205 protein-coding genes and 9 pseudogenes (2 of these 214 running past the window's edge) are annotated in these 230,686 nt (G+C 41.1%); 102 read left to right on the forward strand and 112 right to left on the reverse strand.

The features are described from left to right. The 3 genes from ppsA to ACZ5A8_RS09590 form a co-directional block, all read left to right on the forward strand. A protein-coding gene (gene ppsA, locus ACZ5A8_RS09580) for a phosphoenolpyruvate synthase (protein ID WP_464533582.1) crosses the window boundary here: on the forward strand, positions 1-1,014 show its end. Its footprint begins 1,404 nt before the window's first position; 1,014 of the gene's 2,418 nt are visible here — the last part of the coding sequence; its start codon lies beyond the left edge, outside the window; the stop codon is at positions 1,012-1,014. Between the two features lie 223 nt (positions 1,015-1,237). Beyond that, positions 1,238-1,432: a hypothetical protein gene (locus ACZ5A8_RS09585; protein ID WP_322222829.1), complete on the forward strand. Its 195-nt coding sequence runs from the start codon at positions 1,238-1,240 to the stop codon at positions 1,430-1,432. 972 nt (positions 1,433-2,404) lie between these two features. Next, positions 2,405-2,791 (forward strand): YIP1 family protein, encoded by a 387-nt coding sequence (locus ACZ5A8_RS09590; protein ID WP_464533584.1) that lies wholly within the window; start codon positions 2,405-2,407, stop codon positions 2,789-2,791. A 183-nt stretch (positions 2,792-2,974) separates the two neighbouring features. Here the strand turns inward: ACZ5A8_RS09590 and ACZ5A8_RS09595 are convergent, their stop codons facing one another. Further along, a complete protein-coding gene (locus ACZ5A8_RS09595) occupies positions 2,975-3,157 on the reverse strand; it encodes a hypothetical protein (protein ID WP_464533586.1) in 183 nt (60 codons plus the stop codon). A gap of 25 nt (positions 3,158-3,182) precedes the next feature. Then, complete coding sequence (locus tag ACZ5A8_RS09600) at positions 3,183-3,704, reverse strand: YIP1 family protein (protein ID WP_464533588.1); 522 nt, start codon at positions 3,702-3,704, stop codon at positions 3,183-3,185. A 600-nt stretch (positions 3,705-4,304) separates the two neighbouring features. Between ACZ5A8_RS09600 and ACZ5A8_RS09605 the strand changes: the two genes are divergently transcribed. Continuing rightward, positions 4,305-5,624 carry an AlbA family DNA-binding domain-containing protein gene (locus ACZ5A8_RS09605; protein WP_464533589.1) on the forward strand — a complete coding sequence of 440 codons (1,320 nt, stop codon included), beginning with the start codon at positions 4,305-4,307 and terminating at the stop codon, positions 5,622-5,624. 141 nt (positions 5,625-5,765) lie between these two features. Here the strand turns inward: ACZ5A8_RS09605 and ACZ5A8_RS09610 are convergent, their stop codons facing one another. Next, complete coding sequence (locus tag ACZ5A8_RS09610; protein ID WP_322222492.1) at positions 5,766-6,404, reverse strand: MarC family protein; 639 nt, start codon at positions 6,402-6,404, stop codon at positions 5,766-5,768. 418 nt (positions 6,405-6,822) lie between these two features. Between ACZ5A8_RS09610 and ACZ5A8_RS09615 the strand changes: the two genes are divergently transcribed. The 4 genes from ACZ5A8_RS09615 (at position 6,823) to ACZ5A8_RS09630 (ending at position 9,562) form a co-directional block, all read left to right on the forward strand. Then, positions 6,823-7,023, forward strand: a complete 201-nt coding sequence (locus tag ACZ5A8_RS09615) for a hypothetical protein (RefSeq protein ID WP_229392152.1) — start codon at positions 6,823-6,825, stop codon at positions 7,021-7,023. 1 nt (position 7,024) lies between these two features. Beyond that, entirely contained in the window at positions 7,025-7,282 is a 258-nt protein-coding gene (locus tag ACZ5A8_RS09620) for a type II toxin-antitoxin system RelE family toxin (protein WP_464533591.1), read from the forward strand. 284 nt (positions 7,283-7,566) lie between these two features. Further along, positions 7,567-8,040, forward strand: coding sequence for a DUF4870 domain-containing protein (locus ACZ5A8_RS09625; RefSeq protein WP_229392146.1), 474 nt, complete (start codon positions 7,567-7,569; stop codon positions 8,038-8,040). A gap of 802 nt (positions 8,041-8,842) precedes the next feature. Further along, positions 8,843-9,562 (forward strand): alpha/beta hydrolase, encoded by a 720-nt coding sequence (locus ACZ5A8_RS09630; RefSeq protein ID WP_464533593.1) that lies wholly within the window; start codon positions 8,843-8,845, stop codon positions 9,560-9,562. Between the two features lie 635 nt (positions 9,563-10,197). Here ACZ5A8_RS09630 and ACZ5A8_RS09635 read toward each other — a convergent pair. Then, a complete protein-coding gene (locus ACZ5A8_RS09635; protein WP_464533595.1) occupies positions 10,198-10,788 on the reverse strand; it encodes a nucleoside deaminase in 591 nt (196 codons plus the stop codon). Positions 10,789-11,541: 753 nt separating this feature from the next. Here ACZ5A8_RS09635 and ACZ5A8_RS09640 point away from each other — a divergent pair. The 5 genes and pseudogenes from ACZ5A8_RS09640 (at position 11,542) to ACZ5A8_RS09660 (ending at position 14,005) form a co-directional block, all read left to right on the forward strand. Beyond that, positions 11,542-11,748: a transposase gene (locus ACZ5A8_RS09640; RefSeq protein WP_464534085.1), complete on the forward strand. Its 207-nt coding sequence runs from the start codon at positions 11,542-11,544 to the stop codon at positions 11,746-11,748. Positions 11,749-11,850: 102 nt separating this feature from the next. Further along, on the forward strand, positions 11,851-12,528 hold the full coding sequence (locus ACZ5A8_RS09645; protein ID WP_464533596.1) for an HAD family hydrolase: 678 nt from the start codon (positions 11,851-11,853) through the stop codon (positions 12,526-12,528). Positions 12,529-12,704: 176 nt separating this feature from the next. After that, positions 12,705-13,091 (forward strand): annotated as a pseudogene (locus ACZ5A8_RS09650) (BREX system Lon protease-like protein BrxL); the annotation flags it as partial. 51 nt (positions 13,092-13,142) lie between these two features. Continuing rightward, the gene (locus ACZ5A8_RS09655; RefSeq protein WP_464534087.1) at positions 13,143-13,736 is read left to right on the forward strand and encodes a S16 family serine protease; all 594 of its coding nucleotides are present in this window, start codon (positions 13,143-13,145) and stop codon (positions 13,734-13,736) included. A 62-nt stretch (positions 13,737-13,798) separates the two neighbouring features. Next, positions 13,799-14,005 (forward strand): hypothetical protein, encoded by a 207-nt coding sequence (locus tag ACZ5A8_RS09660; RefSeq protein ID WP_464533598.1) that lies wholly within the window; start codon positions 13,799-13,801, stop codon positions 14,003-14,005. On the opposite strand, the gene ACZ5A8_RS09665 is transcribed toward ACZ5A8_RS09660, so the two are convergent. Further along, positions 13,996-14,544, reverse strand: a complete 549-nt coding sequence (locus ACZ5A8_RS09665; RefSeq protein ID WP_464533599.1) for a hypothetical protein — start codon at positions 14,542-14,544, stop codon at positions 13,996-13,998. The two genes, ACZ5A8_RS09660 and ACZ5A8_RS09665, sit on opposite strands and share 10 nt — an antisense overlap. A 386-nt stretch (positions 14,545-14,930) precedes the next feature. Here ACZ5A8_RS09665 and ACZ5A8_RS09670 point away from each other — a divergent pair, with 386 nt between their 5' ends. Then, positions 14,931-15,089: a hypothetical protein gene (locus ACZ5A8_RS09670; protein ID WP_464533600.1), complete on the forward strand. Its 159-nt coding sequence runs from the start codon at positions 14,931-14,933 to the stop codon at positions 15,087-15,089. Between the two features lie 32 nt (positions 15,090-15,121). Here the strand turns inward: ACZ5A8_RS09670 and ACZ5A8_RS09675 are convergent, their stop codons facing one another. Continuing rightward, positions 15,122-15,274, reverse strand: coding sequence for a hypothetical protein (locus ACZ5A8_RS09675; RefSeq protein ID WP_464533601.1), 153 nt, complete (start codon positions 15,272-15,274; stop codon positions 15,122-15,124). 33 nt (positions 15,275-15,307) lie between these two features. Between ACZ5A8_RS09675 and ACZ5A8_RS09680 the strand changes: the two genes are divergently transcribed. The 4 genes from ACZ5A8_RS09680 (at position 15,308) to ACZ5A8_RS09695 (ending at position 19,082) form a co-directional block, all read left to right on the forward strand. Further along, positions 15,308-16,477 (forward strand): lamin tail domain-containing protein, encoded by a 1,170-nt coding sequence (locus ACZ5A8_RS09680; RefSeq protein WP_464533603.1) that lies wholly within the window; start codon positions 15,308-15,310, stop codon positions 16,475-16,477. A gap of 2 nt (positions 16,478-16,479) precedes the next feature. Then, a complete protein-coding gene (locus ACZ5A8_RS09685) occupies positions 16,480-16,716 on the forward strand; it encodes a DUF3006 domain-containing protein (protein WP_464533604.1) in 237 nt (78 codons plus the stop codon). A gap of 303 nt (positions 16,717-17,019) precedes the next feature. Further along, positions 17,020-17,595 carry a TetR/AcrR family transcriptional regulator gene (locus ACZ5A8_RS09690; protein WP_464533605.1) on the forward strand — a complete coding sequence of 192 codons (576 nt, stop codon included), beginning with the start codon at positions 17,020-17,022 and terminating at the stop codon, positions 17,593-17,595. After that, positions 17,592-19,082, forward strand: coding sequence for a phytoene desaturase family protein (locus ACZ5A8_RS09695; protein ID WP_464533607.1), 1,491 nt, complete (start codon positions 17,592-17,594; stop codon positions 19,080-19,082). The genes ACZ5A8_RS09690 and ACZ5A8_RS09695 overlap by 4 nt, the downstream gene beginning before the upstream one ends. A gap of 207 nt (positions 19,083-19,289) precedes the next feature. On the opposite strand, the pseudogene ACZ5A8_RS09700 reads toward ACZ5A8_RS09695, so the two are convergent. The 6 genes and pseudogenes from ACZ5A8_RS09700 to ACZ5A8_RS09725 form a co-directional block, all read right to left on the reverse strand. Then, positions 19,290-19,457: pseudogene (locus tag ACZ5A8_RS09700) on the reverse strand (lipoprotein-releasing system ATP-binding protein LolD); the annotation flags it as partial. A 56-nt stretch (positions 19,458-19,513) separates the two neighbouring features. Beyond that, on the reverse strand, positions 19,514-19,759 hold the full coding sequence (locus tag ACZ5A8_RS09705) for a hypothetical protein (RefSeq protein WP_464533608.1): 246 nt from the start codon (positions 19,757-19,759) through the stop codon (positions 19,514-19,516). A gap of 35 nt (positions 19,760-19,794) precedes the next feature. Then, on the reverse strand, positions 19,795-20,010 hold the full coding sequence (locus ACZ5A8_RS09710; protein ID WP_464533610.1) for a hypothetical protein: 216 nt from the start codon (positions 20,008-20,010) through the stop codon (positions 19,795-19,797). 237 nt (positions 20,011-20,247) lie between these two features. Next, positions 20,248-20,934: an ABC transporter ATP-binding protein gene (locus ACZ5A8_RS09715; protein ID WP_464533611.1), complete on the reverse strand. Its 687-nt coding sequence runs from the start codon at positions 20,932-20,934 to the stop codon at positions 20,248-20,250. 3 nt (positions 20,935-20,937) lie between these two features. Next, positions 20,938-22,146 carry an ABC transporter permease gene (locus tag ACZ5A8_RS09720; protein WP_464533612.1) on the reverse strand — a complete coding sequence of 403 codons (1,209 nt, stop codon included), beginning with the start codon at positions 22,144-22,146 and terminating at the stop codon, positions 20,938-20,940. 15 nt (positions 22,147-22,161) lie between these two features. Next, on the reverse strand, positions 22,162-23,388 hold the full coding sequence (locus ACZ5A8_RS09725; RefSeq protein ID WP_464533614.1) for a COG1361 S-layer family protein: 1,227 nt from the start codon (positions 23,386-23,388) through the stop codon (positions 22,162-22,164). A gap of 674 nt (positions 23,389-24,062) precedes the next feature. Between ACZ5A8_RS09725 and ACZ5A8_RS09730 the strand changes: the two genes are divergently transcribed. The 5 genes from ACZ5A8_RS09730 (at position 24,063) to ACZ5A8_RS09750 (ending at position 28,068) form a co-directional block, all read left to right on the forward strand. Beyond that, positions 24,063-24,704, forward strand: coding sequence for a TetR/AcrR family transcriptional regulator (locus ACZ5A8_RS09730; RefSeq protein ID WP_464533615.1), 642 nt, complete (start codon positions 24,063-24,065; stop codon positions 24,702-24,704). Positions 24,705-24,928: 224 nt separating this feature from the next. Beyond that, the gene (locus ACZ5A8_RS09735; protein WP_464533616.1) at positions 24,929-25,600 is read left to right on the forward strand and encodes a flavodoxin family protein; all 672 of its coding nucleotides are present in this window, start codon (positions 24,929-24,931) and stop codon (positions 25,598-25,600) included. 47 nt (positions 25,601-25,647) lie between these two features. Next, on the forward strand, positions 25,648-26,445 hold the full coding sequence (locus ACZ5A8_RS09740; RefSeq protein ID WP_464533618.1) for a DUF169 domain-containing protein: 798 nt from the start codon (positions 25,648-25,650) through the stop codon (positions 26,443-26,445). Positions 26,446-26,647: 202 nt separating this feature from the next. Further along, positions 26,648-27,490, forward strand: coding sequence for a fumarate hydratase (locus ACZ5A8_RS09745; RefSeq protein WP_464533619.1), 843 nt, complete (start codon positions 26,648-26,650; stop codon positions 27,488-27,490). Continuing rightward, positions 27,490-28,068 carry a FumA C-terminus/TtdB family hydratase beta subunit gene (locus tag ACZ5A8_RS09750; RefSeq protein ID WP_464533621.1) on the forward strand — a complete coding sequence of 193 codons (579 nt, stop codon included), beginning with the start codon at positions 27,490-27,492 and terminating at the stop codon, positions 28,066-28,068. The genes ACZ5A8_RS09745 and ACZ5A8_RS09750 overlap by 1 nt, the downstream gene beginning before the upstream one ends. A gap of 91 nt (positions 28,069-28,159) precedes the next feature. Here the strand turns inward: ACZ5A8_RS09750 and ACZ5A8_RS09755 are convergent, their stop codons facing one another. From ACZ5A8_RS09755 to ACZ5A8_RS09765, 3 genes are all read right to left on the reverse strand, one after another. Continuing rightward, the gene (locus tag ACZ5A8_RS09755) at positions 28,160-28,993 is read right to left on the reverse strand and encodes a helix-turn-helix transcriptional regulator (RefSeq protein ID WP_464533622.1); all 834 of its coding nucleotides are present in this window, start codon (positions 28,991-28,993) and stop codon (positions 28,160-28,162) included. Between the two features lie 357 nt (positions 28,994-29,350). Beyond that, entirely contained in the window at positions 29,351-29,752 is a 402-nt protein-coding gene (locus tag ACZ5A8_RS09760) for a hypothetical protein (RefSeq protein WP_464533623.1), read from the reverse strand. A gap of 74 nt (positions 29,753-29,826) precedes the next feature. After that, positions 29,827-29,949: a hypothetical protein gene (locus ACZ5A8_RS09765; protein ID WP_464533625.1), complete on the reverse strand. Its 123-nt coding sequence runs from the start codon at positions 29,947-29,949 to the stop codon at positions 29,827-29,829. A gap of 366 nt (positions 29,950-30,315) precedes the next feature. On the opposite strand from ACZ5A8_RS09765, the gene ACZ5A8_RS09770 reads away from it, so the two are divergent. From ACZ5A8_RS09770 to tnpC, 6 genes and pseudogenes are all read left to right on the forward strand, one after another. Continuing rightward, positions 30,316-30,837 carry a DUF367 family protein gene (locus ACZ5A8_RS09770; RefSeq protein WP_322223344.1) on the forward strand — a complete coding sequence of 174 codons (522 nt, stop codon included), beginning with the start codon at positions 30,316-30,318 and terminating at the stop codon, positions 30,835-30,837. A gap of 182 nt (positions 30,838-31,019) precedes the next feature. Next, positions 31,020-31,490: a TIGR00725 family protein gene (locus ACZ5A8_RS09775; RefSeq protein ID WP_464533626.1), complete on the forward strand. Its 471-nt coding sequence runs from the start codon at positions 31,020-31,022 to the stop codon at positions 31,488-31,490. Positions 31,491-31,605: 115 nt separating this feature from the next. After that, positions 31,606-31,761, forward strand: a complete 156-nt coding sequence (locus tag ACZ5A8_RS09780; RefSeq protein WP_464533628.1) for a hypothetical protein — start codon at positions 31,606-31,608, stop codon at positions 31,759-31,761. Positions 31,762-31,850: 89 nt separating this feature from the next. Then, positions 31,851-34,106: a DNA topoisomerase I gene (locus ACZ5A8_RS09785; protein ID WP_464533630.1), complete on the forward strand. Its 2,256-nt coding sequence runs from the start codon at positions 31,851-31,853 to the stop codon at positions 34,104-34,106. A gap of 566 nt (positions 34,107-34,672) precedes the next feature. Further along, complete coding sequence (locus tag ACZ5A8_RS09790; RefSeq protein ID WP_464533631.1) at positions 34,673-34,813, forward strand: hypothetical protein; 141 nt, start codon at positions 34,673-34,675, stop codon at positions 34,811-34,813. Between the two features lie 819 nt (positions 34,814-35,632). Beyond that, positions 35,633-37,060: pseudogene (gene tnpC / locus ACZ5A8_RS09795) on the forward strand (IS66 family transposase). Positions 37,061-37,325: 265 nt separating this feature from the next. Here tnpC and ACZ5A8_RS09800 read toward each other — a convergent pair. Beyond that, the gene (locus ACZ5A8_RS09800; RefSeq protein ID WP_464533633.1) at positions 37,326-37,853 is read right to left on the reverse strand and encodes an NTPase; all 528 of its coding nucleotides are present in this window, start codon (positions 37,851-37,853) and stop codon (positions 37,326-37,328) included. Between the two features lie 177 nt (positions 37,854-38,030). Between ACZ5A8_RS09800 and ACZ5A8_RS09805 the strand changes: the two genes are divergently transcribed. Next, complete coding sequence (locus tag ACZ5A8_RS09805; protein ID WP_229392164.1) at positions 38,031-38,186, forward strand: hypothetical protein; 156 nt, start codon at positions 38,031-38,033, stop codon at positions 38,184-38,186. Positions 38,187-38,359: 173 nt separating this feature from the next. Here ACZ5A8_RS09805 and ACZ5A8_RS09810 read toward each other — a convergent pair whose 3' ends face one another. Then, complete coding sequence (locus ACZ5A8_RS09810; protein ID WP_464533635.1) at positions 38,360-38,749, reverse strand: hypothetical protein; 390 nt, start codon at positions 38,747-38,749, stop codon at positions 38,360-38,362. 898 nt (positions 38,750-39,647) lie between these two features. Here ACZ5A8_RS09810 and ACZ5A8_RS09815 point away from each other — a divergent pair. The 3 genes from ACZ5A8_RS09815 to ACZ5A8_RS09825 all read left to right on the forward strand — a co-directional run bounded on the left by ACZ5A8_RS09815 (position 39,648) and on the right by ACZ5A8_RS09825 (position 44,762). Next, positions 39,648-41,429, forward strand: coding sequence for a histidine kinase dimerization/phosphoacceptor domain -containing protein (locus ACZ5A8_RS09815; RefSeq protein WP_464533636.1), 1,782 nt, complete (start codon positions 39,648-39,650; stop codon positions 41,427-41,429). 364 nt (positions 41,430-41,793) lie between these two features. After that, on the forward strand, positions 41,794-43,896 hold the full coding sequence (locus tag ACZ5A8_RS09820; RefSeq protein ID WP_464533638.1) for a CHASE4 domain-containing protein: 2,103 nt from the start codon (positions 41,794-41,796) through the stop codon (positions 43,894-43,896). Positions 43,897-44,312: 416 nt separating this feature from the next. Then, entirely contained in the window at positions 44,313-44,762 is a 450-nt protein-coding gene (locus tag ACZ5A8_RS09825; RefSeq protein WP_464533639.1) for a universal stress protein, read from the forward strand. A gap of 272 nt (positions 44,763-45,034) precedes the next feature. Here the strand turns inward: ACZ5A8_RS09825 and pspAA are convergent, their stop codons facing one another. Together pspAA and ACZ5A8_RS09835 are read right to left on the reverse strand one after the other, a co-directional pair. Next, on the reverse strand, positions 45,035-45,313 hold the full coding sequence (gene pspAA, locus ACZ5A8_RS09830; protein ID WP_229392169.1) for a PspA-associated protein PspAA: 279 nt from the start codon (positions 45,311-45,313) through the stop codon (positions 45,035-45,037). A 4-nt stretch (positions 45,314-45,317) separates the two neighbouring features. Next, positions 45,318-46,076, reverse strand: a complete 759-nt coding sequence (locus tag ACZ5A8_RS09835) for a PspA/IM30 family protein (protein ID WP_322225975.1) — start codon at positions 46,074-46,076, stop codon at positions 45,318-45,320. A gap of 426 nt (positions 46,077-46,502) precedes the next feature. Between ACZ5A8_RS09835 and ACZ5A8_RS09840 the strand changes: the two genes are divergently transcribed. After that, positions 46,503-47,243 (forward strand): V4R domain-containing protein, encoded by a 741-nt coding sequence (locus tag ACZ5A8_RS09840; protein WP_464533641.1) that lies wholly within the window; start codon positions 46,503-46,505, stop codon positions 47,241-47,243. 165 nt (positions 47,244-47,408) lie between these two features. On the opposite strand, the gene ACZ5A8_RS09845 is transcribed toward ACZ5A8_RS09840, so the two are convergent. The 8 genes from ACZ5A8_RS09845 to ACZ5A8_RS09880 all read right to left on the reverse strand — a co-directional run bounded on the left by ACZ5A8_RS09845 (position 47,409) and on the right by ACZ5A8_RS09880 (position 55,544). Next, positions 47,409-48,104: a DUF2110 family protein gene (locus ACZ5A8_RS09845; protein ID WP_464533642.1), complete on the reverse strand. Its 696-nt coding sequence runs from the start codon at positions 48,102-48,104 to the stop codon at positions 47,409-47,411. Between the two features lie 49 nt (positions 48,105-48,153). Next, positions 48,154-48,816, reverse strand: a complete 663-nt coding sequence (locus ACZ5A8_RS09850; protein ID WP_464533644.1) for a MarR family transcriptional regulator — start codon at positions 48,814-48,816, stop codon at positions 48,154-48,156. Positions 48,817-48,942: 126 nt separating this feature from the next. Next, complete coding sequence (locus tag ACZ5A8_RS09855; RefSeq protein WP_464533646.1) at positions 48,943-50,109, reverse strand: tRNA (guanine(10)-N(2))-dimethyltransferase; 1,167 nt, start codon at positions 50,107-50,109, stop codon at positions 48,943-48,945. A gap of 24 nt (positions 50,110-50,133) precedes the next feature. Further along, positions 50,134-50,778, reverse strand: coding sequence for a cupredoxin domain-containing protein (locus ACZ5A8_RS09860; protein WP_464533647.1), 645 nt, complete (start codon positions 50,776-50,778; stop codon positions 50,134-50,136). Between the two features lie 509 nt (positions 50,779-51,287). Beyond that, positions 51,288-51,833 (reverse strand): cupredoxin domain-containing protein, encoded by a 546-nt coding sequence (locus tag ACZ5A8_RS09865; RefSeq protein WP_464533649.1) that lies wholly within the window; start codon positions 51,831-51,833, stop codon positions 51,288-51,290. A gap of 605 nt (positions 51,834-52,438) precedes the next feature. Then, positions 52,439-52,654: a cupredoxin domain-containing protein gene (locus ACZ5A8_RS09870; RefSeq protein WP_464533650.1), complete on the reverse strand. Its 216-nt coding sequence runs from the start codon at positions 52,652-52,654 to the stop codon at positions 52,439-52,441. 224 nt (positions 52,655-52,878) lie between these two features. Next, entirely contained in the window at positions 52,879-54,114 is a 1,236-nt protein-coding gene (locus ACZ5A8_RS09875; RefSeq protein ID WP_464533651.1) for an MgtC/SapB family protein, read from the reverse strand. A gap of 773 nt (positions 54,115-54,887) precedes the next feature. Beyond that, positions 54,888-55,544 (reverse strand): metallophosphoesterase, encoded by a 657-nt coding sequence (locus ACZ5A8_RS09880; protein WP_229392320.1) that lies wholly within the window; start codon positions 55,542-55,544, stop codon positions 54,888-54,890. A gap of 206 nt (positions 55,545-55,750) precedes the next feature. Between ACZ5A8_RS09880 and trmY the strand changes: the two genes are divergently transcribed. From trmY to ACZ5A8_RS09935, 11 genes are all read left to right on the forward strand, one after another. After that, positions 55,751-56,386 carry a tRNA (pseudouridine(54)-N(1))-methyltransferase TrmY gene (trmY, locus tag ACZ5A8_RS09885; protein ID WP_464533653.1) on the forward strand — a complete coding sequence of 212 codons (636 nt, stop codon included), beginning with the start codon at positions 55,751-55,753 and terminating at the stop codon, positions 56,384-56,386. Positions 56,387-56,758: 372 nt separating this feature from the next. Next, on the forward strand, positions 56,759-58,054 hold the full coding sequence (locus tag ACZ5A8_RS09890) for a tRNA pseudouridine(54/55) synthase Pus10 (protein WP_464533654.1): 1,296 nt from the start codon (positions 56,759-56,761) through the stop codon (positions 58,052-58,054). 291 nt (positions 58,055-58,345) lie between these two features. Then, positions 58,346-58,639 (forward strand): 50S ribosomal protein L21e, encoded by a 294-nt coding sequence (locus tag ACZ5A8_RS09895; protein ID WP_229392317.1) that lies wholly within the window; start codon positions 58,346-58,348, stop codon positions 58,637-58,639. Between the two features lie 472 nt (positions 58,640-59,111). After that, positions 59,112-59,465: an RNA polymerase Rpb4 family protein gene (locus tag ACZ5A8_RS09900; protein WP_229392316.1), complete on the forward strand. Its 354-nt coding sequence runs from the start codon at positions 59,112-59,114 to the stop codon at positions 59,463-59,465. A gap of 348 nt (positions 59,466-59,813) precedes the next feature. Continuing rightward, the gene (locus ACZ5A8_RS09905) at positions 59,814-60,581 is read left to right on the forward strand and encodes a DUF655 domain-containing protein (protein ID WP_464533657.1); all 768 of its coding nucleotides are present in this window, start codon (positions 59,814-59,816) and stop codon (positions 60,579-60,581) included. Positions 60,582-60,950: 369 nt separating this feature from the next. Next, a complete protein-coding gene (gene rsmA, locus ACZ5A8_RS09910; RefSeq protein ID WP_464534088.1) occupies positions 60,951-61,760 on the forward strand; it encodes a 16S rRNA (adenine(1518)-N(6)/adenine(1519)-N(6))-dimethyltransferase RsmA in 810 nt (269 codons plus the stop codon). A gap of 3 nt (positions 61,761-61,763) precedes the next feature. Further along, on the forward strand, positions 61,764-62,372 hold the full coding sequence (locus ACZ5A8_RS09915) for a HemK2/MTQ2 family protein methyltransferase (protein WP_464533659.1): 609 nt from the start codon (positions 61,764-61,766) through the stop codon (positions 62,370-62,372). A gap of 677 nt (positions 62,373-63,049) precedes the next feature. Next, positions 63,050-63,916, forward strand: coding sequence for an NAD(+) diphosphatase (gene nudC / locus ACZ5A8_RS09920; RefSeq protein ID WP_464533661.1), 867 nt, complete (start codon positions 63,050-63,052; stop codon positions 63,914-63,916). 332 nt (positions 63,917-64,248) lie between these two features. Beyond that, the gene (locus ACZ5A8_RS09925; RefSeq protein ID WP_464533663.1) at positions 64,249-64,689 is read left to right on the forward strand and encodes a hypothetical protein; all 441 of its coding nucleotides are present in this window, start codon (positions 64,249-64,251) and stop codon (positions 64,687-64,689) included. 1,052 nt (positions 64,690-65,741) lie between these two features. Further along, entirely contained in the window at positions 65,742-66,986 is a 1,245-nt protein-coding gene (locus tag ACZ5A8_RS09930) for an IS110 family RNA-guided transposase (protein ID WP_464530608.1), read from the forward strand. 125 nt (positions 66,987-67,111) lie between these two features. Further along, the gene (locus ACZ5A8_RS09935) at positions 67,112-68,497 is read left to right on the forward strand and encodes a hypothetical protein (protein ID WP_464533664.1); all 1,386 of its coding nucleotides are present in this window, start codon (positions 67,112-67,114) and stop codon (positions 68,495-68,497) included. A gap of 685 nt (positions 68,498-69,182) precedes the next feature. Here the strand turns inward: ACZ5A8_RS09935 and ACZ5A8_RS09940 are convergent. The 4 genes from ACZ5A8_RS09940 to ACZ5A8_RS09955 all read right to left on the reverse strand — a co-directional run bounded on the left by ACZ5A8_RS09940 (position 69,183) and on the right by ACZ5A8_RS09955 (position 71,999). Then, a complete protein-coding gene (locus ACZ5A8_RS09940) occupies positions 69,183-69,908 on the reverse strand; it encodes a TetR/AcrR family transcriptional regulator (RefSeq protein ID WP_464533666.1) in 726 nt (241 codons plus the stop codon). Between the two features lie 115 nt (positions 69,909-70,023). Further along, positions 70,024-70,824: an EFR1 family ferrodoxin gene (locus ACZ5A8_RS09945; protein WP_464533668.1), complete on the reverse strand. Its 801-nt coding sequence runs from the start codon at positions 70,822-70,824 to the stop codon at positions 70,024-70,026. Positions 70,825-71,314: 490 nt separating this feature from the next. Continuing rightward, on the reverse strand, positions 71,315-71,872 hold the full coding sequence (locus tag ACZ5A8_RS09950) for a GNAT family N-acetyltransferase (RefSeq protein WP_464533670.1): 558 nt from the start codon (positions 71,870-71,872) through the stop codon (positions 71,315-71,317). After that, positions 71,826-71,999: a hypothetical protein gene (locus ACZ5A8_RS09955; RefSeq protein ID WP_464533671.1), complete on the reverse strand. Its 174-nt coding sequence runs from the start codon at positions 71,997-71,999 to the stop codon at positions 71,826-71,828. Before ACZ5A8_RS09955 ends, ACZ5A8_RS09950 begins: the two co-directional genes overlap by 47 nt. A gap of 224 nt (positions 72,000-72,223) precedes the next feature. Between ACZ5A8_RS09955 and ACZ5A8_RS09960 the strand changes: the two genes are divergently transcribed. Next, positions 72,224-72,421, forward strand: a complete 198-nt coding sequence (locus ACZ5A8_RS09960; protein WP_464534090.1) for a CatA-like O-acetyltransferase — start codon at positions 72,224-72,226, stop codon at positions 72,419-72,421. Between the two features lie 238 nt (positions 72,422-72,659). Here ACZ5A8_RS09960 and ACZ5A8_RS09965 read toward each other — a convergent pair whose 3' ends face one another. Beyond that, complete coding sequence (locus tag ACZ5A8_RS09965; protein WP_464533672.1) at positions 72,660-73,265, reverse strand: pentapeptide repeat-containing protein; 606 nt, start codon at positions 73,263-73,265, stop codon at positions 72,660-72,662. Positions 73,266-73,843: 578 nt separating this feature from the next. On the opposite strand from ACZ5A8_RS09965, the gene ACZ5A8_RS09970 reads away from it, so the two are divergent. Next, positions 73,844-74,824: an alpha/beta fold hydrolase gene (locus tag ACZ5A8_RS09970; protein ID WP_464534092.1), complete on the forward strand. Its 981-nt coding sequence runs from the start codon at positions 73,844-73,846 to the stop codon at positions 74,822-74,824. Between the two features lie 197 nt (positions 74,825-75,021). Here ACZ5A8_RS09970 and ACZ5A8_RS09975 read toward each other — a convergent pair whose 3' ends face one another. From ACZ5A8_RS09975 to ACZ5A8_RS09985, 3 genes and pseudogenes are all read right to left on the reverse strand, one after another. After that, positions 75,022-75,237 carry a DUF2683 family protein gene (locus ACZ5A8_RS09975; protein ID WP_464533674.1) on the reverse strand — a complete coding sequence of 72 codons (216 nt, stop codon included), beginning with the start codon at positions 75,235-75,237 and terminating at the stop codon, positions 75,022-75,024. Between the two features lie 1,387 nt (positions 75,238-76,624). Continuing rightward, positions 76,625-84,109: a DUF7507 domain-containing protein gene (locus tag ACZ5A8_RS09980; RefSeq protein ID WP_464533675.1), complete on the reverse strand. Its 7,485-nt coding sequence runs from the start codon at positions 84,107-84,109 to the stop codon at positions 76,625-76,627. A gap of 448 nt (positions 84,110-84,557) precedes the next feature. Beyond that, positions 84,558-84,719 (reverse strand): annotated as a pseudogene (locus ACZ5A8_RS09985) (IS1634 family transposase); the annotation flags it as partial. Positions 84,720-85,020: 301 nt separating this feature from the next. On the opposite strand from ACZ5A8_RS09985, the gene ACZ5A8_RS09990 reads away from it, so the two are divergent. Further along, on the forward strand, positions 85,021-85,839 hold the full coding sequence (locus ACZ5A8_RS09990; protein WP_464533676.1) for an IS5 family transposase: 819 nt from the start codon (positions 85,021-85,023) through the stop codon (positions 85,837-85,839). A 685-nt stretch (positions 85,840-86,524) separates the two neighbouring features. On the opposite strand, the pseudogene ACZ5A8_RS09995 reads toward ACZ5A8_RS09990, so the two are convergent. From ACZ5A8_RS09995 to ACZ5A8_RS10040, 10 genes and pseudogenes are all read right to left on the reverse strand, one after another. After that, positions 86,525-86,740: pseudogene (locus ACZ5A8_RS09995) on the reverse strand (IS630-like element ISMac13 family transposase); the annotation flags it as partial. A gap of 158 nt (positions 86,741-86,898) precedes the next feature. Continuing rightward, on the reverse strand, positions 86,899-88,434 hold the full coding sequence (locus ACZ5A8_RS10000; protein ID WP_464533678.1) for a transposase: 1,536 nt from the start codon (positions 88,432-88,434) through the stop codon (positions 86,899-86,901). A gap of 189 nt (positions 88,435-88,623) precedes the next feature. After that, complete coding sequence (gene tnpA / locus ACZ5A8_RS10005) at positions 88,624-89,070, reverse strand: IS200/IS605 family transposase (RefSeq protein ID WP_464533679.1); 447 nt, start codon at positions 89,068-89,070, stop codon at positions 88,624-88,626. Between the two features lie 100 nt (positions 89,071-89,170). Next, positions 89,171-89,928: pseudogene (locus ACZ5A8_RS10010) on the reverse strand (helix-turn-helix domain-containing protein); the annotation flags it as partial. A gap of 354 nt (positions 89,929-90,282) precedes the next feature. Beyond that, a complete protein-coding gene (locus tag ACZ5A8_RS10015) occupies positions 90,283-90,486 on the reverse strand; it encodes a VOC family protein (RefSeq protein WP_464533681.1) in 204 nt (67 codons plus the stop codon). Between the two features lie 181 nt (positions 90,487-90,667). Further along, complete coding sequence (locus ACZ5A8_RS10020) at positions 90,668-90,973, reverse strand: VOC family protein (RefSeq protein WP_464533682.1); 306 nt, start codon at positions 90,971-90,973, stop codon at positions 90,668-90,670. Positions 90,974-91,383: 410 nt separating this feature from the next. Then, on the reverse strand, positions 91,384-91,752 hold the full coding sequence (locus ACZ5A8_RS10025; protein WP_464533684.1) for a DUF2283 domain-containing protein: 369 nt from the start codon (positions 91,750-91,752) through the stop codon (positions 91,384-91,386). Then, complete coding sequence (locus ACZ5A8_RS10030) at positions 91,739-92,059, reverse strand: hypothetical protein (protein ID WP_464533685.1); 321 nt, start codon at positions 92,057-92,059, stop codon at positions 91,739-91,741. Before ACZ5A8_RS10030 ends, ACZ5A8_RS10025 begins: the two co-directional genes overlap by 14 nt. Before the next feature lie 352 nt (positions 92,060-92,411). After that, on the reverse strand, positions 92,412-92,582 hold the full coding sequence (locus ACZ5A8_RS10035) for a hypothetical protein (protein ID WP_464533687.1): 171 nt from the start codon (positions 92,580-92,582) through the stop codon (positions 92,412-92,414). 68 nt (positions 92,583-92,650) lie between these two features. Then, a complete protein-coding gene (locus ACZ5A8_RS10040) occupies positions 92,651-93,820 on the reverse strand; it encodes an RNA-guided endonuclease TnpB family protein (protein ID WP_464533688.1) in 1,170 nt (389 codons plus the stop codon). A 328-nt stretch (positions 93,821-94,148) separates the two neighbouring features. On the opposite strand from ACZ5A8_RS10040, the gene rsgA reads away from it, so the two are divergent. The 3 genes from rsgA (at position 94,149) to ACZ5A8_RS10055 (ending at position 99,532) form a co-directional block, all read left to right on the forward strand. Then, positions 94,149-95,258 carry a ribosome small subunit-dependent GTPase A gene (gene rsgA, locus ACZ5A8_RS10045; protein ID WP_464533689.1) on the forward strand — a complete coding sequence of 370 codons (1,110 nt, stop codon included), beginning with the start codon at positions 94,149-94,151 and terminating at the stop codon, positions 95,256-95,258. A 146-nt stretch (positions 95,259-95,404) separates the two neighbouring features. Continuing rightward, on the forward strand, positions 95,405-97,906 hold the full coding sequence (locus tag ACZ5A8_RS10050; RefSeq protein WP_464533691.1) for a tetratricopeptide repeat protein: 2,502 nt from the start codon (positions 95,405-95,407) through the stop codon (positions 97,904-97,906). A 516-nt stretch (positions 97,907-98,422) separates the two neighbouring features. After that, positions 98,423-99,532, forward strand: a complete 1,110-nt coding sequence (locus ACZ5A8_RS10055) for a DUF362 domain-containing protein (protein WP_464533692.1) — start codon at positions 98,423-98,425, stop codon at positions 99,530-99,532. A gap of 79 nt (positions 99,533-99,611) precedes the next feature. Here ACZ5A8_RS10055 and ACZ5A8_RS10060 read toward each other — a convergent pair whose 3' ends face one another. After that, positions 99,612-99,974, reverse strand: a complete 363-nt coding sequence (locus ACZ5A8_RS10060; RefSeq protein ID WP_464533693.1) for an Mth938-like domain-containing protein — start codon at positions 99,972-99,974, stop codon at positions 99,612-99,614. A gap of 185 nt (positions 99,975-100,159) precedes the next feature. Between ACZ5A8_RS10060 and amrS (ACZ5A8_RS10065) the strand changes: the two genes are divergently transcribed. Both amrS (ACZ5A8_RS10065) and ACZ5A8_RS10070 read left to right on the forward strand, forming a co-directional pair. Continuing rightward, complete coding sequence (amrS, locus tag ACZ5A8_RS10065) at positions 100,160-101,215, forward strand: AmmeMemoRadiSam system radical SAM enzyme (protein WP_464533695.1); 1,056 nt, start codon at positions 100,160-100,162, stop codon at positions 101,213-101,215. A gap of 133 nt (positions 101,216-101,348) precedes the next feature. Next, positions 101,349-101,534 carry a hypothetical protein gene (locus tag ACZ5A8_RS10070; RefSeq protein ID WP_229391778.1) on the forward strand — a complete coding sequence of 62 codons (186 nt, stop codon included), beginning with the start codon at positions 101,349-101,351 and terminating at the stop codon, positions 101,532-101,534. Positions 101,535-101,712: 178 nt separating this feature from the next. Here ACZ5A8_RS10070 and ACZ5A8_RS10075 read toward each other — a convergent pair whose 3' ends face one another. After that, positions 101,713-103,797, reverse strand: a complete 2,085-nt coding sequence (locus ACZ5A8_RS10075; RefSeq protein WP_464533696.1) for an MASE3 domain-containing protein — start codon at positions 103,795-103,797, stop codon at positions 101,713-101,715. Between the two features lie 599 nt (positions 103,798-104,396). Between ACZ5A8_RS10075 and ACZ5A8_RS10080 the strand changes: the two genes are divergently transcribed. The 7 genes from ACZ5A8_RS10080 (at position 104,397) to ACZ5A8_RS10110 (ending at position 111,343) form a co-directional block, all read left to right on the forward strand. Then, positions 104,397-105,968: an ABC transporter substrate-binding protein gene (locus ACZ5A8_RS10080; protein WP_464533697.1), complete on the forward strand. Its 1,572-nt coding sequence runs from the start codon at positions 104,397-104,399 to the stop codon at positions 105,966-105,968. Between the two features lie 123 nt (positions 105,969-106,091). Next, positions 106,092-107,033: a nickel ABC transporter permease gene (gene nikB / locus ACZ5A8_RS10085; RefSeq protein WP_464533699.1), complete on the forward strand. Its 942-nt coding sequence runs from the start codon at positions 106,092-106,094 to the stop codon at positions 107,031-107,033. After that, complete coding sequence (gene nikC, locus ACZ5A8_RS10090; protein WP_464533701.1) at positions 107,017-107,916, forward strand: nickel ABC transporter permease subunit NikC; 900 nt, start codon at positions 107,017-107,019, stop codon at positions 107,914-107,916. Before nikB ends, nikC begins: the two co-directional genes overlap by 17 nt. After that, complete coding sequence (locus tag ACZ5A8_RS10095) at positions 107,913-108,938, forward strand: ABC transporter ATP-binding protein (protein WP_464533703.1); 1,026 nt, start codon at positions 107,913-107,915, stop codon at positions 108,936-108,938. Before nikC ends, ACZ5A8_RS10095 begins: the two co-directional genes overlap by 4 nt. Then, a complete protein-coding gene (locus tag ACZ5A8_RS10100) occupies positions 108,935-109,633 on the forward strand; it encodes an ATP-binding cassette domain-containing protein (RefSeq protein WP_464533704.1) in 699 nt (232 codons plus the stop codon). The genes ACZ5A8_RS10095 and ACZ5A8_RS10100 overlap by 4 nt, the downstream gene beginning before the upstream one ends. Before the next feature lie 220 nt (positions 109,634-109,853). Then, the gene (locus ACZ5A8_RS10105; RefSeq protein WP_464533705.1) at positions 109,854-111,026 is read left to right on the forward strand and encodes a methyltransferase; all 1,173 of its coding nucleotides are present in this window, start codon (positions 109,854-109,856) and stop codon (positions 111,024-111,026) included. After that, positions 111,011-111,343: a hypothetical protein gene (locus tag ACZ5A8_RS10110; protein WP_464533707.1), complete on the forward strand. Its 333-nt coding sequence runs from the start codon at positions 111,011-111,013 to the stop codon at positions 111,341-111,343. Before ACZ5A8_RS10105 ends, ACZ5A8_RS10110 begins: the two co-directional genes overlap by 16 nt. An 8-nt stretch (positions 111,344-111,351) precedes the next feature. Here ACZ5A8_RS10110 and ACZ5A8_RS10115 read toward each other — a convergent pair whose 3' ends face one another. Then, positions 111,352-111,837: a metal-dependent transcriptional regulator gene (locus ACZ5A8_RS10115; RefSeq protein ID WP_464533708.1), complete on the reverse strand. Its 486-nt coding sequence runs from the start codon at positions 111,835-111,837 to the stop codon at positions 111,352-111,354. Positions 111,838-111,960: 123 nt separating this feature from the next. Here ACZ5A8_RS10115 and ACZ5A8_RS10120 point away from each other — a divergent pair, with 123 nt between their 5' ends. Then, positions 111,961-112,092, forward strand: a complete 132-nt coding sequence (locus ACZ5A8_RS10120) for a hypothetical protein (RefSeq protein WP_464533710.1) — start codon at positions 111,961-111,963, stop codon at positions 112,090-112,092. A gap of 23 nt (positions 112,093-112,115) precedes the next feature. Here ACZ5A8_RS10120 and ACZ5A8_RS10125 read toward each other — a convergent pair whose 3' ends face one another. The 7 genes from ACZ5A8_RS10125 to ACZ5A8_RS10155 all read right to left on the reverse strand — a co-directional run bounded on the left by ACZ5A8_RS10125 (position 112,116) and on the right by ACZ5A8_RS10155 (position 118,170). Next, a complete protein-coding gene (locus ACZ5A8_RS10125) occupies positions 112,116-112,751 on the reverse strand; it encodes a hypothetical protein (protein WP_464533712.1) in 636 nt (211 codons plus the stop codon). A gap of 20 nt (positions 112,752-112,771) precedes the next feature. Next, positions 112,772-113,797, reverse strand: coding sequence for a hypothetical protein (locus ACZ5A8_RS10130; RefSeq protein ID WP_464533713.1), 1,026 nt, complete (start codon positions 113,795-113,797; stop codon positions 112,772-112,774). 1,077 nt (positions 113,798-114,874) lie between these two features. Next, positions 114,875-115,186: a FeoC-like transcriptional regulator gene (locus ACZ5A8_RS10135; RefSeq protein WP_464533714.1), complete on the reverse strand. Its 312-nt coding sequence runs from the start codon at positions 115,184-115,186 to the stop codon at positions 114,875-114,877. Positions 115,187-115,200: 14 nt separating this feature from the next. Next, positions 115,201-115,662 carry a hypothetical protein gene (locus ACZ5A8_RS10140; protein ID WP_464533716.1) on the reverse strand — a complete coding sequence of 154 codons (462 nt, stop codon included), beginning with the start codon at positions 115,660-115,662 and terminating at the stop codon, positions 115,201-115,203. Positions 115,663-115,675: 13 nt separating this feature from the next. Then, positions 115,676-117,673 carry a ferrous iron transport protein B gene (gene feoB / locus ACZ5A8_RS10145; RefSeq protein ID WP_464533717.1) on the reverse strand — a complete coding sequence of 666 codons (1,998 nt, stop codon included), beginning with the start codon at positions 117,671-117,673 and terminating at the stop codon, positions 115,676-115,678. Further along, positions 117,666-117,920 carry a FeoA family protein gene (locus tag ACZ5A8_RS10150; RefSeq protein ID WP_464533718.1) on the reverse strand — a complete coding sequence of 85 codons (255 nt, stop codon included), beginning with the start codon at positions 117,918-117,920 and terminating at the stop codon, positions 117,666-117,668. Before ACZ5A8_RS10150 ends, feoB begins: the two co-directional genes overlap by 8 nt. Before the next feature lies 1 nt (position 117,921). Further along, a complete protein-coding gene (locus ACZ5A8_RS10155; RefSeq protein ID WP_464533720.1) occupies positions 117,922-118,170 on the reverse strand; it encodes a FeoA family protein in 249 nt (82 codons plus the stop codon). A gap of 283 nt (positions 118,171-118,453) precedes the next feature. Here ACZ5A8_RS10155 and ACZ5A8_RS10160 point away from each other — a divergent pair, with 283 nt between their 5' ends. The 3 genes from ACZ5A8_RS10160 (at position 118,454) to ACZ5A8_RS10170 (ending at position 121,647) form a co-directional block, all read left to right on the forward strand. Then, a complete protein-coding gene (locus ACZ5A8_RS10160; protein ID WP_464533722.1) occupies positions 118,454-118,621 on the forward strand; it encodes a hypothetical protein in 168 nt (55 codons plus the stop codon). Between the two features lie 163 nt (positions 118,622-118,784). Then, a complete protein-coding gene (gene amrS / locus ACZ5A8_RS10165; protein ID WP_464533723.1) occupies positions 118,785-119,849 on the forward strand; it encodes an AmmeMemoRadiSam system radical SAM enzyme in 1,065 nt (354 codons plus the stop codon). An 802-nt stretch (positions 119,850-120,651) separates the two neighbouring features. Continuing rightward, the gene (locus ACZ5A8_RS10170; protein WP_464529078.1) at positions 120,652-121,647 is read left to right on the forward strand and encodes a hypothetical protein; all 996 of its coding nucleotides are present in this window, start codon (positions 120,652-120,654) and stop codon (positions 121,645-121,647) included. A gap of 608 nt (positions 121,648-122,255) precedes the next feature. Here ACZ5A8_RS10170 and ACZ5A8_RS10175 read toward each other — a convergent pair. The 5 genes from ACZ5A8_RS10175 to ACZ5A8_RS10195 all read right to left on the reverse strand — a co-directional run bounded on the left by ACZ5A8_RS10175 (position 122,256) and on the right by ACZ5A8_RS10195 (position 128,785). Continuing rightward, positions 122,256-122,936 (reverse strand): zinc ribbon domain-containing protein, encoded by a 681-nt coding sequence (locus ACZ5A8_RS10175; protein WP_229390010.1) that lies wholly within the window; start codon positions 122,934-122,936, stop codon positions 122,256-122,258. Positions 122,937-122,940: 4 nt separating this feature from the next. Further along, entirely contained in the window at positions 122,941-123,270 is a 330-nt protein-coding gene (locus tag ACZ5A8_RS10180; RefSeq protein ID WP_464533725.1) for a double zinc ribbon domain-containing protein, read from the reverse strand. A 1,302-nt stretch (positions 123,271-124,572) separates the two neighbouring features. Then, complete coding sequence (locus ACZ5A8_RS10185; protein WP_464533727.1) at positions 124,573-125,967, reverse strand: DUF1015 domain-containing protein; 1,395 nt, start codon at positions 125,965-125,967, stop codon at positions 124,573-124,575. A gap of 490 nt (positions 125,968-126,457) precedes the next feature. After that, the gene (locus ACZ5A8_RS10190) at positions 126,458-127,828 is read right to left on the reverse strand and encodes an MBL fold metallo-hydrolase (protein WP_464533729.1); all 1,371 of its coding nucleotides are present in this window, start codon (positions 127,826-127,828) and stop codon (positions 126,458-126,460) included. Between the two features lie 804 nt (positions 127,829-128,632). Beyond that, positions 128,633-128,785: a hypothetical protein gene (locus tag ACZ5A8_RS10195; protein ID WP_464533731.1), complete on the reverse strand. Its 153-nt coding sequence runs from the start codon at positions 128,783-128,785 to the stop codon at positions 128,633-128,635. A gap of 147 nt (positions 128,786-128,932) precedes the next feature. On the opposite strand from ACZ5A8_RS10195, the gene ACZ5A8_RS10200 reads away from it, so the two are divergent. After that, positions 128,933-129,565, forward strand: a complete 633-nt coding sequence (locus ACZ5A8_RS10200; RefSeq protein ID WP_464533733.1) for a hypothetical protein — start codon at positions 128,933-128,935, stop codon at positions 129,563-129,565. A gap of 187 nt (positions 129,566-129,752) precedes the next feature. Here ACZ5A8_RS10200 and ACZ5A8_RS10205 read toward each other — a convergent pair whose 3' ends face one another. The 13 genes from ACZ5A8_RS10205 to ACZ5A8_RS10265 form a co-directional block, all read right to left on the reverse strand. Further along, positions 129,753-130,991 carry a COG1470 family protein gene (locus ACZ5A8_RS10205; RefSeq protein ID WP_464533735.1) on the reverse strand — a complete coding sequence of 413 codons (1,239 nt, stop codon included), beginning with the start codon at positions 130,989-130,991 and terminating at the stop codon, positions 129,753-129,755. A 720-nt stretch (positions 130,992-131,711) separates the two neighbouring features. Beyond that, on the reverse strand, positions 131,712-132,125 hold the full coding sequence (locus ACZ5A8_RS10210) for a transposase (RefSeq protein ID WP_464533737.1): 414 nt from the start codon (positions 132,123-132,125) through the stop codon (positions 131,712-131,714). 965 nt (positions 132,126-133,090) lie between these two features. Beyond that, positions 133,091-133,723: an IS1 family transposase gene (locus ACZ5A8_RS10215; protein WP_464533739.1), complete on the reverse strand. Its 633-nt coding sequence runs from the start codon at positions 133,721-133,723 to the stop codon at positions 133,091-133,093. A gap of 61 nt (positions 133,724-133,784) precedes the next feature. Continuing rightward, positions 133,785-134,234 (reverse strand): transposase, encoded by a 450-nt coding sequence (locus tag ACZ5A8_RS10220; RefSeq protein WP_464533741.1) that lies wholly within the window; start codon positions 134,232-134,234, stop codon positions 133,785-133,787. Between the two features lie 716 nt (positions 134,235-134,950). After that, on the reverse strand, positions 134,951-138,148 hold the full coding sequence (locus ACZ5A8_RS10225) for a type I restriction endonuclease subunit R (RefSeq protein ID WP_464533743.1): 3,198 nt from the start codon (positions 138,146-138,148) through the stop codon (positions 134,951-134,953). Positions 138,149-138,392: 244 nt separating this feature from the next. Continuing rightward, positions 138,393-138,968, reverse strand: a complete 576-nt coding sequence (locus tag ACZ5A8_RS10230) for a hypothetical protein (protein ID WP_464533745.1) — start codon at positions 138,966-138,968, stop codon at positions 138,393-138,395. A gap of 20 nt (positions 138,969-138,988) precedes the next feature. Further along, positions 138,989-139,555 (reverse strand): hypothetical protein, encoded by a 567-nt coding sequence (locus tag ACZ5A8_RS10235; protein WP_464533747.1) that lies wholly within the window; start codon positions 139,553-139,555, stop codon positions 138,989-138,991. Between the two features lie 48 nt (positions 139,556-139,603). Beyond that, entirely contained in the window at positions 139,604-139,768 is a 165-nt protein-coding gene (locus ACZ5A8_RS10240) for a hypothetical protein (protein ID WP_322222810.1), read from the reverse strand. After that, complete coding sequence (locus ACZ5A8_RS10245; protein WP_464533749.1) at positions 139,758-140,330, reverse strand: DUF6155 family protein; 573 nt, start codon at positions 140,328-140,330, stop codon at positions 139,758-139,760. Before ACZ5A8_RS10245 ends, ACZ5A8_RS10240 begins: the two co-directional genes overlap by 11 nt. Positions 140,331-140,352: 22 nt before the next feature. Beyond that, positions 140,353-141,555 carry a restriction endonuclease subunit S gene (locus ACZ5A8_RS10250; protein WP_464533751.1) on the reverse strand — a complete coding sequence of 401 codons (1,203 nt, stop codon included), beginning with the start codon at positions 141,553-141,555 and terminating at the stop codon, positions 140,353-140,355. After that, on the reverse strand, positions 141,552-143,078 hold the full coding sequence (locus ACZ5A8_RS10255; protein ID WP_464533752.1) for a type I restriction-modification system subunit M: 1,527 nt from the start codon (positions 143,076-143,078) through the stop codon (positions 141,552-141,554). Before ACZ5A8_RS10255 ends, ACZ5A8_RS10250 begins: the two co-directional genes overlap by 4 nt. Before the next feature lie 346 nt (positions 143,079-143,424). Then, the gene (locus ACZ5A8_RS10260) at positions 143,425-143,601 is read right to left on the reverse strand and encodes a hypothetical protein (RefSeq protein WP_464533754.1); all 177 of its coding nucleotides are present in this window, start codon (positions 143,599-143,601) and stop codon (positions 143,425-143,427) included. 84 nt (positions 143,602-143,685) lie between these two features. After that, the gene (locus ACZ5A8_RS10265) at positions 143,686-143,934 is read right to left on the reverse strand and encodes a hypothetical protein (protein ID WP_464533755.1); all 249 of its coding nucleotides are present in this window, start codon (positions 143,932-143,934) and stop codon (positions 143,686-143,688) included. 313 nt (positions 143,935-144,247) lie between these two features. Between ACZ5A8_RS10265 and ACZ5A8_RS10270 the strand changes: the two genes are divergently transcribed. Further along, on the forward strand, positions 144,248-144,586 hold the full coding sequence (locus ACZ5A8_RS10270; RefSeq protein ID WP_464534094.1) for an NUDIX domain-containing protein: 339 nt from the start codon (positions 144,248-144,250) through the stop codon (positions 144,584-144,586). A 449-nt stretch (positions 144,587-145,035) separates the two neighbouring features. Here the strand turns inward: ACZ5A8_RS10270 and ACZ5A8_RS10275 are convergent, their stop codons facing one another. The 3 genes from ACZ5A8_RS10275 to ACZ5A8_RS10285 all read right to left on the reverse strand — a co-directional run bounded on the left by ACZ5A8_RS10275 (position 145,036) and on the right by ACZ5A8_RS10285 (position 149,488). Next, a complete protein-coding gene (locus tag ACZ5A8_RS10275) occupies positions 145,036-146,145 on the reverse strand; it encodes a hypothetical protein (protein ID WP_464533757.1) in 1,110 nt (369 codons plus the stop codon). A gap of 198 nt (positions 146,146-146,343) precedes the next feature. Then, the gene (locus tag ACZ5A8_RS10280; protein ID WP_464533759.1) at positions 146,344-147,465 is read right to left on the reverse strand and encodes a hypothetical protein; all 1,122 of its coding nucleotides are present in this window, start codon (positions 147,463-147,465) and stop codon (positions 146,344-146,346) included. Positions 147,466-148,402: 937 nt separating this feature from the next. Further along, the gene (locus tag ACZ5A8_RS10285; protein ID WP_464533761.1) at positions 148,403-149,488 is read right to left on the reverse strand and encodes a hypothetical protein; all 1,086 of its coding nucleotides are present in this window, start codon (positions 149,486-149,488) and stop codon (positions 148,403-148,405) included. A gap of 563 nt (positions 149,489-150,051) precedes the next feature. On the opposite strand from ACZ5A8_RS10285, the gene ACZ5A8_RS10290 reads away from it, so the two are divergent. Then, positions 150,052-151,302, forward strand: coding sequence for a hypothetical protein (locus ACZ5A8_RS10290; RefSeq protein ID WP_464533762.1), 1,251 nt, complete (start codon positions 150,052-150,054; stop codon positions 151,300-151,302). Positions 151,303-152,330: 1,028 nt separating this feature from the next. Next, positions 152,331-153,851, forward strand: coding sequence for a beta-Ala-His dipeptidase (pepD, locus tag ACZ5A8_RS10295; protein WP_464533764.1), 1,521 nt, complete (start codon positions 152,331-152,333; stop codon positions 153,849-153,851). Between the two features lie 276 nt (positions 153,852-154,127). Here pepD and aqpZ read toward each other — a convergent pair whose 3' ends face one another. The 18 genes and pseudogenes from aqpZ to ACZ5A8_RS10385 all read right to left on the reverse strand — a co-directional run bounded on the left by aqpZ (position 154,128) and on the right by ACZ5A8_RS10385 (position 172,673). After that, a complete protein-coding gene (aqpZ, locus tag ACZ5A8_RS10300) occupies positions 154,128-154,859 on the reverse strand; it encodes an aquaporin Z (RefSeq protein ID WP_464533765.1) in 732 nt (243 codons plus the stop codon). Between the two features lie 431 nt (positions 154,860-155,290). Beyond that, on the reverse strand, positions 155,291-155,863 hold the full coding sequence (locus ACZ5A8_RS10305; RefSeq protein WP_322222335.1) for a YqhA family protein: 573 nt from the start codon (positions 155,861-155,863) through the stop codon (positions 155,291-155,293). A 248-nt stretch (positions 155,864-156,111) separates the two neighbouring features. Then, the gene (locus ACZ5A8_RS10310) at positions 156,112-157,602 is read right to left on the reverse strand and encodes an arylsulfatase (protein ID WP_464533767.1); all 1,491 of its coding nucleotides are present in this window, start codon (positions 157,600-157,602) and stop codon (positions 156,112-156,114) included. 165 nt (positions 157,603-157,767) lie between these two features. Beyond that, positions 157,768-159,111 (reverse strand): anaerobic sulfatase maturase, encoded by a 1,344-nt coding sequence (locus ACZ5A8_RS10315; RefSeq protein ID WP_464533769.1) that lies wholly within the window; start codon positions 159,109-159,111, stop codon positions 157,768-157,770. Between the two features lie 168 nt (positions 159,112-159,279). Further along, complete coding sequence (locus ACZ5A8_RS10320; protein ID WP_464533770.1) at positions 159,280-160,755, reverse strand: DUF1254 domain-containing protein; 1,476 nt, start codon at positions 160,753-160,755, stop codon at positions 159,280-159,282. Between the two features lie 24 nt (positions 160,756-160,779). Beyond that, positions 160,780-160,920: a hypothetical protein gene (locus tag ACZ5A8_RS10325; RefSeq protein WP_464533772.1), complete on the reverse strand. Its 141-nt coding sequence runs from the start codon at positions 160,918-160,920 to the stop codon at positions 160,780-160,782. 181 nt (positions 160,921-161,101) lie between these two features. After that, the gene (locus ACZ5A8_RS10330) at positions 161,102-161,296 is read right to left on the reverse strand and encodes a hypothetical protein (protein ID WP_464533774.1); all 195 of its coding nucleotides are present in this window, start codon (positions 161,294-161,296) and stop codon (positions 161,102-161,104) included. A 214-nt stretch (positions 161,297-161,510) separates the two neighbouring features. Further along, positions 161,511-161,897, reverse strand: coding sequence for a hypothetical protein (locus ACZ5A8_RS10335; protein WP_464533775.1), 387 nt, complete (start codon positions 161,895-161,897; stop codon positions 161,511-161,513). 41 nt (positions 161,898-161,938) lie between these two features. Beyond that, a pseudogene (locus ACZ5A8_RS10340) lies at positions 161,939-162,040 on the reverse strand (mechanosensitive ion channel domain-containing protein); the annotation flags it as partial. Between the two features lie 397 nt (positions 162,041-162,437). Continuing rightward, positions 162,438-164,450: an S-layer protein domain-containing protein gene (locus ACZ5A8_RS10345; RefSeq protein ID WP_464533777.1), complete on the reverse strand. Its 2,013-nt coding sequence runs from the start codon at positions 164,448-164,450 to the stop codon at positions 162,438-162,440. An 846-nt stretch (positions 164,451-165,296) separates the two neighbouring features. Further along, positions 165,297-165,806 carry a DUF1269 domain-containing protein gene (locus ACZ5A8_RS10350; RefSeq protein WP_464533778.1) on the reverse strand — a complete coding sequence of 170 codons (510 nt, stop codon included), beginning with the start codon at positions 165,804-165,806 and terminating at the stop codon, positions 165,297-165,299. 421 nt (positions 165,807-166,227) lie between these two features. Beyond that, entirely contained in the window at positions 166,228-167,274 is a 1,047-nt protein-coding gene (locus tag ACZ5A8_RS10355) for an AI-2E family transporter (protein WP_464534095.1), read from the reverse strand. Positions 167,275-167,472: 198 nt separating this feature from the next. Next, complete coding sequence (locus ACZ5A8_RS10360) at positions 167,473-167,712, reverse strand: hypothetical protein (RefSeq protein ID WP_464533780.1); 240 nt, start codon at positions 167,710-167,712, stop codon at positions 167,473-167,475. A 6-nt stretch (positions 167,713-167,718) separates the two neighbouring features. Further along, positions 167,719-167,931, reverse strand: a complete 213-nt coding sequence (locus ACZ5A8_RS10365; protein WP_464533781.1) for a hypothetical protein — start codon at positions 167,929-167,931, stop codon at positions 167,719-167,721. Positions 167,932-168,406: 475 nt separating this feature from the next. Continuing rightward, a complete protein-coding gene (locus ACZ5A8_RS10370; protein WP_464533783.1) occupies positions 168,407-168,961 on the reverse strand; it encodes an LURP-one-related/scramblase family protein in 555 nt (184 codons plus the stop codon). A gap of 523 nt (positions 168,962-169,484) precedes the next feature. Continuing rightward, positions 169,485-170,585, reverse strand: a complete 1,101-nt coding sequence (locus ACZ5A8_RS10375) for an AI-2E family transporter (protein WP_464533784.1) — start codon at positions 170,583-170,585, stop codon at positions 169,485-169,487. Positions 170,586-170,759: 174 nt separating this feature from the next. After that, positions 170,760-171,284: an LURP-one-related/scramblase family protein gene (locus ACZ5A8_RS10380; RefSeq protein ID WP_464533786.1), complete on the reverse strand. Its 525-nt coding sequence runs from the start codon at positions 171,282-171,284 to the stop codon at positions 170,760-170,762. Between the two features lie 228 nt (positions 171,285-171,512). Then, on the reverse strand, positions 171,513-172,673 hold the full coding sequence (locus ACZ5A8_RS10385; protein ID WP_464533787.1) for an iron-containing alcohol dehydrogenase: 1,161 nt from the start codon (positions 172,671-172,673) through the stop codon (positions 171,513-171,515). 514 nt (positions 172,674-173,187) lie between these two features. Here ACZ5A8_RS10385 and ACZ5A8_RS10390 point away from each other — a divergent pair. The 4 genes from ACZ5A8_RS10390 (at position 173,188) to ACZ5A8_RS10405 (ending at position 178,112) form a co-directional block, all read left to right on the forward strand. Next, complete coding sequence (locus ACZ5A8_RS10390) at positions 173,188-174,009, forward strand: alpha/beta fold hydrolase (protein WP_464533789.1); 822 nt, start codon at positions 173,188-173,190, stop codon at positions 174,007-174,009. Between the two features lie 377 nt (positions 174,010-174,386). Continuing rightward, positions 174,387-176,366: an amylo-alpha-1,6-glucosidase gene (locus tag ACZ5A8_RS10395; protein WP_464533791.1), complete on the forward strand. Its 1,980-nt coding sequence runs from the start codon at positions 174,387-174,389 to the stop codon at positions 176,364-176,366. A 169-nt stretch (positions 176,367-176,535) separates the two neighbouring features. Beyond that, positions 176,536-177,555, forward strand: a complete 1,020-nt coding sequence (locus ACZ5A8_RS10400) for a glycoside hydrolase family 130 protein (RefSeq protein WP_464533792.1) — start codon at positions 176,536-176,538, stop codon at positions 177,553-177,555. Between the two features lie 275 nt (positions 177,556-177,830). Continuing rightward, a complete protein-coding gene (locus ACZ5A8_RS10405) occupies positions 177,831-178,112 on the forward strand; it encodes a MarR family transcriptional regulator (protein ID WP_464533794.1) in 282 nt (93 codons plus the stop codon). A gap of 814 nt (positions 178,113-178,926) precedes the next feature. Here the strand turns inward: ACZ5A8_RS10405 and ilvD are convergent. Next, entirely contained in the window at positions 178,927-180,588 is a 1,662-nt protein-coding gene (gene ilvD / locus ACZ5A8_RS10410) for a dihydroxy-acid dehydratase (protein ID WP_464533796.1), read from the reverse strand. Between the two features lie 237 nt (positions 180,589-180,825). Between ilvD and ACZ5A8_RS10415 the strand changes: the two genes are divergently transcribed. The 8 genes and pseudogenes from ACZ5A8_RS10415 (at position 180,826) to ACZ5A8_RS10450 (ending at position 187,231) form a co-directional block, all read left to right on the forward strand. Further along, the gene (locus ACZ5A8_RS10415) at positions 180,826-181,107 is read left to right on the forward strand and encodes a MarR family transcriptional regulator (RefSeq protein ID WP_464533797.1); all 282 of its coding nucleotides are present in this window, start codon (positions 180,826-180,828) and stop codon (positions 181,105-181,107) included. A gap of 510 nt (positions 181,108-181,617) precedes the next feature. Beyond that, positions 181,618-181,824: a CxxC-x17-CxxC domain-containing protein gene (locus ACZ5A8_RS10420; RefSeq protein WP_464533799.1), complete on the forward strand. Its 207-nt coding sequence runs from the start codon at positions 181,618-181,620 to the stop codon at positions 181,822-181,824. A gap of 368 nt (positions 181,825-182,192) precedes the next feature. Then, positions 182,193-182,354 (forward strand): hypothetical protein, encoded by a 162-nt coding sequence (locus ACZ5A8_RS10425; protein ID WP_461650320.1) that lies wholly within the window; start codon positions 182,193-182,195, stop codon positions 182,352-182,354. 489 nt (positions 182,355-182,843) lie between these two features. Further along, positions 182,844-183,164, forward strand: coding sequence for a hypothetical protein (locus ACZ5A8_RS10430; protein WP_464533800.1), 321 nt, complete (start codon positions 182,844-182,846; stop codon positions 183,162-183,164). A gap of 191 nt (positions 183,165-183,355) precedes the next feature. Further along, positions 183,356-183,508, forward strand: a pseudogene (locus tag ACZ5A8_RS10435) (MarR family transcriptional regulator); the annotation flags it as partial. A 737-nt stretch (positions 183,509-184,245) separates the two neighbouring features. Next, positions 184,246-185,397: an ISH3 family transposase gene (locus ACZ5A8_RS10440; protein ID WP_464533802.1), complete on the forward strand. Its 1,152-nt coding sequence runs from the start codon at positions 184,246-184,248 to the stop codon at positions 185,395-185,397. Positions 185,398-185,560: 163 nt separating this feature from the next. Beyond that, a complete protein-coding gene (locus ACZ5A8_RS10445; RefSeq protein WP_464533804.1) occupies positions 185,561-186,172 on the forward strand; it encodes an orotate phosphoribosyltransferase-like protein in 612 nt (203 codons plus the stop codon). A 594-nt stretch (positions 186,173-186,766) separates the two neighbouring features. After that, entirely contained in the window at positions 186,767-187,231 is a 465-nt protein-coding gene (locus ACZ5A8_RS10450; protein ID WP_464533805.1) for a universal stress protein, read from the forward strand. 635 nt (positions 187,232-187,866) lie between these two features. Here ACZ5A8_RS10450 and ACZ5A8_RS10455 read toward each other — a convergent pair. Both ACZ5A8_RS10455 and ACZ5A8_RS10460 read right to left on the reverse strand, forming a co-directional pair. Continuing rightward, positions 187,867-188,157 carry a hypothetical protein gene (locus ACZ5A8_RS10455; RefSeq protein ID WP_229392462.1) on the reverse strand — a complete coding sequence of 97 codons (291 nt, stop codon included), beginning with the start codon at positions 188,155-188,157 and terminating at the stop codon, positions 187,867-187,869. Between the two features lie 613 nt (positions 188,158-188,770). Beyond that, complete coding sequence (locus ACZ5A8_RS10460) at positions 188,771-189,160, reverse strand: DUF2769 domain-containing protein (RefSeq protein WP_464533807.1); 390 nt, start codon at positions 189,158-189,160, stop codon at positions 188,771-188,773. Positions 189,161-189,717: 557 nt separating this feature from the next. Here ACZ5A8_RS10460 and ACZ5A8_RS10465 point away from each other — a divergent pair. The 6 genes from ACZ5A8_RS10465 to ACZ5A8_RS10490 all read left to right on the forward strand — a co-directional run bounded on the left by ACZ5A8_RS10465 (position 189,718) and on the right by ACZ5A8_RS10490 (position 194,181). Beyond that, positions 189,718-189,834 carry a hypothetical protein gene (locus ACZ5A8_RS10465; protein WP_464533808.1) on the forward strand — a complete coding sequence of 39 codons (117 nt, stop codon included), beginning with the start codon at positions 189,718-189,720 and terminating at the stop codon, positions 189,832-189,834. Positions 189,835-190,035: 201 nt separating this feature from the next. Further along, complete coding sequence (locus ACZ5A8_RS10470; RefSeq protein ID WP_464533810.1) at positions 190,036-190,650, forward strand: VTT domain-containing protein; 615 nt, start codon at positions 190,036-190,038, stop codon at positions 190,648-190,650. Positions 190,651-190,698: 48 nt separating this feature from the next. Further along, the gene (locus ACZ5A8_RS10475; RefSeq protein ID WP_464533811.1) at positions 190,699-191,184 is read left to right on the forward strand and encodes a hypothetical protein; all 486 of its coding nucleotides are present in this window, start codon (positions 190,699-190,701) and stop codon (positions 191,182-191,184) included. 351 nt (positions 191,185-191,535) lie between these two features. Then, positions 191,536-192,162, forward strand: coding sequence for a Fe-only nitrogenase accessory protein AnfO (gene anfO, locus ACZ5A8_RS10480; RefSeq protein ID WP_464533813.1), 627 nt, complete (start codon positions 191,536-191,538; stop codon positions 192,160-192,162). Positions 192,163-192,638: 476 nt separating this feature from the next. Further along, the gene (locus ACZ5A8_RS10485) at positions 192,639-193,526 is read left to right on the forward strand and encodes a PrsW family intramembrane metalloprotease (RefSeq protein ID WP_464533814.1); all 888 of its coding nucleotides are present in this window, start codon (positions 192,639-192,641) and stop codon (positions 193,524-193,526) included. Between the two features lie 376 nt (positions 193,527-193,902). Continuing rightward, complete coding sequence (locus tag ACZ5A8_RS10490) at positions 193,903-194,181, forward strand: acylphosphatase (protein WP_464533816.1); 279 nt, start codon at positions 193,903-193,905, stop codon at positions 194,179-194,181. Positions 194,182-194,338: 157 nt separating this feature from the next. Here ACZ5A8_RS10490 and ACZ5A8_RS10495 read toward each other — a convergent pair whose 3' ends face one another. Both ACZ5A8_RS10495 and ACZ5A8_RS10500 read right to left on the reverse strand, forming a co-directional pair. Beyond that, complete coding sequence (locus ACZ5A8_RS10495; protein WP_464533817.1) at positions 194,339-195,325, reverse strand: cation diffusion facilitator family transporter; 987 nt, start codon at positions 195,323-195,325, stop codon at positions 194,339-194,341. A gap of 736 nt (positions 195,326-196,061) precedes the next feature. After that, complete coding sequence (locus ACZ5A8_RS10500) at positions 196,062-197,543, reverse strand: alkaline phosphatase family protein (RefSeq protein ID WP_464533819.1); 1,482 nt, start codon at positions 197,541-197,543, stop codon at positions 196,062-196,064. Positions 197,544-197,901: 358 nt separating this feature from the next. On the opposite strand from ACZ5A8_RS10500, the gene ACZ5A8_RS10505 reads away from it, so the two are divergent. The 5 genes from ACZ5A8_RS10505 (at position 197,902) to ACZ5A8_RS10525 (ending at position 202,749) form a co-directional block, all read left to right on the forward strand. After that, positions 197,902-198,783, forward strand: a complete 882-nt coding sequence (locus tag ACZ5A8_RS10505; protein ID WP_464533820.1) for a damage-control phosphatase ARMT1 family protein — start codon at positions 197,902-197,904, stop codon at positions 198,781-198,783. Positions 198,784-199,020: 237 nt separating this feature from the next. After that, positions 199,021-199,209 (forward strand): CooT family nickel-binding protein, encoded by a 189-nt coding sequence (locus tag ACZ5A8_RS10510; RefSeq protein ID WP_229389087.1) that lies wholly within the window; start codon positions 199,021-199,023, stop codon positions 199,207-199,209. 744 nt (positions 199,210-199,953) lie between these two features. Then, positions 199,954-200,961 carry a type II glyceraldehyde-3-phosphate dehydrogenase gene (locus ACZ5A8_RS10515; protein WP_322225615.1) on the forward strand — a complete coding sequence of 336 codons (1,008 nt, stop codon included), beginning with the start codon at positions 199,954-199,956 and terminating at the stop codon, positions 200,959-200,961. Positions 200,962-201,116: 155 nt separating this feature from the next. Next, entirely contained in the window at positions 201,117-201,920 is an 804-nt protein-coding gene (locus ACZ5A8_RS10520) for a bifunctional fructose-bisphosphatase/inositol-phosphate phosphatase (RefSeq protein WP_322225614.1), read from the forward strand. Between the two features lies 1 nt (position 201,921). Beyond that, positions 201,922-202,749, forward strand: coding sequence for an NAD(+)/NADH kinase (locus tag ACZ5A8_RS10525; protein ID WP_464533822.1), 828 nt, complete (start codon positions 201,922-201,924; stop codon positions 202,747-202,749). Between the two features lie 185 nt (positions 202,750-202,934). On the opposite strand, the gene ACZ5A8_RS10530 is transcribed toward ACZ5A8_RS10525, so the two are convergent. Next, on the reverse strand, positions 202,935-203,201 hold the full coding sequence (locus ACZ5A8_RS10530) for a hypothetical protein (protein WP_464533823.1): 267 nt from the start codon (positions 203,199-203,201) through the stop codon (positions 202,935-202,937). Here ACZ5A8_RS10530 and ACZ5A8_RS10535 point away from each other — a divergent pair. Then, positions 203,200-204,417 carry a homocitrate synthase family protein gene (locus ACZ5A8_RS10535; protein ID WP_464533825.1) on the forward strand — a complete coding sequence of 406 codons (1,218 nt, stop codon included), beginning with the start codon at positions 203,200-203,202 and terminating at the stop codon, positions 204,415-204,417. The two genes, ACZ5A8_RS10530 and ACZ5A8_RS10535, sit on opposite strands and share 2 nt — an antisense overlap. 302 nt (positions 204,418-204,719) lie before the next feature. On the opposite strand, the gene ACZ5A8_RS10540 is transcribed toward ACZ5A8_RS10535, so the two are convergent. The 4 genes from ACZ5A8_RS10540 to ACZ5A8_RS10555 form a co-directional block, all read right to left on the reverse strand. Beyond that, positions 204,720-205,205, reverse strand: a complete 486-nt coding sequence (locus ACZ5A8_RS10540) for a hypothetical protein (RefSeq protein ID WP_464533826.1) — start codon at positions 205,203-205,205, stop codon at positions 204,720-204,722. A gap of 27 nt (positions 205,206-205,232) precedes the next feature. Beyond that, positions 205,233-205,388, reverse strand: coding sequence for a hydrogenase maturation nickel metallochaperone HypA (locus tag ACZ5A8_RS10545; RefSeq protein ID WP_229389068.1), 156 nt, complete (start codon positions 205,386-205,388; stop codon positions 205,233-205,235). 362 nt (positions 205,389-205,750) lie between these two features. Further along, complete coding sequence (locus ACZ5A8_RS10550) at positions 205,751-208,078, reverse strand: DUF3160 domain-containing protein (RefSeq protein ID WP_464533828.1); 2,328 nt, start codon at positions 208,076-208,078, stop codon at positions 205,751-205,753. A gap of 117 nt (positions 208,079-208,195) precedes the next feature. Further along, positions 208,196-208,360 carry a hypothetical protein gene (locus tag ACZ5A8_RS10555; RefSeq protein ID WP_464533829.1) on the reverse strand — a complete coding sequence of 55 codons (165 nt, stop codon included), beginning with the start codon at positions 208,358-208,360 and terminating at the stop codon, positions 208,196-208,198. Positions 208,361-209,236: 876 nt separating this feature from the next. On the opposite strand from ACZ5A8_RS10555, the gene ACZ5A8_RS10560 reads away from it, so the two are divergent. Then, on the forward strand, positions 209,237-210,418 hold the full coding sequence (locus tag ACZ5A8_RS10560) for an IS110 family RNA-guided transposase (protein WP_464529245.1): 1,182 nt from the start codon (positions 209,237-209,239) through the stop codon (positions 210,416-210,418). A gap of 696 nt (positions 210,419-211,114) precedes the next feature. On the opposite strand, the gene ACZ5A8_RS10565 is transcribed toward ACZ5A8_RS10560, so the two are convergent. Both ACZ5A8_RS10565 and mmp11 read right to left on the reverse strand, forming a co-directional pair. Continuing rightward, positions 211,115-212,857 carry a thiamine pyrophosphate-dependent enzyme gene (locus tag ACZ5A8_RS10565; protein WP_464533831.1) on the reverse strand — a complete coding sequence of 581 codons (1,743 nt, stop codon included), beginning with the start codon at positions 212,855-212,857 and terminating at the stop codon, positions 211,115-211,117. Positions 212,858-212,921: 64 nt separating this feature from the next. Beyond that, positions 212,922-213,824, reverse strand: a complete 903-nt coding sequence (gene mmp11 / locus ACZ5A8_RS10570) for a methanogenesis marker protein 11 (protein WP_464533832.1) — start codon at positions 213,822-213,824, stop codon at positions 212,922-212,924. A gap of 1,215 nt (positions 213,825-215,039) precedes the next feature. Between mmp11 and ACZ5A8_RS10575 the strand changes: the two genes are divergently transcribed. From ACZ5A8_RS10575 to ACZ5A8_RS10590, 4 genes are all read left to right on the forward strand, one after another. After that, a complete protein-coding gene (locus ACZ5A8_RS10575) occupies positions 215,040-216,458 on the forward strand; it encodes a beta-propeller fold lactonase family protein (RefSeq protein WP_464533834.1) in 1,419 nt (472 codons plus the stop codon). A gap of 265 nt (positions 216,459-216,723) precedes the next feature. Then, positions 216,724-217,173 carry a transposase gene (locus ACZ5A8_RS10580; RefSeq protein WP_464533741.1) on the forward strand — a complete coding sequence of 150 codons (450 nt, stop codon included), beginning with the start codon at positions 216,724-216,726 and terminating at the stop codon, positions 217,171-217,173. A 61-nt stretch (positions 217,174-217,234) separates the two neighbouring features. Next, positions 217,235-217,867: an IS1 family transposase gene (locus ACZ5A8_RS10585; protein ID WP_464533835.1), complete on the forward strand. Its 633-nt coding sequence runs from the start codon at positions 217,235-217,237 to the stop codon at positions 217,865-217,867. Positions 217,868-217,968: 101 nt separating this feature from the next. Beyond that, positions 217,969-218,490, forward strand: coding sequence for a UPF0228 family protein (locus tag ACZ5A8_RS10590; protein ID WP_464533837.1), 522 nt, complete (start codon positions 217,969-217,971; stop codon positions 218,488-218,490). Positions 218,491-219,117: 627 nt separating this feature from the next. Here the strand turns inward: ACZ5A8_RS10590 and ACZ5A8_RS10595 are convergent. The 3 genes from ACZ5A8_RS10595 to radC all read right to left on the reverse strand — a co-directional run bounded on the left by ACZ5A8_RS10595 (position 219,118) and on the right by radC (position 220,271). Beyond that, the gene (locus tag ACZ5A8_RS10595; RefSeq protein ID WP_464533838.1) at positions 219,118-219,261 is read right to left on the reverse strand and encodes a hypothetical protein; all 144 of its coding nucleotides are present in this window, start codon (positions 219,259-219,261) and stop codon (positions 219,118-219,120) included. Continuing rightward, positions 219,262-219,504 (reverse strand): flavodoxin family protein, encoded by a 243-nt coding sequence (locus ACZ5A8_RS10600; RefSeq protein WP_464533840.1) that lies wholly within the window; start codon positions 219,502-219,504, stop codon positions 219,262-219,264. Positions 219,505-219,581: 77 nt separating this feature from the next. Then, positions 219,582-220,271: a RadC family protein gene (radC, locus tag ACZ5A8_RS10605; protein ID WP_464533841.1), complete on the reverse strand. Its 690-nt coding sequence runs from the start codon at positions 220,269-220,271 to the stop codon at positions 219,582-219,584. A 315-nt stretch (positions 220,272-220,586) separates the two neighbouring features. Here radC and ACZ5A8_RS10610 point away from each other — a divergent pair, with 315 nt between their 5' ends. From ACZ5A8_RS10610 to ACZ5A8_RS10620, 3 genes are all read left to right on the forward strand, one after another. Continuing rightward, positions 220,587-221,423, forward strand: a complete 837-nt coding sequence (locus ACZ5A8_RS10610; protein ID WP_464533843.1) for a molybdopterin synthase — start codon at positions 220,587-220,589, stop codon at positions 221,421-221,423. Positions 221,424-221,530: 107 nt separating this feature from the next. After that, the gene (mobA, locus tag ACZ5A8_RS10615; protein WP_464533845.1) at positions 221,531-222,205 is read left to right on the forward strand and encodes a molybdenum cofactor guanylyltransferase; all 675 of its coding nucleotides are present in this window, start codon (positions 221,531-221,533) and stop codon (positions 222,203-222,205) included. 269 nt (positions 222,206-222,474) lie between these two features. Continuing rightward, positions 222,475-224,370, forward strand: a complete 1,896-nt coding sequence (locus tag ACZ5A8_RS10620) for a COR domain-containing protein (protein ID WP_464533846.1) — start codon at positions 222,475-222,477, stop codon at positions 224,368-224,370. A gap of 140 nt (positions 224,371-224,510) precedes the next feature. On the opposite strand, the gene ACZ5A8_RS10625 is transcribed toward ACZ5A8_RS10620, so the two are convergent. The 3 genes and pseudogenes from ACZ5A8_RS10625 to ACZ5A8_RS10635 all read right to left on the reverse strand — a co-directional run bounded on the left by ACZ5A8_RS10625 (position 224,511) and on the right by ACZ5A8_RS10635 (position 228,113). After that, complete coding sequence (locus ACZ5A8_RS10625) at positions 224,511-225,797, reverse strand: transposase (RefSeq protein ID WP_464529292.1); 1,287 nt, start codon at positions 225,795-225,797, stop codon at positions 224,511-224,513. Positions 225,798-225,847: 50 nt separating this feature from the next. Then, a pseudogene (locus tag ACZ5A8_RS10630) lies at positions 225,848-226,535 on the reverse strand (IS5 family transposase); the annotation flags it as partial. Between the two features lie 582 nt (positions 226,536-227,117). Next, on the reverse strand, positions 227,118-228,113 hold the full coding sequence (locus ACZ5A8_RS10635) for a hypothetical protein (RefSeq protein WP_464529078.1): 996 nt from the start codon (positions 228,111-228,113) through the stop codon (positions 227,118-227,120). 917 nt (positions 228,114-229,030) lie between these two features. Between ACZ5A8_RS10635 and ACZ5A8_RS10640 the strand changes: the two genes are divergently transcribed. Continuing rightward, on the forward strand, positions 229,031-230,095 hold the full coding sequence (locus ACZ5A8_RS10640) for a glycoside hydrolase family 130 protein (protein WP_464533847.1): 1,065 nt from the start codon (positions 229,031-229,033) through the stop codon (positions 230,093-230,095). 369 nt (positions 230,096-230,464) lie between these two features. Continuing rightward, a protein-coding gene (gene prf1 / locus ACZ5A8_RS10645) for a peptide chain release factor aRF-1 (protein ID WP_464533849.1) crosses the window boundary here: on the forward strand, positions 230,465-230,686 show its start. It continues 1,026 nt past the right edge of the window; only the first 222 of its 1,248 coding nucleotides appear in the window; the start codon lies at positions 230,465-230,467; its stop codon lies off the right edge, out of view.

Below are 230,686 nucleotides of genomic sequence, written 5' to 3' on the forward strand. Positions count from 1 at the left end.
GTATACGCAGGCATCCTCCCCTTCCATAAAGATACCCTGAGCCTGAAAGACCTTGAACGCCCCGAAACCGAGATTATGATGAACCTTGGAAACCCGGACAGCGCTTTTGCTTTTTCCATGATCCCTAATGACGGGATAGGGCTTGCAAGGCTCGAGTTCATAATCACAAGCTATATCAAAGTTCATCCAATGGCGCTTGTGCACCCGGAAAAGGTCAAAGCTCCGGGAGAGATCCGGGAGATCGAAAAACTGACACGGGGGTATGCGAAAAAGGAAGATTATTTTGTCGAACAGCTTGCCAGAGGCGTCGGGATGATTGCTGCAGCTTTTTACCCTAAACCTGTCGTGGTCAGGATGAGCGATTTCAAAACCAATGAATATGCAAGCCTTGTTGGGGGCAGCTATTTTGAAATGGAAGAAAATAATCCCATGATAGGGTTCAGAGGGGCTTCCCGCTACTTTGATGAGCGTTACAGGGAGGGCTTTGCCCTTGAGTGCAGGGCTATGAAAAAGGTCAGGGGGGAAATGGGACTTACAAACCTCATTCTTATGATCCCCTTCTGCCGGACCGTTGAGGAAGCGAAGAAAGTCATTGTAGAGATGGAACAAAACGGACTCAGGCGCGGAGAAAATGGGCTTCAAGTCTACGTTATGTGCGAAATTCCGAATAACGTCCTGCTTGTCGATGAGTTCAGTGAATTCTTTGATGGCTTTTCCATAGGCTCAAATGATCTGACTCAGCTGACCCTCGGGGTTGATCGTGATTCCGAACTGCTTGCCGCAGAATTCGATGAGCGAGATCCGGGAGTCATGAAAATTATGTCAATGGCAGTGCAGGGGGCAAAACGTAACGGAAGGCACAGCGGGATCTGCGGTCAGGCTCCAAGTGATTTCCCTGAGATTGCAGAATTTCTGGTAAGAGAGGGAATCGATTCAATTTCCCTTAATCCGGACTCTGTTATGAAAATCACCCTTAAGGTCCTCGAAACTGAAAAAGAGCTCAGAAGGCGCTGAAATAACTTCCTGGGGGTTTGTCAACTCTCTTTTTATGAGGCTGGCCAAATTTCAACCGGGAATTGGCAGTTGCGGTTTATCTGCGGCTGCCTATGAATCTCTGTACGTGTTTGCAGAATATAACTATACCTGCATCGAAAATCTCATACTGCTGGAGAATCTATATATGTAATGCAGTAAATATACATATTGAGTGTGAAAAATCTAAAGGAAGCAATTAATTATGGAGAAAATAAACAGAACACAAACTATAGGGGATAAAAAAGAGCCAGGTCATACGCTTTTTTTAAAAAGATGTCCTGAATGTCATTCCGAACTCGAAAACGATCTTTTCAGAGGTTTTCAATACTGTACTGTGTGCGGATACTGGACAAGAAAAGAAACTGCAAGGCTTGAACCACTGATGATTCTGGAGTGAGTTTGGATATGTTTGATTTCCCTTCAAAATGTGTCAGGTGCGGCACACCCCTTAAAAAACAGATAATTGGATCGAATAATTTTTACTACTGCAGAAAATGCGGATCCACATCCTCAGTTATATCTTCGGTTACATCTGTCGATGCATCCGCTCAATATGCAGTTCAGGAAATAGCCCACATTTAAGTCAATATTAAGCGAATAACTGATTTTCAAGGCTAAACGGATATCAACGTACCTGCAGGCGGAAGATAATGTAGAGATAGTTGATATCTGAACTGTGAATCTTAAAACAAATCTCAAGCAAACCTGGCTCTGATCTAATCGCTATATACATTTCAGGCCAGGTGTCTATTTTTGACTTACTCTTTTGTCTTCCGGGCAATTCTGTGTTTACCGGCGCTGGCATTATTCCGAAAGAGCCCGAAATGGGATCACAAGATTTTGATTTTATTTGAACAGCCTGATAGTTTATGCTTTTTGAAATTAAAAGTTTCAGATCAGGATTTTTCTAACTTCCTCTGGAGCTTCTCATGAATTTATGGGGAAAAATTCATTCAGGCTATTTTTTTCGTTACTTTCTCAAGCCGCTTCGTTGCATCCGTGTCGTCTGAATAAACTTTTTCCTACAGTTTTCCCATCTTTTTTGCGAGCTCTGGAGTTGTTCTGCTCCTCTGGTTCGGTACATTTCTTATATTTGCCTACAAAAAACTTTCGTAGAGAATATTGTCATGGTGAAAGAAGCTGAAAAATGGGTAGAGGTTCTTTTGAAGAAAAAGATACATTGCAGGATTTAAGATGCATGCAAAACAAGGCAGAAGCAAAAAAAGTTATACTTTTAGACCGTAGGATTTATGATCACGAATATTGAATACCTTACTATTTTCAAAGAAGTAATTCTTCAGCCCTCAGAATTTTTCAAAAAAATGCCCAAAAATGAGAGTTATTTTGATCCTTTAATTTTTGCAGGCATATGTTAGGAATTCCTGTATTCATCTTTCAAATAGGTGGAATGAGCCATTTTGTTGCTATTTACACTGGTTTCGTCTTTGGTCTTGTTTTAATGCTTTTCGTGTCCAGTGTTATCTTTCATATTTTATGGAAAGCAGTGGGTGGTACAGCCAGTTTCAAAAATACTTTCCAAATTGTGGCTTATTCAAGCGCCCTTGTTTTATTTACTGCCATCCCAATAGATCTTCTCAGCCTGATAATTATCCCGTATACGATGTATCTGCGGACAAGAGGAGGGCAGTTTGTTCATAATCTCAGTACGGGAAGGTCGGCAGCTGTTGCAATAACTGTAGGAATTTATCAATTAATTGAAGGTACTATCATACTAGAATTGATGGGCTTATTTTGAGGAAACTTAATCATCAGGCTCCAAAGAAATCCAGAGAAAGGGCCTGAAAGAGTAAGAAAAAAGAGAAGCTTCTCAGGTAGGGTTACTCAACAGGAACAGAGCTAAAGAAATTCAACCCGCTTTTTTGGATTTTGGATCCTTTAGCTAAGAATAGGAGACTACAGTAAAAATTGATCTCTTATATTAGTTCTCAACTAACCGTTTCTCCTGCTCAACAAGGGAACTCTTGAATGATTGGGCTACTGCCCCTAACGTAAACCCTATCCAGTAATTCCAGGAGGAGCTTTCCAGCAAATAGTCCACGACGAATAAACCTGCTATAAAAATACTTATGTATATCAGAGAATGTTTGGCGCTAGCATTCATACATATCACCTTGATGTTTAAGAAATCAGGAAATTTCAGGCCATATCAGTAGAAACAGTCCGATTGTCATCGCTGCAATAGGAAGAAGTACGGCCACCGCAGACCTCTTCATACTGATATTATGGACGTGTCTCCCTCCTACGATTTGCAAATAAGGGGTATAAAGGCTTGAGTGCAAAAGGGGCACAGCTTCAAATATCCCGGGAGCTCCGGCGTAGGCAACCAGCCGGAAAGTTCCCTGATAGCTGCCTTTTCCTCCGACCAGCCTGAATAAAACATGGAGTATTGCCCCGAAGACAAAATTCAACAAGACTATACCGATCACTAAAAAGGACATGAAAAATAAAAAAGAAACGTTTCCGGCTTCCCATATTACGTTCATGCGAGGGTCAAACACCCTGCCTACCGTGGCTGCAAGTACGCCAGCAATTAACGCATTCATAATCGTGAACATAATGGGATCGGCAAAACCACCTTTTTCAGGCATTTCCCGGAAAAAGCTGGAAGGTTTAAAAACTACCTTTTTCCATGTCTCGATGTAACCCATTCGGCAACCAACCTTATTTTATAAAGCAGTTATTTGCCTCCATTAAGATCGGAAGCAATACAAAACATCAATTGATTTTATTAGGCCAATTGATCTAATAACAAAGTATCCTAAAATTATTTAAACGTTGCATATACAAAACTATAAAAGATTAAAAAAATTAAACTTAAAATTTAAATAATTTTATTTTTCAAAATATAGTAATAATAGAATATAAAAAACCAAATTAATTTATAAAATTTCCTGGGGAACGCCTTTCAAAAAGAGGGTCGCTGAGAAGAATCTTGAACCTGTAGAGAACCTGTCGAAAAAAAATCAAAACAGGTTACGACCAGGAAACGAACGGAATGCTTCACTGGCAACTCAGGCTCCATAAGTTTCAACCCTGCAGCTGCAAATGTTTTTCCTGTCCGATCTTCTTATTCTGTTTTTTATTTCCTAACCTCTTTCCTCTTTTTTCTGGATTCCAATCGAAAAACTAAGTTTTAAGTAACCTGAACAGAATAACCTGAAAAGAAAAAGGTGTATGAGTTTTAAATTCAATAAGCAGCATTAACCTCAAAAATTGCATAAACCTGAAAGCAGCATTAACCTCAAAAATTGCATAAACCTGAAAGCAGCATTAATACCAGAAACCCTCTCTGTTTGATCCCTATGGTTGAAAAAGAAATAGACTCTTTATGCAGTCAGTATGGCCTGAAGCCGACAAATCTCTCGGACCTTATGTTAAAGGTCAATTTTCCCGACCCGGACCTGGAGTACGGCTTTACTGGAGAAGAAAATTCCCTTTATCTCCCTCTTTACCAGGAACTGAGTGCAGCCAGTTCTCTCCCCGGAGAAGGCGATTTTCGGGTTTACATCCAGCTTGTTCTCGATCCCGATAAGGTAAGTTCTGAGTACCTTGCGGACTTTTTCAACAATCCTCTCGGCCTGAAAATCCGGAAGGCCTGGGAAGCGAGAGGCTTTATCCTGAGACCCGAAACCCGGGAACCTGAAGCGCCGGTTTCGGTACCCTCTTTGGTAAATTCCCTAAACGATACAGCCTCATCCGCTCATTTTTCAGGAGGGTCCGGATTCGCAGAAGTCTCTTCCCTTACGGCAGGTGAAATCGCATTTGAAAGCAAGGCTTCGGTTGAGAACATGTGCGAGGAAACCGGTGAGAGCGCTTCTGTACTTTCAGGTACAGCTGTCCCCCTCTTTTCCGCAGTTTCATCTCTTCCGAATGTTGATCTCAATTCTCTTACACATAGCAAACTCTATCTTCCTGACCTGCAGGTCCAGCTTGAGGTCCTTAAAATCAAAAATCTCACAAAAGAACTTATTTCTCAGCTAGGTGTGTTCGAGTGCAGGCTTTCAACCTATCCCAAGAGCATAACCCATATCCGCAAGAAGCTCGAACTTATCCGGGAGGTAGTGAAGCTTGCAAATGATTCCGACTACATTCTGGAGCTGATCCGGCGGGGGGAGAGCAAAAAACTTGAGTTCAAATCCACACTGCGGATGAACCTTATTACCGGAAAGCCTGACTGGAATATAGAACATACCGTCATGAAGACAATTGTTGCTTACCTGAACACCGATGGCGGCATTCTTCTCGTCGGCGTCTCTAACAGCGGGGAAGTCCTGGGAATAAGAAATGATGGTTTCCCGAACGAGGACAGGTTCCTCCTGCATTTCAAACAGCTCATAAAGCAGCACATAGGCCTCAATTACGCTTCCATGATAGAGTATACCCTTGTGCCTGTAAACGGCAAAAATATCCTGGAAATCGACTGTAAAAAAAGTGACGAAGCTGTTTTCCTCAAACCGAACCGGAATGACGAAGAGTTTTATATCCGTATAGGTCCATCAAGCGAAAGACTCACAGGCAGTAAACTGATAGAATACGTGAACCGGCGATATAATGGAAAACCGGGTTGATCAACTCTGCCTGATAATCTGACCTGATTATCCTATCTGACCATCCTGCCCGATTACATGGTATGTGCTGGAATTTTGAAGGTTCAAGAACTCGGAGTAATAGTTTAGTTTAAGAGTTTTGAACTCTCAAACCTGAAGGTTTCAAATTACCCGCCCGAATATATTTATTATTCCCGTAGCAGTCAGGTCCACTGCAAGAGCCGCAAGTAGAAGCCCCATCAGCCTTGTAAAGACAAGCATCCCGTTATACCCTATAAACTTGTGGATTCTCCTTGAAAAGAGGAAGATAAATAGACAAAGTATGAATGTAGATATAATCGATATAAGAACGATTGCTTTTTGTTGAACGCCGTCTGCCACCCCCATAAGGACAATTACTGTGCTGATCGTACCCGGCCCTGTAAGGAGCGGAAGGCCGATCGGAAAGACCCAGATATCTTCACGTTCCTGGGACTGACTGATTTCTTCTTCAGTAATGCTCTCCCTTGAGACTTTTGCATGCATCATGTCAAATGCAATACTAAAAAGCAGGAGTCCTCCGGCAACCCTAAGTGAGTCTACACTGATGCTGAATAACTTGAGTATCATGCTTCCGGTAATTGCAAAAGATAGGGCAATTATACACGCAAGCGCCACTGCTTTTTTTGCTACATCATTTTTTTCTTTGCGTGTCATCTTGCTTGTCAGGGAGATAAAAGTTACAACTCCGCTGATAGGGCTTACAACCACAAAAATGGATGAGAACACATAGATGAAAAACCCGAGGTTTTCGTTTACCATTTTTTTTCTCCCGCCCTTTTACAGATCTCCAGGTTTTGCGTATAATTTTGTCATCCTTATAATATTTACCTTTTGAATTTTGTTGATTTTTTGTATTTGTATTTTTTGTATTTGGTTATCTTAAAGTCGAAATATAAAATTTAAATTATGTAACTGAATATCCTGAATCTGGACATCCTGAATTTAAAGTTTCCTAGAAAGTCTTAGTTCACGATACTTTGATGAAGAAGTAAGAAGATAACTCTCTATCAGGAGACGCTCTATAATATCATGTGACGGCTCTATATCATGTGACTCTATAGATCGGACTCTATATTATGGGGGACTCTATATTACAGGATAACTCCTTGATGCTGCTTGTAATCCCTGAGTAGCAGATAATAGTTTCCAAGTTATATAAGCAAAGGCAGTGATTCTTATGACCGGGGAAAAAATTGATAGAAAAATCTTTGAAGAGCTTAATTTCATAAAGAAGCAGCTTGCAGAAATAAAAGAGCATATGGTAGATATAGATGCCCTGCTCACCGCAGAAGAAAAAGAGCTTGTTTTCAGAAGTTTTGAAAATGAGGCAAGAGGAAGGCTTGTACCATTAAAGAAGCTTGAAGAAATGAGGCTCTGAAATGTTCGAAGTTTTTTTTGATCTTCCTGCACAGGATTTTATGAAGAAGGTAGATGAGAGTACGCATTCCCGTGTCAAGGAAGTACTTGAAGAGCTTTCTTTTGATCCAGTCCCACAGGGCGCAAAAAGAATAATCGAAAGCCAGGAAAAAATATTCCGATTTCGGTCCAGGCATTTAAGGCTGCTTTATAGAATAGATTATGAAAAATTAACCCTTGTAGTGATTACAATAGAACCCCTGAGTCGCATGTACCGTTGAATTGATAGTAAGGGTTTTTACTGGCAATTCCTTCTTCTGTCTACCTTCCTTTTACTGCTTCTTCGATTGTACAAATTACTCTGCTGGCTTTCCGGCTTTCTCTTTTTATACCGTCCCGCAATTGATAAAATTAATTTTTATAAGAACGATTTTTGTATAATTAGAATTATAATAAATAATTAATGGTTAAAAATACTTAATTTAAGAGTTGTAAGATGATTTGCGAACTACATCCACAGTAAATCGTATTTATTGGAAAAATTTCAGTTATGGGGGGTCTTGTATTGAAAACTGAACCGGAAAGTGAAATTGGAAGTGAGATTACATCTTCCAGGACATCTCTGGGTTTAAAAGAAAATATAGAGGGGTTTTTATGTTATACTCTTACCTGGTTAACAGGCCTGATTTTCTTTGTACTTGAGACTAAAAATAGATTCGTTAGATTTCATGCAATGCAATCTTTTCTGACCTTTACGATTCTCTCAATAGTGCTCAGTGCCCTGCAAACCTTTTTCGGGGTTGATAAATTTATCGATTATTTCCTAATTAATCTCAACCCGCCACTGCTTCCTTACCTTTTCCTTCACAATCCTGTCGCAATTTATGACCAGTTGATAGATGGCCTGCTGGTTCTAAGCCTGATTCCATTTTTGCTCTGGCTTTTCCTGATGTATACAGCATATAAGGGAATGAGATATAGACTGCCGATAATAGGGGATCTTGCAGAAAAAATAGTTGGAAATGTGTATAATCCATAATTTCCTGATGAAAAATGCTTCCTTTACCCTGAAAACCGCTATTCAATCATAGATAAAGACTTAATCCCAAAACCAATTTCATCTCAAATAAACAAGAGTCTCAGAACTATTTTTTCACGATCAGAAACTACATTGATGATTCTGAATCCGAGATTCAGAGAAGCATTTTGGGTTTTGGGATCAGCTCGTTTATCTATCATTTTTCTTTTCTCCTGCTGTGTATACCAAGTATCACATCCATACCTCCTATACACGCCCACATCATAGCTATAGCTATATGGGAAAGTATCCACCGATAAAATATGCAATAATAAAACCAATTGCTGCAATATAACTCAACGAGGCAATCACGAACCATATGTTTATTTTCGTCTTATTTCTCTCCAAATTACTGTTTATCATTCTTTCATAATTTTTAAGCATATTACTCTCAAGAATTTATTACAAGAGATAGATTGTTCAATCCTAAAAATTATTTCTCTTTAAGCTTCCTTATCTTGGTGATGAGCCCCTATCCCATCTCCATATTCAGTGCAGATAATGCTAATAATTTCGATGTTGAAAAATATGTTACAAGCTTAAGGATCTATCATGCCTTGTTTACGCCAAAGGAATGGCCTCCTAACCAAATTTAATATTAATTGAGAATTAGGTATTTTCTCCCAATTCTGTGAAAAAGTAAAAATAAGAACCTATTTGTTGTGTTAAAGAAAAAAATAGGCTGAATTGTCTGGAATTTACAGGTTTTTCTACGCACTGCCTAATAAAATTTGTGTTTTGTTCACAGGAACTAAGTGAGAAAATGGAAAAAAGACATTTTTATATCTTAAATAATGAAATTCGTATTCCTGCCATCCTTTGGGGAAAGCAGAGTGAAAAGCTGTTAATTGAAGTTCACGGTAACCTTTCTAATAAAGAGGATACCGTAATTTCCGTGATGGCACAAAATGCCGTTAAAAAAGGTTACCAGGTGTTAAGTTTTGACCTGCCTATGCATGGTGAACGTTTAGATGAAGAATATGCGTGTATTCCCGAAAATTGCGTAAGTGATTTGACCATTGTTTATGAATTTGCAAAGTCTCTTGCCCCTGACATTTATTTGTTTGCGTGTAGCATGGGAGCCTATTTCAGTTTGCTTGCTTATCATGGCTTTGACATAGAGCAAAGTTTATTTCTCTCGCCCGTTGTCAATATGGAACGTATCATATGCAATATGATGGAAGGCTTTCAGGTGAGTGAAGAAAGACTAAAAGCTGAGCTTGAAATCCGGTTGCCGATCGGACAGATATTGGAATGGAACTATTATTGCTATGTGAAAGAAAACCCTATTTGTTTTGAATGGAAAGTACCTACTGCCATTTTGTACGGTTCGGACGATAATCTATCTGAATGGGACGAAATTTCAGCATTTGCAACAAGATATCAAGCAAAAGTTAAAGTTCTCGAGCACGGTGAGCATTACTTCCATACGGAAGAGCAACTGCAGGTGTTTGACATATGGGCAGATGAGAATTTGCTGTAATACAGGCTAATTAGAATTTTACAGAAATTTCGGTACGTTTTCAGTTGAATTATCCTGGGGATGAGTCTCTACCTCACCCCCATATTCGTGTAATAACGCGAATAACTTTCGATTTCCAAAAAAATATGCTTTTTAGGCTTAGGGATCCCGCAGCGCCTTATTAACGCTGAAGTTCCTGCGCTCCTCGAGGGTCTTTCGGTTCTTGTCGATCTTCTCCTTCGCAAGCTTCGTGACAAGCTCGATATCTGCTTGACCTTCCCAATTGGCTTCGTCTCAAACATACCCGCAGCTACTGCTTTTGACTAGATATCATTCCCCATTCTGGTGCGGATGAGGACCGTAAACCAGCTGTCCGGGCTCCCGACCAGACCTGTCCAAATTCCAGGAGAATGATTATAAATATAATTATTACAAAAATAATCATTATGCAATTCTACAACCGGCAGAAAGAGCTTAAACTTATGGAACTGCCCGATCAAGGGAAACCATCTTTTCTCGTCATAACTCAGCTGCAGTGATATTGGGATACTAAGCCGGAAGGTTGTAGAATTTTTCTAATAGTAGAAAATGGGAAAACAACTATTTTTGCAATTATCTTACTGAAGTTTTTCTGATACCGCAGGACCATACCTTTATTAAGCATAGTCCTTTCGAGCTTTGCGAACAGCAGCCAGGCCTTTCCAATCTTCTATGTCGAGCTCCGGCTTTTCGGTTCGATATTTCGCATACAATGCTATTCCCACAGGGTCTTCAAGGATAGCGACTTTGACGCCCTTCTCGCGTAGCATCTGTTCATTGCCTGAAGCGTTCGTAACATCGCCCACTACTACGCGGTCGAACTGGCGCATATATATTAATGTGGCGCAAACGTCACAGGGGCTGAGGGTTGTGAAAATCGTAGTTTTGCTGAAGTCCTGCCGTCCCGCATCGCGTATGGCAGACGTTTCACCGTGGTTGTAAGGGTCGTTATCCTGCACAAGCATATTGTGCCCTTTGCCGACAATCCGGTGTGTATTGTTATCAATGATGACGCCACCGATTGGGCAGCCGCCCTCATCATAACTTTTTTGCGCAAGTAAAACTGCTATACGCATAATATTGCGGTCGCTCAGTTTAACGAAGAATTTATCTTCAACTATTGCAGGAAGACTTTTCGTGGGCAAGTGTGCGATGACATTAAGCGCCTCTTCCGTAACGGGCGTGTCTTTTGTAATGAAGTATTTCATAAGCTCCCCTTTTCAAATCATGCTTGTATTATTTTGGTATAGTTAAAATATTTAAAATTTTAATTTTAATACTGCCTATTGTATGAAGCCAAATCAACAGTTTAAAGTAAATTCCTGTAAATCATTATAAACTTTTTTATTTATACATATGAATAACAAATTTACCTAACTTCAATTTTCATGGCTAAGCCATTTTTTTTATTTGAGACAAAAGAGAAATCGAACTTATCTGGAACGGAAAAAATAGTGAAGTGTGAAATTATGTGTTGCCTTGTCAAAAATAGAGAATGTAGGTGAACTCAGGTCCGAGAAAAACATAAAGCACAATCAACACTCTTTGACTTCTATATGGACAGTAAGGGACGTTAACTCAAAGGCTGGACAAATAAACTAATTTGGAGTGATAACAAACTGATAATAAGCAGTTTGAAAACAAACTGACAATTAGCAATTTGAAAATGACCTCATTAGAAAAGAAATAGAGCAATAGTGGAATAAAATTAATTTGTATTGATCCACCATTTGTGTTGGTGCCGATTTTTCAATGAAAATATAAATACAGAAAACATAGCTCTTTCGCTATTAGCTGGAATTGATTTGATATCAGGAAGAATTCATTATAAAGTATTTGAAAGGCATAGAAGCTGAGAATTCACATAATTCCTTAAAGAACTTGAATTAATTTATCCAAAAGAAAAATCAAAATTCTTATGAATAATCACGAAATACATACCTCAGTAGAAACTCAAGAACCTGGAAAATGCTCCTGATAAATTTGAATTTGTATTCACACCCAAACATGCTTCGTGGTTGAATATAATTGAAAGTTTTTTCAGTAAAATGACAAGAAGAATGTTGAGAGGAATAGGAGTGGACTCAGTAAACGAATTAAGGGAAAGAATCAGTCGATATATAAACCAGATTAATGAAGAACCAGTCACTTTTGCCTTGAAACATTAAGTTGAAGAAAGGGACGGAATGCCTAGAGGAATTATAATCTAAAAGAAAAAGGAATTAATTAGAAATCGGTAATCAAGAATTAGATCATGGGGAGTGAGGTTTATGGATATTAAAATAAAATACATTGTTTCAGACCTTAATGGGACTCTTGTGGATGCTATGCCAATTTACACCAGAGTTTTCTGCGATGTAGTGAAACAATATACAGGAATTGAATCACCTAACGTAGCTGCATATTCCATCGCCGCAACAGGCACACCGTGGGATGAACAGTTTTCTCATATTTTGGAATACCACAAACTGCCTAAAGATGCAGTACCAAAACTGATGGACGAATTCTGTAACATTATTTATAGTGAAACATATTCAATGTTTCCGAAAGCAGAAGAGCTTTTAAAATTATTCAAAGCCAAAGACTACAAGGTGTTCATCACTTCTGGTAGTGGTACCGGACCAATGATGAAGCGTCTTTATGAAGCTGGTATTCTCCCTTACATTGATTGTTTATTAGGATTCGATATTTATAAAAAAGGCCCAAAGCATATTGAAATGCTCGCTGAAAAAGAAGGTTTATCTTTAAAACAGTTTGCATTGCAGTCAGTCTATTTCGGGGACGGACCGGGTGATATGCGACTTGCTAAGAACGCAGGACTTTTCGCTATAGGAGTGGCTCAGACGGTAGATCCAGAGATTCTAAAAGAAGCCGGTGCTGATCTGGTGCTTGCAAAAATCGGCGATGCACTGGAAATGGACTGGGAGAAGATGGAGATAAGGATCTGAGAATCATTTTATTAACAATCCATGACAGCAACCTTTTACATAAAATGTTGTTCTTTCTCTGTTTCTCTCTATAGGTCAATCTCAGGCTCATTTTTGGCTACGAATGAAGTTACTCGATTTTGAAAAAAGGTCATAATTTCACAACAACTTTTAGGCTCTTCGTTGTTTTATATGGATTGAAAAGAATTTTCCAGTTAAGAAGTGATAAAGCCTTTTTCAACAGGACGCACTACTACATCCCTGGCTGGGAAATTCCAAAGTTCAGGCCTGAACACTTTATGGACAAGTAAGGATTCATAGTTGACTGTATTTCAGGATTCTTCCGGGAAATGAGGAAGCGATCCTACGCCGACAATATAAACAGGTTCTTTAAACTCGGAAACAACCTGAACCAGCGTGATGTGATTGCCGTTAAAAAGACCTTCTCAGGCCTTATGAAACTCATCTACCCGGATGAGAATATCACCAGAGAACAGGCACAGGAGATCCTTGAATACGCTCTCGTAGGTCGAAGGCGTGTGAAAGAGCAGTTGAAAAAAATAGGAGGAATCGAGTTCTTTGATGTGAATTTCTCCTATATTGACAATGAAAACCTGACAGAAGCCTTCGTATCTGTGCCAGAAAGCGGGGGAAATAAGATCATTCCCGCAGGCATCACAAAACCCGGAGAAGCCTACGCTGCTGCTGCCACCGAATCAGGCAAGATTGGGGTCTATAAGTTTGAAGTCCAGGTAGTATCCGGCTCGGGTAAATACGAAAAATCAGGCACAGGTTCAAATTCTCAGACCAAAGAATCAATAAAAACGGCTTTCAATTACTTCAGGGCCAACGCAAAATCCGTAAGTCAGAGCATTTCGGTAAAGGAAAAAGACTACTTTTTGCATGTCCAGGATCTCTACGGAGTTGGAATGTCCGAAGAACTAGCTCTTGCAGCCTTCATCAGTCTCTGCTCTGGAGCATTAGAAAGGTCGCTTCAGGAACAGACTGCCATTCTCGGAAGTATGACAATCGGAGGGTCTGTAGGTGTACTTGAAAATCTGGCTGGCCTTTTGCAGGTCTGCCTTGATGCCGGAGCAAAAAGAGTGTTGATTCCAATTGCTTCAGCAGGTAAGATTGCAACGGTACCCCCTGACCTATTCAGTAAGTTCCAGATTTCGTTTTATGAGGATCCGATTGATGCGGTTTATAAGTCGATGTCACTAATTTAATGTCTTACAATATCCGGATAAATCTGGAGTCATAGTAAGCTCCTTTAGAGCCTATCCGAAAAGTGTTATTTTTATATTTTAGAGAGAACGGCAAGTATAAAAAATATATCGATGTTTTAAGCTTCTGGAAACTAACGGTAGTATGGTTACTGGTAGTATTATCGGTCTTGAATTCCAGTAAAACCTGCCCATCAGGCTGGGGAAAAATAAAAAGGAAAAAGGAGAAAAAAGGAGAAAAAAGAAAAAAAAGAAAAATAATTCACCAGTAAACCTTATAACTTTTAACCGTCCCCATAGTAGACCACCTGTAATAAGGAGCATACAGAGAAGTCGGAGTCAGCGGCTTTCCAACTGTCAAATTTACCAGCTTATCGAAACTGCCTTTCTGTGTAGGGGAACCTGTACAGTCAATGAATACAAGTCCTTTGTCCGAAGTTTGAAATGCATTGCAGGCGTGCCCGGGCGCATTGGTGAACTCCATAGTTACCCAGGCGGCTTTAATTCCTGCCCGTTCTGCGTTATTATGAACATCTTCTGCGAAGTCGGAGCATACATATTTTGATGTGTATAAATTCTGGTCTGTTTTATCTGCTTTTATAAATTCTACAACTTTCGCGTATGTTGTATTTGTTGCATTATTATAATTCACAAGTGAAATTAGTTTGCCGTCGCCGCCAACCATGTAGGTGTTGCCGATGTGAGGGTTGACAGTTGTCGTGCCTGTTGTCGTTGCTGCCGATGCTGTTGCGCATGTGAGGCATAGCACAAAAAAAAGAGTTAAGATAATAGGGGTTTTCATCTTAATCACAGATTAAGTTTAGGGATTTTTATATAAAGTCTTTACCCTCAGTATAAATTTTCTACTACGTCTGTAGCATAATATTTTTCAGATCTTTCGCACAGGCATTCAGAATTCGGATACTTTTTCCTGCACCAAACTTATAGCAGTTTCTTATTTTCAGTTAATTTATCCAATCCCAGGTGTGGATTATCCTTAATATGCATCTTTGCGCCCGATATTGCTTATTATTTGTCCTGCAGACTTCCCTGCAATAGAATTTGTAAGATGAGTTATTGCAGATTATCGCATTCTACTGGCAAATATCGGATTTTAAAGTTTTAAATGGAACATAAAAAGACAGTTTAATATAAAATCCATTTATATTGTTTGTCTAAAAATAAGGTGTGAATAAATTGGGAAAATCAGGAAAGACATCCGGAAATAGCTTATTGCGCTGGATTTTTGGTTTCATATTTGTTTTAATAATTATTGCTGGAATAAACGCCGGAATAAAAGACAGGTTGTTGAAGAGCCCGAACAGGCCGCACAACAGACAGGAGAAACAGACCTGATTGAGGCTCAGGTTCGAGCTGAAGGAACAGCATCAGGTCAGGACAGCGGGCTTGCAGAAAGTGATTCTAAGGATACCGGGCTTGCAGATGATAATCTTGTAGATGATAATCCTGCACATGATAATCTTGCAGACAACAGTCCTGCTGCAGGTGAGAACCCGGCCGATGAAAACCTGACGGTTCATTTTCTCGACGTTGGCCAGGGAGATTCGATTCTCTTGAAATATAATGGAAAAGCTATGCTGATAGATGCAGGGGAACGAAACCAGGGGTCAGGGGTTTCAGCATATCTTCACGAAAATGATATCTCCAGCATTGATTATATTGTTGTAACTCATCCTCATTCGGACCATATAGGCGGCATGGGTGAGGTACTCAACAGCTTCCAGGTTGGGTTTTTCATTGACAGTGGCTTTCCGCACACCTCAAAAACATATGAAAACATGCTGACAACCATTGATGAGAAAAATATTCCTTTTGATGTAGCTGAAAAAGGAGAAGAAATAGAATTTGACCCTGATGTTGATGTGGAAGTTTTGAACCCAGGCCCCGAGTACTCCGATGACCTGAACGAAAACTCCGTGGTTCTCAAAGTAAGCTACGGGGAAGTTTCGTTCCTGCTTATGGGCGATGCAGGGCTTGAGACTGAAGAAAGCCTCATGGACGTCGGGTACGACCTTGATTCTGATATTCTCAAAGTAGGGCACCATGCCAGCCGATCCGGCAGTGGAGAAGAATTTATTTCAGCTGTAAGCCCCGAAATAAGCGTAATCGAAGTTGGAGCAGATAACGACTACGGGCACCCCCATACAGAAGTTCTTGAAAAGTTACAGAAAGCTTCCATGGTTTACAGAACCGATCTTGACGGCTCAATTGTAGTTACAACAGACGGATCTACTTATACAGTAACTGCTCAGAAAACCGAATCTGGAGGTGGACTGACCAGAACCGAGCCTGCTGAAAGCGGGGCTGACAGTTCTTTGATGATGACTGAAACCGTACCAGAAGGAACCAAGTCAAAAGAAGCTGGATTAGAAGATTCCGAACCCGAAGAAGACGGAGCGAGTGGAATATTCAGTTCCGCAGAATCAGTCGTCTATGTTAGCGACCTGAGCCTGCAGGATGAATGGGTAGAGATCACAAACAAAGGGTCCTCTCCTGTTTCGTTAAAAGGCTGGAAGATTGAAGATGAAGGCAGCAAACATACCTACGCCTTTTCGTCTTACACACTAGATTCTCAGGCCACTGTAATTCTATATACCGGAAAGGGTATGGATACAGCTACTGAAATATACTGGGGATCAGGAAGCCCTATCTGGAACAACGATGGGGACACGGCGTCTCTATATGACAGCAGCGGAAAGCTGGTGGCTGTATTGGAGAGGTGAAGATGGGAAATTTCAAAGTCACTCTCGACAGGATAGAAGGCAGTGCCGCAGTGCTGCTTTTAAGGGAAGAGGAGTCAATAAAACTTAGTATCCCTCTTTTTTTACTGCCTCTGGAGAGCAAAGAGGGTGATATCCTGAATCTCAGCATTGACAGAGATGTTCAGGAGACAGAAGCAGCTAAAGAAAGAGTGTCAGCTTTGCTTGATAAACTAAAGAATAAAAATAAAGAGACTGAATGAAACTATTTTTCTCCTTCTTCCGGATTTAAGAGAGCTCCCATATTTCTTTATCCATATGGAAAAAAACACATCACCTTCGTGCCTGTAAAATGTTTACCTGACCAGTGTCCTGGCGGCCTTTCGCCCATCCTGAAAATATCTACGTGGATTTCTGCCGGGTTACGTATATACCCGGTCTGTTTTTCCCTTCCTTTTTCGTTATTTTAATCATTTGATAACATTCCTTATTTTTTTCTTTCGACAATATATTTTATCATTGAATAACATATGTTATATAACACACGTTATTTAATGGGGGTCTGTATGCCACCCAAAACAAAATATGACAAAGAAGCCATTGTAGAAGCCGCTTTTGCCATCGCAAAAGAAGAAGGATTTGCCGGCATCACCGCGCGCAGCGTGGCGAAACGCCTTCGTTGCTCGGTTGCGCCGATCTATCTCAATTTCGGGACAATTGATGATCTGGTTAAGGCTGTGGTCGAGCGTGTTTTTGCCCTTTCGGATGAACTGCTGGCAAAACAAAAAGGACCGCACCTTTTTGAAAACATCGGGAAAGCCAGTTTAGTGTTTGCGCGAGAGTACCCGGTCTTTTTTCGTGAACTGGTAATGCAGCAAAACCCATACATGACTTCGTATGAAACCGTTCAGGATACAATGGTTGAAGCACTGGCTGAAGATGAAAACATGCGTGGTTTGACGTATGATGAACGCAAGCGCCTGCTTTTAAAAATGCGGATCTTTCAAACGGGGATGTCGGTCATGGTCGCCAATGGTCATCTGTCCTCGCTTGATGACCAGGCCGCTGAAACGCTACTTATGGAAATGGGGAAGGATCTCCTGCTAATACAACAAATAAAACAAAAGGGGACGGAGCAATGAAGAAAATAACTATTATAGGTGGGGGTATCGCCGGATTGAGCGCTGGAATCTTTGCCCAAAAGAACGGATTTGAAAGCGTTATCCTGGAGAAAAATCACAGTTTAGGCGGGGAATGCACTGGCTGGGATCGAGAAGGCTATCACATCGATGGATGCATCCACTGGCTGGTTGGGACAAAAGTAGGAACACCGATTCATGACCTTTGGGTCACTGTTGGCGCACTGGACGGGGTTAAGATTTTCCATCCCGAGAGTTTTTTGGCTTTTGAGCACGACGGCGTTACGGTACATCTTTATCACGATCTTGACCGGCTTAAGTACAGCTGGCTTGAACTATCACCGGAAGATAAAGATGTTATTGAAGATTTTTGCCAGGCGATCAAGAAGCTGCAATCGTATGAAACACCCGTTGAAAAACCTGAGGACTTGATGACGTTTATGCAAAGAATCCGGTTGATGATTTCATTGAAAGATGCGGGAACAGTTATGCGAAAATATGGTAAGATCAGCTTAAAGGACTACGCCAGTACCTTTAAGCATCCAGCGCTTCAGGCTGTTCTTGCTTCATTTTTACCGGAAGGCTATAGCGCCTCATTCATTTTCTTTGCGCTCGCGGCCTTTACCAAAGGCCAGGCCTCCATTCCCTATGGTGGCTCTAAGGCGTTGGCAATGCGCATGGTTGAGCGTTACCTTGCCCTGGGTGGAGCTATTGAAGCTCCGTGTGAAGCCGTTGAGCTGACCATAGATCACAACAAAGTCCATCGCGTCATCTGTCACAACGGCAAAATCTTTGAAGCCGATTATATCATTGCAGCATGCGATGCGCACGTACTTTATGAGCGGTTACTTAAAGGCAAGTACCCGGATCGCGAATTTCAAAAGCGATATAGTAACCCAACAGATTATCCACTTGCCTCACAAATTCTGGTAGCGTTAGGCTATGAAGGCGCAATCGGAACCCTTCCGCGGAGCCTGTCCTTTCCGATGCCTCCATTTGAGATCCATGAATCGCCTATCAACCGTTTAACAATGACGCACTACCGTCATGAGCCGGCATTTGCTCCAGAAGGCCACACTCTGATCACCTGCAGCATCAACCAGTTCCATGTAGATTACGAAGCCTGGGATGCTCTCGCCCAGGATCCAGAGGCCTATCAACGGGAAAAAGAAAGAATAGGCAAAGAGATCCTCCGGGCAATTGAAACACGTTTTCCCCGGATGAAAGGAAAAATCAAAGTCCTTGATGTCGCCACGCCGAAAACGTACGAACGGTATTGCAATGCCTATAGGGGAGCATTCATGCCGTTTTTACCGACCATTCGAGGAAAAATGATGGCCCACACAGGGCGGATTAAAGGCCTGGATAATCTCTTTTTAACCGGTCAATGGTTGCAACCGCCAGGGGGGCTGCCCGTGGCAGTCATTACCGGAAAAGACACAATCATGCGGCTTTGTAAACAGGAAAAAAAGCCGTTTGTAAGCTGTTAAATAGCCCGAAAAATTGACCTTGCTACCTTTACCCGAAAGTATGGACACCTTAGATCTCACGATTGCGGGTTTCCAGCACTCATCCAGCCGAAGCCGGGCTTAATCGAAAAGTAACCTGTCAGCCTGCTAAGGAAAAAGGAGATTTCCACACTGCTAGAGTGCCGGAAAAGTGGTGGAAGTCTTCCTTTTGAATGCACCCTATTTCTCTTACTGAACTGTAATTTTCCCATCTACAAGCCTGATAATTTGTCAGCTTTTAAAGCCAGGGTCTCGCTATGAGTAACTACGATAAATCTTATTGTATTCCTTGTTTAGCTGCCTGAGCAGTTCATAGATCATGTCGCCAGTTCTTGTGTCGAGGTTGCCTGTAGACTCCGTTTTTATAGGTTTTTATCAGGTTTTTAAGCTCGATAATTGGGCGCTTTTTTCTGTCATGCTTTTGAGGCTATGACAATAATAAGTCCGTATATGACGTTGTTTGAAGTGCTTTCTATAGCAATGGTACGAAGAATTGCAGGGTTTGTTTCTGTCCAGCCCCTTGCCCTATAATCGGTTTCTTCGATCTCGGCTGCGACTTCCCGATCCTGATCAAAATCCCTTAGCCGGACTGAAATGCCATTAACCACATCTGTAACATCATAGAATTTCCGGGCAGTATCCAGAGAGGTATAGGTCAAGGGACTCCCAGAGGAGACCCGTATGAAATCAAGGGTCAGGTTCTCTTCCGGCTGGGCTGAGTAAAGTGTCCGTCAAAGGACTCGATATCACTGAAAAGTTCGGCTATGCGGGCTTGACCTGTTCCCTCAACCTGGGAGGTATCTGCTGCAGAGGCCGGGAGGATCGGTGTAAAAAACAAAAAGAGTACGAAAAGCGCGGCTTTCGTGGTTTTTTCCCCGATTCGATGACAAAAAGATTGTTTTGATCTCAAAGATTTTTAATTATTTTCTGGGCTATGCATAAGTCTTACTAGATTTAATGAATACAGCTTATTAACAACCTTAGTTCCCATAATTTAAGCGCATATCAAGCATTATTACAAATATATAATCTCAATTGATGCCGATTTTGAAATTCAGTCCAAAAAATTATGTGCTTATATTTTAAGCGCATAATTCAATATCAGGGGAACTTTATGCGTCTAAAAATGCGGAACGTAGGTTATTCTTTACCTCTTTTGTTTTTTCTCATCGTTAACCAGGTTGCCATCCTCGAGAGTAATTACCCTGTCAACATACTCAGTATGCCACGGTTCATGTGTTACCATTACAATTGTTTGGCCATATTTTTCATTCAATTCTTTGAACACATCCAGTACTTGTTTTGAGTTATTAGTGTCCAGGTTTGCACATGGCTCGTCAGCAAACAATATGTCAGGCTTTTTTGCTATGGCTCTTGCGATTGCCACCCTTTGCTTTTCTCCACCAGATAATTCATCAGGAACCCTGTTATGTTTTCCTTTCAGACCAACCTTATCTAATGCTTCAAGAGCAGTTTCATAAGATTCCTTTCTTGATTTTCCTTCCATCATGGAAAGGATATATACATTTTCCGCAGCACTCATTTCATTAATGAGTGCATAATCCTGAAAGACATAACCGACTTGCGTTAGCCTATAATAGCTTCTTTCTGCTTCAGGCAAGCTGGAAACCTGTAATCCCCGAATGGTATATTCCCCATCTGTTGCGTCGTCTAACAATGCTAATATCCTTAACAGAGTCGTTTTTCCACTTCCAGATGCACCCATTATCGCTACAAATTCCCCTTTATTTATTTCAAACGAAACGCCCTTGAGAGCCTTGACAGCAGTTTTCCCAGTCCCATAACATCTTTTCAGGTTTTTCACTATGATCATTTTTTATCGTCCCCATATAGCTTTGAGTATGCTCTCTTTTGATACACTCCAGGCAGGGAGTGTCCCGGCTATTACTGATAGCGTAAGCATGGTAACTATGCTTTGAATAAGCAGCATGGGATCTATCTGGGGTCTTATTTCCATGGTTTCGTAGAATGTTACTGGATTTGCCTGGAAGTAAAGCATAAGTGAAAAGTATAAAGTTAATCCTGCAAGTATTCCTAAAGAAACATAGAACATGCTAAGGAACGCATAGGACAATACTATTGAGCTTGGAGAAATGCCTACTGCTTTTAAAATACCGATCTCTTTTTTCCTATTAAGTACGTTGATATAGATAATGATAAGGACAAGTGCTGCACCTACGATCAAACTCACAAACTTTGACATAATATTTATAGCACCCATGCTTTGCATTGCTTGCTTTATGAGAGTTTCGGACTTATCAGCCCATGTGAAGATTTGCTCATTCACCCCAGCTTCTCTAATCTTATCCTGTACCTGTTCTTCACTTCCTTGCTTGTCAATCCTTACGACTACACTGGTAGCTTTACTCTCTTCTAAACCATAAACTTCTTCAATTTCTTTGTAATGGACAAGGGCATTAAGATCAACAAGTTCAAATGAGCCTTCCATGATGCCTTTGACTTTATAGGTCCTCTTTACGCCATTGCTGTATGTTACGTCAACAAGAGATCCTGGTCTTACTTCACCCAGGTTATCATATATTTCTGATCCAAAACCCGTACCTGCGATCATAGCACCAATGATAATCTCATCCCTGGAAAGCTCTCCTAAGAAATCTCCTTCACTGATAATGTATGGGTATTGTGAAATATCATATTCTTCTATGGGAAGCAATCCTGTAATAGTTGCCCCTACAACTTTCTGCTTATGCTCAATAGATGCTCCAGCGTCCAGTCGTTTTGTTGCAGCTCTTACACCTTCGACCGCTCTGACTTTCTGCAAGACGTTATCAGCATTGTTAATATAGGTGTTGTCACCTGATGGTTCAATGACAATATCCCCGTAAGGGTAGTCTTGCATAAATCCAGTAAATAGGACAGTCATTCCCCCTATCATTGATGGAAGGAATACTAAGTTCATAAAAATGAGTGAGAGAACAAAAACTATGAACATTAGTGTTTTTTTGTTTCCTCTTTTTACACTGCAGTATGCAATGAGGCCCCCCACTCTGATATCGTTGATCATGTTGAAGACCTCTCATTATTTTTCGTTGTTAGCAGAGTCACCGCTGCCTTCCATTAACTGCTTAATTATCTCATCTTTTGACTTTTTTGTTTTATAATTAGTGTAAATTAGTCCTCCAATTACTGCCAGGATAAACAATACAATTACAGCTGTTCCTGCTCTATTATTACTTTCCAGGACTATAAGATTAATTTTCGTTTCAATTTGTTCTTCACCAAAATCATCACCATACGTTATGGTTACAGGGATTTCGTATTCTCCGGCTTGATCAACTAAAAAAGTAATTACTGCAGGCCCATCTTCATTTGGATCAAGAGTTCCTATAAAGGATTCTTTTAATCCTTTGAATGGATGGTCAGCATAGACTCTTATTGAATTTATTGATCTGTCACCAGAATTTTCGATTCTCATAGTCAATTCTACAGTATCACCCATGTAAGGAAGAACAGGATCTACCTTTACAGATGCAAGATTCAAGCTTCCTTTTTTATCAAGCACAGTTATTTTAATGGCATATGCATTTTTTTGCTTACCAAAATCATCTTCATACTCTATAATGACAGGGATTTCAAACTCCCCTGACCTGTTTGCCTTAAACTTGAATAATGCAGTTTGACTTGCATTTAAGCCAAGAGTCCCAATTGTAGAAGTTTTAATTCCTTTAAACTCATGATCCATACTAACTACTACAGATTTTGCAATTGTGTCACCAAAATTTTCTATGCCTAAACTTAAGTCAACTGTATCTCCCTCATAGATATATTCGGGATTGGTTTTGACAGAAGAGATTCTTGGCTCTGCATCTTCGCCTATCACCCTTATTTCAACTTCATAATATTTTTCTGTATCAACGGGCTTATTTGCATATGTTAATTTCATTTTTATAAGATGAGGACCAGGTTTGGCATCGGGGGTTGTTCGCATGTGATATATCAGGTACCTTTCACTTGTACTATAGGTTAATTTTGAAACATTAGTAACCAAATTTTCTGTAACTATTATATCTGGAGGGATGCTGATTATCTCAAAAGTAATATCTTCAGGAGTTTTAGTACCGCAGCTCTCAAGATTAATTCCCAGGGTGAATTCTTCATCGATACCTATTGAACTGGGTCTTATTTCCTGAACCTCTGCGTTTACGCACGCATAACTAGAAATTTCTGCTTCAACAATAGAAATTCCTGTTAAAATAATTGCAAAAACTAGTAAAAGCAAATATGTTTGTCTTGTCTTCGGATTCATTTTTTACTCACCTCGTTTTGAATTTTTTCTGTAAATTCAACAAGATTTTTAAAAATTAAATCTAATGAAATCATTTGCTGATAATAATCTCCAATGATTTTGAGCAATTCTTCAGAGCCCTCTTCTTTACTAGTGCATCGATTCCAAATTATGGAAATAAAATTGGATTTTGAAATCAACACAGGTCAATAGGTTTCCCATAAAAGAACCACAGATGGACACAGATGGACATGAATAAACACGAATTGAAATTATCTATGTTCATCTGTGTTCATCTGTGTTTATCCGTGATTTATTAAGGATATATGAAATCGATGTACTAGTTTTACGTCTTTCAATTATTGCTGAAAGCTTTAATTGCAGGACTGACCATGAGTTCATTCTTGGATTTTACTGCTTTAATTGTCATTGTAAGCATCCTTAGTTCCCATATTTTAAGCTCATAAAGCATTATTACAAATATATAATCTCAATTGTGATGCCGATTTTGAAATTCAGTCCAAAAAATTATGTGCTTATATTTTAAGTGCATAATTCAATATCATAGGACCTTTATGCGCCTAAAAATGCGGACCGTCGGCAATAACGCTCATGAACAATGTTCACTTAAGAGATGTTAATACATACAACTTAGTAATAAAGCTTTTGAACAATGTTCACCTAGGTGATTTCATATGCCAGCTAAAAAGACTGTTCAGGACGATCAGAAGAGTGTCAAACGGGACAAAAAGGCGAAGATTAGCTCTATTCAGGATGCCACATGTAAGCTGATAGAGACAAAAGGTTATGAAAATGTGACTATCCGGGATATAGCTGAGGCTGGCGGTGTGAGTATAGGGCTGATCTATAAATACTTCCCGGGAGGCAAGTTTGATATCCTTAAGGAGATCAGTTATCAATACACGGATGAGCTATTGATGACAAAAAAGCCCGAAAATGTCAATTTTAATGATTTCCCGGGCTACATAAGAAACGTAATAAACAATATGCAGCAGTACTGGAAAGACAACAGCTCTTTGACAAAAGCTTTGATTATGACTGCACTGCTCGACAGCGAGATCGTGGACGAAGTCAAAAATATGGATTTTAAAAACGAGTATTACAAAGCTGTAGCTGAATTTTTTTGCCGTTTCAAAGGCATTGATATAGGCGACAAAGATCCTGTTGAAGTTCTTATGGACTGGGGGATTGCGGTAAAAGGTATTATCATCTGCGATGTAATCTATTCCCTATCTCTTATCAAGAGTGAAAAATCCCTGACCGACCTGATGGTTGATATCTCTCTTAATATATGGGGTTATCAAAAAAATTCGTAAACTTTTTCGACTCAAGCCCGGCAGTAATTATTCTGCATCAAATAGAATGAGGGGTTTTCAACTGCAAATTGGTTAAATAACCGTTAACCCCAGAGAGCTTACAGGCATATAATGAATTTAAGCTTGTTTTTATTCTTAACTTCCCGCAAAGAAGATAACAAAGTTTTAATCAAATACCGTATTGTTATTTTTGCACCAATTTAAAAAATAAAGAGAGGGAAACTATGAAGATAGTCGGAATATCATCAAGCCCGAGAGGCAAGAACAGCAATACCTTAAAATTACTGGATGCAGCCCTTGAAGGAGCCTCAGAAGCAGGAGCTGAAGTTGAGTCTATTGATGTTGCAAAAATGAAAATTAAATACTGCACCGCATGCGATTCATGCTACGAGACAGGAGTGTGCTCAATAAAAGATGACTACCAGGCTTTACTGAAAAAACTGCTGGAAGCAGACGGCATAATCTGGAGCAGCCCTAACTACATAACAAATGTGACAGCCCAGCTCAAGACTGTCTTTGACAGGAGTCCGCTTGTTATTCACGAACAGCTCTTTGAAGGAAAATACAGTCTTTCCTTAACAACTGCAGGCAGTGATGAGCTTGATTTTGTCCTTGGCATTATTGATAACTTTATGATACACTGCGGAGGCAACTCTATCGGAGGAGTGGGATGTGCAGTGGCACGGGGACCTGAAGCAATGGAAACTGCAATTGAAAAATCGCATGAAATGGGAAAAGACCTTGCTGAAGCGATAAAAGATAAAAGACAATACCCTGAACAGGAAGCTTTACATGAAGCCTTCCGAGCACGGTTCAAGTATGTCATCCTTGCCAACAAAGACCGCTGGACGCACAACTGTGATTACTGGATGGAAAAGGGCTGGATCAAAGAATAAGATTTTCAATGTAAGGTTTTTAAGGTGGTTCTATGGGGAAAACTGGGATGTTAAGAGTTGAAGAAATAGGGAAAAAGCTTACAGAAGCCGGCAGGCTGCAACTGCGCCCTCTCTGTGTTTATGCCACAGACGAGATCCCGCAGAGTGCAGTCCCATCGTATACTGTAGACCGCTGTGTGGCAAAGGCGGTTTACATTTCCGCCCTTTTTAATGAGACTCCTGCCCTGTATGTTGAAGCCGGGCACGAACAGTGCTGCGCTGGCGGACTGGTATGGATGGGACTTGCTGAACCGCACCCGAAGCTGAAGTACTTCGTGACTGTGGGTACGCCGGACTTCCATGGAGGTGCTGCCGAACACTTAAAAGCAACTCCTGAGCTGTTTGATGAGCAGAAAGAACGCGCAGGGAAAATTAATCCTCACGGCAAATACACAGTCATTGCACCGTGCACTGACGAAGTTGCACCTGAGGCTGTCAGAGCCTTTATCCTGTTCGCGGGCGCTGAGCAGATCAGGAATCTTTGCGGGCTGGCTCAATTCAGTAATTCTGATCCCTTCTTCAGAACAATAATACCCGGAGGACCGGTCTGTTCCATGATGATCGCTTTTCCAGCGGGCATGGCAGAAAATGCGCCAGAAACCTCAGCTTATGTCGGACCTGTTGACCCAACAGGAAACCCCTGGCTTCCACCCGACCTGATGATTATGGGCATCCCCGGAACTCTCGCGCAGCAAATGGCAGCAGACCTCGAAGAGTCTTTTATCTGCAAACGGGGAAGAATAGCATATCCTGAAAAACGTATTATTATAAAACCACAATCTGCAGACCCGCAAAAACGAAAATAAAAATAACAATAAAATTAAAAGTAAAAGCAAAACCTGTACCTTGAACGTTCAGAGGACAAGAATTTATTTAATCAAAGAGCGCAATTCCCAGAAAATTCAGGATTTATTCGCCAGGCGTTCGGGATTAAAATCTCTTCTCCTGCGTTTGTTTCTATTTATCATATGTTTATTTTCTATTTATCTTATCCATTTTGGTGATCTTTTGCCTTCGAAAATCAGCCGTGAAACCTTTATCCGGTCTATTGCAGACCTCCTGCAAAAAGCAGAAATCGAGCTTCCTGATGACGTGGTGGATGCGCTCAGAAAAGCTGAAGCCATAGAAGAAAATCAGGTTGCAAAGTCCCAGCTCCAGGCAATTCTGAAGAATATCGAGCTTGCAAAAAATCATGCTGTTCCAATGTGCCAGGACACAGGCATCATGATCTTTTTTGCCGAGCTCGGGAACGAGTTTCAGCCGGGTTTTGACCTTGAAGCTGCAATAAAGGAAGCAGTTACCCTTGCAACAGTCGAAGTCCCTCTGCGCCCGAATGCAGTGGATCCCCTGAGCCGCAAAAACAGCGGGGATAATACAGGATCAGGAATCCCGGATATTCACTGGAAGCTGGTTCCGGGAAAACAATTAAAAATCACTGCCGCCCCAAAAGGGGCAGGTTCCGAGAATATGAGTTCACTGCGCATGCTTAACCCCACAGAAACCGGAAGTATCAAAAATTTCGTGCTTGAGACTGTGGTAAACGCCGGAGGGATGCCATGCCCACCCCTGACAATAGGTGTGGGGATAGGAGGTTCTTTTGATGCAGTAGCCAGGCTTGCAAAAGAAGCCCTTCTTGAGCCTCTGGATGCCCCCATGAACGAGTTTGAAAAGGAAATTCTGAACGCGGTAAACGCCCTTGGAATCGGCTGTATGGGCCTCGGAGGCAGCACAACCGCTCTTGCAGTACACGTAAAAACCGCACACTGCCATACCGCTTCACTCCCTGTTGCCATAAACATACAGTGCTGGGCAAACAGACATGCTTCAATCGTATTCGGAGAGGTAGAATAATGGAATATCATCTGCAGACCCCGCTTAAGTTAGAAGATATCGAGAAACTCAATGCAAGAGACATTGTTTACATCTCAGGAGAAATCCTTACAGCCAGGGATGAAGCTCATGCAAGGATTCTCGAAATGGAAGAAAAAGGAGAAAAACTTCCTTTTTCCCTTGAAGGAGCAGTTATCTATCACTGCGGTCCCCTTATGCAGCAGACCGAATCCGGCTGGAAAGTAATTTCAGCAGGTCCGACAACCAGCGGCAGGATGTCAAGAATGACTCCTCTCCTCCTGAAAAACAATGAAGTAAGGGCAATTATTGGAAAAGGTGGAATGAAAGGCGTTGCAGATGCACTCAAAAACAGGTGCGTCTATCTCGCATACACAGGAGGATGTGCAGCCCTTGCCGCAGAGCTAATAAAAGAGGTAAAAACCGTCCACTGGCTTGACCTTGGCATGCCTGAAGCTGTCTGGGTTCTCAGGGTTGAAAAATTCGGGCCGCTTATTGTAGGAATTGATTCAAAAGGCAAAGATATTTTTGCAGAGGTAAGAGAAAAAGCTGAAAAAGTGCTTGAAAGGATGCAAGAATAAAAAAGGCAGCCTTCTCCTTTTCAATACTGCTTCATACACGATAATTCATGAGCATTCTGTTCTAAGAGCACAATTCAGAGCTATTTTCTTTTTACTTAGAATCGCCCCTCTGATCTGGAAGAAGAAGCTGATTTGATGGCATGGGCGCCAGAGGTTTGGCCAGTACCCTGAAGTATTCAAAAGTTTCCTGGCCCCAGTTCACGGCTTTTTCTCCGAAACTGGCTATAGTGTTGTTCTCAATTTCATAACTTTTACCGGTAGAAAAGCAGGTAAGAACCATAGTATCCGTTACAGCAATTGTAGGTGGAGTGATATTCTCGTTCAGCACATAAATTTCAAAGTTTTCAAGAAGTAGCAGGGTATCAAGCTCTCCTTTAAATTCTTCTATAAATTTTTCAAATACTAATTGAGTTAGTATTATTGATACCCTCAGTCCTTTTTTTGCATTTTCTGCACAGATGCCCGGATAGCGCAGATCATGATGTGAAATGATCAGAAGAATCTGTTTTGAGCTGTAAAGAGCCTCAGTCGTTTTCTGGTATGCTGAAGAAGCATCTTCGTCCTGACTGCTGTCCGGTATCAATGCCATAAGTTCTTCCATTAACTTAAAAAATGTGAGTGGGGCTCCCCCTGGCTTAACACCTGACCAGTAATCGTAATTGTCTTCAAGAAGCCTGAAAGCTTTCACAAGAGATTCCATTCTTCGAACAAGGATTTTCCCCAGAAGGGAGAGGCTGTATGCTCTGTCCTCCTGAACCACAAGCCCGTTTTCTTTTAGCCTTTTAAGCTGGGGCAGGATAGCAACAGAGTTAGTGTCAAGTTCGGAGTTGATTTCTTCGATGGTCCTGGGCTTCTCTTTTAGAAACAAAAGCAGATCTGTCCTCTTCTCGGAAGACAGGAGAACTGTGATCAAGGAAGATCTCATCAACTCTACTGCAAAAACTATGGATATATAATTTTTCATTCGAAATATTATAATTCCAGGATAAACTGGCTCAGAACCTTTAATTGGCAGAAAAGTCCTGCTTTTTAAGTAAAATTGCCACAAAAACGGGAAAACAGGTTTTTATCCTCAATAAAGTGAATAAAAAAGAGAAAAAATATTTTTCATCCTGGGATCTATATCAGAAATAATTTTTCCAGCCTTAAATCTTTTCAGATTTTTTAAACTTTTGGCTATTTTACTGCTCTGTTTCTGGAGAAACCAGAATTTCAGGTGGCAGAAAGACCGAGACAATAATTCCGAATATTGAAAAAATCACCAGCCCCCAGAGGGAAGCTTTTATCCCCTGAATGCGGAGATTTCATTGATCCGCACGATCTCCTGTAAAAGGTCAGGAAGGGCATCTTTCAGAATATCCGTCAGTTCTTCATTGCTTAAAAAGCGGGCATTCTCATCTACTGCCGATATTATCAGGGGCTTGAGGTCCTCCGGAATAACAGTACTGTCATCAGTGAGAGTAATGGCTCCTCCATCAGGCCCGCAATGACGATGGAGCCCATCAGGGCAGTCCCGATAGCCATGCCCAGGTTCTGGTGAAGTGCTCATAAGGGCAGCTGTCTCGCTCGTTCTTTCAGGAAGTACCTGGGAGAGGACGAGATTCATTATCTGGGATTCTATGACGCCTGCACTTATACCTATTAAGGCAAACCCTGTCAGCAGGCCAAGCCCTCTAACCTTCACATAAATGGTTGCAATAGCCAGTAAAAGCCCTGCAATAAGTACGAGTAGCCCAACCTAGATAATGCGCTTTGGAGCTATGCGAGCAGATAAACGGGATGCTGTAAGCGAGCAATTAAAAGTGGTATGGAAAGGGGAAGGTGGAGAAAGCCTGTCTGCATTGCGTTAAGGCCCAGGGTGATCTGAAAGAAGAGAGCCATACTGAACAGGAAACCTCCTATAAGAAGGGTCTGAATCATCTGGACAAAAGCGCCTGAAGTAACCCCGCGGTCCCTGAAAATATCGGTTTGAAATCTTCTTGAACATTGAATAAAGTAAAAATTGAATGAAACAGCCTGACATATCTAATATTTTATAGAATAAACAGTAAGGTGTATAAATAAATTCAGAAATTTTTGCGCAACGTTTCCAGAACGTTCCGGCTAAAAAGGCTCAAAAATCCGGAAATTTTCGGGTGAGGGCTAGACCAATGAATTTCTATGGAACAGGCCTGGCGGACTTGTGAATAACAGAGAGAAGAAGCAAAGACGTAAGACATATAAAGCCCACATTCCAGAGGATCAATGATGAATTCTGAAAAGCCCCGGGATATTCCCCTTTATATCTACCATGCCGGACAGTGCGACCCAAAAAAATGCACAGGAAGAAAAATGGCTCGTTTTGAGCTTGCCCGACTTTATGACAGGGTGGAGAGGTTGCCACGTTCAGCGATCCTGCTCGACCCGATGGCGGAAAAAGCCCTGTCGCCAGCTGATAACCCTAAGAAAGGAATAATCGTACTTGACTGCTCGTGGGAAGAAGTTGAACGAATTTTTCCTGAGCTTGGAAAACTGAACCTTGAACACAGGGCTCTTCCATATCTTCTTGCAGGCAACCCTGTGAACTTCGGAAGGCCCTTCAAACTCAACTCTGCAGAAGCCTTTGCAGCAGCCCTCTATATCCTGGGGCACAAAGAGCAGGCAGAAAAGGTCCTTTCCAAGTTTAACTGGGGGCACAGCTTTCTTGAACTGAACAGGGAGCCTCTTGATGAATACGCAACTGCAAAAAACAGTACCGAGATTGTGGAAATCCAGAGTCATTACATCTGAGAGCGGCTACATTCAGAGAACCTGCACGAGAAAGCTACATCCAGAGAAAAGCTACATCCAGAGAAAAGCTACATCCAGAGAAAAGCTACATCCAGAGAAAAGCAATTATATCGGAGCCACTCGATAACAGAGGCGCTACCTGACCGGACCTCAAATAAAAGAGCTAAAAGGAATTATATACAGTGAAAGCACCAGTAAGAAAGCAGATTGGGGTTATAGGAGCCGGGACCTGCAGCAATGAGACGAGATCCCTTGCAGAAGCTGTGGGAAAAGAGATCGCAAAAAAAGGAGCTGTTCTTCTCTGCGGAGGCCTGGGTGGGGTGATGGAAGCAGCAGCGCATGGAGCAAAATTGGAAGGAGGGGTGACCATAGGGATTTTACCCGGAACCTGTAGAGAAGACGCAAACCCATGGATAGACGTAGCGATTCTCAGTGGAATGGGGCATGCCAGAAACGCCCTTATAGCCCAATCCTCGGATGCCCTGATTGCTGTTTCCGGGGAATACGGGACTCTTTCGGAAATGGCCTTTGGGCTGAAAATGGGAAAACCTGTGCTTGTGATCGACTGTAAATGGAAAATAGAAGGCGTAAAGAGGGCAAGAAGCCCGCAGGAAGCTGTAGAGTTTGCTCTGGCACTTATTAAATATCAATAAAGAACAGGAAAACTCAATGAAGAACAGGAAAACTCAATGAAGAATAAGAAAATCCAATAAGAATAAAAAGAATCCAATGAAGAATAAGATAACTTAAGAAATTTTGAGACGAATTTTGAAGCCTCGAGCAAAAACCGGATCAAAAAGCGCTTTGCAAAAAAGTAAAACGGGCAAAAAAGGAATATCTGAACCTGATTTTAGTTATGGATGGCAGAAAATCTTAATATTTGATCCAAAAATTTATATTGCAAAAGGAAACTTCAAGAATTAGGAGGCAGGCTTCGACTCAGACTGGCAGGAGTTTTGGGGTACGCCAGTATTCCTCCACAAAATGTAAGAAAAGTTATACCGGAGTTTTAAATGCACCTTATCGTAACGGAAAAGAACATAGCAGCAAGGAGGATAGCTGCGATTCTGGCTCCAAAAAGTCCCAAGAAGGAAAGAGTCAGCGGAGTAGACGTATACCGGTACGAGATCGGACCCGGCGAAAACAGGCAGGAGACTGCAGTAATAGGGCTTTCCGGCCATATTGTCGGGATAGATTTTCCAAAAGAGTACAACAACTGGCAGAAGGTTGATGCCAGAGCCCTGATAGACGCCGAGATTACAACAACTCCGATCAACCGGAAGATAGTGACTGCTTTAAAGAGCCTTGGAAAAGAAGCAGACAGGGTCACCATTGCAACTGACTACGACCGGGAAGGGGAACTGATAGGAGTCGAAGCTCTGAACATTATAACGAAGGTGAACCCGGATATCCCTTTTGACAGGGTACGTTACAGTGCAATAACTCCAAAAGCAATTGATGCTGCATTTGCAAATCCTACAGATGTTGACTTTAACCTCGCAGACGCGGGTCACTCAAGGCAGGTAATTGACCTGGTCTGGGGAGCTGCCCTTACCCGATATATTTCCCTTGCAGCAGGCAGGCTCGGGAAAATGTTCCTTTCCGTAGGAAGAGTGCAGTCCCCAACTCTATCTCTTATAGTTGACAGGGAAAAGGAAAGGAATATCTTTGTCCCGACCCCTTACTGGGAAATCCATGCCGAACTTGAAACCGCATCAAGGGAAACTTTTTCCGCCCAGCACTCAACCCGCCGTTTCCTGGACAAAGAGGAAGCTGGAAAGGTATTCAAAAAACTTGGAAAAAAAGCGGAATTAAAAGAGATAGAAAAAGGGACGAAAATTGACCAGCCCCCTACTCCTTTCAATACTACCGGATTTATCAGCGCGGCAAACTCAATAGGGCTCAGCCCCGCAAACGCCATGCGTATAGCTGAATCTCTTTACACGAACGGGTACATTTCATATCCCAGGACAGACAACACGGTCTATCCTGATACTCTGGACCTGAGGGCTCTAATTGAGATTTTTAAGGAAGGGCCTTTCAAGGAATATGCAAATGCCCTTCTTGAGAAAGCTGAACTTGTCCCTACCCGCGGGAAAAAAGAAACAACAGACCACCCACCTATCTACCCTGCTTCCCTGGCAAAGAAAAATGACTTAAAAGAAGAAGAATGGAAGGTCTACGAGCTTGTGGTCAGGCGCTTTTTTGCAACCTTTGCCGGCCCAAGCACCTGGGAGACCATGCGTCTGAGGCTCGATATCGACGAGGAAGAGTTCAGGGCAAACGGAGCAAGGCTGCTGGAACACGGCTGGCGCTGGTATTATCCTTACAATGCCCCGGAAGACCGTCTATTTCCGGAACTCAGGGAAGGGGATTGCTTGAAAGTGATAAAGAAAGAAATGCTGGATAAAGAAACCCAGCCACCCGGACGCTACGGTCAGGGCAGGCTGATCAATATAATGGAAGACCTCGGGCTTGGCACAAAAGCTACACGTCACGAGATTATCAGCAAGCTTTATTCCAGGGCTTATATCCACGGAAACCCGGTACAGCCTACAAATGCCTCTTTTGCCGTAATGGATACTCTTGAGAAATACTCTCCCACGATTACGAAACCGGACATGACAAAGTTGCTTGAAGAAAACATGGACAAAATTGCAGAAGGCAAAATCAAGGAAGATTCTGTACTTGAAGAGTCCAGGGAGATGCTCAAGCAGGTCTTTTCGGAACTTGACAAAAACAGGGATAATATTATAGAGTCCCTGCAAGCAGGCCTCAGAGAGGATAAAATCATAGGCACCTGCTCCTTATGCGGAAACGATCTCATGATCCGCCGCTCAAAAAGGGGAAGCCGTTTCATAGGTTGCAGCAATTACCCTAACTGCACCTTCTCCCTGCCCCTGCCAAAGAGTGGCCAGATAATTGTCACAGATAAATCCTGTGAGACTCACGGGCTGCACCATATCCGCATAATCAATCAGGGAAAACGAGCCTGGGATCTTGGCTGCCCCCAGTGCAATTTTATCGAATGGCAGAAAACCCAGCAGGAAGTGCAGGCCCAGCAGCCGAAAAAAGAAAGGCCCAAATCCATTAAAGACATCGAAGGCGTAGGAAAAGCCACTGCAGGAAAACTCGAGGATGCAGGAATAAATAGCATAGAAGCCCTTGTTGAAGCCGATGCAATTGAGCTTGCAAAAACCATAAAGGTCACCGTAAAGAAGATTAAGAACTGGCAGGTCTCATGCGGTAATACAGTTGAGGACTTATAATAAAGGTCCTCAATCAACTTTGTTATTTGAGTTTATTTTTAGAGCTCATTTTAAAGAGTAAAACTTTTTCCAGGCTTTGAAGTATTTTTAAGAGAACAAAAAAGAGAACTTTTGGAAAAATTATTTAACTTTGTTCAATCTTTAATAACAGTATGTCCACTGTTTCAAGCTCTTCTGTTATAATGACTACTCAAGTAATACCTGGAGAATTACTCATTCCAGCGTTCTTTATTTTGATTATCCTTATTTTCTATTTGTTTTACAGAAGAAAGAGAAAGTGATATTTATTTTTCATAGTCTCCTGAAGCAGCTTGATATTTAATTATTTAATCTGCTATTTTCCTGTATCAAACTTGAACATGGACCGCTTGCTTATGCATCCTCTTATTTAGTTTTTCTATCTGCTCGTCCTTAGTGTACAGCTGTTCATAAAGTACCGGGGCTGAATTTCAGATATTCAATTATAGGAAACTATGAGAACGGATTGAAGAAAGATGAACCTTTATATAGTATCTGACTGTTTTATAATTATTTATTTGTAAAAAGGATTACCAGAGGTTTACAACTTGGCGACCAAGAAACAGAAAGCAGCAAAACGAGATAAGATAGATAAGGAAACTAACGGCAAAGTTCAAAAACCAGTTGAGGAAGTTAAGGTGCCGGACAACAAAACAAAAGAACAGGATAAGAAAAGAAAAGGAAAATAAAAAAGAATATTTAACTCAGACCTTCTTTTCTTATTTTATTTATAAACTATTTTTGCATTCTTAAATATCCAAAATTTAAAAAACAGTTTTATACGTATTCCAATCTGTGATATTATCTTAAGTCGTGAAAGCAAGGTCCTTTCTACTGCTGATATTTACTCTCTATCCTTCTTTTTTGCCGCTTGATTCAAATGCTTCAACCTGTGCTAAAATGGATTTCGTTTCAATGTTGAGCATCTGTATTTATATCCCAATTTCTACAAACTGATTCTTTTACACTTCCCTGATTTCAAATTCTAAACTTGTTATCTTGCACTGCTTTTTATTATTTCTAGACTTCTTCTTTCTACATTTCTTTCATTCTACTCCTTATTCCTTCTACCTCTTTCTTCCTTCACCCTTTTCTTCCTTTTGGTAAGAGCCGCCAGGAAAGATGGCGGAGGCGTCCGAAATTTTTGGGAACGACCGCTACACAAACTGAAGAGAGCACTTATAATCCTGTGAATTTAAACCCAGCCTCCTGAAGTAAGAGAGTGATTTTTCATATCAAGTAGCTGTTTTCCCATTGTATTGGATTTCTTTTAATTGCATTGGATGTTCAGCTTTCTTTTTTTCTTAGTTAGTGGCGGACCGGCCAAAACCCTGCGCGGCGGGATAGGGAGAAAACTGAGGTACTATTTGCGGGCATGCTTGACGACAATACCGACAGATTGAGAAGTGATATTTGTTTATTTGTAACTATTCAGGTATCTTGTTAAGGTTACACAATTTTTCCTCGAAACGAGGAAAAATTGGATATAAAATGAATCATTTTTCTCCTTGATGAAACGTGAAGAGATCCTTGCTCTGTGTGCTTCAAATCCTGAAGTTATTGCTTACATTTTGAGTCTTGAATCTCAGATTAAAGAACTTACTGAAAGATTGATAGTCTTAGAAGCTCGGTTAAATCAAAACAGCAGAAACAGCAGTAAACCTCCTTCTACTGATTTTGTTAAAGAGAAACCTAATCCCAGGAGTCGCCGTGAAAAGAGTGACAGGAAACCCGGAGGTCAAGAAGGTCATCCAGGCACAACTCTTGATATGGTTAATGATCCTGATTAGGTAATTGAACATTTTTTGACCTGCTGCGAAGATTGTGGATATACTCTCGAGAATGTTAAAGTTGAAACTTATGAGAGAAGACAGATTTTTGACATTCCTCCTGTAAATCTAATTGTTACAGAACATCGAAGTCAAATAAAGAGCTGCCCCCACTGCAGAAAATTGAATAAAGCTGTTTTTCCAGAATCAGTAAAGTATCCAGTCCAGTATGGTCCTAATATCTTAGCTTCAGCTGTTTACTGTAAAAACTACCAGTTTATACCTTATGAAAGGATTTGTGAGTTTTTTAATGACGTTATGGGGATAAAAATCTGTCCTGCTACTATAATTAAAGCAGAAAGAGAATGTTTCCAGAATTTAGAGGAATTTGAGAACGTTATTAGAGAGAAGTTACTAGCTTCTCCTGTTATCCATTGTGATGAAACTGGGATGAAAATTGAAGGAAAAAGACATTGGCTTCATGTAGCTTCTAATGACAAATACACCTGTTATTTTGCTCACTCAAAAAGGGGATCAGAAGCAATAAATGATATGGGAATTCTTCCAGAATTTAAAGGAATAGCAGTTCATGATGGATGGAAACCCTATAACGGTTATGAATGTGATCATGCTCTTTGCAACGCTCATCTCCAGAGAGAACTTACTGGAATTGAGGATAACTATAAACAGCATTGGGCTAAAGAGATGAATGAACTGTTAACAGAAATGAAAAAATATACTGATGAGTGTAGAGAGCAAGTCAAATATCTGGATTTTGAGCAAATTAAAGCATTGGAAGAAAGGTTCAATGCTATCATCATTAAAGGGATTGAAGAAAATCCACCTTCTCAAAATCCTGAGAAACAGGGAAAACGTGGTAAAAACCCAAAAACCAAAGCAAGGAACTTACTTGACAGGTTTATAGGAAACAAAGAACAGATCCTGAGATTCCTCACTGATTTGGGAGTTCCATTTGAGAATAACCAGGCAGAAAGAGACATCAGAATGATGAAATTACAGCAGAAAATATCAGGAACTTTCAGAACCATACAAGGAGCGCAAGCTTTCTGCAGAATTAGAGCTTACATTTCTACAATTAAAAAGAATGGTTTCAATGTTATAGATGCTATTCTTGCGGCGCTCAACAGAGCGCCGCTATTATCCTGAGAATTACAGCATTTTGCTGAAAAAATATACTTTTTTTATCAGTGGCTGAATAGTTACAAAATATCTTAAATTTAAGGTTCTGGCAGGTAAATATCGGTAGCATGGAAGCTATCGGCGAAATCATCCATTTGAAGAAATTACTTATAATTATTCAGACTTTTCAGGCTTGCAGAAGAATATGTGAACAGAAGCAGAACAGAAGTAGAACAGAAGTAGAACAGAAGCGGAACTGGACCAGCAATACCCACTTCTGGAATAATTAGTTTCATCCCAGCTCTCTGAGGAGACAGTCTGCGATTCTTTCAGGCAATCCATCCCGGTTCTCCCTGTCAACCGTCAAAATCTCAAACTCTTTTCTAATCCTCTGCACCAGCGGGTGCCTGCTTGAATGGTGCAGTACAACCAGAATAGATTTATCTGATTCCAGAACCTTCTCAACCGCAGAAACGAAAGGCTCGGAAATAAGTTCCATAGGCCCGATCTCATCGATCACCACTAAATCGCAGGAAAGGGAATTCCTGATGGCGCTTGCTCCTATTCTTTCAAGATCTTCCAGGTTGACATGATATTCTCCAAACCTGGGCCCACTGCCTCTAATATGACTAAGGGTTCCTGAGTTTCCTGTCGCGAGGTCCATGATCGAAAAACCTTCCCTCCGTACTTCCTTTCGTATCTCAACTGTCTGGATGCCGCCTACCTTGAAACCAGGCTGGTTGCCAAGTTTTTCGACAGCTTTTGCCACGACTGTTGATTTTCCAACGCCCGGACTGCCAGTTACTGCAATTCTCAGCATAATCTCATCTTTCCATACCTTTGTTTCCTTTCTACAGAAAAAAATAGACGTGATTTTATTTAAATCAGCCAGCAGTACAATCCTGCGTTGATTATAAGAACGTTGTAAAATATACTGGAATACACATTAAAAACTTCTATTATACTAGTTCTCGTATACACATAAGGAGATGGAATTGTGACTATGGACCAGGAAGTTCTTGCCAGACTGCAGGAAATCGAGAAGAGAATGGAAAAGATAGAAGCCACGCTGGAAAGCATAAACAGTGTTCTTAAGAAAGTAGAACAAAATACCTATTTCGGATGCTACGTCGAGGGAGAAAAACTGGAATAAAATTTACGATTTTTCACTTGAAATCAAACTACTTTCGCCACCCCATCCCGAAAGATGGGGTATACTGCCGGGCTATATGCTTGATTTCTCAAAAATTGCCAGGTATCATTAGGCTGGATTGATTTTATCCAGGTTTATTCAATTTACGCAATTGGAAAACAGGACAGATGCATTTATTTCCTGCGTATGTATTTCAATGATATTTGTCCGTCCTCATCGTACTTTGTCCATACCGTGGTATTTGTGTCCTGTGACCACATGTACTCGAATCTGGTAGTATTTTCTTCGCTTCCGGATTCTATCACGGCTTTGCAAAAGGTTTTGTTTTCAAACTCTTCAGTGCCGGTAATTGTCATGTTCAGAACTCTTCCGGTGGTTGGATTTTTAACCTGGACCTGGGAACCGACAGGGCACCTGTTGCCTTCGGCTTGCTCGGAGAGGCTGATATTTATTTCGGTATCATTACCTGAAATTGATAGTTTTGTTCCGTCCTCGCCCATACAGCCTGAAGCCATGAGGGCTGCTGTTAGAAGTAATATAAGCAACACTTGTTTTTTTGACAATTTTGATCACCCGAGTTTTATCAAAACCTTATTTCCGATTAAAAAATCCATATGGATCAGAATAGTAAAGAATTCTATATAATAAAGAGTTCTTTATGATGAACTCAAAAGGTAAAAAATTCTAAACGAGGAAGAACTTCAAACGACAAGAATTTTAAATTCGTGGAACTTTAAATTCGAGTAGGATTTCTGCTTTTATCAGACTCTTATTCCTTGCAATTTGTTTTTCTAATTAAAGATAAGAGACAGCCATAAAAACTATTCTATACTTTCGTATAAAATAGGATATTCGCAGGGAAAAGGGAAGTTCTCAGCACCTGACCTGTTTTCCCGGCATATGCTTAAATATCTTTCTCTATTTAAGGAGTTTAATTTATTACTTCATTAATAAATATATTCTGCCTGAAATCTTTTTTATGCAGATCCACCAATATCTACACACAACAACAGGTAATTCTGTAGCAGGCGGGGAGAGTCAGGTATAGTTGTTACTGCAGGAAATATGGATAGTAGGAACTATAGAAGAGTAAGCCTCAAGTAGGAACTATGGAAGAGTAAGACTCAATAGAATGCGTCACCTACTCTTTAAAAACCCTTATTCTATAATGGGAGCTACTATGGTAGCTTGAAAAGATGGAATTGCACTCTTCCAAACGAAGCACCCCATTTATAGGGATATGAGAATAAAAATATGACAAAAAATTTCTTTGTCAATTATTCCTTTGGAAATTCTTCCTTTGCAAATTCTTCCTTTGCAAATTCTTCTTTCTATTTGGAGAGAAGACAGGAAGAAAGAAGCTTTAAACATTGAAGTAAAAAGGAATAAAAAAGGATACTTATCACTCCTATACCGACGGAAAACAGATATATACACATCTACAGAGTGGGCTTTACTTCCATGAATGCAGAAAAGAAAACATTATCTACGCAGGAAAAACAGCAAGGGGCGCTTTCTGAAGCCCTGATGGACCGGACTGCAGGGATGGTAGCTTCTGCTCTCAAAGCAGAATTCTGCAGAATTTCCAAGTTTTTTCACGACTATATTGACTCTCCGGAAAATCAACCTTCTATTCAGGAAATCGGATGTTTTGGACAGCCTGATAAGTTAGATAAGCTTGCAGGCGGGATCAGTGCCTTTGTAAGAAGCCAGGGAAAAACCGATGTGGTTGTAACGCTTTACAGAACCAGACCGAATGAGTTTGCCCCCGAAGAAGTACGTTTTTTGAGGTATGTCCTGGCTCTGGTCCGTAAAGTCCAGAAATGTAAAAAAATTGATACGGAGCTTCAGGACAGGATAGGTTTTTTAGAATCTCTGCTCAAGGAAGTTCCGAATCCAGCTTATTTTAAAGATGTAAGCCAGACTTTTCAGGACCGCAGTGAGCTTTTCACCGGGAAAGCTGCTTACTCTCCCGATAGAAAAATCTCAGGGTATTCAATGAATGAGCTGGAAGAAGTAATTCCAAAGGGGCTTACAGCTATCTACAAAAGGAAAAATGGAAAGGTTTCGGGTGTCTCAGAGGAGTTCGGGATGATGCCCGGTATCTGCAGTATGTTCAGGGAAAGTGAAGAGGCATTGGGAATAGCCCTCGAAGTACAGAAAGTGCTCTGGACAGTCATAAATAACAGCCCTGCAGTCGTATTTTTATGGCAAAATGAGGAAAAATGGCCCGCTGATTTCGTGTCTGAAAATATCTCCCAGTTCGGGTATGAGGTTGAAGACTTCACATCCGGAAGGATCCTTTACGGGGATATAGTCCACATAGAAGATATAAAAAATGTTACTGAACAGCTTACCCGCTGCATTGACGATAAATGTGAGGGCTTCAAAATGGAGTACCGCATCTTCACAAAAGGAGGGGAATTGCGCTGGGTAGATGAGAGGACTTTTATCCAGAGGAATGCAGAGGGCAGAGCGACTCATTTACAGGGAGTTGTCATTGACATTACCGAAAGGAAGGCTGCAGAAGAAGCTCTTGCAAGAGCCGAGCAGCTCCGAAAAAAAGAGATCAACCACAGGATTAAAAATAACCTGCAAATAGTTTCTTCCCTGCTTGACCTGCAGGCTGGACAGTTCAGTGACAGAAAGGTTATCGAGGCTTTCAGGGAAAGTGAAAGCCGAATCATTTCAATGTCGCTTATACACGAAGAACTTTATGAATCAGGAAACCTTGATGTTCTTGATTTCTCGTCTTATATCCGCAAGTTAATAACCGATCTCCGCACATCATACAGTACCGAGAGTTCAGCTATCCGGGTAAACCTTAATGTGGGAGAAGTTTTTCTCGGAGTTGACACAGCAGTTTCTCTGGGCATTATAATCAACGAGCTTTTCACCAACGCTATCAAATATGCTTTTCCCCAGGGCAGAGGAGGAGAAATAAACGTCGGACTTTTTGGGGGAGGAAACGGAGAAGCACTAAATGAAAAGGAAGTCTCAGGTAAGGTCCCTACCCGGAAGACTCCCAATGAATGTAAGGATATGCATGAACCGTTTACTCTTGTTTTTGCAGATAACGGGATAGGTTTTCCTGAAGGACTTGATATCAGAAACCCGGGATCTCTTGGCTTACAGCTTGTAAATGCCCTTGTGAACCAGATCGAAGGCAGCCTTGAACTGGAAAGAAAGAAAGGCGCGAAATTTAAGATCAAATTCAGGGATAATGTTCTGAAAACAGGCTGAGAAAGGTCTGACCGGCAATCTATGATAACCTTTAAAAATAATCTTTTACAGGAATGCTAATCTATTAGATGAGGTACCGTTTTTCGGATCCTGCCATCTCGGAAAAGGTAGAGAATATCCTGACGCAAAGAAAACCAGACAATTGATCGCCAGGAAATATAATAATTTTTTGTTATTTTGTATTTAAGCTCAGTGCAACTTTTATACAGAATTTCCTAATTAAAATAAAAGACAGAATAAAATTATCTTTCCAATATATTTTATATTTATCCTAAATTTTATATAGTTTTCTCCCTTTGTTGTATATTGGTCTGGAATACGGGTATTGAACTCTTTTTAATTTTCAAATCAGGGGGTATGTGTAATGGATATTGGCAAAAAAGTTCTCATAATAACTCTGTTTATTTTTGCCGTTCTTACTACTGCTTTTACGTTTACTCACAATATGCAGCTCTCTAATTTTTTAGAGCTCGAACAACAAGATACACTAGAGAATGTGGAGCGGGTACAAAATACCATTAATACTGAACAGAGTTATCTGGATTATATTGTCCAGGACTGGGCCTGCTGGGATGATACCTACCGGTTTATTGAAGACACGAACGAGCAGTATATAGACATAAACCTCCAGAATCAGACTCTAGCCGGGATTAATGTTAATGTCATGATTTTTGTTAATGATTCCGGAGAAGTGGTTTATGTAAAGTCTGTGGATATCCGTACCTCGGAAGAAAGTCCTGTACCCATGGAGCTTCTTGCAATGATAGAAAACGGAAGTCTTCTTACAAAAGGCGAGGACGATTCAATAAGCGGTTTTGTTTTGCTTGATGAAGATCCCATGTTTATTGCGTGCCACCCTATTCTCACAACAAAATATGAAGGACCTTCAAAAGGCACTCTAATATTCGGAAGATACTTTGACGACAAACTCCTTGATTCTTTTAAAAAAGTTACCCGCTCTTCTCTTCTGGTGTACAGGACAGATGAAGAGCTGCCTTCGGATTTTCAGACAATAAATGAAAATACACTGAAAGAGCAGGAGGGTGAAATCCATAACATTATGGTCAAGCCTTTGAGTGAGGAAAAGATCGCAGGTTATTTCTGGCTAAGGGATATTCAGAACCAGCCTGCCCTGATTGTCAGGGCGGATTTTCCAAGAGAACTTTATTTACACGGCGAAAAAATCCTTAATTACATGTACTTTTTCCTGCTTCTGACAGGACTAATGACAGGGGTTGGAGTTAAGTTTTCCCTTGACAGGCTGTTTATTTCCAGGCTAACTGAAATTGACAGCTTTATTACAAAAATCGGATCTGAAAAAGACCTTTCCAGAAGGCTGCCACTGCAGGATAATGATGAACTCTACCGCCTGTCAAGAGAGATAAACAGGATGTTAAACGAAATGGATCTTACAGAACAGGAGTTAAAAGCCCAGGAGCGTGAAAAGAAGGTTCTGCTCGACTCGCTCGACGAGCTGGTTATTTTTGTAAACCCTGAGTTTAGAATTATCTGGGCAAACAAAGCTGCCCTTAAACATATGCAGATTAGCTTTGAAAAGGCTGTCGGGATTTTTCTAAAAGCTGCCCCGGATATAAACTGCCCGTTAGCTGAGTATCTCCAGCTTGAGCAGGTTTTCATGACAGGTGAGAAAAAATCACTAGAGTTTACTTCAAAAAACGGGAAAATTTGGGTTATTCAGGCAATTCCAGTGATCGACGATCAAGAAAATATCATAGGCATTCTCGAAACCTGCAGGGATATAACTGAAAGCAAAAAAGCCGATCAGCTTCGAAAAAAAGAGATCAACCACAGAATAAAAAATAACCTGCAGATAGTTTCTTCTCTGCTGGACCTGCAGGCCGAGAAGTTCAGTGATAGAAAAGTTATTGAGGCTTTCAAGGAAAGCGAAAACCGCATTGTTTCAATATCGCTTATACACAAAGAATTATACGAGTCAGGAGAGCTTGACTATCTCGATTTTTCTTCCTATATCCGCAAATTAATAGCAGACCTTTTAAGGTCATATAATACAGAGAACTACGGAATCCAGGTGTACCTTGAAGTTGACAGGATCTTTCTGGGGGTTGACACCGCTGTTTCTCTGGGCATTATAATCAACGAACTTTTTACGAACTCTCTGAAGTACGCCTTTCCTTCAGGGAAAGGAGGGGAGATCAACATTGCCCTGTTTAGAGAGATAGCTGGAGACCTCGAAAAAAGCCAGGCCGGATCTGGAAGAGGATCCGGAAGTTATGAGAATCTCACGCTTACCTTTTCAGATAATGGAAAAGGGTTCCCGGAAAACGTTGATTTCAGAAATACGGAGTCCCTGGGTTTGCAACTCGTGAACGCTCTTGTTGATCAGATAGATGGAAGTCTCGATCTTGAAAGGGGAAACGGCACAAGATTTACGATTAGATTCCGGGATATTGTTCATGGAGGTAACCTGAAAAATGAGCAGGCATAAAATTGAAAAAAACATATAAATTTTTGAGTAAAAAGAAAAATTGCTTCCATAACCTGGAGGAGTGTTTTTCAGACAGTGAGAGTATTTACTCCGTAGTGTTTGCTCCCTTTTATGGCAATATCAGACCCATTAATCAGGGATCGTTTTATTTTTCCTGTTTTACCATTTCGTTTTCGCTATTTCGTTTTCGCTATTTCGTTTTCACTATTTCGTTTTTATCGTTCCTTTTATATCATTCCGTTTTTGCTATTTCGTTTGAGACTTGTAAAAAGTTTTTGATATTTGACTAACAATAGACCGCATGTTGCAGTATTTTTAATTCTCATCCCTGATTTATCCCTATTTGCGAACTCGTTTTCCGTTCAGGATGAATTTTAATATTAATACCTGTATATTTTAATATAGGGTATAAAGGAGTGGATAAGACGGGTGAAAATCGTTTCAAAAAAATCCTGATTGCAACGGATGGTTCGGAAAACGCCGAAAAAGCAGTTTTTTATGGAATTGAGATTGCGCGGGCAACAGGGGCTGAAGTTTATGCCCTGCATGTTGTTTCTACCGAGCACGCAGGCACTGCGCGGACGGTTATGGGCTGGACCGAGGCATTTGAAGAATATCTTGCAGATAAGGGAAAAGTTGCAACCGGCCACGTAGAAAACCTTGGAAAAGAAGCAGGAGTTAAAGTAGAGTCAGTATATCTGAGAGGCAGCCCGGCTGAAAAGATTCTTGAGTATGCAGAAGGGAGCAATATTGACCTGATAGTTATGGGCACACAGGGCATTACAGGAGTCAAAAGATTCCTTATCGGCAGCGTGGCAGAGAATGTTCTCAGGCACTCAGAAGTTCCTGTAATGATTGTACGGTGATTATAAGTTTTTAGGTTTTGAAAGAACTTTGAAAACCTGATAGTTATTTTTACAGTTTTTATTGCTAATACTCAGGCCAGTAAACAGTCTATTTGGAGGCTGTGCCTGGTATTTTGCTAATTGCTTTTTTCAAGGGTCAGGAATCGGAATTTCAGACTAATAGATATACTCAGGTTATAGAGTATCCTAAAGGCCCGATATAGAAACTCCTGACCCTCTTATTACATAAATTGAATTTTCTTAAAATTGAATTTTCTTAAAATTGAATTTCCTTAATCTTCAAATATCCCTGACCCCTTAAATACGGCTCTTGCTTCTTCAAGGCTCAGGTCTTCCGGAGGCACGATAATATCGGACTCCAGAATTTCTTCGGCTTCAATTGCTTCTCCTTTTCCTTTTATTTCTGAAATTAGCTTTGCAAGCTCTGTCCGAAATTCTTCGGTTTTTCCTTCTGTAACAAGGGCTACAATTCTGTTATCTATCTGATTTAATTCATCACAGAGGGCTTCAGGCGCCCTGTACTGTCCTTCACCCATGATCCTGATTATCATCATTTTATACCTCCTTTCTTTCTTCCGGACCTTTGCCTTCTTCCCCTGTTTTCGTTTTTTCAGATCCTTTCCCTGCTTCGGCTTTGAGTTTCGCAAGTTCTGATTCGATACTGGTCTGGGTGCTGATTTTTGCAAGTTCACGTTCGATATCGTCCCTGCTGCCTGTGAGGTCTTCGAGTGTGCCGGCTTCCATAAGCTCGTCAATTGCCTCGGCGCGGGCTTTCATTTCGTCGGTCTTATTTTCAGCCCTTTCAAGTGCAAGTCCCACATCTGCCATTTCTTCACTGATCCCGGTGACGGACTCGTTTATCTTCACCTGGGCTTCAGCCGCAGAATACTGGGCTTTAATGGACTCCTTCTTTGTCCTGAAGATCTCGACCTTTGTAGAAAGGCGCTTTTCCGAGGCAATGAGCTTTTCTTCCTGCTTTTCGAGTTCAATAATTTCCCTGTCAATCCCATCCACCTGCTGCTGGAGGGCAGACTTTCTCTCGAGGGCAAGCCTTGCAAGGTCTTCGCGGTCAGCTGCAACTGCATCTCTTGCCTGCTTCTCAAGTTTCTCATTGCTCTGGATCAGTTTTGCCCTCTGGAGCTGGAGGCGTTTTTTAGAAGTTGTCACCTCTGCAACACCCTTCTTTACATTCTGCAGCAGCTCCAGCTGCTTTTCATATGAATAGTCGAGAGTTTCCCTGGGGTCTTCCATTCTGTTAAGCACTTTGTTCATTTTGGACTTGAATACCATTTCCATCCTTGAGATCAATCCCATGTGTTTTCCCCGTTAATTTTTCAAAAATAATTCTATAATCAGGCTGACGTTTTGTTTACTCACGATATTGGAGCAAGGTTCTTTGAAAACCTTTCTGGCACTTTTTCTCGCAGCACCCTTTTCTTCCTATATCCTTTGGCTGGAGTTATATTTTTAGTTTATCCGTAATCTATTTTATTTCAGTTTATTTTACTCAAGCTTATTCTATTTCGATTTGATTTTATTTCAGTTTATTTTGTTTCGGTTATTTTATATACGTGATTTTATTTACGATACTTTATTTCACTTATTTTATTTCATTTTGTTCTGTTTCCCTTTGAACCGGTCTTCTATATTTTTATGCCTGCATTATTATATTTAGTACATGATTATTCGTAGTCACGCGAACGTTTTATATATTCAAAATACAACTTATCTAAAGATATTATGGCAAAACCTGAGAATAAGACTGAATTCTTTTATACCGAAAAAGGGCTCATAACCATAGGCAGCCCTGTTAAACTCCAGATCCTGAATTTGCTCAGGGAAGAGCCAAAGTCTTTTGATGAGATTGTAAAACACACGGCAAAAGCTAAATCGACCATTTCCGTTCATCTTAATAACCTCAGGTCATGCGAGCTGGTTGAAGAAAACTCTGATCCTGAAGACCGGCGCAAGAAGATCTATTCCCTGACCTCTCATTACATGGGCTGCTCTCAGAAGCCGTTCATCGGGCATTACAGAAGCCTTCTGGAAACAGTTGCCACAAATGGAAACGACAGGTTCCGCTTTATGGAGACCCTTTTTTATGCGCTGCGGTTTGGTTTTGAAGCATATGGAATTAACAATGCCCCTGTTGTCAGGATGATTGGAATCGACATTGGGAAGCATCTCTCATCTAACTTTGAGTCGAGTGCCCCTGAAGAGCTTTTTAATGAAATTGCAAGCTTTATTGAGTTTCATGGAGACTGTCAGGTTTCTGTTCTCATGGGAAACTCTCCTGCTTTTCAGGTTGAAGATGACTTCAAGGCCAGGTCCATGCCGGCTACAGGAAAACCTCTCTGTGCCCTCAGAGAAGGTATAATTGAAGGAGTCCTTAAAGAAAAACTGGGAGAAGAGTGCGGGGTCCTGGAAACCGAATGCTATGGAACCGGACACACACACTGTCTTTTTGAGATTACAATATGAATTATTTTTTTAGAGGCACAACTTTACATAACTATTTTCCTCAGGAACTCAGCCTTTTAAGAGACAAATACTTCAATGCAAACTGCCTCACAAAAGTTTACTGGAAAACCTGATTTTCAGGTCCAGGCTGAGTTTTTCCTTCAGAAAGGCAGTTGTTAATGAAAATTAACGGGAATCTCCGATTACGACTCCCATTTCGGATTTCAGGCGCGGGCCTATTGCTGCTACGATTCCCGGTCCGTCTGTCTTTTCGCGGCATATGACTGCATGCTCAAGCAACCCCAGGCGCTCGATTTCGTAAATATCCCTGCCGTGCCCTGTCCTTTTTATTGCACTTTTTATTTCAGAGCGAGTAGCACCATTAACAATAACCCTGTCGGTGCTTGCTTTTTTCCAGCTCCACCAGAGGTCAAGCTGTTTTTTGGTGAAGCGGGCTTTTGTTTTTTTGTTTGCCTCAAATACTTCAATTTCGACCGGCAGGTGAGGAATCAGGCCGAACCTCGATGCAAGCTGTTTTGGCTTTCCGTTGCCCAGGGCTTTGAGTTCCTCAGCCTCAACACGCACAGGGGTGCCGATATTGATTATAAAAGCATCTTCCGGAAAAGCCTGAAGGAAACCCATGTACACTTTCCCATGTTCTGCTTTTTTTACAGGAGTTCCGTACCTGGATGTCAGGATATTTTCTGATACCTCTTCATCTTCTCCGTCGAGGGAAAACTCTGTCCAGTTTTCCGGGGTAATAGAAACTTCAACCTTTACCTCAAGGTCTTTCAATTCATTCTCAACCAGGTTTTTCAGGAGTTCAGCCATTCTTTCCCGGTTTTTTCCATAAATATGCTGGAGGGTTACAACTTTTCTCATTTTCTTCCTGCCGATTTATTCTCTTTTGCCTGCCTGCACCTGCCGTGAATCACGTATTTTCCGGCTTTGAGCTCTTCAGGTAAAATTCAAGGAGACCTTCGGTCTCATCCAGGGCTGAAATTACTGTCTCGTCAACAGGAATTTCTGCCTTTTCAATCTGGTTATGCAGTTTTTTGACATCCCTGCTGTAAGGGCCAAGTTTTCTGGAAACCATTTCCTTGCTCTGTCCCTTTTCAACTGCTTCCCTGTAGATGCTCTCTATTTTATTTCTGAGATTCCTGATCTTCTCAAGAATTTCAGCACTGAAAGGGCCAAGCTCTTTTGCTTTTTCACTTTCAGCTTCTTCTTCCAGTTCTTCGGGCTCTTTGTCTGCAGTTTCTTCGCCTTCCCCTGCTGTTTCATCTTCTCTTGCGGTAAGGCTTTTTTCTCTGGAAGGAGACTCTTTTGCAATTATATTTCGGAACTCTTCAAGGGCAGTTTCCACTTCTTTTCCATATTCGGTAAGTTCAACAAACTTTATCCGTCCTTCGAATGTGAATCTTATAAGTCCGGACTGTTCCATCTTCGAAAGGATCCTTGTAGTATGTGCAAATGTCGAGTCTATCTCCTTTGAAATAACTGAAGCGTACGTTTTTCCCATAGAACCTATAAATAGCAGTGCAAGCGTGGGTTTTTCCTGCAAAAACAACTTTTCTGCATCTTCGTCGGGCATGAATATCACACAGAGTTTTTTTAGCGGATTATTTCCGGAACTGAGCTCAGGCGTTTATTATTCTTTAATAGTTTATATAATATTTGAACAGTTTTTTACTTCTGGTACCCGGATGAGTATTACTTTTCATCCTGAAAGTGCCAGGATTATTTTCTTTATTTCGACTACAGGAGCATCTGTTCTGAAAGAAGTCCCGCTGAAATGAGTTCTTGAGGCTTCAAACCCGCTGGCTTTAAGTGCCTCTATGAGACTCTCGATACCTGTTGCAGAAGCCCCCAGTTCTTTGCAAATTACATGCTGATCATAGAACATAGGGATATCGAGTTCATCCCTGCAGAATGTAATTATTTTTCTGGCTTTATCTTTTGTATTCAGAGGATGCGCTTCAAGCTCTGAAATCACTTCATTGCAGAATTCCGGTTCTTTGAAAGGCCCAAGCCATAAAGGACCCGCGATCTTTGTCAGTGCCCCACAGGCAGGGCATTCCCGCTCAATATGGACGGCAAGCCCATAAACAGGCCCCCTGAACCCGCATTTGGGGCAGTGAATACTGAATCCCATGGACTTCAGGGTCCTGTCAGCCTGTTTGGTCCCGGGGATGATTTCGAGATAAGCACGGACATAATGGCGCGTAACATGGCAAAGCAGGGGAGTCATCCCTTTTTCATGTTTTGCAAGCTCCCTTGCACAGGCTCCGAGCAGAACCCTTAAGCCCATCTCGCTGTGGTATTCCGTGTTCAGAGGTACCGCTGCATACTTTCTGATCCCTGAGTTAAGGTGGGCTCCACAGAGGGGCGCAGTATCCGTTGCAGTAACCGAGAGCATACTCTGCGCCGAGGTTGCAGCCGCATCCAGATAAGGCGCAGGAGTTCCGAATGGGTCGATATCCACGACATGGAATTTCTGCTCATGAAGCAGAACATTAGCGTTCTTGCGCGTAGCCTGGGCTTTTTCTTCAAGCCCGTTGATTTTTATATTTTCCTTTATCAGTTCGAAGGCTTCGGAGCTCCAGTCATTCATGGTCGCATTGATCCCTACCTCTCCTGCGATCCTGAGCCCCCGGATTCCAGATGCTGAAAAGGCATCCACGTAGCGGATCTCCTCTCTCTTTATATCTTTTCTTGAAAGAAGCCTCTCCACAAATGCTGCAGTTGCTGCAACGTTGATATCACGGTTCAGCTCCATCTCCGGGTTATAGAACACCGGCGCTGCCGAGGGAGGGAAATTTGCATCCGGAGGTGGGACCGGAACCGAAATTTTTGTTGTCCCTTCCACTATGGTTCTACAGATCATCTAAAGCTGCTATACTTTGGGATATTATTTTACAGTGATGGTCATCCGCATGTTCGGATATCCGTTAGCGTTGAAATTGTAGCTTCCGGTTTCAGTGAATGTGTAATTAAAGGTGTTTCCGTATCCAAGCCTCTGGTCCTCGAAAAGCCCTTCCTCGCTGGTCAGGGTAAAAACACTGTCTTCAAAATTCCTCCATACAACAAGATCCCCTGTATTAACCTCCAGTTCCGAAGGAATAAACACGTAGTCCCTGAGCCTTACAAGGTAAGTTCTTGGTTCGGTTCCCGCAGACTGTACATTCGTGGCTTCTTCCTCTTCGCCAGTCAAGTTTTCGGTTTGTTCTTCTTCAGTTCCGTCCCCCATACCCGGAGTTAACGTTTCTCCAGGTGTTTCCGTCTCTTCAAATGTTTCTGTCTCCCAGGGAGTCTCCATTTCCCCGAGTGTTTCCGTTTCCACCGGCGTTCCCATTTCTTCTGGTATTATTGTCTCTTCTGGAGTCTGCTCTTCTTCATATCTCTGCGTTCCTCCTGAAGTCCCGCCAGAACCGCCGGATCCGCTGGAATCACCGGAGTCGTCCTCTTCTTGCTCCTGATCTTCCCCCGAATTAAGGCAGCCAGATATTAATACTGATAAGACTATGAGGAGCAGAATGAACTTTTTTATTGCCATTACTTCCCCCTTGCTTAAGTTTTATTTTTGTACTCCCAGTTCAATATAAGCCTTATTAAATAATAACACTTTCTTATAATAAGCCTTATTTTAAAAAATAGTTTGTTTGTGATCGATTTTACCGATTTTCCCTGAAAAACTAACTTCTGGAGTTAAGGTTAGCCAGCTTATTAATCGGACTATTGATCGGATTATTAATCGGATTATTAATTGGATTATTAATCGGCTTATTAATCAGATTAAATCACATTATTAGCTAGTTTTTTGCATGTCTGTTTATTCAGGATGTGGATGTAGAGAGCTATCAGAAATGGAAAATGAGTGCAAAGTTTAAAATCCAAAAAAGTAAATTTACTGGAAAGTTTTGCTGCCTTTCCAGATAAAGCTGTATATAATTTGTAAGCACTTTGTTCAGTAATCCTTTGAATAATCCCTTAAGTGAACCCTTCAGGATTTTTTTGGAAATTCCTTTAGAGAACTTTTTCCGGAAGCTTGTTCGAAAAATTCATTCAGGGCTCGGTCACAGTGATATTAACATTCATTCTGGGCTGCCCGACAACGGTGAAGTTGTAAGCTCCGGTTTCATTGAAAGTATAGGCAAATGAACGCCTGTACACGAGACCTGTGTCCTCAAATAGTTCCTGTTCACTGGTTAGGGTAAAGACTCTCCTCGGGCTGTCCTGATAGTTTATCCAGGCAACTGTTTCACCTTGTTTAATATCAAGGCTTGAGGGATATGCCCTGTAGTTGTCCAGTCTTATAGTATAGGGAGTTTTCCTTATACTGGACGTATTAACTGTCGGTCCTTCTTCGGTCTCATTTTCTCCCGGAGTTACTTCTTCAGTTTCAGTTACTACCGGAGTTTCAACTTCCTCAGGAGTTTGAGTTTCAGTTTCTATCGGTGTTTCCGTTTCTTCCGGAGTTTCAATTTCCTCCGGGGTTACTGTTTCTTCAGGTGTCGTGTTTTCTTCCGGGGAGGGCTGATCATTCCCGGTGCATCCCGAGAACAAAACGACTCCTAAGACTAGAAGTAGAACAATAATTTTTGTTTTCATTTTATTCCCCACGTCTTTTTGGTTATGGAGTTAGGAAGTCTATAGAAATAAGTTAAAGTCCAAATAATTTTATTTTAATTTTATTTATGGTATTTTGACTCTCAGATATCTAAATATTTCGAATATTAACTCTTCATTCTTGTTTATTTAATAGCTAATGTTATTTAATCTTAAGTTCTCACTTTAATGGACTTTTTTCTTTTTTAAGCTTTGAAATCTTCATGCATACTTACGTACCTATAAATATATTTTTGTGCATTTCTTTTAGTTACCTGCCTGTTAAAGCAAAATTATTAATGAAATTTAAGTGTTTTACTTGCATATAAAGATGTTTTAGACCAGTATAAACACATTTCCAGGTAGAATAAAACAGTCCTTTCCTTTAAAAATTTTTAATGGCTCTAAATAACCTGCGCAATACCTTCAGGAGAGATAACATCTTCGAATATATTGATTAATGGTAGTTAATATAAAAAAGTAAAGGCTGCCTAAAAATAGCCTATTCTATAAAGGCTTATTCTTCATTTTTACCCGAATTGGCTTTAGTTTGAGCTAGATTACCAGCAGGGATCGTATTTGCCGTATTTGCTTTCCCTGATGATTCTCTACTCTACTGTTAGAACTAGCTCTGAACCAGGAGCCTCCTCCAGATTAAAAGTGTAGTCTCCGGCTTCATCAAAGGTATATGAAAAGCTTTTCCCGTAACCCAGAACCGGGTCTTCGAAAAGTCCCTCTTCACTTACCAGCGTGAATGAGCGCTTGGAGCAGGATAAAAATAAGAACTGCCAGTATCCCGAATTTAAATCCTTATAGGCTACCATCTTTTCCCCCAATCTGCCATGCTGAAGGATAGATATCCGTTTAATGATTAATATATATAGTTTTTTATAAATATCGTATTATTAGAAATCCATTATTTTGCAAAGAGGCAATATCCGACCCGCATTTTATATAATCACTTAATACACGAAGTACTACACTCATGTTTTTTTGCAATCATTTTGCTTTTACAATCATTCTACTTCTACAATCGTCCTGCTCTTTCTCACAGGATGTTCCATAAAAGTAAAGCGGCAGTCCCAATGGATGCAATTATACCGAAATTATTTAATGCGAGGGAGAAAAGACTGGCAGAGCCTGAGATTTTTGAAAGCAGTATTTTATTTACAGTACTTATGAGACTTGCAAGCACAGCGGTATTTGCCGCGGTTGCATAAGAGATAGTCCCATCATTCACGGCAAGGAGGGTTACGGAAACTATAACTCCCGAACTGCTGACAAGAGCTCCCAGCGCAGTAACATAAATCCCGACAGTTCCTACGGTGTTATAGGCAAAGTTTCCTATAACGAGGATCAGGGTAAACGCTATGCCGAATTTAAATGCCTGTCCGAGTGAAAAAGGAGACTCAATTTTGAGATCTCCTCCGCCTGTTGGGCATATTTTCTTATTGCGCCTGAGAATTATCACAGCGGATACAAGGATAATTACAAGCTGGGGAGGAAGCATGAGAAGGGTCGTCTGGCCTGTAGGATCAACTATCAGGGCTAGTATAAGGTTCCTGATGAGCATGGAAACATTACAGAGCAGAATCCCCATAAGGATGGGGTCAGCAATACCTTCTGCTCTTTTTGAAAGTCCGGCAAGAGCCCCTGTTGTGGCTTCACTGTTAACGAAACCCCCAAGAAAACCTGAATAGCAGAGACCGCGTTCTGTCCCGAATTTTCTCAGAAGCACATAACTTAAGAAACTGATAAGTGAAACAAGGACTACAATAAGGATCGCTGTCCTCAGGTTTATAAGCCCGAAAAACTGCTTATCCGGCATTACCGGATAGAGAATAAAAGCTATCGCAAGAAACTGAACTGCATTATACAGTTCTTCTTTTGTCAGGTTTCCTGCAAACTGATGGAGAGGCTGTTTCTGAATCAGGAGGAACGATATAACTATGGATGAGACAATTGCATACAGGCCGTAGTCATAGCCGACAAGGACGCCCATAACGAAGATAAAAAAGAGAGTAACCGGGCTTGTTACTCCTATGCGTCGGTAGAGAAATATCTTGGCATAGGTGATTATGCAGCAGACGGCTGCAAAGAAAAGCGTTGCTACGTAAACGAAGCCCTGTCCTGTTGACTCACTCACGAGAGCAACGAGCATACCCGTTATGCAGGTTATGCTGTAAGTTCTTACACCTGCGAAGATCTCATGCTCAATGCCCCTGTGTTCCCTTTCCACGCCTACCATGATACCTATCAGAAAGGCAATGGCAAGTTTTGCCAAGAAATCGACTAAAACCGGATCAAAACCGAACTCGTCAACAACGTTCGTAGCTCAACCTCTCAGATTTCTTTATCTGTACTTCTGCATGCCAGTAGAATAACATCGTTAAATAAATAACAATGTTGATGTAAGTTCTATAATACAGGTCAAGACATAATGGAAGAATGCGAAGCAAAAATATAATTCTATAGTAAGGATGTTCTTGCTAATGAATATGCTCCTTAAACCGGAGTTTATAAGATCTCATAAAAATCGTGGTGCAGCTATGGATATTATGTAGGTCTAACAAGAAATTAATTAAGTTCCAAACTTGTTTCGTTCAATTTTGGCGTCGCCACATATTGAACTAGCCCACCGATTGATACTTATATGATTTTCACCATATTATACTAAAGAAACCATAATAGGGCGTCTTGTTACAGAGATCCTGTGTTAGACCCCATATAGTGGGAAATTAACTATTTTTGTGCCACACCGATTTATTTAATTGGTTCTATATTTGTCGGTTTTATATTAAAATGCTTGGAATTGTTACCCAACATAATTAATTTTTTGTTAGACCCTATGTAGATCATGTCGCTTGATGTGGCTTTATACTATAAAGTATAAACTCCGGTTAAAGGAGAAAAAGGTTCAGAGTGCATGGAAATTTCAAAAATCTATGCAGATGACTCCGAAAACCTGATCAAACCTGGCTAATAAACAATGGGACAGTTGAAATTTGGCTGATCAAATATGGATAAAGTTTGGGTTAAATCTGGATAGAGCTTACTTTATACTTCCACGAATTCAACCTCGATTGGTTTGTTTTCGGTCTCTTCAATAGTTATAAGAGCGCAGGACCCTTTGCAGGCTTCCCCAGGGTTTACAATAACTGTTTTTCCTACTTTTTCAGTGCCTTTTGCTTCATGGATGTGCCCGCAGACAATGAGGTCAACTCTATCCAGGAACTTCCGGATGGCTTTGCTTCCCACATGCCCGAAGGGGAGTTCGTCTCTGGCTCCATGAGGAGGAGCGTGGGTCAGGAGCACTATTGTCCCGCATTCCTCTGAGTTTTCGGCTGAGCAGACCATCCCTTCGAGGGCGGTTTCGATTTCTTCTTCGGAAAGCTCAAAAGGAGTGTTAAAAGGAGTGGGGTTTGAACCTCCAAGCCCTATAAACCGGATTTTTCCAATCTGCTCGGCTTTTCCATGAAGGCTTACGGCTTTTGACTTCTCAAGGGCTTTGAGAATGCTTCTCTGGTCACAGTTTCCGGGAATTGCAAGCACGGGCTTATCAAACATTTCAGCCAGCTCTTCTACCTTCTCATCGGGTCCGAAATTGGTAATGTCTCCAACTACCACGGCAAGGTCAAAGTCCCCGGCTTTCTCTATGATGTTTTTTATCTTCGAATAGTCCCCATGGGGGTCGGAAATAGCGAGTATCTTCATCCGTATCCCATCCTTATCGTGATCTTCTAACTCTATTAACTTTTAATTCCAGGATATTTAACTCTACGATCTTCTAATCTATGATCGTTAATTATGATCTTTTAATTCCGGTTGAATTTTGTATATAATATTTTTACATTTTATGTTATGCGTTTTTCTGTGAACATGCACACATGTTTTATATCCCTTATGTAATATACTGCCCCATGCGTGATATCGTTATCATAGGGCACAAAGCAAAGACAAGCGGAGATTTTTCTTTAAATGACCTCCCGGGGTCTGCAGGAAGAATGGATATACTCTGCCGCTGTGTAAGCTCTGCCCTTTTTCTCTCTTTCGGAATGCGCAGGGATGTAAATGTTCACCTGCTTCTTCTGGGGGAACCTGAACCAGGAAAAATTATCAGGTTTGAAGGGCTCCACCTGAGATACCTGAACCCCGACGAAAGAAGCAGTGGTTCACTTATCAATAAAGCCCTTCTGAAAAATGCAACCGAACATGATACCCGGTCCACTCCTGGTGTCTGGATCCGCAACGGAGACTTTAAGTCCCTTATAGCTTCTTTTGAAGGGCGTACCCTGCTTTATCTCAGAGAAGACGGCGAGGATATCAGGGGACCTGCCAAGGAAATACAGGACCCTGTATTTATTCTGGGCGACCATACAGGCGTTACGGAAGAAGAGGAACAACAGCTCCTTGAAGCAGGAGCCAGGATTATCTCGGTTGGTCCCATTTCCCTTCACTCCAACCACTGCATAACCCTTATTCACAACGAACTGGACAGGGTTGAAGCGGAAAGAGGGGAAATTCCTGGAGGAGCCAGCTCCGAAGCTGAAGACTGAGCTGTAGCTTTGTCGTGTTTTAATCCAAAAAGTTATATCTCACTTGCCTGTATCAGGATAGAAACTCATCCTGATGCACCTTTTAGGGCACATGCCTTAAATTTACGCATCTCCTGCAAGACTGCATTTCAGTACTCTCAAATAATCTGTCAATTATCTTCCCTCAAATAATCTGTCAATATTATCTTCCAAAATACTTTCGACACACTCTGTCAATACCTCTTTCAATATAATCTCTCAATACAGTTTTCAACATCACCTTTCAATATAATCTCTTACTGTCACCTTTCAATACAATCTCTTAACATCACCTTTCAATTATCCACTCCAGGTCTATTCCCCGAATAAAGAGCTTAGAGAAAGTGAAACAAAATGGACGTACTTGAAATTTCAAAAAAGATTCTGCACGAAGGCCCTATATGTGACCACTGCATGGGCCGTCAGTTTGCAAAATTATCTACAGGCCTCAGCAACAGAGAACGCGGGCAGGCAATAAAGCTCGCCCTTGTCCTGGAAGGGGACCGCATTTACAAAAGTGAGAATGAAGATTCTCTCTTAAAGGAACTTGTCCCCTGCAGCGCCCATGCAAGGAAAACTCTCAGAATTGAGGGTGAGGATGAGCAGTGCTGGGTCTGCCTTGACCAGTTCAAGAAACTGGATTTCTGGGCGGAAGAAGCCGTAAAGGCTCTTGAAGGTCTTGAGTACTCAACCTTCCTTGTCGGCACAAAGGTCAGCGGGCTTTTAAGTGAAAACGAAGAGATATTGTGGGCTGAGGCAGGGACTGCCTACGCCGAGCAATTAAAGTCCGAACTTAACCGGGAAGTAGGCAAGAGAATTGCAGAAAAGGTTGGAAAAGAGGTGGATTTTGAAAACCCGGATATTGTAATCACCCTTGACCTTGCAGTAAACAAATTCGAGCTTCAGGTCCGTTCGGTATATGTTTACGGGCGCTACCTGAAAAAGGTCCGAGGAATCCCCCAGACCCGCTGGCCCTGCAGGAAATGCAAGGGTAGAGGTTGCGAGAGCTGTGGGTTTACCGGCAAACAATATCCTGAATCCGTAGATGAGCTTATCAAGGGTCCTGTTATTGAAGCATTTGAGGCTGTTGATACGGCTTTCCATGGTTCGGGCAGGGAAGATATAGATGCCCTTATGCTCGGAAGCGGCAGGCCCTTCGTGGTAGAAGCAAAATCCCCTTTAAAGCGCCAGGCTGATCTTGAAGCACTCACTGAGAAAATTAATGAAAATGCTGCAGGAAAAGTTGAGGTAAGAGACCTTCGCTTTGTTGAAAAAGGCATGATTGAGACCCTGAAAAGCTCAAAGGCGGATAAAACTTATAAGCTTAAAGTTACATTTAAAGAGCCTGTTTCAGAGGAAAAGCTTAAATCCTGCCTTGAGTCTTTGAGTGGCACAGAGATCGCCCAGCAAACCCCAAAGCGTGTGGTTCACAGGCGGGCAGACCTCGTCCGGAAAAGGTACGTGCACAGCATCACGCTTGATAGGTTGACAGATGAAGGTTATGCATATATAACTGTAAACTGTGAAGGCGGACTATACGTTAAAGAACTGATTTCCGGGGATGAAGACCGGACAAACCCGAGCCTGACAGGGCTTTTAGGAGTCCCTGCGCTTGTGGAAGATCTTGATGTGGTTAACGTCGAAATTTAAGCCCCAAAAATCTGAATCCCAGATAGCTAAATCTGCCTTAAATAACTAAATAGATCTAAAAATAAATCTGAAAATAAATCTGAAAATAGACATTAAAAAGTTTAATCGATCTAATCTAAATTAATCTGGATCAATCTGAATCAGTTTCATTAGCCGGTCGAGCCACAGGGAAAGAGTGGCTTAATGAACGGTTCATTTAAATAACATCCATCTTATTTAGAGGAAAATCAATTATTAAACAGAAACTTTATTAAAGAGAAATTAATCGAGCATCTAACGGAGGAACATGCGATGACAAATTCCCACGGTGAAAAACGCTGCACAAGGTACAAATTACAGAAGACGGTTCGTGAAAGAGGAATTTCCCCTGTAGTCAGGGCAATCCAGGAATTCGAAGCAGGGCAGATGGTCCACATTGACATCGACCCAAGCATCCAGAGAGGTATGCCAAATCCGAAATTCCAGGGTTCTACAGGAAAAGTCATAGGACAGCGCGGCCGTTCATATGTGCTCGCAGTCCGCAGCGGAAACGCAATGAAGGAAGTATTTTCTCTTCCTCAGCACCTGAAACCTCAGAAGTATTGATTCCGAGCAAGGCAATTAGGTTGTAAAAACCTAATCTTCCCTTTTATTACGGAGTTTAAGGTATGCAGGTCTCCAGCCGGAGGTTTGAAACCCTAACAAAATATTCCGATAAGTGACAGCCTGAGTAACTGCCCGGGAAAGGATTGGACGTAACAAAACTGATGTCCCGTAATAACCTTCTAAAAGGGCACGCTTAAAAGGGGATCTGAAATAACTGCTTTTTAAAAATTAGTTTCTTATCCTGGTAAATGAACATCTATAATTATATATCATTTGTATACCATATAGCTGAGATAGTTCAGGATAACGTTATTCAAAACAGTTCCGGCTTACCGGGCGCATGCCGGGTACTTGTACTTAAAGGCAGAAAACACTGGCGTCAGGAATCAGAGTTTACAATAAAACATTAAACAGGTTGCTCTGTAAGGAAATACAACTACCTGAAACTTTTAATTTGAAAGAGTGTATTCCAATGATAATTAAGGAAGTCCTCAACGAAGAGTTATTGACATTGGCCGAGGTCAAGGATATACTTTCCGGGATCGCTGACGAGCGCAGAGAGCAGGGGCTCGAGGTTGCATACAGTTTCAGAAAAGCCCTGCACCATGCGGAACAGTTCTCAAAAATTAGCGGGGAAAAGTCAAGAGAACTTGTTAATAAGTTACTTGAACTTGAAAAAATGAGGCCCGTTATTGCAATAAGGATAGCGGATATCCTGCCTCAATCCAGAGATGAACTCAGGTCAATCTATGCGAAAGAAAAGTACACCCTGAGCAATGAAGAGCTGGATCAGATTCTGGACTATGTATTCGCGGCTATGGAATAATTAAAAAGTAAAGAGAATAAGCTATATAGCAGTTTATCTTGTTATTCATGAGGGAAGTGTCCGAAATCTGGTTAGAGTACTTTAGAGTATCAGGGAGTAGCCTGACCTGAAGAATTTAGCTCAGAAGATTCTCATAGTTCTCCAGATTCCCGAACCTGAGAATACTGAGGTACAGGTCAGTCTCCAGTTTCCGGAAGCTGATGCTCGGGGAATGGTTCACAGGTCTGGTATCCATAGAAGGTCCCGAACCAGATAGAAGAGCTGAAAGAAGCTATGTACATCCAGGTTGAGCCCTGGACATGAATAAAATTTAATGGGGTTTCATATTTATCGATAGGATGGGTGCTGATGAAAGTAGAGAAGTCGCAATCAGGTGGACCGTACACTGGCAGATCGTCTGCCGAAAGACCTTCTTCTGGCAGATCGTCTGCCGAAAGACCTTCTTCTGGCGGCAGACGGCCGACAGGCAGACCGCAATCTGAAAGGCAGTCAGAAAGAGCTCCGCGCTCATCCGGAAAATCAATGGAAAGTTCACAGGACAGGGAGGAATATGTATGGGTGCTCGATTATCTTCCCTACGGGAAATCCGTTGACGGTACGACTGCATTCCAGAAAAAACCTCTTGTGCAGGCTGTAGGGGATAAAAAGTTTACTCTTATGGAACTGGTCCCCAAAGCCGGCGTAGTTCCTGAAATCCAGTCCAGGGTTTACATAGGGCCCGGAGACAGGAATGAAATAGACCATGTAAAGCAGAGGATCGGGTACTCTGACCTTACCACCGGAGCCAATCTGGAACTGCCCTTCATCCTCGAAGCCTGTGTCAGGCACACAGAAGAAAGGTTCATAAAGTTCTTCAACGATGCCCACTCCATTACAACCCGCCTGCATATGCTTGAACTCCTTCCCGGGATTGGAAAAAAACTCATGTGGTCTATCATTGATGAACGCAAGAAAGGAGAGTTTAAGAGCTTTCAGGATATCCGTGAGAGAATCCCGAGCCTTCATGACCCTGCTAAAGTAATTTCCCACAGGATAGAAGAAGAACTCAAGGATGATTTCATCAAGTACAGGCTGTTCACCACTCCTCCCCGCCGTCAGGGCCCGAATGATCGGTGAATCCCTTTTCTTTCTATTTTTTTCTATATCTTCTGCCTGTCTGGCTTCTTAACTTTCGGCTTTTGAAAATTCATCTGCGGAGTCTACCTATCTAAAGTTTACTAACTTTAACTAAATCGGTTTATTTACTTTAATTTATGTTCCTTAATTTAATTCAAACAAAAAATTTTACAGGATATTATAAAATATTATACAAAACTACAAAGTGCTCTGCAAAATTCTTAAATTCACTTTTAAAGCAGTTGTAAAGTGAATTAAAGTACCTAAAAAACACTTACAAAGAAATGTAACAATTTATACAGTGGTTAAAAAATATTATAAATATATAAAAACCTTAAAAACGCTTACTTTATTCAGGAGGTTTCAGCCCTGGTTCGTTCTATTCTTAAAAAGTACAATATAAAAGGAGGCACCTTTGACCAGCACTTCCTCATTGACACAGGCTACCTGGACAGGATAGTTGCTGCTGCTGAGCTAACTGCTCAGGATATGGTTCTTGAGATCGGTGCAGGAATCGGAAATCTTACCGAAAGGCTTGCAAGGAGAGCAAAAAAGGTGATTGCAGTCGAGCTTGACCCTGCCCTTATTTCAGTCCTGCACGACCGTTTTGATGCTGTAGAGAATATAGAGATTATAGAAGGTGACGCCCTGAAAGTCGATTTCCCTGAATTTGACAAAGTCGTTTCGAATCTCCCCTATTCCATCTCCTCGGAAATTACCTTCAAGCTCCTGCGCTATAAATTCGAACTTGGGATTCTTATGTACCAGTATGAGTTTGCAGCACGCATGGTATCTCCTCCGGGCTGCAAGGACTACTCCCGCCTCACGGTTGATACATATTATTTTGCCGATGCTTCCATTCTCATGAAAGTCCCAAAAGGCGTTTTCCAGCCAGCGCCTGAAGTCGATTCTGCAGTCGTCAAACTGACCCCACGCCCTGCCCCCTTCGAGGTTCGCGACGAAGCCTTCTTCCTCGAATTTGTTACTGCAGTTTTCGGCCAGCGCAGGAAAAAGCTGAGGAACTCAATCCTGAACACAAATTATAAGCTCAAAATCCCGGATGTCAAAGAAGTTGTAAACCAGCTTCCTGAAGATTTCATGAACAAAAGAGCTGAAAACCTTACTCCTGAAGAGCTTGCCAGCGTTGCAAACATGATTTATGACCTTAAATCCCGATAAGTTATGGTTGAAATAGAGTATAAAAATACCCGGGTCAAAATCGGAGCCTCAGACCTTGTCTACGAGCCAGCAGAAGACTCCTTTTTGCTTGCCGACGCCGCCCTTAAAGAGGCAGAGCCAGGCATGCGCATCCTGGAAATAGGGGCAGGCTCAGGCTTTGTATCTGCCGTGCTCAGGGCAAATGTTAAAGGCATCCGCGTACTTGCAACCGAGATCAACCCCCATGCTGCCAGATGTGCAAAAGCAAATGAGGTTGAAGTAATCCGTACCGACCTCTTCAGGGGACTGAAGCCAGGGAACCCGAAAGCCTCTTTTGACCTTATCCTCTTCAACCCGCCCTACCTTCCCACTTCCGAAGAAGAGAAAGTCCCTGGCTGGTTAAATTATGCTTTTGATGGTGGAACCAGCGGAAGGGAAACCATTGATAGATTTTTCGATGCTGTCGGGAACTACCTGAAACCCGGAGGAAAAGTTCTGATACTGATCTCTTCGATCACCGGACTGGAATCAGTGAAGGAGAAGATGGAGAAACTGGGGTTTGAGGTTGAAGTCATAAGGAGAAAAAAGATCTCATTTGAGGAATTAATGGTGGTAAGAGGAAAACCCCTGTAATCTTTCTTTGACCTCATAAGCTGTATTTAACCTCTCATTACAATAACGCCCCCGCCAGACAGACTGGTGCGTTTCCTAAAAAGAAAATAAAAGAGAATTAAAGAATCTACCTGAAAGAAGATAAAGAAACTTAAAGGGAGCATTTTTCAACCATTTAATTTGTTTCGTTTATGTCCTCAATTTTTCCTCAGTAGTTTTTACTTGCTGTTTTTTATCTACTTCCCAGGTAATTCCGACATGTGAGTTATTTACAGGTATACCTGGTAGTTCTACTTTCTGGCTTTTCCATTATTGATTCTTCTTGGGAAAGGTCGCTCTCCTCCGTCTAGCGTTACAGGAACGACTCGGTATAGCGAATGAGTTTGTGCTAGTCACGATTTAGAGTTCAGTCCTCCGAGCAAAGCTCATTACTGAAACCTATAAATTAGCCCTCTTGAGCGCAGCGAAAAGGGCAGCGTACTCCCGAGGCGCAATTCGGGCGAGGAACAATTCGGGCGAGGAACAATTCGGGCGAGGAACAATTCGGGCGAGGAACAATTCGGGCGAGACGCAGTTCGGGCGAGGCGCAATTCGGAGCGAAGAGGGCAGCGCACTGCAGAGCCGCAAGTCTGCTGGCACAATTAGGGCGAATCAGATACTGCACTACTGTAATCATATATAGAACAAAACCCAATAGTATGAGCATTATGACCCCCATAAACAGGGAAAATCCCATTTACCCGAAATTTATCGTAGGTATAGAACCACCAGCCGGGAGGACCGAAAGGGCTCTCTGGTTCATTTTCCGGGGCCGTGACATTCTTCTTAAAACTCATAAAAACCCCGGAGCAATTCCCAGGCTGCTGGACGTCAGGGAACTTGGACTTCCTGCGGTAAGGGAACAGTATCTCGGTATGCTTGAGGGAACGCACTGTTTTTCTATTGAACTTCCCGCGGATGCGAAAACTCCTGAGGGGATGGAATTTGTTGATCTCAGGCAAGCACACTCCGAAATCAGTGAGGGATGCTTTGAGCTTGTAAACAAAGCAGTGCAGGTAATGGAATGGGACAGGACAAACCAGTTCTGCAGCAGGTGCGGAACAAAAACCATGCAGAAGCCGGGAGAAAGGGGTAAGGAATGTCCAGAGTGCGGAGAGCTTTTCTATCCAAGAATTTCACCCGCTATAATTGTGCTCATAAGAAATGGAAATAAAGTCCTGCTTGCAAGGTCCCCGAATTTCCCTCCTGACATGTACAGCCTGATAGCTGGCTTTGTCGAGCCAGGAGAATCGGCTGAAGCGGCGGTTGCCAGAGAAGTCTGGGAGGAAGTCGGCATAAGAGTAAAAAACATTACTTACTTCGGGACGCAGGCATGGCCTTTTCCTAATTCTCTCATGATCGGCTTTACAGCAGAATATGATTCAGGAGACATCAAGCCTGACGGGTTTGAAATTGAGGACGCAAAATGGTTCTCAGCAGATGAACTGCCTGTACTTCCCGGAAAGATCAGTATTTCAAGAAAACTGATTGACCATTACCTCAAAGAAGAGGGACTGGAAGTTTAAGACGGATTCATAATTTGATTCAGAGTTTTATTCATCCTGCTGATCTTTTTTTATTCTTTTTTATCGTTTCTATCTTTTTTTCTGCGGAGGCATTTGCAAGAGGACAGCTACGCCTCCGGACATTACGGCAGTAGATTTTAGAGCTACTGATTTAACTTTTGTTCTGGAAAACTTTTCTTTAGATTTGGGAATCATAAAAGATAATAAATTGATATGGTCATAAAAAGAAATATAAATAAGTGAAATAAGATAGACAAGTAATTTTATTTAAGAATATAGAATAAAAGAAGTATGTTACTAACTGACAGAAAACGTAATGGAGTAAAAATATAGTGATCAAAAAGAATGCAAAGTTTATACTGCAAATTGCTATTTCAACTGCTATTACAACTATAATTCTATTAGTATATTTTTATTTTGCACATGGTTTACCTGCTGCTCACGAACTGGAAAGAGCAAATGTCGTATCTGTGCAAATTATGCAGGGAAATGAAACCATTACTCTCACTGATGGTGAAGATATTGAGCAAGCTGTCAATGTTGTAAAAATATTAAGTTTTAGATTTGGAGAAGCTAATGGCGGACCTGCAGATATGATGTGCACATTTTATCTTGGAGATGGTTCAAAAATGGAAATAGGAGCAAATAACGATACCATTTTTAAGAATGGCAGGCAATATGCTGGTGTGAATGATTCATGTCGACTTTTTGGAAACTTAATGCAAGGTATTTTCTTCCCCGAAACACTGCAGGATGAGAAACTGTATAATTAACGAATGAGCTAATCCCAAAACTTGATTTAACTGCATTATTTTTTGGGGTAGGCTTATTATAAAGAAAACCCCCATGCTATCAATTGTTTTTAATGTCCATTAATTAATCATCTGAAAAGGCGAGATCCTGATAATGTCTCATACTTGTTAACGAATCGTGACCCTGCCATAAACATACAGTTGACTCAAGAACCCCGGAAGCAATTAACCACGACTCCAACGTTTTTCTACTTGACTTTAAGAAAGGCCATCAGGATTTATGCCTGCAGATATAGCCCGCCTCCAAAGGTTCTTTTATTCTAGTACATCGATTCCATATATCCTCAATAAACCATGTATAAACACAGATGAACAAAGATGATTTCAATTTGTGTTTATCCGTGTCCATCTGTGGTTCTTTTATGGGAAACCCATGGACCTATGTTGATTTTGAAGTCCAATTTTATTCCCATAATTTGGAATCGATGCACTAGGTACTTCCTAAGGGAGGTTTACGGGCCTACCAGAAGTCCTTTAATAGATAATGGAACATGGAAAAGGAAGAAGGTGAATAGTTCTTTCTAACTGCCTTCTTTTATGTTTCTTTTATGCTTCCTCTAGCAAATGGATGATGTTTCTTTTTTCTTCAATAGCGAGCCCGTAAAGAGTTCTAAAGAGTCTATTATATGGATGCCCTAAAACCAGTAATAGACGAAGCTATACCCTCTAAAAAGTATTTCTTTTCATATTTTTAGTTTTCATTGATGCATAGATTTTATAGCAAAACCTGTGCGTTTTATAAATTTTAGCTTCGAATGTAATTTTACAGAAAACGCACATGATATTCTTTGAATAACATGCACAACTAAATGAAAGTACTTTACCCCACTTTTTTGGCTATTGAATTCCTTATTACTTTGGGCAGTAAGGTTGTCCTAATTTTGGTTTTTCAAAACCGTCAGAAAACTAATCAGTGAATTGCCATCGAAGGCTCAAGTGTGACTTTGATCACGGATGCTAAATTGGCCTTTGAGGCAATTCCACTGCCCAAATAAATTGGGTGATATTATTTGATGATTGAAGTCATAAACAAAGCTTGTGGTTTAGACATTCACAAACTCTTTTTCATTGCTACAATTCTCAGTAGATCTGGTGAAAAACAACAGCAGCGTTTCGACAGAGATGATGAGGGAATTTTAGCCCTTAAAAATTGGGTAATATCAGAAAAATGTAATGTTGTTGCATGTGAATCAACAAGTGACTTTTGGGTTCCTGTCCATGATTCTTTGATAAAGCATCTACCGGTGATAGTTGGAAATGCGCGAGATATGAAGGTATTTACACATAAAAAAACAGATAAGATTGATTCAGAAGTCATTGCACAACTTGCACTTAATAATATGATTCAGCCATCAAGAGTTTTTCCAAAGGATCATAGAGATTTTAGATCATATGTTCGACTTCGGTTAACACTTGTACAAAAAAGAACAGATCTAAAAAATAAAGCTCACTCAATTCTTGCATCTGAAATGTTAAACCTGAAGAATGTGCTGACAGACATTTTCGGCAAGAATGGCAGAATGATCTTATCAGGAATCTCTTCAGGTAAGACTGTTGACCAGATTATCGCAAGTCTTTCTCCAAATGTTCGTAAAAAAAGTGATCAAATCAGAGAAATTCTTGAGCGAGAAATCTCTCAAAGTGCTGCATTCAGACTTCAGATCTGTCTAAAACTCATAAAAAGTCTTGATGATGAGATCGAAGCTTTAGAAAAAGAAATTTTCAATTATGCTTATAGAAATCATAAGCGAGAAATGGAGATTTTAATGTCAGTTCCAGGTATAGGAGAACTTGGTGCGGCAATTCTACTTGCTGAAATAGGCAATTTCAAGGATTTTTCTTCTGGAGATAAGCTTGCTTCTTGGCTTGGTCTGGTTCCTAATGTGTATCAATCTGCAGATAAATACCACAACGGAAGAATCACAAAGAGAGGATCAAAGAGAGCAAGATGGATTCTGACGCAGATTGCTCAAGCAGCGGCAAGAAAGAATAACAGTAAGTTAAAAGAGTTTTTTAACAGGAAAAAGAAGTCAATTGGACATGCAAAGGCAATTATTGCCTTGGCAAGGAAAATTGCAACGATAATATGGCATCTTATTACGAATGATGAGATGTACGAAGATGAAACTGGATATAAAAAAAGGGAAATTCAAAAGAGAAAGATTGTTGAGACCGAGATATTCTCAGTTGATGAACGAATAAAAATAATTAGTGAAATATTTGCAATAACGCGAAAAGAGGATGAAGAGAGCATGTGAGGAAGATATCCTCATGTACTTTCATGCTAAATTAGGGACACTGCCTCAAAAAAATAGATTTTTTAATTTCTTTGGTAAATATCTACAAAAAATATTAATAGATTTAAGAATTCTACCTTTGATAAATGTCTAATCCAAACATCTTAAATGATATAGCAAATAGAAATATAAAAGAAAAAAATGAAAGTTGTTTTCTCTCCAATCAGGAAGAAGTTCACTATGATTCAATTATATTATTAGAAATGTTTTACATCGAAGACTTTAATCTTCTTTTCGATGGATTGGATCTATTATATGCAAATTTGAATGGTTACGAGAAGTCTAAATTGAATTATAGAGATATACTTCAAGCTGATGAAAAAAATGCATTTCGAGGATATTTATATCTTCCACCTATTGTTAATTCAAATCTAAAAGATCATCGGTTTTTTCCAAAGCCTGCTTTTCTAGATTTGGGCGACGACATTGATGGAATCAACATAACTCTACAAGCTACTCTTCCATCTACAGTTACTTTACAAATACAGGTGAGTTTAAATCCGAATATTTCTGACAAAATAAATAGTATAATATATACTTACCATGAGGAAATCGAAGAAAAAAACACAGTTTTTAATTCCGAAATTACCATTCATCATTTACCTTATCTCATCAAAAAGAAAGAAATAATTGGCATTAAAGAAGATCTCAAAAATCAAATTATAATATTTTTATCAGCATATTTTAAAGGTATTTTTTTCACACAAGCTAAGAAACACATTTCATATGTCCCATCTATTGATTTATTTTCTCTAAACTATCCTGAAAAATCAGAAGACACTCTTAAGTGGTTATCGGATAATCATTATTTTTTTATTTGTCTCGATATTTCAGTCCCTTGGATAAATGCATACAAATATGAAAATTATCTTTTTCTACCGAACTCTTTAAACGACTGTGCACTTTTTCCGAGTTATTCAATAATCGCGGATCGCCAAACAGCAAATGCTGATAATATGTATTTTGACATAAAAACTTCGATTCAACATCCACTTGATAATTACTCATTTGAGTTGTTAGCTTTTAAAAGATGGTTAGAGATTGAGGAAAGAACAAGTACAGAATTAAATTTGTTAATATCTAAAGAATCAGAATACGTTGCTAATAATCAGTTTAAAAAAGCAATTTTAAATAGAGAAGAGATTACTAAATACCTTTTTTATTTCGAAAGGTTTAAAATAGAAATTAATATGTTTGATTCTATGCTTGTTGATGATTGTCCGGCATTTGAATCATTGGACAAAAAAAATAGATTTTTATTTAGAAACGTTATGACAAAAATTAAGCGTCATATAAATTATATTGATGAATTTGTCAATACCTTGAATCGCCACTCTGATAATATATTAGCATTGAAAAATATCGAGTACAATAAAAATATACAAAATTCTGTATTAAGATTAACCTATTTAATAATTATTATTAGTATTGTACAAATTATTTTATCAATAATCCAAATGAAGTCTAACTGATATATCAATTAAAGAACAAAAAAGTCATAGAGAATTTCGATTTACCTCCAATTTCAACAAATTGATTATATACCCTTTATGAGCAATCTGCCAAAAAACGAGGTTTAGCGAAGTCCTCCATAATATGTTCTTCCCTAATATCTTTCTGATCTCCTTCGCATTCATATTAAATTCTCCTTCTCTCACCCTATCTTATTAAAAGGAGCAACAGGTTTTACCTACTCATAAATTTTATGCGAGAGGTGGAACTCAACCCATAAAATCTTTAGATTACAGTTTCAGGGAATTCGCATGCTACCAGAATTTATAATTTTTTCAAAAACTCATCCCTGCATAAATAACTCAGATGCCCGTCTAAAGTCCATAGTTTTTCTTTTTCCTTCGGCTTATCATTCGGTATAGAGTCTGATTCTTGCAGACTCTCCGGAGAGTCCCCGAAAAAAACACTTTCCTAGCTTTTTTCGGGGAAATTATTTTACCTTCTTTTGTAACTACACTGACCCGAACCCAGACCCCCCCGCGGTTCATACCTCTCCGAAGCCTTCCCGCCTGTATCCCTGGGGAATAACAGATTCAAGTTTACTGTGAACATGCCGGAACTCGCCTGTCTCGCATGGAGCAGGCGGGAATCAAGAATATAAATTCAATAGAGGTGAAAAAATTCAACTTCAAAATTCTAAAAAATTTAAGGTTTTTTTCTCTTTTTCTTCTCAGGTTCCACAGGCTCTGTTAAAAAGAATCCAAATGATGCGAAATCTCTGACATCCATTTTGTGAGATTTCTCACCGGAAGAGATAGCAGGAATGATGAACCGGAAAAATTCACTGGTATACTGCTCGTAGCTGAACCCCTCCGCCTCGATCACCAGTTTCCATTTATTTTCCATTGACAGGATGTTCATAAAGGAGATCATAAGGTACATCGAGGTCAGGAATGGATCGAGATCTGCCCGTATTGTACCGTCATCGATACCCTCCTGGATCGCATCCCGCAGGATCAAACGGCAGGTACCATACCCCTTTCCAATCTCTGCGGTACACGGGTTCTCTTTAGAAAAACGCTCAGACCCGTAAAAATGAATCATTCGAAGATAATCCGGGTATTCCTGTGCAAACTGGTAATAAGCCTGACCCATCAGGGCTACCTTGACAATACCCGGCACCTGTTTCTCCATGCACTCTGTGTATTTTTCCTTCAGAATGTCGATACCACGGAGTACGATAGTAGCGTAAAGTGCCTCCTTATTTTTAAAATATAGATAAATGGTAGCCTTATTCAGTTCGACCTCGCGGGCGATGTCTTCCATAGAGACATCTTCATAACCTCGAGAAAAAAAGAGACGTGCGGCTGCATCGATAATCTCGGTTTTTCGCTGTTCTTTTTCTCGTTGTCTTCTATCGGCGATTCCCATAGTGCTACTCCAGCTAACCCATATTTATATTCTGACTGTTAGTTACATGATTAAAGGAAGAAATGTATTCTTATTTTCTACTTTTACTTCCAGTTTTACCGATTGGATATATTCATTAGATAAAAGATTCCGGCTCCTTTCGCTGGCTATAAAGCGTATGGAGACGCACTGATGCATCTTTAACCAGCCCAGGCTTCATTGATCTGGCGTTTTGAGGACAGCTCTTGATACATGCACAACACGTGATGCATTTTCCCGTATCAATCAAATTACTATTTTCCGGATCGATAGCACCAGTAGGGCATCCTTCTGCACAGATCCCACACCGGGTACACGCATCACTGACCGCAATAAAATCAACATTCCACAGCTTCGAAGCCCCCCGGTAGGGATGGCAGCCGGGTATATTTACATCAGAGATCCGGTCAACTGATGGAATGGTGTTTAGTTTTTCCTGTATTTTTCGCCCAAATGACTCTGCGTGGTTTAAGTCGCTTGCATCCGGACGATCTTTGGCAGTTGGTGTTTCGTCGCTGGAAAATGAATGTTCCCCGATATAGGCCCCACCGGCGATTGGTTTACATCCACACTGAGTCAGAATATCTTTCAGCTCGAGGAGTGCATCGTCATACACACGATTGCCATAGACGACAACACAGACCGCAGGCGTATTTTGGGCTTTAATCGCCTGCAGCCATTCAAGTATTAGTGCCGGCACCCTTCCCATATACACCGGCACACCAAGAATGAGTAATTCTTTTTCCGATGTCTGTAACGGCTGTTTTCTCGCATCCGGTCGGGTAATATCAATGATTTCCACCGTGCTGTGATTTATTCCGCGTGTAATGCCCTGAACAACTGCTTTTGTTGTTCCAGTAGGTGAAAAATAAGCTAATTTCACAGATTCTATTTTCATTTTGTTTACTCCATCAATTGTGTAACTCTACGTTATCTTATATCTAGTGGTAATTAAATAACTATTGGTTATTAAATAACTGTGAGTTAGTTTAAGAATATTTCCCAGGAAAAATATCAGATACCTGACGGAGGTTAAAATTTTGTTTGGGATGAATAAGAAATTAAGGCTCGTAGAGAATTTTTCTTTTTCTTTCTACTTGCCTTTCAGCCTAGAGTCTGATTTCTTGTGAGTGCGTAGGGGGGTTCCTGCAAATAGGCTGCAGGCTGGACTCTAGAGGAGCAAAGCTTATAGGTGATACGCTCAGGGTTATCTAGGAACGTTACAGTATCCCTTCAGCCGGAGAGATACAGAAAGCTGCAGAAATAAAGTCTATCTTAAATTGAACTATGGGAAAAGTAAAGTAAAGGAAAAAGAGAGGATTTCAAAGAAAACAGAATCTTCAGGATAGGAAAGGTTGAGACCTGGAGACCTTGAACAATCAATACTTTTAATCTTTAGTCCCAAGGTTCATTTTAGCAATAATCGGTTTCATGTTAAGATACATTGGAGCGAAATCTTTTTTCTTATTTTTCTCTGCGATTTTGAATCCGTATTTTCTATAGAAACCAGTTGACTCTTCTTTTGAATCAACAAGAATGTATCTGCATCCGATATTATTGCAAATTGATAATGCTTGGCCCATTACTATTTTCACTAAATAAGTGCCTATTCCTTTTCTTTCAAATCTGGAATCTACTGCCAGTCTTGCAATTTTAACTGCAGGGTATTTGCTATACTTGTAACGCTCAATTCCATCAATTACAGCTTTAGCTTCAATTGTATCTGCTACCAGAGCAATAAACCCCGCCAGTTCATCATTCCAAAAGCATAAACTGGTTCTGGTGATCAAATTATTCTGATCATCCAGAGCATCGTTTTTCAAAAAATCGTTTAATTCTGAATTTGAGCAATTAAATGATAAAAGGTTATGGTGTTCATTGAGTGGTACGATAATAAGTTCAGAGCTTGGAACTGATGCTCGAAACTTTTCGTCTGTTTTGCTCATATATTTCCTTGCCTTCAATGAACATTGCTATTAATTCGTCTGAAACCTCGGGATTTTCATCATATTCAAAGAACCTCTCTGCATCTTCTCCTTCAAGAACAAGCCCGAGTTCAACAGGTTTTGCCATTTGTGAACACCTTCTTTTTGTATGATTTAACTATCTGTGTTTGTGTTATTTATATATTCTGTTGACAGATACCTGCCTTGATGTGGACATAAAAGGCGGGAATAATCAATACTTTTTTCAAACATCTCAAAACATTTGTTTAATTTTGAAAACTGTGGCTCTAATCTCTTACAGGTCATCCAGAGAGCTCCCAAGAAAAAAATGCTTAAGGAAACGGTAAGTGGATAACATTTACGCATATTTCGCACACGGATTTTGGAAATAAGGAAAAAGCGCAACCCATATTTGATTGGGGAAAATATCATGAAAGAGAAGGCAAATTTATGATGCCGTTTGCAGTCCAGGTTCATCATGCATTTGTTGATGGTATTCATATTGGCAAACTTGCGGATAAGCTGCAGAGATACCTGGATGAGGTGTAGATTATAAGCATGATGGGAGATTAGAATGCTTTAAGGGACAAATTCGGTATAAGCATGATGGGAGATTAGAATGCTTTAAGGGACAAATTCGGAAGCGGTAACAGTTATTTTTCAGACAATTTAAATATAGTTACAGCCTTCGATCTTCCAGAGGACATAATAAAAGCGTTACTTTCCCTGGTAGACACTGGACAGATCCATTCATTTCTCCTCTGATTTATGTGAGTGAGTCAATGCCTTATACAATTTTGATTCCCAGAATCCACGCAGCAAGTTCTATTGCTTGCTCGGCATTGACTATAGCCCCTCTGATTTCATTACGTGTATCGGATACTGTGATCCCATCAATGATACAGTCCGATAAGTCGATGCCTTTGAGTAAAGTTTTAAAGAAATCTACTCCTGTGAAATTAACCGCTTTTAGCGTGGGCTTCTTTAACCGAATCCCGGATAAGAAAGCTTCCGTGAAATTGCAGTCATGAATGGTGCAGTTCTCCAATACAGAACTTGAAAAATCTGCATATCGAAAGGAACCATCCGCTAAAGATGTTTCTTTCATGTAGCTCTTGCTGAAGTTGCTGCCATCGCCCTTGCATGTTAATATTTTAGAGCCTTTCCAGTAACTTTCCGTAAAACTGCAATTTGCAAAATTGCAGTTATCAAACACCGAATTGTAAAAGCTGGTTTTTAAAAAATTACATTTGCTGAACTGGCATTGTATAAACTGTACCGATTCAAATTCTATCCTTGCGATATCGACGTCCGAAAGCACCTCGCTTTCAAAGCGCATCCTTTCTATATAACTGTCATCAGATTGTGCGGCAATAATTCTGCTTTCCAACATGCTTCCATTTCCATATACTGATGTTTCCAAATGATTATACTATATAGGACTTACACACTAGCAGGCAAACCTATAGTTTTTCCGGTTCTGTTGCAAAAATCACAAACATAGAAATAAAAATTTAGTTTCACAGAAATAAAATTTAGTTTCAAGGAAATGAACATAAAAAGCAGAATATTCTCAGATAACATTTTTCAATTTTCTTTTATGTAACACACTATTTAGCAGGAAACAAAGAAAACGTATAGGTTTTGTCAGAAAACCTTTGTATTCTGATTCGATAAAAATTAATTTCTCCGGACCCACAAAGGAAATTTTAAAGAGCTTCTTATTGTCATGCTAGCCATATAATGTCGTACGAAAATTTTCAATCAAAATTTACATTTTTGAGTTTTGTATAGAAGGTCGGAATGATTAATAAGAGGTGTGAATTATGGGATATTGTATAGAGAATTTTCTATTAAATGGCTTGAATGCTGTTGAGAAATAAATTGCTGAACAGTATTCAAAAGTGAGATATTTAGGGGTTGCAAACATGTTTGGACTTGAGTCCGGAGTATAGTGGCTACAAATTAGAAGTGGTATTCTTGAAAGAAATTAAGAAAAGAAGCAGGAATATTTTACTAATTATATTTGCATTTTTAATTTGCTCAACTGTTATTCTAATTGCTCTAACTTATCCGAGTTACCACGAGACGATGACGGAAGCAGAAAAGCAATTGCTTGCGAATAGTACTATTTTGAAAACAGAGTATGGGGATATTGAGTATACTGTAGAGGGAGAAGGAACTCCTATCTTACTGCTACATGGCGCAGGAGGAGGTTATGATCAGGGACTCTGGGCGGGCAAAGTGTTTTTCGAGGACAGGTATAAATTCATCTCGGTTTCACGATATGGCTATCTTCGATCATCCGTTCCGGATAATGCTTCAATTGACTCGCAAGCCGCTGCTTATAAAATTCTTCTGGATAATTTAAGCATAGATAAAATAATTGTTGTTGGCGTATCAGCTGGAGGTCCGTCAGCCACCCAGTTTGCAAACGACTATCCTGACAGATGCTCAGCATTGATATTGATTTCTGCTGTAAGTATGGGCCCGGCATCAGGTGACCAGAACCCTTTTTATGTTAGTATTATTCACATTATCCAGCAATCTGATTATGTATACTGGCTCTTCACAAGATTTTTTCAATCTACAATTTTGGAGCTGATGGGAATTCCATCACAGGTATATGAAACGTTTAGCCCGGAACAGAAAGAACTGGCACAGGAAATGCTTGATATAATGCATCCAATGTCTCAAAGGTATAAAGGCACTGTAAACGATGAAAAAATGATTGAATTTTATACCGTACCTGCAGATAATCTTAGTGCACCAACATTGATTATCCATGCTAAAGATGATGCGCTGGTAACTTACAAACATGCGGAAAACGCTCACAACAAAATAGACCAATCGCAGCTTGTGTTATATGATACTGGAGGTCATGGAATGATATCTCAAATGAACGGGACGAGGGTGCTTGTGAAAGAATTTCTAAGCAAATCGGCTTATTAAACTGCATGGACCTTGACTCTGAAATTTAACTAACCTTCTCCAAAGGCTGCTGGGAATTGTAAGGCTGAGATATGGGAAGATCTCTTTAAGTTGTACTATGAGATTATCTGAGAAAATGTCAACCAGGCTTGAGGGAGTCCTCTAAAATTTATATAGAGATTATTGGATAATACAGGATTTTAAAAAATACATAAAAATCAAAGACCATATCGTTTCCTTAAGTTTTCAACCGTACCCACTTCTATAGCTTCCTGTTTTTCTATTTTCTTCAATTTTTCAATGTACTCAGGTTTTAACTCTGGCTCTAAAATCTCTTCTTCATACTCTTCAGCCATTTTATTTATCGCAGCACTTTTGTCTTTTAAAACCGTATTTCGCCTTGATAATATTAAAAATTCGATTAGTACGCTCATCAATATTTATAATCGCTTGAACCATATATATCCCATATTAATGGTAAGTTAATGCCATATTAATATATACCGTTCTGCCTCACTAAAGGATAATTCATTTGGATTCGGTTAAGGTTTAAAACGTCAAAAAGTGCTATTTATTATATTCTATATCCAGGAATTATGTTAGAAAATCGCCATACGTAGTATTCGAAGTTGTGCATAAAATTCGTTAACCGATACCAAAAGAAGGATAATTATGTTCTCCGGATCCACTAGTGTCGCGTCAGCGATGAAATGTCGTATCTAATCGATTACAACTATTCAGAATCATTTAATCCTTAAGCATTGACGCGACACTAGAGAAAAGGTTACAAGAATGGGGGATGCTGAGAGCATGAACCAATAAAAAATGCTTTTCACTACTTTTTTATTGTCACTACATCTAAAAAACAATAGTTTCTAAATACACACATTTAGAAGCCCTTTCAGTTAAAAAGGAACAGGTCTTAGCACAAAACCTGTGCATTGGGAAGAGGAAAAGGCCAGGTTATATATTCTCATAACAGATCCCTGTCTTGACGTGAACCTAAGAGGCATGGAATAATCAATACTTTTTTCAAACATTTTCAAATATTTGTTTAAATCTAAAAATGTGGATCTGATTGAATACGGAAATTTGCCAAGATTTGATTTCTACTGGCTTTTTGACTCCTGACTTCCATAATTTCCAGAAAAACCGCTTAAGGAAACGGTAATGTATGAGATCTATGGTGAAAATAGGTCGTGAAACTAAAAAGGAAATCATTGGTCATCGGTTAAATATAAAAACACATACTGGAGTGATTCTCTAACGCTTAACCGATGACGCATGAGGAGTTATCTGTAGACCGGGAACATTTTGTTTGCTCATTATACCGTTTGGAGAGCCAGTATAATCCGGTTCCTTACCTATTGGTTCAAGTGTATCAACCCATTTCACTTGTCGCTGATTACGATCCTTACGATAATTCAACTTTCGTTTCTCCATGATAGTCTTTCCCTTGCAGATTGATCAAATTAGGTTTTTGATCTTTTCCACGTTGTCTTGCAGGCTTCACACAGTTTTGTTACCAAAATGCATGCTGCAATAGGGATATCCTGAGCAAATAGGATAGCTTGTAGCAATCCATAATTCAGCTTCTTGTCGCACCTCCTTTTTCAGCATGATTCACAATCCTCGAACTTTTCTCAAGGATTGAGAATTGGGGAATTTTAATCCGCCGAAAAGGGGGAATTATTCACTGCCGTTGACAACGTCAAACTCAGGTTTCAGGGTAAAAATGTACAAATTAGATGAGGCTTATTTCCCTCATCTAATTGTTTTCTGCATCGAATTCAGCTAACTTTTATTACTTTATTCTCTCTGTTATTGCCTCCTTTTACACATGTATATTGCAAGTAGCCCGGTAATGCCATAAACTACTTCAAATCCAGGCGCATTAGCATTTTCTTCCTGCTTCGTCTCTTTTTCAACATTTACCTCTGTATTTCCAGTGTTTTGTCCAACGTCTTCAGTGTTAGGCTCAATCTGTATTTCAGTGACAGCTTCTTCCTCTGTGTTTTCATTTACTTCAATGTTTTTTGAAGGTTTAGAGATTACACTGGCGCTGCCAGTGCCTCCACTGCCATGTTGGGTGCTACGAGTGTCACTACTGCTGTCACTACTGCTGTCACTACTGCTGTCACTATCTGCTGAGCTAAGGACAATCAGTTGTTTTACACTGCTGCTTTCGTCCGGAAGTTCGTTGCAGCTTACTGTTGCTGTATTGTCGATGAACCCATCCCCACCACCATTATTGGTTATGTCTGCTCGGGTTACCGTATAATTTCCGCAGAATTTCCATGTCTCCCCTGGATTCAACACTCCTGGGTCAATATCATCTCCAGCTGGTCCTGTCAGTGTAATCAGAGAATCTTTCACTGAAATTCCTGTCAAGTCCACCCTACCCTCATTCTTTACCGCAACCTGATACTCTATTATGTCTCCAGGCTTATTGATTATACAGTCTCCGGCATTATCGACTCCGATTATTGATTTGTATATGCACAAATCCATCTTCTGAGCTACAGGCTGCTCTATGCTGCAGGTCTCGGCAGGGAGTTCATTGCAGCTCACAGTTGCCGTGTTGTTTATATATCCATCTCCGCCAACGTTACTGTTTATGTCCTCTTCGGTTACCATATAATTTCCGCAGAATTTCCACGCCTCTCCTGGATTCAACACTCCTGGGTCAATATCATCTCCTGCAGGGCCTGTCAGTGTAATCATCGGGTCACTTACTGAAACTCCCGACAGGTCCGTATTGCCTGAATTCTTCACCACTATCTGATATTCAATTATGTCTCCAGGTTCATTGAGTATACAATCTCCTGCCTGATCAACTCCGATTATTGACTTGTATATGCAGTATTCAGGTTTTTCATGTATTGGTATCTCTTCTATTGGCACTTCAACGCTGTCAGATATTGGGCACAGCTGATCACAATCAACAGTTGCCGTATTTTCAATGAACCTGTCTCCTTCGCAATCACAACCAACAGTTGCCTTATTTTCAATGAACCTGTCTCCTTCGCAATTACCGTCTATATCTGCCTGAGTAGCAGTGTAAATTCCAGTATAGACCCATGTTTCCCTTATTTCGAGAATTCCATCAGAAGTCAGAGACTCTGCTGGTCCATTGATACATTCAATGAGAGAATCAGTTACTATTACGTTTGTCAGGTGAACGTTTCCTGTATTAGTAACTGTAATCCGGTAGCAGATTGCATCTCCAGCTTTTGTTACTGTTCCTGCGGGTCCATTTCCTGCAACATCAGTAACTGTTTTTTCAATTATGTAATCCGGATACTGTACAGCTGTTACTGTTTCATTATCAGTGTTAGAAGTGATTGTATTGTTCCCGAAAGTACCTGTTGCATACGCTGCATTGGTTATTGATCCTGAATCCAGATCTGCCTGAGTTATTGCGTAGTTAGCAGTCCCTGTAACACTTTGTCCAGGTATCAGGTCTCCGGCTGTTATAATCACGGTTCCTAGTATGCTGTCTGTAACCACGATAGGGCCTTTAATGTTTACATTTCCATAGTTAGTCACAGTATAGGTGTACGTGATAATCTGTCCTACAGTACTGTAAGTTGTTGGAGATGCTGACTTTCCTATTATCAGAGCTGGAAATGCACATGGACCCTGTACAGCTGTTACTGTTTCATTATCAGTGTTAGAAGTGATTGTGTTGTTCCCGAAAGTACCTGTTGCATACGCTGCATTGGTTATTGATCCTGCATCCAGATCTGCCTGAGTTATTGCGTAGTTAGCAGTCCCTGTAACACTTTGTCCAGGTATCAGGTCTCCGGCTGTTATAATCACGGTTCCTAGTATGCTGTCTGTAACCACGATAGGGCCTTTAATGTTTACATTTCCATAGTTAGTCACATTGTAGGTGTACGTGATAATCTGTCCTACAGTGCTGTAAGTTGTTGGAGATGCTGACTTTCCTATTATCAGAGCTGGAAATTCACATGGACCCTGTACAGCTGTTACTGTTTCATTATCCGTGTTTGAAGTGATTGTATTGTTCCCGAAAGTACCTGTTGCATACGCTGCATTGGTTATTGATCCCGCATCCAGATCTGCCTGAGTTATTGCGTAGTTAGCAGTCCCTGTAACACTTTGTCCAGGTATCAGGTCTCCGGCTGTTATAATCACGGTTCCTAGTATGCTGTCTGTAACCACGATAGGGCCTGTAATGTTTACATTTCCATAGTTAGTCACATTGTAGGTGTACGTGATAATCTGTCCTACAGTGCTGTAAGTTGTTGGAGATGCTGACTTTCCTATTATCAGAGCTGGAAATTCACATGGACCCTGTACAGCTGTTACTGTTTCATTATCCGTGTTTGAAGTGATTGTATTGTTCCCGAAAGTACCTGTTGCATACGCTGCATTGGTTATTGATCCCGCATCCAGATCTGCCTGAGTTATTGTGTAGTTAGCAGTCCCTGTAACACTTTGTCCAGGTATCAGGTCTCCGGCTGTTATATTCACGGTTCCTAGTGTGCTGTCTGTAACCGTGATAGGGCCTGTAATGTTTACATTTCCAGAGTTAGTCACATTGTAGGTGTAGGTGATAAGGTCTCCTACAGCAGAATACGTTGCTGGAGATGCTGACTTTCCTATTATCAGAGCTGGAAATTCACATGGACCCTGTACAGCTGTTACTGTTTCATTATCCGTGTTTGAAGTGATTGTATTGTTCCCGAAAGTACCTGTTGCATACGCTGCATTGGTTATTGATCCTGAATCCAGATCTGCCTGAGTTATTGTGTAGTTAGCAGTCCCTGTAACACTTTGTCCAGGTATCAGGTCTCCGGCTGTTATATTCACGGTTCCTAGTATGCTGTCTGTAACCGTGATAGGACCTGTAATGTTTACATTTCCAGAGTTAGTTACATTGTAGGTGTACGTGATAATCTGTCCTACAGTGCTGTAAGTTGCTGGAGATGCTGACTTTCCTATTATCAGAGCTGGAAATTCACATGGACCCTGTACAGCTGTTACTGTTTCATTATCCGTGTTAGAAGTGATTGTATTGTTCCCGAAAGTACCTGTTGCATACGCTGCATTGGTTATTGATCCTGCATCCAGATCTGCCTGAGTTATTGTGTAGTTAGCAGTCCCTGTAACACTTTGTCCAGGTATCAGGTCTCCGGCTGTTATATTCACGGTTCCTAGTGTGCTGTCTGTAACCGTGATAGGACCTGTAATGTTTACATTTCCAGAGTTAGTTACATTGTAGGTGTACGTGATAATCTGTCCTACAGTGCTGTAAGTTGCTGGAGATGCTGACTTTCCTATTATCAGAGCTGGAAATTCACATGGACCCTGTACAGCTGTTACTGTTTCATTATCCGTGTTAGAAGTGATTGTATTGTTCCCGAAAGTACCTGTTGCATACGCTGCATTGGTTATTGATCCTGAATCCAGATCTGCCTGAGTTATTGTGTAGTTAGCAGTCCCTGTAACACTTTGTCCAGGTATCAGGTCTCCGGCTGTTATATTCACGGTTCCTAGTGTGCTGTCTGTAACCGTGATAGGGCCTGTAATGTTTACATTTCCAGAGTTAGTTACATTGTAGGTGTACGTGATAATCTGTCCTACAGTGCTGTAAGTTGCTGGAGATGCTGACTTTCCTATTATCAGAGCTGGAAATTCACATGGACCCTGTACAGCTGTTACTGTTTCATTATCCGTGTTAGAAGTGATTGTATTGTTCCCGAAAGTACCTGTTGCATACGCTGCATTGGTTATTGATCCTGCATCCAGATCTGCCTGAGTTATTGTGTAGTTAGCAGTCCCTGTAACACTTTGTCCAGGTATCAGGTCTCCGGCTGTTATATTCACGGTTCCTAGTATGCTGTCTGTAACCGTGATAGGACCTGTAATGTTTACATTTCCAGAGTTAGTTACATTGTAGGTGTACGTGATAAGGTCTCCTACAGCAGAATACGTTGCTGGAGATGCTGACTTTTCTATTATCAGAGCTGGAAATTCACATGGACCCTGTACAGCTGTTACTGTTTCATTATCCGTGTTTGAAGTGATTGTATTGTTCCCGAAAGTACCTGTTGCATACGCTGCATTGGTTATTGATCCTGAATCCAGATCTGCCTGAGTTATTGTGTAGTTAGCAGTCCCTGTAACACTTTGTCCAGGTATCAGGTCTCCGGCTGTTATATTCACGGTTCCTAGTGTGCTGTCTGTAACCGTGATAGGGCCTGTAATGTTTACATTTCCAGAGTTAGTTACATTGTAGGTGTACGTGATAATCTGTCCTACAGTGCTGTAAGTTGCTGGAGATGCTGACTTTCCTATTATCAGAGCTGGAAATTCACATGGACCCTGTACAGCTGTTACTGTTTCATTATCCGTGTTAGAAGTGATTGTATTGTTCCCGAAAGTACCTGTTGCATACGCTGCATTGGTTATTGATCCTGCATCCAGATCTGCCTGAGTTATTGTGTAGTTAGCAGTCCCTGTAACACTTTGTCCAGGTATCAGGTCTCCGGCTGTTATATTCACGGTTCCTAGTGTGCTGTCTGTAACCGTGATAGGACCTGTAATGTTTACATTTCCAGAGTTAGTTACATTGTAGGTGTACGTGATAATCTGTCCTACAGTGCTGTAAGTTGCTGGAGATGCTGACTTTCCTATTATCAGAGCTGGAAATTCACATGGACCCTGTACAGCTGTTACTGTTTCATTATCCGTGTTAGAAGTGATTGTATTGTTCCCGAAAGTACCTGTTGCATACGCTGCATTGGTTATTGATCCTGCATCCAGATCTGCCTGAGTTATTGTGTAGTTAGCAGTCCCTGTAACACTTTGTCCAGGTATCAGGTCTCCGGCTGTTATATTCACGGTTCCTAGTGTGCTGTCTGTAACCGTGATAGGGCCTGTAATGTTTACATTTCCAGAGTTAGTTACATTGTAGGTGTACGTGATAATCTGTCCTACAGTGCTGTAAGTTGCTGGAGATGCTGACTTTTCTATTATCAGAGCTGGAAATTCACATGGACCCTGTACAGCTGTTACTGTTTCATTATCCGTGTTAGAAGTGATTGTATTGTTCCCGAAAGTACCTGTTGCATACGCTGCATTGGTTATTGATCCTGCATCCAGATCTGCCTGAGTTATTGTGTAGTTAGCAGTCCCTGTAACACTTTGTCCAGGTATCAGGTCTCCGGCTGTTATATTCACGGTTCCTAGTATGCTGTCTGTAACCGTGATAGGGCCTGTAATGTTCGCATTTCCATAGTTAGTCACATTGTAGGTGTACGTGATAATCTGTCCTACAGTGCTGTAAGTTGCTGGAGATGCTGACTTTCCTATTATCAGAACTGGAAACGCAGATGGACCCTGTACAGCTGTTACGGTTTCATTATCCGTGTTTGAAGTGATTGTATTGTTCCCGAAAGTACCTGTTGCATACGCTGCATTGGTTATTGATCCTGCATCCAGATCTGCCTGAGTTATTGTGTAGTTAGCAGTCCCTATAACACTTTGTCCAGGTATCAGGTCTCCGGCTGTTATATTCACGGTTCCTAGTATGTTGTCTGTAACCGTGATAGGGCCTGTAATGTTTACATTTCCAGAGTTAGTCACATTGTAGGTGTAGGTAATAAGGTCTCCTACAGCAGAATACGTTGCTGGAGATGCTGACTTTCCTATTATCAGAGCTGGACTTTGATTAGCTGTTACTGTTTCATTATCCGTGATAGAAGTGGTTGTATTGTTCCCGAAAGTACCTGTTGCATACGCTGCATTGGTTATTGATCCTGCATCCAGATCTGCCTGAGTTATTGTGTAGTTAGCAGTCCCTATAACATTTTGTCCAGGTATCAGGTCTCCAGCTGTTATATTCACGGTTCCTAGTGTGCTGTCTGTAACCGTGATAGGGCCTGTAATGTTTACATTTCCAGAATTAGTCACATTGTAGGTGTACGTGATAATCTGTCCTACAGTATTGTAAGTTGTTGGAGATGCTGACTTTCCTATTGTCAGACCTGGACTCTGTATAGCTGTTACTGTTGCATTATCCGTGTTAGAAGCGGTTGTATTGTTCCCGAAAGTACCTGTTGCATACGCTGCATTGGTTATTGATCCTGCATCCAGATCTGCCTGAGTTATTGTGTAGTTAGCAGTCCCTATAACACTTTGTCCAGGTATCAGGTCTCCGGCTGTTATATTCACGGTTCCTAGTATGTTGTCTGTAACCGTGATAGGACCTGTAATGTTTACATTTCCAGAATTAGTCACATTGTAGGTGTAGGTAATAAGGTCTCCTACAGCAGAATACGTTGCTGGAGATGCTAACTTTACTATTGTCAGAGACCTGATTTGACAAGGACCAGCAAACTTCTGAATGCGCTGATTGTCCGTATCTCCAACAAAAACATTGCAGAATGGATCTACAGCAACACCATGGGGATTATAAAATAGTCCGTCAGCGGAGCCCAGAGAACCCCATTGGGTAACGTAGTTGCCGTTGCTGTCAAATTTCTGAATGCGATTATTGGACGTATCGGCAACATAAACATTGCCCAATGAATCTACAGCAACACCATATGGACTATATAATTGTCCGTCACCGGTGCCAAAAGAACCCCATTGGAGAAGGTAGTTGCCGTTGCTATCAAATTTCTGAATGCGATTATTGAACGTATCGGCAACATATACATTACCAAACGAATCTGCAGCAACAGCATATGGACCAGTAAATTGTCCGTCACCGGCGCCAAGAGAACCCCATTGGAGAAGGTAGTTGCCGTTGCTGTCGAACTTTTGAATGCGTTGATTGTCCGTATCTGCAACATAAACATTACCAGACGAATCTACAGCAACACCATGTGGGTTAGAAAAAGTTCCATTAGATGCACCTCCACCACCCCATTGGGTAATGTAGTTGCCATTGCTATCAAATTTCTGAATGAATTGATTGGATGTATCAGCAACGTAAACATTACCAGACGACTGATCGACAGCAACACCATGTGGACTATAAAAAGTTCCTGCACCTGGTCCTCCGCCACCCCATTGAGTAATATAAGTACCGTCGTTATCAAACTTTTGAATACGCTCATTAGAGGTATCAGCAACATAAACATTACCAGATGAATCTACAGCAACGCCCCAAGGACTACTAAATAGCCCAGGACCAGCGCCACCAGAGCCCCACTTAGTAACAAAAGTATAAGCTTCAGCATGCGTAACAGAAGCGCTCATCAATCCAAGAAATAATAAAATCAAACCGAATGACATTATCTTAAAGACATTAGCTTGTTGAAATTTCACATTTATACCTCCCTGATTTTACAAAACTTGTTCCCGTTAGGTTGACTGTAACTCCAAAAGAACAGTGGCTGTAACAGTGTTTGTGGCTGTGTTAATCACAGAAACATTGTTGAGATTTCACATTTGTACCCTCCCTTATTTTGTAAATGACCAAGAAAAAAGTCTTAAAAAATATCGGTTTACTGATGCTGAAGTGGTTTTTATAGTCAGTTCCTCAGTGGTCAGATCCGTCTAAACATAAATTTTTTTACAGAGACATCAGGCGCCAAACTATATAAATTTATTTAAGGTCTGATATTAATATAATACTGATGGCTAAATATCAGGGGCGGAAGAGCTTTTAGTAATATCTGCATAACGTTAGGTCATTGAACAGACATGGAAATGAACGAATCAAAAAAGTAACATTCTGAAGTGTACTTTAAGCTGACTTTCCGCAGATCTCTACTCAAAAGTAGTATTTTTCACAATTTTTCCCCCTCAACCTTATTATCTTGCCCTTAACTTCATCCGTGTTGACAATTTGAGTTACTACTTTTGAGTCCACTTCCATTTTTACTTCTGTAATCTCCCTCATTAGCATGAAAGCCCATTTCAATGTGGGCTTTTGACCGGAGTTTATACTTTATAGTATAAAGCCACATCAAGCGACATGATCTACATAGGGTCTAACAAAAAATTAATTATGTTGGGTAACAATTCCAAGCATTTTAATATAAAACCGACAAATATAGAACCAATTAAATAAATCGGTGTGGCACAAAAATAGTTAATTTCCCACTATATGGGGTCTAACACAGGATCTCTGTAACAAGACGCCCTATTATGGTTTCTTTAGTATAATATGGTGAAAATCATATAAGAGCCTATCCGAAAAGTAGAATAACTACATTTTAGGGTAATGTTGATTAGTGGTAACACGAAAAAACGGACATGACTACGAGATCTCTGATGAATTCTGGAATAAAATCAAACCATTATTACCTTTCCCTAAACCCAAAAAGAAGCCTGGAAGACCTCGAAAAGATGATAAGAGAATACTGAGTGGCATTTTATATCTCCTTCGTACTGGTTGCCAATGGAAATCTTTGCCACGATTTTATGGAGCTCCAAGCACTGTCCATGATCGGTTTCAGGAATGGCAAAGATCGGGGTTATTTGAGAATATGTGGAAAGCTGGTCTAGTGGAGTATGATAATCAAAACGGATTAGAATGGGAGTGGCAAGCAATTGACGGTGCTATGACAAAAGCTCCACTAGGTGGAGCTGGGACCGGAGCAAATCCAACTGATCGTGGCAAAAAAGGTACAAAAAGAAGTCTGTTAACAGATGGTAAAGGTATACCACTATCGGTTACTGTTGATGGAGCAAATCGTCACGATAAAAAGCTTGTAAAAGAGACTTTAGATGCCATTATTTTTGAAAGACCTTCTCCCGACAAGGAAATTCAGAATATTTGTATGGATAAAGGATATGATTTTCCCGATATCAGAGAATTGGTTAAAGAATATGGTTATACTGCCCATATCAAAAGCCGTGGAGAGGAAAACATAAGAATAGAGGTACCAGGTTTTAGGGCAAGAAGATGGGTTGTGGAAAGGACACATTCTTGGATAAACAGATTCAGAAGACTGCTTATAAGATGGGAAAAGAAAATTGAGAATTACCTTGCTATGCTACATTTAGCATGTGCATGGATGACATTTAGAGCAGCGGGACTTTTCGGATAGGCTCTAAGTATCAATCGGTGGGCTAGTTCAATATGTGGCGACGCCAAAATTGAACGAAACAAGTTTGGAACTTAATTAATTTCTTGTTAGACCTACATAATATCCATAGCTGCACCACGATTTTTATGAGATCTTATAAACTCCGGTTTGAGTTTCTTTTTTAACCTAGTACCGTGAAAACCCAAATGTTGAACATATATTTTGATGACTACTATCAGCTGATATTGTTTTGATCTAAGTTGATGATCCATAATTAAGTTTTCATGGTACTAGTGTCGAGTCAGCGGTAAAATGTCGTATAAAATCAATTCATGCGTCTTCGGTTAAGTGAGGAATCATAATAATTGCATCCATTTCCATAACAGATGTTCAAAATTTAACATATAGGGGGATGGAGCAAGGTGTCGATTTTAGGTAAATTGGGCAAAATATGAGGCAGACTTCTGGTACAAAATCGACAGCTCTCAGGCAAGAAAATTCCTTAACCGATGACCAATGAAAATCAATTACAACTATTCAGAATCACTCAATCCTTGAGGATTGACGCAACACTAGTACCGTGAAAACCCAAATGTTGAACATATATTTTGATGACTACTATCAGGTGATATTGTTTTGATCTAAGTTGATGATCCATAATTAAGTTTTCATGGTACTAGTGCATCGATTCCTAATTAACGCTATTTTAGACTGTGATTCCACCAAGCATTTCATCCATTTCTTCCATTTTATATCTCCACGTAAATAGAACTTGCTTTTCGTTAATCTGGTTTATATATTGACTGATTCTTTCTTTTAATTCATTCATTGAGTCTACTCTTATTCCTCTCAACACGCTCCTCACCATTTTACTGAAAAAACTTTCGATGATATTCAGCCACGAAGCATGTTTGGATGTGAAAATCAAAGTTGCGCTGGCGCACCCCGCTGCAAGCAACGGGGTGCGCCACCGCTCTGGTTATAATGTAATTGAGCCTTTGCCAATTTCTCTATTAATGCTTTAAAATTAAATTAAAAGCATTAAATTCCCTTTTTTAAGAAAAAATTACTTCTACTTGCTCAGATATTCAACCTTCTAAAAGCTCCTGGTGCTCTTATCAGGTCATGTCTTCCAATCTTAAAAGCCGTAAGTGCCGTAAGTAACGCGGCAATATTACTTATCGACACATAAGTTTTGGCCCATAAACTCCCTCTTGTCGGTGTTTTTGATCTATTGTATCCAACAACATCGTTTGAATTTTTCCTTTCAACAGTGGTTCTGATACTGTATAATTTTCCAAGTAATTTATGATAAATTCTTGGGATGTATTGTGCTCTGAAATGGGTTCCCTTTTCTGTTTTTAATATATTTCCAACACTATTAGCTCTTGCAGCTATGATTGGAATAATCTCCTTCTCGATTACAGTTTCATTGGATAGATAACTGTCAGGTCCTGCATCAGCGATCACAAAAAACGGTTTTTCTATTGTTGATCTCATACACTGGTTTATTGTATCCTGAAATATTGTGTTGTCATTTTTACTGGCATTTACTGCATCCCAATAAATAGGTAAGCCCCACCAGCTATCAACAATACAGGTATCAGTGTATCCTGTTCCTGATAATACACTATATCTACCTGTTTTTTTGACATAATGTCCAGCGTCGGGATCGGAAAGGTTTCCGGTCTCTTTATTCTTTAAACCACTGCAATTACACTCAAAAAATCTTCGATCCCAAACCCAGATTTTATCGCCAATAAGGTGAAGATTTCTACATTCTTGTATCAGTAGTCCTCCATATTTGTCCAGATAAGGAGAAATCATTTTTAGGTTTCGTCGATAAGAGGAAAGAGTAATCTTTCCTCTGCTTTTGATTTTTAATTCCTGCCTTAAAGCTTGATTCTGATTGTAATCTCTGATGAATGATTCAAGATTAGAGTATCCAAGTTTGCATCTTGATACTTCTAACTTGAAAATGTTATTGAAAGATAATTCTTCAAGTTGAGGGGTATATCCCATTGATACCTGAAGGTTATTGAAATAAGAATCAAGCGAAGGGTTTAATTCAAAAATGTTCCTCAAATATCCTCTAAATTTTTTAAGATTTTGAAAAGCGAGTATTTGATTCCAGGAAAGGACATTTTCCATATAGTCCTTACTCTTCACAATTAAAGGTTTAACCCTGTAAGAGATATTAATTTTCCGTTTAAGGACATTTATCATGTCTTCAAAGAAATCGGAAAGTATTCTTTGAGATGTAGATATGATACAACGTCTACTGTTTTCCGCTTTTTTCTTATTCTTTTTATCACTCTTCAGGAATATGATTTTAAATTTTGAATTTTTAGAAAGAAAATGATCTTTGAAAGTGGCTGAACATATTGGTTTTTCAAAAAGGTTTCCTATAAAGTTTGTAAGTGTTGACTGATTAAAGTGAATAGTAAGGATTCTTGAATTATCCTTTTTGTCTTCGAATTTTCTTCCAAATATCTTTTCATATTTTTTCTTGCCTTCAACACTCTTCAGGCTTACAACTATTGTTTTTGTAATCTCTAAAAAATCACTCAATTGAAGCAAAAAATACTTATATCCCTTACCAACAATTTTTATCATGGATTATACCTTTTCACGGTTTATTTTCTGATTGGTAACTTAAAATAGACTTAATTAGGTATAATCCTTATTATTTGCTTTGAAATTTGATTTTAAAGATTAATAAATAATGTTTTTACAAAATAATCTTTTTTGATTGTTATTTTTTAAAAAAAAGTAATTTAAAGAAAAATGGCAAAACCTCAATTATTAAAAATCAAATATTTTCATTTGCTGATATGCTTCTTTTTCTTCCTGGTTTGCCTGATTTTGAACATAGTTTTTAATTACATCTGAAGTTGTTCCATCTCCTACTGTTCCAATGTAACCCCCATCACTCCAGAATTCACCCCCCCAAAGCTGTTTTTTGATCTCAGGATGTTCTTTAAAGATTTGTCTTGCTGTAATGCTTTTTATAATTTGCATGACTTTTAAGGTAGAGTATTTTGGCTCAGCACCAACAAAAAGATGGACATGATCACCATCAGTACCAATTGCATCAAACTCAAAACAATACCTATCACCGATTTCGGAGCATATCTTTTTCAAAAAGTTGATGATTACTAAATCTAAGAGAAGTTTTTTACGGTACTTCACACAAAAAACCATGTGATATCTTATTTTATAGACACAATGGTTTGCATGCCGTAGTTCCATTTAAAATACAAATGTAGCTAAAAATATAAATCAGTAATTTAACAACGGTTACCGGGGAAGTTTCCATCCCCGCAGCAAGCTGGCGGGGTATTCGACTGAAATAAATTATCCCAGATATCAAGTCAATTCCAGCTAATAGTGAAAGAGTCCCACTCATAATCTCTTGCTATTATAGAATAATACCCTTCTACTGGCATAAGATCTGGATAAACATTTCCAATTGCCTGAGTACCTGGTTTTTCATCGTAAGAAATAATCACTGTTTTAATTTCTTCTTTTTTCTTTTTTTTCGCTTAGTCTTTTAGACTCTCTATATGTATCCAGGACATTGGCTGCTTTTTGATCAAAATCGGGGTCAACTTTAGCAATGTAACAGCTAATCTTATGTGGTTTTATGTTGCTTGCATTGAGAATCTTTGAAATTGTTCCCTGATTTATCTTCGATAAATCAGGGTGTCCTTCTTTGATACAGTTCTCCCGTATATGCTTCGCAAGAAGTCTCTGAGTCCAGATTTCATGAGGATAACCAAGATCTTTTGGCTTCATACATGCAAGTGAAATTACAAAAGCCCGTGATTCGGCACTAATGTCTTGAGGTCTCCCACTTCTGGATTTGTCTACTAAACCCTCTTTAACCCCTAAATCTAAAACTCTTTTTATCCATTTTCTTACAGTTTTATAATCTACTTTCAACTCTCTGGAGATCTCAGTATCGTTTTTTCCCTGATAGCTTAAAAGTATGATTTTAGATCTTTCAACAATGCTTGCTGCTTGATTTCTAGATCGGCTGAGCTTGATAAGATAGTCTAAATCTTTTTGAGTAAATGATAATTTGGGGCGACGGCTTATACGAGACATAAGGTCATTTATCTAACAATTAATATAATTATTTTATGGATTTATATAAGAATCGAAGTACTAGTACTTCGATTCCAAAGTATGTTCATAAACCTAGACTTTTGAGTTTGCCTATATATCACGAACCTACTACAAAATAAAGGATTTATTTTGGAATCGATGCACTAGTGATTTTTAATTTTGAGTTCATCACTAGATTTTTGGCATTGTGTCCGAAATGCGCAAATGAAATAGAGAATATACATTTTCAATTCACTTAATGAGTTTATCTTAAAACCAATTTTATTCTCAAATTTTTTTAGATGGTTATAAATCACAGAAGCAAATAAGAACCGCAATGAGTTAAAAAAAGGATTAGTGGTGTTGAATTAGCGCTATTTTGACTCCATTTGGGTCTTCTAAGAAGGCAAGGGTCCCAACTGTTATTGGTATGGGTTCCATGGTGATTTTGGCACCTTTAGATTTGAGTTCTTTCACTGTGGCGTTTATGTCTTCAACATCCATTCCCACCGAAAACAGGCCAGTTTCATTTTCTGTATTTTTTATGAGCTCTATCATAGCATTCCCTTCCCCTTTCAATAATGTAGGCTCTTCGCTGTTTTGTGTGGGTTGAAGATTATTGCTTAGTTAGAAAGTAGCCAGGCTAAAAAGAGAAACATCAAGCTTGAATGTGATTTTCAACAACAAATATTTCTAAATTTTAGATCTGCTACTTCAACATTTAGGAAACGAATGTAAGTTACCCACTCGAAACAGCGAAGAGCCATAATGTAATTGTTGCTCCAGGTTGGGGATTGTGTTGGCTATCTATTTCAAGTCCCATAACTTCTGTGTAAAATTTAATTGATTCATCCATATCCTCAACTATGATGGTAGCGTATTTAACTTTCATATTATCACCATATGAATACTGTTTATCATTATTTATTAATGTTGAATTTGGTAATTTTTTATTAACGAGCCTATCCCAAAAGCTATTTTTACTCCCATACTGGGAGGCGCACATAACTATTTTCCTGATTAGTAGCTCGATTGTCCCTTTCAAAACAAGATTCAAAGAAGTAGTTTTTTGAGTTTTGGGATCAACTCATACATAGGTTTTACAGTATAAAACTGTGCATATATAGATATGAAATATAACAGGTCATGAGAGTACAGCTAATAACAACAAAACGGAATGTATTAGCGGTAAATCAGAGATAATAAAAAGACCGTAAGAGGATTAAAGATAAAAGATACAGCAAAATCCTCCAGGAAATGTAGATTTACCACACAAAGAGCTGGAGGGTAGAACTCCAGCAGGAGCATGTGGAATTGAGTCAAAGGGAGAAAACAAACGACTCATTTTGACCCAGAATGCGAGAGAGAAGGCAAAAATGAGTGAAATTTTTTTATTAAAAAGAATCGCACAATGATTAATAAGAAAGCAAAAATGGAGACCAGGGATTCTATTTTTTAACTAATCATAGCTGTTTGTCCAGCTTGTAGATTTACATCATTAACTCCATAAGAAACACTTACTTTTTCAACTTTAGTGTTCCTGAGTTTAACAAATGCTTTTATAGTTACTTTTATCTCGGTTTCTGAAACGTCGATAGTGGAATTAAAACCTTCAATTCCTTTCATTACAATTTTTGAAACATTAAAGTTTTTAGAGGCCTCGAGTAATTCTATGCCTATAGGAGTTCCATCTTCCCCCAGATCTAGTATCAAATCCCCCATATCTATCGAAGAATGATATTGTAGACTTTTATCACGGAAAAAGAAAGTATCCGTTTCGAAATCATATCTCCATAGATTAATATTTTTTTTAACTTCTGGCATTATTACCCCGTCTCCTTTTTGCTTCTTGCTGGTGAACAGTTATTATAGAAATCTTATCTGGATTAAGACTTTTACGAGATACTACTATGATCAAATCATATTTGTCATCTATGCTGTAAAAGAGTTTAAATTTATCTTTCGTTTGTTCTTCCACATGCACAGGGACTTGAGTTGACATCAGAGTGCGGATTCCATCGTTATCTGGAACTATACGGTTTTTGCGTAATTCCACCATTTCAATATAATGTAAAGTGAAAATTAAATTATTATTTTTTGCACAAGACATTACAATATCAATAATGTTCAAAAATCGCCCTCTGAATTTCCTGTTTAACCCTGGAAACTCAGTTTATGTAATTAAAAAATTTTCGTTTTTACTTTAGTAAAAAAATTGATTTAGCTTAAACCTTACATTAAAAACTATTAATTTACATATAATTATAATTTCAATTCCTATTACTCTCTTTCCTCAAACTCTGACTTTAGGTATAATCTCAAAACTTAGATGCAAAACAAAGTTTAGGTGCAAAGCCACATGCTAACAAAATTTTTCATTTTTGAAAAGACTCATCCCTGTACAAATAGCTGAGTTTCCAATATTCATCTTATTCATCTGGCATGAAAGTACGTAACTATTTGTTTTTCACGTACACTCACCTTCATTTTTTCTCAAAAACTGCTCCCAAAGCCATTCCAAGAACAGGTCCAAAAGCAGCTCCCAGAGCTATATTGTTCATCAAAATGCCAATTATCAAACCTAATGACATGCCAAGTGCAAGTCCAGAGCCCATTGCATCTTCTTTTCCGTTATCTTTATCTTTCCCATTCATTCTTACTCTTTCCCATACTTCTCTGTATTTCTGTGAACTACCCCTCCCTAAAGCTCTGGCCTAATGGCTCAAGCTTTTGAGGGAGGTGCTTCCTGCTTCATTCTCCAGAGCAACCTCTGCGAGTCCACAGGCTCTACCTCTTGTCCCAAGAGTGCAAATTTTTTGATGTTAATAGCGGCATTAATGTCTCTATCGTGGTTAGTTCCGCAATCGGGACACTGCCACTCTCTTATTTCTTCAGTTAGATCTTGATATTTGTATCCACAAACATTACAGGTCTTTGATGAAGGTTCCCATTGTCCTATCTTCAATATAGTTTTTCCTAACCATTCTGCTTTATACTGTAATTTCAGGACAAAACTATACCAACCTGCATCTACGGTTGATTGAGCACGATTGTGGTTTTTCATTATTCCCTTGATATTCAATGTCTCAATAGCTATTGCTTGGTTATCGCTTATGAGCTTTTTTGAAAAATTGTGTTGGAAGTCATGTCTTTGAGTTGAGATTAGTTCGTGCAGTTTTGCAAGCTTATGTACTGCCTTTCTTCTGTTTTTAGAGCCGATTACTTTTCCCGAAACTCTCCTCTGCAAACACTTCAGCCTTTCAAGAGAATTCTTCAGGAATTTAGGATTATCAATTTTCTCTCCTGTTGATAGTGCAGCAAATGTTTTGAGTCCTACGTCTACTCCGATGAGAGTAGCATGAGAAAAAGGTTCGGGTTCCGGTAGTTCTATTCCATCATCCGTTAAGACGCTTATATAGTATTTTCCAGTAGGAGTTCTCGATACTGTTAATGTTTTCATCTTTCCTTGAAAAATGTCTCTGTGCATCTTAACTTTTATCCAACCGAATTTAGGCAACTTAATTTCTAACTTTTCTACATTAAGATCATAATGTTGTGGAAGCTGGAAAGAAAAATGATGATCCTTTTTGCTTTTTCTTTGAGGATAACCGAATCCGAAATTGAAAAAGTTTGTGAAAGCTTTATTAAGATTTCGGCCTGCTTGCTGAAGTGCCCCGGCGTTAATCTCTTTTAGCCAGGGATATATTTCTTTTAGAACTAACAAGTGATTATTAAGATCAAATTCAGAAATACTTATTCTACAATTTCTATATAATGTAGATTTAATATTTAGAAGTTTGTTATAGACGAAACGAGTACTACCGAAGTGTTTTTCCATAAGAACTTTTTGTTCTTTGTTAGGGTAAATCCTGTATCTGTTTCCTCGTTTCATTAGCATTATATATGTTTTGAAACTATGTTAAGATTAACAGATTTGCTATCGGCAGGATGTAGGGAAGTTGACGGCTTCCATCCCCCACCTGTTCGATCCGGTAAACCGGATCTCCTGAGGAGGGGGTCTTCTCGCCTTACGAGATAAAAAGAGTTTGAAACAGAGGAGTAAATTTTGGGGTGAAGATGTTTATCTACTGGTGAAATGAAGATGCTTATCCTCAGAAGGAATTTCTGCATCTGGTAAAGTAAGAAATTTTCAGATGCAATTATGTGATAACGGATAAAATATCAAAAGATTTATCCATTTAAGCGGATACTTCCATTTAATGAATAACCATCGCGAAACGGAAAGTTCAGGTCGCATTTCAGGTCACGGTCACACTGATAATATTCCAGGTTGGGACGAAGAGCTTGAATCGGCATTTTCAGTCTATCAGGGCTCCTATATTGCAGGGAGAGTCTCATCAAGGCATAAAACAGTCTGCGAGGTTCTCATTCCGGGGGCTATTGTACAGGCAGGGATTTCCGGTGCACTCCAGAGAGTTGGGAAGCAACCGGTTGTAGGGGATTTTGTCGTTTTGCTCGACCAACCGGAACTGGGCTCACGCATGATTGTGAATATCCTGCCCAGAAGAACCTGCCTTTCAAGAGGTGCAGTAGGGGATGGAGGCGGAGAGCAAATCATTGCTGCAAATCTTGATACCATTTTTATTGTAACTGCAGCGGGAAAAGACCTCAACCTGCGAAGGCTTGAAAGATATCTTACAGTTGTCTACTCTTCCGGGGCAAATCCGGTTATTTTACTTAACAAAATCGACCTTGAAGATGACCCTACCCTGCTGGTAGAAAAAATCCAGTCTATTGCAGGGAATGTACCTGTCGTTCCTCTTAGCGCCCTTTCAAAAACCGGGCTTGATTCACTCAGCCCTTACCTTAACCCCGGTGAAACAGTTGCACTCATAGGTTCTTCAGGTGTCGGTAAATCCACGCTTATTAACTCTCTTCTTGGTGAAACCGTCCAGAAAACTGCGGGTATCAGAGAAGACGATGAAAAAGGGAGGCATACAACTACAGTCCGTCAAATGTTCCCTCTTCCAAATGGAGCGGTTCTTATAGACAACCCCGGTATCAGGGAAATCCAGCTCGGAGACTCTGCCGAAGGCCTTGAAAAAGCTTTTTCCGAGATTATTGATGCAGCCTGTAACTGCCGGTTTAAAGATTGCACTCACCATGATGAGCCGGGCTGTGCTGTCCTGCAGGCAGTAAAGGACGGGCTTATTCCTGAGGAGCGGCTGGACAGCTATCACAGGTTGACCGAAGAACTCATATTTCAGTCAAAAAAATCCGAAATCGGGCTGAAACGGCTTGAAAAGGAAAAGCACAAGCAAATTGCAGTTACTATTAAAAAATATAAGAAATTTACGGGTAAGCCGTAAGATGAATTGTATTAGAGAAGGCAAGAATCATCAGGACTCAATCATTTTTGAATTCATGGGAAGCAGGATAGAAAGCAGAGAGGGATAGTTTACATTGAGCCTTCCATGACCTACAATTATTATATGAAAAAACCTATGCTATTTCTATGTCAAGGAAGCTACGAGATTCTGCTCTTCGCCTATTGAAGAAAGCAGCCGACGAAATCGATAAAGAACGGTATAAAAAGGCCTTTGAAAGCCTTGATAAGGTTGAAAAGATTGAAGAAGAAGTGAAGGATCCTGAGATTTCATACCATCTCCTGTTTTTTAAAGGTTTTGCAAAATACAGAATTGACGAACTCGAAGAATCGCTCACACTTTTCGGAAAGGCGCTGGAAATTAGCTGGGAGCTTTTTTCAAAAGAACCGAAAAAGGAAGAGTACCAGTCCTTTATAGGAGACACGATCGGAAGCATTGGAGACATCCTTTCGAAGCTCGAAGATCCTGATAAAGCAAAAGAATACATCTATCCGATGGAAGAGATTTTTGAAAAAGCGGTCCTGGGGTTTGAGAAATTATTGGAATCGGATCCCGAAAATAAGGAGTACCTGGAAGAGTTCCTGGAAACGATCGAATACATAGGGCTCTGCTTTGAAGCCGGAGAATTAATCGAAGAAGCATCCCCACTTTTTTATAAAAGATTTGATATCATTGAGAAATTGCTCAAAGGTGAAACTGAAGTGTCCGAGCATCTCGGCAGCCTTGATGATTCGCTCATGAATTTTGGAAGGATATGCGAAGAAAAGGGATGTTTAGAAGAGGCAAAGCACATTTATAACCGGGCAATCGAAATTTACGGGAAAGTCCTTGATAAAGACCCTGAAAGCTCCGAAACCAAAGTTTACCTGAGCTACGCATACCGCTACCTCGCAGATATGTATTCGGACCAGGAAAACCTTGTAAAAGCAGAGGAGTGCTATAAAGAAGCATTGAGCCTGCTTGAAAGCGAGATAGAAGAAGAGCCTGAAAATATTCCTGTTTCTGAAAATATTGACATCTCTGAAAACATGCCAGTTTCCAAAAACATTCCTTTTTCTATGGCCCTTGCGGATATGTACAAAGACTCAGGTTTAATATTTTCAGATACGGAAGAGACTGCAAAAGCCAGGGACTACTATACGAAGGCTAGGGACACTTTCCGGGGACTGATGGACAAATACCCGGAGATTCTTGGAACCGATAAAAACCTTGCCAGGTCTTTAGACGAACTTGCAGAGCTGTTTTCGGAGATAGGAGAATTCAAAAGTGCAGAAATCTGCTATAAGGACACATTGCAGATTTATGAAAATCTGCTGCAAAAAGAACCTGAAAACCCTGAATACTCTCTGAAGCTTTCCGATGTCTACCGGGAGCTTGGAGACCTTTTTGTTGAAGAGGAAGAAATTGAAAAGGCAAGGGCTTATTATGAGAAGGAGATCGAAATCTACGAAAACCTTCATCCCACGGAAGACGATAAACTCATGTTAGAAGCTAACAAGGCTGATACCTGGAACCAGATCGGCAGGCTATATGCGGAAGAGGAGCCTGAAACTGCAGTGCAGTACCACGAAAGGGCTCTCCCCGTATTTCAAGAAGCCTTCAAATCCAATCCCGAGAGCGAATTTTTCCATGAGGGGCTCCTCGAAACCCTGACAAGTCTGGGCCTGCTGTTCAAAAATAATCGAGAATTCGAAAAAGCAATCCGTGCGTATGAAAGGGTCCTGGAAGTCCAGAAACAGCTCCTTGAGCTGATGCCTCCGGAAAGTTGTCATGATACAAACCATAGCCACGATCAGAACCATAGCCACGATCAGAATCACGATCACGATATGGGCCATGACCATTATACGGACCATGACCACGATGTGGATCATGATCATGCTCTGGATATGGAAACTACATACTTTGAACTTGCAATGTTGCATTCCGAACTTGGAAACGAGGAAAAAGCCGGTGCCTACCACAGGCAGGCTCTTGAAAGATTTGAACAAATAATTGCCGAACAAGTTGAGGACCCGGCGCTCTTAATCCTTACATCAGGCAAAGCATTCTTTTTAGGAATATCCCTTCTTGAAAAACTGGAGTCCGAAAAGAAAGACTCAAGCATTGCCAGAAAATACTATGAACTTGCCCTCAGAACTATTGAAAAATTATATGAATCCCGCCCGATGAACCTGAGGCTTCAGGAGATACTTGCCAGTTTTGCCGAACAAATAGGGGACATATACAGGGATGCCGATAAACTGGAGGAAACAATCCAGGAATACGAATATGCATACAAAAGCCTAAAGATCCTGTATGAAAACGACCCTGAAAACCCCGTGCATCTCCATCATATGCTTGGAGCCCTGAATAATCTCGGGATCGGATATTCGGTCACGGATCAGCCGGAAAAGGGAAAAGAGTGCTTTGAAAAAGCCCTTGCCTTTAACGAAAGCCTGAAAAAATCCGACCCGGAAGACCTTGATCTCCTGAAAAGTAATTTCTTGCTTTTCAGCAACTACGCAAATCTCCTTGAAGAACTGGGGGATTCCGAAACTGCAAAAGAATACCTTAAAAAAGCTGAAGAGATCGACGCAAAACTGGATGAAGAAGACCCTGAATGGGATTCCTCGCTCGAATATCTCTGACCTCGGAACCATAGAAATCTGGGCACTCACTGCCCCATTCTATTTTTTAATCAACCTCTGAAATGAGCCGGGCTGTGCCGTCCTGCAGAGGCGGTAGAGGACAGGCTTATTCCGGAAGAGCGGCTTGTCAGCTATCACAGGTTAACTGACGAACTCGTATTCCATTCAAAAAAATCCGACATCGGGATTAAGCGGCTAGAAAAGGAAAGATACCAGAAAATGGCAGTTGACGCAAAAAAAGTATAAGAAATTTACTGGGAAGCAATAAAATAAGTTTATTTTCAACACAGGCAAGATTTATCAGTCATTTATCAGTCATTTATCAGTCATTTATCAGTCATCTTAGCCTTACTTATTATATTTATACAGTCTCAGCGTGCTGCGTGAACCTTCCCGAATGAAGCAGCTTATTCCTTTCTTCCCGAACAGCGTAACACCTAAAAACAAAAAAGACTTTCTTGACTACATAGGACGAGTAAGAGTAATTAATTAGACTTGTTTTATGGAGGTACTTGAATGGCAAGTAAAGTCTATTTTGCAGACCTGAGGGCAAAAAACCCCCACGAGAGTAAGATAAGCAAGATCCAGAAACTTTTTGATGAGACAGGATTTGTCGAACTGCTGGGGGCAGAAGACCTGACTGCAATCAAGATCCATTTCGGAGAATACGGGAATGATGGCTACATCAACCCGGTATTTGTCAGGCAGATCGTAGATAAAATCCGGGCATCCGGAGCAAAGCCATTTATCACGGATACAAATACTCTTTATTCCGGGAGCCGGCATAATGCAGTTGACCACCTGACAACAGCCATAGAGCATGGTTTTGATTATTCTGTTGTCCGGGCTCCGCTTATTATTTCAGACGGGCTCAGGAGCCAGAACATTGCAGAGGTCGAGATCAGGCAGAAGCATTTCAATTCCGTGAAAATAGGATCCGACATCGTTGCTGCAGACTCGATGATCGTAATGTCCCACTTCAAGGGACACATTGTTGCAGGCTTCGGGGGAGCTATCAAGAACCTGGCAATGGGCTGTGCGCCTGCTGCCGGGAAAAGGGACCAGCATTTTCCAACAAGCCCGCAGGTGAATGAAGAAAAGTGCGTGGGCTGCGGTAGATGTGTTGAAGTTTGTCCCGCCGGAGCAGCTGCTCTTGAAGGTGAACTTTCAAGGATTGAAACTGAGGCCTGTGTAAGCTGTGGGCAATGTATGGAAGTCTGTCCGGCAGGTGCTATTGATATAGACTGGGAGCGCGATATCCCGAACTTCCTTGAATATATGACTGAATATGCATACGGGGCGGTAAAAGGAAAAGAGAGAAGGATAGGCTATATCAATTTCCTGCTTAAAATCACACCGGACTGCGACTGCGTGCCCTGGAGTGACGCCCCAATTGTGCCTGATATCGGGATCCTTGCATCAACCGATCCTGTGGCCCTGGACCAGGCAAGCTATGACCTTGTGAACAGGCAGAAAGGAATTACAGGCTCTGCTCTACAGTGTAACCACGAAGCTGGGGCTGACAAGTTCAAAGGGACCTGGCCCAAAGTAGACGGCACTCACCAGCTTGAATATGCTGAAAAAATCGGACTTGGGAGCAGGGAATACGAGCTGATTGAGATTTGAGTTAAATGATGTTTAAGTTTGTTTGATAACTCATTCACATTATTTTTTATTTTTTGTGCTTTTATGAGGGGAGAATAACTCAGCAGGTTATGTGGAACATCGCAATGGTTTTTCCTTTGCTTTTGTTCCAGAGCTTAATTGCTTCAGGGGTTGGAAGGAGTTTCGTCTTGATATTTTTTTCTTTAAAGAATTTTCTGGCTTTTTTTGAAAGCTTTACAAACCCTATTTGACCTGTTCCGATGATTACCTTTCTGGTTCCTTCTTCATAGATGTACTCCGCTTCGGCAAGAGAGATTTTATGGGATGTCCCGTAGATTTCTTTCGAGAGCTTTTTCCTGCGCTTTTCGACCTGCCCGTCCAGCCGGATAAGGATATCGTACTTAAAGGGTTTCCCTTTGACTATAACCGAACCGAAACTTGTGGCATTAATTTTTGGCTTCATGTTTTCCCCTTTCAAACAAAAAAGATCTACACCGGATGAAAAAAGGTCTCTGCAGTCTTCTCTTCCTGCAGACAACACTGTTTATGAGACCACAGGCTTATTACCCTGCACGAAACAAATGCACAGGAAACAAATTGTTGCGTTAATTTCCATAACCCACAGTCCGGAACAGGGGATTTCATATAATGATTCACGAAGCCATGTTTTATGAAAAGCTTGCCGAGAACAACGTCCGCTGTAACCTCTGTGCCCACCGCTGTAAAATCAATCCCGGAAAAAGAGGGATCTGCGGGGTCCGGGAGAACTGTGAGGGCACACTCTTTTCCCTGGTCTACGGTGCAGTTGCAAGCGAAGCTGTAGCGAATATAGAAATAAAGCCGCTGTATCATTATTACCCGGGATCCCTTGCCTATTCCGTTGGAACCATAGGCTGCAACTTCAGGTGTAGCCACTGCCAGAACTGGACACTTTCCAGGGCAGCCCCGGAGGATATTTCTCCGGAAACCCTCAGTCCCTCTCAGCTCGTCAGACAGGCTAAAATGGCGGACTGCCAGTCCGTTTCCTGGACTTACAATGAGCCCACCATGTGGTATGAATATACCTATGACGGGGCAAAGCTTGCAAAAGAAGAAGGGCTTGGGACAAGCTATGTTACTAACGGATACATCACCCCTGAAGCCCTCAAGCAGATTGCCCCTTATCTGGATGCCTTCAGTGTGGACATCAAGGCTTTTTCCGAGGTGTTCTACCGGAAAAACTGCGGGTCAAAACTGGCTCCCGTGCTTGAGGCATCCCGGCTTGCAAAACAGCTTGGAATTCATGTAGAGGTTGTAAACCTGATAGTTCCCACCCACAACGACTCTTCGGACGAGCTCCGGGAACTTTCCCGCTGGGTTTACGAAAACCTGGGGAGGGATACTCCTCTTCACTTCAACCGCTTCCACCCTCACTACGAAATGAAAGACCTGCCTCCTACCCCTATAAAGACCCTCGACAGGGCACGCTCGATTGCAATTGATGAAGGAATGCGTTTCGTTTATGTGGGCAATGTACCCGGACACCCCCATGAGAACACTTACTGTCCTGAGTGCGGAAACCTGTTGATTGCAAGGGGATTTTTTGAAGTCCAGGAGTATAACATAAGCCCTGAAAAGACCTGCCCTAAATGCGAAGAACCTATTCCTATCGTAGGGGAATATGCCGGAAACAGGAACCATATTCCGGATGCAGAAGAAAGGTGAACTAAGGATGTCATAATAAGATCAAGTTTAGTTGATTTAATGGCAAATATATTTTTTAAAAAGATAAATATAGCAGATATTCCCAGTTAATATATAAGATAATATTACCCAACTTTACTGGAGATGAACACAAGTGACCGTCTGGGAATACGATGTTAAAGAGATAAGGTTCAGCGAGTGGTCAAAGACAAAAGAAGACCTTAACAACCTTGGAGTTGAAGGCTGGGAACTGATCAAGTTTTCAAATGAGATTGATGAAGACGGCATGATTACAGCTGTTTTCAAAAGGCCGGTTGATTATGTTGATGCAGCCTTCTAAAACTTTTTTTCTAATTTATCGTTCTTAATTTGTTTTTTCTTATTTGCTTTGTTTTTCTTCTTTGCCAAATGTTCAGTCAAAACCCGGTTAAAAGTCAGTTAAAAACTGGTTTTAGAAATTCATTTAAAGTCTCAATATAAAATTTCAATTTAAATGCCCTGTCTGTATCTTTCTGCCTTTATCTTTCTGGTTTCCTGAAAGTAATCTTAAATTCCGTCCCATATTTCGTTCCAGAATTTCTTTTAAGTTCGATAGAGCCTTCAATCTGTTCTACGAGAATGTTTACAAGCTGAAGCCCAAGAGAATCTGTATTCCTGAAATCGATATTTTCAGGAAGGCCCTTTCCGTTATCTGCCACAATCAGTGTAAATTGCAAATCACTCCCTTTTTTAAGTTTAGCTGTTTTTCCTTCTGTTCTACTATCATCTAACCCATAGAGACTTATGCGGATTTCGCCCTCAGTGCCTTCCGGAAAAGCATGTTTCAGAGAATTTGAAATTAATTCGTTTACAATGATGCCCAGGGGAACTGCAGTATCCATTCCCAGAAAAACCTGTTCAAGTTCGAGATTAAGCTTAATATTTTCATTTTCGATATTATAGGACTTGAGAAGATCTGCAGTGAGCTTCCGGAGGTAAGCCGAAAACTCCAGGGTTTCCATATCCTTCCCCTGATACAGTTCTTCGTGAATTAGAGCCATGGAGACTACACGGTTCTGGTTTTCCCTGAAAGCTTCAAAGACTTCTGAGGCCTGGAAAGTTTCCCTATCATTGAGTTTATCCGCCTGAAGGCTGAGCAATGAAGAGATAACCTGCAGGTTATTTTTAATTCTATGGTGAATCTCTTTTATACGGGCTTCCTCAGTTCTGGCGAGAGCTTCTTCTGCCTTTTTACGTTGAGTGATATCACGGACAAAGCCCTGGAACTTTCCTGAGATTCCGGATTTTACAGGAGTAATATGTATGATTTGCCTGACCCATCTTATATTCCCATCCTTCTTCCTCACCTGATATTCCAGCTCCGGAGAGGAATTGGGTTCTAATTCCATCTTTCTCAGATTTTCGATAATTAATGAACGATATTCGGGCAGAACTATTTCAGTCCATTTCACTTTTCCGGAAATGAAGTCTTCTTTACTGTAGCCTGTGATCTCCCTCACGTCTCCGTCCATAAAAACCAGGGTACCCTTCTCGTCAAGTCTGAACGCTATAAGCCCCTGCATTTCCTGTAAGAACGAGCTGTATTGTTCTGTATTATATTGTTCTGTATTATATTGTTCTGTTTTGTATTGTTCTGTTTTACCCTGCAGTTTTTCAGTTGACATTATACTCTCAGGTATGGGTTTTTCCACTCCAAGCATCCTGTAAATCCTTCCCTGGTCGTCCTTCAGGAAATTAGTCTCTCTCTTCAGGGCTTCTTCCCTGAACTTAAGTTCCCTGAATAGAAGGCTGCATGGCTCAACAAAGCCTGTTTCCACGATTGCGATATAAATAAGGTAGAAAGAAAGGGCATTAAAAATCTGTCCGATAAAGTTCAAAGATTCTTCTGTGTTTGTGTAGTGAATAAGGGCAAGTTCCGCTAAAATGAACGCTACTATAGCTGCTATAAGAATACTAAAAACATGTTTATCAAATCTGTCTTTTTTCCGATACAGGAGAATCACTGACCCGAGGAATAAAAAAGAGATCAAATATTCGCTAAAGATTTTAAAAGAAGTTAGTCCGGAGCCCTCAATATAGCAGTCCGGAAAATTTCTGTACTTGAAGATTGAGAGAAGGAGAACGGCCGTAATTGCAGTATATACAATGAACACTTTCTGAGCAAACTGGCTGTTTTCAACAGGTTTTACACTCCTTTTTTCACTGCCTGAATCCCGTATAAAAAGTAATGGAGCCACAAAAAAGGAGATACTTAGCAGATACCTTATGACTATCCACAGCTGCACAGGAAGGTTTGCGCCATACCCGGGAAACACATCCATTTTCTCATATGCAAAAGCACGTAAAAAACCAAGGCAAGCTATGAAAAAGAGCGCAGTCCCGATGAATGTAAGGTACCGATTCTCTGAAAAGGTCTTTGACTTCCATACTATTATGAAAACCATGTAAGCAATTATAACATTAAAAAGACTTACAATAATGCGAAAGAGCAGGTAGTTCTCAAGACTGATCATATAGAGAATACCTGATATAATCAGGAACAGCCCCAGTTTTATGAGGGAAGGCTTGAAGGTTATGTAAGATTTTATCTCCTTACATCGCATCCTTAATCGTATCTATTGCTGTAGTATAAAAGTGTTTTCGAATTTTATAAACAGTCAATTTCAAACATTTTCAGGTTTTTCAGTTTATTTTTGTTTTATTGGCAGTTCATTTCACTTTTAATTTACTTCAACACATGACCCTGAGAGTAATACATTCAGTTAACAGCGTTTACTTGTATTGCTATAAGAAAAATCTTTTATCTTATTAAATATTACAATATTTTAGTAAAATAATAATGATAGGGGCAAATGTATCTTGAATTATCGCTTTGAAAAAAAAGATCTACCAGGTTTAGCTTGAACAAACTTAACCGGGAGATCTGGAGTCCTTTAAAAGCTTGAAATTTTCCGGTTTTGTTTCCTGCATTAACTCCATTAAAAAGAATGAGCTGATCACAGGCCCCAGATATCCTGCATTGTTAAAACCTCTCTATTAAACTGCCTCCTACCCAAGCTATCTTCACCTAAACTACCATCCCATCGACTCTATCAAACGATTTCAACTTAAATATCACTTCATCGGCCTGTAATTCTATCGTTCTAAATTCTATCAAACGTTCGTTAGTTAAATTTTCTCCCACCAAAATTGAGGATTATTTATGAATCGGAGTTTCAAATTCATTTTGATCATTTGTATGCTGTTTGCCGTAATCGGAGCAAGTGCCTGCATAGGTGAAGAAAAAGACAGGACTGCAAAAGGTGCAGGTTCCGTAGAAAGTTCCCAGGAGCTTGTTGTGGGCATAGGTACGGATGTCAGCAGCTGGTATCTTAACATGTTTGCAGCGGGCGATGCACGGTTTGTCTGGTCCCAGGTCTATGAGACCCTTGTGAGGCTGGATCCGGACCTGAACGTTATCCCCGGGCTTGCGGAATCCTGGGAAACCCCTGATGACGGCAGAACCTGGATATTTCACCTGCGTGAAAATGTGACTTTCCATGACGGGAGTCCCTTTGATGCGGATTCGGTTGTCTTCTCTTATTCCAACCAGTCCTATGTCAGGCAGGCGGTCTTAAAGCCGGTTCAGAGTGTGGAAACTCTTGATGCCCACACTGTAAAATTCGTCCTGGAAAAACCCATGCCATTGCCTTTCTACCTGACCCATGTAGCCTGGCCTGTAATGTGTCCGGGCTGTCTTGATGCGGAAGGGAATTTTGTCAAACCAGTAGGTACCGGACCGTTCATGTTTGAAACCCAGAAAAAGGACCAGGAAATCGTGCTCACAAGAAACGAAGTTTACTGGGGAGAAAAATCTCTGCTTGACAGGGTTACTTTCAAGGTAATCCCGGAGGCGGCTACGCGGGTGATTGCCCTTGAGACCGGAGAGGTGGATATGGTCATCAAGGTTCCAGAATACGATGTCGAAAGGCTCGAAGCTGAAGAAGGCATTCAGGTCCACAGGAAACTTACGACCTTTACGGACTTCCTGCAGTTCAATTGCGACAACTCTCCCTTCAATGACACGAGAGTACGCCAGAGTATTGCTTATGCAATCGATACTGAGACCCTCGTAAACGAAGTGCTTGAAGGCATCGGGAAGCCGGCAGGCGGGAGGCCCTATTCCCCTGTAATGATGTACTCAGACCCTGACCTTGAGACATATACGCAGGACCTCGAAAAGGCGGGGGCTCTCCTTGAGGAAGCCGGATGGAAAGACTCTGACGGGGACGGGATAAAGGAAAAAGGCGGAACACCCCTGCATGTGACCCTGATAGTAAGTAAAGGAGTCTGGGCAGCCAGGCATAACCCCATGGCTCAGGTTGTGCAGGGAACCCTCAGGGAAGTCGGAATGGACGTTGAGATCCAGGTGCTTGATGAAGGAGCTATAAGCAAACTCGAAAACACAGGGGACTTTGGTATGATACTCAGAAGTGGCTATTTCGTCTGGGGCCCCTACCCGAAGCACTTCTTTGTACACCATTCCGGAAGCCCGTATTCGCATTATCATAATGAGACCTATGACCAGCTCGTCAACGCGGCAGATATGACTGTTGATACACAGGAACAGGAAGAACTCTACCATTCCCTGCAGTCCTTTATGATAGAAGAAGTCCCGGCTTTTTATCTCGTGCATGAAGAAAAGGTTGTTGCAACCGGCTCTTCAGTAAAAGGCTATACCATAAGCTCTGAAGATCCCTGGCTGAACCTTTCAGGGGTCTATCATGGAAAGTGAGTGAAGAATAAAGTTCAGAAAGGCGTAAAAAATTCGGAAAAAATAAAGTTGGAAAAATGAAGTTGGAAAAAATGAAGTTGGAAAAATGTAAAATTGGAAAAATGTAGAGTTCGGAAGATACCCATGTGGAAGTACATAGCAAAACGCCTGGCAATGGTTTCTATCGTAATCGCAGGAGTTACGTTTATAGCTTTTTCTGCGATGTATTTTGCTCCCGGGGACCCTGCAGAAGTTATCGCCCTTGCAAGGTACGGGGAAGACCTGAGCGCCAGCCAGATCGGAACCCTGAGGGAAGCAGAAGGGCTTGATGCTCCTGTGCATATACAGTACCTAATATGGGTTGGGCACCTGCTCCGGCTGGACCTTGGAAAATCGCTTGTGACCTCGGAAGATGTCCTTGCCGAAATCCTCCAGAAACTGCCTGCAACCGCAAAGCTTGCAATTGCAAGCCTGCTGGTCTCCTTCCTGATCTCCCTGCCTGCTGGAATTCTGAGCGCACTCAGGAAAAATTCCCTGCTTGACAGAGGCTGCATGTTTGTTTCTCTGGTAGGGGTTTCTATTCCGAACTTCTGGCTCGGGCTTCTCTTGATCTGGCTTTTTGCCCTTACTCTCCACATGTTCCCCAGTTTCGGTTATGGAAGCCTCAAGCACTTTGTCCTTCCTGCCCTTACCCTTGGAACCTCACTTGCTGCAGTTACTGCAAGGCTTACCCGCGCAAGCCTTCTGGAAGTGTTGGGTCAGGAATATATTGTGGCTGCACGTGCCAGGGGACTTGACGAGCATACCATTCTTTTCCGGCACGCCCTGAAAAACGCTCTGCTCCCGGTTATCACATTTGCAGGAATGCAGTTTGGCTACCTTCTCGGAGGAGCCGTAATTGTGGAAACCATTTTTTCCTGGCCCGGTATTGGAAAACTCCTTGTTGACTCGATTTTTGCGCGGGATTTTTCCATGATCCAGGGATGCGTCCTTTTTATTGCAGTACTTTTTTCCCTCTCCAGCCTTGCCGTCGATATCCTGTATGCAGTGCTTGACCCGAGGATAAGATATGACAGACATGATTGAAAAAATAAAGCTCACCGAAAAGGCGTACCTGGCCGAAAAAAGGTTAGTTTTCGGGGAGTTCAGGAAGAACAGGCTTGCGATTTCAGGCCTCCTGCTTATCGCTGTTCTCTGCTTTCTGGCAATGTTTGCTCCTGAGATCGCACCCCACGACCCCCTCGCTCAGAAGCTTGACAGCAGGCTTCTTTCTCCGTCTTCCGAGTATCCTTTCGGAACCGATGAGCTTGGGCGCTGCATTTTTTCAAGGGTTGTCTACGGTACGCGCGTTTCTCTGGGCATCGGACTCCTTGTAGTTGCAGCAACGTCCATTGCAGGCACAGTTCTGGGACTGCTTTCAGGGTACATGGGAGGCTTTCTGGATGAAGCGATAATGAGAGGAGTGGACATCGTAATGGCTTTTCCGAACATCATCCTTGCCCTTGTGATTGCAGGGCTGCTGGGCCCGGGCTTTTCAAGCGTTGTCCTTGCCCTTGCCTTTACTCAGTGGCCTGTTTATGCCAGGCTTGTACGCGGGCAGGTGCTGTCCCTCAGAAAGAGAGCTTTTGTCGAGGCTGCCAGGGCTCTGCGGCCCTCAAGTTTCTACATTATGCGAAAACACATCCTTCCAAACTGCATGGGGCCTGTAATCGTTCTCGGGACCCTTGAGATTGCACATGTTATAATTTTTGCTGCAGCCCTGAGTTTTCTCGGGCTCGGGATCCAGCCTCCTGACCCTGAATGGGGCTCCATGCTCAAAGCCGGAATCCCGTACCTCCGCACAGCTCCCCAACTCACATTTTTCCCTGGCCTGATGATCATATTCACAGTCTTTTCATTCAATTTTGCAGGAGACGGTTTGAGGGACAGCTTTGGCCAGCCTGCGAATCAGGAGGTGCTGGCAAGATGAGTTATTCTATTCTCTCAATAGAAGATCTTAAAGTCTCTTTCAAAACCTCAAAAGGTACTGTAACAGCCAATGAGGGCATTTACCTTGAGATAAAGGAAGGGGAAATTCTGGGGCTTATCGGAGAAACAGGCTGTGGAAAAACTACTCTCGGAAAAGCCATTTTGAGGCTGCTTTCGGGTAAAGCAAAACTTGAAGGAAAAATAGTGTACAGGGACACGGACCTCCTCACCCTGACTGAAAAGGAAATGAGGCTCTTCAGGGGAAAGGAAATAGGGATTATGCTCCAGAACCCTTCAGCCTGCCTCAACCCTGTCCTTTCCGCAGGAAGGCAGATCGCAGAAATCTACCGATACCACGAGGGCATGGGAAAAAAGGAAGCTGAAAAAAAAGCAGGAGAGATGCTTGAGCTTGTGGGAATAAGCTCCTCCCGAGTGTGCGATTACCCTCACCAGTTCAGCGGCGGGATGATGCAGAGAGTAATGGTCGCAATAGGGCTTGCCCTCAGGCCCGGGCTCCTGGTTGCAGATGAACCTACAAAAGGGCTCGACCAGGATACGAAACTGCAGATTGCGGAACTGATTGCCGGGCTTGTCCGCAAGGAAAATGCTTCCATGCTCCTGATCACGCACGATCTTGAACTTGCCGGCAGGTTCACGGACAGGATTGCAGTCATGTACGCAGGAGAAATCGTTGAAATCGGAAAGACAGTCGAGATCATTTCTAATCCCAAACATCCTTACACCCTTGACCTGCTGCACTCGCTTCCCGGAAAAGGGCTCAGGATGGTTTCAGGGCAGCCTCCGAGCCTTGTTTCTCCTCCTTCCGGCTGCAGGTACCATCCGCGCTGCAGCTTCCGGGTTGAGGCCTGCTCAGTAGCCCACCCGGCACTTCAGGGACCTGAGGGGGAGCGCCTTACCCGCTGCTTACTCTCTGAAAAGGGCAGGAAAAAGGAAACTGCAGCACAACCTTTCCTTACTGCTCAGGCTGCTTTCAGGTGCAGGTGTGAGGGAGAGGGGATATGACACTGTTAAAAGTAGAGGACCTGAAAAAGTACTATTATTCAGGGCTGTTCAAAAAAGAGGTCCACAGGGCGGTTGACGGAATCAGTTTTGAGATCGGGAGAGGAAAAACCCTGGGACTTGTTGGAAAAAGCGGCTGCGGAAAATCCACACTTGGGAGAACGGTTTTGAGGCTGCTGGAACCCACTGCTGGGAGGGTTTTTTTTGATGGACAGGATATCTCAGGCTTCAAAGGCAGCGACCTGAAAAGCCTGGGGACAAGAATGCAGATTATTTTCCAGAACCCGGAATCATGCCTTAACCCGAGGATGAAAATCTATGATGCAATTGCCGAACCCCTGAGGCTTCACAGGCTCTGTGACAGAGACAAGGAACGGGGACGGATACAGGAGCTTATCGAGGCTGTTTCCCTTAGTGAAGAACTGCTTTTTCGCTATCCTGGAGAATTGAGCGGAGGGCAGCTCCAGAGAGTTGCAATAGCCAGAGTGCTTGGCATGAAACCGGAGTTCATAGTTGCGGATGAACCCACATCCATGCTCGACCCGCTCGTCCAGGCCCAGATCCTTTTCCTGCTCAAAAAACTGCAAACTGAGTACGGGATCAGTTTTCTATTCATCTCCCACGATATGCCGGTCGTGGAATGGATGAGTGATGAAATCGCTTTTATGGAGGGAGGAAAAATTGTCGGTTTCAGGTAGTGGTGCGGTGAGAGAATTTGTTACCACGTATCCGATTTACCTGTTTTTACTTAATTCATTTTATCTGGTTTACTTTTATTTTATTTTATTTTATTTTATTTTGTTTTATGTTATTATAACCCGTAAATGAGGTCCCATCGGATCAAAAAGATATGTAAAAATAATGAGTAGAGAAAATATATGTAAATAGGAAAAGTATACGGAAAATAGGAGAGATGGTATGGAAAATAAAGCTCAAAATCAAACTGAAACACCTGTTGACTTAATGCAAAAGCCTGAGATAGATGCCGACCGATTTTTCAAGCTTATTGATTCCTCTGTCCGGGGCCTTAGGGAGTGCAGGCTCATTGCTGCGGCATTTGAGCTTGGAGTGTTTGAAGCCCTTAAAATCCCCCTATCAACAGGAGTTCTGGCTGAAAAGCTAGGATGCGACCCTGTGCTTATGCCCCACTTTTGCGAGGCCCTCCATAGTCTCGGTTTTCTTGACAGGTTTGAAGAGGGGGCACATGAGGGAGAGGAAAATATACAGATTCAGAGAAAAGGCGAAGACAAAGGCGAAGATGAAGATAAATCTAAGGACAGAAAACCTGATGATGGAGCAAAAGATGGTGAAGCAGTGTACCTTGTCTCGGAACTCAGTGCAACGTATCTTCTGGAAAGTTCCCCGTTTTCTCAGCAGCATTACCTTGCCGAAAGGCTCAGGAATGTTGAACTCTGGACCCGCCTTCCACAGATTATGAAGAATGGGCCTGAGATTGTTGAGAAAGGGCCTTTTTTCGGAGAAGTAGTCCATTGTATGGCTGAAAACGCACGCTGTGGTCTGCTTCAAGAAACGGTCAGGGTCGTCCTGGAAAATGTGGATTTTACAAATGTAAAAACATTGCTTGACCTGGGAGGAGGACACGGGCTCTATTCAATCGCCTTTGCAAAATTGAATGAAAACCTTCAGGCTTTTGTTTTCGACCTTCCGCCTGTTACGCAAAAGACAAAATATTTCATAGAAAAATATGGAGCTTCAAGAGTGGATATAATTCCAGGGGACTTTTTTAAAGATGAAATCGGAAGCGACTATGATGTTATATTTTCTTCGTTTAATCCCGGAGGAAAAGTGCCTTCCCTGATCCCGAAAATTGCCGAAGCCCTGAATCCCGGAGGCGTTTTCATAACCAGGCAGGTCCCTGATGAGAAAATGAAATCCAGCCCTTTTCTCAGCCTTGACTGGAACCTCTGGACTTTTGAAGATGTGAAAAAAGGAGGATCAGGATATAGTTTCGAAAACAGCGTCCCCTTTACCGAATATATAGAGACGCTGGGCAACTACGGACTTGAAGTTTTCCGCGCCCTTGACATGAAGGACGGGTCAAGGATAGTGTTTTCATGGAAAGTAGCCTGAGTCTTGCGGGAAAAGGAAGCCTCTTCAACTTGCACAGGCCAGGATATCATATAGCAGGAATGGCAGGAATTAGCAGGAATTTCCTGCACACCATTTTCCGGTGGATCGGGATCTGTCGATGGAAGGTGCTTCCCCATGAAGCTAAACCGGTTCCAATCTCTGTTGCACTTCTCATACTTATTATATTTAGTATATTTATTAAACTTAGTTACATTATACCTGACTTTGTTCTTCAAATGTGCAGGTCAGTAGAAGAAGTTTTGTTGAAATCAAAAATAAAGGGGAGAAGCTTTGTTGGAGTCAAAAATAAGGGCTGAAAAATGCCTCAATTATTTTCTTTGCCGTGGACAGGACATTTATCCCTGTTTTTGGGGGAGCACTGTACATATTCACCGGTCTGGACAAAATACCTGAAATGCTCTATCCAGATTTTTGATTCATCTTCTTTATCCGTAAATTCTACGAATTTTCTTAATGCATGTGCCGTTTTTGGATTCAGGATGTGCTCAATCTTGCATGCATCTTCTTCTGCCGTCTTTTCATCAATTCCCAGATGCATGAGAAAATCTTTGAGCATGCTGTATTTTTCCCTCGTCCTTCTGGCGATTTCTGTTCCTTTCTCGGTAAGGGTTACTCCTCCATATTTTTCATAATTTATGTAACCTTCCTTATCAAGTTTTTTGAACATACCTGTTACAGTTGAAGGGCCGAGTTCCAGTTCTTTTGCCACATCTTTAACTTTGGCGTATCCTTTTTCTTCTACAATTGAGGCGATAATTTTCAGGTAGTCTTCATCTCTTTCCGTTGTCATAAAACTCGAACCCATTTTTTGTATACCGAATATTATTCGATTATTATATTCGATTATGCAGGAAAGACATATAAGGATAGCTATGTGATCACTGAAAATCGAAAAGGGAAAAGCCGAAATAAAGTGAAGGCTGAAATCGGAATAAAAGAGAACTATTATAAAATAGCCATACCTAATTGGAAGCCTGACTGGTACATCCCGGATCTGGCAGATCGATTAAAATTTGAGAATCTTTACAGATGGCATTTTTCCTGAAATCATACTTAATATTACAAATATCAAGAGAGAGTTTCTTCACTTTTGTTTGTTTTATTACCAAATGGATTCACAGGACCAAATAACTCTTCTCTCGAATAACCAGTTCTTTCCATAAGTTCGGAAATCAATTTTTCTTTATCAGTATTATCAGTAGGTTCAGATTCTGAAACAATAATAGGACCTCTACACCATTCAGGCAACTCGTACTCGTTCACCTTTTCAATAGATGTTACTGTTTTATTTGGCGTGTCAATAGTTATCATATAGAATTCTCCACCGGTGATTCGTGAATCAATGGATACTACGGACCCGTTAAGTGAATCAGTTTCCCTGTAAAGATCTTCAAGGGAATAGGACGGTCCAATGGTTTTTAGTGTACCGTTTTGCATCTCAGAAGTTCCTTCGTGAATATACCAGCCGTTAATCCGGATACATACTACGGATTCCCCTGTTTCATTGAAGATTGCACCTAGAGCTGTATAGTTCCCTTTTGTAAGGTTTTGAAAATCTTTATCATTCCTGCATATTCTACGCAGAGTTTCTGCGACGTCTAACCTGTTTATTTCATCACAATCATCTGCAGAAAAGTTATCGGAGCCATTAGCTATGTCATGAAATAAAAATGAAATAGTTGCAAAGAACATCGCAACTATCAAAACAATCCAGATTTTATTCTTCAGGAGAGAGATTCCTCCTTTTTAATTGTAATATTACCAAACGGGTTTACAGGACCAAGCAACTCTTCTCTGGAGTAACCAGTTCTGTTCACAAGTTCGGAAACTAATTCTTCTTTATAAGCAGGTTCATCTTCTGAGATCACTTCTTCTACAGTAAGGTTGTGTGCAACATACACGGGTTCCCCGTATTTAATCAGTTCTTCAACTATTTCAGGAGCAAGATTAAGCTCACTAGAACGTGCCTCCAGCTCGTTTAAAGGAATTACTTCTATCCCGTATTTTTCCTTTTCTGCCTCAGTCATTTTGCTCGGAGCACGACTTGGGGCTGTTACAGAATATGTCTTTTTAACATCTGCCATTTCATAGTATGGACCAAATAAACAATTTTCTACAGAAAATGTAATCGTTTGACCTGGCTTGACATCATGAATCCACCAGAAAAAGTATGAAACGTCTGTTTTATCTGGAGAATATTCCCACTCGCGCCATACAGTCTCCCCATTGGTTTCATCATCATAACCGCTACGTAGAGAAGCAACAAGGGTTGCGGCTGAAATAGCATAATTTGCGTAAGAGCTCATTGCACTGATTGCAAGAGAGGAAATTGTATAGGCAACGTTTGAATAATAAGCACTGTTACCGTCAGGTCTGGGCCATGAGCCTATGTATTGTGGGTCTGTACTGGTCCATATTGCCTGGTTTGCCTTATTTGTTACTTCCTTAATTTCAACGCCTTGAATCCTACATGCTGCTGTAGATCCCCCGCTAGAAGTGCGTGTTTCTCCTAAACCCGTTATACGAAAAGTATATTCATATGCATTTCTTGCAGGATTATATATTGCCGGACCAAAATAACCAACGTCAGCGGCTGTATATGCGTATATTCCATTATAAGATGCCGACTTTTTCAAAGTCGAATCCCAGGTAGGAGTTTCATAAGCAGATGCCACTGGCATGAACAGTATGTCCATGATCAAAACTGCTGTAATTAATACATTTATGGCAACTTTTCTATTTCGTAACATTATATAGTTCACCTCTCCCAGGAGGCAGAATCAGGCAAGCCTTAAATAATCGCAAAGCTAACACTAACTCATGCCTCCGGGCACAATGGGGTTCAAATCTACTCTGGAGGGTTCGTTTGAACTCCATAAATACTACTAACATCTTCTATATATACCGTAAAGTTTTTAGCCAGATCATCAAACTATCAAAATAGTTGCTTAATTTATGATTGCGTTTTTCAGCAGTAATATTTTATGTGACAAATTGATTGATACTCTGGACAGAAGTTATATAAATGCGAAAAATAGTGCCATATGGAGTTCAACCCGATGTGCAATTCTCAACTTATCTGAGAAAATGTACTTTAATGTCAATTACTAAATTATTTAGAGAATTAGAATCAACATAAAATAAGGTTTAGTCTCTGATTCCAGCATACATTATAATAACACATCAGTTTCCTTTGACGTTTCTGAAATCAGGATTAAAAACTTAGCAATCCAACTTACCAATTTTGGCGAAAGAAAAGTCACATGCCCGAATTCCCTGAATGCGACCCAATTTTTCGCATTTCCGTTTTATTCTTCTCCCATTTCTTTTCTGAATTCTACGTAATCCCTTTCGACTTCTTCTAGCTCGTGTTCCATTTTTATACCCCATTTAGAGTTATAGTAATTGAAATCCTGTATATTGGATTTATACAGTTGAACCTGAAAAGATTAGCACAAGATTTTAAGCTGTCTGTATCATGACAAATATTCTTATGGTTTACTTTCCTTCAAATGCGTAAGTCTTACGATATTTGATTGGAGAGGAAGGCAGGATAGAATTTCCGGGAGTTTTTAGAATAGGAGGCGTTCCTGTCCTGCTCTTCCTTTCCGTTAATCCGGAAGATTTCAAAAACTCGAGAACTTTGCAAACTGTAACCTTAAAGTTTCAAAAATCCATTTTTATTTCGTTTTTTTCCTGGTTTTTGATCCTGTTCGCTTTTTGATCCTGTTCGTTTTTTGATCTGTTTATTTAACTTTAAGGCCCAGGAAGGGCTGTCTTCACAGTCTTTGAAATCTCCGGTTTTTGTTCATCAAGATTTTTCAGATTCAGCCTGTTTGGCTGTGACAGACTCTTCGCCCTTTTTCGGTCAACTTATAAATTGTGCCGTAGGAAACGGTATTTTTTCCGGAGCAACCGAAAAATCCACAGTTTTTGCAGGAACCGGAGCAGGAGGCGGATAGGCCGGAATTGTCTTCGGCGACCTTTTCAATGTGTCCCATTCCTTCCATAATTTCGAGTAAACCTTTAAGCTGTTGCGTACTTAGTTTCAAATGTCCCAAGATATCATTGAAGGAAATATTGCCTTTCTTTTCCACTTCTGCTATCTGTTTTAACACATACATGTATCCGAGTACCATTATCTGTTTCCTCCTTATTCCTGAAGTCTGAACCTCTCTTCACATCCCGTGTATATTGCAAGGGAAAGCAGGCCAAGGTACAGTGCGGGTTTGAAACCGTCAAGAGGCGTCCACTGCTCAAATCCGTCGGAGAACAACGCCCAGGCATTAATAAGGTCGGCAGTAAAAGTCAGGAAATATAGAGCCCCAAAGAGCATAGAAAGTGTAATTCCTATATACGCATACGCTTTTCCTGCAGAGGAACCTTTTGAAAATTCAAGGGTTCCATATAAGTAAACTGCACCTACGACTGCAAGTACCAGCCCGCCGGCAATCTCCGGGGGAAGCAGGCTGGAGGAGATAAAGTTATCAGGCAAAAGCCTGACTCCTTTCAGGACCTGCAAACTTCCGATTGCCAGGTATATTATCCCCCAGAGGAGAGAAAAATAGGTCAGAGCTTTGTTCTCATAATTCAGAGTTTTGTTCTCGTTTTCCATTTACATTACCTCCTCATGCGAATATGATATTCCCGATTTTTACCGTCACAAAGGCCATAATCCACGCCACAGCTGTCGAGTAAGCTGCTGCAAAAAGCATCCATTTCCAGGAGCCTGACTCTTTTTTTATTACTGCAACTGCCCCTATGCAGGGTACATAAAGCAGGGTAAACACCATAATCCCCAGTGCAACGGCAGGTGTAACTATCGGGTCTGCTAGAAGAGCTGAAGATAACATCCCTTCATCTGCTCCGGTGCCATAGAGGGTACCCAGGGAACCAATAACAACCTCCTTGGCAAGAAACCCGAAGATCAGGGAAATTGCGATTTTCCAGTCAAAACCTATCGGAGCTACAAGAGGTTCGAGCAGTTTTCCGAGGCTGCCTATGTAACTTTCCGCACTTCCGTATTCGGCTCCCTGCGGGAAGTATGCAAGTAGCCATATGAGTACCACTCCTCCGGCGATTACGGTACCTACCCTTTTCAGGTAAAGGGAGCCCTGGTTCCACATATGTTTCAGGGAATTGCCAGCTGAAGGCCTGTGATAGGGAGGAAGTTCCATTATGAAGGAAGAGGGCTTGCCCTTGAAAATGATACTTCTGAAAAGCCTGGCAGACAGGATTGCCACAATAATACCAAGCACATAGAGCCCGAAGATAACTGACCCTGCCTGTTTTCCAAAAAACGTTCCTGCAAGCAGCACGTAGACCGGCATCCTGGCCCCGCAGGACATGAAAGGTATAACCAGCATCGTAATAAGGCGGTCTTTTTCATCTTCAAGGGTGCGAGTTGCCATAATAGCCGGAACCGAACATCCGAATCCCATAAGCATAGGAATAAAGGATTTTCCCTGGATCCCCATAGAATACATCAACCTGTCCATAATAAAGGCGGCTCTTGCCAGATATCCGCTGTCTTCCAGCAAAGCCAGGAGGAAAAACAGGATGAAAATATTGGGTACAAAAAGTACAACTGATCCGACTCCTGCAATAATCCCGTCTCCAAGCAGAGATGCAAGCCAGGATGAATCGATGTTTGCAGCAACCGCTCCGGCAAGCAGGCCGAAAAACATGTCAATAATTTCCATGAAAGGGGTGGCGAAGGTAAAGGTAAGTTCAAACATACCCCACATCAGGGTAAGGAATATAGGGATTCCCAGGTACCTGTTGGTAAGTACTTTATCAATCATGTCGGAGGCAGATACCTCTCCGGCACAGGTCGTGCATACCTGAGAAAGTAGTCGGCTTATGAATTCGTAACGTTTATCCGCCATTTCAGCTTCGTATTCTTCAAGGTTCAGGCCGGAAAGGAACTTTTCAACCTCAGGCTGTATACTTGACGAAGAAAGCTTTGAATGAACATTTTCATCTCCCTCAAACAGTTTAATGCTCAACCATCTTGAAGGGTATCTGTTCATCAGGGCCCTATCTTCAGCCAGAATCTTTTCCAAGCGGCTGATTCTCTCTTCAATTTTATTTCCGTACTCGATCTTAGCAGGTAAAAGTATACCTGAACCGGATTTTGAAATGGCTGCATCAAGAAGATTATTGATACCTTTGTCTTCGTTTGCTGTTGTCCTGATTAGAGTAACTCCGAGTAATTTTTCAAGCATTGGGATATTTATCTCGTCGCCTCTTTTTTCTGCGAGGTCGGACATATTGAGAGCGAGGACAAGGTTTGTACCTGTTTCTATCAGCTGGGTGCTCAGGTAGAGATTGCGCTCCAGATTTGTCGAATCAAGGACCTGTACGACAACATCAGGTTTTTCCTCAAGAATGTAGTCTCTGGCAACAACTTCGTCTGCTGAATAGGCTGTGAGACTATAGGTCCCGGGAAGGTCCACAATTTCAAGGACATGCCCTGCATATTCCTTTATGCCCATTTTTTTCTCAACTGTTACCCCGGGCCAGTTTCCTACCTTTTGCCTGGCTCCTGTGATAGCGTTGAAAATAGTTGTCTTGCCCACGTTGGGGTTTCCGGTAAGTGCAACCCTTATTTTATTCTCAACCAAGTTCTACACCTTCACATGCATCCGGTTCTACCATAATCTTCATTGCCATCCCCTTACCCAGAGCATAACGTGTTCCGTTCACACTGACGAGCAGAGCCCCTCTCTCGCATCCTATAAGCCGGACAGAGGACGAAGGAGTAAATCCCATTTCAGTCAGCCTTCTTCTGAGCTCCAGACCTGCTCGAACTTCTCTGATCCTGCAGCCTTTTCCTTCCGAGAGCATTGTAAGAGGCATGTGTGGGGTCAAACTAATCCTCCAGTGCTTCAACAATTACCGTTTCTGCTTCCTGCTTCCTGAGAGAAAGGTTGTATCCTTTCAACTTGAAATCTATAGGGTCTCCCATAGGGGCTTTTTTGGTAACGCTCAGGACTGTCCCGGGAACCATACCCATATCAAGAAGACGCTTGCGGGAACTTCCCCTGCCTTTTACCTGGATAACACGGGCCCTCTGACCGATTTCCAGCATGTTCAAGGTTTTATCGATCATCTCTGTCATTTTTGTATCACCATATTATATTCGGAGTACCTAATCTTTTGCATAAATCTGAAATGGAGTATTAATTATTTAAAAGTTTCGCATATACGAAATTTTTGTGGTAATGTGAATTAATCTTCGCATTAGAAGTATTGTTCGGACAAATCCGACTCTCCTGTTTATCCGGATGAAACTGTTTTATTTAAACCGGATATTTGTAGAACCGCTCCCGGAAAAAGGGGTTTCTGAAGGACAAGGAAAAAACCGAAGAATCATGTCGTGCAGTTATAGAGAAAACAGGTAGATGGCATACGACTACAATATTGAAAGTGATGTAATTACCTGGATATGTTACATTGAGAAGATTCCGGATATTCACCTGATTATTTCAAGAACTCAAGTGCACCTTTCCAGAGAGAGTATCCATCTTGAAAACCAGAAAAAGGCTCTGGAAGGATTCGAATCTGGATAAAAGTAAAGACTTCCAGATGGAACTCCGTTTCAGAAAGAAAGATGGGAGCTATATCAATCTGGAATGAAATACAGCCTATATTAAGGATGAGAATGACGGGTAGTCGGAAAGACTGGAGAAATCTATAACAGTAACCGTTATTATCCTGTAAAACAATCACTGAATGGGGATTGTTGTGATAAAAGAAGCCATGTTCTACGAGAAAATCGGAGACGATAAAGTGCACTGTGGTCTCTGCGCCCAGAGCTGCAGGATCGCCCCCGGAAAGAGAGGATTTTGCGGGGTCAGGGAAAACAGGGGAGGAGATCTCTATACTCTTATTTACGGCACTGTTTCTAGCGAAGCCGTTGACCCTATAGAAAAGAAACCGCTTTACCATTTTCATCCTGGGTCTTATGTTTACTCAGTCGGGTCTATCGGATGTAATTTCCGCTGCAAACACTGCCAGAACTGGTCGATTTCTCAGGTCTGCCTGGAAGAATCTTATACAAAGGATATTCTTCCGGAAGAGCTCGTGGAAAGGGCGCTTTTCTCAGGCTCAAAGTCTGTTGCCTGGACATATAACGAGCCTACAATCTGGCATGAATATACCTATGAGAGTGCAAAACTGGCAAAAGAAGCCGGACTTGGCACGGTTTACGTAACAAACGGGTATATGACTCCTGAACCTCTGAGACATATCGCACCCTATCTGGACGCCGCCAATATTGATATCAAGGCTTTCAATGAAAAATTTTATCATGATGTTGCCAGTGCAAAACTGGCTCCCGTACTTGAGGCTTCTGCCCTTGCAAAAGAGCTCGGGATCCATGTCGAGATCACAACTCTAATCATTCCTGGAGTAAATGATTCTCCTGACGAACTCAGGGAACTTTCAAAATGGGTCTACAAAAACCTCGGCCCCGAAACCCCCCTGCACTTTACGCGCTTCCACCCCCAGTACCAGATGCAGGATCTTTCCCCTACTCCGGTGAAAACAATGAATGAAGCCTGTAAAATCGCAACTGAAGAAGGGATGAAATATGTATATATGGGCAATGTTCCAGGGAGCGACCGCAACAACACTTTCTGTCCGAACTGCGGCAAAATGTTGATTCTCCGAGGTTATTTCGATATAGAAAAATACGAAATTACTCCTGAAAAGACCTGCCCGGTTTGCGGAGAAAATATCCCTATTGTTGGAGAGTATGTGGGTGCAAAAAAGGTATTGAACGAAGATGAATATTAAGTTAAGAACATTGAGTTAAGAATAAGTTAAGAATATCAATTAAGGATATTGAGGTAAGAACATTGAGGTAAGAATATTGAGGTGAGCTTATGCCATTTTAGTTAATAGCCCTTATTTTGGAATAATGGATGTTAAAAAGATCTATTTTTTTAAAAAATTAGACTAAAACACTTTAATTTCAATTTAAAGGTAAATAGAAAGGATTATACCTAATTAAACCAATATTATGTCGCCAAACAAATAATTGGGCTTTAAAAAGGTATAATCCATGATAAAGATTATTACAAAAGGATATAAGTACTTATTGACTCAAATCGACGATTTTTTAGGGTCTGCACGTACCATTGTTATAAGTCTTAAGAGTATTAAAGGCAGAAAAGAATACGAACAGCTTTTTGGTCGAAAATTGGACGATCAAAAGACAAATATTAAAATCCGTATCATATCTCTAAAACAGTCAAGACTCACAGATTTTATAAGCAATCTTTTTGAAAAATCGATGTCTATATACTCTATTTTCGATCCGATGTTGAGTGAATATTCTAACTTAAAGATCCTTTTCATTGAGAAAATTACTAAAAACAAAAGACATTGTAAAGTACGTAATGTGCTCCCTATTTTTCAAAAAGTGCTTTCAGACTTTTTTGGTGAAGGATTTACTTTTCTCAAAAGGAAAATTTGCATTCCTTATAAAATTAATCTTCTAGTTGTACATAGCAAAGATTATATGGAAAGTGTATTGCCCTGGAATCAAGTACTTGCCTTTCAACACTTCAAAACGTTTCATGGGTATATAGGAGACATGTTTGCATTAAATCCTTCGCTGGATAACTTTTTCATTGAATTACAGGCTTCAATGGAGTACCATCCTCAGCATGAATCGTTAAATTTCAACAACATTCTCAAGTTAGAAATTGCAAGATGTAAGATGGGGTATTCAAATTTTGAATCATTCATTAGAGAATTTAACCAGAATAAAGCTCTAAGAAAGGAATTAAATATTGAAAATCGTGATCGAATCACTCTTTCATCATATCGTAGAAATCTGAAATGTATTTATCCATATTTCGTGGAATATGCTCAATTACTGATACAAGAATGTAGAAATCTAAATCTTATAGGAGATAAAATCTGGATATGGGATAGAAGGTTCTTTGAGTGCAACTGCAGTGGATTAAAAAATAAAGAAACTGGTATGCTCTCAGATCCTGATGCAGGACATTATGTTAAAAAAACCGGAAAGTATAGTGTCCTATCTGGAACGGGGTATACTGATACATGTGTTGTTGATAGTTGGTGGGGTTTACCAGTTTATTGGGATGCAGTAAACGCAAGTAAAAATGACAACACTATATTTCAAGAAACTATCATTCAGTGCATGAAATCGGAAACTCATAAACCGCTTTTTATGATTGCAGATGCTGGACCTGATAGTCATCCTTCTAACCAGGTGGTTATTGATCATGGAGTTATTCCAATTATAGCAGCCAGAGCTAACAGTGCAGGAACTATTCTTAAAACAGAAACAGGAACCCACTTCAGAGGAATATATATACCAAGGAAATTTCATAGACTCCTTGGTAAAATATACAATCTTAGAACCACTGTTGAAAGAAAGAACTCAAATGAAGTAGTGGGATACAATCGCTCGAAAACACCTACAAGAAGAATTGAATGGGCTAAAATGTTTGTCTCTATAGGCAACATTGCCGCTTTACTTACGGCATTAACGGCTTTTAAAGTTGGAAGAAAAGATTTGATAAGGGCACCAACTGCTTTTAGAAGGTTGCATTTTTAAGCTATTTAAGGAAATTTTTCCGGAAAATATAGAATTGAGTGCTTTTATTTGGGATTTAAAGCATTTTAAATGATTTTGGCATAAGCTCAGGTAAGTTCACAAAGAGTTTCACGTTCCTCTTTGGTAAGTGTCACAGTGTATCTATTCATAAGGAATCCCTGAGATTCTTTATGAATATTATACAATATAATTCTTACGACATTTTAATGCTGACGAGACACTAGTCTATTTTCTCACATTTTTTATTACATTCACGGATTTTATAGTGAATAAAAAATGTACTTATTGCATTTTAGAAAAGTAACCAAAGAAAGCTCTTATAAATCCATTTAAACAAAAAACAGAAAGCATCCATTGGATTTCAGCAATGGTAAAACTCATAACCAGCTGCTTTTTATCTAACAGACTCTCAAATAAAAGCCTTATTAATTTATTAATATTGTATTATCTGTGGTATGACAATCCGGGTTCATTTTATTTTAAAAATCAGGCAATATCAAAGAAGTAACATCAAAGAACTTCCTGAGCCTCTCTCTAAAGGAGATCTGCCAAAGAAATGGAAAAAGGGGTTAAACCCAAATAAACCCTGATCCCTTACTTATATTATTTTAATTCAGCTTTGTTCCGCATTCTCCGCAGAACCTGGTACCAATGGATACCTTATTACCACAACTTGGGCATTTCGTGAGTGAAACAGATGCTCCGCAGTTATTGCAGAACTTTCCTTCACCTGAGGGTTTGCCGCATTCCGGGCATAAAGTCTGCCTTCTCTCAATATCACCTTTAAATACGCTTGTGTTCACAGCTTTCTCCCTCATTTCATCTACCATGCGTTCTGCTCTTATTGCAGTTAGCTCAACGTTTTCCCGTGGAGCACATTCCACACAGAGATTATCCTGCTCGTTCCAGTCGGCTTCACAAACATAGTGTTTGCATCTCGGGCACCTGCAGAAGTGTTCCTTTGCCTCGTTCTGGGCTGTTTCAAAGGCATCTTCCCATTCTTTGCGCCATTCGGGAGACATACCCTGCTTGCGGTCGTTGAGTATATCCACGCCTCTTTCGATTGCATTTCCAACACGGTACTGGCCTACAAGGTCAGAACCTGCAGAGAGGGCTTTTCCAAACATACCAAACAGGCCTGTCTTCTTATATGTCCTGGATTCAATGAATCTTGTTTTGTAGCCGTCCTGACAGATATCACAGTAGAAAGTAAACTGGAAACCTGACTCTGAACTGTTGTCTTCGTAATTCCTCGTAAAAGGCTGGAGTTGTGATTTCTGGAATCCCATTTTATCACCTTAATGATTTACCGCATTTGATACACTTTTTGCCTGTAGGGGGCTGCTCGGTCCTGCACTTGGGGTTGGGGCAGACAATGACGATCGGAACGCCGCAGTTGCTGCATTTATCTCCGAGAAATGTCTCTTTTCCACAGCTTTTACACATGCTCCACAGCAAAATGCCGCAGTGGCCGCAGATTTTTGCCCCGTCCTCAAGAGGGGACCTGCATATCGGGCATCTCATGGGCCCAAGAGGGTTTTCCTGCGTGCAGAACGGACAGAAATTAGAATCGCGAGCGATTAATTTCCCACAGTATTTACACGGATGTTTATAGCTGGCCATTTCCTTCCCCTTCTTAATTTTACATTTGCCTGGAAGATGCCCGGACAAATATACTATCAGTAATTATTGTATTGTAGTTTTTGAAATTTCCGGTACTGAACTGCAAAACCCGAGGTATCAAAAAAATTGGTACTTAATTTGATTAAAGGCTGTACATCCAGGGAAATTTTCATTATATAAACTGTCTTCATGACAGGTAAACTGTATAGAACCATTTTAGAAAGCCTAAATAACCCGATAGCTCTATTTATGTCTTTTATATGGAAAAAGCTTATTTTCCGGCTTTTAATGCAAAATTAATTTTCTCGAAGAGCCTATTTTATCTTTAATATTTATTTTCAGGAACTCAACCGTATAGGCTAAATTAATAGGCATTTTAAAATCAAAAAATTTTGATTAAAACTATTCAAATTAAATGCAGCATCTCTTACTCAGTGCCTGAAAGACTTTTATCTGCCGGATTTTACTTGTCAGCGAATTCAGAGGTAAAGAGATACCATAACTGACTACAATTTCATTCAACCGGATGATATTGATTCCTGATCAATTCATAGAATTACTGAATAAAACAGGTTATCTCCGTTAAATGGTTTACATCCCGAGTTCCGCCTCCCGAGTTTCGCTTCCCGAGTTTCGCGTCGGGATCACAGGAAATCTTCGATTTCCTGGGAGTTGCACTGCAAGTGCAACAGCACGAGGTCCTTTTCGCTACGCTTTGCTTCGCTCAGGAGGACTGATTTATGAGGTATAGGAGTGAACTTTGCTCAGAAGGACTGAATTACAAATATTTCTAATCAGTGCAGCCTTATTCGCTATGTTAAGCCGGTTTTGTCATGTTTGACAAAGGAGAGCGGCTTTTCTCAAAATGAACGAAAAAAAAGGTGAACGAAGTGAAAAAAGATTTAAAAGGGGAAATATGGGAGGAAAAGAGGTTTAAAGAGTAAAGCGATAAGAACCCGATAAGGGGCGAAAAAGAAATCAACATTTTGATTCTTTTTCCTTCTTTGAAGGGATGCCAGAAAGGCCGGGAAGCAGTTATATTATTACCTGTGCATTTAAATGCGGCTTATGGGATTGAAGAAAGTATTAGCTCAGGTCAGGGGACTTCTTCACCAGGTTATCTCTTAGTTGAGGATTGTTTTTCTGGCTGTTATTTTTAACCCAACAGGTCGTCCCCGGCTCTTGAGGTACAGGGAGAGCAAACTGAAAGATCCTCTCTCGGGTTCCGAAATAGATCAAACAATTAATCAGGAAGCTCCAATAGATTACTAAAGGAAATAACTAAAAAGGTGACTGGAAGAATTACTGCATAATTCTTCTAGCTTCAATATAGTATCTCTTTTCATTTTCTTTTCCAAGGGAGAAGGATTTTCTTGGGAGAATTCCCTTCTTTTTGATAAGAGCAAAGAATTCGCTCCTTTTTAAAGAAGGAAGGAAGAAACCTATACTTTCAGGCTCTCTTCCGAGTTTCTCCACTACTTCAGGGTCATGTTCGTATTCAACCGAATAATTGTCAATAACCTCGTCAAGGGTCTCAACCTCAAGATCATGAGCAGGGTTATTAAAGATCAGGAAGCCCCACCTGTCTTTTGTAACAAATCCAATTGAATGCCCGAGAACCATATTATCTGCTGTGGGATTGTCAGCAACTGGATCATCAAAAAATTTATTGTCGGAAGCTGGATTGTCGGAGGCTGGATTGTCGGAGGCTGGATTGTCGATAACCGAACTACTGGTAATTGAATTACCAGTAATTGAATTACCAGTAACTGAATTACCAGTAACTGAATTACCAGTAACTGAATTACCAGTAACTGAATTACCAGTAACTGAATAATCAACAGTCGAATTGCCGTATGGAGATTCTATAATTCTTGCATTGAATCTTTTAAGCAATTCCTCAGGGTCAACCCCTCTTACAAGCCTGTGAATTGGCTCAAAGGTAAGCCCAGGGTCATGAATGTTTACAAGCTCTACAAGTGCGTATCTGGCTGGATGGTTGTCAGGGACCGTCCCTTTGATTTTCTCCCAGAAACTCTTTGCTGCGGCAAGGCTGTGGTTTCCGTCCCCAACAAGGAGAGTTCCAAGGGCCTGAATCCTTTCTGAAATCTCCTTAATTGTCTTTTCATCACTGATTTTAAAACCTCTTATATGGCCACCGTCTTCCATCAGGTCAAAATCATAAACAGGATTCCCTTCATAAACAGGACTAGCCGTGTTCAGGGGAATAACAGAAAAGTCCGGGTCGTCATATAAAACAAGAACATGGGTAAGCTCCAGCTCTGCGTTTTCTCTTATTTTTACCCTTGCAGGAAGCCTTTCTTTGATTGTTTTTTCAGTTGGCCGGATGAAGGATTCAGATCCATCATACTCATACGCTTCCAGATCAACTGCAACGACCAGACCTGTCCTTTCATTCCCTGAAACAGCACGTTTTACAAGAATGAAACAGGGACCATGGTCAACAAGGTTGGTTTTATAATTGCGCATTGCTTTATGGATATTATTTACTCTATTTTCATCTAAAGGAAGATATATTTCAGGGTAAATAAAATTAAGAGCAGAAGGAATGTCTCCAACAAATTCTTCTACCCTTTTCCAGTACGCTCTGTCCTGAGTATGCTGGTCACAGGCAATTACTGCCCATTCTTTCCAGTTGGCCTCTGGAAGAAGAATGTGGGGAACGTGTAATATCATGGTTAATAAAAAATAGAAAGGAGATATAAAGATTTCTAAACTCCGGTCTGAAATAGCTAAAAGCAAAGAATAGAGACTTCGCTTTAGATCTATGTAAATTACGTAAATTGCGAGATTCTCTTTATATAAATAACCGGGAATATATATTCCGGTAATCATTAAGACCTGGCTGGGTAATTTCCAAATCGAAAAATTAAAATCATGTCATAGTCAGCCTATATTGTTAATATTCCTGATTAAAATTCCTGATTAAAATTCCTGATTAAAATTCCTGATTAAAATTCCTGATTAAAATTCCTGATTAAAATTCCTGATTAAAATATTAAGCATACCTGATACTTTTTTATATAATATACAGTCGGGATCGAGCAGCGCGCGGAACTGCAGAGGGCTAAAATGGGTGACCTATTCAAATTTCCCTGGAACAGGACAAACAGTCCTCATTTAACCGCAGGAAATTAAAAATAAAAATAGGGGTTAAAACACTGTCTTACTTTACTACTTCATATCCGGCATTCTTCCATGCAGTCATGCTCCCAAGGACATTGTACACATCTCTATAGCCGTTTCTTTTCAGAATCGAAGCCGCTATACTGGAACGCCGGGATGAATCACAGTATACAACTATCGGGGAGTTCCTCGGAACTTTACCCAGATTCTCTTCCAGATGTCCAACATATATATGTTTTGCTCCTTCGATATGCCCTTCGTCCCATTCTTCATTCCCTCTAACGTCCAGCAATATCATTTCCTCGTTCCTTTTGATTTTATCTTTCAGATCCTGGACAGATATAAGGTTTAAGCTGTCTACAGGTAAGGCTTTCATGTACCAGGCCGCAATTCCGCCATTCAGGAAACCTGTTATATTGTCATAACCAATTCTGAACAGATACCTGACAGCAGCTTCCAGTTGCTCCTTTTCTTCGAGTACCAGAATTATGGGCTTATCATAGGGCAGTATCCAGCCGGCAAAAAAAGGCAGTCCTCTCAGCCAGATGCCGTATGAACCCTGTATGTGTGCTCCTCCAAAAGAATGGGACATGCGTGTATCTACAACCACAGCTCCTTTATCCATCTCTGCTTTGAACTCTTTTGGAGAAAGCAGTTCAGGCACTGGAAGTCCTTTTAGTAGAGGAGGACCCTGCAGGTTATACTCCTCCATTTTCTCAAAGTAAGGCGGATATTCGAGCTTCTCTTCAAGCTTGAACTTTATAAACTCTTCTTTTTCAATTTTCTGGAGAGCAGGATTCTGAATACTTTCCAGTCCCAGAGTACTGTACTCCCTTTTGGAGATAGACCCTCCGCAAAGCGAACCCGCACCATGTGCAGGGCAGAGTATTACCCCATCTCCCAGTGGGAGAATTTTGTTAAAAACGCTGTCGTACAGATTTGCTGCCAGCCTTGGAGCTTCTTCCGGTCCATAGAGATCAGTTCTTCCAACATCGCCTATGAACAGGGCATCTCCTGTGAAAACCATTAAAGGCTCTTTACCTGTATCGGGATCTGAGATCGTATAGGACATGCTTTCGTCGGTATGCCCTGGAGTCTGTAGAGCAGTCAGCTTCATAGAACCAAAACCGAACTCCTTCCCTTCATAAAGAGGATTTCCGTATTTGAAATCCACTCCCTGGCCGTGGTAGATCTCAGCACCCGTGAGACTTTCCAGTTCAAGAGAGCCAATTACATAATCTTCGTTTCTGTGCGTTTCAAAGATATGTTTTATTTTCATTCCCTCTCTTCTGGCAAGATCAAAATAGATCTTACAATCCCTTCGAGGATCGATAACAACGGCTTCATCTCCAGAACCGATGAAATAAGAAAGATGAGCCAGCCCTTCAGACTTAATGCGCTCAAATATCATGCTAAACCCCTTCAGCAATATTCTACGATTTTGCAATAAATTTTTGGGATAACTATAGAAATTCAGATATAGTACGGAATTATGCCTCTGTGGACGATATCTCTATGAACGATACCTCTATGGACGATATCTCTATGAACGATACCTCTATGGATTATACCCTTTATTATACCCTATGTAGAATTATATTCTGTGTCTGTCAAGATTTATCCGGTATCGGCTGATTTAATTTCCCCTTACACTAAGTATACAACTGCATGCCTCATATGTTTTTTTGAAGCATTTTTTTAAGATAACTTTCTGAATGCAAATTTTATCTATTTTTCTTCTTCTGTTGCAGCCATGGAATCTTCTATCTAAATACCTGCTTTAATTTTACTTTATCTGAATTTTTATTCATTTATCTGAGAAGAGAGCTGACTAAAAAGAAACTGTTATCGCTTGTAATTCTCGCATGCAACCGGTCTTTCATCTGAGAAAAACATAATTTCTGGTTTTGAAATATTTTGAGTGGGAATATATTTCGCTAGCGGGCAATTTTTGGTATAATTAATTTAAAATAATTAAGAGTCAATTATATATTTGTAACTTGGAGTGAACAGATAGAACGAGTAAGCAACGGGTATGAATAAGTAAGTAAAAGAATTGCCCGAAAGCCATTGATCCTGTTCCTGACCAATACGCTTGGGGGAGCGTATCTCTGGAACAACTGTATCGGGGGCTACAGTGGGAGCATAGCGCTTTCGGGCTTTTTCTTACTCTATCTATGCTATACTTTTCTTCCTAATCTTTTTTCCTGATTTTTCATTCCTGACTTATTCTCCTTATCTTTTCTTCCTGACCGTTCACTTTTCTCTCTCCTGGCCTCTTAAACTGATTTTTCCGTCCTTTTTCTCTGAATTTCTCATTACCTTCCTGTCTGCTCATTGTCCTGTTTTCACCAAATTTATCGTACATCCTGATAAGGACAGTGAGAGTTCCACAATATCTAGAATGCTGACGAATCTTGAAGGACTAAAACTATAATTCTATGAAGCATAATTCTATGAAGCGTAATTCTATGAAGCATAGCTCCATAAGACGAACGAATATTGGCGGGATGATTTGAAAGCTTCAACGACTCGGGATGGTCGGCTGGAAGTGAAACGTTTTTGTAAATGGGTATGGGGGAGCCTGCTATTCCTTACTGTCTGGATAGGCAGAATAATAGCAAAAATTCTTGATATCTGCATTTTTCCTGAGGTTATGGACATTTTATGGAAGAACATGAAAACCAATAGCCGGAGTCTGACTCCTTTAGAGGAACAGGAAGCTCGAAAAGTATTTGGGAACAGCATCAATTACCAGCAGGTGCGTATTGACGAACAATCGCTAATTGCCTGGATCGGGGCAAAGGTTAATAATTGCTGGGGTATGGGTATCACTACCTTTCATACAATCAATTTTAATAAAAAGATTAACACTGAGGCAGGCAATTCGAGCATGAAATGGCTTATTCATGAATTAGCCCATGTAGCACAGATGGAATATGTCGGCTCAAGGTACATGGTCGAAGCATTTTATGCACGAGCAACAGAAGGATACAGGTACATTCCCGGTGCAAAACCTTATCTGTGTAACTATAACCGCGAACAGCAGGCTTCAATTGCTGCAGACTATTATAGTGCACTCGTTTCAGGCCGCTCAACAGCTGCTTATGATCCCTATATTACAGAACTGCAAGCAGGAAAGTTATAGATACAGTTCTGTCCTGATTCTTCTCTTTCGATTCTCACAAAAACATCTTTTCCAATAGAGAACCGAATCATAAAATAAAAGGAAGAAAAACAAAAAAAATTATAGAGTATGGGCAGAATCCGTATAAAAGAGGTCGGACCCTACTGTTTATTCCATAACCTTCCTGCTTTAGCCATAATTCCTGCTTTTATTCCGAATCCCCAACAGTTATTGAATATTCAAAATTTTCCGTATTTTTCGGGAGAATCGTAAGTTCCCAATCTCCGATTGCTCCTGGTATCGTATACGATTCAGTATAATACCTGTCGTTATCTTGATAGATCGCGTCATTATTTGACCATACAGGGAAATTACTCCATCCGACATTTACACTGCCTCTTTGCGTTATTTTTACAAGGCTCATATCAACAGGGCTGGAGTCGTATTTCAGGTTCAACTCAAACGATGGATCTTCATTTTTCGGTGGGTAACGCAGCCACGAATCCGAGCCATATGCATAAGTAGAAATCTCAATTGTTATCGGGTCTGCAGTCCTGGTTTTGAAGTTTTTTGCATAAGGAACTGAAAGCTGCTGCCTAATTATGAAGTTCAGGTCTATTTGCGGGTCATATCCATAATTTTCTTTCCCGTCAACATTCATTTTGATGTACCCATTGTAAGATCCTGCAGCACTTTCCGGAACAGAGATCCGGATAACCATGTCAGCGATTTCACCTGGTGCTAAGACTGAAGGTGCAGAGATTTCGATTGCATCATCGTCAATACCGGATTCACCAAATGAATAATCATATCCGTTTACTTCCGGATCGATGGTAATATTTCTGGCTGCCACGTTTTTGATTTTCGTCGTGTACTCATATTCCTTTCCAGCCTCAACGGTATCATAGATGTAATATGTCTGAAGCTCAATTTTCTGATAAATCGGGACCATTACAGAAAGGTACATTACATTGACATACTGGGGGTAGTATTCTTCTGGATCTAATATTATATCGTCTGCAAAGGCAATATAAGTTTGATAGTTCTCTTCATCCGCATCTTCAGGAATACTAACTTCAATGGTAAATTCCTGTTCTGCGCCTGAATCTACCGTTACGTTCGCTGGGGATATGGTTATCCAGCTTTCGTCAAAATTATAATAACTCTCAGGCACGGCTACAAGTTTCGGTTCCACATAAAGCGCTTTCTTACCATTGTTTCTAAAGCTTACATCGAAACTGCTGCTCTCTCCCTGTTGCAGGTACAGGTCATAGTTACTTGGATTTATATCGTGTATTATGGTTTTATTCGAAACCGAGGTATAAGCTGGTTCTGCGACTGATTCTCCAACATCCCCTGTTTGAGCAAATGCAGCCGGTACCGACACCAGGCAAAGCAGTATCCCTAAAAATAGGGACGCTGCCCTCAATAATGTACTTTTACTCATATTTCTGACTCCTTCTTTTGTTTTACATTCAAAAACTGTTTATTCCAGTTTGTTTTGTTTTACATTTCCACAATGGCTAAATTCCATAATTTCATGCTTTCTGGACTTCATTCAGGAATACAGCCTATGTAACCAGCGCACTCAAGATTCCCTTGCAATGCTTGCCTTATCACAGGAAGAATACGGTTGAGCTGAGAAACCAGCAGGCAAAACAATTTTACTCTCTACAAATGGCCCTTGTAATCATCTCTCAGGCATAGGACAATTTTACAAAGTGCGTAAGTTCAATAAATGAAGCATGTCCTTGTATAAAATACTTCTTACTTTGACAAATCTTTGTGTTTCACATGAAAAGCTCAAAAAAGAAAGAATGTAAAAAGATTCATAACTGAATTGAATAGTGCAAATAACACTTTTTAAGATATGATTTAAAATCTCAAACAACAGATAAATAATAAACTTTTGAACAGTGCTGAAGCTTCAAACCAAACTAATGTCAGTATATAGAATACCTACTCATATACTACATATTAATGAAGTCTTATCAACAACGGTTTAACACGGTTTACAGTGATATTTTATTGATAACACTTCTAAGAGAATATATTTTTAATTCTGTGACAACATATTTTCGATTTTGTGAGAATATGTAGTTTCGATTAAGAACATGTACTTCGGTTGTATGTTGCGGCGTTTTTATTCATTAAGATTATTCTAAGATTATTCGTCCATTCTTTTTTGAGGTGACTTTCGGGAAGAATTTCTTTTTATTTCTAAAAGTGCCCATAACTTTTCACATTCATCAGCTGTCAGCCCGATCTGTTTGACCAGATATTCTTCGGTTTTTTCATTTTTTATAGTTCCTTTTAGCAGGTTGCTTACCGTATCCCTGTGGTGCCCTGTTATCCTTTCAATGCTCCTTATCCCGTTTTTTTCGAGAAAAAGCCGATATATCAGCTTTATTTCAGTTCCGGGCAGATGTTTACGATAAACAGCCGTACCTATCGTCTCCATAAAAAATTTCCCGCAATGCTTGCAGTAGTATCTCTGATGTCCGGTCTTGTACTTTCCACGTTTTATTACTGCTCTTCCTTCCATCCGGAGATAATATTCGCACTCCGGATTCTGACACACTACCTCATCTGTTTTTCTGGTTATACAATTCCCTCCCTGAGTCCCGATTTAACTATCTGGTCTATCCCATCATAAATATAATTCATAAATATAATTTCTCATAAATGTCCAGAAATTACCTATTAATATGCCATAGCGGCTTTTCTTCCGGCTGTGAATTAATATACACATTCTGGATCCAGACAAACAGTTTAGTGTAATTTACTAACTGAATTAATTTAATTAGTAAGTTTTGGATTTATTCCTATATTTACTTTACTAATTTCAATGTCTACCAGAAATAGATTTCTATAAAATAAGTCAATGATCACTTCAAAAAAAAGAAAAATTTTTTAAAAAATATTTTCAATGATTCTTTATGGAAATCCATAAAACATTATTTTTCATATGAAAATCACATACAAGAAGGCTTTGCGCAGACATAAGAAGTTAAAGATGGAAAAGAGATTGAATGTCACAATCATTGACATGAGAATCTGATATTTCCCTGCAGGAAGGAAGAATATAATTACCATCTCTGGTTGAGACGTTCACAAATGCCGGCGAAAGAACATTGTTTCTATATAAACCACTAACATGACCCTTGTGCAGTGAATTTAGGTTGTTAGTGTGTAATCAAATTGTTATCATTAATATACGGTATAGATTTCAGTATACAACTTAACCAGAGAAATGAGTTCATTTGTTAGTCAGGGCAATAAATTGTTGTAATTTCTGTTATTTTGCTGTTGAATTTCTGTTATATTACTGTTGAAAGAGAAGCCAAAGGTTTCTTTTTACAGTACGAAAAATTCTATTCTAGAGAATTTTCAGATGATATTTCAAAAATGACTTTTCAGAGCAGCATTGTTCTTTGGAGTGAACTTATCAGAACCCAGTTTTATAATCCTTTTATCAGATTCTTCTCTTTGACATACTGAATTATTGAATTATTGAATTATGAATTATTGGGTCGTGTCCCCAAGTTATTGAACTGGAACCCTAAACGTTAGTAATTCCTTTAAACTCCATATGTGATCAGTTATTCCTTCTACCATTGCTGGGGTTCTTTGGAACCATTTTCTATTTCCAGAGTTTATTTCTAATCTTAGGGACTTATGAGGTTTTATAAGGTTATACCACGCCTGGAATAAATCAAAAGCTTTCTGATGCATCTTCATTGTTTTACTGAAATTCATCCCTTTTCTTATAAATCTTGCAAGAGATGTCCTGATCGTAAGATTTATCCTTTCTGCATATGAAGTGCCAATATAACTCTCCGAATTAACTTCAAGCATTTCGAATATTTCTTTCGGATTTCCAAAAATGATACGTTGAATTGTTTCAACTACGTAGTTCTTTACCTTTTTCTTTAGTACCTTGACATATTTTAAGTCGTCAAGCGGAACCAGTCTCGGTAGTGGTCTTCTCCCAATACCTTTGTATTGTGGTAACTCGATTTTACCATAAACGTTTATAAGCCCTTCTTCAAAGGCATCCCAATCATCCGAGGTAAACACAGGAATAGGAGAAGATGCGTTCCGCATCTTCTCAACTCCGTTAAATAACTCTATAGCATCCTCTGTACTACGTTTTCCTTCATGATGGAAAAGGAGCAATCTTGAGTCACTTTTGATTGCTGTAAGTGAATATACATCACCATACTCTTCAGAATCCTCTTCAGTAACATTTTTTTGCTTTTTTTATGTATGACCAGATCTCATCAACCTCTACTCTCTTAAGATTAAGATCTCGAAGGAAATAAGCTGTAACTTCTTTTGAATGAGTTCCTGCAATCTCGAGCCATCTACAAACTGTATCTTTATCATGCCCAGTAGCTCTTGCAACTCCACGAATACTCCCTTTTTCAGGAAGCATAGCTAATGTCTTAAGAATTTCTTCCTCAGGAGTATCAAGTCCAAAAAATATTGTACCTTTTGTTTCACTAAAGCAACGATTACAGGTTTTACATTTAAGAAGAACATGATTATTTTTACCATATCTCTCTTTAAAGGTTATATTCCCCTGATTTTTAATTCCATAATCAGGGCAATCTTTGTTCCAGCAAAAAAATTGTGAAAAATCGATTTCAGAAGTGATTTCAATACCCCCAAATAATAATAAATTCAAAATTATATAAAATTAAGTCAATGATTTGGGGACACGACCAATTATTGAATTATGAATTATTGAGTGAATGAGTCTGAAGCTCCGCATCTTCCGGATCTCTTCTGGATTCTTTTGTGCTGTAGAATAAGTTAAGGGACTTAAATATTCAAATACATCCTGACAACAAGCCAGATAATAAACCATCCAATAGCTGAGAGTAAATTATTCCTGAATTTTGTCTCCATGTATTTACAAACGCTTTTTTCATATTTAATTTTTTTTCTCTGTTTACAGACTTTAAGTTGTCCTGTAGTCTATAATAGAATACTTTCTTAGGTACTTTCCGCTCTTTTCAGAAATGTATTTTTCATAGTCGAAAGGTGAGATTGTTGAACTGAGTAGCCGTTAATAGACGAAACAGATTATAAAAAGTCCGTATTTATGAATTATTACGAGCGATCTGATCTGCAAACAGTATTATTTTCATTGCAATGTCTGGGACGGTTAAGAGGATTAAGGTATTTTACTAATGCATCATAATAAACAAAACTCAGGATAATAACTTTATTTTCGGGTTGCTCTGTCAAAAATAAAGATAAATGATATATCAATGTGTAAGCGCCTCAAGCCTTTCATATCGAGCTTTAAAGGTTTAAAGAGGCTCAAATCGTCCAGTTTTCATGATCGGATCAATACTTATAGCGGCTATGGACGGAAGATTATTCGAAAATCGGGTCTCAGGCTACTGCTTCATAGATACTGTGGTTATCACCTGCATAAGAATCATAGATATGCTGGAAAACCATGCTACATTTCTCTTCATAAGTCATTAAATCATATGATTCGGGCAACCCTCTATCTAGTTCATCTTCGATTTCTTTTTTGACTGCGGCAATCGCCTGTTGCTTTTTTCTCCAGTCCAGAACCAGTTTCTCAGCTTTTAACATAGCAAGCAGTTCTTTTGCAACTCTCCTTACCTGGCTCTTCTCTTTTTCGTTCAGATCAGGTTTTTTCAGCTTGTCGAAGAGGGAGAGTTCTTCTTCAGTTAGATTTTCCATAATTGCTCTCTCATCTTCTTTTTTCAACGATTTCGCAAACTCGATCAATTCTTTATAGGAATAATCTACGTTTGAAGAACCTGAATTATATGCTTCTATAAGCGTTTCGAACTTCTTCTGGTAGTCAAGGCGACTGCTATTTAATTTAATCATTTCTCTTAGTTTGTAAGAGACAAGGTTTTTCAACCATTCGAATTCAGTATTCTTGTGATGTTTGTCAAATCTGTCTGCCAGAGCATCAAAATTGATATCTTTAAGAGCAACTATTTTTCCTTTCTTTGACTCCTCAATAATGTATTCCCTGGATTTAATCGATTTATCAAGGACTCCCTGTATACTGTCAATTACTCTTGAGATGTCAATTTCAGGGTCAAGGGAGCGGATTTCATTTATTAACTCCTGGTAAAGAGTTACCTGCGAAAGAAATTCTGAGGCCCGTTTGTGGGGAAGTACGGATTTATAGATTTTGAGAGCAGCTCCGGCTTCGGTTAAAAACTTCTTTTTTGTGGATTCGTTTTTGAGAATAGCATCAGTGGCATTTTTTAAGAGCCTTATTTTCTCAAAACCCGACTTTGTCTTAATGATCTTTTGGGAATCTACCGAAAGACCGGACAGGAATTTATTTATCTCTTTGACCTTCTGCTCAAGAGCTTCTAGAAGTATTTCTTTCGACTTTATTGGAATTTCAATCCCACCGGACCTGGGGGTGGCATAAATCTTGAGGGCCTGTTCAAGGTTTTCAAAGACGCCCACATAGTCAACAATGAAGCCTCCGGTTTTGTCTCCATAAACTCTGTTGGCCCTGGCAATTGTTTGCATGAGGCTGTGACCTTTCATGGGCCTGTCAAGGTAAATTGTTGAAAGTGAAGGAACATCAAATCCTTCTCTCCATTTGCTGCAGACGAAAACAATTTTAAGGCTGCTCTTTGAGTCCTTGAAAATTTCGTCCAGATCTTCCTCAATCATTCTTTTTCTGTGAGGCTTTATGTCTAGCTTATTTTTCTCAAACTTCTTTACTTCATTCTGCCCTTCGCTGACAACAACAGCCATATCCACGCTTTCAAGTTCGGAGATCTGTTTTTCCAGATATTTGGCTTCCTCGCTTCTTGTTGTAGCTTTTCTCTGTGCCCTGAGCTCATCAATATTCTGATTCCAGTATTTCCGGACTTTATCGTACATCTTTACCGTTGTGAGTTTATCAATGGATATGACAAGGGCTTTCCCGGCATAGCCCCGTGTAACATAGTGTTCTACGATGTCTTTTGCAATCGTTTCCAGGCGGTCTTCCCTTACAATGATGTGATATTCCCTGGAAAACTCTGTGGCAAGCCTGGATTCTTCTTCATCATCGAGGCCGGCTTTTTCAATTTCCCCGTAAATATCATCGTTGAGATTATCGTTTTTCAACTGGACTTCAGGAATCCGGTTTTCATAATATAGAGGAACAGTTGCCCCGTCATCTATGGAGCTCGTGAAATTGTAGATGCTCACATAGTCCCCGAATGTATCCCTGGTCTTTTCTTCTTCAGCCATTAAAGGCGTACCTGTAAAGCCGATAAAACCAGCATTTGGCAGAGCATCTCTCATGTTTTGCGCCAGTGTATCGTACTGAGTCCTGTGGGCTTCGTCTGCAATTATTACGATGTCATCCCTTTCCGAAAGCAGAGGGTGTTTTACGCCTTTTTTTGTCCCAAATTTGTGGATCAGGGTGAAAACCAGCCTGTGGTCTTCTGTGAGCAAATGCTTGAGATGTTCCCCGCTTCTGGCCTGCACGCCTACTTCACTTATTACGCCCGCATTCTGGAAGTTCCGGTAGATCTGCTCATCAAGTTCTTCCCTGTCGGTTACAACAACAAATGTATAGTTGCCCGAAAATTTTCGCAGGATTTTTTGTGCAAAAAAGATCATGGAATAGCTTTTCCCAGAACCCTGAGTGTGCCAGAAGACCCCTATTTTTCCTCCGTTTTCTTTGCGCTTTTTGAAGGATTCTATGGCATTGTTGACCCCAAGGTACTGGTGGTTTTTGGCAATTATCTTGACAGGGTGCCCTTCGCTGCTTGAAAAAAGAGTGAAATTTTCCAGGATATCGAGGAAGCGGCTTTTTTCGCAGGTCCCCTTTATCATTGTGTCCAGAATGGTGTCTCCGTTTTCTTCTTCGCCTCTGATCTTTTTCCATTCCGCAAAATGCTCAAACCCGCTTGTAATAGTCCCGATTTTTGATTCCCTGCCGTTGGAAAGAATTATGAAAGCATTGTACCAGAAAAGCTGGGGAATTGCTTCTTTATAGTCCGTAAGGTTATCGTCAAAAGCCTCTTTGACTCTTTTGCCAGTATCTTTTAATTCGATAAAGATGAGAGGAATTCCGTTTACAAAGCCTAAAAGATCGGTTCGCCTGGGGCTCATTTCTCCTGTAATCCAGAACTGGGAGGCTAAAAATAAGTCGTTGTTTTCGGGATTTTCAAAATCAATAATTTTCACATTTTGGTCTTCAATTTCCCCTTTTTCATTCCTGACTTTGACCTTGACTCCGTTTTTGATTAGCAAATAAACTTCCTGATTTGCTTTTACAGGGCTCAGCCTGCTCCTGTCCTTTGCCAGTTCCTGGATTACCTGCTCTTCAGCCTCGTCGCAAATGTCAGGGTTGAGCTTTTTGATTGCCTCGCTCAGCTTCCAGATGAGCAGCACTTCTGATTGTGTTTTTCTCCCCAGGGTCCCTTTCCCGTCAAGCCCGAATTTTTCATGAAAACAGTTCCGGTGAGGGTAACCCAGTTTTCCGAATTCCAGAATCGCGGACTCTTCAACGAGGGTGTTTTCACTGTAATCGGAATCTGTTTCAGAATCTTCTTCTGGAACTGTGATCTGGTCTGCTAGAGTCATTTTTTGCATCTTATCATCTTTTTTCCAGCCCGGGCCCGAGCAGGTTCTACGCTGGAGAGTATATCAAAAAATATATTTAAGTCTGTTATCATCCTTTAGATTACTCTCTTATTTAAATGATATTGATTTGAGGTTTCAAATCTGAAAAAAGTATAAGCCTGAGTATGAAAAATAAAAGACGATGGATGAAGAATGAAATATAAACAAGAATCAGGACAAAAGGAGAATAAAGATCTTGTTGTCCTCAGTTGTTCTGTGATTCTTCTTCGAAAAAGTCGTATTCCAAATCAGAGATACAATACTCGATATTGGCAATCCCGTAAGGACCATACTTTGAATCCTGGTATATTTTCTGAAGCCTTTCCCTGAAGTCAGGATATAATTCCTGCCCTTCCTCAGTCCTGATCAGCTCACAGACCTTTTCCATCATTTCAGATCCACCTACGTAAGATTTCTCGTCAATACCTGAAAACTCACGGCGATATTTCAGCACGTTTTCCACAAGGGTAAGTGCCAGGTCCATTGTCCCCTTAATATCTCCGGAAGCCTCAGAATAGTCGTTGATAGCTTTTTTTGCTACTGAATAACGGGGCCTGCTAGCCGCTCCCCGCGGGTGATAGTAAACAGTTATGACTTTTTTCCGGTAGGCCTCCAGAATTTCGTTCTCGTCTTCCGGTTTCGCGTACCTGGCAGTGATGAACCTGCGGTTGTCAATCGAATTTTTGTACAAATCGTGCAGCAGGTTGATGAGTTCCTTCTGATCTGCTTCTTGAAACAATTTCTTCAATTCAGACCATTTTAAAATTGCTTCTTCTGCCATGCTTTCTCCAGAATTCTTCCTCATTGCTTCTGTTCTTCAAAAAAATCTTCAACATCTTCCACAAAAATAGCGATATCATCCCCAAAACCATAGCCGAAATCGTCCGATTCACTGCGGAGTTTGAGCAGCCGTGTTTTAAAATGGGGGTAGAAGCTTTGTCCGTCCTGGGTTTTGATAAGTTCACAGAACTTCCCAAGCATTTCATATCCTACATCATAGAATTCCTCGTCAATATCCCCGTATTCATTGATGAACTCAACGACGTTTTCTACAAAAAAAAGCATTAGTTCCATTGTCCCTGCAAGATCTCCCGAGCCTTCGGAATAATCCAGGACCGCTTTCCTCACCACGTCCGACTGAAGCCCTCCAAATCCTTTGTCAGGGAAAAACTCATTCCTGATTACCCGCTGGAAACTCTCCAGGACCCAATCGCTCTTTTTTCCCTTAACGTGCCTGGTAATTATTATCTGGCGGTTCTCAGCCGAGTGCCTGTAAAGTTCCCGGATGAGGACGATGAGATCTTTTTTGTCAGTATCCTGAAGGGTTTTCTCCACTTCTGCCCATTTTACGGAATCTTCTTTTGCCATATCTATTCCCTCATTCTTCAAGGTGCCTGCTAAGCTCATAAGAATATCTCAAAACTTTACCCCGAATTTCTTTTCAAATTCGCTTCCTGAAATAGTCCCCTCTTTTTTGATCTCATCCAGTCTCTCAAGGTATTCTTTTCTTACAGGATGTAGTTCGCTGTCAATTAGCTCAAGTCTTTCCTCGATTTTGAGATTTTTGGTGTTATGTGTCATTCTTATCTTCTTCAAAAAACTCTTCAATTTTCGTAATGAGGATATCAACCGCGTCCCCGAAACACCAAGCGATCTCTTCCGAATCATCACGGACTTTAAGAAGTCGCTCCTTGAACAGGGTGTAAAGTGGTTTGCCTTCAGGGGTTTTTAACAGGGCGCAAAACTGCTCAAGCATTTCATAAATTTTATCATAGAACTCTTCATCTATGTCCCCATATTCGTTTGTATATTCTACCCCATTTTCTACATAAGTAAGCATCAGCTCCATTTTTCCTTCAAAATCCCCTGAAGCTTCCGAATACTCGCTAATCGCCTTTTCCGCAACAGAATAACGGAGTTCTCCAACCCCCTTTTCCGGAAAAAATTCATTTACAACTATCTCTCTGTACTCTTCCAGAACTTTCGGAGCCTTTTCCGTATCAATAAACCGGGCAAGCAGATACCTTCGATTATCCTCAGAATACTTATAAAGTTCCTGAATGACATTTAAGAGTTCTTTCTTGTCTGATTTCTGAAGTGATTTTTTCAGGTCGGACCACTTTAAATCTGAATCCTTTTTCATCTTATGGCTCCCGAAGGTTGAATTACGATTCCTGAAACTCGTTTCTTATGCGAATATCCAGATCAGAAATATCTATTTCCCCTGAGATCAGTTTGGGGAGAAGAAGGTCGCGGGTTTTGCGGAGGTTTTGATTTTTCCTGCTCAAAATGTCTATTTCTTTAAAAATAGAGTCTATATTTTTTTCAAACTCTATCAATATATTATCATTCGGAATTAAGAAAGGCAGTGAAGATGCTTGATTCCTATTTAATCCGGGCACAGCTGCATCATTATTAATAAAGTTCTGATTTTTCAAATTGAAGTAAACATAGTGAAGAGGAATATTTGTTTTTACATAAAACACAGTATCTATCGGGAAAAAATTTTCATTGGACCAAAAAACGGAGCCAACATTTCCTTTGCGACCTACTATTATTCCTGGACCATTTACCATATATTCATGATGGGCTCCAACAACGCCCGCAGATCCATATACTGGGAAAGAGCCACCAGTTCTATCCTTCGCAGTAAGTGATTTTCCATAAGCAAGTTCAACCGCAGAACCCAATTTCTCCACTTTCCACCCCTCCGGAATTTCCCCTAAATCAGAAGGCACCATTTTTACATTTTCATGCCCTGGAAACTTGAACTTAACGAACCATTCTTCATAAACCAGCTTTGCCATCTGTTCAAGGATTTCTATTCGCAGGGTGTTGTTTTCGATAAGGTCATCGTAGCTGGAGAGGATGGAGGCAATTTTTTTTTGAATTTGTATGTCAGGAAGTAAAATTGTTAGCTTTTCTGCATCAGGGACACGCATATGCTCAACTGTAGCACCGGAGCCAAAAGACTTTATTTGTGCTTGTAAATCATAAGCTTGAAACGAGTACAACAAAAAACGGTTGTCAAGCTTTTCTGGATCTGCACGATATTGGACTAAACGTTGTCCCAAAAATATAGTATCGTTGACCCTAATCATTCCAACTTCGCCCAATGGAGCTTCTCTTGTGAGAATTACGTCTCCCTTTCGTGGTACAGCTCTCCGTGTCCACTTGTCATATGTTTCTTTTGTTACATATCTTACATTAGTGAGGTCAATACATCCTGTTTTCACATTTGTTGTTCTTATCATTTTGTAAGGAGTGGGGCCTTCAACAGTAGGGGCAGTTTTGTTAACACAATCAATAATTGACTCACAAATATCTTTGATTAAAACCCTTTTCCACTGATGTGTTTTGGCCTTCAAATTATATCCCCCAAAAGTTTTGTCACATTTTCAGAAATATCTTCTTCCAGCTCCCTAGCTTCGAGATTCAGCCCTTCAAGCTCTTCATTTAACTCTTGCAGCCTCTCAACAAAATCAAAATCCTCTTCAACAGTTTCGGCAACCCCTACATACCTTCCCGGATTCAGAGAATACCCCTGCTCTCTTACCTCGTCAAGAGTTGAAACCTTACACAAACCTTTGACATCCTCATAAGGTTCGCTTCCTTCTTCTTCGCGGTAGCTCCTGACGATTCCAGCGATTTTTTCAATCTGCTCGACGGTAAACTCCCTGTGCGCCCGGTCGACCTGCGTAAAAATCTCCCTGGCATCAATGAAGAGAATCTGATCTTTTCGGGCGGTTCTGGCTTTACCTTTGTCCAGGAACCAGAGGGTGCAGGGGAGGGTAACGGTGTAGAAAAAGTTTGAGCCGATGGAAACCATTACGTCAACTGCATTGCTTTCAATGAGCTGCTTCCTGATTTCGGCTTCTGTGCCTCTGGCATCGGAGGCGGAGTTCGCCATAACGAAGCCAGCCCTACCTTTTTCGTTTAAGGCTGACCAGAAGTGCTGGATCCAGAGGTAGTTTGCATTATCAGTGGAGGGAGTGCCGAGTGGGAGCCTTTTGTCTCCTTTGACTTTTTCAAAATCGACTTTTTTCACGTTGAAGGGGGGATTTGCCATTACGAAATCGAAAGCTCCGACTGCGTTGTGGATGTTTTCGTAATAGGTGTTGCCTTCTTTAATATCCCCTGAGAGGCCGTGGACTGCAAGGTTCATTTTGCAGAGCCGGACTGTATCGGCTACTTTTTCCTGGCCGTAGACAGAGATTTCGGAACTGGCTTTTCTGTGGTGATTTTCCACGAAATGGGCGCTCTGGACGAACATGCCGCCTGACCCACAGGCAGGGTCAAGGATTTTTCCGTGGTAGGGCTCGATAATTTCTACAATCAGCTTGACAAGGGATATAGGGGTGAAGAATTCCCCGCCTTTCTGGCCTTCTGCCATTGCGAATTTGCCGAGGAAATACTCGTAGATCTTGCCGAAGGCATCTCCCTGGATGTCCGTGGGCAGTTTAAAGGCTTTTAAAAGGGCAATGAGCAGGTCATTTTCAAAAGAGGTGTAGTTTTTTGGCAGGATGTCGGTCAGTTCCGGATTTTCGGCTTCAATTGCTTCCATCGCCTCATTGACGGCTTTTCCTGTGTTTTCGCTTTCTGGCAGGTCCAGCAAATAAGAGTATCTGGATTTTTCCGGAAGGTAAAGGACTCCCTTTGCCTGAAAATCCACTTTTGAGATTTCTTTTTTTCTTCTCCGGGTGGATGAGTTGTTTTCCAGTTCCAGCTTTAGTTCCTGTTCTGCCTGAGCAAATTTGAACTCTGCATATCTTAAAAAAATTAATCCGAGTACAGGGACGGAGTATTCCGAGGCTTTTAAGCCGGAATTTGCCCGGAGCTCGTTTGCTACGTCCCATAACCTTTTTTCAGTTTCGTTGTTGTTGCCTGCCATTTTTCATCATCTCTTGAACTTGTTTTTAGTTCTCATCACTGAATTAACATAAATATGTTGCTAAAATGTCGAAAAAAAGTTTTATAGAAATCCGTGTTGATTTTATCAGGGACATGGATAGCAGGCCAGGCGTGATAAAAATAGGAGAAAGGAAACAACCAGCCTCATTGAAGATTTAAATAATTTCAGAAATAAAACCAATCCATAAGAACCTATCCGAAAAGCAGAATACACGTTGAAAAGCTATAACAGGCTTATAATGTCTAAGTATCTACTCCATGTGCATATCCCTTGCTGTAAATATTACAATGGGTCAAACATTTTTTGGATAGGCTCTTAACCCACCCTAAAAAAATGAAGAGCCATCTTCTTTGTTTATATCCCCAATATACTCACGGTATATTACGTACTTGCCATTTGCCTTTTTTATGCATCTGACTCCAAGTCCACTCTTCTTCAATATCGCTTTTCTCTTCTCGGCATCGGATTTATCAAGTCCAAAATAACTGGGTTCATCGAGCATGTAGGTTTTACCGTTAAAGTTCCTAAAAGTTTTATGCATAGCGACACCTAAGCTATATAGTTTTTGAATGGAGAGTAAAGGTTGTCACTTACTTTCTTTAACCTGATATACAATCTCGCTTCCATCTTCCACTGTTTTTCGAATACCGTCACTGCTTATGATATAATTATCAATTTCAGAAATGTCGGAAGCATGATCTTTTATTTCTTTAATTGCTTCACCAATTGTAATAGGTTCATTTGCATTACCTGGGATATGAATCGGTTCATCTAGTCCTTTTTTCGTGATTAATGCAAGTTTTTCCAGTGCTTCGATTAGAGTCATTTCTGTCATGGTTTTGATTCCTCCTTCCAGAAGTTCTATTCTTATTCCGCATATAATATAGTTTAGGCCTCTTCTTCTATGTCTTTTATCTTCACAATTTCTTTTATGATATAATTACACTCAAGATTAGGACAAGAATTTACCACATTTAGGATATACTATTAACGGCATGTTGCAGAAGTTACGATAAATCATAATGTCGTACATCTACACAGGTCACAACACTTTTCGGATAGGCTCTAAGTAGCAAACCTACAAAATACAACCTTTTCAAGGGGGCAAAAATATTCCAAGCGCATACGACAACCGCAGAGGCTCGGCAATTGTTGAAACCGAGGAAGGTGTCCTGCTCGTGAGCAGTTCGGGGTCTTACTATCGGCTTCCCGGAGGAAAGCCGGAAAAAGGGGAGGCAAGCATCGAAGCTGCAATCCGGGAGCTCAGGGAGGAGACCGGGCTTCGGGCTTACGACGTCAGGTACCTTTTCAAGTTTCATGCGTCAAAGGTCTTCAGGATTCGGGCGAAAGGGGAGCCAGAGCCGGGAAGCGAGATTCACCATTTTGCGTATTTCAAGCCAGTCAAGGATATGGAAGTACAGGTTTCTGAGAATACGCTTAAAATACTGGATAGGTATTATGAGCTGAAGGAGAGGGAGAGTAAGTAAAAAGTTCATTTGTATTCGGTTAAGGATTTTGAGCTGCGGATCTCGATTTCGACGGAAAAACTCAAACCCAAATGTTTAGTGTTTAAATTGAAATCGATATCAGATTCCAGTTTTGCATTTGATGAATAATTTAACAAATTTTATGAAAATCAATGCAAGTGATAACGATTTTTCCTTAACCGATGACCAATGGTAAAAAGTTATGTTTTAACCGGGACCAGCCTTTTCAGGTTTCTTGTGCCTTCGTTTGCTGGCAAAGAGTTAAAATTCCTTCTTAATTGTTCTGTTCTACCGCTTCCCCGCTCTCTTTCGGATTATTATTATAACTTTTTTTATGGATTCTTTCTTGATTGACAATCACCTGCACCATTATACCCTAATGCACCATTATACCCTAACACTTTAAGAGTTAGAACTATTTTCACTTGTTGTTCTTTGAATTCCAAAAATCACCTTTTGTTGTTATAGCTCCAGATATGCGTGCGCCTGTACCTGTCATAGAGGGTGACGTTCAGGGTCAGAAGAAGGACAAAAAATAGGGTGTCTAACAGGTCTATCGAACCATTGAGTGAGGGTAGCAGGAAATTGAAGAGCAGGATCAGGCCGAAATTTACAACTGACATTACGACAAGTTCCTGAATAATAGACCTCCACTGCCTCCCGCGCCTGACAAGCCACTGGCTCAATGCTGTATTAATCACTATGAGGATGGATAAGCCGGCTGCCACCTGGAAGCTGCCTGCCCTAACACCTGGGAGCACTTCGGCAAAGATTATGCTCAGAAGGGAGATAAGCACAATCTTTTCGGCCAGTTCTCGGGTTACAAGCTTTTCGGATAACAACGTATGGACCATTTTCATCTGCTTACGCTCCTCGCGAGTTCTGGCACCCTCTGCACCGTCAGACAGGAAAGTCGGGATAGGATCAGCAGCAAATGAAAAACCCGGCCGGGCAGGGGGCAGGTCTCTCAAAAGCCACCAGGTCATAAAAAGCAGGACCGAAGCCCAGGTGATCAAGACGAGTGCGTTTGCAGGAGTTTCTATGACCCAATCAGTTGTGCTCATTTCGGCGACATGTATCCAGTATTCCTGCGGCAGTTTGACGAAGACCCAGATAAGGGCTGCAATGATAATCAACTTCTTTTTTGTAAGCACCTGAGGGTCCCATTTCAGGCGGACTGCTTCATAAAAAATAAAGAAATATTCAAAGACGTTCGGAAAGATTAATAGCAGCGCTCGCAGGTTCGTAATCCCGAAAAGGGCTGCACCTGCCAGCCTGTAATAGAAAAGGAAACGGCTCAATCTGAAGGCAAAAAGGTTTGACCAGTCTCTAAGGGTTGAAAGATATGTGATGGTCAGGTAATAGATATCAAGGGCTTTATCATAAGCCTGGTAATCGTCCAGAGGCAGGTCCGTAAACTGAAAAATTGTCTTGTCAATAGCATCAAGGACCAGGGAGGCTATTATCCCTGGCAGGGGGTATTTTGGAATAGAGAGCGGTATAAGGAAACGGGCCATAACTACAGCCCAGAAGATAAACATGTCTGATGTATCCTGCATTATGAAGTTTGCCCCCTTCCTAACAATTAAATCCCCAATTTTACTTCATGGTCCAGATCAAAATCTATGGATAGATCTACTAGAAGACTTAAAGTGATTATCCTCCATTTCTCATAAAATTTTACTGTTTTCCTCGTTTTTGCATTTGATCTTTCAATTTTTTCACTCTCAATCTTTTCACTCTCAATCTTTTCATTCTTAATTTTTTCGTTTTGGCCATGCAAGATTAGTTATTGCGATGTGACTCCAGATATGCACCCGCCGGTATCTGTCATAAAGAGTAATATTCAGGGTCAGAAGGAGAGCAAAGAATAGAGTATTAAGAAGGTTGATCGAACCATTATACCTGGCCAGGAGGAAATCAAAAAGCAGGACAAGGATGAGGTTTACAATAGACATTACAATGAACTCCCGCACGATAGATTTCCACTGCGTCCCGCGTCTGGCAAGCCACTGGCTCAATTCGGTATTAATTATGATAAGAATAGATACACCAATTGCGATCTGCAGGTCATTTGCCTGGACTTCAGGAAGAATCTGCGCGAAGATTATGCTCAGGAGAGTGACCAGCACAATCTTCTCGATCAATTCGTGGTGTATGAAATCATCAAAAAATCTCTTACTTGTATAATTGTCCTTCACACGGGCAGCCTGCTTACCGTCAAAGTTGAAAGGTGCCTGGTGAGCAGCAACTGAGAAGCCCGATCTCATGGGAGGAAGATCTCTGAGCAGCCACCACGCCATGCCGATCATGACTGCAGTCCACCCAATCAAAATGAATACATTTGAAGGATTGGCTCTGATCCAGTCGGTTGTATCCATTTTCGCTATATGTATCCAGTATTCCTGCGGCAGTTTGACGAAAATCCATATCAGGGCTGCTGTAATTATTAATTTGTCTTTTGTAAGCACCCTAGGGTCCCATTTCATGCGGACTGCCTCGTAAAAAATAAAGAAGTACTCGAAAGTGTTTGGAAAGATAAGTAGCAGTGAACGAAGGTTGGTCAACTCGAAGAGAGCAACTCCTACCAGCCTGTAATAGAAAAGGAAACGATTTACCTCAAAAGCAAAGTGATTTGACCAGTTCCGCATGGTTGAAAGGTATGTGATAGCCAGGTAATAGATATCAAGAGCCTTGTCATAGCCCTGATAGCCCTCAAGAGGCAGGTCCGTAAACAGTTGGAAAATTGTCTGGTCAACAGCGTCAAGGAGCAGAGAAGCTATTATTCCGGGAAGAGGGTACTTTGGAATAGAGAGCGGTATAAAAAAACGAGCCATGACTACAGCCCAGAAAATCAACATATCCGAGGTAGCTACCATTATGAAGTTTGCCTCCCTTCTTAAATACCCAATCGGAAAGGGTTTGTTATCGTTTCCAGTTTGTCCAGCCTGAAAAATCGCTCTTAAAATCTCTTTACTTAATTTGTACTATTCTCTATTTAATTTTATATTTTGATATTTTTATCCCTCACGACACTAACATATTACCTGCGGATGTGTCACAATATCTGGATTTTCCTCCAGGGTTTAAATCAGTTTTTGCGAATTTTCCCTGCCACTGGTAGTCTCTGCACCGGTAGTCTCTACACTGGTAGTTTATGATTACCTGTTTAATCTGTTTCGGAACAAAGGAGAAAAGCTTTCAGTTCCCTCTTAACGTGCTGAATGGTTCCTGGCTCGCCTGTCAGCCAGACAAACTTCATACTTAACCCTGAAAACATTTCTTTTCAGTTCAACAAATATAAGCCCCTCAGCCAGCCAGTCTGGAATGTCTTCAAAAGAAAAAAGCAGAAGGAAACTGAGACTAATGAGAAAAGCAAAATAAGTAATTTTTAGAAATTTTTAGCTCTTTTTTATTTGCATCCAGAAAGGGTTTTTGGCTGTTTAACTTTCTGGTTTTAATTGTTTTTCCTTCTACCTTTTCTCTTCTTTTTTACGGGAAAGGCCGCTCGCAGGCGAGCGTGACAAGAACGACTCAGTATTGTAAATGAAGCTGCACAGATAAAAGAAAGCGTAATTTAGCCCTCTTGAGCGAAGCGGAGCGAAAAGGATAGCATACTGTTGCATTTGCAGTGCAACTCCCAGAAAATCTCCTATTTCCTGTGATCCCTAAGCCCTATTCGGGCGTGACAGGAACTATTCAGTGTAGCGAATGAAGCTTCACAGGTAAGAAATATTTGTAGTTCAGTCCCCTTGAAAGAGTTCGCTGTCTGACCATATTTTCTCCGCCTGACGTTTCAATTATTTTGGCGCAAAATCAACTGCCTATCTCTGTCTTATGGTTCCTGACATGTAAAACCTTGTACCTGTCATAGAGAGTTATATTCAGGGTCAGGAGGAGGACAAAAAATAGAGTGTTGAAGAGGTTGATTGAGCCATCGTACCTGGGCAGCAGAAAATTAAAAGCAAGCACTATACCGAGGTTTACTGCGGACATCACGACAAATTCCCTCACGATTGATTTCCAGTGAGTTCCACGCCTGACAAGCCAGTGGCTCAATGCTGTGTTTATTATGATGAGGACAGCCATGCCTGTTGCGAGCTGGAGATTGCTTGCCTGCACGCCTGGAAGTATCTGGGCGAAAATGATGGTAATGAGAGAGATCAGCACGATTTTTTCGATCACGGAGTTATTGATGAGGCGCTCCCGCTGCTCATTCCCTATTTTAGGCGTGGGTGGGACAGCCGGGGCAGCTACCACGGGGGTGGCGGCAATTTCCAGGCCCGGGCGGGTGGGAGGAAGATCCCGGATCAACCACCAGGCCATACCGAGCAGGAACGCTGCGTAGGCGATCAGTATGATGGCATTTGAAGGATTTGCCCTGATCCAGTCGGTGGTGTCCAGCTGGGCGACGTGTATCCAGTATTCCTGAGGCAGCTTAACGAAAATCCAGATAAGGGCTGCAGCAGTTATCAATTTGCTTTTTGTCAGCACCTTCGGGTCCCATTTCAGGCGGATGGTTTCATAGAAGATAAAGAAGTACTCAAAAGTGTTAGGGAAAACGAGCAGCAGAGGGCGTAGTTGTGTGAGTTCGAAGATAGCGACGCCGACCAGACGGTAATAGAAAAGGAAGCGGTTTAGCTTGAAGGCGTAGAGGTTCGACCAGTTGCGCAGGGTCGAAAGATACGTGATGGTCAGGTAATAGATATCAAGGGATTTATCGTAGCTCTGGTAGCCTTCAAGAGGTAGGTTCGTGAACAGCTGGAAGATTGTCTGGTCAACACCGTCCAGGACCAGGCATGCCAGCACGCCGGGGAGAGGGTAACGAGGAATGGTGAGCGGTATCAAGAAGCGGGCCATAACTACAGCCCAGAAAATTACCATATCTGAATTATCTACCATTGTAAGTTTGCTCCCCCTTTTTAGGCTCTACTCTCCCCTGAGAACCCAGTTTTCATGTCCATTACCGGCTGGAACACGCTGTTATAGTACCTTTAGTTAATTTTATAGTATTTCGTTATTATACTAATATCGAAACTATATTACTCATCTCGAAGTTTACTTATTTTGAAGTTTACTTATTTTGAAGTTTACTTATTTTGAAGTTTACTTATTTTGAAGTTTACTCATCTCGAAACCTCTACTCATCTTGGAATTATTATACGATGGATTTTATATAGATCAAATTTATACATATATCCTATTAATCGATTTAAGCAAGATTACTATACGCTAAAATAACTAAAAAAGACCAGTTACATGCCAGTTGCCTTGCCTGCAGCCGGGGTTGAAGCTTAAGGCAGGAATTATTGCAGATGTGTGGGGCATTCTGCTGAGTAATTATGGCAACAGGCTACGGTTTTGCTCTTTGGAGGTTCTATATTCAGCAACTGGAATTATACCGGTTCTGACCACCCGCCACCTGCAGAGAGCCCTGCTGGTAAAGAATTCTGGAGGATATGGGAATGGCACAGTTTAAACCTTTTAATATGGATAGTATACCGATAGAAGAGCAGTTCATGAACTGGAAGGAAATAGTCAAAGCTCCGTATGACAGAAACTCTGTAGATGCATACACAAGGACACGCGTAATTCTCATGAATGGGATTGAGAATGCCTCAGTTATTATGTCCCATGCCATGGAACGAATGACTGTCGATCCAGAGATCAAGCGTCAGATGGCTTTGATACGGCGCATTGACTCCATGCAGCAGCAAACGGTTGACTGGTTAAATCCGGCTAATCAGACTATTATAGAGACTACACTTGGGTACGAACAGGTGGCTGTCGATCTCACTGCTAACCTTGCAAGGAACGAGTCCGATCCATACGTAAAACAGACTCTGGATTTCGCTCTTCTTGAGGACTTCGATCACCTCTACCGCTACAGTTGCCTCTATGATTATCTGGAGGGAGGCGACTATGATACTGTTGTACAGGGCAAAACAGAGGTGAAGCCCGGAAGACCTACAAGTGTCGAGCACCGCCACCCGGACGACACCATGCGAAAACACTATAATAAAGATACGGCTGATATCAAAACCAAAATGAATTGCCTCACCATTGTTGCAGGTGAGCAGCAGACCGAGCTTTTCTATAAAACTCATGGGAACATGTATTCTGATGAACTTGCACGGCAGCTTTATTCCGAGATTGCTGACGTTGAAGAAGAGCATGTGACCCAGTATGGATTACTCGGCGATCCTCGGGAGACAATGCTTGAAAAGTCAGCGCTCATGCAGCTCTGTGAAGCTTATGTTTATTTCTCCTGCGCGCAGACTGAAAGCGATTCCAGGATAAGAGCTATCTGGGAGGACTTTATGAGGATGGAAATCTCCCATTTTGAGGCATGTGCCAATCTTCTTGAAAAATATGAAGGCCGTGATATCAGGAATATCGTACAGGCTGATGTTATCGAGCCGCTGGTGGTTTTTGAGTCGAACAAGGATTATGTAAATCGGGTAATTGAAGAGCAGCTTGACCTTACGCCTCAGAACATGGAGTACCTGAGGTTCAGGGAGATTGCAGATGAATGGTCCACGTTCAGGTTCCAGTGGAAGATGAATAAAGCAGGCGTGCCCAGTGAAGAAGTAGTTGGCAAAGCTAAAAGCGAGCTGGCACAGCGCGACCAGGCTAAAGACATCAAACAGTTTAAGAATCAGGTAGCCAAGCGCACAGAAGATCTTATGGCTGGAAGACCAGCACCACCTATGTGAATCTAAAGCAAGGTTTTTTAGTTCAGGCGACGGCGCTATCCAGCGCCAATTAAATTTTTGTTTTCTCAGTAGATCCGGAAACTGAACCTGAGATCTCCTTTCTTAAGTCCAGGTTTATTTCAGTTAAATATCTCGCTAGCTTGCTGCGAGGATGGAATACTTCCCCGGTAATCGTTAATGATAGTACGATTTATCAATTCCATTTTTTGGTTGTTAATTTCTGCTCAAACTAAATTTTTTAGGGCTATCGTCTACTTTAACGGAATTTGGAGCGGTGGTGTGAACATACCCTGTTGCTTGCAGTGGGGTGCGCCACTGCAACTTTGATTTTTTCATAGGCTCTTCTTTTTGCTTTCTTTGTATTCTTTTCTTCCTTCTCTATACTGCTGTCTGCTTCTTTCTTCTTTTTGGGAAGAGCCGCCAGACAAGCTGGCGGAGAAGTCCGATATTATAGAGTAAAAATTAGCTTGAGGGAACAAAAACTATTTTTCAAACCAGACGAGCTATTCTCCATGAAGCCTGCTGAAAGATCGGTTAAAGCTTTATAAGATCAAAAATGGGTGTTGACCAGTACAGCCGTACTCGCTATACCTGTTATTTCTGTTGCACTCGACAAAAGAGAGCGGTCTGCCCAAAAAAGACCAAAAAAGAGACTTGACGAAGTGGTAAAAAGCGATAAAATAAACTGGAAAATATCATTTTTTAAGTAATATTTTATTCTGTCTTAATTGCATTTCCTGTATACTTTATTTCCAGAGAAACTTGAGATCAAAAAAGGCTTCTATGGCCAGGGGAAATGCTTTTCAGCCAGGCAGAAAACCCTCTAAATTTTTTATAGTATCAGACTTATCTGGAAACACAGGAAGAATAGCAATCGATTAACTGAGAAAACTGAAACCGGAACTACACTTAAATCTCTGTTCTAACAATAGGAGTGCAAGAACTGAACTCTGAAAGGAATACTAATTAAAGCATAGATCTTGGCTATAATAATTTTTTTACCTAACATATCTTTGAGTTGATCCCTCATGCACCCGAAAACCCAACAGATCCTTAAAACTTTCGAAGAAATTAATAAAATCCCACGCCGTTCTAAAAATGAAGAAAAACTTGCCTTATGGCTACTGGAATGGGCAGGAAACCGCAACTTTGAAGCAAAAACCGATGCTACGAACAATGTCCTGATCAAAGTCCCTTCTACTCCGGGGTATGAAAACTCTCCCGGGATTGTGCTGCAGGGGCATATGGATATGGTCTGCGAGAAGTGCAAAGAGTCAGAGCACGATTTTACGAAAGACTCTATCAGGTGTGTGTATGATGGGGAGTGGCTGCGAGGAGATGGGACTTCTATTGGGGCGGACAACGGAATTGCAATTGCAATGGGGCTTGTGCTGGCAGAAGCCGGAAAGAAAGGAGAGATAGAGCATCCGCCTCTCGAGCTGCTCTTTACGGTTGACGAGGAAACAGGACTTACAGGAGCCAGCGGGCTTGAAGAAGGTTTTTTTGAAGGCCGAATCCTGCTGAACCTGGACTCTGAGGATGAAGGAATGTTTATAGTAGGGTGCGCAGGAGGGCAGAATTCACGGGTTACCCTGCCTGTTGAATGGGAGCTGTTTGACTACGGGAAGGAAGGTGGGTTCGGGTTCTTCAGGCTCTCGGTTGAAGGGCTTGAAGGAGGGCACTCTGGAGTTGAGATTCACAGGCAGAGGGCAAATGGAATTCAGTTGCTTGCCCGGCTTCTGGCAGGCTTGAAGGAGAAAATCGGATCTGACAACCTCAGACTAGTCTTTTTCAGTGGAGGGAGCGTCCATAACGCGATTCCAAACCGTGCAGAGGCATTTATTGCACTCCTGAGGAGTAAAGAAGGGCGGGCAGAAGACTTTATCTCAGGGCTTATGCAGACTCTAAGGGATGAGTATGCAGAATCAGATCCTGAAATTGTCCTTGATTTTAAAGAGGTTGAGAACAGAGCTATTTTTGAGACAGCCGGAGGTAAGGTCGCCAGAAAAGAATTGCCTTTGGGAAAGGTCTTTTCGGCAGAAACGGAAGAGAGGCTTCTCGGGCTCCTTCTCGGGCTGCCCCATGGGGTTCACAGGCTCTCGGACACAATCCCGGGACTTGTTGAGACTTCAAACAATCTGGCAACAGTAAGAACAGAGGAAAATGATATAAGAATTCTCTCGAGCCAGCGCAGTTCTGTTATGTCAAGGCTGGCTGAAGTCACAGGAAAGGTGGAAACCGTTGCAAAATTGGCAGGAGCACAGGCTGAACATGAATGCGGATATCCTGCCTGGGAACCTGACCTTCAGGCAGGGTTACTTATGAAGTGCAGGCAGGTTTATACTGCTACCTTTGAGAAAGAGCCGGAAATAAGGGTCGTGCATGCCGGACTTGAGTGCGGGGTAATTGGCTCAAAATGCGAGTGCATTGAAATGATTTCTTTCGGGCCAACAATCAAAGACCCTCATTCTCCGGCTGAAAGAATTTTCGTTCCCTCTATCGAGAAGGTCTGGGTTTTCCTGGAAAATCTACTGAAAAGTTATCGCTGATTAAAAACTACTGTTCACGGAATCTACTTGTATCAAGTTTTTTCGGGCGGGAACTCGTAGAGCTACCGCTCCAATTAACGCTAAATTACTGTTTTATTAACTGTTTCAGTTAAATTTCATCCTCTTTTATCAGTCTTACTGAGAGGTCGAACTATAGAATTGGTCGAGGATGCCCACAGTATAATCGACTTCAGGCTAGTCAGGACAACATACGATACTTGATTCCGCCGACACCACGCTACTCCAAATTACAATTAAATCTTCTCTCTGCAACCTTCATTCAGAGCTAAGACGTTCTGGCAACTCTGATTCGGTGTTACGGCCAATAGCACGATAAATGATGCCAGCCAGAACCGCTCCAACGATTGGCGCTATCCAGAATAACCACAGCTGTTGAATTGCCCAGCCACCGACGAATAGTGCCTGCGATGTGCTGCGGGCCGGGTTCACTGAAGTATTTGTCACCGGTATGCTGATCAGGTGAATAAGAGTCAGTCCAAGCCCGATGGCGATCGGCGCAAAATGCGCTGGAGCACGATAATCGGTCGAGCCGAGAATGATGAAGAGGAACATGAAGGTCATCACGAGTTCGGTGATCAGCGCTGCATATAGCGAATATCCCCCGGGTGAATGTTCTCCGTATCCATTGGCAGCAAAACCGCTTTCAGCCAGATCGAAACCGGGCTGACCGCCGGCGATCTGCGACAGCACGACAGCAGCGACGATTGCTCCTGCAAGCTGTGCAACAATGTAAGGGACAATGTCCTTTGAGGAGAAGCGACCACTTATAAAAAGGCCTATTGTAACAGCCGGGTTAAGGTGGCAGCCCGAAATATGACCAATCGCGTAAGCCATCGTCAGAACGGTCAGTCCAAAAGCCAGGGCAACACCTGCAAAACCGATGCCAAGCTCAGGGAAACCAGCCGCCAGAACTGCACTGCCACAGCCGCCAAGAACTAGCCAGAAAGTGCCTATAAACTCTGCTAAGAATCGACGAGTTAAGTTCATGAGAATCACCTTTCTGTTGTTACGAGCCGATAGTTGTCTGCTTATGTATCTCCCACTCTTTCAAAACCTGCAAGACAACCCCTGGCTCGCAGTTCAACGGTTCGATCTTAATCTATTTACTCGTCAATATTTATAAAAATACTTTTATACTTTGTTTCACGGTGTTTCAGCCTGCCTGCGTTGAGACCTCTATTCAATTTAGACTGCTGTACTGCAAAAACGAGAATCGAGCTATTTTCAATAAAAAAGTGTTCGTTCCTTCAGGTGAGAAAATATACATCATTCGCAGAACTTATTGAAAGATTCTCAGGTTTTTAACACAGCTGTAAGTGAAGAAAAAGTAGCAAAGAAACGAAATAATAAAGAAGATAAGCAGGAAAGATGAGCAGGAAAGTGAGAGAGTAGGAAATAGGAAATTAATGAATTTGATTTCAATCTTTTTTTTCTTTTAATGACCAGTCCGGTTCACTATCAGGACTGACTATTTCTCCTATAGCTTTCAGGCATTCTTCCTCCTCATCCTTATTACTTCGCTTAGCTATGTGTGAGCGCACCCCCATAAAATAAGCAAGAGCTGCAATGGGCAAAGCATAGCCTATCCCATAAATAGCAAGGTTTACTTCCTCAGGTTCAAATATCACGCTTAAGAAATTAACTCCCAGCACAACAATAGTTAGTCCAACAAGGTTTAACTCCAGTTCCTCAATATCATTTACTTTTAGCCACCCAGGTAAAGGAAGCGGCTGGATAAACAGCTGATAGAGCCCAAAAGAAGTAAGAAAAAGGACTGTACCAACCAGGAAGAGATGGACAGTCTCCACAATTTCAACAATAACATTTTTTCCTTCCGGAGATGTTTCTGCCATTCCTGTAATCAGTTCTCCTATGAAATGGACAATATCAATGCCGCCTTTAATAAACAAAGTGCAGGCAGCAATTGTCAGCCCGATAACCGGAATAAGCACAAAGAAACGCATTCCGGCAATAAATTTGACAACCTTCATCAGCAGATTCCTTCTGGCCTTCTGACTTTGTCTTTTTGTTTCTACTTCTTGTCAACCTGTTTTGTACAGGGATATCCTGTAAGCCGTTAAAACTATGACAGTAAACTGAAATTTTACCGGTAACCGGGTTTACTGCTCGTTATATAAAGATTCCAGCTGCCGACGAGGTTCTAGAAAAATGGAACTTTCTACAATGGAATCAGAGATAAAGGTGTTCGGATAATATTGTACTACGATAAGTTCTCCTTTCAGGTGCTTCCGATTCCCTTCAAAAGCTTATCCATTACCTGATCCACGGTAAAGCTGGCTGCTTTCTGACGCGGGGGGTACTCTTTGTACGTCGCTAAAAAGTCGCCCACGACACCCTGGGCAGGCACCAGCAGGAAAGCGTGGTCCAGCATCCAGTCGTAGTAAGTATTTGAGGTCTGGTCCGCCCTTTCATAAGGATCTGTACGCAGGTTGAATATTTTTGGTACGCGCAGAGGGACAAAAGGTTCAGCCCAGACCTGTAATGTGCCGATAACGCGCTGCTCCATAAAGACCATTTTCCAGTTGTCGTACCTCAGAGCTACAAGGTCTCCATCGTCTGAGAAGTAAAAGAACTCAATGCGTGGGGATTTCTTCTCCTTCCCGGTAAGGTAGGGAAGCAGGTTATATCCGTCAAGGTGTACTTTGAAAGTCCTGTCCCCTGCTTTGTGTCCTTTTTTGAGCTTTTCCTTGATATCCGGCTCTCCGGCTGCTGCAAGCAACGTGGGCAGCCAGTCAAGGTGGCTCACAATTTCGTTAGAAATTGTACCTGCCGGGATCCTGCCAGGCCAGCGCATTACTTCCGGAACGCGGAAGGCTCCTTCCCAGCAGGAGTTTTTCTCGTTGCGGAACGGGGTCATGGCTGCATCGGGCCAGGTATTCATATGTGGTCCGTTATCCGTACTGTAGACAACAATGGTATCTTCTGCAATGCCAAGTTCATCCAGCAAATTCAGAAGCATTCCCACCTGCCGATCGTGTTCTATCATGCCATCGTGGTATTCCGACTGCCAGCGCCCCGATTGTCCCCGTATCCTGTCCGGAATATGGACCCGGAAGTGCATCCAGGTGGTATTGAACCAGACGAAGAACGGCTTGCCCGCCTCATGCTGGCGTTTTATAAAATCGATGGCTGCTTCCAGAAACTCCAGATCTACGGTTTCCATGCGTTTTCTTGCCAACGGGCCGGTGTCCTCGATGCGCCCGTCTGCGTAGCTGTGGATTACACCCCTGGGAGCATAGTTCCTCCGAAAATTAGGGAAATCCTCCTCAGGTGGATAGTCGGGGTTTTCGGGTTCCTCTTCCGCATTCAGGTGGTAGAGGTTTCCAAAAAACTCGTCAAAACCATGGTTTGTAGGCAGGTGTTCGTCCCGGTCTCCAAGATGGTTCTTTCCAAACTGACCTGTGGCGTAACCCAGCGGTTTCAGCAGTTCGGCGATTGTAGGATCCTCTTCTTTGATCCCCAGCTTGGCTCCAGGCATCCCCACCTTGCTCAGTCCGGTACGGAAGGCACTCTGACCTGTGATAAAAGATGCCCTGCCGGCTGTGCAGCTCTGCTCTCCGTAAGAGTCCGTAAACCTGATACCTTCGTTAGCGATCCTATCGATGTTTGGTGTTCTGTAGCCCATCAGGCCGTCACTATAGCAACTGAGATTGCTGATTCCAATGTCATCTCCCCAGATGACCAGTATATTTGGTTTCTTTTCTGCCATCCGTAATCCCCCCGGATAAATTGGTTTATTGATGGTTTATTGGTGGTTGATTAATATATATCTTGAATCAGCACTTTTAAGCAGCCTTCAGGTGCTGAATAAAACAAAATATATATTTTTCTTCTCGACTTCCCATTTTGTTTTTTTTCGAAATTGCACAACAGGTCAAGACTGAGGCTGAATCCTGTGTTTTATCTGCTTCCGGTCCTTCCTTCCAGGTACTTTTTTCTCGCGGCCGTGGCAGCGTTTGAATTTTAGCCCGCTGCCGCAGGGACATGGGTCGTTGCGTCCTGCCTTTGCAAAAGCGTCTTCCAGAGCCAGGACCCTCATCACCTCCTGCACCGGATAGCCCCTGCGTATCATGCCTGCAAGGATCTGCATCGGAAAGTCGATGTGCCTGAAGAAAGCTTTCCAACCTTCGCACAGGTAGTTCAGGCCGGTTTCTCCGGTAGAAGTTTTCAGGAAGCGGTTTTTAGGACATTCCCCCTTGCAGGCAAAGAGCATGTCACATTCACGGCATACCTGCGGCAGAGTATCACGTTTGTCCTGCCCGAACCGGTACTGCTTTTCCGAAGCAGCAAGCTCGCCTATCTCTTTGTCTAGGATATTGCCCAGCAGGTAGTCAGGCTCTACAAAATGGTCACAGGAATAGAGGTCCCCGTTGTGCTCCAGGGCAAGCCCGATCCCGCATGTTTCCTCAAAAACGCACATTCCTGAAGGCATGCCCAGCCATCTGCGCGCAGAAGCCTCAAAAGTCTGCACGAATACCCTGCCCACATCATTTCTCACCCATTCGTCGAAAATGCAGCTCAGGAAACTGCCAAACTGTTCGGGCTGCACAGAACGATCTGAAACCGTATCTCCTTTCTGGTAAAGGGTACGTCTTCCCTCATTAATTCGCTCAACAACCGGAATAAACTGAATCCAGTCTGTCCCTGCTTCATCCTTCAGGAAATGGTAGACTTCCAGCGGATAATCGGCATTGACCCTGTTTACTGTTGTCAGGACATTATATTCCACACCGTGTTTTTGTAGCAGGCGAAGCCCCTTCATGACCCGGTCGAAGCTCCCCTCCCCTTTTTTATCCACCCTGTAGGCGTCGTGCAGTTCACGAGGGCCGTCGATGCTGATCCCTATTAGAAAATTGTTTTCCTTAAATAACTGGCACCATTCGTCGTCCAGCAGCGTGCCGTTAGTTTGCATTGTATTTTCGAAAGTCATGCCTGGCTTTCTGTACTTTTCCTGCAGCTCGATTGCACGCCGGTAAAAGTCAATGCCCATCAGGGTGGGTTCGCCTCCCTGCCAGGCAACGGTTACCTGCTGGGTGCGGTGGGCTTCGATAAGCTGCCGGATGTAGTTCTCCAGCACTTCGTCTGACATGCAAAACCTGCTGCCCGGATAGAGCAACTCCTTGTCAAGAAAAAAACAGTAGGAACAGGCCAGGTTGCAGATGGCTCCTGTTGGCTTAGCCAGCACGTGGATGCGGGGAGGCAGGTAGTTTTGTGCCATTCTAACTCTCTTTACCAGTAACTCGCAGTTTATTCAGTAAACTCTTTGCACTAATAGCCTGACAGATATCAGGTGTAAAGGGTATTAATCTGCCAGGCTGTATCCATTTATTGCAATGCCATTGGCCAGCAAAGCAATAGCCGGCACGTCATCCTGTTAGCCCGGCCATTACTTCACCAGCTCGATCTCCCCCGGCCGCCAGGTCTTGTCAAACCACGGTTCGAGCGGGCCGTAGAGGCGCAGGATCGTAAACCAGCCTTTGCCCGAAACAGTTTGAATCCAATTATTCTCTTTCCCGGCAGGAGCTTTTGGGCCGAAGTAGAGGTCCACCGAGCCGTCGGGATTCATAACGAGTGGATCACGCTTATTGTTCTTGCTGGGGAAGGTTTGTCCGGTCTGGAGTTCAGAGCGCGTTTGCGGGTCGTAGATAACTACGGACCAAAAGTCTTTGGCAGGAACGTTTGCCGGGATGTTCAGTTTATAGTTCTTTGCCCCATCCAAAAAATTTCCGTCTTTGTCATGTTCGGTACCGGCATACTGCGACCCCGCTCCGATCATCTTCGATGCCATCGCGGGCGTGTTCACAGTTGCGCAGTAGAAATAGAGTGTTCGCGCATCCAGATCCCTACCTCCCAGCCCACCTTCAATCAACCATTTGTAATCCCCACCGACGAATACCATCTTCCACGCGCTGTTCTTGTAGTAATAGGCAGCCATGTCGCGGGTTTCAAAGGCGATGGCTCGCGCGGTAGCGTTGCCTACTGCGACTGCGTCGGTCAGGATAGCCTTCATGCGTGCATCGGGTGCGAAGTGCTTGTCTTTGCGAATGCCGATACTGGCGGCGAGGCCACGCAGTTCGGGATCAATGAAGTCCACGGGCTCCTTGGCCAGTACGTGAGCAAGTTCCTCGTAGAACGTGAAGGTGTTCGCGTAAACGGTGTTATGGGCCTTTTTCGAGCCGCTGATGAACTGCATGGCCGGCGGATTCTTCGCCTGGGATAGCGGATATACTTTCAATCCAGCCTTGAAGTTCTTTGTGGCAGCATCGGGTTTGCCGTCCACCAGAAATCCACGCAGGATCAGCCAGTTGACATAGGATGGCGAACGGGCTAAGAAATAGCCCTCCGGCTCTTTGTCCTTATAGCCAGGAGGCAGGATCAGGTATTTTCCACCTTTACCCTGATCGGGCCCGGGGGCTCCCATATCAATCACGAAACGGAAGAAGGCATCGTTTACGGTGCCCGGTCCACAGCCTGGTGGAATCTCCACGATTATCGGGCCTTCTTTATCGAGATCGAGGATCACTGAAGCGTACACTGTGTCGGTGTTGCCTGTTAGCAATAGCGGTTCCGAGTCCAACAAATGGTCGAGGATGACAACCTGATTCGCAGTCGTGGAACCCATATCCACCATGCCCCGACGGATGCTTTCGATGGATGTCGCCGGAATGAAATTGAGGAACACCTCAATGCCGCGGAGGAAATCAAGATTATCATAGACTTTCCGGGCTGTCTCCTTGGTGGGAAAGCCGTCGAAGAACTTGAGCGTGCCGATTTGCGTTTCCACTGTATCGGGCGTCATGATCTGCTCGGGAATCTTGTTGTTGTAACCCGGTGTTGCAGCTTTTGTATTATTAGTTTTCATTGTTCTTTTCCCCTTTATCCCCTATTAGCCATGTCTCACAGGCGATCCGGCACAATCTCTTTCAAGACCGCTAATTGAGACATTATTTTTACTGCTGCGCGCCAAAAGCATTTGCACTTCAGCTTCTTTATCCTCGATAAGCTGGCCGCTTACATCTACGGTCACACTATATATCCTGCCGGTGAACTCAAACGGCGGCTGGTATTTAGGCACAACTGGCGCTCCGTTACGTGATTATGTGCCCAGTGCAGCTTTCTGCCTTTTACATAGAATATATAGCCAGCCTCAACATCACCCTGGAAGAGCAAGACCCCTTCAGTGCCTCCTGCAGGAATCTCAACGTCAGCTATGATGCTATGCGGGCGGTTGAGAATCTTGACGGTTGCATTTGCGGGAATCGGCTGAGTTCCGGGATAACAGGTGAGCTAGTCCGATCAGCTGAAAAAATCGGAGGCCATTCCTCGACAAAACGCAGGGTTCCTCGAGAATCTATGGGCAGCACATTGTATTTTCCGGCTTCTGGATACCAGGTTGAAATCATCTCGATAAGCTTGGGCGATTATCTGCAGCCAAATTGCCGGAAAATGAGATTCCATCTTTTATCAGAGGAATTTCGTTATTATTGGCCTTTCATCTGTTGTTTTACTGCAAAACTACCCCCTCTGTAGTTAGCAGTCTTAAATTGCAGTTATATAATTACGTTTTAATTTATATCAAATTATACATATACCGCAAATTAATTGTGTATGCTTTTATTATGGTTCAAATGTTACTGAAACGCAATCCTCAGTTCCTGAGATCATATCCTGTCTGGAAATCATCGATCTATTTTTCTGATAAGAAGAATGAATCATGACATCATAACGAGGCATTTCGATATTTGCATTTTTCAGGGCTTCGTAAATTATTGTGTTGAGCCGGTTCTCTGCAACCTCCTTTTCCACAAAACTTTCTATCCAGCATCTGACCATGAATTCCACTCCTAATTCCGTTAACCTGGACATGTATGCCTCTATCGGTTTATTGTGCATAATCCTGTTTTCGTGTCCCAGAGCCTCAATAATCAGATTTCGTACATTCTCGATATCCGAACCATAGGATATAACAACAAAAGTCTCGACGCGAAATATCCTGTCGGGCATGGAATAATTCGTATGAGCTCCTTTCCGATAACAGAGTTGGGAATTGCTACTTCACGGTTGTCCGTGGTAAGAATGCGAGTTGACCGCCAGCTCATTTCTATCACATCTCCCAAGGTATCAAGCTTTTCTATAAATATCCGGTCTCCGACTCTGAAGGGGCGATCAATTGAAATTGCAATCCCGGTAATAATGTCAGCAATTAAAAAAACTCTATAAATATGAGAATATAAGGAAAAAGTTTACAAATAAAATACTTTTCAGTCTGTAATTGATAATAACGGGCGATATACTTAGAACGATAAGACTTCTCGGAAAAAGAACTCTTGATTGTTGGGGTTGTAGTAGTAATCAGGACAATTCCAGGTTACTTACTGAGTAAAGAAGTAGAAGAATACCATTCTGACTAAGAGCCTATCCAAAAGTCAATAACAAGTCGTAAAAAGTTGTAATCGGTTTTAATATCCGTGTACTCGTTTTGGTTTTAACTATTGGTTTTAAAATCGAACTGAGAGAAGGGTTAGGAAACCCTTCACTCAGAGTTTAGTTATTTCTCCTGAGGAGGTAGAAGACTGAAATGAGCCCTACAAGTCCGAAGACAACTCCGAAGCCAGGAGCATTTTCTTCTCCAGGCTCATTAGCTAGAGTTCCCTCATTTGCAATTTCTTCCTCGGTCGTTTCATCAGGAGTCTCAGTTATGTCCTCTTCTGGAGTTTCGGTAACATTCCCTTCTTCTCCATGAGTTGTTCTCAAGGTTTCGTTTTCTAAACCAAGAGTCCTCACAACGAATGGGTAATACCTGAGCTCGCTAACAGGGGTGTCACCTATTTTGAAGAACATGCCTTCAGCGATTTCCTCTTCGGAGTCCATGGTCAGGGTGAAGGTATCTTCATTGCTGATCCTGAGGGTATCTCCCTGGATTGAAACATCGTCGAGACTACCAAATTCGTCATCAGACTCTATGGTCCTTGCGTTTGCATAATCTATGAGCCAGAGACCTTCGATCTGGGCAATACTGTCTACTGCACCCTGGAAGACCTGGTTGACGTGTACTCTGAGGACAACGACATCATCTTCGTCCTCGATGTCATCAAGTTCGACTTCCCAGGTGTTACCTGTAGTGTTGCCTTCTGTACCGACTGAGATAATTTCATCGTCCACATATTCTCCGTCCTTCTGGAACTCGAGCCAGACTTTTTCACCTTCAACATCGACCTGTTTTGCCTCGAGAGTGTATCCCTGACCCAGATCAAGGGTTTCACCGGTTCTGATAGTGTACTTATCGTCACTATCAAGAATGAGCATGGCAAGTTTGTCAGCACTATTCTCTTTAATTGGGATGTACTTCTGTGCGAAGAATCCGATGATAGGGTACTGTTCCCAGCCAGCATCCACATTTTCGTACTCGTAGTCAACGTTCTCAACTCTTGTCTCGTAAACGAGGTCACCCTCGGGAATCACGTTTCCGTTAATGTTGGAGACACTAAGGGATTCTGTTTCGACATTGTCATCGAGGTCGTAGTAGAAGCCTGCGAAGTTGGATGCGTTCCAAGTGAAGTTACCTGTGCCGAAGGAGACTGCTCCACCCACTCCATAGACACCTGGCTCTTTGAATTCCACCATGAGATGGAACCTGAGCACATCGGAGCTGGTGTCCGCTGTCTTGAAAGACACATTATTAAGAATTTTGTCTGTACCATCCCTGGTAAGGGTAATGGAGTCCTCATTTGTGATCACGAGGGCATCTCCCTGGATGGAAACATCATCTAATTCCCCGAATTCGTCGTCAGATTCAATGGTTACTGCGTTTGCGTAGTCAATGAGCCATAGACCTTCGATCTGGGCAATGCTGTCGACTGCTCCCTGGAAGACCTGGTTTACATGGACTCTCAGGACAACGACATCATCTTCGTCCTCGATGTCATCAAGTTCTACATCCCAGGTGCTACCGGTAGTGTTGCCTTCTGTACCTACCGAGATGATTTCATCGTCCACATATTCCCCATCTTTCTGGAACTCGAGCCAGACTTTCTCACCGTCAACATCGACCTGCTTTGCCTCGAGAGTGTATCCCTGACCCAGATCAAGGATTTCACCAGTTCTGATGGTGTACTTGTCATCACTGTCAAGAGCGAGCATGGCAAGTTTGTCAGCTTTGTCAGGTTTGAGCGGGACGGTCTTCCGTGCGCCAAAACCGATCATGCTGTAATTATCCCAGCCAGCAGCCGGATTTTCGTATTCGTATCCGATCGGCATAATTGTGGTTATGTAAACGAGACCACCCTCTCCGATAACATTGTTTTCAGTACCTGGAACATCGGTAATTAAAACAATCTCGGTTGATACGTTGTCGTCGATGTCATAGTAGAATATTGGAAATCGAGAAGCATCTATTGGAAGGATAGTACCATTGCCATATGTATCAATAATGTCGTCGATATCAGTGCCGTTGAATACTGTACTGCGGACCTCAATCACATCCTGTGCGTTTGCAGTGGGTGCAAATGCCGTGAAAAGCATGAAAACAGCCAGAAATACCGCTACAAATCTCTTCATTTGTTGTTCCCCCCTATTTGTTAAGATAAGTCGTGTGTAGGAAGTATCGGGATAGAATACCTGAAGGATTTCGAAATTCACCACTAAATCAGATTCATCCATTTCGTCTATTCCCTACGAGGATTTCCCTTCCTTATCCCTCTAAATTGGATTACAGGGGTATTATTGTCCATGCAGCCTGAAAATACAGTGATTAAAACCGCAAACGCAAAATATTAAAACTATACCTTTTTTTGGCTTTATGGAAAACCGGTGTCCCTTTATATCCCTGCGATAGTATATTTTAGGTATAATATAATGAGTATAATATAATATCTTAATGGGGAAAGAGAAGCAAAACTAGTGCATCGATTCCAAAATAAATTCCCTATTTCTTGGGAAATTCGTGATCGGGGATAGATTCAACCGTCGATCTTTGCGAACATACTTCAGAATTGCAGTACTAGATTTCATTGATGTCTTCTGCCTAACCAGGATTGTGAATTTTGTGGCATTTCTGGAAAAGGAAATATCGTAGGCAACGGCAAATATCAAGTAAGAACAGAAATTGAAAACGATGGAGCCTGGATGTGGATGAGCTTTGCACCAATCCGGGCTAATAGTTATTTTGTACCGGGACTGAGGAAATAGGACTTAATGACAGGGCTGAAATAAAGAAATAACTTGCACAGTTAAACTGAGATCTAAAATCGAGCACTGAACCTTTAAGAAAAGTAAAAAATAAGAATTGGGGGAGGGACTGATTTTCACTCCCCACACTTTATTTTATTCAAGAATCGTTGTTCTCGCCTTGCAACCAATTTACGGAAATATTTGCATTCCTGCAGGGGCGTTTTCCGTTTAAAGTCAGTATGCAGGTGCTTCTTCTTCTTCTTCGGCAAAGGCAGCACGCAGTTTGTCCTCTTCTTCCCTGGACAGGTTGGAAGCGATAAGTTCAAAGTTCATATCTTTGAAAGCTTCCTTTACCTTATCCTTTACTGCGTCGCTGGTCATTAAGAAGAGGGCTGACGTGCCTTCAGTTACTTTACTGCGGACAGACCGGATAAAATCATCATTAATTCCAACATCGGTCATGGAACCGGTTAGTGCGCCCATAGTAGCCCCTACTGCAAGACCCAGTATAGGAACAAAAAAGATCAGCCCAAATAGCATTCCCCAGAAAGCACCGCTGAGTGCACCTGCACCGGTTAAACTGGTTAGCTGTTCCGTTTTTGGTTTCTTCTTCCCTTCAGGCCATTTGACTATGGCTGCGTCGTGAAGAGTTATCAAATGCTGCTTGCTCAAATCCTTTACCACTTCAAGTGCTTTTTCCGCACCGTCTGCAGTTTCAAATTTCAACACGGTTAATGTTGCCATCCCTAGAATTTCCTCCTCTGCTCACAGGTTCAATCTACTGGTTGTTTTTCATACCAGCCTGTAACAGCCTGACAACTAATTTAGAACGGATAGGAACGTTTTTAGGAACTTTTTCTCTTGGATGATATAAGGATCTCTCACAAGATGTTTCTCGCCAGGTCAGATGTAATGGACAGGTATTGCCGGGTATCTGACGAGCTGAAGAACAGTGTGCAATCTTTTGATTTGGCTAATTTTAACTATTTCCCTTTCACCCATTATAGAGTCTGAAAGCCCAGGCATGCAGGCTCGGCTTAACAATGCTGTAATATACAACTATTTTTATGTATATTATTTTATACATGCCAAGGTATTTTTACCGGGTATGCTTCCCAGAATCCGGTTATTTCGGACGCAATGTAGGATCATTTTAAAGTGCATTTTAGCCTGTGTTTTCCTCCTCCTGCGCTCTGTCCCCACTTGACTCCATCAGTTTGGCCATCAAGCGCGTGTCCTCTGAACTTTCCAGAATTATTTTTACAACTATTGTAAGGGGTACGGCAATCAGCGCACCTGCAGTCCCAAGCACGTAAGACCAGTAAAATAAAGAAAGAAATACAATCGCCGGAGATAATTTAAGGCCTTTTCCTGCAAGAGATGGAAAGATGACATTTTCTACGAGCGCATTGACCACAGTGATGGCTACAAGGACACCCACTGCCCCGATAAGCCCGTATTCGAACAGGGCAAGAAGCATAGGTGGGATAGCTGCCAGATAAAAGCCAAGATAAGGGATATAACCGAAAATGAAGAACAGGAGGCCCCATAGAATAGCAAAATCTATACCTCCAATAAAGAGAAGTATGGCAACTCCAATACCCCCCACCAGATTGGTCGCAGTCCTCAGGAGCATGTAATTTATGACGGTGCTGCTTAATTCCTTAAACCGCGAAAGATGAACTGGCTGGTCTTCAACTTCTTTCTGGACCTTTTGTGGCGCACCTGCAGAGTCCAGAAGTAAAAAAGTTGTTGTTATAACAATTAGCGCAATTGTTGATCCGGCGTTTAAGGCTCCTGAAATAATATCTCCGGACACACTGAAAGCAAATGCTGCAACGTCTCTCAGGATCGATTCCAGGGACACTCCAGCTTCAGGCAAATATGTTGAAACACTATTCAGAATACTCTGCAACTGGTTTTCATAGCTTGGGATCCTGCCGCTGATCTGGAGTAAAGAGTTTGCAAACAGAATTGCGGTTCCAACAAAAACAAAAATGAAAAAAAGGATTACGAGAATAACACTAACCGTTCCCGGAACCTTTTTCCTCATGAGCCAGTGAACCAGAGGGGTAAAAATTAGAAAGGCAAAAAGAGCAAAAAAAATTGGTAACAGTATATCAGAAATCGCCTTCATGCCCAGGGTAAGGATAACTGCAGCAGTGCTGTAAATTAGAATTCTGGCTGGTGTTGAACTAATATTTCCATTTATGTTTACATCCCCATTCTTTCTCTTGCTGCTAACTTTCTTCTATAATAATTTGGAGCAAAGCTTTGGTGCTAAATCTTTTTTAAACAGGAATTCGAGTGGGCAGCCATTCAGACTGCAAATTCTGCCCTGTATCCAGGTCTTTTCTTCTCTGCAAATTTAAACGCCTCTGTCAGTTCTTCTCCAACTGAAATAAGCAATTCAGGTGTGAGCATACACAAGTACTCCACCTGCATCCCGGATCGCCTGTTTCAGGCCCTTTGCCCAGAGATGTTCGATAATAAGAAGAGCAGCAGTACCTTCAGGGATGGCTTCGATTATCTCCAGAATATCTTCCTCAGTGATTCCGTATTTTTCCCGGGCTGCTTCCAGAATTCCTGCCCCCGTACCTTCCCTAGCCCCTTCTTCGCCGCCGGCTCCATACCCGATGAGTCCTCCCATAAAGGCTCAAAAACGCATTTTTTCCTCTTCGTCCAGTTGTGCAGCTTCCATAGACTTGATGTTCCCGTCTTCGTCTTTCCATACGAACAGCAAGTCAATGAGCCTGATTATTCTTTTTTCCATGAGTGATTCAATTTCACGCCGGATTTGACCGTGGAAATCAGGATTATCGAACACGATGACTAAGAGCCGCATCGGTCCAAAAGTTATTTTATCCAACTTATTCCCCATTGACAATTCTGCTATGTTGCTCATTCCTGTTGCACTGCGCCTCAAATGAGTTAAATGCTCATATGAAAGGTCACAGCCTCCGTACATCTTCGAGATCCTTGCTTCTATTTATCAGAAGCTTTGCAGTTAAAAACAATAATATCATTACTGCTATAGAGATGTACAGACCTGAAAACATATATAAATAATCATATATAAAATTAAAATTAAGATTAAACTGCCAGAAATAAAAGAATGACTTTATCACTTCTTTTTCAGACCTGATAACTCCAGAGCACCTTCCGTCTTCCGTTCCCAAACGGTAGCTGCATTTATGAGTTTCATTAAGGGCACTCACCGTAAGGCTGAATACAAGTAATGAGGCCATTGAGAATGAACCGCAGAGGTACCGACTGTTTTGGAAAATTCAAGAGCGGAACCGATTTAACCGTTCTTGAATCCCGGATCTTATTCTCATATCTTATCAATCATGTGCCATCTGGTCGAGTGCTACCGTAATTGCCAGGATCAGGGCGGCATTCTGTCCAGGAGAAATTTCCACTCCATATGTATCCCTTATTCGGAACCATTTTTTCGAGACCTCTGCAACTTTTCCCCCTCCAGCTTCAATACTGTATTCGTGACGCATGATATTGCCCTGCACATCCATTTCAGGCCCATTTGCGACTTCAACTTTAAATCGGTCGCGGAGAGGTGTAATGAGGGCTTTTTTGATCGTTGCAGCTGTTTTGCTCTCCGTATCCTCGATGTCCATCGTATCTCGAACCCTGAGCATCTTTTCCCTGATTTTATACAGATCGTTTCCATGCGCATCCTTAATGATCAGGGTTTCGCGAACGCGGAGCACCTTTCCGTCAATAAAGAACGCCCGCTCTCCAGCTTCATTTTCGATCCAGTAGTCATCGCCTATGGAAATGAGTCTCTCATACATTTTGTAGCGTTGTTCATCTCCTGCTTTGTGGCTACTGGGAGCGCTCATGCTTTCACGATCCCCGAGTCTATCCCTTAACCTTCCCATCTTTAATCACTCCTTTTGTTTATTTTGCAGTTCGGGGCTTTCAATATCTCAAAAAGCCCACCGTAAAAGGGAATGGTGGAGAATCCTATATCATCCAGCACTCATTAGGTAGTCATGGCTCCTCACTGTACCAAGGGCTTTCCTAATGTGCTAAAGGGTTCCTCACTATCTATACTTCCTTACTTTACCATGTGACTTCGTAAGTAATCCGGTTTGAGTTCGATATGGTATATGGTTCCGGATATCGATAGTAGAGACTACCCTGAACTGTTCTGAGAAATTCCCTCATCCGAATTAGTAAAGACTGAATGGACTTTATGTTGAGCTCATCCCAAAACCCGATTTTAATCTCAATTCTCTGATTATTTAGGGGACTTTCGTAATCCGAAGCTCGATTGGTCACTTCAAATAAGAAATCCAAAAAAGCAAATTTTGAGTTTTGGGATAGACTCGTTAAGTTATATTATATTCATGTCGTTTTTTAAGACAAAACCGGCTGTGAACGGGGTGTTGGATAATCAACTTATTTGTATACCGGTCCTGCTGGAGTATCTTCCGGGGTTTTCAAAGTGCGTTTTCTCCCGCTCTTTTTTTCACCCTTATCCTCACTCCCACTTGATTCCATCAGTTTCGCCAGCCAGCGCGTTTCTTCGAAACTTTCCAGGATTATCTTAACAACCATTGTAAGTGGTACGGCAATCAGCGCTCCTGCGGTCCCCAGCACATACGACCAGTAAAATAGAGACAGAAACACGATGGATGGAGATAATTTAAGGCCTTTTCCTGCAAGGGAGGGAAAAAGGACATTTTCTACAAGAGCGTTGACGAGCGAGATGCCGACAAGGACAGCCAGTGCTCCTATAACTCCATATTTAAAAAGTGCAAGGAGCATGGGGGGAAGAGCAGCCAGAATAAAACCCAGGTAGGGAATATAACCGAGAAGGAATGTCAGGAAACCCCAGAGAATTGCAAAATCAATGCCCCCGATAAGGAGAAGTACAGCAGTCCCGATACCTCCTATCAGATTGGTTTCAGTCCGTATGACAATGTAGTTCACAAGGCTTCTGCCAAATTCGGTGGTCTGCGATAGCAGGAGAGACTGTTTTTCAGCTTCCTTCTGCACCTTTTTCGGGGCTCCGGCAGCATCCAGTAGCAAAAAAGTTGTCGTGACAATGATAAGCCCGGTTGTTGTCCCGGCATCTAAAACTCCGGTAAGAATTCCCGCCGTAAGACTGAAAGCAAATGCCCCCACATCACGCAGGATTGATTCTACAGAGAATCCGACGGATGGTAAATATATTGAAAGGTTTTCCAGAGTTTCCATTAACTGGGTTTCATAGTTTGGGATGCGGCTGCTGAGCTGAAGTAAAGATCCTATAACCAGAAACCCGGTGCCCATGGCAACAACAATGAAAAAAAGGATAGCCAGACCGACGCTAACAGTGCTAGGAACCCCTTTCTTCTGGAGCCAGTGGACGAGAGGGGAAAAAATTAGAAAGGCGAAACTCGAGAAAAAAACGGGCACGAGTATAGTTGCTATCTGCTGCATACCGATAGTTAGAATAACCGCAGCGGTACCGTAGAGCAGAATTCTGGCTGGTGTCGAATGACTATTTGTATTCATAGTACTTTCCTAATCATTTTTTTATGATCCGTTTACTAGTACTCGTGTGGGAATAAAGCTTCTCTTAACACTCGCCACCCGGCCCATTCGCCAATATTTGTACAGTCTCTTTCCAGGCTGTCTTAGCCAGTTTAGTTCGTGTTTTGCTGGGATGTTCTTCTAAGGTGAACTAACTCAATCGTGTGCCATCTGATCAAGCGCAGCCGCAATTGCCAGGATAAGCGCATTGTCCTGTCCGAGCTCAATCTCCACTCCATAGGTATCTCTTATTCGGAACCACTTTTTTGAGATGTCTGCAATTTTCCTCCCTTCAGACTCAATCTCATACTCGTGATCCAGAATATTGCCGCGGATTTCCATATCAGGCCCGTCTGGAATTTCAACTTTCCATTTATCCCGCAAAATATTAATGAGATCTTTTTTAACTGTTGCAGCCAGACCATCATCTGCTTTTTTGATGTCCATTGTATCCCTGATCCTGAGTAATTTTTCCTGAATTTTATAAAGGTCATTTCCACGCAGATCTTTGAAAATGAGAGTGTTGCGAATGCGGAGCGCCTTTCCATCAACATGGAATGCTCGTTCTCCGGTTTCGTCTTCTATCCAGTAATCGTCTCCGATGGAAACGAGTTTTTCATGCATTTTATAGACGTGTCCTTTCTCCTCCTCATGGCCTCCACGGCCTCCAAATAATCTCATCAAAAATCACTCCCTATGTTTATGCATTCTTGATACCTGCCTTGAAGAAATGGCTTATTAATCCTATCATAGAATCTGGAAAGTTAATAATGGTTCACCTTTCATCAAGGGGAAACAAATCATGAACCCGGCCGCTGAAAGACTGGCCTTATATTAATGTTTGATGTCAATGATATCCACTATCAGCAATTTGAGTTTTCGATTTCAGTTGCTCTTTTCAGATATTTTTCACATAGCTTTCCTGTAAATCTCAACGATATCCTCTTTTGAAAGCTCTCTGGGATTAGTCAGGCGGCAAATGTCCTGCATGGCATTTTCAGCCAGAAGTTCAAGGTCTTCTTCCCTTGCCCCCAGCTCTTTTAAGCCAGAGGGGATTCCAATGTCTGATGCAAGCTTTTTGATGGCATCTATTGCTTTATCTGCGGCTTTATCCTGGCTCAATCCCTCGACTTTTTCCCCCATTGCCTTTGCGATATCAGAAAAACGCTCGGGGCAGACCTGCTTGTTGTACATCTCCACATATGGCAGGAGGATTGCGTTGCAGACTCCATGCGGAAGGTTATAAAAGCCTCCGAGCTGGTGAGCCATAGAGTGCACGTAACCGAGGCTTGCGTTGTTGAAAGCAATGCCTGCAAGATATTCGGCGTGTGCCATCATGTCCCTTGTTCTTATATCCTCCCCATGGGCGACGGCTTCCGGTAAGTATTTTGAGATAAGCTCGATTGCCTTGATAGCAGCCGCATCGGTTGTAGGGGTAGCCATCGTAGAAACATAAGCTTCAACCGCATGGGTCAGAGCGTCCATCCCTGTTGAAGCTGTCAGCGCTGGTGGCATACTAACCATCAGTTCAGGGTCGTTAACTGCTACATCGGGTGTAATTCGCGGGTCAACAATTGCCATTTTGATGTGTCTGTCTGTGTCCGTAATAATTGTAAAACTCGTCATCTCACTTGCAGTACCCGCAGTCGTGTTTACCGTAATGAGCGGAGGAATCCCTTTCGTAACTTTCCCCACGCCTTCGTAATCATTAATCATTCCACCATTATATACTACAATGCCAACTGCCTTTGCACAATCCATAGGACTCCCTCCTCCGACAGCGATTATCATATTACAGTCTTCTTTTCTGTAAATGTCTGCTCCTTCCATAACTGAAGTATCAGTCGGGTTCGGGTCTGCTCCTGCAAAGACTGTCGCTTCCAGACCTGCATCTTCAAGGATATAATAGATGTCTCGTGCAAGCTCTTCCCCATGCCTGCTTTTGCCAGAAACTATCAGGGCTTTTGTAGCCCCAAAATCTTTTGCGTGCCTGCCGATTTCTTTTACGCAGCCAGCTCCCATAAGGGCCACTTTCGGGTTCAGATATGTATATGTCCTGTTTTCTGTCATGCTTTTCAACTCCCCTTGAAAAATCCTTTTTGATCTCCCTAACATTTTTATTAAAAATGCAAAATATGAATGAAAAGATTCTCCCGACAGCTATTAAAGTTTTGCTCCGGAACAGAATTTCTGAAATCAGCTCGTAAAAATTATGGGAGTAGAAGGGCAAACACTTTTTTAATTTATACGATTTACACTTCCTAATATTACTAGTAATAAGGAAATTTTATTCTACTTGATTTATATATTTCTCAATAATCTATGTATTGTCTCCAGGCTGATAACGGATGCTGCAAATGCCACGGCAAAATTCTAAGCAATAAGCTAATACAATAACCGGATAGAAACTGTCTGGATTGTCAGTGGTCCGGGTTGTCAGATTGTTAGATTACTATCTGGGAGGACTTATCCATGAATCAAACAATCGACTTCTCGAACCAGCAGCCAGAGCATTTGTATAAGAAATAAACAAATCGGATGGAAAAGAGTGCACTATTGATAATCGGAAAAAGGAGTACATCACATGACTACGATTACGACCAAAGACAACACGAAAATCTATTATAAGGACTGGGGGAACGGACAGCCAATAATCTTCAGCCATGGATGGCCTTTGAGTGCGGACGCATGGGAAGACCAGATGGTTTTTCTGGCTTCCCAAGGATACCGCTGCATAGCCCACGACCGCCGCGGGCATGGGCGATCGAGCCAGCCCTGGAATGGCAACGACATGGATACTTATGCCGACGACCTTGCAACGCTGATCGAAAAGCTCGATCTGAAGAATGTGATCCTTATCGGTCACTCCACCGGAGGTGGCGAAGTTGCCCGCTATATCGGCCGTCACGGCACGAAACGTATAGCCAAAGCCGTGCTGATCGGCGCGGTGCCGCCGCTGATGCTTAAAACAGCTACCAACCCCGGCGGCTTGCCGATCGAGGTCTTCGATGGTATCCGTGCCAATGTCCTCGCCGACCGCTCGCAATTCTTCAAGGACCTTCCCACGCAGTTCTACGGTGCCAACAGGCCGGGTGCGAGGGTATCACAAGGCCTGAGGGACTCGTTCTGGCTCCAGGGGATGCGGGCCGGTTTCAAAGGCGTCATCGACTGTATCAAGGCCTTCTCAGAGACCGATTTCACTGAAGATCTCAAGAAGTTCGACATTCCGACGCTCATCATCCACGGCGACGACGACCAGATTGTGCCGATCGGCGCTTCGTCCATGGCTTCGTCCAAGATGATTAAAGGCTCCACGCTCAAAATATATCCAGGTGCACCGCACGGCTTGTCCTCGACTCTCAAGGACCAGGTCAATGAGGACCTGCTCGCTTTCATCAAGGAGTGAGCGATTATTAAGCAACGGGTCAGCTTCGACCTGGATCTCTCTCAAAAAGGAGGCAAAATTTCTCGAAAAATGACCTGCACAAGTTGCAAAGGTAACTTCATCGTTATATCACTGCTAGCCATAATGTATCATGAAAACGCACTTGGAGTACATTTGCAACCTGCAATTGAGTTGATGTGGTGAATGAAAATCTCAGGATTTCTATCGCCAGATCATAATTTGTGGCTTTTTCCTCACTGTATAGATCTCATAAATTAAATTTATACGAAGATGAATATAGAATTCGCAAGTATGTCAAAATGAGCCAATAGTTGCGGATATAATAGTTTTTTTCCGAACGTACAGCTATTTAATAAATCAACCCTAATCAAATATATATGGGTGGGGCTAGTCTTGGAGCAGATTTTCTTTCAACATATGAGGAAGGAATAAAAAGAGAGTGGGTTATAGGAAACGGGCTTGGAGGATATGCTTCCTCCACAGTTATAGGGGCAGGAACAAGGACTTACCACGGACTGCTTGTAGCAGCTCCGGAGAATTCTCCGGGGAGGCTTCTGGTGCTTTCTTCCCTTGATGAGGAAATCTCTGTCAATGAAGAGATTTATAAACTCGCGGTCCATAAATATCCGGAAGTTATTTCTCCTGCGGGCTTCAATTACCTTTCCGAATTCGTTCGTAACCCGTTTCCTCACTGGGTTTACCAACCCGGTGATTTTATCATAAAGAAAAAAGTTTTCATGGTTCATAACAGTAACACAACCTTTGTTCTCTATGAAATTACATCCCGAAAAGAGGGGGCTTTGCTAAGAATTTTCCCTTTGGTAAGCTCAAGAGACTTTAATCTCACTGCTCGCTCTGCGTACATTTCCTTTTTCCAGAAAGCTGGCCAGGCGGGAGTGGAACTGGCAAGCTCCAACGGTTTTACTTTCTCACTTTCATCCAATCTCCAGTATCACCCTGAGCCCGTGTGGCACTATAACCTGGAGTATGACACTGAGAGGCAAAGAGGACTTAACTTCCAGGAAGATATCTTTAATCCAGGTTACTTTGAAAGTGAACTCAAACCGGGCACTTCCCGTTTTTTTATTGCTGCTTCAACAGGAGATGTTTCTTCCCTTACTCTCGAGCAGGTTGATAAGCTCTATATAAGGGAAGCAAACCGCCAGAATCTTCTTGCTCTCGATTCAAAGCTTACCGAGCCTTTTGCTCTTAAGCTTCTCAGGGCGACTGACGCTTTTGTAGTGAAAAACCGTTCTACAGGTGAAAACACAGTGATTGCAGGATATCACTGGTACTCTGACTGGGGAAGAGATGCAATGATCTCTCTGCCTGGTCTGTTTTTAATTCCTTACCGTTTCGAGGAGGCAAGGTCCGCTCTCAACAATTTTGCCAGGTACTGCCGGAGGGGCTTAATCCCCAATACTTTCCCGGCTTTCGGAGGAGATCCGGTTTACAATACAGTGGATGCTTCCCTCTGGTTTATTCATGCCCTGGACCGCTATTTTGCATATACACAGGACTTCCTTTTCCTTTCGGATATCTGGGATACCGTAAGCGACATTATAGACAATTATTGTCATGGAACAGATTTTGGAATCGGCATGGACTCTGATTATCTAATCCAACAGGGCCCTCAGCTAACCTGGATGGACGCTAAGATCGGGGAATGGGCAGTGACCCCAAGAGCGGGTAAGGCCTGTGAGGTAAATGCTCTCTGGTATAACGCCCTGAAAACCGCATCTTATCTGGGTACTCTTCTGGGCGAAGATATTTCCTCATATGAGGCTCTTGCAAGTGGGGTAGCTTCGAATTTTGAGGGTGCTTTCTGGAACCCGGAAACTGACTGCCTCTTTGACCTCATATACCGGGATGAGACAGGAAACCAGATTAAAGATCCTGCAATCCGCCCTAACCAGATCTTTGCCGTATCTCTCCCTTATACCATGCTTTCTCCAGAAAAAGAAAAAGCGATTGTAGATAGGGTTGAAAAAGATCTTCTTACCCCCTTCGGGCTCAAAAGCCTCTCGAATGACCACCCTCTATATAAAGGTCAGTATCGCGGAGACGCCATGAACAGGGATACAGCCTATCACAACGGGACAGTCTGGCCCTGGCTTCTAGGAGCCTATGTGAAAGCTTACCTGAAAATCCATGGTAATTCAAACAGCAGTCTTGAATATATGCGAGCCCTTCTCGAGGGCTTTGATTCACATCTTGATACCGCAGGCATAGGCACCATTTCGGAGGTGTTTGATGGCGACTACCCTCACTCTCCCGGCGGTACTATTGCCCAGGCATGGAACGTTGCGGAAATTCTCAGGGCATACGTAGAGGATGTACTTGGAATCAAGCCCTGAAAAAGTAATTGTGTGTAAATTGTAAATAATTGTGTGTAAACTGTAAATTACACATATGGCCTTTGAAACGGATTCAATGAGAGAATAATCTTATCTACAAGGAGATGAGGGAATAATTTATCTGGAAGGGATGAGGGAAACACAGTTTGGAAGGGGGTAAGGGAGTAATATGACCTGGAAAAACCATGGAGAACTGTTTGTGAGATATAAAAGAAATCCTATACTTACCATGGGAGATTGGCCATATAAGGCTAATTCGGTATTTAACCCTGCAGCTGCGATAGTTGATGGTAAAACTCTGTTACTGGTGCGAGTTGAAGATCACAGAGGCTTTTCTCATCTTACGGTCGCCAGGAGTAATAATGGAATCGATGGCTGGGAAATTGACAGCGAACCGACATTTACTCCAGACCCTGTAAACTATCCTGAAGAGATATATGGCATTGAAGACCCGCGTATAACTTACATAGATGAGCTGGAAAAGTGGGCTGTAGCATATACGGCTTTTTCGGATTCGGGTCCCTTACCAGCTCTTGCTCTTACAGAGGATTTCCGTAAGTTTGACAGAGTAGGGCCTGCCCTGCCTCCTGATAACAAAGATGCTGCTATCTTCCCTGCAAGATTTAATGGCAAATGGGCACTGATACACAGGCCTGCGCCTACTGTCCACAGTAAGAAGGCAAATATCTGGATATCCTTTTCTACAGATATGAAATCATGGGGATGGCACGAGGTCCTTCTGTATGCCCGGGAGGGAGGATGGTGGGATGCCCACAAGATAGGTTTATCCCCGCAGCCGATCCGTACACCTGAGGGCTGGCTAATTATGTATCACGGAGTACGCCAGACAACGCCTAAAATAAGTTACCGGCTCGGGCTTGCTCTTCTTGATCTCAAAGATCCCACGAAAGTGCTCCGCAGGTCAGAAGGATGGGTTTTCGGACCTCACGAGACGTATGAACGCAGCGGCGACGTTAATGATGTTGTTTTCCCCTGTGGCTGGGTCGTGGTGAACGATGAAATTCGAATCTATTACGGAGGCGCGGATACATCCGTATCCCTGGCTAGCGCAAAAATGGACGATATAATGCGGTATATCCGTGAGTGCCCTGAGGAACAGTGTCCTGATGAATACTGTAGATTTTTTGAGGGGCACAGGGGAAGACCTGCTGATCCAAAAAAGGGGTAAGTATAAAGCCTGATTGGGGTTATTTAGTGAAAATCGCAAACAAGAGAATAACACTCAAGGATACCACGAAGTAGTAAGCTTTCTAGCTAAGATAGCCAGGAAAACTGAGAAAAAAGATCTCATACTACCACAAGAAGTTAAAAATAAAAAGATTTCGATGATTTATGCGAGACATATCTCTTATCTATTTCAATAAAGAGATAAGTTTATTAACCGTAGACAGTTATTGGGACTGAACTTACTTATAGATAACAGCCACCTCTGAGATGATATCAATGGATCCACTTGAAAAAATTTTTGGAAAAACCGCACAGATGACAGTCCTTAAGAACCTGATCGAACAACAAAGTGAACCAACTTACCTGTCAGGAATAGCTGAAGCAACCGGCTTGTCTCACTCCAGCGTATCAAGGGTTATCACACCCCTGGTCGAGTCAGGCGTTATCCTGGAAAAACCACTCGGAAAACAAATCCGAACTTTCCAGCTAAACACGGAAAGCGAGGCAGCAAATTTAATAGTAGATTTTTACAATAAAATCAACCAGCTGGTAGATTAAACCTGAATAACAAAGTAGATTAAGTCTGAATAATAAGAATCATGGGAAGTTTCAACTTCCTAATCTACTTTTTAAAATGTTTGCCTGTATTTGGGATACTTTCGTTTCTAAGCTTTGGCAGAAATACGCACTGCGCCATTCTTCGCAATCATGAACGAAGGCTTGTCCAGATACTTAAGACCTAACTTCAAGCCTTGAGACTAATTTGCTAGAAGGCCTTTTAGGATTGTTATAAATATTCTTATTCTAGCCTTCGGCATTAAATTCGATACATTTCTGGACGACATCCTGGATGAAAGTCCCCAAAATGCTTGAAATGAATAAAATTAAAGAAAATAATAGAGGAAAAATCCTCCATAAATACAGACTTCAAACCGGAGTTTATAAGATCTCATAAAAATCGTGGTACAGCTATGGATATTATGTAGGTCTAACAAGAAATTAATTAAGTTCCAAACTCGTTTCGTTCAATTTTGGCGTCACCACATATTGAACTAGCTCACCGATTGATACTTATATGATTTTCACCATATTATACTAAAGAAACCATAATAGGGCGTCTTGTTACAGAGATCCTGTGTTAGACCCCATATAGTGGGAAATTAACTATTTTTGTGCCACACCGATTTATTTAATTGGTTCTATATTTGTCGGTTTTATATTAAAATGCTTGGAATTGTTACCCAACATAATTAATTTTTTGTTAGACCCTAAGTAGATCATGTCGCTTGATGTGGCTTTATACTATAAAGTATAAACTCCGGTCAAAACAAATTACTAAAAACTTTGTCCATAAAAACTTGTCTATAAAAACTTAGTCCACTATCCCGCCCGTATTTGCGGAGTGGACAGAACGCTGGTACCTGGCAAGGTAACCTGTGATTTCTGTTTTCGGAGGCACAAATTCAGCTTTTCGCTGCTTAAGTTCTTTTTCAGAAATCTTAAGGTTCAGGGCTCTTTCAGGAATATTGATTTCGATCATATCACCATCTTTTACAAGAGCAATTGGCCCTCCTTCACTGGCTTCAGGAGAAACATGTCCTATGCACGGCCCTCGAGTCCCTCCGGAGAAGCGTCCATCAGTGATCAGGGCTACCGATTCTAGAAGTCCCATACCTCCAAGTGCGGCTGTAGCTGCAAGCATTTCCCTCATTCCGGGGCCGCCTTTTGGACCTTCATATCTTACAATTACAATGTCTCCAGGTTTCACATCACCTGCAAGAATACTTTGCATAGCGTCTTCTTCGCCGTCATAAACCCTGGCAGGACCTGTATGAACATGCATCCCCGGATCAACTGCAGCCTGTTTTACAACCGAGCCATCAGGTGCAAGGCTGCCTTTTAAGACTGCAATTCCTCCCTGGGCATGAATTGGGTTTTCAAGAGTTGCAATAATCTCTTTATTGAGCTTCGGGTTGACAAGATCCAGCTCGTCCAGGTTTTCTCCGATAGTGTTTCCATTAACAGTAAGCTGATCCAGATGGAGTTTAGGAGAAAGTCTCTGCATAATTGCCTGAACTCCGCCTGCTCTGTCAAAGTGCAACATAAAATTAGGGCCGCCAGGTCTGAGGGAAATAAGATGGGGAGTTGTCCTGCTCAGTTCGTCAAAGGCTTCAAGGGGAAGTTTTAGTCCGAACTCATGGGCAAGAGCGGGAAGGTGGAGAGTACTGTTCGTGCTTCCTCCGATTGCCATATCCACAGTTATGGCATTCTCAAAGGATCTTTGAGTAACAATCTGTCTTGGAGTGATGTTCTCCCTGACCATTTCCACAATTCGTTCTCCTGATTCCTTGGCAATGCGCGTCTTTTTTGCATCCACCGCATGGGCAGTTGCACATCCGGGAAGGCTCAGCCCGAGAGCTTCGGTCATGCATGCCATGGTATTTGCAGTAAACATTCCTGCACAGGACCCTGCTCCTGCACAGGAAAAGTTTTCAAGCCTTTTAAGGTCGTCATCTGAAATTTTACCTGCGCTATGAGCTCCCACCCCTTCAGAAACTGAAATCAAATCCCTGTAATCGTCATCAACATATCCGGGAAGCATTGGCCCTCCGGTCACAACGATAGCAGGGATATCAAGCCTTCCTGCTGCCATAAGGTGTCCTGGCACGATCTTGTCACAGGTGGGGATAAGGACCATACCGTCAAACTGGTGGGCTCTGACCATCAGTTCGATTGTGTCTTCAATAATTTCCCTGCTAGGAAGAGAGTATTTCATACCTTCATGTCCCATTGCGATCCCATCGCAAACTCCTACAGTATTAAATTCAAAAGGAACCCCTCCAGCATTCCTGATTCCAGCCTTTACAGCCTCAGCAAGTTTATTCAGGTGCATGTGGCCAGGAATTATATCGTTCCAGGAATTGACGACTGCAATGAATGGTCTCTTCATTTCCGAATCTGTGACGCCAGTCGCTTTCAGGAGTGAACGGTTGGGAGCTCGTTCCGGTCCCTTTTTGATGATATCGCTTCTCATGTTAAATCTCCATAGGATTTCATTGTGAGAGTTAAAAGTTATGACATATACGACTTACGCATTTGAGACTAAGTCAGAGAGATTAAACACATTCTCGATAGAACAGAATCTCCAAATATTGAGGGGATTTTGTACAGATCATCTATTCTGTCCAATAAGGAAAGAAGTTTATAACCGCAGGTAGTTATTGTAACTGAGAACCACTTATAGAGAATAGCCACCTCTGAGATGATACCAATGGATTCAATGGAAAAAATATTTGGAAAAACCGCACAGATGACAGTCCTTAAGAACCTGATCGAACAACAAAGTGAACCAACTTACCTTTCAGGAATAGCCGAAGAAACCGGATTGTCTAATTCTAGCGTATCAAGGGTTATCACACCTTTGATCGGTTCAGGCGTTATCCTGGAAAAGCCACTGGGAAAACAAATCCGAACTTTCCAGCTAAACATGGAAAGCGAGGCAGCAAATTTAATAGTAGATTTTTACAACAAAATCAACCAGCTGGTAGATTAAGTCTGAATGACAATGGACTAAATCTGAATAATAGAAAGCCTGGGAAATTGAGTTCAAGATCAGGCAGATTTACTGATCTTTCTTTCCAGGCTTTACATAGATATCGGACTTACGTATTGTAGGTTCAGAATATCTTTTTATTACTTTTTTAATGTTATAATATCATAAAACCTATAATTAGTTTCGAGAATTTTATATTCTGTTGTATCCTGAAATGATTTCGCAGATTCAAAACCATTGGGGAGTTCAATAAATAAAGCGAAATAATTTTGAAACACATAGTGAAATAGCAATCAGAAGTCGAATGTATATATACAAGTAAGCGTGTATATATACAACTTGCGCGTATTATAGTATACAGGACTTACGCACTTGAGGAGCAAAATCAATCACAGTAGCGCTGTGTTTTAAGTTCATATTTAGACTGTTGAGGGTTAACGTTATTGATTTTTCAGTTCAACCACATAAGTCCTAAAACTATAACTAACAACCAAAACAAAGGTAAAGCAAATGGCTTTTAATGACAGAGGAAAACCCTTCAGGGGAAGAGACAGCAATAGCAGAGATTTCGGAGCTCCCAGAGAAATGTACAAGGCAATCTGTTCTGATTGCGGTATTGAGACCGAAGTTCCGTTCAAGCCAACAGAAGGACGGCCGGTTTACTGCAGGGAATGTCTTCCTAAACACAGGACACCCAGAGAAACCCGCAGATACTAAGTGTTATTTGTGTAACTGAGTTTACATCAAAACTTATTTTTCCTTCACTTTTTGGGGCAGAGTTAAGTCTCTGCCTCATGAATTTCTCTCCGAGAGCACGATTCTCTTTGGCAATATCGCGATTTCTACCCAGGAACTTCTTGAGATTTGTGATTTTAAAGAAAAATCAGCACACTTCCTGTCCTTTTCGCTCGCTCAAGCGAACTGATATGTTTTTTATACTGGTGCATCGATCCCAAAATAGACACATAATTTGGAGAAAATTAATCTCTTCTGGACCTTAATTCAAATATTTAGCTTTTGATGTAATTGGGATCGATACCCCAGTATACGTGATAGAGATACTAATTAGATACGAGGAGTTGAAAATGAAAATCGGTAAATCAAAAACAAAGAAAGGGGGGAATTATGCCCCATGTGAAATCTGCGGAGAATACTATAAGCAAGCTGTTTATATGTATATTGGTAGAAAATGGACTAAAATAGGGAAGGGATGCCCTGAATGTCTTAAAAATGAACTACAAAAGTAATTTATCGTATTCGGTTAGCCGATGACAAATACAGAGTAATTAAAAGATCAGCTGGAGCCAGTGCTCCAGATCATTATACTTCAGGTAACTACTCTTACATTAAGAGACTGCAGGTTCGGAATATCTATTTTACTACTTTTTCAACAGTTAGATACCAATATATATCTTTAAAACCATTTTCTTGCAGATGGAATATAACAGATACAATATAGCACTGCTCTGTATTTCTGCCGGTTATTTTTATATCTGGGTGGCATTTGCATTAGCTTTATTTGATAATATAGGCCTTAGCTATGAGCCTGTATTATTTGGTGTATATGCAGCTTTTGTCCTGTTATTCCCGCTTTCGGTTTTCGGATCACTTTTTTTGTTGCCCAGAACCAGAAAAAGTCCGATAAATGGTTTCTGGGCTTCCCTTTTCTTGTTGTTATTCTTATATCGATTTTAAGCCTGTATGCCTCAATAAAGCAGTTGCACGTTCCAGTAGAATTGTTTTTTATTCTTCTCGCGCTTGTAGCACCGGCTTCTACACTATTGATCCAGTCCCTGCCCGAAGAACGGAGAGAATCAGCAAAAAAATATGTTAGAGTAGCTACAGTTGTCAGTATTTATGTAGCCTTAATCGGTTTCATGTACCTTATAGATACTTTTTTACTCGCCGATCATCCCTTAGTCTCTACCATGCTTACGATGTTTCTAATATACGTGGTGTTTGGGCTTCCTTTCATAGGTATATGCCTGGTGCTTCTGGCAAAAGATAACCGAAATGGGTCCGAATCTTCTTCTATTAGTTTATTTGGGAAATTATAGCTAATTTCTGAACCTGAAATCCATCACACAAATTTCAAAAAACAGCCCCAATATTTTTGCACCATTTCCGCCAGCCACTCCGTCTCTGGCTGCCCTCTTACGCCTCTGAGCTTGTTTATTTGTCCAGGTAGCTTATCACTTCATTTGCAGAAAAACCAGGGTCGCTGAGATTACATATAGTAAGAACAAAAATGTGTACAGTATACAAAAACCTGGCTTTAAATACGGTCCTTAAGAACCTGATCTAAAAGCAAAACGAACCAATCTATCTTTCAGGAATAGCTGAAGAAACAGGATTGTCTCACTCCAGCGTATCAAGGGGTATCAGCTCTTTGATCATGTCTTTTTACACAAAATGCGATCTTTACTATAAATTAAAAAATAAATGGATGACGACAGCATGCTGTTTTTAAAAATATTAATACATTCAAAAGTCTATAACGCCCAGCAGGTTCTATCCCGAGACCTTGATCTGTTCAATGCCCCTTCAAGACAGGACCCAGCTACGCTTCACCTCACCAGGTAATGCGTCTTCGCAAACTTCATAAAACTTGCTGGACACCCCTATCGGAGGCGTAATATTTAAAGCCCTACCCATGATACTATCTGATAACATGGGGGAATGATATTTTTGGGTCGTCGTAATTGACGTAAGTATAGATCCTCGCCAGATATACCGCCCGAGCATTGTTCGATAATCTATTGCCGGAGACGCGCAAGCAATTACCGGTCCGCACTCTGGACGGTCGCGAAGTTCGACTGCTCGTCGCCAGGCGCATCGATGAGATTCTGTGCCGGGAGATCATGCCGTGCTCTCGCTCGCGAAATCATCCAGGTCAGAGATCTGATGTAGCTGTTCAGCCGCGTTTGCATGCGGGAGTTGAAATGATGTATTGAAATCGGGCTTGGATTTCCTCATGTTCGGCTTTATTATCATGCTTATAGGTATTCGCAAACTGATGCCTGAGCTCGAGCTAAGCTGTTTACGTTCAGGAGATACAATTTCAGTACTTCGCTAATTTTGATTTCCTCATTACGGAAGCTTCTCGATACCTTTATATGTAATGAAAAATGCCTCTCTATGTCTTTTTTCACAAATAAGTTCAGAAATAGGTTTAAAATCGAATTAAAGTCAAAGTACTGTATTGATTCTGTATTACAACCTCTCACATCTCATGTAATCCTCAAGATCAATGGTTCACTTACAAGTGAAGACATTATTCGTACTGTTGTGAGTTTGGCAGTCGATAAGAGTTCAGTCCATTCTGTCTCAAAACAGTATTCTGCTGTTGCTTGTGAAACATCTTTACGTTACCATCTTAAGAAACTAAACATGGACGAATTGATCCTATCCAATGAAAAGATTCTTCTTCAAAATCCCCTAAAAACTCTCAAAACAGGTAAGAGCTATGAGTTTGCCATTGATTTAACCAACGATCCTTATTACGGGAAAACAGATTCGTCTAACGAGAAATATGTAATTCGTAGCCAAGCTAAAAAGTCAACAAACTCTTTTTACTCATATATCTCCCTCTACATCACTAACAAGAACGAAAGGTTTACTGTATCTGTTCTTCCTGTAGAAAAGAAAAAACCAATGGTTGAATACCTCTCCTATTTTCTCTATCTCATCAAAAGACTGAATTTTAAAATCAAGGTTCTCTGCCTTGATAGAGAGTTTTATTCTATAGATGTGTTTGAATTTTTGCAAAGTAATGGTGTTCCTCACATAGTTCCTGTTGTCAAGAAAGGAGAGAAGATGAAGCAACTTATGAATGGGAATAAGGCTCGAAGTACACAATATGTCATGAAGAATTCTAAGAAAAAGATTCTTTTAGACATTATCATTGATGTTAAGTATCTGAAAGGAAAGAGAGGTAAAAAGGGATGTGAGAACCTTGGTTTTGTTGTTTTTGGAGTTAAATGGTCTCCAAGAAAGGTCAGTACAGTTTACAGAAGAAGATTTGCTATTGAATCGTCATACAGGATGAGGAATGTGGTTAGACCAAAGACATCATCTAAAAACGCAACTATAAGGTACTTTTATGCATTTGTATCCTTTCTACTAAAAAATATATGGCTATACATTCAGAATAAACATTTTACTATTGTCAAAAGAGGACCTCAGGTCATAGATGAGGATAAGTTCAGATTTGAAGTATTTATACTTATTATTAAGGAATGGATAAGAAGAAAGTTAAGAGTGAGGACAACAGTGTGGTGTTTGAGATAAATGAAGGTAGAGTAAAAGTGGAGGAAAGATTTTAGCGAACTACTGAAATTATAAAAGAGTTGATCTTAAACTGAAAAAAAAGATATAATGCTTGATATAATGCTGTCTTAATTTAGAGATCCCGGAAATACAGCCGGATAAAATTTCAGGTGGGAATAGAAGCATGAGGGATATAGAAGATTTAATCCAGAAAGCTGTGGAACTGCAGAGTAACGGGCTTACTACCGCCCAGATTGCCGATGAACTTAACGTTTCAAGAGAAACGGTTGTCTGGCTTTTAACCCGTTCAAAAAAAGAAGAAACAACTCCCGCTCCAAAAGATATTTCTGTAAACTGGAACAGTATAGGGAAAAGTGCTAAACGTCTCCATGACATCTCGCTTGCACTCTGCGACATGGTGCTTGAGACCCTGGAAAAGACAAACACCGAGGTAGACGTGGTTGTTGGCATTGCCGCCAATGGTATTCCCCTGGCAAGCATGATAGCATATGAACTGGGTGCAGATTTAGCTATTTATCATCGTAAAGGTCAGGATATCGTTAAGGCAGGCCACCGAGGGACCATAAGCCGAAATTTCGGATCAGTTGCCGGTAAAAACTGCGTTATCGTGGATGACGTTATTACCACAGGTTCAACCAGTATGGAAGTGATTGAACAGCTAAGAGAAATGGATGCAAAACCAAGAGTTGTAGTGGTACTTGTCGACAAAAAAGGTGTAGATACGATATATAATGTTCCGATTCAGTCTCTTGTAAGAATTGCACGTTTGGACTGAAAATATCCAGGACTCGTTACGAAATAACTCAGGCAACATAATTATTTTGGAACAAAATCGATGGAGATGCTCGCGAAAATAGTTAAGCATAGTGAAAAAATGGACCTAAGTTATTTAGCATTAGGTCCTCAGAAGGTCAACCTATGCCTAAAATTGATCTTCCAGCAGGCAAGACTAAAGCGAGGTCTATACGCCGGATATCCAAAAAATACCTATCCTTATCCCAAGCATAGCCCTGGCTTTTTAGATTAGCTTTTAAGTCTGTGCGTGGTTGGTTTGTAAAGTATACGCCTTCGGGATAGATGTGCAAAAATAGCTTTTGATGTGATAGATACGTCTAATTACTAGCCGGGCGGAATAATGAAGAACAATATTATTAACCAACAATTAAAAGAAATTGACTCAATGAAATTTATTCAATGAACCTTAATAAAGAAAGCTGTTGAGGTTGTTTTGCTTGGACTGAATAGTTACTCTGCTTTTTATATTGTCATCAAAAGGTTTCCAAATCAAGAAGTCCTATGGCTTTTTTACCTCACGAACTCCGATGCTATTATATGTCTTCCCGAAAAATAGTGTAATTGATGATTTTATATGGGTACTATTAATTTTAAAAAAATAATGATTGCAACCGATGGCTCAGACTGCTCCAAACTAGCTGTTGACAAAGGGATAGAGCTCGCTCAATTAAGCGGAGGGACGGTTTATGTGGTCTATGTGGTATCAACAGCCTACTTATCTATGGACGGGGATTACTTTATGGGTATGAATCCTTATTGGGAGTCGATACAGGAGGCATGGAAAATACAAGGGCAGCAGGCTGTAAATTATGTAAAAGATTTAGGAGAGATGAAAGGGATCAATGTGGAATCTGTCCTGCTTGAAGGCAATCCCTCAGACGAACTTATCCGGTATGCAGAAAAAAACGAGATCGATATCATTGTTATGGGCACTCTCGGAAAGACAGGACTGGACAGGTTGCTTCTTGGCAGCGTTGCAGGAAACGTGGTCCGTCACTCGAAGGCTCCTGTTATGGTTGTAAGGGATGAGTGTAATTAGGTAAAGAGTCAAATATCTAGCCATAAATTAACCAAAGATTAGTCCAAGTACTCAAGATCCAGTTTTAAGCCTTTTGACGAGGTTGTAAGAAGGTCTTTTGGATTACTAAATGGTTTATTGAGAGTATTTTGTGAAAACCCTGCTACTCAATAAACAGAATAAGTTTATTAATCGTAGGCAATTATTGGAATTGAAAAATCACTTCTTTTGTCATCAGTTAACGAATTTTATGCACAACTTCGAATACCATGTATAGCGATTTTCCAACAGAATTAGTTGATATGTTGCATAAAAAATAACATTTTTTGATGTTTTGCACCTTAACCGAATCCAAATGAAAATCACTTATAGAGAATGCCACCTCTGAGATGATATCAATGGACTCAATGGAAAAAAATATTTGGAAAAACCGGCACATGATTGATTGGGTCTATTAAGAATATTAAGAGCCAAGAGTATTAAGAGCCTATCCAAAAGTAGACAAATTGTATGTAGGGTAACGTGTATCAATAACAACATGAAAAATCAGACATAACTACGTGATATCTGATGAATTTCGGAAAAAAAATAGAAACTTTACTACACTATCGAAGCATTGATATTCAGGGTAACGAGATTTTTCTGATAGGCTTTAATCAAGCTTCATCTCTCATCATCGAGAATACTGTCACATCATCTCTGTTCTTATCATAGAATATGATTTCATCATATTTATGGTCGCTCGATTCATTGAGTTCGACACCTACGGAAATTGCACCGTTTCTATCTTCAGTAAACCAACCTGTAAAATCATTGTCCACTAATTTTTCTAGCTCTTCTAAAATTGCTATATCATTTCCCCACTCTAACTTTGTGAACTTAAGAAGTTCTTCGAAAATCTTTGTATTTCGATAAACACCGTCATCGCCCAATTTAAAATCTGCCATAATGTCACCCTCTGATATATAGTAGTAATTTCTATAAAGCCCTATGCTAAGAAGGTTTTTATTAAAGATTTTCTCTCAAGTATCTCTATGATTCACAGACTATATGTAAAATACTGATCTGAGAAAGTGGGCACTGCGCGAGCAGATATAAAAAATCTCTATGATTCACAGACTATATGTAAAATACTGATAGCAAGCGTAAGATGAATATTCAGCTTAATATCATAACACGGTAATAACTTACATATTCCTGGCTCTTGATATCCCCATGTATGAAAACCGCAAGCGAAAAATTGATGAGGTTTTTTGGAGCATTTAATACATGGATGTAAAGGAATATCAGTCTGGATATTATTGCAAACAGAGTTTTTTAAAATTCATAATTGCCGATGCCGGCCTTTCCATGCCAAATCAAATATTCACAAGTTTAGATGTTGAAAAGATAACTGGAATTCATCGCAAAAAAGTCGGTAATGCCCTTTGGCACTATAAGAAGGTCGATGTCCCTTACTTCAGGCGACTCATGAAGAAAGCACCTAATGGACTGATCAGATGGCAGGTTATATTTTCACTTGGGTTTCTGGTAAAACAGATGACTATTATCCTCAATAAATTAAGTTGCTCTGCCGTGCTGGCAGAAGTGATTATTCGGATCTGCATTTTTGAGATCATACTCTTTCCAGACATCACATGAATCACAAATGCATTGTCTGTCAAAGTTAAGGTCCTTACATCGGAACCTATCTTCCGAGCAATACATCCCCGGGATATACTCCGGATTCGGGACGTCCCCTGCGGGCATATATTCCATTGCCTCTCTTGAACTTTTAATTTTATCCTGTGCGCACGGACTGTCAGCCTGGACCGGACATTGTGGGCATTTACATCTACTAATGTTTTCCCCTAGGTAAGGAACTATAAAATCCGTACATTTTTCAGGAGTTCTGTTTCTGTCTCCAGGTGTTATAGAGCCCTTTTCTTCGGTTGATGTACCTTTTCCCATATTGTAGTCCCCAAAATTGATACTCCAATTAACAATCTCTTTTTATAATTTGTTTATAATAATAAAAATCTTTGCGTAATTATCAATCTGGGCAGTCAAAGAGCCCTTAAAAGAACTCAACTAAACAATTGTTTTCAATTTATTCTAGAAAGCGGAGATTCTTCCTCTTCATTCATATTCCCCAGATATTTGCAGGCATTTTACAGGCAGTTCACCAAGGAAAGAAACCTAAAAGGCTTCTTATAATTTCCAGAGAGCCTCTATAGGGTTAAAAATAGCTTCCTTGCCTTCTTATCCCGGGTCGACAGATGAGTTTTAAGCAAGAGCGTATTTAAAATATTAAAAAATCATGCAATGTTTTAATTCACAGCTAATTAATAAATATAATGTTAAGGAAAAATTACTCAATTTTCCTTATATGACATCTTTTTCTTTTATCCCGAAAATCAGTTTCCGTCTAATTTTGTCAGCAGAAGTAACCATAGATCAAAATAGGTAATTGTGATTTCTGGAGAAATTGTAAGGGGGAAGTATTTGTATCAGGAAGGGTACAGGGGGTGAGTTTTCGAAGGTTTGCAAGAAATGCTGCCGGTCGCTTTGGAGTTGACTGCAGCCCCATAAACTCCAGGGTTTTCATAATCGAAACACCAAACCGACAAACACTTAAAACGTAAATTTAATCCACGATGTCTACTGTGCTTGAATTTATACCTCAAGTGTGTAAGTCCTATTAAAAGCGGCCTCTCTAAAAGTCTCAATCATTTTCAAAGTAGATTCGAATAAATATATCCGTTAAGATAAGTTTTAATTCTAATTTCGATTTCCGGAAATTAAAATATAATAATACAACCTTCTTACCATTACCTCAAGGGGAGATGGTAGTTAGGGAACCCGATTTGTCGAAGCAAGATGCAATATCCGGATATTGCAATTTTGACCGAAAAAAAAGCAGGCTAATTTTTATTTTGATTGCGCTTTTCATAGTATTATGGTCGATCTTTTTTAGTTTTTATACTCCTGAACAGATAGTCACAATGCTGAGTGTACAGAATGTTTATATTTTTGTCTTTTTACTTGCAATTATCGTTGGTGTATCCGTATTTACTACCACTTTGTTCTATACGTCCCTGGTTGCAATATCCTTTGGCGGAGTTAACCTGGTCTGGGTTTCTTTACTTGCAAGCGTTGGTCTTCTTTCCGGGGATCTGGTAGTTTATTATTTCTCTAAAACAGGCAGCCAGTGCGTTCCGGAAAAATATGAAGGCATTATTGTTCGCTTGATAAAATGGACTAAAAAGTACAGTGATAACAAAATTATTTTGCTAATTTTCTTCTATTCTCTCACGCCACTCCCAAGCGATGCAATTTCAATTTTTCTTGGAGTAACATCTTTCCCGATTCGAAAAATGGTCCTCCCATTAGTTCTTGGTAAATTTATACTGATATTCGTTTTCCTGGAGCTTGTAATGCTTGGATACAGCTTTTTCTGATCGGAAGATAGGTAAATTATATTATTGAGCAGAGAAAGTAATAACATAATGGTTAACATATTGGGTGGAAGGGAAACAGGGAGAGGGCCTCTACAACTGGATATAGGTGTAGTTCTATCAGGCCTTGGAGGGAACTCCAATCAAGAAAGGAATCAATTCAACGGGCTCTTTTCCTTTTTTGGCATCGATTTTGGGCTTTATATTGGACCATCATATAATCCGTTTCGGACTATAGGGCCCAGTATCGGCATTGGTCTGGTAATAGGGTCCAATGGTTTTCTGGCTTTAAAATTAGGTATTCATTTCAGGAGAGCATTTGGTTTAGCTATGCTGTTTCCTATAGTTCCTATTTATGGTGTTACCGGAGCGAGCTTTTTAGCTGCTTTGCCTGTTTCAGAAGGCGCTAAAGCTGCAGCAACTGTCCCATTACTGTTAGTGCCGGCAGCTTTTGTATACCAGGAAAATATCAAAGAATTACGTACGCGTGGATCAGAAATTGCAAGGAAGTTGAGATGGTATATTTCAGGAAAATAAGTACTTTATTACATCAATTCTGAATATTGAAATATTCTAAATATTGAAATATTCTAAATATTGAAATATTCTAAATATTGAAATATTCTAAATATTGAAATATTCTAAATATTGAGATAATGCCCATGAACCTTTTTTTCTAGCGTTATCTTAGAAATTCTCTCATTTTTCCAGCCACTAACCTCTTTAGCGGCTTCCTGGTATCACCAATCCGGCGAAAGATATATTCCTGTGGTTGTAGAATGAATCTCACTGAGTTTATGCAAATCGAGCAGATAGTTCCTATGGCGAACAGTTGCTTTAATCACACCTGAGATTATTATAAATTTCAACACGAAAGGAGGACGCACCTTGAAAATTGCAGTTGTAGAAAACGATAACTGGCAAACTAGTTCAATATTCGAACCAGGGTCCATTACAACATATGAAGACGGCGAGGAATGGAAAGTCCTGAACCGTTTTGAAAATAAAGTTTGCAACGCAAAGGGCATGGCTGCCGTACGCATAGCTGTAGCGGATACAATAAAACAGCTTGATGATGTAAAAGTAATTGTTGCAAGTGAAATCCCCGGGATAGCTTCCGGCATTTTTCAAGCAGCAGGCTTTGATATATTCATTGTGGAAAATAGCGTGCTAGATGTTCTTGATTCGGTCAAAAAAGAAATGCTTGAGGCAATTGAGGAACGGCAGAAAGAACCCGCCAAATTCGATATCATACAATTTCTGGAACCCGGTGCGAATAAAGGTGATTTTTCTCTTAATATGGAGAAAATCCTTTCAAAGAATTCGGAGTTGACTTCAAAGAAAATTCTGATCCCCTATCTGAAAAACGGAGAATTCAACAGGTTGGACGTTATTTGCAGTCATACTCCAAAGTGGTTTGTCACAGATTTAGGCACCCTGGGGTTTGAATATGAAACTGTGAATGAATCGCTGAATAGGAAGACCGTTAGAATAGTGCGTATGCAAACTTTTTAAGACTTGTTGGATGCGGAATTAGTGGAATACCATCAGAAGTATAGTATTTAAAGCCCCAATCATAATATTACCTGTAACCTGGAGATGATATTTTGAGGCTCCCTTAATTGGTATGAGTCAAGACCCTTGTCTGTATAGGGCTTAAGCTTAATTTAAGGATATATTGGGGACGTGCAGGCAATTATCGATCCACTTTTTGGGTGCGAGCAATTCAACCATCTTGGGCCGAGCAAGTCGATAATATTTTGTGTCAGGAGTCTTTGAGTCTGGAGTCAAAATAAGCTGTGGCAATCACTTGAAAACATCCAGTTCAAAGCTCTGATGGGCTAGGGAGTCTTTGCGTGGGGTAATTGAGATAATATTGAGGTAGGCAGGGAGCTCTGATTTATCCGTCTTCAGCTTTATATTACACTTATCTATACCGTCCTGAGTTGATGCTGAGCTCGATGTAAATTGTTTACACCAGGAGGCGCATTTTGGAAGATAATTCAGGGATATTGGATCGAGAGGAGATTATAGATAGCCCGGTGAAAGGTCAATCGTCTAAACCGGCTACCCGACGGAATACCTGGCTAAAAGTTTTAATATCCGCAACAGTTTTCTATATTCTCTTACTGGTGGCGTTGATGCTGACGGGCAATCCCAACCTGTTTCCCAGCCTGGTGATGGTCGGCAACTTTACGGTCCCTGTTGCCTACGTAGCATTCTTATACGAGCGCAGGTACTTTAGTCGCCTGAAAATGCCGACTGTTTCCCTGGCTTTCCTGTACGGTGGGCTAGTAAGTATTATCGCCACTTCTTTTCTGGGACCATTATTTAACATTCGGTTTGATCTTGGTGAGGCTCTAGCAGTAGGGCTCATTGAAGAATTTGCTAAAATCCTGGGTGTGCTGGTGATCGCACGTCGCAGACAGTATGTCTCGGAAATGGATGGGCTGATCCTGGGCGCGGCGGTGGGGATGGGGTTTGCGGCCCTGGAAAGCACCGGTTATGCCTTTACTGCCTTCCTGATAAGTTCGGGGAGCATTTCGGTAGCAGTGGAAGTGACCTTGCTTCGCGGTCTGCTTTCCCCATTGGGACATGGGACCTGGACAGCAATTTTAGCCAGTGTACTGTTCCGTGAAAGCGAAAAATGCTGCTTCCGAATTAACCTGCGAGTGATTGGCGCATACCTGCTTGTTTCCATTCTGCACGCAATGTGGAACGGGTTGTCCCCGGTTCTCACTCCCGTGATTGGTCTGGGATTAAGTGTGATCACCTCCTGGAGTGTAGTTGGTTTTATTGGACTGTATGTACTCTGGATGCGCTGGCGAGAAGCGGGCAGGTCACAAGCTGTTTTGCCACCAGAGACCGAGGCCAAATAAATTTGAAAGGGGAATGCGGGAGATTCCACACTAAGAATATATGGGCATCAAAAGTAAATTTTACAATGTAGATGAGCTTCAGGATAAAGTAAAGAGTATCGATACACACTACAGCCAGAAGCAAGATTGCCTTAGCTAGAAAAGCCAGGCGATTTTTTTTATCTGCATAATTATTTATTCAATTTAAAAACTAGACCAAATCCAGACGATTACAACTAAATAATTAAAATAATGTTACTTAAAATAATGTTGAGAATAAATTTCTCTATTTTGCTTATAGCGATCTCTTTCATTTATCCTGAAAACCAGTTTCCGTCTACTTTTACTTCCCGAGGTAACCATAAATATATATCGTTCTTATTCAAAATAGCCAATTGTGACCTCTGGAGAAACTGTGCGGGCGGAAATATTTGTGTCAGGAAGGGTACAGGGCGTGGGTTTTCGAAGGTTTGCAAGAAATGCTGCCGATCGCTTTGGAGTGGACTGCAATCCCATAAACCTCAGGGACGGAAGGGTTTTTGTTCTAGCTGAAGGCAGGCGGGAAGCCCTAGAACTCCTGATAAACGAGCTTCGGAAAGGGCCGACTTTTGCACACGTGGAACACGTTGATGTAACTTTTGAAGAGGCCCTGGGAAACGTGTACGAGCTTTCTTGAGATAGGCTTCGTAACCTTTTATTTTCCTTGAAATAAGTTTCATAGCCTTTTATTTTCCTTGAGATAAGTTTCGTAACCTTTTATTTTTACCTTATTTTATAAGATATTTTTTACCCTGTTTAATCAGGTATTTTTTGCCCTGCTATTTTTGCCCTGTTTAATCAAGTTGCTTTCTAAGGCATATCTCATGTTTTTTGGAATTTACCGTGTGTTCAGGAATTTGATCTTCCTCGGGATTTCCCGCGGGTTCGCGTTCATAGGGCTCGGCTTTCACAAGGACATAGGTATATTGTCCAAAGGCTTTTTTCAGGTTATGTTCCACGTGAATTGAAATTCGGTTTGCTTCCCCGATATCGAGAGCATTGTCAACTTTAATGCGGATGTCCACGGCAATATTATTTCCTATTCTCCGGGTCTTGAGATTTGAGAGGGCTTTTACTCCTTCGGTTTTCCGGATAATCTGCCTGATCTCGCCTTCGGTCTCTTCATCAAGGGAGGCTTCTATGAGTTCGTTCAGGCTGTTGCGGAAAATTTTCAGGGCAACTTTAAGGATGATAAAACTCAGGAAGACCGCCATAAGGGGGTCGAGCACAACCCATTTTCCCCCCAGGAAGATTGCAGCTCCTATTCCGGCCAGGGTGCATAGCGAGGAAAAAGCATCAGAGCGGTGGTGCCAGGCATTCGCAGTTAGAGCCATACTGTTAATTTTCCGGGCCTGCAGGATTGTATAGTGATACATGAATTCTTTTGAGATTACGGAAAGCAGGGCTGCATAAAGAGCAATAACGGCAGGCTGCTCAAGGGTTCCACCTTCCACGAACAGCAGGGTTTTCCTGAGCCCGTAAAGCAAAATCTGTCCTGCTACCACCAAAAGTATGAGTCCTACAAGGCTTGCAGAGAGGGTCTCAATTTTTCCGTGCCCGTAATTGTGGCTTTCATCCACCGGCTTTCTTGCGATTTTAAAGCCAAAGATCACCACAATATCAGTCAGAAAATCCGAAAGAGAGTGGACAGCATCTGCAACCATTGCCGCACTATTGCCCAGAATGCCTGCAAATAATTTAAAAATAGTCAGCCCGAGGTTCACGAAGAGCCCGACGCCTGTAACCCGGACAGCCTGCTCAAACCTTTCTTCATATTCCATTTTTTGGTCACTTCCATTAAAGAGAATCAAATTCTCTGATCTTCTTTCTGCTCTGTGGCAGTGGATACGCTAGAAACTCAGACACATTAAATCCATTTAAAGTTCAGATCAAGCAGTTTCAGGTTAAACAGTTTAAGATGGGCTCAATGGGATCAATGAAATGAGCTCTATGGGATAATGAAATGAGCTCAATGGGATGGGATCAATAAAATAAACTCAATGAGATGAGCTTAATGGACATATAATAAATATATCTCTATAATCTATATTAAATATTTCTTTATATAGTAAAGCTATCGAATTCATTTATGTTAATCTTCAGTTATTTTGATTATTTTTATTATTTCATCAACTTTTTCTCTTTTCTGGCAGTCTATGAAAACCTGTTTGAGAAATCTGTTGATGTTATTCGGGGTAAATATGAATAGTATCACTTTTATGAGATCATCCTTTTATTTTCAGTAGATTACCCCGCCAGCTTGCTCGGGGTGTGTCACTGCAACTTGATTCATTACAGCAACTCATGCGCCGCTCACGCCCGCTTGCTTATATGAAATATAAACAAATGATAGGTAAAAACAGGTAATAGGTAAAAACAAAAACATTAACTACGCAGGGCTTCCTTCCCATAATATCAATTAGGTAGCCGGATGTGCCCCATTTTTCAGAACAGATTTTCAAAATTTCTGCAGCTTTTTCCTCGCTCTGCAGCTTTTTAAGAGCCCGGAGTGTTTCTTCATTCTTTTTTCAGGACCCTCATAATGATAAAAAATCCTGCAAGGTTTATTGCCCCTATCAGGGAATATCCTATCAGGTGCTTTGAGTTACTGCCAAAAACTGGGTTTCCTTCTCCGAAAATACCTGCAGAACTGGTTTCTTCTTTTGCTCCCGCCAGGGAGGATTCGCTTTTCTTTATTTCGGTTTCTTTATTTCCGAACTCGATCACCGAGTCGGTTTTTAGAAAAATCTCTTTTTCCTTTTCTTCAAGGCTATTTCCGGAATCAAGAACAGCCCTGACAGTATAGGAATTCTCCGACTCAAGTCCGAGGAAAAGGAACTGGTCATCGTTTTCCGGGGATGAGATCACCTTTCCGTCCTTCCTAAGTTCTACGGACCCTTTTTCCGGAAGCTTGACTTTCAGGTTTACGTGACCTGTAAGCAGGATCTGCTCTCCCTGTGCAAACCTGGGCCTGTCCGGGATATTAAGGATTCCAAGAAGGGTTGGAGCAAAATCCTCCTGCCCGAAATCTCCTCTGACAACCCCGCTCTCAACGTCCTGAGCATATACAATAAGGGGAACCAGCTGCGCTTCATCCGAAACCGAGTATTTTTCGGACTGATGACCTCCTTTAGAACCATCTGCCGAAAAAGCCATCCCATGGTCTGCGGTCAGGACAAAAGCAAGGTCATTTTTTTCACATAATTTATAGAGGGGCAAAAGTTCGGAATCGAGGCTTTCGATGCAGTCTATATACCCGTAGTTGTCCCTGTAGTGCCCGCTCATATCAATCGCCCCTACGTTGACAGTTAAGAGGTATTTTTGTCCAGGCATGTTTTTTGCCATATAGTTCACGACAGCACAGGCGGCCTCAATTCCCCACCTGTTATACCCGTTATACCTCTCCCTTGTCTCTTTAGAGGTAACATATCCCGGAGCCCTGTCAGCCTCCTTTTCCATCAGCTGCAAAAGCCCGGAAGGCACTTGAGAACCCAGGGAATGATCATATTGCTCAAGCATTATCTCCATATTCTTTATAGAGTTGTTCTTATCTCTCAGGACAGCATCCTGTTCAGCGCAGATTGACCAGGAATCTCCTTTTTCCATTACCGCAATGCAGAGGTAGTCCGCTTGATGTAAAACATCAAAAATACTTGCGTCTTTAAAACTGACAAACTCACTGTCTGCGCCCGGGTTCCCGGTAACAAGGACTGAATGCCCTCCTTCGGTAAATGTCTGAGGAACACGAAACTCGATAATCCGTGCGCTGTTTTTTCCAATTTCCGGAATATTCTCAAGCCTGGCTTTTTCAAGGGGTGCACCGTCAAGTGCATGCGGCGTAAGCTCGGGATAGATAAAAGGTGCGCTTAAGCCATCAACGATCAACACGACTACCCCTGCCGGCGTGTCGACAGGGTTTACCTCGACTTCGGTAAGTGCAGAGGCAGGAGCTGGAAAAGCTGCAGAAAAGATCAGCAATGCTGCTGTAAGTAAAACCATAATTGAAAAGGGATTGAAATTTCGTGTTCCGGATATCATTGTAAATTATTTTACACATCTCCTCTATAAAGAATTTATCTTCTCAAAAAGGTTTGCTCGTAAAGTTCGCTTCCTGATCCATGTTCGCTGCTGATCAATTTTGCGAAACTGAGGATGCATAAATATGAGACTGTAGTAAAATATTTCAATCTAAATTTTTCTCGTATCCGGATTTCAGGTTACCTTTTTAAAGGTTTATTTTTAAAGGTTCACTATTCCAGAAAGAGTAAATGTATAACATTTGCCGCACATATCAGTAATATTCTGAAAAATATTCTGAAAAACCCTATCCATAATCCTAAAAACAGGAAGAATTCCTATGAAGATGAGCCCACGATGTACCTACTGCCTGCTTTCCCGAGTACATTTTCAGTCAAAGCTTTCTACTGACGATGAAGATCTGATAAGCAAGACTCTCCATGAGTGCCTTGGAGTCATGAACAAACATTATAGCCCGGAGGCGGTGTCAGCATCTGTAGCCACTAAAATTCACAGGAAGTGCTATGAAGTCCTGGAAGACAATGATCCGTATAAGGTTACAAAAAAGTTAATCAACCAGGCTGCATTAAAAGTCCTGCCCGCAGCAAAAGAAAAAATTTACGAAAATTCTCCTGATGACGGGGAACTCTTCAGGCGGGCAGTGCTGGCATCGGTTATTGCCAATTATTTTGATTTCGGGATTATGGGTTTTGATGCAAGCGAGGATAAATTTGAAGCTGCTTTTCTGAAATTTTTCGAGCACGGGCTTGACGTTGATGACACCCCGAAAATGATGGAACTTCTTCAGGACGTTGTCTATATTGCTGACAATTGTGGAGAAATTCTTTTTGATATGATCGTTTTTGACGTGATTAAAAAGCTCGGTGGAAAAATTACCCTGGTTGTGCGTGGAGGTCCCATCCTTACAGACGTAACTCTGGAAGAAGTAGCAGAGTTTCAAATCGACAAAAAAGTTGATAAGGTAATGACTACAGGCTCAAATGCAGTGGGCATCCTTGTAGAGGAAGCTCCTCCCGAATTACTCAAAGCCATGAAAGACGCCACTTTAATAATCAGCAAGGGCATGGCAAATTACGAGACTCTCTCAGAACATAACTTCGGGCCGATTGCTTATATGCTTCTTACAAAGTGCGAGTGTGTGGCTGAAGACCTAGGGCTTGAACAGGGCCTGTCGGTTGCAAGACTGATGAACTTCCCCTGAAGTTAGTGCCTGCCGGATTTTTTCGGCATCTATTTATTGATCGGGGTAACTAAATAATAACCTGTAGACAATGAAAAAAAATCAAATTGGATATGTCTGAATACTGTACGTGGATAATAAAAACCGATATATTATGTGATGAATAAACTAATAAAGAAGATAATTTATTAAATAAATAAATAAATAAATAAATAAATAAATAAATAAATTAAATCAGATTAAGGGAGAAGATGGAAAATGTGTGAAATCAACGTTATTCTGCTTCGTGGAGATACGCGTGAGAGAGTTATGGATTCCGTAGCAAAGATCCTTGTTGAAGGCAACTCAATCCAGCTTACAGGAATTCTCGGAGACAAAATGACAGTTGGAGGCTCACTAAAAGAGGTTAATTTTTCACGTGGAGAAGCCCTTATTCTTGCAGATTGAACCTTTTCTATTTTTACCTCTTTTCCCTTGTTTCGATTTTTCTTGATTTTTTCCTAGTTTTTTCCTGTTTTCTCTCTTGTTTTTCCCTTTTTTCCCTCTTTTTCCCTTTTTTTTCCTATTTTTTCCTGATCTTTTCCTGGTTCCGAGTTTTTTTCCTTTTTTTTGGTCCTTTTTACTCGGATTCTTTGTAACCCTGCCTTATGTGCCAGTCGATTCAGGTAATAGAAGTATTTTCCTCTTTACCTTTTCAATTTTTCTCCTGAAAGCAGTTTTTTCTTTCAAGATTTTCAGTTACACTGAGTGATGATACGCAGGTTTAGAGCCCTGACCTCCGGAAAACAGTCTGGAAGCTCCGAAAACCCCGAATCTCTCTTCTACTTTCTTTGATCAATAATAGCTCCCCGGGAAAAGCATTTATCTGTTCCTAGTCTATAACCTCAATGTGATCTAAGATATCACACTCAGGAGTAAAATAAAACATCCAAAAATTCCTATCATTAAATAATATCTTAGGTCGAAAATCGGGCAGTTTGCAGTGTCTTTTAAATCATACGTACATTATAAATTCATGAAACACTTTAAATTTATACCTAAACTTTGAGTTTGCGTATTCACTGCCCGGAAATCGCAAGTCAGGAAAAACCAAATTTTCAGCTGCTCAGGCTATTGTTTAACTATAATTTAAACTGAATTTAAACTAAATCCTGATTGGGTAAAAGAGAATTAAACAGGACAGGATCACAAATGGTTAAAGCAAAGATTGCAGTAAACGGTTACGGAACTATAGGGAAAAGAGTTGCAGACGCCGTACAGGCTCAGGACGATATGGAAGTCATAGGGGTTTCCAAAACGAAGCCTAACTATGAAGCTGCAGTAGCTCACCAGAAAGGGTATGACATATATGCCCCTGCTGAGAATGCCGGAGCCTTTGAGAAGGCAGGCATGCCGATAGCCGGAACCATTGAAGAAATGGTAGAGAAAGCTGAACTGGTAGTTGACTGTACACCTGGAGGGGTAGGGGAAGCAAACAAACCAATGTATGAAAAAGCCGGGGTAAAAGCTATCTGGCAGGGAGGAGAGAGTCACCCGCTTGCAGGTTTCTCCTTTAATGCAGCCAGCAATTATGAAGGGGCTCTTGGCCGTGACCTGGTAAGAGTTGTCTCCTGCAATACAACAGGGCTCTGCAGGGTTATCTTCCCGATAGACAGGGAGTTAGGGGTAAAAAAGGTGAGAGTAACCCTTGCAAGGAGAGCTGTAGACCCCAATGATGTTAAGAAGGGGCCTATTAATGCAATCGTTCCTGACCCGATAAAGCTACCGTCCCACCACGGGCCTGACATTAAGAGCGTACTGCCCCATATCAACATCACAACCGCAGCCATGAAAATTCCGACAACTCTCATGCATCTGCATACCGTAAATATGGAAGTCAATACTGACTGCACTGCCGAGGACATCAAAAAGATCTTCAGTTCCCAGTCAAGAATCCGTTTCGTGGGGCAGGGTATCGGTTCAACAGCCGAGATCATTGAATTTGCCAGGGATATGGGACGCCCAAGAAATGATATGTGGGAGAACTGCATCTGGCCTGAGTCCATTACCGTGCATGAAAAGGAGTTCTACTTCTTCCAGGCAATCCACCAGGAATCAATCGTTGTTCCGGAAAATGTGGATGCTATCCGCGCAATGATGGAGCTTGAAAGCGACGGCGCAAAATCAATCCAGAAAACAAACAAAGCCCTTGGGTTCTAAGTCTCTTCCAGAGCTCTGTTTCCAGGTCTCGGGGTTCTCTGATGAACTTTCTGACGAGCTGCCTGAGTCCTGATTTTTGATACCTCTGTTTCCCTAACCCGAAAAAACGGGTTAGGGGAGCAGGAATCCCGAGATTAGAAGGATCCGACCTTTATATGACTTCAGATTCAAATTTTTTAAATCTGTGCCGGGAGGCTTTTAAGGCTGCATACGATGCAACTTCTGAGCTTGTGGGCACTGATTCGGCAAGCAGCTTCGTATGCATGGGAGCTGACGGGACACCGACTACCAGTATAGACCAGGCTGCAGAGAATGCTATAGTCGAGGTGTTTAAAGCCGACGGCAGGCCCATGAGGGTAATCAGTGAGGAGCTAGGCGAACTCGTTATCGGCAGTTCCCCTGAGTTCTCTGTTGTGCTTGACCCTCTCGACGGGACATATAATGCCTCTACAGGAATTCCTTTCTACAGCGTTTCAATAGCTTTTGCCTCTCACGATCTTGCAGACCTCAAGTTCGGGTATGTGAGTAACCTTGCACTCAAAGAAGAGTATTATGCAGAAGCTGGAAAGGGAGCATATCTTAATGGGAATAAAATTAAAACCTCCATGAATTCAGACCTGAAGAACCTATGTGTCAGTGTATACGGCTACAGGCAGAACGTGGAAAGGACCAGAAAGATATATAGCAACGTCCGGCGCGTGAGACTGTTCGGGAGTGTGGCTCTTGAACTATGTTATGTAGCTTCAGGCAGGCTTGATGCTTTTGTAGATGTCCGAAAAGCTCTGCGTGTAACTGATGTGGCGGCAGGGCAGCTTATCCTTGAAGAAGCCGGTGGGCTTGTTACGGACGGATACGGAAAAACTTTAAGGCTTCCTGATAACGTTACCGCGAGGGTGGAGATGGTAGCGTCCAACGGACACGTACATAAAAAACTTTTAAGCTTGCTCTCAGGTGGATAATTTGGCAATTAAAAAAATAGGTCTCGCATCACGCTGTGACAGACATGACGTACTTGATATGGTAAGGAGCATTATCGCTAACTTCCAGTCGAAAGTGCAGATATATGTCTCAACTGCCACAGCTGACGTCCTTGACATCGAGGGGACTCCGATAGAAAAGATGAGGGATGAGGGAGTCGAGCTTATCATAAGTGTGGGAGGTGACGGGACAGTCCTGCGGAACATTGCCAAAATGAAAGACCCTCTCCCTGTACTGGGAATTAATATGGGAACCCTCGGTTTTCTCGTAGATGTGGAGCCTGAAGATGCGATTGAGACCATAGAAGAGGTCCTCTACGGTTTTTCGTATCTCGAAAGGATGCGCGTGGATGTTTTCCTTAATGGGGAAATGCTTGAAACCGCTACCAACGAGATCGCAGTAATGTCTGCAAAACCCGCAAAGATTATTCAGTTTGAAGTATATGTCAGTGACTGCCTTCTTGATGAAATGCGTGCAGATGGTGTGGTTTTTGCAACTCCCACAGGCTCGACTGCCTATGCAATGAGTGCAGGAGGTCCTATCATAAATCCGAGGGTAAATGCAATTGTGGTGGTTCCTGTTGCCCCTTTCAAACTCTCCTCAAGGCCCTGGGTTATCCCTTCGGACAGTGAGATTACAGTAAAATTGTCCGACCATAAAAAAGAGGCTGTAATTGCCATTGACGGTCAGAAGTCTTACAGGATCAAGCCTGAGGATATTGTCAAATTGAGGAAATCAAAATATCCTGCACGTTTCGTGAGGATTTCAGATACATGCTTTTATGAAAGAGTTCAGCGGAAACTTTCCTGAAGAAAAGCCTTCTTTCAGGTTTGATTCTTCTTTAATTTTAATTTCTTCATGAACGTAGGTTTTCAGAACCTTTTTCCTGAGGTCCGTTTTACTCCTTAAATAATTCGCTTAAATGTATCCCCTGAGATTTATCTTTTGAAGTTATTTCTCTGATACTTTTATCTCTCACTTTAAAAAACTGAAAGCTAATTTTTTCTCCGAAAATAGTAGCCCAAAAGTAGGAATATTGTTCCCGGAAACTCTTTTCCTCCAAGGAAAACATTTATACATGTGTAGGTAAAGCTAATGCTTAATTCTGCTAAATATAAGATTTTTTGACTTTTAATGGTGTTTTCGCCACGTACTTTCTTATCCAGGCCTTTGAATTGTTTTTCAGGGCAGTTGATACAAATATCATTAAAAATAATCAAAAATTCCTCAAATTGAGAAAAATCACGGGAAACAGCAACCATGTCAGAGAGCGAGCAGTACTCCAGAAACACACTTATGGATTTCATCGAATATCGCCCCCTTGATATCGAAATCTGTGACGTGACCCTGCGCGATGGGGAACAGACCCCTGGCGTTGTGTTCACTAAAGAACAGAAGCTGGCAGTAGCCAGTAAACTTGATTCCATGGGTATCGAGGTTATAGAAGCCGGATTTCCAGTAGTTTCCGCATACGAAAAGGAAACCGTAAAGGAAATTGCAAGGCAGGGCTTTAATTCAAGGATCTGCTGTCTCTCAAGAGCAGTAAAAGGGGATGTTGACGCTGCCCTTGAATGTGATGTTGATATCGTCAGCATTTTCATTGCAATGTCCGACATGCACCTCAAATACAAGTACCACCGAAGTCTTGAGGATATGCTCGGCTGCGCTAAGGAAGCCATAGAATATGCAACTGATCACGGTTTAAAAGTACGTTTTGCAGCCGAAGATGCAAGTCGCACTCCTATTGACCGCCTCAAGAAGGCTTTCAAGGAAGTTGAAAGTGAATACAAAGTGCAGTACGTAAGCGTTGCAGATACTGTGGGCATCCTGAACCCTACTACAACCCACTATCTTGTGAGTGAGATCTTTAAGTCCGTAAATACTTCAATCTGCATTCACTGTCACGATGACCTTGGCATGGCTACAGCTAACACCCTTGCAGCCGCCGAAGCCGGGGCAAAGCAGCTTCATACGACAGTCAATGCAATAGGAGAAAGGGCAGGAAATGCCTCCCTTGAAGAAGTTATGGTTGCTTTGAGGGTGCAGTACGGGATAGACCGTTATGATACAACAAAACTGACTGCACTTTCCAGAATGGTCTCGGAATACTCGGGCATTACACCCTCGGTGAACAAAGCTGTTGTCGGACAGAACGCCTTCACTCATGAGTCAGGAATCCACGTCGCTGCAATCCTTGAAGAACCACGGACCTACGAACTCTTCCTCCCTGAGATGGTTGGCGGAAAGCGCAACCTTGTCGTCGGAAAGCACACAGGCACAAAAGCCCTGAAAGGAATAATCAACAGTATCGGCTTCTGCCTTGAACGGGAAGAACTCTGTGCTCTGATTGAAAAAGTCAAGGTCTGCACCGAAGAAAAGCGTAAAAGCATTTCCCGGGAGCAGCTCGAAAAGCTAATTACCCAGGTCAGGCAGGAACAGAAAACCCAAGACAGTGGAAGAGAGAAGGTTTCGATCTAAAGTGCATAAGAAATGAGAATGTTTCTAACGATTCATTCCAATTCTTTTCTAAATCTAACTTTTTTTCTAAGTATTCTACATACATATGAAGCTATCAATAATTTGTTGATAATCTTCGAAAAACAGGTTTACTAATAGGTATCGGGTTCTTAGAACCGAAAACTCAAATGAGGTAAAAACTCAAAGGAAGCAATTTTCTCAAAAACCTGTCGTGAAACGAAGAGCTCAAGTAGAGTAAGGAGAGGCGGTTCACCCTTAACGGAAGCAGAAAATGGCGTAATAAAATTAAAGAGGTATGCTGATTAGATATCAAAATTAACCTTTAATACCTCACATTGTGGCATATTTTTAATTTGTACGCCCTCCAGTGTTCCTGTTATCTCCAGGCGATCAAATTCGTTTGAACCGCATAGTACGTCTTGATTCGGGTGTGTGCCAGGTGTGATACTGCAGCTTAGAACAGTCTTTTTTCCAGCCGATACTACGATTGGGAGCCTTGGTGATGCAGGATGGTTCTTTGGAAGAACTATTAACGGTGACCTGATTTCCCGAATCATGAAGAGAACGCATTTAAGCCCTTTCTCAGTTTTCTCATCCACCGAAAGCGCAGAAGCGACAATCAGGTCATGAGGCTCCAGTCCGAGTACGATTTCTTCATTTTCGGTTTCCAGAAAAAACTGCCCGCCCGGACCTGCTTTTACAATAGCTACTGTTCCTGCCGTGCCGCGCAGGAGAAGCATTTCACTTTCTTTCAGTGAAATGTCTTTAGAAGAAGCTTGTATTTTCATCTTAAAAATAGTATCTAAAAATCATGTTTATTTGGATTCTGTTACATTTGCAGACTGGCAGGAAGGGCATTTTACATTCTTGCCAATGCCTTTGAATTTGTTTCCACAGTCTTTGCATTCGTACTGTTTAAACGGCAACTTTCCTTCCATATCAATATCAAACGAGTCTCCAACGCTACACATAATTATCACCTCATGGTTTATCAAGGGCTTACTATAATCATTTAACCCACATATTATTACTCATACTTATCTAATTAATACCTTTCCATATCTGTTCCCGGGTAATTTCTGATCGCAGTTCTCCTATCAGGGCAACCCTTTCCACGAAAGCACTATGATGGATACTTTCTTCCTTAATAGAGCACCAGAAGAATCCCGAATTCAAAAAATGAAATACCAGGGTTCAAAATATAAAATATCGATAATAAACTTGATTCCTATGAGGGCTTTTGAACGAAAAGAATCCAGGCAAGCCTTTCCTTGCTTATGCTCTCCAGAAATTTTCAGCTTATACCGATCTCTTTGATTCAAAAAAGTAAAAATTAAGAAATGTAGGTGGAAGTCCACTCCGGCTTTTCCGGTGGATGCGTTTCCAGTATTTCTCTCCATTTTTCGTCGGTCAGGCGGTCGGACATGGGCTGCTTGAACTCGTAATAACTCATCACGGGCCCGGCTCCTATGAGGATCCTGCCATCCGGAAGCTTATACGCAACTACGAGCATGTCCACATATCCGACTCCTTCTTCTAGTACGGTTTTTGTGTTGCCGTCGGTATGGACATCAGCCACAACCGTAGTTTTTCTTGCTTTCTCATCGACATCGTCTATGACGCCTTCAAGCTGGTCCCCGAAATTCTTGATGAATTCGTAATCTTCTTCTGTCAACTCTTCATTTCCAAGTTCTTTTTCCGAAATTGCCTGAACACTCGAAAGAATGCTTTCAAGGTCCGCGAGCCTTGATTTTGAAGCGGGGTTAAGCACGCCCATTTCGTCAAGCCCCTGGTTTGTCATCTTCGTTAGGGCAAGCAGCCTGGCGTAAAATTCGGGGACTGGCTCTACATATCCTACAACCGGTTTTTCTTCGGGAGGCATGGGCATGCCTGTTTCAGTTATAGTATAGCTTTGTTTGGCATAGAGGATAGTGTCGTGCCTGAGTTCAGTCCAGGAAGCAAGCGAAGTGCTTAATTCTTTATCCTGCCAGGCATCGGTTTGCATAAAAGTCGGATAGCCTTCACCATAATCATTCAGGAGAGGCTGGAGGGAATAAAGCCATGACCAGTAGAGGTTCCTGTTCCACTCGGCTGCGCTGAAATTCGAAAACTCCGAGTCCAGTCCCCCGTACCGGAGACTATAATTTTCGTAACTGGAATCGTTTAATTCGTCAAGCCAGTAGACAGCTCTTTCAGAACCCAGAAAAGCCATTGCATCGAGCCCGCGAGGGAAACCGCGAATAGGCCTTCCCGCCCCTGAAATTACTAAAGTGAAAGGCTCTTCCTTTTCTCCCTGATATTCACCTGTATAGGCTCCGACAAGGTTTGAGAAAACGTAAGAGTCCGGGATGAAGCGCTGTCCCATGAAGCGGAAACCTGTTGTATTTTCAAGGCATTCGTCAGCCTGCTCAGGCGTGAAGGGCGGTTCCAGCAAACAGTTTCCGGTGCCGCCGTAGATTTCCGGGCCCTGGTATTCAGCAAGTGCGGTTTTCAGTTCCTCTACAGCTGTTTCGTTAAACTCCCTTTCTCCATTTCCAAAGACCGAGTCCATGGCTTCCATGTATTCATAAGGTCCCAGGTCATCGGAAAAGCCCACGTAAAAAGCCGTAACCCCATAGATTCGGTCCCAGTTTTCAAGGAGTTCAGGCGAGTTTTCGAGCTCTGAAGCGATCAGGCTTGCCTGGATAGTCTGGATGCGGGCATCTTTTGCAGGGTCTTCGGATTTGATCAGTTCGCCTTTCAGAAGCATGCTCATCCTGCCGTGCCACATAAAAGCTTTGAAGTAATTCTTCAGGAGTTCCGAGTGAGTGTAGTGTCCCCTGGGTACATATTGAGAATAATCTTCTTTATAAAGGAAAATCGGAGAAACACTAAAGCCTTCATGCTTTTCGATAAGAGCCAGTTCGGCTTCAACCTCTTCTTTTACAAATGAAGGGATCTCAAACTGGTACTGGTCTGCCGAACCTGCAGGGAAAAGAGCCTCATCAATAAAGCCATAAGGATCTTCTGCTGCCTGTACCTGTTCGGGCTTCGGCTGGAGCAGGCTCAAAGCAACCGCGAAGTAAGCTGTGTTTCTCCTTACGGCTTCTTTTTCTTCCCCTGAAGCGCTGTTGTATTTCTCGACCGAGGCATCCAGCAGGGCAAGATCGGTCTTCCAGATAGCATCATAAAATTCCTTTTCCTCTATCTGGCGCAGGGTCTCATCAAACTGGATATGATAGAGGTGCAGAAGAGAATCCGTGGTAATAAAAATAGGAACCTCCTCTTCTTTGAGAGTCACGTACATTGAAGTTATGTCCTCTTCTGCGGGGTTGTAAGGGTTTTCTATTACCACAAAACCATTCTTTTCCAGAATCTCAAGAGCTGATGCGTCCAGAGGGATTCTGGTAGAAAAGGTTCCATAATTGGAGATTTTGTCCCTTTGCAGGGGCAACTCGTAAGAAGGCGCTTTTAACTCGACATCAAGAGCTTCCAGATTATAATTTATCGGCAGGGAGGCACCCTGGCCCAGAACTCCTGAATAAGTTACGGCTTCTGTTTTAAGTACATCTGCGGCGTAGCCGGGCGCGCCCTGTTCTGTCCTCTGACCGGAGCAGCCAGCAAAAAAGACAAAAAGCAATAGTATCAGGTAGACTGATACTAATTTGATTCTGTATTCCATGATTTATACCTCAGGTAAAACTGATAAAAATAAGTCAGACGTAAAATAATTAAGTTTTTACACCTAAAAAAGAAAAACCCTCTTTTTCCCTCTTATTATAAGGGCTCAGAGAGTCTATTATTCGTGAGGGCTCAGAGGATCTATTCTGAAAAGCAAAATCATAAATAATGCAGTCACAGCTCCTGAACTCAAGAGAAGCGGATCTCTGGTGATATTAAGAAGTGTGCCAGTGATAAGCAATAAAGCCCCTACTATCAATAAAATCTGGAATTTTCTGTTCAAATTTATTCACCCCTTTACTTCCCATTTTTTATTCCTGGTGTTTTCAAAATTATTCGTTTAAGGCATAATATGTACCCTAATTCCCTAACATCAATTGTTTCTCTTTGGTTATTTATTTTTCCACAAAGCATTTAATTTTTTGTTAAACTTCAAACCGTTTTGAAGTTATGTTTCAAAATGAACAGGCTTTAGATTCTGAAAACAAATAGAAACTCGATTTATTGAAAACTCTATAAAAAATCAGTTTCAAAAAATAGAAATAAATATTTTTTGGATTCATCAGGAAAAATAAGCTAATTATTCTCAGGGAATTAAGCTGACTGTTTCCTGCCGGAAGCAGAAATATAACTGACTGAGAGTGAATATAATTTTTTTAAGTTCGCGGGGGTTAACAGCATGAATTCAGGTTAAAATAGTGCAGTTTAAGTCCTGTTAAAAGTTTGGTTGCCTACTTTTGTAATGTTGATATTCTTCACTAATAAATGACAGTAGACGGCTCAAAAATCTGAATGCTTGGTTGAGCCACCCGAGTTTCGCTTCCCGAGTTTCGCTTCCCGAGTTTCGCTTCGGGAGCACGAGGTCTGTTTCACTCGCTTCGCTCGCTCAAGCAGACTCGTATAAAGGATAATTGCAGCTTTTTTTATAGCTGCATTTTCATAAAAACGATACGTAGGCTGGGAGGGTAGTTTTGCAGACTTACGGCTTTGTCCGGCTATCTTAGACTACCACCCTCACTCCTACGGCTCTCCGGCAATTTAACATGTTACAGCTCTGTGTTCACAGAGTCTGGCGATTTTCCACGAGCTTACGGTCTGTAGAGAGCAGAGGGATATTTGGTTCCCAGCCTATAAAATAGTGTCGTGGGGGCTCTTATAAGTGTATTTGAATGTTGGTATTGATGTTGCTAAGAATATACATGAAGCCTGTATTCTGAACGATAAGGGAGAACAGATTGGAAAATACATCAAAATTAAGAATTTAAAAAGCAGTATTGAGAAGTTCAGAGAACGTGTAAAATCAACCGCAGGTGAATTAGATCTAATTCCAAGGATTGGAATGGAAGCCACTGGAATATACTGGTATACCATATATTGTGAACTTTCGAAACACTATGAAATCCATCTTTACAATCCTTCTCAGGTAAGGGGGTTTGCAGCAGTCAACGTTAGGGGAGCAAAAACAGATCAAATCGATGCAAAAACAATTGCTGGAATGCTTCGATTCGGGCAAGCCCCAAAAATCTGTTATGGCGATAAAATGAGAATGGAACTGAAGGAATACTGTAGATTCCATTTCAAACTGAAATCAGAGGTGGCTAACCTGAAGAAGCGGGTAATACGCAACATGCATCTTATTTTTCCTGGATATGACCAGATGTTTTCAAGCATATTCACAAAAACATCAATAGCTATTCTAAATGAAGCACCAAGACCCTTTGATATGCTTGAAATGGGAGAAGAAAGGCTCTTTGAATTGATGAGAAAAACGAGCAGGAATCATTACAGTCCTGAGAAAGCAAGAGAACTTTTAGAAATGGCGAAAGATTCAGTTTCTCCTGACTTTATTGAGGAGGCTTTACTATTTGAAGTTGAGTCTCTGCTGAAACTGATTGAATATATAGAAAACCAGATAAAAGAAGTGGAAACCAGGATTTCGGCTGCATGGAAAACGGTGAAGGATAAGCATTATCTTCAGACAATTCCGGGAATCAGCGATTTAATGGCAGCTATGATCTGGGCTGAACTTGGAGATGTGGAAAACTTTCAGCATCCTGACCAGATCGTTGCTTTTGCAGGATATGATCCAAAAGTAAAACAATCTGGGAACAAGGAAGTTATTTCAGGACCTAACAAAAAGGGATCAAAACTGCTAAGATGGGTTTTGGGGAGAGCTGTTGTGCAAGCAAAGCTGTTTAATCCGGTAATAGAGCAGTATTTTATGAAGAAAATGAGTGAGGGGAAGCACTACAATACTGCACTCTGTGCATCAGCTAAAAAGATGATAAGGATTATCTGGTCTGTAGAAAAGAACAAAAGACCGTTCCAGATACCGGGATAAAGTAAATTGAGAGGGGGAACTGAGAAAAATGATTGAAAAAAGGTAGCTGTGGCTATGGATTTTTATCGGTCTATGCGAAAAGGGAAGGAAGAGTTTTTGGGTTGAGGAGCAAAAAAACCTTTTAGGCATATTCATGGAAATTTACCGCGCTATCAGCGCGGCTTTTTCATAATAATTCCCCTTGATGAAAAAATCGAATATAAAAAATCATTTATAACATGTCTAAATTATAAAACTATAGCTTTTCCCTTCCAAATTGCGCCTCGCCCGAATTGCGCCTCGCCCGAATTGCGCCTCGCCCGAATTGCGCCTCGGGAGTACGCGGTCCTTTTCGCTCCGCTGCGCTTCGCTCAAGAGGACTAAGTTATGAGTTTTAGTAGTGAGCTTTGCTCGGATGATTTATTCAAATATTCATGACCAGTACAACCTTATTCACCATACCGGGTCGTCCTGTTACACTCGACGCAGGAGAGCGTTCTCTCAAAGAAAGAATAACGAAAAGGAGAAAAATCAGAAAAAAGAAAAATCGAAAGAAAAACTTATAGATGAATATATTACTTGATTTGAATAATTACCCGATTCAAATGCATCAAAAGTTAAAATAACTAACTAACTAACTAAATAAATAAATAAATAAATAAATAAATTAATAAATAAAATAACATGAAATAAAATCAAATAAAAGAACTTAATGCTTCAATATTTTCTGCATTTGCCTTTTATAAAAATCACCGAAGTTCCCGGAAGGGCGAGTTTTTCCCTGATAAGGTCTGAAAGTTCCGAATATGGGGTTGGCTTTTTCACTTCTTTTCCCATTTCCTTTTCAGTTTCCTTTCGACTATTACCCTCTCTCTTTTTTTCCCAATCTTGAACTTCTTTTCCTTCTTCCCCATCTAAATTAAAAACCGACACATCAGGCACTATGGCCTCTATTACTTTCTTCAGTTCAGGGACTTTCTGCCCTCCTGTCATGGCTGCGACTTCATTCTGAAGTACAAGTACAAGCACTTCATAACCTTCGCTTGCAGCATTTAAGAGACCGAGGATGCCGGAATGTGCAAGGGCAAAGTCTCCGATTACGGCTATACCTTTCTTCTCAAAGCCGCAGGCAACCGAGATTGCCGAGCCAAGGGCAAAGCTGACATCAACTGCAGCAAGGGGTTCGGGGGCGCTCCGGACAGAACATCCCATATCTCCGGCGACCAGAATGTCAGATATACGGAGAAAATGGTAAAGTGGGAGATAGGGGCAGTCTTCACAGATGGCAGCTCTGTCTTTTTTCCTGAATTCGGTACGTATAGAATCTACGGGACTTGAAACTGTTTCTTCCTCGATATGCTCAAGGGCAAACTCGATATCTTCAGGCATTATTTGCCCGTATGGGAGGTGTCCCGTTTTTTTGCCGCAGACATTGCCTGAAATCCGGATATGCTCTTCTATAAAGGGTTCTGACTCTTCAGCTACCAGTACCCTCCGGTTATTCTTAAGGAAATTTCCTATTTTCTGCAGGGGAAGTGGATTTACAAGGTTGAGAATCAGATGAGAAAATCCGTGAGAATAGCCTGGTTTTTTCAATATGGTTTCGACAACTGAGGATGCAAAACCTGAAGAGATGATTCCGATCCGTTTAACGCCTTTAATCCTTTCGACTTCTTTCTGTTCTGAAGTCTGTGTGTCTGCTTCGATTTCTTCTATTCCTTTTTCTTCTATTTCTTCTTCTATTTCTTTTGTTACCTTGTTCAGGTCAGTATTTTCGGCTTCTGCTTCAAGCATCGGGTAAACTTTAGAATGAAAGTGCTGGTGCTTTTCCATCATCCGGAGTCCCCAGATCGAACGGTCAAACAGGGGGTGGACAGCTGAAGAAGCGGGAAGGCGCCTGACTTTCCCTTCAGTTTTCTCCAGACCTGCGGTTACTCTTAGAATTACTGGAGCCCGGATTTCTTCCGAAAGCTCATAAGCCCGTCTGAGAGTTCTGTACGCAGTATCGGGATTAACCGGGTCAAATACTGCAACTTCAGCGATCCTGCCATACCAGCGGGAGTCCTGCTCGTTCTGAGAGCCTTTTACACCCGGATCGTCTCCTGCAATGATTACCAGACCCGCACCGATAGTGTGCGTAACCGAAGTTATAAGGGGGTCGGAAAGCAGATTCATACCAACGTGTTTTACAAGCACAAGGGCCCTTCTGCCCGAAACAGAGGCTCCGAGGGCTATTTCCAGGGCAACTTTCTCGTTTGTAAGCCAGTTAGCCCTGTAAGTTGATTTGTGTGTATTGTGTGTATTAGTTAATGGCATGTCTGTTTTCAAAAAAAGTTCCATCAGGGATGTAACAGGGTACCCAGGAACTCCTGTTATAAGCTTAACATCGCTGTCGATGGCTGCAAGATGAAGGGCTTCAAACCCGTTACATATTGTTTCACATACGGCTTCTTCGTTCAAGCTGACTCCCCACCCGGAAATTATAGGAGTTTCGAGTAGATTCGGTACTGTTTAATTAGGTATGTTAATTAGTTTTTTCCATGCTTATCGGCGTTATCTCTGTTCCGGGAATAATGGATTCTTCAGGTCTCCCGAACCAGGGCAGGGAAGCAAGAGCACCTATTACCCCGTTGCCGTCAAGCAGGACTTCCACATTGTTTTCTTCAGCGCAGCGCAGGGTATCCGCCTTCGAGACCCTTTCTGTCCGGCAGCGGTTGCTGTACCGGTAAAGCCCTTTTGCGTAAAAATCAGATAGTACTACAAGCCCTGTTTCTCTGGACGCGCTGTATTTTTCAAGGGCTTTTTTAAAAGAGTCTACAAGCTTTAACTTCGCTTTTTCGTCCACACAGCCGAATTCCAAGACCGTTGACATGCAGTTCTGGGTCTTTTCAGGAACAGGGAAGAGCTGGACAAGGGCATGGGAGAGGTAAACTGCTTCCTGGCAGTCCAGCTCCTTTGCGATGTTATGGGTCAGGGTCCAGGTAGCTCCAATGTCCTTTGAATCCGTGTCGTCTATGCCTATAAGGACGCGGTCCCTGCGGGGAACCACAATTGTCCCCTTTGCACAGCGCTCTCCTCCGGATTCGGAAATCCTGTAGCGCAGAACTCCGTCTGCAAACGCTCTGCACCGAGTTGCACCAACGCCTCCGCCTCCCAGCCCTGCATAGGTGATCTCCACTTCGTCCCCCTGCACGATTACGGATTCTATGCCTGCGGCTGCAACCGAGGGTTTGAGTTCAAGCTTTGAGGTCCCTGTTTTCATGAAATAACGGATCATGTTTCCCGTTGAACGGGCTTTCAGGATAAGGGGAGCCTTTGCATAATGGTAAAGGGACCAGGCTGCCCCGCTATAGCAGTTGGAGTGTTCGATAATCTCCGCGTATTCGTTTTTCGCGTCACAGACCGCATAAATGCCCCTGTAAGGCACAGTATAAGGATCATCAAGATTTACTTCCTCAGTCTGTCTGTTGTCCAGTGCACAGGCGTTTATATGTTTTGTAATGCCGAAGACCTCCTTTTTACGGGGGATAGAAAGTGGGAGGATAAATTGTTGTCAAAAGCCCATTTCCTGTATATATAGTCTATTAATACATTATTGAAAAATCAGGTTACTTTGCCTGATTTGCATAGTGTGATATTTTTTAGGAGTTAAAGAGTTGGAATCGAGTGATACGATAATAGAATGGCTGCTAAATATAAATGCTTCGCAAAATACAAAGCGCAGCTATCTTATGTCGATGCAGCAATACACCCACAGGGGCAGAAGTTACAGCATAGAATAGAGCCTATCTTCAATCTTATAAATACGCGTTGATTTTCCGATTTTCGCGCCAATTGTCTCAAAGAAAATAAAAAGAAACCTGCGAGTCTTTACTAAGGTGGGAAATCACCCAACCCTATTCAGAATAAGACTGGATTAATTTCAACTCTGCATTATGTCAGATTTTGAGGCTCTCTGCGAGAGCAAGAATACAAATGTCTTTGTGATCTTGCAGTTTTGGGGTGAGCAGTTCAAGAATATCATAAATAACTCATTTATTTACCAATCATTCGACTAAGCAATAAATTAGTATATATTTAAAATAATCATTCCAAATATAGAAATAAGTAAATTAAATTTATTTAAGTCTTGTTTTTATATAAATTATTAAATATGAGTGGAGGCAGATGCTCATATATGTAATTTCTCTCCAGATTATCGAACAATCAAAGATCAGGAATTAATTTCAGACTCGAAAGAACTATGAAAAACAGATAGTTTGATGGAATGGCCAGAAAACTTATAAGGAGTTAGATAAGAGGAATTCATGGAGTTCAACAGTACTCTTTTCTTGCTTTTTCCAATAATTGCAATTATTCTACTGATGTTTTAATACCCTGTTTATGATAGGCTGACAATAGAAATTAGGCTAAAATAAATAGTAAAAGGATGGGTTGATTATGGAAAAATTAGCTAAAGCTATTACAGGCTTCGTATTATTGTGCATTGTGATTTTTGTAATTTTTATAATATTTACTGGTAGGTAGTGTTTTGGGACTATTCTGTATCTAGTTGCATCGATTTGTTTAGTTTACATGTTTCATATAATTGGCTTATCCCGAAATTATCCTAACTATAAGAGTACATAAGGGGCGACTTGAAATGGAAGAAATAACATGTGATAAAACATATCGAGAGCATACTCTCATAAGAGTTCTGGGAATAACTTCACTTATGATTTTATTATTGGCTGGTGTAGCAGGTGCAGCTCCATTTGCATATGTAACAAATCTGGGGAATTATTATTACGATACGAATTATAATGGTACTCTTCCGACTCCTACTGTCGCTGTAATTGATACAGCAACTAACAATGTTACAGCCAGAGTGCCTCTCGGCGATGGGTGGCCTGTAGGAGTTGCAGTCAACCCTGCAGGAACAAAGATATATGTAGCGTCCGCAACTATAGACGACGTCTGCATTGTTTATGTAATTGACACAGCCGCAAATACGGTCAATGCCAAAGTGAATATAGAAAGTAGTTATCCTTCGGGAATTATATTTAACCCTGAAGGAACAAGAGTTTATGTGACGAAGCAGCGCGACAACATCGATATCTCTGTAATTAACCCAGCGACAAACACCTTAATGGCACCGATTATTGTGGGGCCGAGTACTTATGATATTGCATTTACACCGGATGGAAAAAAAATATATGCTGCAAACAGTCACAACAACACTATTTACGTAATTGATGCGACCACAAACAAAGTTACAGCCAATGTACCTGTAGGAGACAGTCCTTATGAAGTTGTAGTCACACCGGACGGAAAAAAGGTATACGTGCCTAACTATAACAGCAGCACTGTGTCTGTAATTGACACAGCCACTGATAATATAATAACCACTGTGCCTGTAGGAGACTCGCCTCATCGTGTTGCAGTCACTTCTGATGGAAATAAAGTATATGTAGCTAACAGCAACACTGTCTCTGTAATTGATACAGCCACAGATGCTGTAATAGCCACCGTGCCTGTAGGAACTTCTTCTCGTGAAATTGTAGTCAGTCCAGATGGAAGTAAGGTATATTTAGGAAACTTCTACAATAAAAGCGTCACTGTAATTGATATAGCAACATACACTGTCACAGCCAGAGTGCCTGTAGGAGAATGGCCAATGGGAATTGCAGTCACACCGGACGGAAAAAAGGTATATGTGGCAAACGCCGAAAGTGACAATGTTTCTGTAATTGATACGGCAACAAACACTATTACAGCTACTGTGAATGCAGGAATCTATCCTACTGGAGTTATAATTGTGCCTTTTATGGATTCTGATATGACTGCCCAAAGCACAGGGATAACCTCCAATGCAACTGAAAACATAAGGGTTGAAGGAACTAACTTATTATCTGAAGAAAAAAACACTGTCAAGCTCAGTAATTCAAACAATGGTGATTCCGAATCTAATAACAGTAACTCAAATGGAAATGAATCGAATGAAATTAGCTCTACTCCAGGTTTTGGATTACTGGGAAGCTTGGGATGTCTGTATGCAGGACGGAAGCTCAGGAAAAAGTAAGTACCAAAATGGTTTTTGCTGTCATTACTTATCGGACTGAAATTTTTATTGGATCAATTCTAGAATGGTTTTACTAAAGTGAAGAAAATATTCTCTAAACTGAAACAAATGTAGGCCTAGAGAATCACCTTATATAAAAGGGGCTAAAACTCCTCGTTTTTAAACATTATGGATATTATATAGGAGTGAATTTTTCATGATAAGAAAATCAATTTATAAAATATTGGGTCGTGTCCCCAAATCATTGACTTAATTTTATATAATTTTGAATTTATTATTATTTGGGGGTATTGAAATCACTTCTGAAATCGATTTTTCACAATTTTTTTGCTGGAACAAAGATTGCCCTGATTATGGAATTAAAAATCAGGGGAATATAACCTTTAAAGAGAGATATGGTAAAAATAATCATGTTCTTCTTAAATGTAAAACCTGTAATCGTTGCTTTAGTGAAACAAAAGGTACAATATTTTTTGGACTTGATACTCCTGAGGAAGAAATTCTTAAGACATTAGCTATGCTTCCTGAAAAAGGAAGTATTCGTGGAGTTGCAAGAGCTACTGGGCATGATAAAGATACAGTTTGTAGATGGCTCGAGATTGCAGGAACTCATTCAAAAGAAGTTACAGCTTATTTCCTTCGAGATCTTAATCTTAAGAGAGTAGAGGTTGATGAGATCTGGTCATACATAAAAAAAGCAAAAAAATGTTACTGAAGAGGATTCTGAAGAGTATGGTGATGTATATTCACTTACAGCAATCAAAAGTGACTCAAGATTGCTCCTTTTCCATCATGAAGGAAAACGTAGTACAGAGGATGCTATAGAGTTATTTAACGGAGTTGAGAAGATGCGGAACGCATCTTCTCCTATTCCTGTATTTACCTCGGATGATTGGGATGCCTTTGAAGAAGGGCTTATAAACGTTTATGGTAAAATCGAGTTACCACAATACAAAGGTATTGGGAGAAGACCACTACCGAGACTGGTTCCGCTTGACGACTTAAAATATGTCAAGGTACTAAAGAAAAAGGTAAAGAACTACGTAGTTGAAACAATTCAACGTATCATTTTTGGAAATCCGAAAGAAATATTCGAAACGCTTGAAGTTAATTCGGAGAGTTATATTGGCACTTCATATGCAGAAAGGATAAATCTTACGATCAGGACATCTCTTGCAAGATTTATAAGAAAAGGGATGAATTTCAGTAAAACAATGAAGATGCATCAGAAAGCTTTTGATTTATTCCAGGCGTGGTATAACCTTATAAAACCTCATAAGTCCCTAAGATTAGAAATAAACTCTGGAAATAGAAAATGGTTCCAAAGAACCCCAGCAATGGTAGAAGGAATAACTGATCACATATGGAGTTTAAAGGAATTACTAACGTTTAGGGTTCCAGTTCAATAACTTGGGGACACGACCAAATATTGTTTATCGCTGTTTTTATCATTTTTCTGATTTTCGTAATACCCCTGGTACTGTTTACACCAACATACGTTGTTTCGGAAATGTCGGTTGAAACGGAAACGCCAGTTAACGGAATACAAGCAGGTGGCTTACTTATTGAATTTGAAGGAGGGACTACTGAGCCGGAGGTTAAAGCTATTCTTGAAAGCTGCAACTTGACTCGAAACTATATCATAGAATACAATGTTGATCATATGGGAGATAGGTATTACGTAAAAGTAGGTGAAGATAAAAGAGATGAATTGAGTAAAGAAAAAAATTGGAATGATCCTGTATACCCTGAAATCCCTGAGCCTAGATTCCCTGAAATCAAAAAGGAAAATTACTATTACATAATTGTATCCGAAGAAGGTTTTGAGAATGAAAGTTTTCTGAAGGTGATGGAAAAATATAATCTTCAGGTGAAAAAATCTATTGTGTGTTATATTCTTTTTGGAGATGGGTCTCAGAATTGGAGTGAACCAGAGAATTGGATTCCAGAGAGTGATGCAATCAGAATAAAAAATGAGCTTGAAACGAATGAGAGCGTTTTGATCGTAAGCCCTGACTATATTGAAGGGTAAAAGATACATAATGATTTGGGTTTTTGAGTGAAAAATAGATAAAGTCTCGATTCAGATGATATCGCAGGCATTTGCTATATTTATTCAAAGGTGGTAATTCGTGACAATTCGAAGTAGTACAAAATATGGAATTATTTTAGTTGGTTTTCTTTCTTTAGTAGTGGTTGGTGGTTTAGAGTTATTAGGATCATAAGATAGTATCAAACTCACAAATAATTCCTCACAAAATAGTGCCAAACTTGTAAATAATAACCAGCCCTTATACTGTGAAGTCGGTTCGTTACTCGTAGCGTTCAACCATGAGGAATTAAGTAACTGCTTCGATACTGTTGTCATAGGCAAAGTTAAGGAAATGCTTCCTTCATCAAAATTTGAAAAATTTCACTAAAACATCAATGCTTTTGCTCTAAAAAACTGCTGTTTTTTCTCTGGAAGTAGGACAGTCCGAAAAATAGAGTGTACGGCTTGTGCCGAAAACGCATAGAACTCACTTTCCGCAGATTTCCTTTCAATTTTCTAAATTTTTCAAAGTATCGCAGGTTTAGCAAGTTGAATAAAGTAATGTTTTGCCGGGTAAATCGAAATCGAATATAAGCATCTAAAAGTACAACTATCTAACTGTTAATCTTAACTATTATGAATTTTTTCAATATCCATGCCATGTTTTGTCCAAGATTTTTTCATGTTTTCAATGCCTTCCTCATCCTGTTTAACTTTCTCTATGGCATTTCCGTAAACTATGTTCCAGTAACTTGAGCCTACAAGGAACATTTATTTACTGTATAAGAAGTTGTTAAGGGTATCAAAAGCACTGATAGCCCCACCGCGGAGAGCGACTATAACGGATGTTCCTATTTTATGTTTAAGTAATCCTTTGTTTCCTGCCAGTACCATACTTACCCTGTCAATCAAGGCTTTCATCTGGGAAGTCATACCGGCAGAATATACCGGAGAACCAAGAATAATTCCATCTGAAGCTATCATTTTTGCAACGCACTCATTGAAAAAAATCATCTGTAGTTTTCAGTTTGAGAACTTCGGTTTTGAAACTTTCGGCATTTTGAAAGTTTTGGCGGCAGCTTTAATTGTCTTTATCTTACAAACCCTTCATCTTTAAGGCTCACGTACCTTCCGTCTCCTATTATTATATGATCAAGGATGTCGATGCCAAGGAGCTTTCCTCCCTCAACAAGCTTTTCGGTAACCATTATGTCCTCCCTGCTCGGGCTCGGGTCTCCTGAGGGGTGGTTGTGAACCATAATCACGGATGCCGATGATTCCATAAGTGCAGATTTAAAAACTTCACGCGGGTGAACGATGCTGGCGTTCAGGCTGCCTATGGATACTACCTCTTCTTTAAGGATCTGGTTTTTTGTATCAAGATACAGTGTTATAAATTTTTCTTTTTTTTGTTCGCGCATTTTAGGATACATCAGGGCATAGACATCTTTTGGGGAGCAGATTTTTCTTTTCGGCTCTTCCACAAAAGTCTCAAGCCGCCTTGCGAGCTCAAAGACCGCAGCTATCTGGGCAGCTTTTGCCTTTCCTACCCCATGGACCTGCGTAAGCCTTGAAACGTTTGCAAGGCTGAGCTGCTTTATGCTATATTCCGAGAATATCCGGCTACACAGGCTGACAACATTCTCTTCCCTTGAGCCTGTCCTCAGGACTATCCCAAGCAGTTCGGCGTTTGAAAGGGATTCCGGTCCGTTCTTAATTAAACGTTCCCTGGGACGCTCTTCCTCAGGAAGGTCATGAATCCTTATTTTTGTTACTTCCACATTCTATCCCCCATCTTTCACCCTTACCGAAGAAAGTGCTGCATGACCAGCAGGTTTGCTGTATACAGTGCACTCATCTGTACTTTTCTATACCCTTATTGGCAGTACATTTTCGGGCTGACAGTATGTAATACTATTAAGAGTTTTAATATTTGAATCTTCCTAATTATACTCTCGGCAGTCTAAAAAATAAAAAAGGTTACTATTATTTGGAATCTTGCGGATGATCTTGCGGTATGCGAATGATTATTTAAAAACCGTGACGGTGAAAGCTGCCGACCCTTACTTATACCGGGAAATCCATAAGGCTCTTTGATGAAAGTCATTTCCGTTGTTGGGTATAAAAAATCGGGCAAGACAGCCCTTGTCTCAGCCCTTGTCCGGCAGCTTTCCGGATTCGGGACAGTGGGTACTGTAAAACACATGGGAGAACAGCGCCTTAATCCCGGGGAAACGGATACTGGCAGGCACTTTGATGCAGGAGCAGAAACAGTCATAGGGATCACTGGCACCGAACTTGTCAGCTTTTCCAGGGATACTGACCTTGAAGATGCCCTTGATATGCTCTGCGACCGGGGGCTTGATTTTGCTATCGTAGAAGGGTTTAAGGGAAGCAATCTTCCAAAAATCGCGCTCGGAGACGTTGAAGGAGTATCAAATATTGTTTTCAGGATGCCTGAAAACATCGACCCTCACGAGGAACTTACAGCTTCACTTGTAGGAATAGCCCTTGCCCAGCCAGACCGTTATACCCTGGAAGCGCTTATAAAGAAAGCCCGGAAGAACCCGAATATCAGGAAAGCAGGAGCAATCGGCACCTTTTCAGGCATCGTCCGCGAGCTTGCCGGAGAGGAAAAGACAGCCAGGCTCGAATTTGAGAACTACGAACCTGAAGCCTCAAAGGCCCTGGATAAAATCCGTGAAGAAATCAAGCAAAAAGAAGGCATCCTTGAAGTCCTTATCCACCACAAAATAGGTGTCATTGAAGCCGGAGAGGACATAGTTTACATCGTGATCGCATCCGCCCACAGGACCGAACTCTTTCCTGCCCTCAGCGAAGCCATCGAGCGAGTAAAAGCCGAAGCCCCGATCTGGAAAAAGGAATTCACGGAAAAAGAAGAGTTCTGGGTACACGATCGGGAACACGCCTGAATGCAAAAATGTAATAAGAAGAGAAGAAGAACGGTATTAAAAACGAGCACTGCGACATTAAAAACGAAAACCTCTTACTAAGAGTAGCAAAAACCGGAACGGAAATAATGAGCGGAAAAACAGAACTTAAACCGGGCAGAACAAAAACCAGAAGCGCAATCGTCCTCGCAGGTGGGAGGGGCCGCCGGATGGGTTTGGTCGAAAAAGCCCTCCTCGAATTCGAAGGAAAAACTATCCTTGAGCACCTGCTTGAAAACCTGTTCCGGGTTGTGGATGAGGTTGTCCTTTCGGTCCGGGATATGTCGCAAAAAGAAAAACTCATTCTTGTGCTCGAAAAATTCCCTGCTCGAGAAATCCGTTTTTGTTTTGACACTCTGGAAGACGCCGGTCCCCTTGAAGGCATCCGGGCGGGGCTGCTTGAATCCGGGTCAGAATACTCTTTTATTTGCGCCGGAGATATGCCCTTTGTAAATTTCAGAGTTGTAGACCTGCTGTTTGAAAAAGCAGAAGGGCACGATGCTGCTCTCCCGAGGTGGGACGAGAGAATGTTTGAGCCTCTGCACGCAGTTTATTCCAGAAAGATGCTACCTGAGATCGAAAAAGCCATTGAGAGGGGAAAGCATTCAGTGCTTGCGCCGGTTTTCCAAATGCAGGATGTTGTTTTTGTTGAGGTATCGGAGATTCGGGAAATTGATCCAGAATTGAGGACTTTTGCGAATATTAATACGGTTGAAGATCTTGAGAGTATGATCGAGTCTGCGGTGGGAAAAGCGAAACTGTAATAAAATTTCGGCTAACCGCGTTTGATCTTCTTTTAATTGCCTAAATAACCTTACCAGCATCTCACACCGTTCATTTCCCGCGCTTTGCGCGGCTTTTCCGTAATTTATGTTACAAAATAGAAAATTATTTAGCTGACAACCCTCTCTATTTTTCAGATTCAATTATTTTTTTATGCAGGGGTTATCTCTGGATAGCTGCTGCAATATTATCTTAAATTTTTCTTGGATATAATGGCAAACTTGTGAGGACAGTGAGGCAGGGATTATACATGGAATCAAGCGAGATTAAGGATCTGATTAGAGAGGCTCAACGAAATAAAGTAACTTCATTAGACCTGTCTTCAAAAAACCTTACTTTGCTGCCGCCGGAAATCAGCGAGTTGAAATATCTTACTGAACTTGACATATCTGATAATCAATTAACTTCGTTACCTCCTGAAATCTCTGAGTTGAAAAATCTTACTGAACTTGACATATCTGGTAATCAATTAACTTCTCTGCCACCCGAAATAAACAAGTTGAGAAACCTCACTCAGCTTAATATTTCTGGAAATCAACTAACCTTTCTGCCACCGGAGATTTTAGAGTTGGGCCTGGAAATTGAATGGCAAAATATTTTGGAATCTAAAGTAATTTATTTATCGGAGAATCCTTTCGAAATTCCTCCAGTGGAGATCCTAAAAATGGGTAGAGAGATGGTTATCAACTATTTCAAGTCGCAGGAGGATACGATGGAACTATTAAATGAAGTAAAAGTTTTGCTTGTCGGAAGTGGAGGCGCAGGCAAAACTTCGCTGGTGAAGAGGCTTGTAGGAGAAAATTTTGATGGAAATGAGTTCCAGACCCAGGGAATTAATATCGAGAGATTGAATATTGAAACTGGGAAGAGGAAAATTAGAGCCGATTTCTGGGATTTTGGTGGGCAAGAGATCATGCATGCTACCCACCAGTTCTTTTTGTCTAAAAGAAGTCTTTATATACTGGTTTTAGACGGAAGGAGGGACGAAAGCCCTGAATACTGGCTCAAACTCATTGAAAATTTTGGTGGAGATTCGCCTGTTTTAATTGTGATTAATAAAATTGATGAGAACCCATCGTTTGAACTCAATAGGAAATTCCTTCAGGAAAAGTATGTTTCCATTAAAGGCTTTTATCGTTTGTCCTGCAAGTCGAATGAAGGGATTGAAGAGTTCTCAAAAGCTTTGAAAGAAAAACTAAGTACAGTAAAACACCTTGAAATCAGGTGGCCCAAAAGTTGGTTTAATGTAAAGAATAAACTTGAAAAAATGCGTTTTAATTATCCTTCGAATAATGAGAACAAAGATACTTGTGGGTGTTTTAGTTTTATAGACTATAATGAATATAAAAGTATCTGCGACGAAGAGGGGATAAAAAGTGAATCCGAGCAGGATACTCTTGTTGATTTTCTACACGACTTAGGTGTAATTCTCCATTTTAGAGATATCCCTCTACTGAACACGCATGTTCTGGAACCAGAATGGGTAACTAACGCAGTATATAAAATTGTTAATTCATGGGAGGTTGCCGAGTCGAGAGGGGTTTTGAAGCTTGAGATGTTGCCTACAATTTTGAGACAAGGTTATAGAGATTATTATTATCCACCAAATCAATACGGCTTTATCATTAGTTTAATGAAGAAGTTTGAACTTTCTTATGATCTTGATGGCCACACCATGCTTCTCCCTAGTTTACTGGAAATCCAAGAGCCTAATTTCGAATTTGATTATGAAGGAGCTCTTAAGTTTATAATTGACTATGATTTCCTTCCTCCTTCAATCATACCTCGCTTTATCGTAAAGATGAACAGAGATATAAAGTATGATCTGTGCTGGCGTACAGGTGTAGTTCTGGAAGATAAGAATTTTAATTCTTTCGCCGTGGTCAAGGCCGACAATGAAGCAAAAAGAATTAGTATTGTTGTTAATGGGGAACAAAAAAGAGATTACTTTGCTGTTATTCTTCAAATGTTTCGTGAAATAAACAATAGCTTTACAAAATTAAATGCTACAGAAAAGATCCCGTTACCTGATGAACCTTATTTAACTGTCAGTTACAAACACCTTATTAAATTAGGAGTCTTTTTAATTTTTTATGGTTCTTCTCCAATTTTAAAAAAACAATTGAATTTCACCCAAATCCCTTAACATTTTTCCTCATTTTGGAAAAGTCGCTCCACTAATATCTAGATTTTGTACATCAATTTCTTATTTTTGCCATAATTATTCGATAGCTACCGCTGTAAAGCTGCAGATTAAAACTGAAAGTTTCCATTTACTCTTTACTTTTATCCATACTGGAATCTTGCCCTCATTAAGGGTGAGAATCCTTTCCATTTACCAGTACTGAAACACCGTTTGTTGAAATAAGTAAATAAATTGTAACAAAAATTAGTTAGGCCACTATCGGTTTTAAATGATCTTGCTTTGTCTACGATATCACCTATCAAAGAAAATATCTGTTCCATTGTATTATCTGTCTCAGGTGTAAACCCTTTTTTCAAGAAGCTTACATTTTTCTTGAAAATCTCTTCTGCATAAGAAATCGCTTTCTGAGACGCTTTTGAAAGTTCCAGATTAGAGTAGAATTCTCGTATCTTTTGAATACATACAACAGCACTGATGACCGTATCAGAACGTATCAACTGATATATTTCATTGGACACAACCTTATCATTATCTGGAATATCTTCAACAGAGTTGAATTCTTCATAGTATCTCTTGCTAACGTTTTTTAATTGATGAAACACACAAAAGGAGTGAGCTACTTCAGGGAAGACACTCTTTACAGCTCCAATGATTGCTTTATCTTCATCAGAAACAATTTTTTGTATTTTGCCTTCAGGAAATCGGTTTTTTATTCGTCTGAAAAGAGGAATCAGAGCTTCAATCGTTGGTAATCTGTCAGTTACCTCAAAATCCAAAACTACCTTTTCTTTAGTAGCAATAACGTAAACAGATTGATATCGCATTTTTTTCCATTCTTTTTCTGTAAGCTTTCTTCCAATCAACTCTTCAAGTCTCTTTTTCCAGCCTTTTTTGATCCAATCCCCATCAACATACAATGTTTCATCAAAGCCAATCTCTTGATCTAAAAGTTCTTGCTTTGAAAGTTCTGCATGTTTCTGTTCATATAACCATAATGAAGTTGCACAAGGAGCTCTACCACAGAAGGCTGTCAAGCCTTCTGTATATGTTTCTCCAATTTGCCGAGAATTGTGTAGACTGCATCGTCCATCATATCTAACATTCATTTGTTTATCATAATATTCAGAACTGTAATTTGCAGAACCAGGAACACCAATAATCTGATCATGAAAAGGTTTCTTACAAACAGGACAAAACCAGTATGTAACATTGAGAGCTATAGTGCCGTGACTTGATAAAATAAAACGAGTGTAGTGAGAGTTCACATGTAACTTATTGCCACAATCAGCACAATGAGTAGGAGATAATACGGAAAACATAGGATAGTATCGATTTCCAACCAAAACTTTTGGCAAAGGAATCATTATTTTACCGTCAACTACCGTTTTTATCATTGACTTATCTATTGCGACATTTCCTTTTCCCATAAATAGAAAATTTATCTCAATATAATTAAAATTTTATTGTTTTGCATGATTTATGGAGAAAATATGAAGACCAGAAAATAATAAAAAGTCTCTTGTTTTTTTATTCTACTCAGTCTTCTAACCATTAAATGTATCATTGCAGCATATATTAACTTTTGACTTGATTCTGTCAATCCCTCACAATCTTTACTTAAACGTCGAGATCTCTCCAGCTATCCAAATGTCCGCTCTACTATCCATCTACGAGTAAGTAGTTGAAATCCTTTAACGCCATCACTGCGCTTTACTATTTCCAATATCCACCCACAAACTGAGTTTACCCAATCCATTAGCTGTCCTGAATAACCCGCATCTGCCTAAATTAACTTCAACCGAGAAAATTTACCTTTAACTTGTTCTAAAACAAGTTTAGCTCCATCTCGATCCTGAATATTCGCCGAATGAACTACAACTATCAACAGTAGCCCGATTGTATCCATAGAATGTGGCGCTTTCTCCCTTTAACTCTCCTGGCAGCATCATAGCCGCGTACACCTGGCGTTTCTATAGTTTTAACGGATTGGCTATCTAAAATAGCTGCTCTTGGTTCTTATTTCCTACCAATGCAACCCTCAGTTCAATTCTCAATGCATTATTTATTTGTTCCCAGGTTCCATTAAGCCGCCAAATAAGGAAATAGTGATAAACAGTTTTCCACGGTAGTAATTCGTGAGGTAACAGTCGCCATGCACAACCAGAGGAGAAACATATGTCTAAGGCCTATTTTCATCGCTTAAACAAGATTGAGAATAAATAAAAAAACTGGAGGTATTAAGCCTAAGCCTATATATAGAGCCAGCAGCTATGGAATACTGACCTTTCAGCAGGTACATTTTAAGACACTCAATAGGCTGCCTGCCTTCTGCATCTTCAGTAGCTCCCACGTATGCCCAGATAAAACCTTGCTGAAAGTCAAAGCGGATATATCGAGTATCTGTTCTGACGATTCTACTTTACTTCTTTTTTTGCCAGTGACTGCCAAATATACTACTTCGTGAGCATGCGGGTGTGAGGAAAGTTTTCAGATGAATTGATTAAAAAGAAATTTGAAAATTAAGAGACTATCAGATCGATAACGATATTGGTAAATACTGTATTAACATCAAATGTTTACTCCAATTGTGTATTGTCTATTTGAGTATATTGCCTATTATTAGATAAAGAGGTCACAATTTTTCGGTAGGTTTTTAATTGAGCTTATGCCAAAATCATTTAAAATGCTTTAAATCCCAAATAAAAGCACTCAATTCTATATTTTCCGGAAAAATTTCCTTAAATAGCTTAAAAATGCAACCTTCTAAAAGCAGTTGGTGCCCTTATCAAATCTTTTCTTCCAACTTTAAAAGCCGTTAATGCCGTAAGTAAAGCGGCAATGTTGCCTATAGAGACAAACATTTTAGCCCATTCAATTCTTCTTGTAGGTGTTTTCGAGCGATTGTATCCCACTACTTCATTTGAGTTCTTTCTTTCAACAGTGGTTCTAAGATTGTATATTTTACCAAGGAGTCTATGAAATTTCCTTGGTATATATATTCCTCTGAAGTGGGTTCCTGTTTCTGTTTTAAGAATAGTTCCTGCACTGTTAGCTCTGGCTGCTATAATTGGAATAACTCCATGATCAATAACCACCTGGTTAGAAGGATGACTATCAGGTCCAGCATCTGCAATCATAAAAAGTGGTTTATGAGTTTCCGATTTCATGCACTGAATGATAGTTTCTTGAAATATAGTGTTGTCATTTTTACTTGCGTTTACTGCATCCCAATAAACTGGTAAACCCCACCAACTATCAACAACACATGTATCAGTATACCCCGTTCCAGATAGGACACTATACTTTCCGGTTTTTTTAACATAATGTCCTGCATCAGGATCTGAGAGCATACCAGTTTCTTTATTTTTTAATCCACTGCAGTTGCACTCAAAGAACCTTCTATCCCATATCCAGATTTTATCTCCTATAAGATTTAGATTTCTACATTCTTGTATCAGTAATTGAGCATATTCCACGAAATATGGATAAATACATTTCAGATTTCTACGATATGATGAAAGAGTGATTCGATCACGATTTTCAATATTTAATTCCTTTCTTAGAGCTTTATTCTGGTTAAATTCTCTAATGAATGATTCAAAATTTGAATACCCCATCTTACATCTTGCAATTTCTAACTTGAGAATGTTGTTGAAATTTAACGATTCATGCTGAGGATGGTACTCCATTGAAGCCTGTAATTCAATGAAAAAGTTATCCAGCGAAGGATTTAATGCAAACATGTCTCCTATATACCCATGAAACGTTTTGAAGTGTTGAAAGGCAAGTACTTGATTCCAGGGCAATACACTTTCCATATAATCTTTGCTATGTACAACTAGAAGATTAATTTTATAAGGAATGCAAATTTTCCTTTTGAGAAAAGTAAATCCTTCACCAAAAAAGTCTGAAAGCACTTTTTGAAAAATAGGGAGCACATTACGTACTTTACAATGTCTTTTGTTTTTAGTAATTTTCTCAATGAAAAGGATCTTTAAGTTAGAATATTCACTCAACATCGGATCGAAAATAGAGTATATAGACATCGATTTTTCAAAAAGATTGCTTATAAAATCTGTGAGTCTTGACTGTTTTAGAGATATGATACGGATTTTAATATTTGTCTTTTGATCGTCCAATTTTCGACCAAAAAGCTGTTCGTATTCTTTTCTGCCTTTAATACTCTTAAGACTTATAACAATGGTACGTGCAGACCCTAAAAAATCGTCGATTTGAGTCAATAAGTACTTATATCCTTTTGTAATAATCTTTATCATGGATTATACCTTTTTAAAGCCCAATTATTTGTTTGGCGACATAATATTGGTTTAATTAGGTATAATCCTTTCTATTTACCTTTAAATTGAAATTAAAGTGTTTTAGTCTAATTTTTTAAAAAAATAGATCTTTTTAACATCCATTATTCCAAAATAAGGGCTATTAACTAAAATGGCATAAGCTCAATTAAGTTCAATAGGCTGAAAAATATAGAAATAAATATATAATGTTACTCATTTCAAATATTGGAACTTCTTTATTATGAAGATTTCTACAGAGCCCGAATAAGTCCTTCAGTACAGCATCCAGCCCAAAGTAAGTGACCGGGTTCTGCAAAAGAAGAGCCTGCTATCAACAAATCAGGCATAGTGAGGTATGTAATATGATATGGAAAGACCATGGAGAGTTGTTTCAGAGGAGTAAGAAAAACCCTATACTTACCGCTGATGATTGGCCATATCAAGCCAATTCGGTATTCAACCCTGCCGCAGCTATAGTTGACGGCCAAACACTCCTGCTGGTACGTGTCGAAGACCACAGGGGTTTTTCTCACCTTACAGTAGCGAGAAGTAAGAACGGAATTGACGGATGGGAAATTGACCCAGAGCCGACCTTTACTCCGGACCCTCTAAATTACCCTGAAGAAATATACGGCATTGAAGATCCGCGTATAACTTATATAGATGAGATGGGAAAATGGGCTGTAGCATATACAGCTTTTTCAGACTCGGGCCCCTTACCAGCTCTTGCTTTCACTGAGGATTTCCGTAATTTTGAGAGAGTAGGGGCTACTCTGCCGCCTGAAAACAAAGATGCTGCTGTCTTTCCTGTAAGATTTAACGGCATGTGGGCAATGATACACAGGCCCGTATCTGGTATGGGAGGTGGGAAGGCAAATATCTGGATATCTTTTTCCCCGGATATGAAATACTGGGGAGATCACCAGGTCCTTCTATATGCCCGAGAAGGTGGATGGTGGGACGCCCGAAAAATCGGATTATCCCCGCAGCCACTCCATACACCTGATGGATGGCTGATTATGTACCATGGGGTACGCCAGACATCGTCAAAAACAAGTTATAAGCTTGGGCTGGCGCTTCTTGACCTTGAAGACCCGAGGAAAGTCCTCCACAGGTCAGAAGGGTGGGTTTTTGGGCCTCGCGAAATGTATGAACGCAGCGGTGATGTTAATGACGTTGTTTTCCCCTGTGGATGGGTTCTGGTGGATGATGAAATCCGTATTTATTACGGAAGCGCGGATACTTCTGTGTCATTAGCTACTGCAAAAATGAGCGATGTCCTGGCATATATACATGAATGCCCAGAAACTCAATGCCCTGAGGAGTACTGTAGATGGTTTGAAGAAAACAGCGGGTTTTCAATTGATGCAAAAAAAGGTGATATTAAAATAAAAATCAAAAATGAAACTCCATCAGTACGTGGTTGATGTTTTCTTGTTGGTTTCCAGTATTAAGCATAAGTGCATTTTTTATGGACAGGAAGACAATCAAAGAGCGCAAGACCTTAGGCGTCGATAAGGCGCTGCGAGATCCCTGCGCCTAAAACTCTTCTTTTTTTCATCATCGAAATTATTCGCGTTATCTACACCGAATACAGGCATGGGATAGGGGCTCATCCTCAAGTTCTGATTCCATTTCTGTAACTCATCCATTGGGCTATCACAAGTCTGATTTTTAACGTGTTTTTTGAATGGAAATTCAAAAAATGTTTTAAAAAAACAAAGCATAAAGAACATTGTAATTTCATGTCATTTTTTGGGTCCTCAACTATTTTTATGAGAAAAGGAGGAAGTGGAGTGGCTGAGTACTGTACATATGAAAAATATGTGTTTAAAAAGAAGCTTGAAACTCTAAAAGGTAAAAGTGGAAGGAGCACAGAACTAATTTCCCTTTATATTCCTTCTGATAAACAGATTTCAGATGTTATAAATCATTTGAGAGAAGAACATGAGCGGGCTTCGAACATTGAGTCTAAATTAACCAGCAATAACATACAGGGAGCACTTGATTCTTTGCTG

This window comes from Methanosarcina subterranea (genome assembly GCF_055385895.1).

What these genes read in the sequence shown, in the direction of transcription:
- ACZ5A8_RS09585 (WP_322222829.1), top strand. Translation starts at nt 1,238, where the DNA reads ATGGAGAAAATAAACAGAACACAAACTATAGGGGATAAAAAAGAGCCA.
- ACZ5A8_RS09590 (WP_464533584.1), top strand. Translation starts at nt 2,405, where the DNA reads ATGTTAGGAATTCCTGTATTCATCTTTCAAATAGGTGGAATGAGCCAT.
- ACZ5A8_RS09595 (WP_464533586.1), bottom strand. Translation starts at nt 3,157, where the DNA reads ATGAATGCTAGCGCCAAACATTCTCTGATATACATAAGTATTTTTATA.
- ACZ5A8_RS09600 (WP_464533588.1), bottom strand. Translation starts at nt 3,704, where the DNA reads ATGGGTTACATCGAGACATGGAAAAAGGTAGTTTTTAAACCTTCCAGC.
- ACZ5A8_RS09610 (WP_322222492.1), bottom strand. Translation starts at nt 6,404, where the DNA reads ATGGTAAACGAAAACCTCGGGTTTTTCATCTATGTGTTCTCATCCATT.
- ACZ5A8_RS09615 (WP_229392152.1), top strand. Translation starts at nt 6,823, where the DNA reads ATGACCGGGGAAAAAATTGATAGAAAAATCTTTGAAGAGCTTAATTTC.
- ACZ5A8_RS09620 (WP_464533591.1), top strand. Translation starts at nt 7,025, where the DNA reads ATGTTCGAAGTTTTTTTTGATCTTCCTGCACAGGATTTTATGAAGAAG.
- ACZ5A8_RS09630 (WP_464533593.1), top strand. Translation starts at nt 8,843, where the DNA reads ATGGAAAAAAGACATTTTTATATCTTAAATAATGAAATTCGTATTCCT.
- ACZ5A8_RS09635 (WP_464533595.1), bottom strand. Translation starts at nt 10,788, where the DNA reads ATGAAATACTTCATTACAAAAGACACGCCCGTTACGGAAGAGGCGCTT.
- ACZ5A8_RS09645 (WP_464533596.1), top strand. Translation starts at nt 11,851, where the DNA reads ATGGATATTAAAATAAAATACATTGTTTCAGACCTTAATGGGACTCTT.
- ACZ5A8_RS09675 (WP_464533601.1), bottom strand. Translation starts at nt 15,274, where the DNA reads ATGAACCGTCAGGTTTTCATCGGCCGGGTTCTCACCTGCAGCAGGACT.
- ACZ5A8_RS09685 (WP_464533604.1), top strand. Translation starts at nt 16,480, where the DNA reads ATGGGAAATTTCAAAGTCACTCTCGACAGGATAGAAGGCAGTGCCGCA.
- ACZ5A8_RS09690 (WP_464533605.1), top strand. Translation starts at nt 17,020, where the DNA reads ATGCCACCCAAAACAAAATATGACAAAGAAGCCATTGTAGAAGCCGCT.
- ACZ5A8_RS09695 (WP_464533607.1), top strand. Translation starts at nt 17,592, where the DNA reads ATGAAGAAAATAACTATTATAGGTGGGGGTATCGCCGGATTGAGCGCT.
- ACZ5A8_RS09715 (WP_464533611.1), bottom strand. Translation starts at nt 20,934, where the DNA reads ATGATCATAGTGAAAAACCTGAAAAGATGTTATGGGACTGGGAAAACT.
- ACZ5A8_RS09720 (WP_464533612.1), bottom strand. Translation starts at nt 22,146, where the DNA reads ATGATCAACGATATCAGAGTGGGGGGCCTCATTGCATACTGCAGTGTA.
- ACZ5A8_RS09725 (WP_464533614.1), bottom strand. Translation starts at nt 23,388, where the DNA reads ATGAATCCGAAGACAAGACAAACATATTTGCTTTTACTAGTTTTTGCA.
- ACZ5A8_RS09730 (WP_464533615.1), top strand. Translation starts at nt 24,063, where the DNA reads ATGCCAGCTAAAAAGACTGTTCAGGACGATCAGAAGAGTGTCAAACGG.
- ACZ5A8_RS09735 (WP_464533616.1), top strand. Translation starts at nt 24,929, where the DNA reads ATGAAGATAGTCGGAATATCATCAAGCCCGAGAGGCAAGAACAGCAAT.
- ACZ5A8_RS09740 (WP_464533618.1), top strand. Translation starts at nt 25,648, where the DNA reads ATGTTAAGAGTTGAAGAAATAGGGAAAAAGCTTACAGAAGCCGGCAGG.
- ACZ5A8_RS09750 (WP_464533621.1), top strand. Translation starts at nt 27,490, where the DNA reads ATGGAATATCATCTGCAGACCCCGCTTAAGTTAGAAGATATCGAGAAA.
- ACZ5A8_RS09755 (WP_464533622.1), bottom strand. Translation starts at nt 28,993, where the DNA reads ATGAGATCTTCCTTGATCACAGTTCTCCTGTCTTCCGAGAAGAGGACA.
- ACZ5A8_RS09765 (WP_464533625.1), bottom strand. Translation starts at nt 29,949, where the DNA reads ATGGCTCTCTTCTTTCAGATCACCCTGGGCCTTAACGCAATGCAGACA.
- ACZ5A8_RS09770 (WP_322223344.1), top strand. Translation starts at nt 30,316, where the DNA reads ATGAATTCTGAAAAGCCCCGGGATATTCCCCTTTATATCTACCATGCC.
- ACZ5A8_RS09785 (WP_464533630.1), top strand. Translation starts at nt 31,851, where the DNA reads ATGCACCTTATCGTAACGGAAAAGAACATAGCAGCAAGGAGGATAGCT.
- ACZ5A8_RS09800 (WP_464533633.1), bottom strand. Translation starts at nt 37,853, where the DNA reads ATGCTGAGAATTGCAGTAACTGGCAGTCCGGGCGTTGGAAAATCAACA.
- ACZ5A8_RS09815 (WP_464533636.1), top strand. Translation starts at nt 39,648, where the DNA reads ATGAATGCAGAAAAGAAAACATTATCTACGCAGGAAAAACAGCAAGGG.
- ACZ5A8_RS09820 (WP_464533638.1), top strand. Translation starts at nt 41,794, where the DNA reads ATGGATATTGGCAAAAAAGTTCTCATAATAACTCTGTTTATTTTTGCC.
- pspAA (WP_229392169.1), bottom strand. Translation starts at nt 45,313, where the DNA reads ATGATAATCAGGATCATGGGTGAAGGACAGTACAGGGCGCCTGAAGCC.
- ACZ5A8_RS09835 (WP_322225975.1), bottom strand. Translation starts at nt 46,076, where the DNA reads ATGGGATTGATCTCAAGGATGGAAATGGTATTCAAGTCCAAAATGAAC.
- ACZ5A8_RS09840 (WP_464533641.1), top strand. Translation starts at nt 46,503, where the DNA reads ATGGCAAAACCTGAGAATAAGACTGAATTCTTTTATACCGAAAAAGGG.
- ACZ5A8_RS09845 (WP_464533642.1), bottom strand. Translation starts at nt 48,104, where the DNA reads ATGAGAAAAGTTGTAACCCTCCAGCATATTTATGGAAAAAACCGGGAA.
- ACZ5A8_RS09850 (WP_464533644.1), bottom strand. Translation starts at nt 48,816, where the DNA reads ATGCCCGACGAAGATGCAGAAAAGTTGTTTTTGCAGGAAAAACCCACG.
- ACZ5A8_RS09855 (WP_464533646.1), bottom strand. Translation starts at nt 50,109, where the DNA reads ATGATCTGTAGAACCATAGTGGAAGGGACAACAAAAATTTCGGTTCCG.
- ACZ5A8_RS09860 (WP_464533647.1), bottom strand. Translation starts at nt 50,778, where the DNA reads ATGGCAATAAAAAAGTTCATTCTGCTCCTCATAGTCTTATCAGTATTA.
- ACZ5A8_RS09865 (WP_464533649.1), bottom strand. Translation starts at nt 51,833, where the DNA reads ATGAAAACAAAAATTATTGTTCTACTTCTAGTCTTAGGAGTCGTTTTG.
- ACZ5A8_RS09870 (WP_464533650.1), bottom strand. Translation starts at nt 52,654, where the DNA reads ATGGTAGCCTATAAGGATTTAAATTCGGGATACTGGCAGTTCTTATTT.
- ACZ5A8_RS09880 (WP_229392320.1), bottom strand. Translation starts at nt 55,544, where the DNA reads ATGAAGATACTCGCTATTTCCGACCCCCATGGGGACTATTCGAAGATA.
- trmY (WP_464533653.1), top strand. Translation starts at nt 55,751, where the DNA reads ATGCGTGATATCGTTATCATAGGGCACAAAGCAAAGACAAGCGGAGAT.
- ACZ5A8_RS09890 (WP_464533654.1), top strand. Translation starts at nt 56,759, where the DNA reads ATGGACGTACTTGAAATTTCAAAAAAGATTCTGCACGAAGGCCCTATA.
- ACZ5A8_RS09895 (WP_229392317.1), top strand. Translation starts at nt 58,346, where the DNA reads ATGACAAATTCCCACGGTGAAAAACGCTGCACAAGGTACAAATTACAG.
- ACZ5A8_RS09900 (WP_229392316.1), top strand. Translation starts at nt 59,112, where the DNA reads ATGATAATTAAGGAAGTCCTCAACGAAGAGTTATTGACATTGGCCGAG.
- ACZ5A8_RS09905 (WP_464533657.1), top strand. Translation starts at nt 59,814, where the DNA reads ATGAAAGTAGAGAAGTCGCAATCAGGTGGACCGTACACTGGCAGATCG.
- ACZ5A8_RS09915 (WP_464533659.1), top strand. Translation starts at nt 61,764, where the DNA reads ATGGTTGAAATAGAGTATAAAAATACCCGGGTCAAAATCGGAGCCTCA.
- nudC (WP_464533661.1), top strand. Translation starts at nt 63,050, where the DNA reads ATGAGCATTATGACCCCCATAAACAGGGAAAATCCCATTTACCCGAAA.
- ACZ5A8_RS09930 (WP_464530608.1), top strand. Translation starts at nt 65,742, where the DNA reads ATGATTGAAGTCATAAACAAAGCTTGTGGTTTAGACATTCACAAACTC.
- ACZ5A8_RS09935 (WP_464533664.1), top strand. Translation starts at nt 67,112, where the DNA reads ATGTCTAATCCAAACATCTTAAATGATATAGCAAATAGAAATATAAAA.
- ACZ5A8_RS09940 (WP_464533666.1), bottom strand. Translation starts at nt 69,908, where the DNA reads ATGGGAATCGCCGATAGAAGACAACGAGAAAAAGAACAGCGAAAAACC.
- ACZ5A8_RS09945 (WP_464533668.1), bottom strand. Translation starts at nt 70,824, where the DNA reads ATGAAAATAGAATCTGTGAAATTAGCTTATTTTTCACCTACTGGAACA.
- ACZ5A8_RS09950 (WP_464533670.1), bottom strand. Translation starts at nt 71,872, where the DNA reads ATGAGCAAAACAGACGAAAAGTTTCGAGCATCAGTTCCAAGCTCTGAA.
- ACZ5A8_RS09955 (WP_464533671.1), bottom strand. Translation starts at nt 71,999, where the DNA reads ATGGCAAAACCTGTTGAACTCGGGCTTGTTCTTGAAGGAGAAGATGCA.
- ACZ5A8_RS09965 (WP_464533672.1), bottom strand. Translation starts at nt 73,265, where the DNA reads ATGTTGGAAAGCAGAATTATTGCCGCACAATCTGATGACAGTTATATA.
- ACZ5A8_RS09975 (WP_464533674.1), bottom strand. Translation starts at nt 75,237, where the DNA reads ATGAGCGTACTAATCGAATTTTTAATATTATCAAGGCGAAATACGGTT.
- ACZ5A8_RS10000 (WP_464533678.1), bottom strand. Translation starts at nt 88,434, where the DNA reads ATGATAAAAATTGTTGGTAAGGGATATAAGTATTTTTTGCTTCAATTG.
- tnpA (WP_464533679.1), bottom strand. Translation starts at nt 89,070, where the DNA reads ATGGAACTACGGCATGCAAACCATTGTGTCTATAAAATAAGATATCAC.
- ACZ5A8_RS10015 (WP_464533681.1), bottom strand. Translation starts at nt 90,486, where the DNA reads ATGATAGAGCTCATAAAAAATACAGAAAATGAAACTGGCCTGTTTTCG.
- ACZ5A8_RS10025 (WP_464533684.1), bottom strand. Translation starts at nt 91,752, where the DNA reads ATGCCAGAAGTTAAAAAAAATATTAATCTATGGAGATATGATTTCGAA.
- ACZ5A8_RS10035 (WP_464533687.1), bottom strand. Translation starts at nt 92,582, where the DNA reads ATGAATGGGAAAGATAAAGATAACGGAAAAGAAGATGCAATGGGCTCT.
- ACZ5A8_RS10040 (WP_464533688.1), bottom strand. Translation starts at nt 93,820, where the DNA reads ATGAAACGAGGAAACAGATACAGGATTTACCCTAACAAAGAACAAAAA.
- rsgA (WP_464533689.1), top strand. Translation starts at nt 94,149, where the DNA reads ATGAATAACCATCGCGAAACGGAAAGTTCAGGTCGCATTTCAGGTCAC.
- ACZ5A8_RS10050 (WP_464533691.1), top strand. Translation starts at nt 95,405, where the DNA reads ATGTCAAGGAAGCTACGAGATTCTGCTCTTCGCCTATTGAAGAAAGCA.
- ACZ5A8_RS10055 (WP_464533692.1), top strand. Translation starts at nt 98,423, where the DNA reads ATGGCAAGTAAAGTCTATTTTGCAGACCTGAGGGCAAAAAACCCCCAC.
- ACZ5A8_RS10060 (WP_464533693.1), bottom strand. Translation starts at nt 99,974, where the DNA reads ATGAAGCCAAAAATTAATGCCACAAGTTTCGGTTCGGTTATAGTCAAA.
- amrS (WP_464533695.1), top strand. Translation starts at nt 100,160, where the DNA reads ATGATTCACGAAGCCATGTTTTATGAAAAGCTTGCCGAGAACAACGTC.
- ACZ5A8_RS10075 (WP_464533696.1), bottom strand. Translation starts at nt 103,797, where the DNA reads ATGCGATGTAAGGAGATAAAATCTTACATAACCTTCAAGCCTTCCCTC.
- ACZ5A8_RS10080 (WP_464533697.1), top strand. Translation starts at nt 104,397, where the DNA reads ATGAATCGGAGTTTCAAATTCATTTTGATCATTTGTATGCTGTTTGCC.
- nikB (WP_464533699.1), top strand. Translation starts at nt 106,092, where the DNA reads ATGTGGAAGTACATAGCAAAACGCCTGGCAATGGTTTCTATCGTAATC.
- nikC (WP_464533701.1), top strand. Translation starts at nt 107,017, where the DNA reads ATGACAGACATGATTGAAAAAATAAAGCTCACCGAAAAGGCGTACCTG.
- ACZ5A8_RS10095 (WP_464533703.1), top strand. Translation starts at nt 107,913, where the DNA reads ATGAGTTATTCTATTCTCTCAATAGAAGATCTTAAAGTCTCTTTCAAA.
- ACZ5A8_RS10100 (WP_464533704.1), top strand. Translation starts at nt 108,935, where the DNA reads ATGACACTGTTAAAAGTAGAGGACCTGAAAAAGTACTATTATTCAGGG.
- ACZ5A8_RS10105 (WP_464533705.1), top strand. Translation starts at nt 109,854, where the DNA reads ATGGAAAATAAAGCTCAAAATCAAACTGAAACACCTGTTGACTTAATG.
- ACZ5A8_RS10110 (WP_464533707.1), top strand. Translation starts at nt 111,011, where the DNA reads ATGGAAAGTAGCCTGAGTCTTGCGGGAAAAGGAAGCCTCTTCAACTTG.
- ACZ5A8_RS10115 (WP_464533708.1), bottom strand. Translation starts at nt 111,837, where the DNA reads ATGACAACGGAAAGAGATGAAGACTACCTGAAAATTATCGCCTCAATT.
- ACZ5A8_RS10130 (WP_464533713.1), bottom strand. Translation starts at nt 113,797, where the DNA reads ATGTTACGAAATAGAAAAGTTGCCATAAATGTATTAATTACAGCAGTT.
- ACZ5A8_RS10135 (WP_464533714.1), bottom strand. Translation starts at nt 115,186, where the DNA reads ATGGTACTCGGATACATGTATGTGTTAAAACAGATAGCAGAAGTGGAA.
- ACZ5A8_RS10140 (WP_464533716.1), bottom strand. Translation starts at nt 115,662, where the DNA reads ATGGAAAACGAGAACAAAACTCTGAATTATGAGAACAAAGCTCTGACC.
- ACZ5A8_RS10155 (WP_464533720.1), bottom strand. Translation starts at nt 118,170, where the DNA reads ATGACAGAGATGATCGATAAAACCTTGAACATGCTGGAAATCGGTCAG.
- ACZ5A8_RS10160 (WP_464533722.1), top strand. Translation starts at nt 118,454, where the DNA reads ATGGCATACGACTACAATATTGAAAGTGATGTAATTACCTGGATATGT.
- amrS (WP_464533723.1), top strand. Translation starts at nt 118,785, where the DNA reads ATGGGGATTGTTGTGATAAAAGAAGCCATGTTCTACGAGAAAATCGGA.
- ACZ5A8_RS10170 (WP_464529078.1), top strand. Translation starts at nt 120,652, where the DNA reads ATGTTTGCATTAAATCCTTCGCTGGATAACTTTTTCATTGAATTACAG.
- ACZ5A8_RS10175 (WP_229390010.1), bottom strand. Translation starts at nt 122,936, where the DNA reads ATGGGATTCCAGAAATCACAACTCCAGCCTTTTACGAGGAATTACGAA.
- ACZ5A8_RS10180 (WP_464533725.1), bottom strand. Translation starts at nt 123,270, where the DNA reads ATGGCCAGCTATAAACATCCGTGTAAATACTGTGGGAAATTAATCGCT.
- ACZ5A8_RS10185 (WP_464533727.1), bottom strand. Translation starts at nt 125,967, where the DNA reads ATGATATTACACGTTCCCCACATTCTTCTTCCAGAGGCCAACTGGAAA.
- ACZ5A8_RS10190 (WP_464533729.1), bottom strand. Translation starts at nt 127,828, where the DNA reads ATGATATTTGAGCGCATTAAGTCTGAAGGGCTGGCTCATCTTTCTTAT.
- ACZ5A8_RS10195 (WP_464533731.1), bottom strand. Translation starts at nt 128,785, where the DNA reads ATGTACGATAAATTTGGTGAAAACAGGACAATGAGCAGACAGGAAGGT.
- ACZ5A8_RS10205 (WP_464533735.1), bottom strand. Translation starts at nt 130,991, where the DNA reads ATGAGTAAAAGTACATTATTGAGGGCAGCGTCCCTATTTTTAGGGATA.
- ACZ5A8_RS10225 (WP_464533743.1), bottom strand. Translation starts at nt 138,148, where the DNA reads ATGACTCTAGCAGACCAGATCACAGTTCCAGAAGAAGATTCTGAAACA.
- ACZ5A8_RS10230 (WP_464533745.1), bottom strand. Translation starts at nt 138,968, where the DNA reads ATGGCAGAAGAAGCAATTTTAAAATGGTCTGAATTGAAGAAATTGTTT.
- ACZ5A8_RS10235 (WP_464533747.1), bottom strand. Translation starts at nt 139,555, where the DNA reads ATGGCAAAAGAAGATTCCGTAAAATGGGCAGAAGTGGAGAAAACCCTT.
- ACZ5A8_RS10240 (WP_322222810.1), bottom strand. Translation starts at nt 139,768, where the DNA reads ATGACACATAACACCAAAAATCTCAAAATCGAGGAAAGACTTGAGCTA.
- ACZ5A8_RS10245 (WP_464533749.1), bottom strand. Translation starts at nt 140,330, where the DNA reads ATGAAAAAGGATTCAGATTTAAAGTGGTCCGACCTGAAAAAATCACTT.
- ACZ5A8_RS10255 (WP_464533752.1), bottom strand. Translation starts at nt 143,078, where the DNA reads ATGGCAGGCAACAACAACGAAACTGAAAAAAGGTTATGGGACGTAGCA.
- ACZ5A8_RS10260 (WP_464533754.1), bottom strand. Translation starts at nt 143,601, where the DNA reads ATGCTCGATGAACCCAGTTATTTTGGACTTGATAAATCCGATGCCGAG.
- ACZ5A8_RS10265 (WP_464533755.1), bottom strand. Translation starts at nt 143,934, where the DNA reads ATGACAGAAATGACTCTAATCGAAGCACTGGAAAAACTTGCATTAATC.
- ACZ5A8_RS10275 (WP_464533757.1), bottom strand. Translation starts at nt 146,145, where the DNA reads ATGCAGGATACATCAGACATGTTTATCTTCTGGGCTGTAGTTATGGCC.
- ACZ5A8_RS10280 (WP_464533759.1), bottom strand. Translation starts at nt 147,465, where the DNA reads ATGGTAGCTACCTCGGATATGTTGATTTTCTGGGCTGTAGTCATGGCT.
- ACZ5A8_RS10285 (WP_464533761.1), bottom strand. Translation starts at nt 149,488, where the DNA reads ATGGTAGATAATTCAGATATGGTAATTTTCTGGGCTGTAGTTATGGCC.
- ACZ5A8_RS10290 (WP_464533762.1), top strand. Translation starts at nt 150,052, where the DNA reads ATGGCACAGTTTAAACCTTTTAATATGGATAGTATACCGATAGAAGAG.
- pepD (WP_464533764.1), top strand. Translation starts at nt 152,331, where the DNA reads ATGCACCCGAAAACCCAACAGATCCTTAAAACTTTCGAAGAAATTAAT.
- aqpZ (WP_464533765.1), bottom strand. Translation starts at nt 154,859, where the DNA reads ATGAACTTAACTCGTCGATTCTTAGCAGAGTTTATAGGCACTTTCTGG.
- ACZ5A8_RS10305 (WP_322222335.1), bottom strand. Translation starts at nt 155,863, where the DNA reads ATGAAGGTTGTCAAATTTATTGCCGGAATGCGTTTCTTTGTGCTTATT.
- ACZ5A8_RS10310 (WP_464533767.1), bottom strand. Translation starts at nt 157,602, where the DNA reads ATGGCAGAAAAGAAACCAAATATACTGGTCATCTGGGGAGATGACATT.
- ACZ5A8_RS10315 (WP_464533769.1), bottom strand. Translation starts at nt 159,111, where the DNA reads ATGGCACAAAACTACCTGCCTCCCCGCATCCACGTGCTGGCTAAGCCA.
- ACZ5A8_RS10320 (WP_464533770.1), bottom strand. Translation starts at nt 160,755, where the DNA reads ATGAAAACTAATAATACAAAAGCTGCAACACCGGGTTACAACAACAAG.
- ACZ5A8_RS10330 (WP_464533774.1), bottom strand. Translation starts at nt 161,296, where the DNA reads ATGATTTCAACCTGGTATCCAGAAGCCGGAAAATACAATGTGCTGCCC.
- ACZ5A8_RS10335 (WP_464533775.1), bottom strand. Translation starts at nt 161,897, where the DNA reads ATGCCCGACAGGATATTTCGCGTCGAGACTTTTGTTGTTATATCCTAT.
- ACZ5A8_RS10345 (WP_464533777.1), bottom strand. Translation starts at nt 164,450, where the DNA reads ATGAAGAGATTTGTAGCGGTATTTCTGGCTGTTTTCATGCTTTTCACG.
- ACZ5A8_RS10350 (WP_464533778.1), bottom strand. Translation starts at nt 165,806, where the DNA reads ATGGCAACATTAACCGTGTTGAAATTTGAAACTGCAGACGGTGCGGAA.
- ACZ5A8_RS10360 (WP_464533780.1), bottom strand. Translation starts at nt 167,712, where the DNA reads ATGGGAGGACTCATCGGGTATGGAGCCGGCGGCGAAGAAGGGGCTAGG.
- ACZ5A8_RS10370 (WP_464533783.1), bottom strand. Translation starts at nt 168,961, where the DNA reads ATGGGAAGGTTAAGGGATAGACTCGGGGATCGTGAAAGCATGAGCGCT.
- ACZ5A8_RS10375 (WP_464533784.1), bottom strand. Translation starts at nt 170,585, where the DNA reads ATGAATACAAATAGTCATTCGACACCAGCCAGAATTCTGCTCTACGGT.
- ACZ5A8_RS10380 (WP_464533786.1), bottom strand. Translation starts at nt 171,284, where the DNA reads ATGAGATTATTTGGAGGCCGTGGAGGCCATGAGGAGGAGAAAGGACAC.
- ACZ5A8_RS10385 (WP_464533787.1), bottom strand. Translation starts at nt 172,673, where the DNA reads ATGACAGAAAACAGGACATATACATATCTGAACCCGAAAGTGGCCCTT.
- ACZ5A8_RS10390 (WP_464533789.1), top strand. Translation starts at nt 173,188, where the DNA reads ATGACTACGATTACGACCAAAGACAACACGAAAATCTATTATAAGGAC.
- ACZ5A8_RS10395 (WP_464533791.1), top strand. Translation starts at nt 174,387, where the DNA reads ATGGGTGGGGCTAGTCTTGGAGCAGATTTTCTTTCAACATATGAGGAA.
- ACZ5A8_RS10400 (WP_464533792.1), top strand. Translation starts at nt 176,536, where the DNA reads ATGACCTGGAAAAACCATGGAGAACTGTTTGTGAGATATAAAAGAAAT.
- ACZ5A8_RS10405 (WP_464533794.1), top strand. Translation starts at nt 177,831, where the DNA reads ATGGATCCACTTGAAAAAATTTTTGGAAAAACCGCACAGATGACAGTC.
- ilvD (WP_464533796.1), bottom strand. Translation starts at nt 180,588, where the DNA reads ATGAGAAGCGATATCATCAAAAAGGGACCGGAACGAGCTCCCAACCGT.
- ACZ5A8_RS10415 (WP_464533797.1), top strand. Translation starts at nt 180,826, where the DNA reads ATGGATTCAATGGAAAAAATATTTGGAAAAACCGCACAGATGACAGTC.
- ACZ5A8_RS10420 (WP_464533799.1), top strand. Translation starts at nt 181,618, where the DNA reads ATGGCTTTTAATGACAGAGGAAAACCCTTCAGGGGAAGAGACAGCAAT.
- ACZ5A8_RS10425 (WP_461650320.1), top strand. Translation starts at nt 182,193, where the DNA reads ATGAAAATCGGTAAATCAAAAACAAAGAAAGGGGGGAATTATGCCCCA.
- ACZ5A8_RS10440 (WP_464533802.1), top strand. Translation starts at nt 184,246, where the DNA reads ATGTCTTTTTTCACAAATAAGTTCAGAAATAGGTTTAAAATCGAATTA.
- ACZ5A8_RS10445 (WP_464533804.1), top strand. Translation starts at nt 185,561, where the DNA reads ATGAGGGATATAGAAGATTTAATCCAGAAAGCTGTGGAACTGCAGAGT.
- ACZ5A8_RS10450 (WP_464533805.1), top strand. Translation starts at nt 186,767, where the DNA reads ATGGGTACTATTAATTTTAAAAAAATAATGATTGCAACCGATGGCTCA.
- ACZ5A8_RS10455 (WP_229392462.1), bottom strand. Translation starts at nt 188,157, where the DNA reads ATGGCAGATTTTAAATTGGGCGATGACGGTGTTTATCGAAATACAAAG.
- ACZ5A8_RS10460 (WP_464533807.1), bottom strand. Translation starts at nt 189,160, where the DNA reads ATGGGAAAAGGTACATCAACCGAAGAAAAGGGCTCTATAACACCTGGA.
- ACZ5A8_RS10470 (WP_464533810.1), top strand. Translation starts at nt 190,036, where the DNA reads ATGGTAGTTAGGGAACCCGATTTGTCGAAGCAAGATGCAATATCCGGA.
- ACZ5A8_RS10475 (WP_464533811.1), top strand. Translation starts at nt 190,699, where the DNA reads ATGGTTAACATATTGGGTGGAAGGGAAACAGGGAGAGGGCCTCTACAA.
- ACZ5A8_RS10495 (WP_464533817.1), bottom strand. Translation starts at nt 195,325, where the DNA reads ATGGAATATGAAGAAAGGTTTGAGCAGGCTGTCCGGGTTACAGGCGTC.
- ACZ5A8_RS10500 (WP_464533819.1), bottom strand. Translation starts at nt 197,543, where the DNA reads ATGGTTTTACTTACAGCAGCATTGCTGATCTTTTCTGCAGCTTTTCCA.
- ACZ5A8_RS10505 (WP_464533820.1), top strand. Translation starts at nt 197,902, where the DNA reads ATGAAGATGAGCCCACGATGTACCTACTGCCTGCTTTCCCGAGTACAT.
- ACZ5A8_RS10510 (WP_229389087.1), top strand. Translation starts at nt 199,021, where the DNA reads ATGTGTGAAATCAACGTTATTCTGCTTCGTGGAGATACGCGTGAGAGA.
- ACZ5A8_RS10515 (WP_322225615.1), top strand. Translation starts at nt 199,954, where the DNA reads ATGGTTAAAGCAAAGATTGCAGTAAACGGTTACGGAACTATAGGGAAA.
- ACZ5A8_RS10520 (WP_322225614.1), top strand. Translation starts at nt 201,117, where the DNA reads ATGACTTCAGATTCAAATTTTTTAAATCTGTGCCGGGAGGCTTTTAAG.
- ACZ5A8_RS10535 (WP_464533825.1), top strand. Translation starts at nt 203,200, where the DNA reads ATGTCAGAGAGCGAGCAGTACTCCAGAAACACACTTATGGATTTCATC.
- ACZ5A8_RS10530 (WP_464533823.1), bottom strand. Translation starts at nt 203,201, where the DNA reads ATGGTTGCTGTTTCCCGTGATTTTTCTCAATTTGAGGAATTTTTGATT.
- ACZ5A8_RS10540 (WP_464533826.1), bottom strand. Translation starts at nt 205,205, where the DNA reads ATGAAAATACAAGCTTCTTCTAAAGACATTTCACTGAAAGAAAGTGAA.
- ACZ5A8_RS10545 (WP_229389068.1), bottom strand. Translation starts at nt 205,388, where the DNA reads ATGTGTAGCGTTGGAGACTCGTTTGATATTGATATGGAAGGAAAGTTG.
- ACZ5A8_RS10550 (WP_464533828.1), bottom strand. Translation starts at nt 208,078, where the DNA reads ATGGAATACAGAATCAAATTAGTATCAGTCTACCTGATACTATTGCTT.
- ACZ5A8_RS10575 (WP_464533834.1), top strand. Translation starts at nt 215,040, where the DNA reads ATGGAAGAAATAACATGTGATAAAACATATCGAGAGCATACTCTCATA.
- ACZ5A8_RS10590 (WP_464533837.1), top strand. Translation starts at nt 217,969, where the DNA reads ATGTCGGTTGAAACGGAAACGCCAGTTAACGGAATACAAGCAGGTGGC.
- ACZ5A8_RS10595 (WP_464533838.1), bottom strand. Translation starts at nt 219,261, where the DNA reads ATGTTCCTTGTAGGCTCAAGTTACTGGAACATAGTTTACGGAAATGCC.
- ACZ5A8_RS10600 (WP_464533840.1), bottom strand. Translation starts at nt 219,504, where the DNA reads ATGATTTTTTTCAATGAGTGCGTTGCAAAAATGATAGCTTCAGATGGA.
- ACZ5A8_RS10610 (WP_464533843.1), top strand. Translation starts at nt 220,587, where the DNA reads ATGAAAGTCATTTCCGTTGTTGGGTATAAAAAATCGGGCAAGACAGCC.
- mobA (WP_464533845.1), top strand. Translation starts at nt 221,531, where the DNA reads ATGAGCGGAAAAACAGAACTTAAACCGGGCAGAACAAAAACCAGAAGC.
- ACZ5A8_RS10620 (WP_464533846.1), top strand. Translation starts at nt 222,475, where the DNA reads ATGGAATCAAGCGAGATTAAGGATCTGATTAGAGAGGCTCAACGAAAT.
- ACZ5A8_RS10625 (WP_464529292.1), bottom strand. Translation starts at nt 225,797, where the DNA reads ATGGGAAAAGGAAATGTCGCAATAGATAAGTCAATGATAAAAACGGTA.
- ACZ5A8_RS10635 (WP_464529078.1), bottom strand. Translation starts at nt 228,113, where the DNA reads ATGTTTGCATTAAATCCTTCGCTGGATAACTTTTTCATTGAATTACAG.
- ACZ5A8_RS10640 (WP_464533847.1), top strand. Translation starts at nt 229,031, where the DNA reads ATGATATGGAAAGACCATGGAGAGTTGTTTCAGAGGAGTAAGAAAAAC.